The organism is Rhizobium sp. Root1334, assembly GCF_001426665.1.
Lineage (GTDB): Bacteria > Pseudomonadota > Alphaproteobacteria > Rhizobiales > Rhizobiaceae > Pararhizobium.
On the sequence record NZ_LMEY01000029.1, the window covers coordinates 115,343 to 341,402 of the forward strand.

Genomic DNA, 226,060 nt, shown 5'->3' on the forward strand with positions numbered 1-226,060 from the left:
AGGCGCAATTACTTCAGGCTGGGCGCGATGGCGACGCAGGCTTCGCAAAGACCGGCAACCGCGGCAACCGACTTGTCGAAGGCTTCCTGTTCGGCCTTGTTGAACTCGACTTCGATGATACGCTCGACACCACCGGCGCCGATGATCGTCGGGACGCCGACATACATGTCCTTGACACCGTACTGGCCGGTGAGATGGGCGGCGACGGGCAGAACGCGCTTCTTGTCCTTGAGGAAGGATTCAGCCATTTCGATCGCCGAAGCGGCCGGAGCGTAGTAGGCCGAACCGGTCTTGAGCAGACCAACGATTTCGGCGCCACCGTCACGGGTGCGCTGGATGATTTCTTCGAGGCGTTCCTTGGTGACCCAGCCCATCTTGACCAGATCGGTCAGCGGAATGCCGCCAACGGTCGAGTAACGGGCAAGCGGCACCATCGTGTCGCCATGGCCGCCGAGAACGAAGGCGGTGACGTCCTGGACGGAAACGTTGAATTCCTGGGACAGGAACAGGCGGAAGCGCGAGCTGTCGAGAACGCCGGCCATGCCGACAACCATGTTCTTCGGCAGGCCGGAGAACTTCTGCAGCGCCCAGACCATCGCGTCGAGCGGGTTGGTGATGCAGATGACGAAAGCGTTCGGGGCATACTTCTTGATGCCGGCGCCGACCTGTTCCATCACCTTGAGGTTGATGCCGAGCAGATCGTCGCGGCTCATGCCCGGCTTGCGGGCAACGCCGGCGGTGACGATGCAGACATCGGCGCCTTCGATTGCGGAATAGTCGCTGGCACCGGTCAGGTTGGCATTGAAGCCTTCGACGGGGGAGGACTGAGCGATATCGAGACCCTTGCCCTGCGGAATGCCGTCAGCGATGTCGAACAGGACGATATCGCCCAGTTCCTTCAAGCCGGCGAGATGCGCCAGCGTGCCACCAATCATTCCAGAACCAATAAGTGCGATCTTGTTGCGCGCCATGAAAGTGCTTCCTTTGCGATCCAAATCTGACAAGGCCTGACGTGGCGCTCTAAGCGCAGACTGTGGCAAACCTTCGGCGCTAGGAATTAAGCTTCAAAATCTAAAATATCAACCGATACTTTCGGACAGAACAATTTCAATCGGTTAGATCATAAAATTCTTACGTAAACGTAAGAATTTACGTCGCCGTTCTGTCATAAAACACCAGAAGCTGCATGATGGTTAGCCGCGTATTCTTTGCTCTGCAGCTCAATGAGCCGCGACACCGTGCGGTCAAACTCGAAACCCTCGGTGCCTTTTTTCGCCGTCAGCAGATTGATCGGCGCCGATGCTGCAGAAGCAAACAGCCGGGCGCCATGATCGTAGATCGTATCGACCAGCATGATGAAGCGCTTGGTCTCGTTGCGGCGTTCCGGCCCGAGATGCGGAATATGCTCGACGAAAATCGTCCGGTAATGCGAAAGGATGGCGAGATAATCGGCGGCGCCCAGCGGCTTTTCGCAGAGGTCTGCGAAGGAAAAACGAGCGCATTCGCCGGCAGCCTTGGGCACGACGATCTTGCGTCCCTTGAACGCCACCTCGGCGGAGGCAACCGTCAGCCCCGCCGTTGCCAGCCTCCAGGCATTGTCGAGTTCGGCGTCGGCTTGCGGGCCAAGCGGCGATGACCAGACTGGTAGTCCCTCGATCTTCGCCAGCCGGTAATCCGTCGTTGTATCCAGCGGCACGATAGCGGCATGCGCCTTCAACAGATCGATGAACGGCAGAAACAGGCCGCGATTGAGACCATCCCTGTAAAGATTGCCCGGCTCGACATTCGATGTCGCCACCAGCACGCAGCCTTTGGAGAAGAGTTCGCCGAACAGCCGCGACAGGATCATCGCATCGGCAATATCGGTGACGGAAAACTCGTCGAAGCACAGAAGCCGCGCTTCGGCAAAGATCTCGGCCGCCACCGGCGGCATCGGGTCCGCCTGCCGCGTCTCGCCATTTTTCAGCTTCTGCCGGTGCTTGAAGATGCGATCATGCACATCGGCCATGAATTCGTGGAAATGCGCCCGCCGCTTGCGCTTGATCGGCACCGTCTCGAAGAACAGGTCCATCAGCATGGTCTTGCCACGCCCGACGCCCCCGTAGAGATAAAGCCCCTTCAGCGGCGGATGTTCATTCTTGCGTGAAGCAAACAGCCATCCAAGCGCATTCGACTTGCGCTCGGCGCGGCCGGCGGCGAGCTCTGAGGAAAGGTGATCGAGCCGCCTGGCGATGGCAAGCTGCGCCGGATCACGCGACAGCGTTCCCGCCGCGACCATGGCTTCGAGTTTTCGTGAAATACTGTCTTCGGGATTTGGCACGCGCTGGACCGCCCTGGTGTCGGAAACGACGGCAAGAAAAAGCCCGGCTGATGCCGGGCTGGTGGTTAGCGGCTAAGACTGACCGACTGGCCGCCATTGGTCGAGCCGTCAAAGCGTGCATCGGCCGTCTTGAACAGGCGGGCGAGCGGATTGCCGTTGCGATCCTTCAAGACGACTTGCTTGCCGGCCACTTCCCAGGATCCCATCGCCGTCAGTTCGCCAGCGCAACCGCGCGTACCGCCGCGCGAACCGCTGCCGAGATTGGTCAGCGTCAGGAACATGTCGCAGGATGCGCCCGCATTCGAGACACGCCAGTTGCCTACCATCGATTCCTTGGTGACATCAAGCGCATTGGCCGCCGCAGCAGTATCGGTAGCACCCGGCGTCGTGACGCCGCCGACCGCCGCCGTGCCGCTGACCGGCGCTGCCGGAAACTGCGAGGTATCACCGGGCGCTGCAAGCTGGCCGGAAGAGACACTCGGCACAGGCTGCGCCTGCAATGGAGCCGGCGCGGGGTTTCCACCGAAATCGCTCATGGACGTCCGCTGACATCCAGCCAGCGCCAGCACCAAGGCCAGTCCCGCTACCGTATGTATTGTCCGCATGTTCAAGCTCCCGATCATCTCTGCTATCGCGTTGTCCAGGGGAATATAGGCGGAATTAGCTTAAAACTAACTTTAAATTCAAGATGCACCGGATTCTTTAAGACTGTGGCATGATTGAAACGGTTCCCATCCTGCTCTGCGAAGTTGCCGGCGCATCAGGATGCCGGGCGATATCCGCTCTACCGGCGACAACGACACTACACTGGCAGGCTTCAATCTGAACACGCTGGATCTACAGCGCAAACCGGCAATAAAATACCTGGCAGCTCCTTCGAAAGGGGAGATCCCAAGCTCGGAAAGCCTGAAGGCTCGCCTACAATCAAACAACCATCATTCAACCATAACGACAGATTCAGGCAAGCATTCCCCTCTAAAGCGAAAGCACTCAAGGAGGGACAGGCAATGAATATCAGCGGCATCAGCTATTTCAACATTCAAACCGCCGGACCGCTAGCCGCCACCAGACAGCTGGCCACCTCCGGAAATCCAGTTACGTCTGCCACCTCCTATGGCGCGCCTGAACCTGCCGGTAACGACGGCGACATCGGAACATACGATAGTTTTGGCAAATTAGCCCCGATATCCGACAGCTTCGTAACATCGCAGCCGAACGGCTTTGAAATTTACATGCCGGTCCGCCCCGGGTTTTCGTCCAACAATTTAGCCCTGGCGGTGACCGATCCGGCGGCGGAACCATTCTCGTCGGGCAAGACAAAGACGGAAGTTGCCGAAGCAGCACGCAAGGCGATCGACAGCCGATACGCCCAGATGAGCGGGAACGGACAACCGTTCGGGTACAACAGTCATGAGGGCAAGGATTGGTATTCCGCCCTCGGCGATCTGGATCGCCGGGCTTTGAATGCCATGCGCACCGACACGACCGGGCTTTTTTCCAAAGAGGAAAAGGATATGGCGGCGTCAATCATGGCAAATCAGCAGGGGCTCGCCATGGGGCTCTATGCTGGCCCCATACGGCTGGCGGAAACATTCGTATCAGACCCTTCCAATCACATGGCAGTCGGGAAAGCCGGGGCGCTCTGGCTCGACAAGGTCAGCTATGAAGAGAAAACCACATCTATCGAATGGATGGAGCAGCGGGCAGCGACACAACGCCTCTATGAGCATGGCGCGGAGCATGCCGGGGTCGAGCCAGAGGACCTGAGTTCCGGCTTCTCATTTGTCGATATGTTGTTGCAGGCCTATAAAGACCTCGAACAGCTGGGCGAAGGGTACGATTTGAAGGATGTCCCGGCCTATCAGAAGGCGTTCGAACTCTTTGCGAACTACGCGCCAGCCAAACAACAGACTGCATCAACCTTATACCTTTGATCACAGCGATCAGTTCGCCAATTTTCCCAATCGGAAAGTATGGCGTGACTTGTTTTGCTACCTCGCGAGGGGCGTGCGACCGGCGGCGGCTTTTCAGTAAAAAAGCCGGCCGCAACGTTTGCTGCGGCCGGCTTCAATACATGAAAAGTGTCGATCTGGATGAAGGCCGAGGCAAGTGGGCCTCCACGATCACCCCCACACCCAGTTATCAGACGCGGCGTTCGACCATCATCTTCTTGATCTCGCCGATCGCCTTCGCCGGATTCAAACCCTTCGGACAGGTCTGGGCGCAGTTCATGATCGTGTGGCAGCGATAGAGACGGAACGGATCCTCAAGATTGTCGAGGCGCTCGCCCTTGGCTTCGTCGCGGCTGTCGATCAGCCAGCGATAGGCCTGCAGCAGCACAGCCGGGCCGAGATAACGGTCGCCATTCCACCAGTAGCTGGGGCACGAGGCGGAACAGCAGGCGCAGAGAATGCACTCATAGAGGCCGTCGAGCTTCTGGCGATCCTCATGGCTCTGCTTCCATTCCTTGGCCGGTGTCGGCGAAACCGTCTTCAGCCAGGGCTCGATCGAGCGGTGCTGGGCGTAGAAATTGGTGAGATCCGGCACGAGGTCCTTGACAACAGGCATATGCGGCAGCGGGTAAACCTTTACCGCCCCCTTCACCTCGTCCATGCCCTTGGTGCAGGCCAGCGTATTGGTGCCGTCGATGTTCATGGCGCAGGAACCGCAGATGCCTTCGCGGCAGGAACGGCGCAGCGTCAGCGTCGGGTCGATCTTGTTCTTGATGTACAGAAGCGCATCGAGAACCATCGGGCCGCAGTCGTCGACATCGATATAGAACGTATCGATCGACGGGTTCTTGCCGTCGTCCGGGCTCCAGCGATAGATGCGGAATTCGCGGGTATTGGTGGCACCGGCCGGCTTCGGCCAGACCTTGCCTTCCGTCATCGTCGAGTTCTTGGGGAGAGCGAGTTCAACCATGGATCATTCTCCTCAATACACGCGTGCCTTGGGCTCGATCTTTTTCGGATCGATGCCTTCGGCCAGAAGTTCGGTGTGAACCGGACGATAGTCGAGACGGACTTCGCCGGCCTCGTTCACCCAGGACAGCGTATGCTTGCGCCAGTTGACGTCGTCGCGGCCGGCAAACGGGCCGTCGACAAAGTCCTCACGCGCATGGCTGCCACGGCTTTCCTTGCGGGCCTCGGCGCCGTAGACGGTGACGATGGCGTTGGCCATCAGGTTTTCCAGCTCCAGCGTTTCCACCAGGTCGGAATTCCAGATCATCGAACGGTCGGTGACCTTGACGTCGGCCAGTTCCTGCCAGATGGCGCTCATCCGCTTGCAGCCGCTCTCCAGCGATTCCTGGGTGCGGAACACGGCAGCGTCGTCCTGCATGGTCTTCTGCATCTTTTCGCGCAGAACCGCCGTCGGCGTGCCGCCATCGGCAAACCGCAGCCTGTCAAAGCGCGTCATGATCTTTTCGCAGGCTTTTTCGTTGATCGGCGGGATCGGTGCGGCGCGGTCGATGACTTCACCGGCGCGGATCGCAGCGGCGCGGCCGAAAACCACGAGGTCGATCAGCGAGTTGGAGCCGAGACGGTTTGCGCCGTGCACCGAGGCGCAACCGGCTTCACCGACAGCCATCAGGCCCGGCAGCACACGCTCGGGATTTTCACCGTCGGCATTCAGCACTTCGCCCCAGTAGTTGGTCGGAATGCCGCCCATGTTGTAGTGAACGGTCGGCAGGACCGGGATCGGCTCGCGCGTCACGTCGACACCGGCAAAGATCTTGGCGCTCTCGGAAATGCCCGGCAGGCGCTCGTGCAGAACGGCCGGATCGAGATGGTCGAGATGCAGGTAGATATGGTCCTTGTTCTTGCCGACGCCGCGGCCTTCGCGGATTTCCAGCGTCATGCAGCGGGACACCACGTCGCGCGAGGCAAGATCCTTGGCCGATGGCGCATAGCGCTCCATGAAGCGCTCGCCTTCGGAATTGACGAGATAACCGCCTTCGCCGCGCGCGCCTTCGGTGATCAGGCAGCCCGAGCCGTAGATGCCGGTCGGGTGGAACTGGACGAACTCCATGTCCTGCAAAGGCAGGCCGGCGCGTGCCACCATGCCGCCACCGTCGCCGGTGCAGGTATGGGCCGAGGTCGCCGAGAAATAGGAGCGGCCATAGCCGCCGGTCGCCAGAACGACCATCTTGGCGGAGAAGCGATGGATCGTGCCGTCGTCGAGGTTCCAGGCAACGACGCCGGTGCAGCGGCTGCCGTCATCCGACATGATCAGGTCGAGTGCGAAATACTCGATGAAGAATTCGGCGTTGTTCTTCAGAGACTGGCCATAGAGCGTGTGCAGGATAGCGTGGCCGGTGCGGTCGGCAACGGCGCAAGTGCGCTGTACCGGCGGGCCTTCGCCGTAGTTCTGCATGTGGCCGCCAAACGGCCGCTGATAGATCTTGCCTTCGGCATTGCGCGAGAACGGAACGCCATAATGTTCCAGCTCGTAAACGGCTTTCGGCGCTTCCATCGTCAGGTACTGCATGGCATCGACGTCGCCGAGCCAGTCGGAACCCTTGACCGTGTCATAGAGATGCCACTGCCAGCTGTCCGGCGTCATATTGGTCAGCGAGGCGGCAATGCCGCCCTGGGCTGCGACCGTATGCGAGCGCGTCGGAAAAACCTTGGTGATGCAGGCCGTCTTGAAACCCTGTTCGGCCATGCCAAGCGTTGCGCGCAATCCGGCGCCGCCGGCGCCGACGACGATGACGTCATAAGCATGGTCGACATAATCATAGGCGTGGCCGTTGATGAGCGGCGATGAGGTGGGTGCCATTGTGAATTACCCTGCAAACGCGATCTTCAGGATGGCGAAAAGACAGAGCCCGCCAACTGCGATCGCAAAAAACGTATTGAGCATGACGAGGACGACCTTGGCGCCTTCGTTGTGAACATAGTCCTCGATGACGACCTGCATGCCGAGCTTCATGTGGATCAGGCCGGAGATGACCACCAGCCCCATGATCACCGCCACGAAGGGGTTCGACAGGGCAACGACGACTTCAGCATAGGGCGCGCCTGCATATTTGATCAGGAACAGCACGAAGAAGATGATCAATGGCACGTTGGCGACGGCCGTCAGCCGCTGGCGCCAGAAATGATCGGTGCCTTCCTTGGCCGAACCGAGGCCGCGAACCTTGCCGAGGGGAGTACGCATATCCATGGAATTCTTGTCCTCTCAGCGAACCGCGTAGCCGACGATCCAGATCAGCGCGGTAACCGCGACCGAACCGATCAGGTTGGCAATGGCAAGCTTGGTGGCGAAATGCTTCTCGTAGCCGTAGCCCAGATCCCAGACAAAGTGCCTGAGACCGCCGAACAGATGATGCACCAGCGCCCAGGTATAGCCAAACAGAACGAGCTGGCCGATGATCGTGCCGAAGGCCCACATGGCCCAGTCGTAATGTTCCGGTCCGCTGGCTGCGGCGATCAGCCACCATGCAACAAGCACCGTGCCGAAGTACAAGGCACAGCCGGTAATGCGGTGCACAATGGACATGACCATCGTGGGGATAGGCTTATAGATTTGTAGATGCGGCGACAAAGGCCGGCTTTTGGTGACATTCGTCATCTGAACCTCACGGAAGACCCGGAAAGATGCCCAAAAACTGGACTATTTTCATCCGGTATTGCACCTGATTGTGCGCAATTCAGTCAGCCGACGTTTAATCACCATATTGATTAACGACAAGTGTGTTTGCACTGCAAAATCAATTTAATCGATTAGACGAAAATGTGGCGGCTTGACCGGCGCGATTCGCCCACCGCGTTAACGATAAGGCGTGAAAATTCAACGCAATCCGTGACTTTTGCGGGCATGTGCCCCACATTGCCCGTTAAGGATTTGTTAAGACCCATCCGGAGGGCTGCACGAAATGCGTCCATTGAGCATTCAGAATGCGACGAAAGTCTTGATCGCGGCGCTCGCTGTGATCCTCTCGTTCGCCAGTTTCGCCGAAGCACGTGATCGCAATGGCGAAAGAAATCACGTCCGCCGGCCGCATTTCGAACGGTCGCATGATCAGCGCCCCCATCGCGGACGGCAGGAAGCCATTTCCGGCGTCACGGCCGATCGCTACTATTACCGCCGCGACTGGCGAGATCGCGGATACCGCTATGATCGCCGGCATGACAGATTCCAGTTCGACAGGCGCCAGGCCAATCGCGGCCATTTCCAGCCGAGATATGGACGTGACCGCTTTGACCCCACCCTCCCGGTGCGGGAATATCGTGGCCAGCGCCCAAGCGGCTGGAGCCAGTCCTATGGCGGCGACGGTTTCCCATCCTATGCCAATGGCGGCACCTATTTCGGCGGCTTGTCGGCCTGGACCGATCCCGGCAACGGCACCTATTTCAGCTCAGAGCGGAGCGGCTACGGTTACTTTCCGGATGATACCGGCATGACCTATCCCGCGGTGCGCCCGAAAATCATCCACGTCAATCCGTCGACCAACGCGCGCGCCTGTTCCTGGGAATCCGGCGTTTGCGTGATCCGGCGGTGACAGATAGAGCCATAGCCGCATGAGTGCCGATAAAGTTGCAATCCTTCTGCAAGACGTAAAAGAGCATCGCGCGGATCTCTTTCCGATTGTCGCGCGCCTGCGCGACGTGATTCTGGCCGCCGGTCCTGCGATTACCGAGGAGGTGAAGTATGGTGGATTGCTGTTTTCATCCGGCCAGAGCTTCTGCGGCGTTTTTCCCTACAAGGACCACGTGACGCTGGAATTCAGCCAGGGTGCATCCCTCACTGACCCGCATGGCTTCCTGTCCGGCGAGGGCAAGTACCGGCGCCACATCAAACTGGAGACCATGCAGGATATCGAGACAAGCCACGTTGCCGATTATATCACGGCAGCACATGCGGCGGTGAACACCTGACCGCCTGCGCTATGGTTCGGCGCATCATCATTTGCCGCGCCGTGAAAGTCCTCAATCACAACCCGCGCTCAAAAAACGCCAGACCGTGGTCTTCTTGACCTCGCTGTCCTCCAGCGCCCGGGTCACCGGCACCTGGTAGGTCGCCAGCATCTGCATCCGGTCCCGCGGGCAATAGGCACGGCCGGGATCACCGACGAGGACATCGGCTCCCTCGGCGGCCAGCGCGCTCAGCCACCGCACGATCCGGTCGGCAAACGCCTTGTCATAAAAGACATCGCCAGCCAGATAGACATCCGCATCCCGCCCGGCGCCGATCATGTCGAGGCCCGCGGAAGCGACGTCGACACCATTCAGCGCGGCATTGAGCCGGATCGCCGTTTCGGTCCACGGATCGATATCGACGGCCAGCACCGACGATGCCCCTGCCTTCATCGCCGCGATCGCCACCAGACCCGAGCCGGAAGCGAAATCGATCACCCGCTTGCCGGCCACCAAATCCGGATGATCGAGAATATGCCGCGCCAGCCCCTGCCCACCCGCCCAGGCAAACGCCCAGAACGGCGGCGGCAAGCCTATCTCTTCCAGCTCTTCCTCCGTCTTCAGCCACAGATCATGCGCTTCGCTGGCCAGATAGAGCCGCACCTCCGGCACATGCGGCGGCGCCATGATGTCCGTGTTCTCGCGGATGAAGGTTTCGGGATTGGTTTTCATGGAGTCTGTTTGATGATTGGCCATTAGGTTGACGGCACCTCTTCTCCCCAGCGGGGAGAAGGTGGCCCATGGGGCCGGATGAGAGGGCGGTACACTCAGACTCGCTGAAACACCCCCTCATCGCCTCACTTCGTTCGGCACTTCTCCCCGCAGGGGAGAAGAGGAAGATCACCGCGGCGGATTATCCAGCCCGCCGATCCGGCAGATTTCCAGATACTCCTCCTCGGTCACCGGCTGCACCGATAGCCGCATCGAGGTAACCAGCGCCATCTTCTCGAATTTCGGATTGGCCTTGATGTCCTTCAGCGATACCGGGTTCGGCAGGTCGCAGACGGCGCGGATATCGACGCAATCCCAGCGGGCATCGCCCTCGGCGGTCGAATCCGGGTGCGACAGTGCACAGACCTCGGTGATCCCGACGATCTCCAGTCCCTCGTTCGAGTGGTAGAAGAAACCCTTGTCGCCGATCTGCATCGCCCGCATGTTGTTGCGCGCCAGATAGTTGCGCACGCCCGTCCATTCGGTCCCCTTGGCACCCGCATCCTTCTGCATCGCCCAGGACCATTTGAACGGTTCGGACTTGTAAAGCCAATACCCCACGCTCAGGCCTCCGGCTTGTTGAAGACCCAGTTCCAGGGCTTGATATCGACATTGGAAAACAAGCCGGCCTTGGCATAGGGATCGGCGCTCGCGATGGCCCGCACGTCCTCGATCGTCTCTGCCTTCAAAACCACCAGGCTGCCATTCGGCTTGCCGGCATCGTCAAGAAACGGACCGGCGAAGACCAGCGTACCCTTGGCGTTGAGATCGTTCAGAAACTCGACATGCGCGGGACGGGCGTCCATCCGCACCTGCAGGGCATTCGGCTTGTCCGTGCACAGAACCGCAAACAGCATTGTGTTCTCCTTGATTGCCTATTCTTAGGAAGTGTTTATTCCTGCGTGATCGGCCGGGACATCAGCTGTTCCAGCGCCGTCTTCACGTCCATCTTTCCATCAATGATCGCAGCCACCGCTTCGGTGACCGGCATATCGACACCCAGTTGCCGGGCCACATCGGCAGCGACGGAGGCAGCAAACGCACCTTCGACCAGCTCATTCGAATGCCCCTTGGCACTGCCGCTCTGCCCGAGCGCGATGCCATAACGCAGATTGCGCGACTGATGGCTGGTTGCTGTCAACACCAGATCGCCAAGACCGGACAGCCCGCGTACCGTATCCGCCTCGCCGCCCCGTGCCGCAACGAACCGTGACATCTCGGCCAGTCCGCGCGAAATCAGCGCCGCCCGGGCGGAATCGCCAAGACCTGCCCCTTCGACGATACCGCAGGCAATCGCCAGCACATTCTTCAACGCGCCGCCGAGCTGCACCCCAATACGGTCAGCCGACGGATAAAGACGAAAAGTCGCACCCGACAAGGCTTCGGCCAGAACCGCGGCCCGCTCGACAGAGCCCGCCGCAATCACCATCGCCGTCGGCAAGCCCTTGGCGATATCGGCGGCAAACCCCGGGCCGGAGAGCACGGCGACATTCTGCAGATGCAGCTCTTCCTCGACGACATCGGTCAGCAACCGGCCACTCGCCCGCTCCATGCCTTTGGCGCAGATCACCACATCGGCCCCCTTGCCGATGAAACCGTGCAATGACCGCCCAGCCTCGCGCTGCGCCTGCGATGGCATGGCGAAGAGCACGATGCCGGCACCCTCAAGAACGGTTGGGTCATCGGAAACAACAAGCGTTTCCGGCAGATCGATGCCCGGCAGCGCGCTGTCATTGCGGCCGGTTTGCTTGAATTCCTCGACGATACTTTCGCGGCGGGTGAGCAGCGTCACCGGCACCTTGCCAGAGGCGGCGGCAACGGCGGCCAGTGCCGTTCCGAAGGCCCCGGAGCCAACGACGACGATACGATCGGTATTCATGACGTCCGCCATCACGCCTTTGCTCCCCGCTTGCCAAAGCCGATCAGGGCTTTCGCATCCGCATCCAGCGGCCAGCGCGAACGCGGCGCCACATCGAGATCATCGGCCGGCAATCCTGCCGCCATGCGCTCGGCCCCCGCCCAAGCGATCATTGCCGCATTGTCGGTGCACAGTTGCATCGGCGGCGCGATGAAGTGAAAGCCATTCTTGTCGCACAGCTCCTGCAGCGTCGCCCGCAGCGTCTGGTTGGCCGCCACCCCGCCGGCCACCACCAGCGCCGGATGCGTCACCGTGCCGGCAAACTGCTCCTTGAAGCGGGCAAGCCCGCGGCCGATGCGATCCTTCAGCGTGCGCGAAATCGCCTTCTGGAAGGAGGCGCAGATATCGGCGATGTCCTGTTCGGTCACTGGCTCGATCGACTGCGCCGCCTGGCGCACGGCCGTCTTCAGGCCGGAAAATGAAAAATCGAGCCGCGCTTCGCCGACCAGCGGACGCGGGAAGGAAAACCGGTCCGGATTGCCACTTTTTGCCGCACGCTCCACCGCCGGACCGCCAGGATAAGGCAGCCCCAGAAGCTTCGCGGTCTTGTCGAACGCCTCGCCCAGCGCATCGTCGATTGTCGTCCCCCAGCGCTCGTAGACGCCGACGCCCTTCACCAGGATCAGCTGTGTGTGGCCACCGGAAACCAGCAGCATCAGATAGGGAAAGGCCAGCCCATCGGTCAGCCGTGCTGTCAGCGCATGACCTTCCAGATGATTGACGGCATAAAGCGGTTTTCCCGATGCCCGTGCCATCGCCTTGCCGGTCATCAGGCCCACAAGCAGGCCGCCGATCAGGCCGGGACCGCTGGTGGCGGCAATCGCATCGATATCCGCAAGGGTTACCCCGGCGCGCAAAAGCGCTTCCTCGATCAACGTATCCAGCGCCTCGACATGGGCGCGCGCCGCGATCTCCGGGACGACGCCACCATAGGCGCTGTGCTCTTCCAGCTGGCTCAACACCACGTCGCCCAGAATTTCGCCGTGGCCGTTTTCGTCGCGCAACACGACGGAAGCTGCGGTCTCATCACAGCTTGTTTCGATACCGAGGATGCGCAGGCGGGCAGACATGGGCAGAATTACTCGAACATTGCGGTCGCGGGGAAAGGCGGATACACGGAACTCCGGTAACAACGGATCGCAGTGGATGCAAACAAAACCTTTCCGGATCGGCACGCGGGGCAGCCCCCTGGCGTTGGCGCAGGCCCATGAAACGCGGGACCGGCTGGTGGCTGCGCATGGTATGCCGGCCGAAATGTTCGAAATCGTCGTACTGTCGACCATGGGCGACCGGATCACTGACCGGTCGCTGTCGGAAATCGGCGGCAAGGGCCTCTTCACTCAGGAACTGGAGGATATGCTCACCTCCGGCGGGCTGGATTTTGCCGTGCATTCCTCCAAGGACATGCCGACCAAGCTGCCAACGGGCCTCTATCTCTCCGCCTACCTGCCGCGCGAAGACGCCCGCGACGCCTTTGTCGGTCGCACCGCCAGGAAACTTCTCGATCTGCCGCAAGGAGCCACGATTGGCTCGTCGTCGCTGCGCCGTCAGGCGCTCATCAAGCGCCTGCGCCCGGATATCAACGTCATCACCTATCGCGGCCTCGTCGATACCCGGCTAAGAAAGCTGGCCGAGGGCCAGGTCGATGCGACGCTGCTTGCCTTTGCGGGCCTGAAGCGGCTGGGCAAGGACGACGTGCCAACCGAGCTTCTCGATCCCGAAACCTTCCCGCCAGCCCCGGCACAGGGCGCAATCTGTATTGAAAGCCGGATCGACGACAACCGGGTCAATAGTCTGCTCGAAGCGATCAACGATGCGCGAACCCACGAGGCCGTCACCTGTGAACGTGCATTCCTTGGGACGCTCGACGGCTCCTGCCGCACGCCGATTGCCGGTTACGCGGTCTCTGATGGCGAAAACATTCGTTTTTCCGGCATGGTCCTGACGCCTGATGGCAGCGAATATTTCCGCGTGGGCATTGAGGGCAAGGCAGCCGATGCCGAACAGCTTGGCGCCAAGGCCGGCAACGATATCCGCCTCGATGCGGGACCGGACTTCTTTTCGAGCTGGGCGTGAGCATGCCCGCCCCGTTGCGCATTCTTGTCACTAGGCCCAGGCCTTCAGCGGCGGCAACCGCAGCAAAGCTCGCAGCGATGGGGCACGAGGCCGTGCTTCTGCCGGTCATGGAAGCCATCCATCAGCCACGAGCGGCACTGGAAGCGCTGACCCATGCCCACAGCGCCATTGCCGTCACCAGCGCCGAAGTGTTTCGTGCCTTGGCACCCTATGGCGAACAGGTGACGCCGCATCTACGGACACCGGTCTATTGCGTCGGTCCCGCAACGGCGCAGGCAGCACAACGCATGGGCTTCCAATCCCTGATAACGGGCAGCGGCACCGGCGTTTCCCTGGCAAAGATTGCCGCGGCCGCATCGGTCGATCTCGCTGACGGCCTGGTCTATCTCGCCGGGTCGCCGCGCTCTCCGGCTTTCGAGGCAGGGTTACAGGCCGCAGGCATCGCCTGCCGCACCGCCGAGACCTACCGGATGTCGGCCATCGCGCACCCACCCGGGACAGTCGAGCAATGTCTGCATCCGCCGGTCCCGGACCTCGTTCTGCTCTATTCGCACGAAACCGCACGGCATTTTTTCGCGCTGCTGTCTCCACAAACGACACACAGGATGTCCGGCATGCGTATCCTGTGCCTCAGCCAACACGTCGCAAATGCCATCCCCCCTGGTTTCGGGCCGGTCGCCATTGCCGCGGAGCCTTCCGAAGAAGCCCTTCTCGCCCTCGTCTGACCCGCTGCACCACAGGCAGCGGAACACAAATCCATCCAGCGACGGTCAAGGAATTGTCGCTTGGGGGCTTTCCCTATCCCTGCCGCATGTCTAGGTTTAAGACTGTACGTCAAGTTCATGCGATAACGGAAAGAGATCATCATGGGACCGGAAAACCCTCCGCGCCGCTCGAAGTCCGATCAGGAGCCGTTGACGATCGACCTGGATGCCAATCCGGCCACTGCGGACGATGCAAAAAACGACGCAGCCGTGGAAACCGCTGAAAATGGCGACAGGGCCGACATCCGGGCTGGGGAAGCCGATGAAACCGTGCGGGCCGATATCGCCGAAGCATCCGATAACGCCAGAACAGACACCGGCTCCACAGCTCAGCCGGACGAAGAGGATACACGGGCAGAAGCCGCATCCGCAGCCTTTGCTGAGGAACCGGTATCGGCCGCGACTGCGGCAGAAGAACCGGCAAGGCCCATCTACCCTGCACAGCATCGTACCTCCAATTCCGGCGCCCTTGCCGCCGGCATTCTCGGCGGCCTGATCGCGCTTCTCGGCGCCGGCGTCCTGCAATATGCCGGTATCATGCCCTCGCTTGGCCCGGGCGGTGGCAATACCGCGATCGAGCAGAGCCTTGCCAGCGATATCGAAGCCCTGAAAGCGCAGCTCGCTGCAGCTCCGGCGCCGCAGGCGGCGGCCGATCTTGGCCCGCTCGATGCCCGCATTGCCGAACTGGAGAAGAAGACCGCCGAAGCGGGCAATGGCGCGGCCGCCGACGTCTCGGGCCTCGATGCTCAGATCACCAACCTGACCGGTGAAATCGCCACGCTGAAAGCGGCGTTGGCCGATGCACAGCAGTCAACCGAAGCCGCCAAATCCGAGCTTTCGGCCCGCCTTGACGCAGCCGAAAAGAAGATCGATGAGCCGGCAAGCGATGTGCAACTGGCCCGGGCCGTGGCGGTCACAGCTTTGAAGACGGCGATTGATCGTGGCGGACCGTTCTTGGCCGAGCTCGACGCGCTGAAAAGCGTCGCCGCCACTGATCCGGCCGTCACCGGCCTTGCGGAGGACGCCAAGACCGGTATTTCCCCGCGCGCCGACCTCGTGCGTGATTTCCCAGCCGTTGCCGATACCATGCTGGAGGCAACCCGGCACACCGATCCCAATCAGGGTGTGTTCTCCCGCCTGATGGACAGCGCATCTTCGGCCATCCGCATCCGCCCCGTCGGCAGCGTCGAGGGCGAAGGTCCGGAAGCCGTCGTTGCCCGCATCGAGGACAAGCTGGTGAATGGCGACCTGAAGGGCGCAAGCCTGGAATGGGACGCGCTGCCGGAACCGGCAAAGGCCGCAGGTGCCGCTTTCAAGACCAAGCTGGATCAACGCATCCGCGTCGAGGGGTTGATCGATGCCACCGTTGCCGGCGCCATGACGGCCAACCAAGGCTAAGGAAGAGTTCATGATCCGTATTCTGTTCTATGTTCTCGTCGTCCTCGCCCTTGGCGCAGGCTTTGCCTGGCTGGCTGATCGCCCCGGCGAACTGTCGCTGATCTGGCAAGGCCAACGCATTGAGATGAGCCTGATGGTCGCGGCAACGCTGCTTGCCTCGTTGATCGCTGCCATCCTGATCGTCGTCTGGTTCATCCGCGTCGTCTGGCTTTCGCCCCATTCGATCTCCCGCTATTTTCGCGCCCGCAAGCGTGACCGCGGTTATCAGGCTCTGTCCACCGGCCTGATCGCCGCCGGCGCCGGGGACAGTGCACTTGCCCGCAAGATGACCGCCCGCACCCACGGCCTTCTGAGCGCCGATCAGGAGCCGCTGATCCATCTGCTCGAAGCGCAGACGGCGCTGATTGAAGGCAAATACGACGACGCCCGCAAGAAGTTCGAGCTGATGGCCGACGATCCGGAAACCCGCGAACTCGGCTTGCGCGGTCTCTATCTCGAGGCCAAGCGGCTGGGCGCCAATGAAGCTGCCCGCCAATATGCCGAACGCGCTGCCGACAAGTCCCCGCACTTGCCCTGGGCAACGCTGGCCGCGCTCGACTATCGCAGCCAGACCGGCCAGTGGGACGAAGCCATCCGCCTTCTCGACCAGAGCCGCACGGCGCATGTCATCGAACGCAAGGAGGCCGACCGCAAGAAGGCCGTGCTGTTGACCGCCCGCGCTTCCGAAAAACTGGAGACCGATCCAAAGGGCGCCCGCGACGATGCGCAGGCAGCGCTCAAACTGGCCGAGGACCTGGTGCCGGCCGGCCTCATCGCCGCCAAGGCGCTGTTTCGCGAGGACAATCTGCGCAAGGGTGCCGCCATTCTGGAAAAGCTCTGGAAACAGGAGCCGCATCCGGACGTCGCCAAGCTCTATGTCCGTGCCCGCAGCGGTGATTCCGCCACCGACCGGCTGAAGCGCGCCAACAAGCTCGAAGCATTGCGGCCCAACAATCCGATCGCGCTCGCCGCCGTCGCCGAAGCAGCACTTGAAGCCCGCGAATTGCCGCTGGCTCGCGCCAAGGCGGAAGCCGCCGCCCGCATCCAGCCGAACGAAAACATCTTTCTGCTGCTCGCCGATATCGAGGAGGCAGATACCAACGATGACGGCCGCATCCGTCACTGGATGAACCAGGCACTGAAAAGTCCGCGTGATCCAGCCTGGACCGCCGATGGCGTCACATCGCCGGAATGGCTGCCGGTCTCGCCGGTCAGCGGCCGCCTGGACGCCTTCGAATGGAAGCAGCCGGTCGCCGAGATTGCCGGCGCGATTGAAGAAGGCAGGCCGGATACCGCCGACGCGGCGATCCGCAGCCTGCCGCCTGTTGCCATCGTCCACCAGCGCCCGGAACCACAGCCGGAGCGGGCCACCGTTGCGGTCAAGGCAAGCCCGGTGATCGAAGCTGCGGATAAGGCGCCGGAGACAGTCAAGACCATCGCCGTACCGGCACCGAGCGAATCGGTGATCGTGCCGCAAACGGTGAAGGCAGAGCCGAAACCGGTCCCGGCCAAGACTGTGGAAGCCAAGTCGACAGAGGCTGTCGTCGAGCCCTTCTTCGGTCGCCCACCCGATGATCCGGGCGTGCGCGACGATAACAACAAGCCATTGGAAAAGACGGCATTCCGCCTGTTTTGAGACGAAACCCCGACCTTAAACGGAAAAACATGTTTGAGCGTTTTCGAAGCTTTCTCGATAGCCTGACCGGCAGCGGAACGCCGGTCATCCAGCCCGGCGACCCCCGCATCGCCATCGCCGCACTCTGCATCCAGGTGATGGAGGCCGACGGCGAAATCCACGAGAAGGAGCGCAAGAAAGTGCGCTCGATGGTCAAGGATCATTACAAGCTCGACGATGCCTCGCTCGACGCGCTGATCGTCGCCGGGGAAACCGCCGAAAGCCAGGCCATCGATTTCTTCCGCTTCACCTCCGATATCAAGCGGCATTTCTCCGAGGAGCAGCGGATCGACCTGGTCGGCATGCTGTGGGAAATTGCCTATGCCGATGGCAAGCGCAGCGAGATGGAGGACCACGTGATCTGGCGCGTCGCCGATCTCCTGGGCGTATCCGGCAGGGACCGGATCATCAAACGGCAGGAGGTTGCTGCCAAACTGGACATCGTGGAGGAGGCCACAGCCCACCAGGAAAAGTGACATGCTTTTCGACGACCGTACCTACTATAGGCGCAACGCAGGCAAGCCGGTCCTGATCGTCCTGCACCAGGAGCGCTCCAGCCCTGGCCGTGTCGGCCATCTCCTCTTGGAAAAAGGGCTGAGCCTCGATATTCGCCGCCCGGTGTTGGGCGATCCCTTGCCCGCAACGCTGGATCAGCATGCCGGCGCCGTTGTCTTCGGCGGACCGATGAGCGCCAATGACGACGAAGACTATGTCCGCCGCGAGATCGACTGGCTCTCGGTGCCTCTCACCGAAAACAAGCCCTTCCTCGGCATCTGCCTTGGCGCCCAGATGCTGGTGCGCCATCTCGGCGGCGTGGTCGGCCCGCATCATGAAGGCCAGACGGAAATCGGCTGGTATCCGCTTGAAGCGACCGACAAGGGCCGCGCCCTGATGCAATGGCCATCGATGGTCTACCAGTTTCACCGCGAGGGCTTTGATCTTCCGGCGGGTGCCGAACTGCTTGCGTCTGGCGCCACCTACCCCAACCAGGCGTTCCGCTATGGCGAAAACGCCTGGGGCATCCAGTTTCATGGTGAGTTGACGCGGGTGATGATGCACCGCTGGGTCGTGCATGGGGCGCACCGGTTTGAACTGCCGGGCGCGCAGCTGGGGCGCCTGCATCTCGAAGGCCGGATGGACTATGATGCGCCGCTGCGCGCCTGGATGGACCAGTTTCTCACCCACATCTTCCAGCGGCACGGCGAGAAGACCGCTCTCTGATCGTCACGCCTTGCTGCGATCCGGCGCATCGAGCGAATCGATCTTGCGCAATTGCGGAAAACCGAGCGCCCAGATGACCGCGACCGCCAGCGTACCAACGCCGCCGATGACGACAGCCGGAACGGCGCCGATAAAATGCGCCATCGTTCCGGCGCGGAATTCACCGAGTTCGTTGGACGCTCCGACAAACACCATGTTGACCGCATTGACCCGGCCGCGCACGGCGTCCGGCGTCCACAGCGCAATCAGCGTTTCGCGCACATAAACCGAGATCATGTCCGCCCCGCCCATCAGCATCAAGGATGCGATCGACAGCCAGGCAATATGCGACAGCCCGAAAATGACCGTGCCGAGACCGAACAGCGCCACCCCGGCGAACATCAGCCTTCCGGCATTGTGACGGATCGGGTAGGCGGCCAAGGTCACGGCCACAAGGATGGCACCGATGCCGGGCGCCGCCCGCAGCAGCCCCAGACCGAGCGGACCGAGCACGAGGATTTCGCTGGCGAACACCGGCATCAGCGCCACGGCGCCACCGAGCAGCACCGCAAACAGGTCGAGCGAGATGGCCCCCAAAACGATCTTTTCCGTGCGGATGAACCTGAAACCGGCCAGTACCGAGGTCCAATCGCGCGGCTCGCTGAGGCTATGTTGCGCCGGCTTTGCGATCAGGAAGATGAGAATGGAGGCAAGGACGAGAAAGACCAGCGCCACGGAATAGGCAACGACGGCGCTCAGACCATAGAGCAGGCCACCGGCCACCGGCCCGAGGATCGCCGCCGTCTGCCACGAGGACGAATTCCAGGCGATAGCATTCGCCAGATCCTTGGCCGGAACCAGATTCGGCGCCAGCGACTGGACTGCGGGTGCCATGAAGGCGCGCTCGATGCCGAAGACGATCAGGATGGCAAAGACCGGCCAGGGCGAAAAGGCATGGGCAAGCGTCAGCCCCAGCAACGCCGCCGCGCAAAGGGCGCTGATGATCATGCAGATCGAGACGATCATGCGGCGCGAGTGCCGGTCGGCCACATGCCCGGTGATGAGGATAAGCAAAAGCGACGGCAGGAACTGGAAGAGGCCGATCAGACCGAGATACAGCGTGTTCTGCGTCTGCTCGTACATCTGCCATCCCACCGAGACGCTGATGATCTGGATGGCGAAGGACGCAAGGAAGCGGGCGAAGAAGAAACGGGCGTAGGAGACATGCCGGAACGCGGCGAACCGGTCAGCATCCTGATGAACGGACATACGGCAATCTTCCCGGACAATGGCAGTTATTCCGCCGTATTAAACATGTTTGGCCCATCGCGAAAGCACGGACTTGCCGGTTTAGCCGTCAATGTCTACATGTCTGTCAATAACGAATTGGAGACCGGCATGCTTGCTGTCATTGCGACCCTGAATTTCATCATCAACATAGCGTGGTTCCTGGTCATCGCCTCGGCCATTTTTTCCTGGCTCTACGCTTTCAACGTCATCAACGTGAACAACAACGCCATCAACATGATCGGCCGTTCGCTCTACCAGTTGACGGAACCACTCTACCGGCCGATCCGCAACATTCTGCCCAACATGGGCGGCGTCGACCTGTCGCCACTGGTGGTTTTGGTCATCCTCTATTTCCTCTGGTATTTCCTCAACACGACCGTTGCTGCCGCCTTGCTCAGCTAAACGCTGCCGCGCCTACGGGCTCATGGTTTGAATATTCGAAAACAAAAAACCTCCGGATCAGCCTGATCCGGAGGTTTTCTTTTGTAGAATGTCGAAACTCTGCCCTCCCTCTTCTCCCCACCGGGGAGAAGGTGGCCCAAAGGGCCGGATGAGCGGCTACAAGCCCAGAACTCGAGAAAAGTCCCTACCCCGCTGGGTAGAGAGCACGCACCGCGAACCGTTACTTCTCAGCCTTGGCGCGCTCGACTGCTTCGAGAATCAGCTTCTGCGCAACCGTGACATCCTTCCAGCCAAAGATCTTCACCCACTTGCCGGGCTCCAGATCCTTGTAATGCTCGAAGAAGTGCTCGATCTGCTGCAGGGTGATTTCCGGCAGGTCGGTATAGTCCTTCACCTTGTCGTAGCGTTTGGTCAGGTGATAGTTCGGCACGGCGACGATCTTTTCGTCCTTGCCGGAATTGTCTTCCATCATCAAGACGCCGATCGGGCGCACGTTGATGACGCAGCCTGGAACCAGCGGGCGGGTCGATGCGATCAGCACATCGATCGGGTCGCCATCTTCCGACAGCGTGTGCGGTACAAAGCCGTAATTGCCCGGATAGGTCATCGGCGTGTAGAGGAAACGGTCGACAACCAGCGTGCCGGCTTCCTTGTCCATTTCATACTTGATCGGATGGCCGCCAACCGGAACCTCGACGATCACGTTGATATCTTCCGGCGGATTCTTGCCAATCGAAATTGCATCAATACGCATGAGTTTTCCCCCAAGGGCCAGTTTTTCGGATGGCAAGTCCGATAAAGGGAAACATGACGCAGCGCAACATTACTTTCGTTTTCGTCCGAAAAATGCGACGTTTGAGCGAATATTCGCGCAGGATGGGACGTATATCTGCAAGAGGAACTCCGATGAAACAGTTCGCCTATGCAATACCGTTTCTGATGCCATTCTCGATGGCGGCCGGCCCGGCCCATGCCAATGACAGCGCGTATACGGACCTAGATACCGATCACTGCAAGGCCCTCTTGCCGGAAGATACGGAAAGCGGCAGCGTTTCGCTGCGCTGCAGGGGGTTCAAGGATTATGCGGTTTATTTCAAGGAAGGCGATCTGCGTCAGAGCATCCTCTACGGCTTCGTCAGCGACACCTATGTCAACGACGCCTTCGAAAGCTTCGAGCCGTTCAACACTGCGACGCGAAAGATCGAATGGCGGCTTGGTGTGGACGGCAAACCGGCTGCGACAATCCTGCGCTGGTTTCTGGACAATATCGATCCGGTTACCTACGAACCGTCACCGAAATTGAAAGGCCAGGTTCTCGTCGTCTCGAAAGTGGCGGATGGCTCCGGACAGGGATGTGTCGTCGGCTATGTCGATGCATTGGCCAATCCCGAGCCCAACGCACTGGCCCGGGAAATCGCCGACACCAGGACAAAAGACTTCGTCTGCGGCCGCAACATGGCAGCGTATCACGGCATTCGCGGGCCAACTGCGGCAGAGCCAACGCACGTTTTTCCCGACTGAAACGGATTGATAGGCAGACGCAGTCAGCCGGGGGTATCAGTCCCAGATATAGCCGATCTTCTTCAGGTTCCTTTCGCCGAAATCTTCCATGCCCTCGCAGAGATCGCGGCCGCCGGCCATGCGGAAGAAGCGGTCGGCATGGTGGCTGTCTTCCAGGCACCAGACAACAAGGCCCTGGCAACCCAGAGATTTCAGCAGGTTCTTCGCTTCGCCGAACAGGATGCGGCCAAGCCCGATGCCCTGATATTCCGGGCGCAGGTAAATCTCGTAGACCTCGCCTTCCTGCGGCAAAGACCGGGACCGGTTGAGGCCAAGCGTGGCGTAACCGGCGATAACGCCGGCCACTTCGACGACCAGCAGCGTCGAGGGTCCGCGCGTGGCTTTGCGCCACCATGCGTGATCGCGCCGGTGAACCATCTGGGTCAGCGGCTTGTGCGGAATGAGACCGCCATAGGCCTGCAGCCACGAGACGCGGTGAACATCCGAGATGGACATGGCGTCCCTCGGTTCGCCCGGACGCACCTCGATCGATAGTGTTTTCATAACGCGACTCTAGACCCGTGCCGGACAAACAGGAATCCCGTCCAAAGGCCTGTCTTTAACTAACTCACAGGCAACTTATGGGGACAACCATCCAAAGTTAACGCTTTTTTAACTTTTCCGGCAAGCGGCTTTCATCATGGCGCACAGGATTTGGCACCCGGCGCCCGCCTAACACTCGGATAGCCTTCTCTTTTCTGGCCAAACAGGTGATTCGGCCTGGCGAACACCAGCCTTTTGCAGGGTTGCGGACAGCAATTGGAGGTACGAACGCGATTGGAGGGTCATGACCGCAGAATATGGCGGCGCGGCATGGAACCTTTTCAAGGGTCGCGCGTTTGAGAACGTCTGGATATGCGCAGCGACGCACATCGGGACTGCCGCGGCCACGTCTTCCGGCCCCGGATCTTAACGGGAAGTAGGGCGGTTCCAATTCTGGTCAAGCTCCAGGCTGCGGAAATCCCGAAACACCCATCGACCGATCGTTCAGCGGCACCCCTCGTGCCCGTTATGGAGTAGCCGATGAAAAATCTCTCAGCAGACAGGCGGATGATCAAGATCGCCATGGCGGCACCCTATCTCGAACGGGATGAGGAACACGCGCTGGCAATGGCATGGAAAGACCATCACGATCAGGACGCCCGCAACAAGATCGCCATGGCGCATATGCGGCTGGTCATCTCCATGGCCGCCAAGTTCCGCAATTTCGGCTTGCCGATGAGCGATCTTGTCCAGGAGGGACATATCGGCCTTCTGGAAGCAGCGGCCCGCTTCGAGCCGAGTCGCGAAGTCCGTTTCTCAACCTATGCCAGCTGGTGGATTCGCGCCTCGATGCAGGATTACGTGCTGCGCAACTGGTCGATCGTGCGTGGCGGCACCTCGTCGGCGCAAAAGGCTCTGTTCTTCAACCTGCGCCGGCTGCGCGCCAAGCTCGCCCAGGGCGACCGCCAGCTGACAGCCCGCGCCGTCCATGAAGAAATCGCCGTGGCGCTCGGCGTCAGCCTTGCCGATGTGCAGACAATGGACGCCCGCCTCTCCGGCAACGACGCTTCGCTGCAGGCGCCGATCTCCACCTCAGGCGAATCCGATGGCGGCGAGCGCCTCGATCTTCTCGCCTGCGACGCACCGCTTCCCGACGAGCAGGTTTCCGAAATGATCGACAGCGAGCGCCGCCGCACCTGGCTCAGCCACGCGCTCTGCCAGCTGAATGACCGCGAAATGAAGATCATCCGTGCCCGCCGCCTTTCCGAAGACAGTGCCACCCTCGAAGAACTCGGCGCCGATCTCGGCATCTCCAAGGAGCGGGTCCGCCAGATCGAAACCCGGGCATTGGAAAAGTTAAAGATCGCGCTTGTAGCGGAAGCGCCGGTACTGGCGATGCGGCATTGATATGCCTTTGACTGAGCACGGAACCGGATGAATAGTTTCATCCGGTTTTTTTGCGTCAGGATGAACCGTGTAAGCATATCCGCTGCACGATCTTCTGCGACGGCGGTCACGGGCGGTTTACCTTTCAAAGCTAATACTTCAAACACGTGGTATTGCGCCGGCGGCGCAGATTGTTCCCAGCTCGCTTTCAGGTGGTCTAATGCACGAGACATTCGATTCCGGCGTCTTCAACCTGGCGCCGATTGCCATGTGGATCGAGGATTTCAGTGAGGTAAAAGCGCTTTTCGATGTTTGGCGCGCCCAAGGGGTTACCGACATCCGTGCGTTCCTGCGGGAGGATACATCGCGCATCGGGCAATGCTCTGCGCGAATCCGGGTTCTGGATGTCAACCGCAAAACCCTCGAGCTTTTTGAGGCCGGTGACGTCGATCATCTTCGCGCGGGCATAGCCCAGGTCTTTCGAGACGATATGCTCGAAACACACATCAATGAACTGGCCGCCCTTTTCGACGGGGAAACCACGTTTTCCAGCACCACCGTCAACTACACGCTCTCCGGCCGGCGTCTCGATATCCAGCTTCGCGGTGCCGTCATGCCGGGCCATGAAGGCTCGCTTGCAAAGGTGTTGCTGACGACGGAAGACATCACCGCGCGGGAAGATGCACGCCGGGCGGAACTTGAACAACGGCTCTATGCCGAAGGCATCTTCGAACATTCGCCGGTGTCGCTCTGGATCGAGGACTTCAGCCGCATCAAGGCTCTGATCGAGGATATCCGCAATCGCGGCATCAGCGACTTTCGAACATTCATGGACGTCCATCCGGAATTCGTCACCCAATGCATGAGCGAAATCCGTGTCATCGACGTTAATCAGGCGACACTCGATCTGTTCTGCGCTCCGGATCGCATGACGCTGCTTCAACGGTTGAGCGATATCTTCCGCGACGATATGGAAAAGCCGTTCCGCGAGCAATTGATCGAGCTTTGGAACGGCAACCTCTTCCATCACCGCGAAATCGTCAACTACGCGCTGGATGGGTCCGAGCGGCATATCCTGCTGCATTTTTCCGTCTTCCCCGGACACGAAAACGATTGGTCCCGCGTTCAGGTGGCGCTGGCCGATATCACCGCGCGCAAGAAAGCCGAAGCCTATCTCGAATATCTCGGCAAGCATGACGTCCTGACGAAACTCTACAATCGCGCCTTCTACGCTGAGGAAATCAACCGGCTGGAACGGAAATCGCTGCGGCCGGTTTCAGCGATCATTATCGATCTCAATGGCCTGAAGGAGGCCAACGACCAGCTTGGCCACGACGCTGGCGACGCATTGCTGCGGCGGTTCGGCGAAATCCTCAACGGCGCTGTCTCGCAGCCCAACCATGCCGCCCGGATCGGCGGCGACGAGTTCGCCGTGCTGATGCCAGGTGCGGACATCAAGGCGGCAGGCGCGATGATGGAGACGATCAACGAACTCTTGAAGATCAACAACCAGTTCTATTCGAGCGCTCCCCTTACCCTGTCCTTCGGCGTCGCGACCAGCGAGCAGGGCGAATCCATGGAAGCGCTCGTCCAGCGCGCCGATACCCTGATGTACGAGCAGAAGAGAGCATTCTACGAAGCCAAGGGCACGATGGGCGTGACCGGCGGCCGCATCGCCCGCCGGACATCGTAGCGGGGAATGTCGAGGGCAGGGCGCGCCACGCGGACGAAGCGCGCTGGAACGGGAGAAAAAGTTAACTAAGGCTCAAGCAAATCGTTTCAACTTTAAATGTATATTAATGCAACTTTAATGTTCCGCAGCTGCTGATCGCCTCTTTGATTGGCATGCGCCCCGGCTGCATCCATGTTCCCCCGGCGGCGGCCGAGCCGTTCAGGCTCGCTGTCACCAGCATTGCGGGGGTATTGTTCCGAATGATTGCTTTTGTCATCCGACTTCGGAGCCGCGCGCATTTCAATGTGCAGAGAAAAAACGCCCAAAGCGCCCGCGCTTTCGTCGGCTCCGCCAAGCGTAGAATGGATACCAGGTCCAGGCTCGGCATCGTCATTGCCGCTTTTGCCGTGATCTTCCTCGCGGCCCTTGCCCGTCTTGTTCAATTTGGGGTTGCGGAACCCATCGCCCTCGCATCGATCGGTGACAATGTCTCGGCAGTTGCCTCGCGGCCGGATATCGTCGATCGCAACGGGCAGCTGCTGGCAACGGATCTTCGAACCATGTCGCTCTATGCCGAGCCGCGCCGAATCGTCGATGCCGACGAAGCCGTCGAAAAACTCTCAACCGTCATTCCCAATCTCGACTGGAGCGACACCCACCGGAAACTGCGATCCGATTCAGCGTTTCAATGGCTGAGACGCCAGCTGACCCCGCGCCAGCAATCGGACATCCTCGCCTTGGGCATACCCGGCATCGGCTTTAGGCCCGAAAACCGCCGCTTCTATCCGGGCGGCCCCACCGCATCGCATATTCTCGGCCATGTGAACGTCGACAATCAGGGCCTTGCCGGCATGGAGCGCTATATCGACCAGCAGGGGCTGGCCGATCTGCGCGCCGCCGGCCTGACGGGTGATGTACCGCTGGAACCGGTCAAACTATCGATCGACCTGCGTGTTCAGCATATCGTCCGCGAGGTCGCCGCGCGGGCAATGCAAAACTATCAGGCGGAAGCCGCGGGCGCCGTGGTTCTGGACATGAAGACCGGCGAGATCCTCGCAATGGCCTCGGTGCCCGATTACGACCCCAATCAGCCATCCCGGACACTGCCGGACGGCAGCATCGACAAGGAATACGAAAAAGGCTGGTTCAACCGCATCAGCAACGCCACGTTCGAGATGGGATCGACCTTCAAGAGCTTTACGCTGGCCATGGGTTTCGACGCCGGAAAGATCGACCTCAATTCGGTTGTCGACGCCTCCCGCCCGATCCGTATGGGCGGCTTCACCATCAAGGATTTCAAGGGCAAGAACCGCCCCCTCTCGATCGTCGAGGTATTCCAGTATTCCTCGAACATCGGCACGGCCGCCGTGGCAGATATGGTCGGCATTGAAGGCCATCAGGAATTCCTGACCCGGCTGGGGCTCCTGTCGAAGATGGAAACGGAAATGCCGGGCGTGGCGACGCCGACGCAGCCCAGAGCCTGGAAGAAGATCAACTCGGTGACCATCTCGTTCGGTCACGGGGTAGCGACCACGCCGTTGCAGACCGCCGTTGCGGCAGCCTCGCTGATCAACGGCGGGACCCTGATTCCGCCGACATTTCTGCCCCGGACACTTGAAGAGGCAGGGGCGATCTCCCGCACGGTCGTGACGGAAAAGACAAGCGCCGACATGCGCTATCTCTTCAACTGGAATGGTTCAAACGGATCAGGCCGCCACGCGCAAGTCCCCGGTTTCAATGTCGGCGGCAAGACCGGAACGGCTGACAAGGTCATCAACGGCCGGTACGCGAGCAACATCAACTTCAACGCCTTCGTTGCGGGCTTCCCGATGGACAAGCCGAAATACATTGTCCTGTCGATTATCGATGCGCCGAAAACGGGCGAGAACGGCGGACGCACGGCGGCATCGACCGCCGCCCCGATGATCAAGGAAATCATCGGCCGCGCCGGCCCCCTGCTCGGCATTCAGCCGCAGTTCGGCAAGGACGGATCGATGATGCTTGCCGACTATTGAGGCAAGACTGATCAGCCTTCCAGCCGTCTGCATCTATTCCGAGATGATCTTCACCTTGTCGCCCGGCTTCACCGTCGAGGTGATCTGCATGGCGTTGATCAGCCGGAAGAGATCGAGCTTGCGGTCAGTTCCCATCATCCGGGCCGAAAGCGTGGCCAGCGTATCGTTCGCCTTGACGGTCACGACACGGATGCGCAGCGGCTTCAGGGCCGCGGCCTCCTGCGGCGTCATGCGGCGGAAGGAGGCGCGCAGCACATCGGCCGTCGGCTCCAGGCTCGGCGCGCCCTTCGGCACGGCGGTCAGGAACCGGTAGATCTGCGTGTCGATCCGGATCACGGTGACGTCGAAATCCCAGCGCTCCGCCGATGCCCGTGCCGTTGCCGCCTCAAGCCCGTTGATCGTCACGGCATGGATCGTATCCGGCTGCAGGCCGGTTACCCAGCCGCTGCCGATATAGTCGGTCAGGCTGCGCTTCTGCGCATCGGCCACGCCGTCAAAGCGGATTGCCGTCTCGTTCGGCCCGGTCGCAAGCACCGCCTCGGCCTTGTTGTCGATCTGGAAGCCGGCCGGTACATCGAAACGGATGCCGAGCGTTCCGTGCAGGAACGTCTGGCCACGGACATAACCCTCCTGCGGGCTGTCGCCATAGAGCAAGCCATCGATCCCGGCGAGATAATAGTCGCGGCCGCGATCACCGACAGCGCCTTCTGCGCCAAAGGCACGGGCATGGCGGCGGGCGAGATCGACGCGCTGCGGCGCGCTCGGATGGCTCGACAGGAAGTCCAGGCTCTGGTCGCTGTCCGGATCGACCGAGGAGAACCGGCTATAGGCTGCCATCGAATCGAGGAAGCGTGCCGCCGCATAGGGATCGTACCCGGCTTCACCGAGCATGCGCACACCGATGACGTCGGCCTGCAATTCCTGATTGCGCGAGAAGGCCGCCAGGCGCAGCTTGCCCCGCGCCAATGCCTGCTTGCCGGCCAGATCGCTCGACAGCACTTCGGACACGACGCGGCTGGCAATCACCTCTGCCTCTTCGCGCTGCTGCCGCTCGATGCCATGGTTGGCGGTCACGTGTGCCATCTCGTGGGAGAGCACAGCGGCCACTTCCGAGGCATCGTCTGCGAGCGCCAGAAGGCCGCGCGTCACATAGAGATAGCCACCCGGCAGCGCAAAGGCGTTGATCGCGGGCGAGTTGAGGATGGTGATGCGATAGGACTGGTTCGGGTTTTCCGAAACCGCCGTCAAAGCGCCGGTGATACGGGCAACCAACCGCTCGGTCTTTTGATCCTGATATTCGCCGCCGTAGCTCGCAACGATGCGCGGATGCTCGCGGGCGCCGACCTGGGCGCGCGGATCGTTCTTCTGGACTTCCTCGACGATCTGCGGATTGGAGGACGGCGAAACCTTGGGCTCATAGGTCTGCTCGATCACCGACTGGCAACCCGACAGGAGCAGGGCCCCGAACAACGCCGCGACGGCGCGATAGGACACGCCGAAGCCCGTTCCTGAATCCCGCTTTTGCGTTCCTGCCGTTCTGCTCATCGCCTCAGCTCGTTTCCAGTCTTCAGCCCAGCCGCGCAAACAGTCAGTTGATCGCGCGGATGCAAATTCAGTATTCTTTACAGCCGTATAAATAGGTCTGGCGCCAGTTACGGCAATGACCTGCTGTAACCTATTCGCGCCATGCGTGCCTAGCATACACCCATAGAAATAGTTTCCCCGTGATATCCCGGCAACGCACACCCAAACGTGAACGCGCAAGATAGCCAAAGCGCCGTCGCACAGGGTGTCGTTCAAATTGTGGCAAAAGCATCGCAGGCGATGCTCATCGCCCCAGAAACCGGGCGACCGCCGGAAGATCGGTATGCTCGAGAAACTGCGTCACCGGCTCATGCAGGAGAATGCGGCCCTTGTCGAGAAAGAGCACACTGTCTGCCAGCGTCCGGACGTCGTCAGGATGATGTGTAATGATCAGGATCGTGTGACCTTCCTGCTGGTGCAGATCAAGCAGAAGGCTGCTCATCCCGGCCCGCAGGCCCGGATCGAGCGCCGCAAACGGCTCGTCGAGCAACAGGACCGGCTTGCGGCGCACCAGCGCCCGGGCGAGCGCCACCCGCTGGCGTTCGCCGCCGGATAAGGTCGGCGGCAGGCGCTTGCCAAACCCCTCCAGTCCGACGCGCAGTAGCGCGCTTGCGATTTTCGCCTTTTCCTTGATGCCAAGCCTCAGTGCCGGATCGATGCCGAGACCGATATTGGTGGCGACGTCGAGATGCGCAAACAGGTTGTGCTCCTGAAAGATCACCGAGACCGGCCGTTCGGCAGGATCGCGCCCGGCAACATCTTTCCCGAGAATCTCAACCTGGCCGGTATCCGGTGTTTCGAACCCGGCGATCACATTGAGCAGCGTCGACTTGCCGGAACCGGATGCCCCCGTCACGGCAACGATCTGTCCCTTGCCGACGGCGCAATCGAAATGTAGTCCGGTTTCATCGAACTGGACCCGCACGTTGTCGAGACGAACAGCGATATCCGTTTCAGGCAGTGACATCTTTTCTCCTCTGATCGTCAGCCCCTGCCCGCGGCGTCCCGGCGATCGTTAGCACCAGGCAGACAAGCCCGAGAAACAAGGCCAGGCCCGCCGCATCGGTCGAGCGGTAACCTGCCATGCGGCTGTACAGCAGCCAGGGCAGCGTCACCATATCCTGCGAGCCGAACAGCGCCACGGCGCCGAGATCGCCAAGTGACAGGGCGCAGGCAAAAGACAGCGCCATCAGCAACGGCCTGCGCAAACCCGGCCAATCGATCAGCCGCAGACGATGCCAGCCGCTGAGACCAAGGCTGACCGCAAGTTTGGCCGTGCGGGCCGTATGCGTGGCCATTGCCGGTTCCAGCACGCGATAAACGAAAGGCAGCGCCATCAGCGTATTGATCAGGATGACCAGCAGCGGCGCAAATCGTGCGACATCTCCGAACGGCCGCAACAGCAAAAACCAGCCAGCCCCCAGAACCACCGGCGGCACCAGCAGCACCAGCGACGAACTGGCAAAAATCCCCACAGCCAGCCCCCGAAGAAGCACCGCTGGCCGCCTCGACGACAGGGCTGCCTGCCGCGCCCGGATCATGAGGGAGGCGGAGACAACACAAAGCAGCCCCGAGATCAGCGCAATGACGATACTGGTGATCAGCGCCCGCCGCACCATCGGATCCCCGGCAAGCTTGACGAGATCGGCACGCAGGCCGGAAGAGACGACCGAGCCGAGCGGCAGAGCCAGAAACAGAACGGCAAGCGCGATCACCAGTCCGTCGCCTGCCCGACCAAACCCACCGCGTCCATCAAAGCGGCGCACCCTGCGCCCGCCGCCATGCCCCTCGTCTGCCGCAGGTGTGAGCAGCCGGATCGCAACCAGCAGCGCGGCGGTCACGGAAATCTGCAGCAGCGACAGCGCGATAGCCCGTGGCGGATCGAAATCGAAGCGCAGCGCCTGATAGATAGCAACCTCGATCGTACTCGCCGCCGGCCCGCCGCCCAGCGTCAGCACCAGCGTAAAGCTGGTGGCGCAAAGCATGAAGATCAGCCCGGCAATGCCGGGCAAAAGCCCACGGATCACCGGCCATTCGATAAAGCGGAAAATCGACAGCGGCCGCATGCCGAGATTGGCCCCGGCCAGCCAGTATTCGCCGGGAATACGCTCCAGCCCGCCCAGCATCAGCCGGGCGGCGAGCGGCATGTTGAAAAAGACATGGGCAACGAGAATGCCCGACAGGCCGTAGATGCTGACCGGCTGGTCGAGACCGATGGCCACCAACGCGGTATTCAAAGCGCCCTGCCGTCCCCAGATGCCGATCAGTCCCAAAGCTGCCACGAGCGCCGGCAGCCCCAGCGGCAGCGCCATCAGCCGGATGATCCAGACACGGCCGGGGAACGCCGCCTGCCGCGCCAAGGCCCGCGCCACCGGAATGGCAAAGACAATCGACAGAACGGTCGAAAGCGACGCCTGCAGCAGCGTGAACCGGGCCACGCGCCAGACATAGGCATCGAACACCACGCCGTCATTGGCGGATCCCGGCTCGTCGAAAGCCAGGAGTGCCACCGCCGCCAGACAGACGAACAGCACAATGCCACCGAGGCATAGCGCCCCGGCAGTCAGTGTCAGACGTCGTTCCATGCGGTTGATCATGATGGCTTCGTATTGCTTTCGGGCGTCGCCTCGCCCTTTCTTCTCCCCAGCGGGGAGAAGGTGGCCCGCAGGGCCGGATGAGGGGGCCAAACACTCAGAATGTGCCGAACCGCCCCCTCATCGCCTCGCAGTCGCTCGGCACTTCTCCCCGCTGGGGAGAAGAAGAAATGATCGTCCCGGCACATCCAGTTCCTGTTCATCGCCGCCAGCCACTCATCAATCCAGACCTCCAGCCACCTGAGAACCTTGGCCCCTCACCCTAGCCCTCTCCCCGCACGCGGGGAGAGGGGATGACAGAGCTTGCCGCAAATCCCTTCTCCCCGTCACAACGGGGAGAAGGTGGCCGACAGGCCGGATGAGGGGCAGGCCTTGCCCAAACGAGGTGCTAATTCTTGCTCATCGCAGCCAGCCATTCGTCGATCCAGGCCTTGCGGTTAGCCGCCACTTCATCCGACGACATCAGAAACGTCTTTTCCGGCGCCACCAGCTTGCCGAATGCCTCCGGCAGCGGTTCCTTGGTGGCGGCAACCGGCATCATCCAGTTGGTCGTCGGGATGATCGACTGGAATTCAGGGCCGGTGACGAAGGTCAGAAAATCCTTGGCGAGCGCCGGGTCCTTGGCAGCCTTGGTCATGCCGGCGACTTCAATCTGGATATAGTGGCCTTCGGAAAAGGCAGCAGCCTGATAGCGGTCTGTATTTTCGGCAACCATATGGTAGGCAGGCGACGTGGTGTAGGAAAGCACCATCGGCGCTTCGCCCTTGGTGAACAGGCCGTAGGCTTCCGACCAGCCTGGCGTGACGGTCAGAACACGATCCTTGAGCTTGGCCCAGGCGGCACCGGCCTCATCGCCGTAGACCGATTTCATCCAGAGCAGCAGGCCAAGCCCCGGCGTCGAGGTGCGCGGATCCTCGATGACGATCTTCTGGTTCGGATCGCCCTCGACCAGTTCCTTCAGGCTCTTCGGCGGCTCCTTCATCGTCTCAGTGTCATAAACCACGGCAAAATGGCCGTAATCATAGGGAACGAAGGTATCGTCGGTGAAACCACCGGGAACCTTGACGGCCGAGGTGTCGATGCCATGCGGCGCAAAGAAGCCGGTTGCCTTGGCTTCGGACACAAGATTGGTATCGAGGCCCAGCACGATATCGGCCTTGGACGACGCACCCTCGAGCTTCAGCCGGGTCAGGAGTTCGACACCATCGGCGACGCTGACATAGGAAACCTTGCACCCGCAGGTCTTTTCGAAGGCTTCCGCCACCTTGGCGGCGGGCCCCCATTCGCTGGTGAAGCTTTCATAGGTATAGACCGTCAGCACCTTGTCTTCGGCCGAGGCGGAAAACGCGATGGTGAATGCAGCAGCTGCTGCGAGAAATGGAATGATTGCCTTGCGCATCCGCGCCTCCTCATAAATCCAAAATTGGGAATAGGGCGCTGGAATGTGCCGTCTAATCCCTCCGCCGGTACAAACCGGATCAGGTTCTTCGGGTTGGCTTTTGAATAGCCTCTCAGCCGAACGTTCCATAAAAGAACGGCCGGCACCCCGTTAGAGCAGGAGGAGGTTTAGACCCGGGCGAAATACTTGGCAAGTGGGGATTGTTGCCCCGCCCGATTACCGCAAAGCGGACATAATCCCATGACATGGGGCCTTATTGATTGAGAAATTTAGAGTGATACTGGAGATACGCCCGATGACCGAGACGTGCCGCATCCTTACCCCCGCCGAACAGAAAATCAGCGGCATAATGGTACGAGCCGAGCAAGCAATGATGGCGGCCATCTACAAAGCTGTCGAGGATGCCACCACGCAGACCGCCAATGAATTGCGTTCGATTGGCGCGCAGGACGAAGCGCCGGCATATGATTACTTTGCGGCCACCGCTCAACAACAGCTTTTTTTGTCGCAATGCGGCGCCGACCCCGAAACGCTTGAAGGCGGAAATCCCGAAATCGCCGCCCAGATCATCACCAATTATCAGAACATCTCCGACCACTACTGGCGCAAAAAAGGCTGAAGTACCGGCCGAAAGACGACGGCCAGCCCCTCATGCCGCCGGCTTCTGCGGCAACCTTACCGCTTTCAGGCTGATGGCCGCGATGAGCGAGATCAGCGAGATACCGCCAGCCGTCAAAAACAGCGGCAGGAAGGCGGCCGTATAGCTATCAGCCACCAGCTGGCGGGTCGCCTCCGGTAATGTCGACAGCACCAGCGGCGTCAGCTTTTCGATATCGGCAACACCCGGGATCGCCGTGGCGCCGCGGGCAAGACCTGCCGCGATGATTGCACCATAGATCGAGATGGCAATCGAGGCGCCGCCCATCCGTGACAGGGTGACCGCGCCGGTCGCCGCCCCGACATCACCACGCGAGGCGATGTTCTGCACCGCGACGATCGGCACCTGCTGGCCAAACCCGATGCCGATGCCATGCAGCGCCATGATCGCGCAAATCACATAAAGCGGCGTACCGGGCTCAATCTGGGTAAAGATGAGCAAGGCCAGAACCGTCAGGCTGGCGCTGACGATGGCAAACGGCTTGTAGCGGCCCGAGCGCGAAATCAGCCTCCCTGCCGTCAGCGAGCCGCAGACGATACCGCCGGTCAGCATGATGAACAGCAAGCCAGCCAGCGACGGCGACAGCCCCGTCGTCGTCTGCAGATACAGCGCGAAATAGTTGACCATGCCGATGCCGACGGCACCGCTCGCCAGCGAAATCACCAGCATCAGGCTGAATGTCGGGTTGCGAAACAGTGTCAGGGGAACGATCGGCTCCGGCGCCCGGCGCTCGACAACCACCCAGGCCGTCGCGCAGACCACGCCGAGCGCAACGATCGCCAGACTGCCGAATGAAAGTAGCGAGCCAAACAGTTCGGCACCGTCGCCCAGAAGCACGACGCAGGTTACCGAACCCGCCAGCAGCAGCGCACCGGCATAGTCGATGGTCGGACGGCGTGTCGGGCGGCGGTAGGGCAGGAAGACGAACAGGCCGATCAGCACCGCGATGCCGATCGGGATATTGATGAGGAAGATCGAGCGCCAGCCGAAATGGTCGCTCATCGCCCCGCCAAGTACCGGACCGACGGCCCCGGAGGCCATCAGGACGAGGCTGGAATAGCTCTGGTAGCGCGCCCGCTCGCGCGGCTCGAACAGATCGGCGTTGATGGAAAAGATCGATACCATGATGCCGCCGCCACCCAGGCCCTGCAGCACACGGGCGGCAATCAGCGTGTTCATCGACACGGCAAGACCACAGGCGATCGACCCCAGCGTGAAGATCGTCACCGCCGTGACCATCACATATTTGCGGCCGAACAGATCGCCCAGCTTGCCGTAAAGCGGCATGACGGCACAGGTGGCCAGCAGATAGGCCGAGCCGATCCAGCCGAAACGCTCCATCTGGCCAAACTCGCCAACAATGGTCGGCAGCGCGGTGGCGACAATCTGGTTGTCCAGCGTCGCCATGAACAAAGCCGTCATCAGGAAGAAGAAAAGGGTGAGCCGCAGCGCTGGGCTCGAAACGAGCGGCGCCGGCGCGATGTGCATGTCCATGGGAGCGTTCCGGTTGGTTTTGGCAATTTATGTGCTGTTAGCATATATTTGTCAACAGCACATTTATGCCGAGAGCATATTCATGCTTTATGGATCGCGCTTGTTTTGCTAGGATCAGCCATGGATCACGCACCTTTGCCCCTGGAATGCACATCTGAGACCGGAGAGCCCGAGGCCAGCCGCGCCCTGATCGGCCGCTCGATGGGCCGCTGGCGCACGATGATCGGCCGCCGCGTGCTGGCGCGCCTCGCCATCAGCAATGTCGCGCCCAGTCTCGAAATCACCCATCTCGACGTTCTCGATGCCGTCAGGCGGGCCGAACCGGAGGGCGAAGTCACGGTCGGCACCATCGCCGGGATGATGCGCATCGATCCCTCCCGCGCCAGCCGCATCGTCGGCGAAATGGTGGCGCGCGGCGCTCTGAGGCGCGAGGCCTCGCAGGCCGATGCCCGCCGCATCATCGTCGTGATGACCGAGCTCGGCCAGCAATTGATGGGCGAAATCCAGGCGGTCAAGCGTAACGTCATCGACAGCGTGCTGGCCGACTGGCCGGAAGAAGACGTCGCCAGCTTCTCCCTCCTCTTCGACCGCTTCGTCACCTCCTTCGAACAGGTCTGCACCACCCCCGGCAAGGATACGGATTAGCGGCGATCTCCCTCTTTTCCATAACGGGGCAAGGGCGAGCGGCAGACACCCTCTTCTCCCCGGCGGGGAGAAGTGCCGAACGCAGTGAGGCGATGAGGGGGCCGCTCGGCAATTTCTGAGCGTGTGGCCCCCTCATCCGGCCCTTTGGGCCACCTTCTCCCCGCCGGGGAGAAGAGAACACCAAATCCACGCCTGCCCCTTCCCCTCATCCCCCTGTTTACGCTATGGCCATGCGCCATGAGCAAACAGGCTTTTATCATCTTGATGGGCGGTCCCCTGACGCCGACGGACAGGCTTGCCACCCAGCTTGCCGGCGCCCGCGTCATCGCGGCCGATGGCGGCATGCGCCATGCCAGTGCGCTGGGGCTAAAGCCGGAGCTCTGGGTCGGCGATTTCGATTCCACGCCGGATGCCCTGATCGCCGAATGGCCGGATGTCCGCCGCGAGCCCTATCCCGCCGCCAAGAGCGAGACCGACGGCGAAATCGCCGTTGCCACCGCCCTTGAGCGCGGCGCGAAAAGGCTCATTCTCGCCGGCGCGCTCGGCGGCGAGCGCAGCGACCATGCCTTCATGCACCTACTTTATGCCGCCAAGCTTGCCGAAGACGGCATCGAGATGCTGCTCACCTCCGGCGAGGAGGAAGCCTATCCGCTGCTGCCCGGCAGCTCCGTGATCGCCCTGCCGAAGGGCAGCCTGTTTTCCATCCTCGGGCTCGATACGCTGACCGGTCTTTCCATCGAAGGCGCCCGTTATCCGCTCAGGGATTTTCATCTGCCGTTCGGCTCCTCGCGCACCGTTTCCAATGTCGCCGAAGGCACCGTCCGCTTCACCCTTTCCTCCGGCCGGGCGCTCATCCTTGCCCGCCCTCATGATTTTTCGGGAGCCTGACCATGGCGCCACCCATTCTGAAACTCGATGATATCGTGCTCTCCTTCGGCGGTACGCCGCTGTTGAACGGCGCCAATCTGCAGGTTGAGCCCGGCGACCGGATCTGCCTTGTCGGCCGCAACGGCTCGGGCAAATCGACCCTGATGAAGATCGCCGCCGGCCTTGCCGAGCCGCAGTCGGGCGAAACCTTCCGTCATCCCTCCGTCACCGTCCGCTACCTGCATCAGGCGCCGGATTTTGACGGTTTCGACAGTGTTCGCGCCTATGCGGAAGCAGGCCTCGGCCCGAGCGACGACCCCTACCGCGTCGCCTACCTGCTCGAACATCTCGGCCTGACGGGCGATGAAGACCCAACGCAGCTGTCCGGCGGCGAAGCCCGCCGCGCGGCGCTTGCCCGCGTCATGGCGCCGGAGCCGGATATCCTGCTGCTCGACGAGCCGACCAACCATCTCGACCTGCCGACCATCGAATGGCTGGAAGGCGAGCTGATCAAGAGCCGCTCGGCCCTCGTGGTCATCTCGCACGACAGGCGCTTCCTCGAAAAGGTTTCCAACGCCACCGTCTGGCTCGATCGCGGCCAGTCGCGCCGCCTCAATCAGGGTTTTGGCGCCTTCGAGGCCTGGCGCGACAAGGTGCTGGAAGAAGAAGAGCTGGAGCAACACAAGCTCGGCAAGGAAATCGAGCGCGAGGAACACTGGCTGCGCTACGGCGTGACGGCAAGGCGCAAGCGCAACATGCGCCGCCTCGGCGCGCTGCAGGACCTGCGCGCCAAGCATCGCGGCCATAATGGCCCGCAAGGCTCGGTGCAGGCGACCGTCTCCGACGCCCGCGAATCCGGCAAGCTGGTTATCGAGGCTGATCAGATCACCAAGACCTATGGCGAGCGCACCATCGTCGCCCCCTTCTCGATCCGCGTCCATCGCAGCGATTGCATCGGTCTCGTCGGCCCGAATGGCGCGGGCAAGACGACGCTTCTGAAGATGCTCACCGGCCAGATCAAGCCCGACAGCGGCTGGGTCAAGCTCGGCACCAACCTCGAGATCGCCACGCTCGACCAGCGCCGCGAGGACCTGAACCTTGAGGATACGCTGGCCCATTACCTCACCGACGGCCGCGGCGACAACCTGCTGGTCAATGGCGAGCAGCGCCATGTCACTGGCTATATGAAGGAATTCCTGTTCCAGCCCGAACAGGCGCGCACCCCGATCAAGAACCTGTCGGGCGGCGAACGCGCCCGGCTGATGCTCGCCCGCATCCTGTCGCGCCCGACCAACCTCTTGATCCTCGACGAACCGACCAACGATCTCGATATCGAAACGCTCGACCTGCTGCAGGAAATCGTCGCAGGCTTTTCCGGCACCGTCATCCTCGTCAGCCACGACCGTGACTTCCTCGACCGCACCGTCACTTCGACCATCGCGCCCGCCAATCCGGATGCGCCGGATGGACGCTGGATCGAATATGCCGGCGGCTATTCCGACATGATGGCCCAGCGCAAGGGTGCTGCCGACGAAAAGAAGCGCACGGAAAAAGCCGAAAAAGCCAAATCCGCCAGCAACGACGGCTCGTCCTCCGCCCCCAAGACCGGCAAGGGCAAACTCTCCTTCAAACAGAAATTCGCGCTGGAAAACCTGCCGAAGGAAATGGAAAAGGCCGAAGCCCAGATCGCCAAACACGAAAAGGAAATGGCCGACCCGAATTTGTTTTCCAAGAACCCCACGCGGTTTTCGGCGCTGGCTGCAGAGCTCGAAAAGCTACGAACCTCGATCACGAAGATGGAAGAGGAATGGCTGGAGCTGGAGATGTTAAGGGAGGAGATCGAGGGGTAGGGCACGCGGCACCGAGCCGCAGAATGATTGCTTTGCGTCGTTAGCGGGGAAAGACGAAAGCTGCCATATCACTGCGGTGTAACGATGTGCGCCATCGGCCCGATAGCAGCCTTCTCAAACGGCCTATGGCAAGATTCCGCTGCCATAGGCCTCATTCAACTGGGTTGATTTCAGATTTCTTTAAGTCTCGGGGTGCTGTCGAGACTGCCAATCAGAGTAGCACTTGCATCATTCACCCCCAAAACAACGGGGGTTGTGCCATGGGCTTTAAACCGCTCCACCACCTTTTCCAGTGCTGCAACTGCTGTGATATCCCAGAAATGAGCTTGCGAAACATCTATCGTCACGGCCATGCCGTGTGCTTCCTCGATGTCGAATGCCTCGATGAAAATATCGGCCGAGGCAAAGAACACTTGTCCGGACACGCGGTACATCATGTGAACTGCGGCAGCATCGATCTCCGTTTCGACCCGCAGCAGACGAGCAACCTTGAAGGTGAAGAACACGCCGCTCAGAAGAACGCCAACCGTGACGCCGAGCGCAAGGTTTGAGCTGAACACCGTAACGAGAACCGTCGCCACCATGACGGCACTGGACATCTTCGGGTGAACAACCAGCGTCTTCAACGAAGACCAATCGAACGTATCGATAGACACCATCACCATGATAGCAACCAGTGCAGCGACGGGAACTTGAGAAACCCACGGCTTCAACAGGACCATCAAAACCAGCAGGAACGCACCAGCAAAGAGCGTGGATAATCTGCCTCGTCCACCATATTTCACATTGCTGACGGTCTGGCCGATCATGCCGCAGCCGGCTATTCCGCCGAATAGGCTCGCGGCCATGTTGGCGATGCCAAGGCCGGTACACTCCCTGTTCTTCGGGCTTGGCGTACCGGTGAGATCGTCGACAACACTTGCCGTCATCATCGATTCCAGCAGGCCAACCATGGCAATGGCAAGCGCCGGTCCGGCGATGATCGTCAGGGTTTCCAATGTCATCGGAACCGCGGGCCAGCCAAAGCCCGGAAGGGAATCGGGAAGTTTGCCAAGGTCGGCAATTGTCATGACCGGCAGCTGAAAGGAGATCGATGCCGCCGTCAGGACCAGAATGCAAATCAGCGGCGATGGGATGGCATTGGTTATCCGGGGTGCAAGGTAGATGACAGCCAGTCCGGCCGCCAGCATGCCATAGGAAAGCCAGTCTCCCCCGATGATATGGGGCAGTTGGGCTGCGAAAATCAGGATTGCAAGGGCATTGACGAAACCTGTGCGTACAGATTTCGAAACGAAGCGCATTAACACTCCGAGACGCAGAAGGCCGAAAACGATTTGGAACAGTCCGGCCAGCAGCCCGGCGGCGAAGAGGTAAGCAAGCCCATGGGCATGAACCAGCGGTGCCGCGACGAGGGCGACCGAACCCGCGGCGGCGGATATCATCGCCGGACGGCCACCTGTGAAGGCAATGACGATGCCGATTATGAAGGAGGCGAACAGGCCGACCTGGGGATCGACACCCGCGACGAAGGAAAATGCGATAACCTCGGGAATCAGCGCGAATGTCGCAACTGCTCCGGCGAGCATTTCGCGCATAGGATTGGCATTCCAATCCCCACGAATCGAAGAAAATTGCATTTGATGAGTTCTCGCAAAGCATGGCGAACCGCGCTATCGGGCGGTCGGTTGAATTGGCATGCAGGTTTTGCGTGGTCTGGCGGATCGGCGGCCAGAAGAGCCACCCGGAATTACACCGGGTCCGTGGTGAGTGGATGTGTTCTACCGAAGTTTTCTCGCATTGCAATATGGAATAGCTACGACTCCAATGAGGGCATTTTCCGGACGCGGCATGCTGAAGTGGACTGGCTGCTTTCAAGAAGTCGAGAAGGTCATGGCAAGACCGGGGGTAACGGCGTTAAGTGGAAAGTATTTCCGATGGGAAGACTGCAGGAACTGTCCGTCACCCAACCCGCGCTGCGCATTCAAACAAGATATGACCGAACCAGAAAGGGTAACAGTCCATGGATAACGGGATTCGACGGGTCGTCCTGATCGTCGCGCTGGCGAACCTGGCTTACTTCGGGGTCGAGTTTGCTGTCGCGCTCCGGATCGGGTCTGCGTCGCTTCTGGCGGACAGCGCGGATTTCTTCGAGGACGCGTCCGTCAATCTCTTGATCTTCGTCGCAATTGCATGGTCAGCGAGGAACCGAGCCCGTGCCGGAATGGCGATGTCGCTCATTCTGCTTGCTCCGGCCATCGCGTTCCTCTGGACCGCCTGGCAGAAGTTCGAGGTTCCAGTTCCCCCCGAGCCGCTCGCCCTCGGCCTGACAGGGCTCGGCGCACTGGTGGTCAATCTCTCTTGTGCCTTCCTCCTTGCAGCCTATCGGAATGCGAGCGGATCGCTGACTAGAGCGGCGTTTCTCTCCGCGCGGAACGATGCCATCGCCAACGTCGCGATCATCGCTGCCGGGGCAGTGACGCTTCTGCTGTGGCGCTCGCCATGGCCGGACCTGATTGTTGGCTTCGGTATTGCCTGGATGAACCTTGATGCGGCCAAGGAAGTGTGGGAGGCAGCTCGCAAGGAGCACGAGGCGGTGGCGTAGCTGGAATTCGTCGGATGCGAAACCGGTTGTGCCGCGAACCTGTCATTATCTGTCCATGACCAAAGGTCTGCTTTCGCCCGCCTGAACTGCTCTCCAATGGCTTAAATGAAGGAGCCAACAGTCTTTTGGAAATGCATCCGTTATGGCCGCTTCGGCCCGGTCGCACTCTTCCAAGAAAAAATTCATCCCCGCAAATCCCCGCCCTTTAAACCCGTGCGATACTTCTTGCCGTCCCATCACGGATACACCGGTTTGCGTTGCCGGCGAGATGGGGCCGGTGCCCGGATGGTTTGGCGAAACGCGCGTCAAATCCCCGGGGCTGCGTGAAAGGTGGTTCTCCTCCGGTTCGCAAATGAACCGGGCGTGCCGGGTGGTCACACCGTTCGCAAAAAACATCGAACGGGGCGCTGAGAGGTGTCACCTGTTACTACTTTACGAGGCAGCTTTCAGCGCCCCGGCCGGCCTGCTCTTTGAAAACCCACGGCGAATTTTTCGCGCGTGGACGCAAACCATGGGACATTGTTTGTGCCCAACTTCCTAAGCCCTTCCGACGGGGATGCAATGCCGCAAGAAAGACGGCTGCAAGGAACAGCAGCGCGGCAAACTCTTACTCCCTCCAAAAGGGTGAGACGGTCCTCCCAGCCAAGCCCAAGGACCGTCCCACCCGCCGTCTGCGGCAATCGCCTCGCCCCGTTACAGAGTGGGAAGAAGACGCCGACTGCCGCGCGACCTCGCTCAACTCCGGCTTTGGCTCAGCGCCGCCACCCGGCCATGCCAGATGACCAGGCAGGGCACGACGACGAGCTCCATGCCAAGCCCGAGCACATGCCCCGCCGAGGGTACGCCATCGGCAATCAGCGAATACAGCCGCGCCAGCCCACCGCTGAAGGTCAGGATTGCCAGAAGCCGAATCCGCTCCGCCTTCGTCTCGATCGCCGGAATACAGCTGTACCAGGCGAGACCAAAGGCCAGGAACAATCCGGACAGGAACCGGACATGGCTGCTCAAATCCACCGGAGGTTTTGCTTCGGCAAGAAATGCCGGCCCCATCACCACGCCCGCCAGCCCGGCAAACACCGGCAGCATCGCCAGGATGGCAATGCTCGCTTGAAGCAGGCGCCGCTGGCGGAAATCGGCCGGGCTGATCTGATAGGCAAGACTGGGCATCGCACATCCTCCTGAAGTCATCAGAGGAGTACGGGCGGGGGCGCCGCGAGGTTTCAGCAGCTCGAACACATCGGCGTGATGACAACCGAACGGCGACCATCACCGCGGCGCGCCACTCATCGGCGGGGCGCCGCATATTGATTCGCACGCCAACAGGCGCTATCTAGGAATTCGTGGTGATTTGGCCGGCCGGCTTGCAGCCACGTTAAATAAGTCGCTAAAGGGCCGTGCGAGCGCAAGCAAGCGGGGCCGGGAGCGATTCCTATCGTTGCCGGTTTTTTTGTGCCGGTCTGTTCGTTGAACCGAGTGTTGCCCATGCCGATCAAGATTCCCGATACGCTGCCTGCCTATGAAACCCTCGTCAAAGAGGGCGTGCGGGTGATGACCGAAACCATGGCGGTCCGCCAGGATATCCGGCCGCTGCAGATCGGCCTGCTCAATCTGATGCCGAACAAGATCAAGACCGAAGTGCAGATGGCGCGCCTCGTCGGCGCCTCGCCGCTACAGGTCGAGTTCTCGCTGATCCGTCTCGGCGGCCACAAGGCCAAGAACACCCCGGAAGAGCATCTGCTCGCCTTCTACGAAACGTGGGACGAGGTGAAACATCGCACGTTCGATGGCCTGATCATCACCGGCGCGCCGGTCGAGACGCTCGACTACGAGGACGTCACCTACTGGAACGAGATGCAGCAGATCCTTGACTGGACCCATACCAATGTCCATTCGACGCTGAACATCTGCTGGGGGGCGATGGCGGCGATCTACCATTTCCATGGCGTGCCGAAATACGCGCTGAAGGAAAAGGCATTCGGCGTCTACCGCCATCACAATCTCAACCCGTCCTCGCCCTATCTCAGCGGCTTCTCGGATGATTTCCAGATTCCCGTGTCGCGCTGGACCGAGGTGCGCCGTGCCGATATCGAGAAAAGGCCCGAGCTGGAAATCCTGATGGAATCCGATGAAATGGGCGTCTGCTTCGTGCATGAGAAGGCGGGCAACCGGCTCTATGTCTTCAACCATGTCGAATATGATTCGACCTCGCTGTCTGACGAATATTTCCGCGATGTCGATGCCGGTGTGCCGATCAAGATGCCGCACAACCATTTCCCGCATAACGATCCGACACTGACGCCGCAAAATCGCTGGCGCAGCCACGCGCACCTGTTGTTCGGCAACTGGATCAACGATATCTATCAGACGACATCCTATGATCTCGCCGATATCGGGAAGGACAGACGCTGACCGCAACCCTCACCATCCGCCCCATCGAATCCGGCGACGAGCAGGACTGGCGCCGCCTGTGGAAGGCCTATCTGGCCTTCTACGAAACCACCCTGCCGGAAGACATCTACGCCCTCACCTTCTCGCGGCTCCTGAGTGGTGCTGCACATGAATATGCGGGTTTTCTTGCGGTTCTCGATGGCAGGCCGGTTGGCCTTGCGCATTACCTCTTTCATCGCTCCTGCTGGCAAAAGAACTCAATCTGTTACCTGCAGGACCTGTTCGCCGATCCTGAGGTTCGCGGACAGGGGATCGGCCGGGCGCTGATCGAGGCCGTCTATGCCCGGGCAAACGCGGAAAAGGCCGAAGAAGTGTACTGGATGACCCAGGACTTCAACGCCAATGCCCGCAAGCTCTATGACCGCATCGCAGACAAGACCCCCTTCATCATCTACCAGAAGACGTTCTGAAACGGATCGGCCTGTCTCTGCAGGAAGGTGATGCGAGCCTGAGGCGGCCACCGTCGTTAATTGTATGACTTTTCGGTTGCCGCGTTCAACGAAATGACGCAGTTTGCCGCCGGGAAGAGTGGAGGAAGAATACCCGTGCAGACAGAGACTGAAGTATTCGGCCATATGCCGTCCGGCGAACCCGTGCACCGCATCGTCATCAAGGGCGGCGGGCTGACCGCGCATATCCTCACCTGGGGCTCGGTCATCCAGGACCTGCGCCTCGATGGCCACGCTGCTCCTCTTGTGCTCGGCTTTGAGAATTTCGCCGATTATCTCACCCATTCCCCTTATTTCGGCGCCACGCCCGGCCGCAATGCCAACCGCATCGGCAGCGGCCGATTTGCCATCGATGGCGTCTCCTACCAGCTCGAATGCAACGAGAAGGGCGTTACCCACCTGCACGGCGGCAGCGACGGCATTGCCAAGCGCCTGTGGACCTTGATCGAGGCGGCGGAAAACCGCGCCGTGCTGCAGATCGTCGATCCGGATGGCCGCGCCGGCTATCCCGGCAATTGCACCATCACCTGCACCTACACCGTCAGCGATGGTGGCGTCCTCAACGTCCTCTATGAGAGCACCACGGACCGCGCAACGATCTGCAACGTCTGTCAGCACAGCTATTTCAACCTCGATGGCACTACCGATGCGCTCGGCCATGATGCGATGATCGCCGCCAACAGCTATCTGCCGACCGACGAGCTGCAGGTCCCGACCGGCGAGATCCGCTCCGTCGAAGGCACCGTTTTCGACCTGCGCGCCATGACGCCGCTGCGCCGCCAGCTGGAAGGCGACAAGATCGGCTACGACCACAATTTCTGCCTGGCGGACGCCCGAGGCGCCAAGCAATCCGTCGCGCTGGTGCGCAGCATCAATTCCGGCGTTTCGCTGGAAGTCCGCACCACCGAGCCCGGCGTGCAGTTCTATACCGGCTTCAAGATGGACGTTCCCGTGCCCGGCCTCGAAGGCCGTCATTACGGGCCTTTCGCAGGCTTCTGCCTGGAAACCCAGATCTGGCCGGATGCGATCAACCACGCCAATTTCCCGCAAGCCGTCCTGCGGCCCGGTGAAACGCTCAGGCAGGAAACCGATTACGTCTTCACCCGTAGCTGACCGCTCGAGAGCCGTCTGCCGCCTGCTCAGGATCAGCCTGAAGGACATGGACCGCCCCCGTTGCGGCGCGTCATCCTTTGGCACGTGTGATACTGTTTAAAGACGAAGCGCTCTAGGCTTTTGCGGTAAAACCGGATTTGATGCCCCGATCGAGGCTGCGGCAAGGGGAGGACTTGGCATGGCTGAAACGGACAGACCGAAAATCGCGTTGGTAACGGGCGGCGGCACCGGTATCGGCCGCGCCATTGCCGAAGCACTGTTGAAAAAGGGCTACACGGTCATCCTTTCCGGCCGGCGATTCGATGTTCTCCAGCATGCAGCAAAGGAAATGGCCACCTTGACCGGCGGCACGGCGCGGGCGTTCGCGGCCGATGTCGGCGACCCGCAAGCGGTCGCCAGCCTGTTTTCCGCCATCCGCCATGATTTCGGCCGCCTCGACCTGCTCGTCAACAATGCCGGCATGGGGCTGCCCGCTGTTCCGATGGAGGATATTACCTTCGAACAATGGAATGCCATCGTCGGCGCCAACCTGACCGGCGCATTCCTCTGTACCCAGCAGGCCATGAAGCTGATGAAGGCACAAACACCGCGTGGCGGCCGAATCATCAACAACGGCTCGATCTCCGCCTCGACGCCGCGGCCGATGTCAGCCCCCTACACAGCCACCAAACACGCCATCACCGGCCTGACCAAGTCGACGGCGCTCGATGGTCGCCCGTTCGACATCGCCTGCGGCCAGATCGATATCGGCAATGCCTCGACTGACATGACATCAGGGATGCGCGCTGGCATCCTGCAGGCCAATGGCGAGATCGCCTCCGAACCGACCATCCCGGCAAACCTCGTCGCCGACGCCGTCATCTACATGGCCGGCCTGCCGCTCGACGCCAACGTGCTGACGATGACCGTGATGGCGACGCAAATGCCGTATGTGGGACGGGGATAAGGAAACAGTCCACGCACCAAGGCGGCTGCTAAGATTATACCTATTTTCCTGGGAGGCTCTCCGAAGAGAAGAAAATGGAGCGGGTGAAGCGATTCGAACGCTCGACCCCAACCTTGGCAAGGTTGTGCTCTACCCCTGAGCTACACCCGCTCATCAACCTCGATCCGGGGGTAGTCGGTGGACCGTGGCGCCGCTGCGTTTGTTGTTTGCTGCGACGACGGCTATATGGCCCAGACGATTTTTAAATGCAACAGGGAAATGACGGCCAACCCAATATTTTTTTGAAGAAATGTCGCAAGCCCCTGAAAACAAGGCGTTTTGCAGCGTGCATTCTGTGGAAGATTGCGATTTTTTGCCCTTCGCCGTAAGGAAGACCACCATTTTCAAGCGAAAGAGAAGCCGCCATGAGTGAAATGCAGCCGAAGACACAGGACGAATTGTTTGCGCTTCTCGACAGCCTCGGCATCCCACACAAGACGATGCGGCACGAGCCGGTTTTCACCGTTGCCGAATCGGTGGCACTGCGGGACGCGATTGCCGGCGGACACACCAAGAATCTGTTCGTGAAGGACAAGAAGGACAATTATTTCCTGCTCACCGTCGAGGAGAACGCAACAGTCGACCTGAAGACGGTGCACACGCTCATCGGCGGTGCCAGCAAGGTGTCCTTCGGCAAGCCGGAAAAACTGATGGAATATCTCGGTGTGATTCCGGGAGCGGTCACAGCCTTCGGCGTCATCAACGACATTGGGCAGAACGTGAAGATCATCATCGACGAGGAGCTGATGAAGGATGAGATCGTCAACTGCCATCCGCTGTCGAACGATGCGACGACATCGATCGCCTCGAAAGATCTGCTGCGCTTTATCGAAGCGACGGGACACGAAGCCCTTGTCTTGAAAGTGACGTCCTGACATACGATCTTTGACGCAAAACAGTCAGGCGGACGCGGATGTCCGCGAGGAGACACGATGAGCGGCAACGACAATCCCTACGCAGCATCCTACGGCAACCAGATGACGGCAACGGCCAGCTACGGCGCCGCCCCGGCACCGGCGGCAGCGGCCGCGCCGGCGGGTGACCTGATCAAGGAAACCACCACCGCCAACTTCACCCGCGACGTGCTCGAAGCTTCCCGCCAGCAGCCGGTCCTCGTCGATTTCTGGGCGCCCTGGTGCGGCCCGTGCAAGCAGCTGACGCCGGTGATCGAAAAGGTCGTCACCGAAGCACAGGGCCGTGTCAGGCTGGTCAAGATGAACATCGACGATCACCCGTCGATTGCCGGCCAGCTCGGTATCCAGTCCATCCCCGCCGTGATCGCCTTTGTCGGCGGCCGCCCGGTCGATGGCTTCACGGGCGCCGTGCCGGAAAGCCAGATCCGCGACTTCATCGACAAGGTTGCCGGTCCGATGATCGACGACCAGCAGGCCGGGATCGATGCGGCGCTCGCAGACGCAAAAGCCCTGGTCGAGCAGGGTGATATCGAGAACGCTGCCGGTCTTTTCGGCGCCGTGCTGCAGGCGGACCCGGAAAATGCAATCGCGCTCGCAGGCCTTGCCAATTGCCTGATCACCGCCGGCGAACTGGACCAGGCACGCGAGGTTCTGGCCGATCTCTCCGAAGAGCTGGCCAAGGATGCCGGCATCGCCGCCGTTGTGAAAAAGCTCGCCCAGATCGAGGAAGCCCGCAAGCTCGGCGACCCGAATGCGCTGGAGCAGATCCTTGCTGCCGATCCTGACGATCATGGCGCCCGCATCAAGCTCGCCAAGATCCGCAATGTCGAGGGTGACCGCGAGGCGGCGGCCGATCACCTGCTGAAGGTGATGAAACGCGACCGGACGTTCGAGGATGATGGCGCCCGGCGCGAACTGCTGCAGTTCTTCGATGTCTGGGGACCGATGGACCCGGCAACGCTGTCAGCACGCCGCAAACTGTCATCGATCCTGTTTTCGTGATACCCTGACAGGGGCGCCTTTATGACAATCTCCCTTGAGATTTGACGTCGGCGCCCCATTTCTTGTCAGTAAGCGGCGCGGCGTCATTAAGGCCGCCACAAGAACGCCTGACAGCGACGGGGTAGTTGAGACATGCAAGTTGGTAACGCACGTTATCTGAGGCCTCAGGACCTGCCGGAGACCCTTCCGGTGTTCCCATTGACGGGCGTGCTGCTGCTTCCGGGTTCGCAATTGCCGCTCAACATCTTCGAGCCGCGCTATCTTTCCATGTTTGACGATGCGCTGGCCGGAAACCGCCTGATCGGCATGATCCAGCCCTTCTTCGGTGAAACGCGCGAAGAACCGGGCCAGGCGCATGTGCAGGCGCTTTGCCAGGTCGGTTGCGCGGGCCGCATCACCTCGTTCGCCGAAATGGAAGACGGCCGCTATATCGTCTCGCTGACCGGCATTTGCCGGTTCCGGCTGTTTGATGAAGTGCCGCTTGCGAAAAAAGGCTATCGCTCCTTCAAGATCGCCCCGTTTGCGACCGACCTCACCGGACCGGACGATGAGGCTCAGGTCGATCGCGAGGCTTTGCTGGCCGCTTTCAAGGCCTATCTCGATGCCAACAAGCTGGAAGCCGACTGGGAGAGCGTCGAGCGCGCCAGCAATCTGACGCTGGTCAATTCGATGGCGATGATGTCGCCCTATGGCCCGGCGGAAAAGCAGGCGCTGCTTGAGGCGCCCGACCTCAAGACCCGCGCCGAAACGCTGATCGCGATTACCGAGATCGTGCTCGCCCGAAATTTCGGCGATATCGAAACCATGCTGCAATAGGCGGATATGATGGAAGACAGGACCAGCCGGGTCGATCCCAAACTGCTTGAACTGCTGGTCTGCCCGCTGACCAAGGGCCGCCTCAGCTACCACGCGGCCGAAAATGAACTGATCTCGGAAAAGGCAAGGCTGGCCTACCCGATCCGCGACGGCATTCCAATCATGCTGATTTCCGAGGCGCGCAAAATCGAGGATTGAGGCTGCGATTGATCGTATGAAAGCCCCTCATCCGCCCTTCGGGCACCTTCTCCCCGTCACGACGGGGAGAAGGACCGACCGGCAAACTCCGCGCAGATCCCCTCTCCCCGCGTGCGGGGAGAGGGTTAGGGTGAGGGGCATTCGCCAGTCAACGAAGTCCAGCGCTTAAATCGCCTGCCCGCCCAGCATCTTCGGCTCGCTCTGGCCGCCAAGTCCGGACGCCTGACGGATGAAGAATGATTTGACCGATGGCATCCGGTCGACGATGCCCAGCCCGAAATCGCGCAGCGCCCTGACCGGCGTGACATCGTTGGAAAACAGCCGGTTCAAGACATCGGTGGTCACGCCCATGCGGAACGTGTCGAAGCGCCGCCAGCTCTGGTAGCGCTCGAGCACCGCGAGCGAGCCGATATCGAGACCGAGGCGATCAGCATCGACGATGGTTTCTGCCAGCGCTGCCACATCCTTGAAGCCAAGATTGAGGCCCTGGCCGGAAATCGGGTGAATGCCGTGAGCTGCGTCACCGGCAAGGGCGAAACGCGGCGCGATGAAATCGCGGGCCAGCGTCAGCCCCAGCGGAAAGGCGCGGCGTCCGCCGACGACCTTCAGCGTGCCGAGCTTGTGGCCGAAACGGCGCTCCAGTTCTTCCTCGAACACCAGATCGTCGCTGGCGACCAGCCGGTCGGCGTCGCGCGTCCGTTCCGTCCAGACCAGCGAGGAGCGATTGTTCTTGAGCGGCAGCGTCGCAAACGGCCCGGCCGGCAGGAAATGCTCTTCCGCCGTGCCGTCATGCGGCCGCTCATGTTCGACCGTGGTGACGATGCCCGACTGGCCATAGTCGAAATCGACGGTCTTGATGCCTGCGGCATCGCGCAGTTTCGAGCGCACGCCATCGCAGGCGACCAGGAGCCGCGCTTCCATTGTCTCGCCATTGGCCAGCTCAATGGAAACCGAGTGATCGCCGCTCTTGAAACCGGCAGCCGCCGTCGATTGACGAATCTCCACGCCGAGATTCGTGGCTGCCTTCCGCAGCGCGCCGACCAGAGCGACATTCGGCACCATATGGGCAAACGGCCGGCCCTCGATCTTTTCATCCTCGAAGGTCAGGAACACCGGGCGAACCGGATCGGCGGTCTTCGAATCGGTGATGACCATACGCTTGATCGGCTCGGCTTCCGGCTCGATCTCGCTCCAGATACCGAGCACGTCGAGCATTTGCGAGGCGGCGGCGATGATCGCCGAGGCGCGCTCGTCCTTCTTCCAGGCAGTCTCCGGAGCGCCGTCGATCAAGCTGACGGCGAGATGCGGCGCGGCCTTCTTGATGGATACGGCCAGCGACAGCCCGACATAACCGCCGCCCGCAATCAGCACATCGATCATCTCTCATTCTCCCGTCGCTCTTGAGCATTGCATGTGGCCTATATAGATCATTGATGCGCTCGTTCCTACCGTTTGAGCGCTCGAGCCCAGGAGATCGCCGAAATGTCGCGCCCCGCCGAGACCCCCGCCCCGATGGATGTCCTCTTGCAGACGCTGGATCTGGAAAAGCTGGAGGAAAACCTGTTTCGCGGCCGCTCGCCGCAGGTCGGCTGGCAGCGCGTGTTCGGCGGGCAGGTGATCGGCCAGGCGCTGGTGGCCGCTCAACGTACCGTCAGCGAGGGCCGTTACGTGCATTCGCTGCACGCCTATTTCATGCGGCCGGGCGATCCGTCCGTGCCGATCATCTACGATGTTGACCGGATCCGCGATGGCGCAAGCTTTGCCACCCGCCGCGTCGTCGCCATCCAGCATGGCAAGGCAATCTTTTCGATGTCGGCCTCCTTCCAGTTCGACGAGGAAGGGTTTGACCACCAGATCACCAGGCCGGACGTGGCGCCGCCGGAAACGCTGATGGGCGAGCAGGACATCAAGGAAAAATTCCTGGTCAATGCGCCGGAAGCGATCCGCCGCTATTGGGAGCGGCCCCGGCCGATCGAAATTCGCCCGGTTTCGCTCAAGCACTATTTCTCGCGCGACAAGCTGGAGCCATCGCAGGACGTCTGGGTCAAGGCGGTCGGCGCCGTTCCGGACGAGCGTCACATTCAGGCGGCGGTGCTCGCCTATATCTCCGATATGACCCTGCTCGACACCGCGCTCTATGCCCATGGCACCTCGGTGTTTGACCGCGACCTGCAGGTGGCGAGCCTCGACCATGCCATGTGGTTTCATCGCCCCTGCCGCATGGACGACTGGATGCTCTACACGCAGGACAGCCCCAGCGCCTTCGGTGCACGCGGCATGACGCGCGGTAGCCTTTTTGATCGCTCCGGCACCCTGATCGCTTCCGTTGCCCAGGAAGGCCTGATCCGGAAAAAGGCATCTGAATAAAAAATCGCCTCTTTTTTGATTCTGATTAATTTTTAATCGTTTATTTCGATGATTTTTTGACATTTCGCCGATGGCTTTCGGCGAAATATCGCATTTCCATGTCTTTTCATGGACTTACCCATTCAATCCCAAACTGGCACGCCCCTTGAATAGCTAGGGGCAGTCGTTGGGGATTTGTGCTCGGCGGCAAGGAGAGACGGCCCCGAGCCGAAGTTGAACAAGGATGGGAAACCAGATGAAAATTGTAATGGCCATTATCAAGCCGTTCAAGCTCGATGAGGTTCGCGAAGCCCTCACTGCCGTTGGCATCCAAGGCCTGACCGTGACCGAAGTGAAGGGTTACGGACGTCAGAAGGGACATACGGAAATCTATCGCGGCACCGAATACGCCGTGAGCTTCCTGCCGAAACTGAAGATCGAAATCGCTGTTGCCTCGGAGATTGTCGACAAGGCCGTCGAAGCGATCGCCACGTCAGCCAAGACCGGCCAGATCGGCGACGGCAAGATCTTCGTCTACTCGATTGACCATGCGGTGCGCATTCGTACCGGCGAAACCGACACAGAAGCGCTGTAAGTCACGGCCGTTCAGGGAGCTCCATATCAATGTCTTCATTTAAACTTTCTACCTCTCTTGGACGCGTGGGCGCTGCAGCCGCAGCCCTCCTCGCCCCGGCCATCGCCTATGCGCAGGAAGCCGCACCGGCGGCAGCCGAAGCGGTTGCTGCAGCCCCCGTGCCGAACAAGGGCGATACCGCCTTCATGTTCCTCTGCACCATTCTCGTCCTGTTCATGCTCATCCCCGGCCTCGGCCTGTTCTATGGCGGCCTCGTCCGCGCCAAGAACATGCTGTCGGTCCTGATGCAGTGCACCGTCGCCGGTTCGGCCGTCATGCTCATCTGGGTCATCTACGGTTATTCCTTCGCCTTCGGCGGTTCGACATCGCCCTATTGGGGCGGTACCGCCAAGATGTTCCTCGCGGGCGTCACGATGGACTCGACCGCCGCCACCTTCTCCGATGGCGTCGTCATCCCGGAAATGATCTTCATCATGTTCCAGATGACCTTCGCGGCCATCACACCGGCCCTGATCGTCGGCGCCTTTGCCGAACGCATCAAGTTCTCGGCTGCAATCCTGTTCTGCGTCCTGTGGGCAACCTTCGTCTACTTCCCGATCGCCCACATGGTCTGGGACGCAAACGGCCTGATCTTCGGCTGGGGCGCTCTCGACTTCGCTGGCGGCACGGTCGTTCACATCAACGCTGGCGTTGCCGGTCTGATCGGCGCGATCATGGTCGGCAAGCGGACCGGCTTCGGCAAGGACATGATGGCTCCCCATTCCATGACGCTGACGCTCGTCGGCGCGGCCATGCTGTGGGTCGGCTGGTTCGGCTTCAACGCTGGCTCCAACCTTGAAGCATCCGGCGGCGCGATGCTTGCCACCGTCAACACCTTCATCGCCACGGCTGCAGCCATCATTTCGTGGTCGCTGGTTGAAACCTTCACCCGTGGCAAGGCCTCTATGCTTGGCGCCGCGTCCGGCATGATCGCCGGTCTCGTCGCCATCACGCCTGCTGCCGGCATCGTCGGCCCGATGGGCGCGATCGTCATGGGCCTGATCGTGTCGCCGCTGTGCTACTTCTTCGTCTCCGTGGTGAAGAACAAGTTCGGTTATGACGACACGGCAGACGTTTTCGGCGTCCATGGCGTTGGCGGCCTGTTCGGCGCCTTGGCCACCGGTATCTTCGCCTCGTCGTCCCTCGGCGGCATCGGATATGCCGATGGCGTCACCATGGGCGGCCAGTTCATGACCCAGGTTTATGCCGTTCTCGTTACGCTCGTCTGGTGCGGCATCGGCTCGGCAATCCTCTACAAGATCGTCGATGTCATCGTTGGCCTGCGTGTTCCGGTCGAAGCCGAACGCGAAGGTCTTGACCTCTCCTCGCACGGCGAAGCCGCCTACCACTCCTGATGAACTTGCGGGCCGGGAAAACCGGCTCGCATCTCTTCCCGTCGCGGTTTCGTCTTGTGCGAAACCGCATTTGACCCGGACACCCGTCCGGGTCTTTTTTTGCCCTCACACCTGCCAATGACTGCCAAAAAACGCTTTCAATAGGGAAAACTGCGGTTGCAGAAGCGTTTCACGTAAAGGAAGCGTCAAGGTTAATAGGGCTTTAACTCTCCTCTGCTTACCTTCGAAGCATGCGCCCATGGCGTTTTTCGGGAATAACAGGCAGCAGGTCATCATGAGCAGAAGCAATCAGGCGGTATACGACAACCGTTCCAACCGGTTTGTGCTTTCCACATTCGTCTGGAAACAGGTCGCCGCCCTGGCGGGGTTTGCGGTGTTCGTCGCTCTCGGGTTCGCGATCGCGGCATTGTCGAGCTGGAACGTCGCCGATCCCAGCTTCTCCTACGCCACAGCCGATGCTCCGACCAACCTGCTCGGCTATACAGGTGCCGCCTTCGCCGACATCTTCATGCAGTTCTTCGGCATTGCCAGCGTTGTCGCACTTCTGCCCGTCGTCGCCTGGGGCCTGGTGCTGATCATCGGCAAACCCTTCGATCATATCGTCAAGCGCGCCGGCGCCTGGTTCCTCGGTTCGGTGCTGGCCTCGGCTGCACTCAGCTGCGTTCCCGCCCCCGTCACCTGGCCCTTACCCAACGGCCTTGGCGGCGTCTTTGGCGACATGATCCTGCGTTTTCCTGCTTTGTTTACCGGTACCTATCCGACCGGCACGTTCGGCACCGTGCTTGCCGTCCTGTTCACGCTTCCCGCCGCCTACTTCCTGATCTACAGCGCCGGCCTCATCGGCGTATCCGACCCTGAGGACGAGATCGACGAGCCGGCACCGGCACCCAGCAAGGCCCGCACCGTCAGCGACGAATCCGAGGACGACGAATCCGAAGGCATCATCATGGTGATGGCAGGCGCCCTCACCCATATGCGCTTTACCGCGCAAGCCCGTATCCGCCGCCTGTTTGGCTTGAGCGGCCGCCGCAAGCCGTCCGCGCGTGATTATGACGAACCCTATGATTTCAACGGCGACGAATTCGGTACGTTGAACGAACCGTCCCGCCCGAAGGCTGTTTCCCGCTCGGAGCGGGTCGAGCCGTCGCTGGACCGCAGCGAACGGCGCACGGTTGCAGCGCCGCCAATGTCTATGGACGAAGACGACGACGATTTCCCCGCGTTCGACAACCGCCGTGCCTCCGCCGACTTCATGCCTGATGGTGACGAGGACGACGACAACGATCCGGCTGCCGACTGGGCGCCGGTGCCCGCACCGCGCAAGCAGGCCATGCCGCAGACCGCCGCCCGTGTGGTCCCCGCCGCACCCCGCCCGAAGACCGGCCAGCGGGGCGATCGCGAGGCGCAGGCGTCTCTGGTGTCCGATGACGGCGATTTCACTCTGCCGCCGCTGCATTTCCTTGCCGAGCCAAAGAACGTCGCCCGCGACGCAACCCTGTCGGCCGATGCACTCGAACAGAATGCCCGCATGTTGGAAGGCGTGCTGGAGGACTTTGGCGTCAAGGGCGAGATCATCCATGTCCGTCCCGGCCCGGTCGTCACCATGTACGAACTGGAACCTGCGCCGGGCATCAAGTCCTCGCGCGTCATCGGCCTTGCCGACGATATCGCCCGCTCGATGTCGGCGATCGCCGCCCGCGTCGCCGTTGTTCCTGGCCGCAACGCCATCGGTATCGAACTGCCGAACCAGCGTCGCGAGACCGTCTATCTGCGTGAACTGATCGGCTCGAGAGATTTCGAGACCAGCAAGACCCGCCTTGCCATGGCGCTCGGCAAGACGATCGGTGGCGAACCCGTCATCGTCGATATTGCCAAGATGCCGCATCTTCTCGTTGCCGGCACCACCGGCTCGGGTAAATCTGTCGCCATCAACACCATGATCCTGTCGATCCTCTACCGGCTGAAGCCGGAGCAGTGCCGTCTGATCATGATCGACCCGAAGATGCTCGAACTCTCCGTCTATGACGGCATCCCGCATCTGCTCTCGCCTGTCGTCACCGATCCGAAAAAAGCAGTCGTCGCTTTGAAATGGACCGTGCGCGAGATGGAAGAACGCTACAAGAAGATGTCGAAGATCGGTGTGCGCAACATCGACGGCTTCAACTCACGCGTCGAGCAGGCGATGGCCAAGGGCGAGCAGATCAGCCGCACCGTCCAGACCGGCTTTGACCGCCAGACCGGCGAGGCCGTCTACGAAACGGAAGAATTCGACTTGGCACCGATGCCCTATATCGTCGTCATCATCGACGAAATGGCCGACCTGATGATGGTCGCCGGTAAGGATATCGAGGGTGCCGTCCAGCGGCTCGCCCAGATGGCCCGTGCCGCCGGTATACACGTGATCATGGCAACCCAGCGCCCGTCCGTCGACGTCATCACCGGCACGATCAAGGCCAACTTCCCAACCCGTATCTCCTTCCAGGTGACGTCGAAGATCGACAGCCGCACCATCCTTGGCGAACAGGGCGCCGAACAGCTGCTTGGCATGGGCGACATGCTCTACATGGCCGGTGGCGGCCGCATCCAGCGTGTGCACGGCCCGTTCGTCTCCGACACCGAGGTCGAGGATGTCGTCAAATACCTGAAGACCCAAGGCTCTCCGCAATATCTCGACGCCATCACCGAAGATGACGGAGAGGATGATGAAGGCGGCAGCGGCCCGGCGGGCACCTCCAACCTTGCCGATTCGGACGATCCCTATGATCAGGCCGTCGCTATCGTGCTGCGCGACGGCAAGGCATCGACATCCTATGTCCAGCGCCGCCTCGGCATCGGCTACAACCGCGCCGCCTCGCTGATCGAGCGCATGGAACAGGAAGGCATCATCGGTGCTGCCAATCACGCCGGCAAACGCGAGATCCTGGTGCCGACCGAAAGCGACATAACCGGCCGGTAACCCTCCGAGAAAGCCGTTCGCAAAAGAGCGTCGATCCCGGACAAAAATCACCGGGAAGACCCTCACGGCGAATTGAAGACGCGCGCAGGACAGGCCTTGAAGGCGCCGCACTTGCGCTCCACATGAGACTGGAAATGAAGGAGACGACGATGACAGACACGCAAACCGGCCATTTTGAACAGGATACGAAACGTCCGTCCCTGTCGCGCCGCGCCTTCGTCGGCGGCCTTGCTGTTTTCGCCGCTCTAAGCTTTATTGGCCTGCCAATCGAGCCCGCGCGAGCGCAAGCAGCTCCAGCAGCGGTCGCCCAGAAAATCGCCGACCATTTCGCCTCGGTCAAGACCATGAGCGGCGAGTTCGTGCAGTTCGGCCCGCGCGGAGAACAGACCGGCGGCAAGTTCTTCATCAGCCGTCCGGGCAAGATCCGCTTCAACTACGAAGCCCCCTCGCCGATGCGGGTGATCGCCGACGGCAAGTCCGTCGTCATCGGCAACCAGAAAATGAAGACCTGGGATATTTATCCGCTGTCGAAGACGCCGCTGAAGTTGCTGCTGTCCGACGAGATCGACCTGACCGGCAAGATGGTCCGCGACGTCAAGGAAGAGCCCGACCTGATCACCATCGTGCTGGGCGACCGCACCGTGTTTGGCGATGCGACGATTACCCTGATGTTCGACCCGAAGACCTATGACCTTCGCCAGTGGACGATCACCGATGCGCAGAAGAAGGATACGTCGGTAATGATCTTCAACGTCAAGAACGGCGTGCCGATGGACGACAAAGTTTTCCAGATTCCGTATGACGACATCAACAATCGCGGCAAGTAAGCCCGATTGAGGCTACCGATCATCCTTGATGGGCGCCGCCGTCGATGCGGCGAACCATGAGGATATCGTCGATCTCCCTGCCTTCATGAAGAATACCCGCTTCGACGCGGCCGATTTCCCTGAACCCCTCGCGCTGATAAAATCTCAGGGCCTGAGGATTTTCCGCGCTCAGCGCCAGTTCCAGCAGCCGCACACCGGTGCCGCGCGCGTAATCGGCAATCGCATCGAGAAGAGCCTTCGCATGACCGGCGCCACGCCTGTCCTTGCGCACATAGACCATGATCACCGTGGCACGATGCGCCAGCTTGCTGGCGCCTTGCCGCATCAGGCCCATGATGGCGACCGGCTCGCCTTCGTGAAAATCGACGAAAACAGCATTGACGGTCAGCCGCCTTGCCCATTCGGCATCCGGCAAGGCTTCCCAGTCCGCGGCGCTGCTGGCGAAGGCTGCGGGCTCGCGGCGCAGGGCTTCGAGCCGGATCCGGCGGAATATGTCGATGTCCTCAGGCCCGAGGTGCCGGATCATGTTGCTCTCCCATCAGCGGCAGAATCGCAAACCGCTGCCGCCCGGCACGCTACACGGCAATGGATCACGTGGCCAAGCTTAGAAAAACGGGGGCAGCATTACCCCTCACATCAGGGATGTAAGAGCCGATCCGGCAGCGATGGCGAGATAATAGGACACAATGCAGGCGGCAACGCATGCCGCCATGGCCACGATCACCATCAAACCATCCCTTTCCGCCAGCGAGATCGCGATCAGGACGATCGCCAGCGATGGAAGCGTGTTACCGAACGGGATCGGCAGAGCAATCAGGACGGCAAGCAACAAGACAGGGAGCGCCAGCACGATCCGGGCCTTGCGCCCGGTCAGCGCCCCAAGCCGCCCCGGCGTGAGCCACGCCTCGAAGCGCAGGACCCATGGCCGTGTCGTTGAAACCGTTGCCTCGACGGCTTTCAACGGCAGAACGCGGCGCCCGATGAAATCGGGCAACCATAGCCGGTCAGCTCCCGCCATCATCTGGATAGCAACAAAGGCAAGGCAGGATCCGAGGAAGAATCCGAACGGCCCGGGCAATGGAATGATCGTCGGCAGGGCGAGAATGAGAAGCGTGAAAGCGACACCAATCCGGCCTTCACGTCCCAGCATGCATTTCAACTGCAGCCCATTATCCTGTCTCGCGCGGTCGAGGAGTTCCAGCATGAACTCCGACCCCTTGATTTTTTCTTCCTCAAGCTGACCGTCCAAGTCATCAATCCGTCGAATGACTGTCGAGCAATGACTGACGGTGGAAGGATTTGAGCAGCTTGCGCATCTCTTCCTCGCTGACAGTAATACCTTTGGCTTCGAGATCGTGGATCAGTTTGGCGATGATGTCGGCATCGCCGGCAATCTCGAAATCGCTCCTGTGCACATCTTCCACATAGGCGGATAAATCATCGCCCGAAAGATTGAGTTTCTGACCCGCCCAGTAACCGGCGAGACGATTGCGTCTGGCGCGGATTTCATTGAGTGGCGAGGAATCGAATGGCTCGCTGGTTTCTGCCCCGCTCTCATTTTTCATAATTGTGCTCATCCCTACATTCGTCTTTCTATATCTACTCGCGATGGAAGGTGTCAGGTTTCGTCTTTCTGGAGTTGGGCCAAGGTAGCATCGCAGGCCGGATGGATACCCTGAAGAAAATCATCCGGCTGATACCAGCCAATGGTGACACCCATCGCAGACGTCAAGGCCCAGGCAGGCCGTTCACCCGCCTGAGTAAGGAGACGCGGTGCGCCCTCACGTAGGCAGGTCTCTGCCTGTTCGACGATGGCAGGCGCTGCCTGCGCACCGGCAAGCGCTTCGCGCAGGTCAGCTGCAGCGGGTTCGACGATCATCGAAGCGATAACTGATGACATGAATTCGAGAAGCATTTTTAAGTCCGTATTGAGTTAGGGGGAGAGTGTGTGGGCTGCCCTTAATGGGCAGCCGTCTCGCTTTTGCGGGTCTTCATCAGGCTCCAGACCACGCCGCTTGCGATGATCAGGAAAGTCATCGACAGGGACAGGGCAGCCGGGAATTTTTCCAGGCCGAGAAGATCGGCGACGAAGATCTTGGAACCGATGAACACCAGGACGATGGCAAGCGCCGGCTTCAGATATTTGAAGCGATGGATCATCGCGTCGAGAGCAAAGTAGAGAGCGCGCAGACCCAGGATAGCAAAGATGTTCGAGGTGTAGACGATGAACGGGTCGGTGGTGATCGCGAAGATCGCCGGAACCGAGTCAACGGCGAAGATCACGTCGGCAATTTCGATCAGCACCAGCGCCATGAACAAAGGCGTGATGAACAAAACCGTCTTGCCGGTCTGCGGGTGCGGCAGCTTGACGAAGAACCGTTCGCCGTGATGCGTCTCCGTGACGTTGAACTTGCGTCGCATGAACGACACCAGCGGGTTGTTGGCGATATCCGGATCGGATTCCCCGACAAACAGCATTTTCAGGCCGGTGAAGACCAGGAAGGCCGCGAAGAAATAGAGCACCCAGGAGAACTCGGTGACGAGCGTAGCGCCAAGGCCGATCATGATGGCGCGAAGGACGATGACGCCGAGAATACCCCAGAACAGCACGCGATGCTGATAGATGCGCGGAACGGCAAAGAAGGAGAAGATCAGCGCGATAACGAAGACGTTGTCCAGGGCCAGCGTCTTTTCGACGACGAAGCCGGTGACATAGTTCATCCCGGCTTCAGCGCCGAGATACCACCACACCCAGCCACCGAAGGCCAAACCGAGGGAGATGTAGAGCGCCGAAAGCTTGAGGCTTTCCTTGACGCCGATTTCCCGGTTTTCCTTGTGCAGGACACCGAGGTCAAATGTCAGAATGGTCGCGACCAGCGTGATGAACGCAGCCCACATCCAGAGTGGGGATCCCATCCAGTGGACGAGCATAAACGAAAGGTCCAAAGCCTTCTCCTTCGCCGGCATATAATGTCGAAGAAGGTCCGACATCGTAGAACGCCGGCGGCTCTACCAGAGGGGCCCGGACCACGGGTCTGGCCCCAAGTGGAGTTGCGCATCGGGCCGTTCAAGGGGCCTGGTATTTTTTATTTTCGATTTTGACGTTCCTGATGAGTGGCTCGCCGGGGATGCGCAGGACTACGCAATAACAGCGTAAATCCAATGGCCAAGCCGGTGAAAAATCCCTATGACGGAATGCGCGGGCTGCGCCCGTCTCAACCAGTCTTCATGAAAGAACCCCTCGCATGGCATTGTCGATCGCGACCTGGAACATCAACTCGGTGCGCCTGCGCATGCCGCTGGTCGAGCACCTTTTGAAGACCTGGGCGCCGGATATCCTCTGCCTGCAGGAAACCAAGGTCGCCAATGACCTCTTCCCCTTTTCACCGCTGAAGGAACTCGGCTACGAGCATATCGCCATCCATGGCCAGAAGGGTTACCACGGCGTCGCCACCATCTCCCGCCTGCCGCTGCATGAGCTGAGCGACCGGCGCGATTATTGCGGCGTCGGCGATGCCCGCCATCTCTCGGTGGTGTTTGAAAAATCCGGCAAGAAGATCCGCCTGCACAATTTCTACGTGCCCGCCGGCGGCGACGAGCCGGACCGGGCGATCAACCCGAAATTCGGCCACAAGCTCGACTTCATCGACGAGATGAAAATGCTGCACGCCGAAAGCGAGGCCGGTATTTCCTCGGTGCTGGTCGGCGATCTCAATATTGCCCCGCTGGAACACGATGTCTGGTCACACAAGCAGCTCCTGAAGATCGTCAGCCACACGCCGGTCGAGACCGAAGGCCTGACGGCGGTGCTGAACGGTGGCGCCTGGGTCGACCTGATGCGCCAGCACACGCCCTCACCCGAAAAGCTCTACACCTGGTGGAGCTACCGCGCCAAGGATTGGGAAGGTGCCAACAAGGGCCGGCGTCTCGACCATGTCTGGTCATCCGCCGACCTCTCGCCGCACCTCACCCGCGTCGATATCCTGAAAGAAGCCCGTGGCTGGGACCGTCCCTCGGACCACGTCCCCGTCATCGCCCATTTCGACCTTTAAAGCGGTTCATCGCCAGCCGAGTGCCGGCGCCACATGCTTCAGAACCGATTCGATGACATGGGCGTTGTAGTCGACGCCCAGCTGGTTCGGAACGGTCAGAAGCAGGGTATCGGCCTCGGCGATCGCCTCGTCTTCAGCCAGCTGCCGAATGAGGGCATCAGGTTCAGCCGCATAGGATCGGCCAAAGATCGCCCGCGTCTGGTCGTCGATATAGCCAATTGAATCGCTTTCCTTGCTGCCGCCACCGAAATAGGCCCGGTCGCGATCATCGACCAGCGCAAAGATGCTGCGGCTGACCGACACGCGCGGCGTGCGCGTATGGCCAGCGTCCTTCCAGGCCTCGCGGTAGAGCCGGATCTGCGCCGCCTGCTGGACATGGAAAGGCTCGCCGGTTTCGTCGTTCTTCAGCGTCGAACTCTGCAGGTTCATGCCGAGCTTGGCCGCCCAGATGGCGGTGGCGTTGGAGCTGGCGCCCCACCAGATACGCTCGCGCAAGCCCTCCGAATGCGGCTCGAGCCGCAGCAGGCCGGGCGGATTGGGAAACATCGGACGCGGGTTCGGCTGGGCGAAGCCCTGACCCTTCAGCACTTCGAGAAACACTTCCGTGTGCTTGCGGGCCATGTCCGCATCTGTTGCGCCTTCTTCCGGTTCAAGGCCGAAATAACGCCAGCCGTCGATCACCTGTTCCGGCGAGCCGCGGCTGATGCCGAGCTGCAGGCGTCCGTTCGAGATCAGGTCGGCGCTTCCGGCATCCTCGGCCATATAGAGCGGATTTTCGTAGCGCATGTCGATGACGGCAGTACCAATCTCGATCTTCTTCGTCCTTGCGCCAATAGCGGCAAGAAGCGGAAAGGGCGAGGCGAGCTGACGGGCAAAATGATGGACGCGGAAATAGGCGCCGTCGGCACCGAGTTCTTCGGCGGCAACCGCCAGGTCGATCGATTGCAAAAGCGCATCCCCAGCCGAGCGGGTTCCCGATTGCGGCGAGGGGCTCCAATGTCCGAACGAAAGAAAGCCGATTTTTTTCATTGTTTTCTATCCCGATGATGGCGATGTGTTGCAGCATAGATGGGGAAGAAGCGCATCACAGGAAAGAGCGTAGATCAACCGCAGACCTCCTGTCTTGGAAACACACTGTCTTCAAAAAGAAACGGCGATCTGGTCCTGGCACAAGCGCCGGTCTTTTTCCGGTCTTGCTATTCGATCAACGTCACCTGCCCATGCTCCAGGCAGTAAAATCCATCCTGCGGCACCGGCAGTTCCAGCATTTCACGGCGGGACAGCCCGAGGTAGACGCCCCTGATCAATCGCCCGGTGAGCCCGTGTGAAACGGCGATCACCGGCGTGGATATTCCAGAGAGCCAGCTGTCGACGCGTGCACAGGCACTGTCGAATGTCTCGCCATCCGGAGAACGGAAGTACCAGTCGAACGCATCCGCTCCCTCAAGCACGCCCGGATATTCGACGTCGATCTCGTATAGCGTCATGCCGTCCCAGCAACCGGTGGTCACCTCCATCAGGCGGGCGTCCTCCCGGGCAGGAAACGAAACCGTCAGCATGATGCGCGCGGCCGTCTCCTGCGCGCGGCCAAGCGGGCTGACGTAAAACTCAAATGTAATGCCATTCGCGCCGATTTCCTGCGCCAGCCGCGCAGCTACCCGATCCGCCTGAAGAATGCCGCGCGGCGTCAGCGGCGAATCCTTCTGCCCCTGGAAACGCCCAAGCGTATTCCAGACGGTTTCCCCATGGCGGAGAAGGTAGATCATGCGGGATATCTTTCGCGACGAGTGATCACCGCCGAGCTCTACCCGAATTTCGGCGCCAGCCTCTGCATGGCGTCGATCATCGCCTGCAGGTTAGCCTTGATCCGGCCTTCGACAACAACGGCGACTTCCGGATATTCCTCGAGCATGCGGCGGAACAGCGGCCGGTTGATGCGGATGACTTCGCTATCTTCCTCGGCGGTTGCAGTAAACTTGCGCTCGACGAACGAGATCATCGCCAGCTCGGAGAGAAGCGTGCCACGCCCGACTGTATCCACCACCTCGACGCTGCCATCGACCAGATTGCGTGTCAGCGTGACGGAACCACTGGCAATGGCAAAGGCGCAATCGGCCGGCGCGCCCTCGCGAAACAGCTGCTGGCCCCTGTTCAACCGGCGCCGCTCGGCACCGAATGCGATCAGCCGCAACTTGTCGTCATCGATATCCGCAAACAGCGGCACGAGGGACAGAAGGGTGATATCGTCGTTCAGCGACAAAGGGATACCTCTGAGCGGGCATGACACCAGATGGGACCACGCCCCATGTCGTTAGGGAACTATCTTGTAGCCGCCATTCTCTGTCACCAAAATCTCCGCATTGGAAGGGTCGCGCTCGATTTTCTGGCGCAGCCGGTAGACATGGGTCTCCAGCGTATGGGTGGTAACGCCGGAATTGTAGCCCCAGACTTCTTCCAGAAGCACGTCGCGGGTGACGACCTTCTGGTCGGCGCGATAGAGATAGCGGATGATCGCCGCTTCCTTTTCGGTGAGCCGGATCTTCTGGCCGTTCTCCAGCGTCAAAAGCTTCTGGCCCGGCTTGAACGTATAGGGACCGACGGTGAACGTCGCGTCCTCGCTCTGTTCGTGCTGGCGCAACTGTGCCCGGATGCGGGCGAGAAGCACAGCGAAGCGGAACGGCTTGGTGACATAGTCGTTGGCGCCTGCCTCAAGGCCAAGGATCGTATCGCTGTCGGTATCATGCCCCGTCAGCATGATGATAGGCGGCTTGAAGCCGCCCTTGCGCAGGAGCTTGACTGCCTCGCGGCCGTCCATGTCCGGCAAGCCGACATCCATCACCAGAAGGGCGATCTGATTGTTGCGGGCGGTGTTGATGCCCTTGGCAGCCGTCGATTCCTGCAGGATGGTGAATTCCTCATAGAGGGCAAGTTGCTCCACCAGTGTTTCACGCAGGTCGTTGTCGTCATCGACGAGAAGAATGGTGCGGGCCGACATTCGTATCCCTCCTTGCTTCCGGTTGAAACTAACCCAATCGATGCTTTTGACAAGCAGCGGGAGCTTTCACCCGTTTGTTACATATTGTGTAGTGCTATGGTTATGTTTCAGATCACGGACAACGCAAAAAACTGTGAGTAAAATGCGACGAAAACCCCGCAAGGCCGCAAATTGCGCCCGCACCATCACCGTCAGACCCAAACCCGGAAATCGCACCAGAGCCCTCGTCACTTTCGCCGGACGCACCGAGGAGGCCGCCATCGGCCGCAGTGGTATCACCGCGCGCAAGCGCGAAGGTGACGGCGCCACCCCGATCGCCGCCATGCCCCTTATCGGCGGCTATGTCCGCCACGACCGCATCACCAAACCGCCAACAGCCCTGCCACTGCGCTTCACGCCCAAAAATCTGCTGTGGTGCGACGAGCCCCGCCATGCCCTCTACAACCGGCCCGTGGACGCGCCGTTCAAGCCGAGTCATGAAAAGATGCGCCGCGATGACAACCTCTACGATGTCTGCCTGGTGATGGACTGGAACGTGATGAGCCGCAAACGCTATGGCGGCTCGGCCATCTTCTTCCACCTCGCCAAGCCGGGTTACACGCCGACAGAAGGTTGCGTCGCGGTGAGCCTGCCAGCGATGAAACGGCTGCTGCGGTTCATGCGGCGCGGGACTGTGGTGCGAGTGACGCGATAAGGGCTTGGCAGAAAACGTCACGCCGGCTGGGGCGTGACGAACCGCTCGAGGTAACCGTTTTCCGGCGTAATATCCGCCCAGCTCGCCACCGGGAAATCAATGACGGCAAGCGCTGCTGTCGGAAATTTAGCGCCGAGCCGCGCCATGGCATCTACCTCTCCATCGCCACAGAGCAGCGCCGCCGTTTCCTCGATCTCCGGATTGTGGCCGACGAGAACGATCACTTTCGCTTCGGTTCCCGCCGCGCGGAGCGCGTTCACCAGACGCTCCGGCGTGCTGTCGTAAAGGGAGGTGTCGAAGCGCTCAGGGATACCAGCAGCAAAGGCCCGCCGCGCCAAACCCCAGGTTTCACGCGTGCGCAGGGCGGGAGAAACAAGCGCGAGATCTGGAACCAGGCCTTCTCGCGCCATCAGGCCGCCCATGAACGCAGCGTCCTTGCGGCCACGCTCCGCCAGCGGCCGGTCGTAGTCGTCCACGCCTTCGGGACGGGCAGACTTCGCATGGCGGAAAAGAAGCAGGCGGCACGTCATTTGGAACTTTCCTTGTTGCGGCAACGCCTGGCACCGTTCGCGGTGTGCCGAACCGGATGGTGCCCGAAGTCCGTCAGCTGATTAAGGCATTGCCGTGACGATATGCGCGCGGATAGGGCCTTCGATAGCTCCGTCGCCAAACTGCCGCCTCAGCCCTGCGGCAACGGTTTCGGTCACATCCTGCAGCTTTCCGGGCGCACGCGCCTCGATCTCGACAGCCAGCGGGTTGCCCTGACAATAGGCCGTCGCCGCATCGAGCGCCGACCGGGCATGGCTGACACAGTCAACCGTCTCGATCTGTACCGACGAGAACCCGGCCGCCCGCACATCCGCAGTGATCGCGGGAATGTCGTGATATCCATGCGGTGTCCGCTCCATGAAACGCGGCGGATCGTCCGGAAACAGATCGCGCAGGGTTTGCGTGACATTCAGGACGAATGCATTGCTCTGGATGACATCCCAGACACTGAAGAGATAGCGCCCGGCAGGCCTCAAAACGCGCCGGGCTTCGCGGTAGCCTGCGATCCTGTCTGGAAAGAACATCACGCCGAATTGGCACACCACGGCATCAAAACCCTGATTGCCGAACGGCAACGCCAGACCATCAGCCTGCTTCCAGGTCACGCGGTCATCCGCACCCTGACCGGCGATTGCCAGATCAAGCATCGGCTGGTTGAGATCCGTGGCGACGATCAGCACGTCACGCCCGAGCCGGGCCGCCATGGCGCGTGTCAAAACACCAGTTCCAGCGGCGATTTCGAGCACGTCGCGCGGTTGAGACATGGCAACACGCCCCGCCATCTCCTGCGCATAAGGTTCGAAGATCATCGGCACAAAAAGCTTTTCGTAGATCGCCGGCATGCCCCCGGCAAAGACCTTGTCCGCGCCAGTCATGAGGAGACTCCCAAACCGTGAGGCCACTCTCCCAGCATACACCCCCAAACAAAAAGGCGGAAGCACCGCTTCCGCCTTCGTTGGTTCTGGCCCCCGGCGTAAGAACGCCGGGAGATAAACCCAAACTTACTTCCAGTCGCGAATGTCGACGAAGTGTCCGGAAACCGCGGCAGCAGCGGCCATCGCCGGCGACACCAGATGGGTGCGGCCCTTGAAGCCCTGGCGGCCTTCGAAGTTGCGGTTCGAGGTCGAGGCGCAACGTTCGCCCGGCTTCAGGCGGTCATCGTTCATCGCAAGACACATCGAGCAACCCGGTTCGCGCCAGTCGAAACCGGCTGCCTTGAAGATCTTGTCGAGGCCTTCGGCTTCCGCCTGTTCCTTGACGAGGCCGGAGCCCGGCACGATCATCGCTGAAACAGTCGAGGCCACGGTGCGGCCTTCGACAACCTTGGCGACTTCACGCAGGTCCTCGATACGGCCGTTGGTGCAGGAGCCGATGAAGACGCGGTCGATATTGATATCGGTGATCTTCGTGCCCGGCTTCAGGCCCATGTAATCAAGCGCACGCCACTTGGAGGTACGCTTGTTTTCGTCGGTGATGTCGTCCGGGTTCGGCACGATGCCCTGAACCGAGATGACGTCTTCCGGCGACGAGCCCCAGGAAACGATTGGCGGCAGGTCGGCGGCATTCAGCACGACAACGCGGTCGTAATGCGCACCTTCGTCCGTCTGCAGCGTCTTCCAGTAGGCAATCGCCTTTTCGAGGTCTTCGCCCTTTGGCGCACGCGGCTTGCCCTTGATATATTCGAAGGTCTTTTCGTCCGGCGCGATCAGGCCGGCGCGAGCGCCGCCTTCGATCGTCATGTTGCAGACGGTCATGCGGCCTTCCATCGACAGGTCGCGGATGGCTTCGCCGGCGAATTCGATGACGCTGCCGGTGCCGCCGGCGGTGCCGATTTCACCGATGATGGCGAGGATGATGTCCTTGGCGGTAACGTGTTCCGGCAGCTTGCCATCGACACGCACCAGCATGTTCTTGGCCTTCTTCTGGATCAGCGTCTGGGTGGCGAGCACATGCTCGACCTCGGACGTGCCTATGCCGTGCGCCAACGCGCCGAACGCGCCATGCGTCGAGGTGTGGCTATCGCCGCAGACGATGGTCATGCCAGGCAGGGTAAAGCCCTGTTCGGGGCCGACGATATGCACGATGCCCTGGCGGATATCACTGGCCGAATAATATTCGACGCCGAAATCGGCGGCGTTCTGAGCCAGCGCCTCGACCTGAATGCGGCTTTCCTCGTTCTTGATGCCGAGATGGCGATCCGGCGAGGTCGGCACGTTGTGGTCGACGACGGCCAAGGTCTTCTGCGGAGCCCGCACCTGACGGTTCGTCATGCGAAGGCCTTCGAACGCCTGCGGGCTCGTCACTTCGTGAACGAGATGGCGATCGATATAGAGAAGACAGGTTCCGTCATCCTGTTGATCGACCAGATGGTCGTCCCAGATCTTGTCGTAGAGGGTACGCGGTGCGCTCATGGCTGTGCATCCATTGTGAAGAAGTTCGGGCATTGTGAAGAAGGAAAGTTCCGGCAAAAGGCGCCGGCCACCCGGCCGGGGTCAAGCCCCAGCGGTCAAATAAGTCGGCTGCTAAGGGCGCCGCAAACGCACGCAAAAAACCGTGCCGGCAGACGCTTGTGGTCCTGCAGCACGACAATTTTCTGCTCGTAACATCCGAATTTGGATTCCATGGAGGCGGATATAGCAGTTTTGTGAAGGCTCGGCAATTGGCGAGATGGGTGTCGCGCTCTCCCCCTTCTCCCCTCGGGGAGAAGGGGAAACAGCGATTGCTTACCCCCTCTGCCCCTGCCGCATCTTCTGCTCCAGCCGCCGCAGCGCCAGCGATAGCCCGACCGTCAGGATCAGGTAGATATAGGCGACGATCGAATAGGTCTCGAAGAATCGGAACGAACCCGACGCATAGATCTTGCCCGCCTGGGTGATATCGGCGACGCCGAGCACCGACACGAGGGATGAGTCCTTCACCATCGCCACGAAGTCGTTGCCGAGCGGCGGCAGGATGACGCGGATTGCTTGCGGGAACACGACGAGCCGGAAGCGTTGATAGCGCGACAGGCCAAGCGCCTTGGCGGCCTCGATCTGGCCCTTGTCGACCGACAGGATACCGGCGCGAAAAACCTCGGCGATGAAGGCGGAATAGCCGATCGAGAGCGCAATGATCGCCCGCCACATCAAGGACAGGTCGCGCACCACCATCGGCTGCATAACCTCTGCCGAAATCAGCGGCGACAGGACGAAGTTGATCGCCACCACCAGCGCCGGTGCGCCGGCAAAGGCAATGTAGAAGAGAAGAACAAGGATCGGGATGCCGCGGATCACCTCGGTATAGAACCGGGCGATCTGGCGCAGCGCTGCCCGGTCTGACAGCGCCATCAGCGCGATGCCGAGCCCCAGCACCGTCGCAAAGAAGAAGCCGACCAGAGTGACGAAAATGGTGATGCCGATCCCGGCTGATACGATGGTGAAGACCTGGCGGTAAACGCCACTGGAGATGATCACCACGGCCAGCGCCACGGCGATCACGGCAAGGGCGACCAGCCACCAAGGATAGTCGCCCTTCTCTGAATTGTCGTGCGCAGGCGTCATCGGGCGGGGATCATTCGCCCATCTTGTAATCGACGAACCATTTCTGGTTCAGCTTGTCGAGCGTGCCATCCGCCTTCAGCGCTGCGATGGCGGCATTGACGGGGGCAACAAGATCCGAGCCCTTCTTGAAGATGAAGCCGAAATCCTCGGTGCCAAGCGGCCCGCCGACGACCTTCAGGCCACCCGCCGAGGAATCGACATAGCCCTGGGCCGCGACGCTATCGGTCAGCACCGTATCGACATCGCCAGCCTTCAAGGCCTGCACCGTCGCGCCAAATGTCTCGAATAGCTTTATGCGTGGGTTCTGTTCGTTGCCATCCAGTATTTCATAGACTGCCGTATAAAACGGCGATGTACCGATCTGCGCGCCAATCAGGCCGTCAGTAAAGGCGCCAAACGTCTTGGCATCGGTGAAACGAGCCTCGTCGCCACGCACCAGCATGAACTGCTGCGAGCGCATATAGGGATCGGAGAAATCCACCTTGGCCTTGCGCTCGTCCTTGATGGTGATGCCGGTCATGCCGATATCGTACTGGCCGTCGGACACCGCCTGAATCATCGCATCCCAGCTGGTGTTCTGATACTCGATCTTGAAATTCACCCGTTTGGCGATTTCTTCCATCGCGTCATATTCCCAGCCGATCGCCTTACCGCTCTTCGGATCGACGAACTGGACCGGTGGATAGGCATTCTCGGTCACCACAATAACGGTGCGCCCTGCCAGATCCGGCAGATCGGCAGCGGCAGCGGTGAAGGGCGCAAGAACAAGGGCGGTCAGGCCGGCGAGAAGGATGCGGCGGGAAAACATGGGTGGCTCCTGAATTGTGGCGACCGGAACGTGTCACAGAAGCCAGCGGGCTGGCAAGGGCCACGGCTTCGCCTCCGCCAGCAAAAATTGGAAAGGCCCGGCCTATCCGGTTGAATTTACGAAAAATCCTACCGGATACCCCGTCTACTCCATAAACTCAGCGAACTTTTGTCGCGCCGATCGAAAACGACAGCGGAATACGCGGTAGTCCCGGTACCTGCTCGAACTGGTCTTCGCCGATCTCCACCATGCCCGGATAATGCCGCCAGACGAGGATTTCGTGCTCGTTGAAGAAATCGAGCGCCAGCCCGGCCTGGAGGAGCGCATTGACTGTATCGCTGACCGGGTGCAGCCATTCATACATGCGCTGATGGGTTAGCGGCCGTTCATCACCGGTATAGGTGTGGGTTTCTTCAAACAGCAGCGGCTGTTCGGCAGGCGTGCGCCAGCTATAGGTCAGCGACAACCGGCCATCCTCCGCGCCTTCGTATTGGTACATCTGCGGATGCCCGTCGAGCAGGTAGAGACGGCCACCCGGCCGCAACAGGCTGGCGACGACTTTGGCCCATTGAAAGATATCCGGCAGCCAGTGAATGGCGCCCCAGGTGACGAAGACGATGTCGTAGGTTCGGTGTTCCAGCGCCGCCGCCGCATCATAGACCGAGGCCTCGACAAAAATCGCCTCCGTCCCGGCCCTTTTTGCAAAATCTCGCGCGGCGGCGATGGCCACCGGTGAAAAATCAAGCCCGGTAACCGAGCCCGCGCCCAGATGCTTGAGGCTCAGCGTATCCAGCCCGATATGGCATTGCAGGTGGACAATGTCCTTACCAGCGATGTCGCCGATCTCGCTTGCTTCCAGCGCATGCAAGGAAGAGCCGCCTGAAATCACCCGGTCGATCCGGTAGCGGCCTGTCGTGTCCGTCGCGTGCAGCCCCGCCCGGTCGTCCCAGTTCAGCCGGTTGGTTTCGATATAGTCGCTCATTCCATTCTCCCCCCAGAGAATTCCCCTGCTATCAAACAGAAAAAGGCGGCCCGAAGACCGCCTTTTCCAAACAATCCCGATGGATTGAAACTTATTCTGCTGCCGGCTCGGCTGCTGCTGCAGCGGCTGCTTCTTCAGCGGCCTTGGCTGCTGCGGCTTCGGCTGCTGCCTTTTCGGCGGCCAGAGCCTGTGCTGCTGCGACCTTTTCAGCTTCCAGACGTGCCTTTTCTTCGGCAACGGCTGCGCGCTCGGCGTCGTTCAGCTTGCGGGCGCGGGTGCCGGTATCTTCAACGATACGAGCCGACTTACCGCGGCGATCGCGCAGGTAGTAGAGCTTGGCGCGACGGACCTTACCGCGGCGAACGATCTCGACACCCTCGACGAGCGGCGAGTAAACCGGGAATACGCGCTCGACGCCTTCGCCGTAGGAAATCTTGCGGACCGTGAAGCTTTCGTTGATGCCACCGCCGGAACGGGCAATGCAAACGCCTTCATAGGCCTGGATACGGGTACGGGTGCCTTCTGTCACGCGAACGTTGACGCGGACGGTGTCGCCTGCCGAAAATTCCGGAAGCGTGCGCTTGGCGGCAATCTTGGCGGCCTGTTCGGCTTCCAGCTGCTGGATGATGTTCATGGGTCTAACCTTCTCAAGTTCTTCTGCAACAGCCAGAGCGCTCGATCGAACCCGTTGGACCTGACCTCGGATGAGGCGCCTCAAGGTTTTGTTTCTCGGGGAGAAACAGGAGCGAATTCACCATTCTTTGTTTTCGGCTGACGGGATTTCTCCCGAACCGGTCGGGCGAATACACCAAAGCACAGCGTTTGTCATCCCCGGGCGGCAAAAATTCTCCATGCCACAAGCTGGCGGAAGATGATTTCCGCGTCTTGCCGCCAGTGACCCTGCAGGCTATGCCGGATTCTATCGCTGGAGGAGCGTCATGTCCATATCCACTGCCATTCTGCTGTTTGTCGCAGGGTTCCTGTCGAGTGCCGTCAACGCGGTGGCTGGCGGCGGCACCTTTCTGACCTTCGGCGCCATGACGCTGGCTGGCCTGCCGCCGATCGTCGCCAATGCCACGTCCTCCATCGTCCAGTTTCCGGGCTATGTCACGTCGGCCATGGCCTATTCCAAGGAAATCTGGGCGGACCGCCGCGAGGCCGCCATTCTGGGCGTCCTGTCGCTGATCGGTGGCCTGGGTGGCGCGCTGATCCTGCTATCGCTATCCAATCCCTCGTTCCGGGCGCTGGTCCCTTGGCTGTTGATTGCAGCGACGGCGATCTTTGCCGCCGGCCCGCTGCTGCGGCCGAAGTCGGCAGTGGACGGCGCGCCGATCGGGCCGGTGGGATTGCTCAGCCAACTGGCCACCGCCATCTATGGCGGCTTCTTCGGCGCCGGCATGGGCATCATGATGCTGGCCGTGCTCGGCCTGTCGAAGGGCGGCGACTATCACCGGCTGAACGCGCTGAAGAACTTCCTGGCCATGGTCATCGCCGCCGTCGCCATCGTCGTCTTTGCCGGCGGCAACGTCGTCGGTTGGCTGCATGCCGCCGTGATGATCCCCGGCGGCGCGCTCGGTGGCTATGCCGGTGTCTGGCTCGCCCGCCGCGTGCCGCAGGCGCTGATCCGTGGCCTCGTGGTCGCCGTCGGCCTGCTGCTGGCAGTCTATTATTTCGTCACGGGTTGAGACGGCGCCGTCACGCCTGCTTCAACCGCAAGCCTTCGAGCAAGGTGCGAAATCCCTGCACCGCCCGCCTTGAGGTCTCTTGTGGATCCCCGGAATTGGCGATCCACAGGGCGGCGTTGATACTGGCGCCGTTGATCAGCCGCGCGGTCACTTCCTCGTCGACATCAATGATCTCGCCGTCCTGTTTCAGCTGACTCAGACTTTGGCTCAGGGCCGCGATGCAGCCGTTGGTCGTCGGCCATTGCGAGATGTCGCCGAGCACGGCCGGGCCGTCGCGGAACATGATGCGCTGGATTTCCGGTTCCAGCGCCATCTCGATATAGGCCGAACATTCTTCGACAAATCCCTGCCAGCGTGTCGGGGCGGCGGCTGAGACCCTGTGCAAGTGCTCCGTCATTTCCGCATCGATTTCCCGGATGACCGCCTGCAACAGGCCCTTCTTGTCACCGAAATGATGATAGAGCGCGCCGCGCGTCAGGCCCGCCGCCGCCGTGAAATCATCCATCGAGGCTTCCGCATATCCGACGGTGCCGAAGGCATGGCGGCCCGCCGCAAGCAGCTTGGCACGCGTTTCGGCAATCATTTCCGGGCGAGGCTTAATGATCCTGACCATACGGGCTCCTGCTTCACATACGCAGCGTATTTATTTTTACATACGTCCGTATTTTAATTGACATACGCCATGTATGCAACCACGTTAAGACATACGCCACGTATGTAGGTGGCCTGACCGGACAATTTTAGGAGCCTCCGATGTCCAACCCATACAAGGAAATATTCAGCGTGCCGGGGGCCAAGGGGTTTTCCGCGGCCGGCTTCCTCGCCCGCTTGCCGCTTGCCATGGCACCGATCGGCATCGTCGCCATGCTGTCGCAGACACGTGGTGACTATTGGGTCGCCGGTGCAGTTTCGGCGACCTTTGCGCTGACCAATGCACTGGCAGCCCCGCAAATCTCGCGTCTGGTCGACCGGTTCGGGCAAAGCGCCATCATCGTGCCGAGCACCATCGTCTCGGTCGTCGCCTTTGCCCTCCTCATCCTGTCGGCCAATCAGGACTGGCCGGAATGGACCCTGTTCGCCTCGGCCTTTCTCGCCGCCGCCATGCCCAGCATGCCGGCCATGCTGCGGGCACGCTGGACGGAAATCTTTCGTGGCCGCCCGGAGTTGAATACCGCGTTTGCCTTTGAATCCGCCGCAGACGAATTGGTCTATATCGCCGGCGCCTCCGTATCGGTTGGTTTGGCCGTCTCGTTGTTTCCCGAGGCCGGCATGCTGATCTCAACGTTCTTCCTTGCCTTGGGCACCACCGCCTTTGTCCTGCAGCGATCGACCGAACCGGCGGTCCGCCCGGTCGAGACAGGAGTGGCGCAGACATCGGCCATTCGCCTGCGCTCCGTGCAGATCATCACGCTGGCGCTGATCTTCGTCGGTTCGATGTTCGCAACGGCCGAGGTCACCACCGTCGCCATGACCAGGGAGCTTGGCCAGCCGGGCGCCGCCAGCTTCGTCATCGGCGTCTATGCGATCGGCTCGTTCGTGGTTGGCCTCATCCTCGGCGCCCTCAAGCTGCGCACGCCGTTGCACAGGCAGCTGCTGATCGCCGTCAGCGTCCTGGCCGTGACAGCCCTGCCGCTGCTGATCGCCGATACAATACCACTTCTAGCCCTTGCGGTCTTCGTCAGCGGCATCGCCATCTCGCCCACGTTCATCACCGCCTTTGGCCTGATCGAACGCCGGGTGCCGGAATCGATGCTGACGGAAGGCATCACCTGGGTCATGACCGGCATTGGCATCGGCATGGCGCTTGGCGCATTTCTGGCCGGCCTGGTTGTTGATATGTTCGGCGCGCAAAATGGCTTTTGGCTCTCGGTCGCGGCCGGCGTAGCGGTGGTCATCATCATCGCCCTGGGCCAGAAAATCCTTGCAGGTGGCAGGCCGCAAGCAGCCGGTGATGCGTTGGCCCAGGCCGCCGAATAATCCGGCAAAAGACCATGGCGCGCCGATTGGTGCGCCATGGTGGTCATGATGAGGACAAGAAGTGCTCGCCGGAAGGCAGGCCCGGATAAACTCTAGGTCCGCGTGAGGCGCTCCGGCCGTGCCTCGAAACCGCTGGCCTCCACCCGGTTTCGCCCCATTTTCTTGGCCTGATATAGCGCTTCATCCGCCCTTTCGACCAGGTCTTCAGCCGACGTCACAAGCGTACCGGCGTCGAAGGTCGAAACTCCGATGCTTGCGGTGACAACATTGAATTCGCTGCCGGCATGGACAAGCGCCCGCTGCTGCAAGGCAGCCCGAAATGCCTCGGCAAGATCGAGTGCTACCGCCCGGTCCGTCGCCGGAAGCACAATGGCAAACTCTTCCCCACCGTAGCGCGCGACCAGATCACCCGGGCGATTGGCAATCGCATTCAGACATGCGCTCACATGCTTCAGGCAGGCATCGCCCGCCGGATGGCCATAGGTATCATTGTAGGACTTGAAGCGATCGACATCGATCATCAGCAGGCTGAGCGGTGCTACCGTCCGCTGCGCATTGGCGCATTCCGCCGCCAGTGCTTCATCGAAAACGCGGCGGTTTGCCAGACCGGTCAGTCCATCGGTCTCGGCCAGATCCCGCATCTGCTCGGCAAGCTGCCGCAGTGACAATTCGGCATGTTTCATCGCCGTAATATCGGACACGACTACCAGGGCCGAGCCATCCTGCGTCAGGCGCGTCCGCAGGCTGAGCCAGCGATTGTCGGACAACGGGATTTCGGTGTCGCGGGTAAAATGCAGGCCCTTGGCGGTATTCTGGATCCAGACTTCACTGACATCCTTCGCTATATCCTTGCGTTCGCCATTGCGGGCGGATGCGCGCATGATGTCGGTAATATGAGCCCCGGGTTGCCGGGCATAGGCCGAGAGCGGGAATGCCGTCCGGTATCTCTCGTTGCAGAACAGCAGGTAACCATGGCGGTCAAACATCGCCAGCCCGTCCGACATTTCGGCCATTGCCTGAGACAGGAGGTTCCGGCTGTCGAGCAATTCGCGCTCAAGACGCTTGTGCTGGGTGATGTCCCGCGTCACGCCAGCCAAGCCAACCGTGTCGCCATGCCGGTTCTTCAGCACCACTTTCGTCGTTGAAAACCAGCGCGTCGCGCCCGTTTCGTCGTCGAGCGCCTCTTCATGATCAATCAGCGGCTCACCCGAACCCATGATCTGCTGTTCGGCCTCGAACAGGCGCTGGGCCCGCTCCGGCGGCGCCAGATCAAAATCCGACAAACCGACCATGTCCGACGGTTTCTGGCGGCCGTGTTGATGGGCGACATTCAGATTGGTCATGACGAATCGGCTGCGGGGATTTTTGACATAGTGAAAGTCCGGCGCCTGAGTCAGTGCCGCGCGCAGCAGATCCCGCTCGAGCGTCGACCGGTGGACATAGGTCATGACCGTGCCGGATATGGCTGCCGCCACCATGTTCAGGGAGGCCGTGATCAGGCTCATCTGGTACATGATCAACGGTGTATCAGGTTTTGAAAACACAAAGATCAGGATGCTCGACGTGACCGGCAGGATGAAAACGGTTGCCGCAACGCCTTTTGGCTTCGACGCGTGTTTTCCCAGGGCGAAATGCGCAGCGAGAAAGACTGCCGATACGATGGTAATACCGATGACGCCGTTGATTGCGCCGGCACCGCCCATGACCAGCCGAAATGCCATCGCCATTGGTGCCGTGATGGCGATCGCCAGCGGCCCACCGAACATTGCCGAAATCGCCAGCAACGAGCTTCTCAGGTCAAACCGGATGCCGCCGTCGAACTCGACCGACAAAAGCATGGTGATGACGACTCCAAGGCCCATCACCGCCCCGAAGCCAAGCTTCAGCTGAATTTTGGAGAGACCGTAGAAACGGTAATACAGGTGCATCCAGAGCGAGATCAGCAATGCTACTGAAGCCAGATTGCCGACCAATACCTGCCAGGCTGATGTCATTTCGTTCGTTGCCGTCTTAATCGAATGGACGACACATATCATCAAGACGTTACATAAAGCTTATGCCGGGCAAATACCCAAATACCGGGCAGACACCCGCCACACCTCTGAGACAATCGGACTGACGCTATTTCCGCAGCAGGTCCGGCCGCCTTTCCGCCGTTAGCCGCCTGGCTTCGGCTTCACGCCATTTGGCGATATCGCCATGATGACCGGATGTCAGAACCGCCGGGATTTCTTGGCCTTCGAACACCTGCGGCCTTGTATAGTGCGGATGCTCCAGCAGCCCACCTTCAAAACTCTCATGCACGCCGGAGAGATCATTGCCCATGACGCCGGGCAGGATACGCACGATGGCGTCGAGCAGGATCAGTGCCGCCGGCTCGCCGCCGGACAGGATATAGTCGCCGATCGAAACCTCTTCGAGCTTCCGTCCGTCGATGACGCGCTGATCGACCCCTTCGAACCGGCCGCAGACGATGATCGCGCCGGGCCCGGCTGCCAGTTCGCGTACCCGCTCCTGCGTCAAGGGCTTGCCGCGCGGGCTCATCAACAGCCGGGGGCGGTCGTCGCCGTCGGATGCGTGATCGATGGCCTTGGCCAGGATATCGGCCCGCAGCACCATGCCGGCACCGCCGCCGGCAGGGGTGTCATCGACGGTGCGGTGCTTGTCCTCGGCAAAATCGCGAATCTGCAGCGTATCGATCGCCCATTGGCCACGCTCCAGCGCCTTGCCGGACAGCGAATGGCCAAGATGCCCCGGAAACATGTCCGGGTAGAGCGTCAGGATGGTGGCGCGGAAGGGCAAGTCTTACTTCGCCTTCGGCTTGAACTGTTTGGTCGGATCCTCGTCCTTGTCGTCGGTCAGACCGGCCGCGAGCGGATCGACCAGCATCGTGCCGGCTTCCAGGTCGATTTCCAGCACCGACCATTCGGTAAAGGGGATCAGCACCGGCCGCTTGCCGGGGCCCTTCAGCTCAAGCAGATCGCCCGCGCCAAAGTCGAACACGCCGGTGACAGTGCCATAGCTTTTGCCGTCGGCATCGAGCGCTTCCAGCCCTTCCAGATCGGCGTAGAAGAATTCGTCTTCATCGAGATCGTCGTCCGGCAGGTTGTCGCGTTCGACATAGAGCTCCAGCCCGTTCAGTGCCTCGGCGGCATTGCGGTCGTTGACGCCGCGAAACCGCACGACGACGACGTTCTTCGCCTCGCGCACTTCCAATACCTCGAACGAACGGCCGTCCTCGGCGTGCAAATGGCCATAATCGCCGATGGCGGTCGGTTCCTCGGCAAAGGATTTGACGCGCACTTCACCGCGCAGGCCCTGAGCGCCGCCGATCGTTCCCATATGGACAGGGTTTTTGAGTTTGCTCATTGCCGGGTCACTCTCCAGATCAAGCCCTTCGCATAAACGAAAACGGGCGGCATGAAAACGCCGCCCGTCTTTAAAAACACGCTGACGCGTGGCTTATTCGGCAGCAGCGGCGGCTGCGTCTTCAGCCTTCTGCTTGGCTTCGGCGATACGCTCGAGAGCCTTCTTGCCTGGCAGGCCCTTGGTCGGGTTCGAGCGGGCTTCGCGGGTAGCAACGCCGGCTTCGTTGAGGAAGCGCAGAACGCGGTCGGTCGGCAGCGCGCCGTTCGACAGCCAATGCTGGATGCGCTCGATGTTCAGTTCAACGCGCTTTGCGTCGTCCTTCTTGAGCATCGGGTTCCACGAGCCGACCTTTTCCAGGAAACGGCCGTCGCGCGGCGAACGCACGTCAGCGATAACGATCTGATAGAACGGGCGCTTCTTGGAACCACCACGGGCGAGACGAATTTTCAGTGCCATGTTTTGTACTCCTTGAGATATCCAACCGCCTGGGGCGGTGTTTTTGTGTATGCGTTAAAGCTGATCAATCCTTGAGATCGGCAGCGATTGCTTCATGATGCCGGATGACTTCGTGGATGATGAAGTTCAAGAACTTCTCCGCGAAATCCGGATCCAGATTGGCATCCCGCGCCAGATGGCGCAGGCGTTCGATCTGGTATTCCTCGCGCGCCGGATCCGCCGGCGGCAAATTGTATTTGGCCTTCAGCACGCCCACTGCCTTGGTGCAGCGGAAGCGTTCGGCCAGCATGTGCACGAGCGCCGCGTCGATATTGTCGATCGACTGACGGTAGCCCGAGAGTTCCTGTTTGACGGCGGGATCAATCATACCGGTCCAGTCCTCACTTCTTCTTCGGCAGTCCGGGAAGCCCCGGGAATCCGCCACCGAGACCCGGCAACTTCATGCCGCCGCCCAGACCGGGCAAACCACCGCCACCCATGCCCTTGCCGAGGCCAGCGGCCTCCGCCTGCTTCTGCAGGGCTTCGAGCTGCTTGGGGTCCATCTTCGACAGATCGGGCATGCCGCCCATTCCGCCGCCCATGCCACCAAGGCCCATCTTGCCGGCAAGACCGCCCATCATCTGCTTCATCATGCCGCCCTTGCCCTTGCCGCCCATCATTTTCATCATGTCGGCCATCTGGCGGTGCATTTTCAGCAGCTTGTTGATTTCGGCCGCATCGGTGCCGGAACCGGCCGCGATACGCTTCTTGCGGGAATGCTTGAGAATATCCGGGTTGGCGCGCTCTGCCTTGGTCATCGAGGAGATGATGGCGAGCTGGCGGCCGAACATGCGGTCGTCGAGACCGGCAGACGCCATCTTGTCCTTCATGCCGGCCATGCCGGGCATCAGGCCCATGATGCCACCCATGCCGCCCATCTTCTGCATCTGGCCAAGCTGATCAGCGAGATCGTTCAGATCGAACTTGCCGGACTTCATCTTGGCGGCCATGGCCGCTGCCTTCTCGGCATCGATGTTTTCGGCAGCCTTCTCGACCAGCGAAACGATGTCGCCCATGCCGAGGATACGGTCGGCGACGCGTCGCGGATGGAACTCTTCCAGCTCCGACATCTTTTCGCCGACGCCGATCAGCTTGATCGGCTTGCCGGTGACGGCGCGCATCGAAAGGGCTGCACCGCCGCGGCCATCGCCGTCCATACGGGTGAGCACGAGACCGGTAATGCCGACGCGCTCATCGAAATTGCGGGCGAGATTGACGGCATCCTGACCGGTCAGCGCATCGGCGACAAGCAGGATTTCATGCGGATTGGAGCGGCGCTTGATTTCCGCCATCTCCAGCATCAGCGGCTCGTCGATATGCGTGCGGCCGGCGGTATCGAGAATGACGATGTCATGGCCGCCGAGCTTGGCAGCCTGGACGGCGCGCGCAGCAATATCGGTCGGCGACTGGCCGGCAATGATCGGCAGTGTATCGACGCCGGTCTGCACGCCGAGCTGGCGAAGCTGCTCCTGGGCTGCCGGACGGCGCGTGTCGAGCGACGCCATCAGGACTTTCTTCTTGTCACGCGACTTCAGGCGAAGGGCGATCTTGCCCGTCGTCGTCGTCTTACCCGAGCCCTGCAGACCGACCATCATGATGACGACGGGGGCCGCGGCATTCAGATCGACCGGCACGCCTTCCGATCCGAGCATGGCGACCAGCTCGTCGTGGACGATCTTGACGACCATCTGGCCCGGCTTGATCGACTTCAGGATTTCGGCGCCAACGGCCTTTTCACGGACTTTGTCGGTAAACGAACGAACAACTTCGAGTGCGACGTCGGCTTCCAGGAGCGCGCGGCGAACCTCGCGCAGGGCAGCCGAGACATCGGCTTCCGACAGCGCGCCACGGCCGGTCAATCCATTCAGAATGGATCCAAGGCGGTCCTGGAGACTTTCAAACATCGCTTCATCCTTGTCGTTTCAGGGCTTTTGCTTCGCCCGAAACGTTGTGCTTTTCCATGACGAAAACAAGACGCAAAGCCAAAAAGCACCCGAGGGCGCATCGCGCTGTCGGATGTTGACCTCCAGGATCTCCGCAAGGGGTCCGGGTCGGCGGCTACAAGTCTTGTTCTTGTCGCAGATTGCGGGCGGTAAACACGATATGGTCGGCAAAGTCAAGGCGAGACGGCAATTTCACCGCCCCAACTGCCTGCCCGCAAGCCTTTCTCAGGCATCCCGGCCGAAATAGACCTCCACCGAAGCGATACGGTCGCCATGAAACCGGATGATCTCGACATTGCGAAATGCGCCGCCGTCCCGCTTGTCAGCCCGGTAGCGCACCAGCGCCTCGTTGTCCTCAAGCGAAATGCGTTCGATGTGAATGGCGCTAAAGGCCGGCGGCTGCGGCCAGCACCGCTCGAAATACGTGGCCTTATTAATATGATCGTCGTTCGGACTGGAAAAGGTGAAATCCTCCGTGAGCATGTCGGAGACCTCGTCCTTCCGGTTGGCCAGATAGGCTGCGAAGAGCCCACGAACGGTTGCTTCCCTGTCCATCTTACCCTCCACGAACGGATTGCATTGCGGAACTGAGTTATAACCCAAACGACGGTCCGGCGCCAGAAACCGGCATGCCGCCGCCCAATTGAAGGGAGAAATGCAAGGCCCCATGTTAAGAAGCGAAACCGGTGCAACGAAAGAGCTGCAGTGAGCCAGATCCGAAATCCCTACTATACCGGCCCCATCTCCGATCATTTCGACGGCACCGTCTTCTTCAACCCCGAGGGCGAAGCACCACTCGGCTTTCGCGAGTTGATGCGCTGGCAGTTCGGAGGCGGACGTAGCATATGGCCCAAGACTGTCCGCAGTCCCTTTCCACAGGCGAAACCCGATAGTCGCGTCGGTGGTGATACCCTACGCATCACTATGATCGGCCATGCCTCACTGCTGATCCAGGTCTGCGGCCTCAATATTCTGACCGACCCGGTCTGGTCGCAGCGCACCAGTCCGTTTTCCTTCATAGGCCCCAGACGCGTCGTCGCGCCCGGCATCGCCTTTAAAGACCTGCCGCCCATCGACATCGTGATCGTTACCCATAATCACTATGATCACCTCGATCTCGCCACGCTGAAACGGCTGCATGAAGAGCACAGCCCACACATCGTCACCCCGCTCGGCAACGATACGATCATCCACCGCGCCCTTCCCGAAGCCAAAATTTCCGACATGGACTGGGGCGACCAGACTTCCTTCTGGGATGACATCACCATCGATTGCGAACCCTGCCACCACTGGTCGGCACGTACGTCCCAGGACCGCCGCATGGCGCTCTGGGCCGCCTTCGTGATCTCGACACCATCAGGCAAAATCTACCATGTCGGCGATACCGGCTTTCACGACGGCTTCAACTACCGGGCCGCTGCCGCCAAACACGGCGGCTTCCGCCTCGCCAACCTGCCGATCGGCGCCTATGAGCCACGCTGGTTCATGAGGGCGCAACACCAGAATCCGCAGGAAGCCGTCGAAGGCATGCGGCTGTGCAACGCTTCCTATGCCGCCGGTCACCATTTCGGCACCGTGCAGCTGACCAATGAGGGGATCGAGGCACCGGTTCAGGCGCTTGAGGTTGCCTTGAAGGATCAGGGCGTAACGCCGGAAAAATTCCGGCCACTCAGAGCAGGCGAAGTATTCGATGTACCGGCCGTTTAGGTTCAGCGTCCCTTTCCCCGCCGCCGGGAGAAGAAGGAGACCGGCGCCACGGCCCGTCACCCCTCGGGAAATTCCCGATACTGCGGCAGATTATCGGTAATCTCATACCATGGCGCCTTCGAGCCGACGAAAATATGCGCCGTTGGCCGGATCGTCGGCGCATCCACCAGCGTGCCCATAGGAACATGGGCATAGGCACCTTCGCGTACCACCGAATAGACCAGTGACCCGCAAGTACCGCAATGCACGTCATGGTTCTCATCGGGTTTTCCGTAGATCGACATCGCTTCCGCGCCCTTGATGAGTTGAAACCGCTCACGCCTGATCCCGGCAATCGGCTTAAAAGCCGACCCGGTCGTGCGCCGGCAGTTGGAACAGTGACAATTCATTGCATATTCGAAGGCGTCGTCGACTGCATATTCGACGGCACCGCACATGCACTTCCCGGTGAGGAGGGGCGAGGTTTCAAACATGGCATCTCTCCGTAAGCATCAGCGCCCAACAATCAGCATGACCCGCGCCCGCCGGGACCGCGACGCCTTGACCACACCAGTAAGCAGCTTCCAACATTTTTTCATCCCCGCAAATCCCCGCGATCAAAACCTGTGCCATCATCATTGCGTCCTGTCATCGGCGAGACCGCTAGGCGTAGCGGTGAGACAGGGCCGGTGCNCCCTCCCGTCTGCAAAATGGCGGGGCGTGCCTGTGAGGCACACATGAGGACCGGCGAGCGGTATTGCGACAGCAATATCTTTCCTGACGCGGCGGCAACGTCAGCGTCAGCCCGTATCAAAAGGGCGCCGCCATCCCCGCAGAGAAACCGGAGTTGCCCATCGTCGAATACTGAACGGGGCGCTGGAAGGCGTCATATACTTACTTTGTCCCGGCACTTTCCAGCGCCCCGGCCAAGTAAACAACAGAGAAAACCACGGCGGATTTTCCGGGCGTGGNACTGAACGGGGCGCTGGAAGGCGTCATATACTTACTTTGTCCCGGCACTTTCCAGCGCCCCGGCCAAGTAAACAACAGAGAAAACCACGGCGGATTTTCCGGGCGTGGCTTGAAGTGTTGCGGGTTTCACCTCCCCCTTGAGAGGGAGGTCGCCGCAGCGCAGCGGATGGGGGGCGACCTCCGCGAACACGAAAGGCAATTGTGTCTGCCGCAAATCACCCCACCCCGCCGCTTCGCTCTGCTCCCCCCTCAAGCGGCAGATTATCCCCCACTGGTAATTTCTACCCATTTCCGCCATATACAGCGCAACAAACGCAGGAAATGAACGTCATGAACACAACGGTCGAATTCGCAAGGATGAACGGGCTTGGCAACAAGATCCTGGTCGTCGACATGCGCGGCCGCAAGGACAAGGTGACGCCGCAGGCGGCGATTGCGCTCAATGCCAATCCCGACACTCAATTCGACCAGATCATGGCGATCCACGATCCGAAGGCCGAAGGCACCGACGCCTGGATCGACATCCTCAATTCCGACGGTTCGAAGGCGCAGGCCTGCGGCAACGGTACGCGCTGCGTCGTCCAGGCGCTGGCTGCGGAGACGGGCAAGAAGGCCTTCACCTTTCAGACCGTCGCCGGCATCCTGAATGCGCAGGAACATGCCGACGGAACGATCTCGGTCGATATGGGTACGCCGGTGTTCGAATGGGACAAGATTCCGTTGTCGGAAGAATTCTACGATACCAGCCGCATCGAGCTGCAGATCGGCCCGATCGATGACCCGGTCCTGCATTCGCCCTCTGTCATGTCGATGGGCAATCCGCATGCGATCTTCTGGGTCGATCGCGACGTCATGTCCTTCGACCTCGAACGTTTCGGCCCGCTGCTCGAAAACCACCCGATGTTTCCCGAGCGCGCCAATATCACGCTGGCGCAGGTCACTTCGCCCACGTCGCTGACGACCCGCACCTGGGAACGTGGCGCCGGCCTGACGCTGGCCTGCGGTTCCGCTGCCTGTTCCGCCGCCGTCTCGGCTGCCCGCACGGGTCGTACAGGCCGTAATGTCGAGATCAAGGTCGCCAGCGCCACCCCGCCTGGCATCCTCACCATCGAATGGCGCGAGCGCGACGATCACGTCGTCATGACCGGCCCCGCCGAGTGGGAATGGTCGGGCAGCGTCGACCCCACCACCGGCCTCTGGTCGCGTGAGGACGAGCCGCAGACGGGAAGCGCAGCACTTTGAGCGGCGTCGATGTCATAACCTTCGGCTGCCGTCTCAACACCTATGAATCCGAAGTGATGCGAGCAGAAGCCGAGAAGGCAGGGCTGAACAACGCCATTCTCGTCAATACCTGCGCCGTTACCGGCGAGGCCGTGCGTCAGGCCCGCCAGGCGATCCGCCGCGCCCGCCGCGAAAACCCGCATGCCCGCATCATCGTCACCGGCTGTGCGGCCCAAACGGAAAAGCAGGCCTTTGCCGAAATGCCCGAGGTCGATGCCGTGCTTGGCAACGAGGAAAAGCTGAAAAGCGCCTCCTACCGGTCACTGCCCGATTTCGGCGTCTCGGCCGAGGAAAAGCTGCGTGTCAACGACATCATGAGCGTGCGCGAGACAGCGCCGCAGATGGTCAAGCTGATCGAAGGCCATGTGCGCGCCTTCATCCAGGTGCAGAACGGCTGCGATCACCGCTGTACCTTCTGCATTATCCCCTATGGCCGCGGCAACTCCCGTTCGGTTCCGATGGGCGCCGTCGTTGACCAGGCGCGAAAGCTGGCGGACGGCGGCTACCGCGAGATCGTGCTGACCGGCGTCGACGCAACCAGCTATGGCGGCGACCTGCCGGGCGCCCCGACCCTCGGCCTGCTTGCCAAGACGCTTCTGAAGCAGGTGCCGGAGCTCCTGCGCCTGCGGCTTTCCTCGATTGACAGCATCGAGGCCGACAGCCACCTGATGGACCTGATCGCCGACGAGCCACGCTTCATGCCGCATTTGCACCTGTCGCTGCAACATGGCGACGATATGATCCTGAAGCGGATGAAGCGGCGGCATAGCCACATGGATGCGCTCCGCTTCATCGAAGACGTGCGCCGTTTGCGTCCGGAAACGAGCTTTGGCGCCGACATGATCGCCGGCTTCCCCACCGAGACCGAAGAGATGTTTGCCAATGCGATGCGGCTGGCCGAAGAGGCCAATATCGCCCATCTGCATGTGTTTCCCTATTCGCCGCGCGAAGGCACGCCTGCCGCCCGCATGCCGCAGCTCGACCGCGCCTTGGTCAAAGAACGGGCCGCCCGGCTGCGTGCCACTGGACTTCAGCTGCATCAGGCCCATCTTGACAGCATGATCGGAACGCAGCAAAGCCTGCTCGTCGAGAACAATGGCTTGGCACATACGGAAAATTTCACGCTTGCCGCCGTCCCCGGCCTGATGCCGCGCGCTATCGTGCAGGCTGTCATCACCGGCCACAACGGCAAGCATCTCGACATGCAATTGATGGCTGCCAACGCAGCCTGAGTTTACGGAATTCAAATGGCGCTCAGCTTTCTGAAAAAGGTCTTCACCTTCGGCAAGGACAAGCCGTCCGAAGACGAGCCGACTGCGGCGCCGGCAGCCGATGCCGTCATGGACCAGGCGGAATCGACGTTCAGCCCCAATGAGGCCCAGGCGGTCGAAGCCGAGCTTGAGCCCCGCACCGAAGACCTGCCACTGGCCGCCGATCCGGTGCTGCCGGAGGAGATGGATACCGCTGGCGGCCCCTCCGCCGACACCGCCGATGCGCCGGAGTTCAAGACCGCGGACGAAACCTCTGCCGCAGAGGTGGACGATACACCGGCCATTCTGCCTGCTGCCGAAGAGATCGGCGATGTCGGCCTTGTCCCGCTATCGCTCCTGGAAGCGGAAGCCGAAGCGGCTGAGACAGAGGAAACTTCGACACCCCCCTCTGTCCCTTCGGGACATCTCCCCCACAAGGGGGGAGATCAGATTGAGGCTGACGCTCTTTCCGCTCAAGATCGTCTTTCAGATGAAGCGCCGGAGCCAACCCCGGGTCCAATCTCCCCACCTGTGGGGGAGATGTCGGCGCAGCCGACAGAGGAGGGTGAACTCTCCGCGCTCTCGAACGCCGACGACCTTAGCGAAATCACACCGCTTGCAATCTCCGGCCTTGAGGCGGAGATGCGCGAAAAGGCAGAGGAAGGTGACGGCCTCTCCGCAGCATCTGAGCCAGCAGCCGAAATTGCCCTCCCCAAAGGCTTCGCCACCGGCCGCGCGGCCGAACCTGCGCCCGAGGCGCCGAAGCAGAAGCTCACCTGGTTCCAGCGCCTGCGCCAGGGCTTGGCCCGCACATCGTCGCAACTGACCGGACAGATCACCGCCCTCTTCACCAAGCGCAAACTGGATGACGAGACGCTGCAGGATCTGGAAGACCTGTTGATCCAGGCCGATCTCGGCGTCGAGACGGCGCTACGTGTCACCGATACGCTCGCCTCCGAGCGCTACGGCAAGGACGTCAGCGGCGAAGACGTTTCCCGCATCATGGCCGCCGAAATCACCAAGGTTCTGGCGCCCGTCGCCAAGCCGCTGCAGCTCGATCTCAACCATAAACCGCATGTCATTCTCGTCGTCGGCGTCAACGGCACCGGCAAGACCACCACCATCGGCAAGCTGGCGGCAAAGCTCTCCGGTGCCGGGCTGAAGGTCATGCTGGCTGCCGGCGACACTTTCCGGGCGGCCGCCATCGAACAGCTGAAAATTTGGGCCGAGCGTACCAAATCCGATATCGTCTCCTCGAAACTCGGCGCCGATGCCTCAGGGCTGGCTTACGAAGCCTTCGAACAGGCGCGTCTGAAGAAGAGCGACGTATTGATCATCGATACCGCCGGCCGCCTGCAGAACCGCACGGAGCTGATGGCCGAGCTGGAAAAGATCGTCCGCGTGCTCGGCAAGCTCGATCCCGATGCGCCGCACACGGTGTTGCAGACGCTCGATGCCACGACCGGCCAGAATGCGCTCAATCAGGTCGAAATCTTCCGCAACGTTGCCGGTGTCAACGGCCTGATCATGACCAAGCTCGATGGCACGGCGCGCGGCGGCATCCTCGTTGCCATTTCCGCCAAGCACAAGCTGCCGGTCTATTTCATCGGCGTTGGCGAAGGCGTGGACGATCTGGAACCGTTCGAGGCCAAGGATTTTGCCGAGGCCATCGCCGGAATTCCCCATTGACCCGGTTTTGCCTTTTTGCTGATGTTATTGAGATTAACCTCGGCCCGGTCATCCTCGGGCTTGACCCGAGGATCCAGGCAGAGGGCTGAGATGCCGACGAACATACGTCGCACTGCGGATGGATTCTCGGGTCAAGCCCGAGGATGACGACGAGAAAGACGGCCCTCACACCGGGCATGCACCACAATCGCTTTAAGGACGTTCCTATGTCATCGATCGAGGCGGTCAAGCCGCGCAAGGAAATCAGCCCGCTTCTGAAAATGGTGCTGGAGCTTGGGCCACTGGTGGTCTTCTTCTTCGCCAATTCACGCGGCGAATGGCTGGCACGCGAGTTTCCGGCGCTGACCGAACTGGGTGGCCCGATCTTCATCGCCACAGGCCTGTTCATGGCCGCGACCGCGATCGCGCTGACCGCCTCCTGGATCCTCACGCGCACGCTGCCGATGATGCCGCTGATTTCCGGCATTGTCGTCTTCATCATGGGCGCATTCACCCTCTGGCTACAGAACGACACGTTCATCAAGATCAAGCCGACAATCATCAATTCGCTGTTCGGCGTCATCCTGCTCGGCGGCCTGCTGTTCGGAAAATCGCTGCTTGGTTATGTCTTCCACAGTGCCTTCAAGCTTGACGAGGAAGGCTGGCGCAAGCTCACCATCCGCTGGGGCATCTTCTTCCTGGTCCTGGCCGTGCTGAATGAAGTCGTCTGGCGTAATTTCTCGACCGATTTCTGGGTCGCCTTCAAGGTCTGGGGCACGATGCCGATCACCGTGCTGTTCACCCTGTCGCAGATGCCGATCATCATGAAGCATTCGCTGGATCAGGATACGCCGAAGTGACCACCCTGGTACCGGCCGAAAACCGTTCGCCGCGTGCCGCCACCTTCTGGCTTGCCGCCTGCGCCGCTGTTCTCATCGCGCAAATCGTCATCGAATACTGGATGGGCCGCACGCCGATCTGTACCTGCGGCTACATCAAGCTGTTCGAGCCCACCGCCAATGGCCCCGGCAATTCGCAGCATCTGGCCGATTGGTACACCCCGTCGCACATCATCCACGGTTTCCTGTTCTATGGGCTGGCGCATCTGATCCTGCGCGGCAAGCCCCTCGCAGCCAAGCTGCTTCTGGCGCTGGTGATCGAATCCGGCTGGGAAATCCTTGAAAACTCCCCGATCATCATCGACCGCTACCGCACCGCCACCATCTCGCTCGATTATTACGGTGACAGCATCCTGAACTCGGCGATGGACACGGTGTTCATGGCGCTGGGCTTCTTCTTCGCCCGCCGCGCACCGGTCGCCGTCACGGTCGCCATCGCCATCGTCTTCGAGATTTTCACCGGCTGGCTGATCCGCGATAATCTGGCGCTCAACGTCCTCATGCTGGTCTATCCGCTGGACGCGGTGAAGGCGTGGCAGGGGGCGATTTGACGGGGTCGCCGGGACTGAAGGGAAATATTTCCCCGCACCCACTGCAGTTGAACCTTTGGATTGCGTGAGCGCGTCACGATCTCCCTCTTCTCCCCCGTGGGGAGAAGTGCCGAACGCAGTGAGGCGATGAGGGGGCGGGGGTTAGCTGGAGCCATACGACGAAGGTGCCTTCGGCCCCCCTCATCCGGCCCTGCGGGCCACCTTCTCCCCGCCGGGGAGAAGACAACCGAGCCGCAACCCTACTTCCCGGCCACAGCCTTTTCGATCGCGGGATAAAGACCTTCCTTCAGGCTGCGGTCGTCAAACGGCCCGACACGCTTATAGACGATCGTTCCCGAAGCATCGACGAGATAGGATTCCGGGATGCCGTAGACGCCCCAGTCGATGGCCGCCTTGCCGCGCGGATCGACACCGACCGCAGCGAAGGGATTGCCGAGTTCGCCGAGGAACCGCAGCGCATTCTCGGTCTGGTCCTTGTAGTTGATGCCGACCACCGTCAGCCGCGGATCCTTGGCAAGTTCCAGGATGATCGGATTTTCCTCTCGGCAGGGCACGCACCAGGATGCCCAAACATTGACCAGGGTCAGCTTGCCCTTGATGGCTGCATCAGTCAGCGGCGGCATCGCGGCACCCTTGAATGTCGCCCCTTCAAGCGGCGGCATATCCAGAGCCGGCGCCTTGGTGCCAATCAGCGCCGATGGAATTTCACTGATGTCGCGGCCGGACCCGAGCTGGCTCCAGAAAATCGCCGCAAGTCCGGCAAAGATCAGCAGCGGCAGCAGCGCGAGGATGGTGCGTATCTTGGCCGGCCGGTTGGCGTCGGGCGTGGTCGGGGTCTCAAGACTCATGATGCCTCTCCGGCTTGCGCCGAGCGGCGGCGGATACCGGCTGATTCCAGCGCCTGCAATTCGCGGCGTCGGGCGCGTCCGTCGGTCCAGACCCAAAGGACCAGCGCAAGCACGGTTACAGTGGCAATGCCATAACTGGCAAGAACATAGGCAGTGTGGGTCATCATCGGCTCAAGCCTCCCGGCCAGCGCTGCGAGCCGCCTGGCGGCGCATCGAGGTCACCCGGCGGCGCCAGATCTCGTTGCGCATCGCGGCGATATGCAGGGTGAAGAACAGCATGGTGAAGGCAACCGCCATCACCAGAAGCGGCCGCAGGAATTCCGGATCGATGGCAGAACCGCCGAGCCTCAGCACACTTGCAGGCTGGTGCAGCGTGTTCCACCATTCGACCGAAAACTTGATGATCGGGATATTGACGAAGCCGACGAGGATCAGCACGGCCGAGACCTTGGCCGCCTTGCCGGGTTCATCCATGGCGCGATTGAGCGCCATCAGCCCGAGATACATTAGAAACAGCACGAAGACCGACGTCAGCCGCGCATCCCAGACCCACCAGGTGCCCCACATCGGCTTGCCCCAGAGCGAGCCGGTCACCAGCGCCAGAAAGGTAAAGGACGCACCGATCGGCGCGGCGGCCCGGGCCGCAACATCGGCCAACGGATGACGCCAGACCAGCGTGCCGAGCGCCGAAAGCGCCATCACCGAGTAGCACATCATCGACAGCCAGGCAGCCGGCACATGCACATACATGATGCGCACCGTCTCGCCCTGCTGGTAGTCACCTTCGGTGGTAAAAGACAGATACAGCCCAACGGCAAACAAAAGCACCGTCAATCCGGCAAACCACGGCAGGACACGCGCCGCCAAGGCCAGAAACCGGGTGGGATTGGCAAGATCGCTGAATTTTCGAATGGCCAGACTGTTTTCGCTCATGATGGTTCTTTAACGCGCAATGCGCTTCTCTTCAATGAAGGGACAGCAATCACATTTGCGTCAGAGCGTCACGCGTTCAAAGGACGCGTGACGCTTGTCAATCCGACGCAGACCGGAGCGCCAGGGCCGCTGCCAACGGGCCGATGACCGCAAAGAACAGCGTGATGGCGATCAGGATCAAAAGCGGCGGCAGGAAGGGAGCCGGATCCTGGACGGCGGCATAGGCCGCACTGACGCCAAAGATCAACACCGGGATCGCCAGCGGCAGGACGAGGATCGAGACCAGCAGCCCGCCGCGTGGCAGGGTGACGGCAACGGCAGCGCCGGTCGCGCCGATAAAGGTGATGGCGGGCGTGCCGACCAGCAGCGTCAGCATCGTTGCGCCGATGGCAACTTCGTTCATGTTCATGAACAGCCCGAGCAATGGCGCGGCAATCACCAGCGGCAGGCCGGTCGCCGTCCAGTGCGCCAAGCATTTCACCAGCACCGTCAGCACCAACGGCGTCTCCTGCATCAGCATCAGATCCAGAGACCCGTCCTCACGCTCGGCCTGGAAGAGCCGGTCAAGACCGAGAAGAGATGCAAGCAGCGCACCGATCCACAGGATCGCCGGGCCGATGCGCGACAGAAGATTGAGATCAGGGCCGACGGCGAAGGGCACCACGGCAACAACGGTCATGAAGAACAAGACACCGATCAGCGCGCCGCCGCCGGCGCGCATGGAAAGTTTCAGGTCGCGCAGGAAGAGGGAGATCATACGGGTCCCCCCGGAATGCTTGGCCAAGCTCCCCTCATCCGGCCCTTCGGGCCCCCTTCTCCCCGTTGGGGAGAAGGGGGTGTTTGCGGCGAATGCACATGAAAAACTCTGGTATCGATAGCTGGCTGGGATGGACGCAGCCGCAGCGCGCTCCACCTTCTCCCCAGCGGGGAGAAGGTGGCCCGAAGGGCCGGATGAGGGGGAGCCTCAACGCAAAAAGTCAACAGCATCAGGACTCTGCCCCCTCACACACACCAGTAAACCCCGTCATCCGCAGTTCCCTTGCAGCCACTCCCAGCGGCTGATGCGTCGCCGCAATTACGATGCCGCCCGCACCGAGATGCCGCTCCACCAATCCGGCAAACAGCCGGTCCGCCGCCGCATCGAGTGCCGCCGTCGGCTCGTCGAGAATCCAAACGGGGCGATAGGCGACCAGCAGCTTAGCCATGGCCATGCGCCGTTGCTGCCCGGCCGAGAGATAACCGAAGGGCAGATGTGAGATTCCGCCAAGGCCGAGGGCTTCGGTCGCCTCTTCGAGGCCGATACCGGAACCGCCCACCGAATCACCCATGAAGGATTTCCAGAAAGAGAGATTTTCTTCAACGGTGAGCTCGCGTTTCATCGCATTGCGATGCCCAAGATAATGGCAGAGCTCGCGCGGATGGCTGATATCGGCAGTTGTATCGTCGAGCCGGACAACGCCGGATTCGGGCACCAGAAGACCCGCCAGGACGCGCAGCAAAGTCGACTTGCCCGATCCGTTCGGACCGGTGACAATCAAGGCTTCTCCGGCTGCAACAATGAACGAAATATCGTGGAAAATCAGATCCTCACCACGTTTCGCACTGAGGCCTTCGACACGCAGGCGGATCGGCATTCACATTCCTTTTACGACGTTCGTCGCAGCGCAAAAAAATTGTCTCAAATTGAGGACGGATGGTCTGGCACGTTCCGGAGAAATTATCTATAACCGCCCCAACACGCCAGCGGTCGGCGTGAATTTCATCCTAGCGCCGAACTTGGAATGATTTCCACGTACGGACAGCGGAAATGGCCGTACCCGCATCCCATATCGCGCTTTAAATGCGTTCGGGCGTTCGTGCGTCACGTTTTGGCGATCTAACGGAACGGGGTATTCCAGTGTCCAAATCCCTAGACAGTTTCAATTGTCGGTCGACGCTCTCGGTCAATGGCGTAGACTATGTCTATTACAGCCTGCCGAAGGCAGAGGCGAACGGCCTCGCCGGCGTTTCAAAGCTCCCCTACTCGATGAAGGTTCTGCTTGAGAACCTGCTTCGCTTCGAAGACGGCCGCTCGGTCACCAAGGAGAACATCCTGGCCGTTGCCGAATGGCTGAACAACAAGGGCCGCGAAGAAAACGAAATCGCCTACCGCCCGGCCCGGGTGCTGATGCAGGACTTCACCGGCGTTCCCGCCGTCGTTGACCTCGCCGCAATGCGCGACGCCATGGTTTCGCTCGGTGGCGACCCGGAAAAGATCAACCCGCTGGTTCCTGTCGACCTCGTCATCGACCATTCGGTCATCGTCGACGAATTCGGCACGCCGACGGCTTTTGCCCGCAACGTCGAACTCGAATACGAGCGCAACGGCGAACGCTACCGCTTCCTGAAGTGGGGCCAGCAGGCGTTCAAGAATTTCCGCGTCGTTCCTCCGGGCACCGGCATCTGTCACCAGGTAAACCTTGAATATCTCGGCCAGACGGTCTGGACCAAGGAAGAAGACGGCGAAATCACCGCCTATCCGGACACCTGCGTCGGCACCGACAGCCACACGACCATGATCAATGGTCTCGGCGTCCTCGGCTGGGGTGTTGGCGGCATCGAAGCAGAAGCTGCCATGCTCGGCCAGCCCGTCTCGATGCTCCTGCCTGAAGTCATCGGCTTCAAGCTCACCGGCAAGCTGAAGGAAGGCGTCACCGCCACCGACCTCGTGCTGATGGTCGTGCAGATGCTGCGCAAGAAGGGCGTCGTTTCGAAGTTCGTCGAATTCTTCGGTTCCGGCCTCGACAACATGACGCTGGCCGACCGTGCGACGATCGGCAACATGGGCCCGGAATACGGCGCGACCTGCGGCTTCTTCCCGGTCGATTCCGAGACCATCAACTACCTCACCATGTCCGGTCGCGAAGAACAGCGCATCGCGCTGGTCGAAGCCTATTCCAAGGCGCAGGGCATGTGGCGCGACAATGACGGTGCAGACCTCGTCTTCACCGATACGCTGGAACTCGACCTCGGCCAGGTCGTGCCTGCCATGGCAGGCCCGAAGCGTCCGGAAGGCCGCATCCCGCTCGAAAATATCGCTTCCGGTTTCGCCACATCGCTCGAAGGCGAATACAAGAAGCCGGGCCAGCTCGACATGCGCTATGCTGTCGAAGGCGCGGATTACGACATCGGTCACGGCGACGTGGCGATTGCCGCCATCACGTCCTGCACCAACACGTCCAACCCCTCGGTTCTGATCGCTGCCGGCCTTCTCGCCCGCAACGCCGTTGCCAAGGGCCTGAAGACCGCACCGTGGGTCAAGACATCGCTTGCACCTGGATCACAGGTCGTCGGCGAATATCTCGCCAAGTCCGGCCTGCAGGATTCGCTCGACGCACTCGGCTTCAACCTCGTCGGCTTCGGCTGCACGACCTGCATCGGCAATTCCGGCCCGCTGCCCGGCCCGATCTCGAAGACGATCAACGAGAAGGGCCTGATCATGTCCGGCGTTCTCTCGGGCAACCGTAACTTCGAAGGCCGTATCTCGCCGGACGTTCAGGCGAACTACCTCGCTTCGCCGCCGCTGGTCGTCGCCTACGCACTCGCCGGCACGGTCCAGAAGGACCTGACCACTGAGCCGCTCGGCATCGGCAGCGACGGACAGCCGGTCTTCCTCAAGGACGTCTGGCCGACCTCGCAGGAAATCCAGGAATTCATCCTGAAATACGTTACCCGCGCACTCTACGCATCGAAATATGCCGACGTGTTCAAGGGCGACGTCAACTGGCAGGCGGTTCAGGTACCGGCCGGCCAGACCTATGCCTGGGATGACAACTCGACCTACGTCCAGAACCCGCCTTACTTCGTCGGCATGGGCAAGACCGGTTCGGGCATCTCCGACATCAAGGGCGCCCGCGTGCTTGGCCTGTTCGGCGACAAGATCACCACCGACCACATCTCGCCGGCTGGCTCGATCAAGGCAGCCTCTCCTGCCGGTGCCTACCTCATTGGCCATGGTGTCGGCGTTGCCGATTTCAACCAGTACGGTACGCGCCGCGGCAACCATGAAGTGATGATGCGCGGCACCTTTGCCAATATCCGCATCCGCAACCACATGATGGGCCCGAACGGCAAGGAAGGCGGCTACACGATCCACTATCCTTCGAAGGAAGAGATGTCGATCTACGACGCTGCCATGCAGTACAAGGCAGAAGGCGTTCCGCTGGTCATCTTCGCCGGTGTCGAATATGGCAACGGTTCGTCGCGTGACTGGGCTGCCAAGGGCACCAACCTGCTTGGCGTCAAGGCGGTCATCGCCCAGTCGTTCGAGCGTATCCACCGCTCCAACCTCGTCGGCATGGGCATCGTGCCCTTCGTCTTCGAGGAAGGCACGACCTGGGAATCGCTCGGCCTGAAGGGTGACGAGAGCGTCACTATCGACGGCCTGGCAAACGTCCAGCCGCGTGAAAAGCGCATTGCCAAGATCACCTATGCCGACGGCTCGGTGAAGCACGTACCGCTGATCTGCCGCATCGATACGCTCGATGAGGTCACCTACATGAACAATGGCGGCATCCTGCAGACGGTTCTGCGCGATCTCGCCGCCTGATGCATCGCTGATGCTCGAATGAACGAAGCCGGGGCTTTCACGAGCCCCGGTTTTTTTGTGATCGCCGGTACCGTTCGCCTCACTCCAACGTGATTTTCCGTTGACGGAGGACCGGAGTATGAAGGGTGCCGACAGAGACTGTACGCCTGTACAACACCACTGAAATTCTGCTGCCTGAAATGCCAACATCCTTGAAATGCCCAACATCCTGAAATGGAAGTCTGAATGTCTGGATCAAGCACCGTTCGCCACATCACGCTCGCCCTTGGCCTTGGCCTAATGGCGATGCCGGCTGTGGCTGAAGATGCAGTGAAACCGGCAGGCGTGGTAGAACTGTTCACCAGCCAGGGCTGCTCCTCGTGCCCGCCAGCGGATGCAGCGTTGAAGACGCTGATCGACGACGGCAAGGTCGTTGCGCTCTCCTATCACGTCGACTACTGGAACTATCTCGGCTGGGCCGACACTTTGGCCTCGAAGGACAACACTGCCCGGCAATATGCCTATGCGAAGATGTTCGGCCGCAGCGGTGTCTACACGCCTCAAGCAGTGCTCAACGGCCGCGACCATATCAACGGCGCCGATATCGACGGGATCAACAGCCGCCTCTCCGCGATGAATTCGGCGGGACAGGGCCTCGCCGTACCGGTCGCCGCCAATGTCAGCAAGGATGAGATCGATATCAAGATCGGGGCAGGCACCGGCAAGGCCAATGTCGTCGTCGTTTATTTCAACCGGCAGCAACTTGTCGATGTGAAGAAGGGCGAAAACAGCGGCAAAAAGATTTCCTACTGGCACTCCGTCCGCGATGTCCAGACGATCGGCATGTGGGATGGCAAGCCTGCCAATTTCGTTCTGCCGGCTTCCATCCTCAACGAGGGTGAAAACGGCGGCTGTGCCGTGCTTCTGCAAAAGATGAAAGACAGTGAGACACCTGGCGCCATCGTCGGCGCTGTGACTGTCATGGCGGATAAAGCCGCCAATTGACACATAGTCTGGTTCGGCCCGGCAGCATCGAGGGGCTGGGGCTGAGGGTTCGAAGATGCCGGACCGAACCGGCCACGTTTCGCAGGTGCAAGCAGCACCCGATCGACATGGCATCAGGAGCAACCGCGCCCGATGGACGCTTTGGCTAGCCACTCCATTGCTGCACCCGTTTGCGGCAGAAAAACCACAAACAGACATGCAGGCCGGTCACTCGGAAGGACTCCCTTGTGCCAGCGAGCGCGAGTGTCCTTGCCAATTGGGGCGCCGGTTTGTTTGAAATGCGGCAGGCGAAAAAAAGTCTTGGCCGACCGCTTCCGGCTTTGCGGCTTGCATTTCAGCCCCGGTCAGGCAAACTGTTATCGTCCTGTCACAATAAAAGGCCGGAGTACCGATGACTGATCAGCCGGATTTGCCGCAAGGCGAGACCCGTTCCGAAAGGCAGAAATCGTCCGATGTGGTTGTTAATCTGCACGAATACCGCAGCAGCAATCAGGACCAGCTTCCCATCACCTTCCACCGCCGCGAGCTTGATATGATCCTCAGGGTCTATGGCCGCATGGTCGGGGACGGAGAGTGGCGCGACTATGCCATGGACCACTTGCGCGACAAGGCGGTCTTCTCGGTTTTCAAGCGGTCTGGTGAAATGCCGCTGTTCCGGATCGAAAAGAATCCGAAATTGTCATCCAAGCAAGGCGCCTTCAGCGTCGTCAATACGCATGGCATGATCCTCAAGCGCGGTCACGACCTGCAGCAGGTCCTCAAAGTCTTCGACAAGATGCTGAAGCTCATCAAGACCTGAGTTAGGCTTGGTAGAGCGTGTCGGGGTAGATGCCCGGCTCCGGATCGGTCGTCAGCCCTTCGCCGAGTGGCAATTGCATGATGATGGTATCGAGCCAGCGGCCATGCTTGAAACCCGTGCCCTTCATCAATCCGCCATGCTCGAAACCAGCGGCGCGATGGACCGCGACGGAAGCTGGATGGGCACCGCCGATGACGGCGACCATCTGGCGGAATCCGAGTTGCGTACAGCGCCGGATCAATTCAGCCAGCAGCGCCTTGCCGACACCCTGGCCGCGGGCCTCGGGCGCCAGATAGATCGAATCCTCGACCATGAACCGATAGGCGGTGCGCGTGCGGAACGCTGACGCATAAGCATAGCCGAGGAGCACGCCCTGCGCATCGACAGCGGCGATATAAGGATAGCCGTTGCCGGTAATCGCAGAAAACCGCGACGCCATTTCCGGCTCGCCCGGTGGCGTCATCTCATAAGAGGCCACGCCGTTCAGAACCGAGTCCTGATAGATCGCGGTAATCGCGGCGATGTCTGAAAGGGTGGCGTCACGAAGCGTGAAGGGCATGGGCGGACCTGACTGAGAAAGGGCATTCTCCTCTGCCATATCGTATTCGTGCGTTCAAGCGAGTGCCCGCCATCGTTTTCCGGACAACAAAAAAGGCGGCCGAAGCCGCCTTTTCAGATGTATTCCAGTTCCAAGTTATTCCTTGTTTCCGAGGAAACGCAGCATGAACAGGAACAGGTTGATGAAGTCGAGATACAGCGTCAGCGCGCCCATGATGGCCTTGCGACCGGTGGCTTCGGCACCTTCTTCTTCGAAGTACATTTCCTTGATCTTCTGGGTATCGTAAGCCGTAAGGCCTGCGAAGATCAGAACACCGATAGCCGAGATCGCAAAATCAAGCGCCGACGAGGCGAGGAAGATATTGACGATCGAAGCGATGATCAGGCCGAAAAGGCCCATCATCAGGAACGAACCCATGCCGGACAGGCTACGCTTGGTGGTGTAGCCGTAGAGCGACAGGGCACCGAACGAAGCAGCCGTGACGAAGAACGTCTGGGTGATGCTCTGGCCGGTATAGATCATGAAGATCGACGACAGCGAGAGACCCATCAGACCGGCATAGACCCAGAAGGTCGTCTGCGCAGCGGATACGCTCATCGAGTTGATGCGGAAGCTCATGTAGAACACCAGAGCCAGCGGTGCGAGCATGATGACCCACTTCAGCGGGCTCACATAGATCGCCTGACCGAAGGCCGTCAGCTGTCCGTCCGCGAAAGCGAACTGAAATGCAGCATAGGCGGCGATACCGGTGATCGCCAGACCGAGGGCCATCAGGTTGTACACCTTGAGCATATAGGTGCGCAGACCTTCGTCGATTACGGCCCCCGCCTGTGCGCCGGCAGGCGACATTCGGGTTTGGTAGTTTCTAAGATCAGCCATTGTTTCCTCTTTAAAAGCCCCGGTTAAGTTTACGGTGTCGGGCGGTAAGGGCGCATCCATGACGGTGCAAGCCACTTGACCCAGGCGCCGCTGCGGGGCTCCAGCATGCCTAGGGTGAATATGATGTCGAAATACGACTTGCACAAGACCGGCAGCCCCTGGAATCAGCCGAAAAGCGGATTCTCAGGGCTTTCAGGGGCTAACGTTAACGGTTAACTGGGCGCTTAGAGCTCGCGTAGGACGGGTGCGGCCTTCTGACCGAGCACCCGCCAGGTGCCCGCCAGACCGAAACCGACCGTGACGATCAGGGCGACAGCCATGGTGATCAGCGCCACATCCGGCAGGAAAGAGGACGGCAAACTCATGATTTTGCTCACCACGAACCATGCCGCGACGCCACCGGCGAACAGCGCGAAGATCGCCGTCGATAGACCCAGCATGGCGTATTCGTAGCAGAAGGCGCGGATCAGCGTCGAGCGCGTCGCGCCCAGCGTCTTCAGCACCACAGCATCATGGGTGCGCGCCCGGTTGCCGGCCGCAAGTGCACCGGCAAGCACCAGAATGGACGCCACGAGCGCGACCGCAGCAGCGGCGCGAATAGCGGTTGCCAACTGGCCGACCAGCACGTTGATGATGTCGAGCGCGTCCTTGACCCGCACGCTGGTGATCGTCGGATAGGCATTGGTAATGGCTTTGAGGGTGGCCGCCTCCTCCTGCGCCGTCGCACCGGGATCGATCACGGTGGCCAGCCAGGCGTGGGGCGCCCCGGCAAAGGTGTTGGGCGAAAACACCATGACGAAATTGATCGACAGGGATTCCCACTCGACCTTGCGGAAATTGGCAATCCGAGCGGTCAGGTTACGGCCGAGCACGTTGACGGTGACGGTGTCGCCGATCTTCAGGCCCAGTTCACCGGCCTCTTCGGACGAAAACGACACCAGCGGTTCGCCGGTATAATCCGGTGTCCACCAGTCCCCTTCCGTCAACGTCGAATTTTCCGGCTTGTTCTTGGCATAGGTAATGCCCCGGTCACCGCGCAGCACCCACTGGCCGGCGGGCGGTACATTCATCTTCGTCACATCTTGGCCGTTGAAAGCGAGGATGCGGCCACGCAGCATCGGCACCTCGATGACCTTGCCCTCCGGCAAGCTTGTCTGCAGCAGCGAGCGAAAACCCTCAACCTCGGCGCTCTGGATATCGACAAAGAAGAAGTTCGGTGCCCGTTCCGGCAGGTTGCCGGTCAACTCGCGGCGAAGGTTACCGTCGATCAGCGCCAGCGTCACGAGAAGTGCCAGACCAAGGCCGAGCGACAAGACGACCGAAGGCGTCAGCGCGCCGGGACGATGAATGTTGCCGATGGCCAGCCTCAGAGCCGGCGAACTGACCCGCGGCGCCCGGCGGGCAAGCATGGCGACCAAAATGGCGACGCCGCGCAGCACCACAAACGAAAAGGCGATGGCGCCGAGGAAGGTCAGCGAAATCTTCCGGTCATAGGCGGTGAAGATGGCAAGGCCTGCAAGAGCGCCAAGGCAGAGGGCGGCGGCCACCAGATAGGGCCAGGACGGCAAACGAGCGCGCTCGAAGCCTTGCTCGCGGAACAGCGCGGTTGCCGGAACTTCGCGGGCATGACCGAGCGGCAGGATGGCGAAAGCAAGCGAGGTCAAAAGGCCGAACACGGCGGCAAGACCAAGGGCACCCGGATAGATCTGGAACGCCGTCGATACCGGCAGGACACCGGCAAGGAACTGCGCCGCGACAAACGGAATGAGCGCGCCAAGGACGAGCCCGATACCGATGCCGATAAAGGCAATCAGAAGGATCTGGATGAGATAGATGGTTGTGACCATCGAGGCGGGTGCACCGACGCATTTGAACGTGGCGATGACGCCGCGTTTGGAATCGAGATATGCGCGCACCGCATTGGCGACACCGACACCACCGACGATCAGTGCTGTCAGCCCGACGAGGGTGAGGAACTGAGAGAAGCGGGTGATATTGGCCGTCAGTGCCGGGGCCGCATTCTGGCTGGTGCGAACCGACCATCCGGCCTGCGGAAACTTTTCCTCAGCCTGCCTGCGCAGGGCTGGCACGCTGGTGCTATCGGCAACCTTCACCTTGTAGGTATGCTCGACCAGACTGCCCGTCTGCACGAGACCGGAAGCATCAAGCGCCGCTTTCGAGATCAGTAGGCGCGGTGCAAAACCGAAACCGTCAGACAGGGCATCCGGTTCGCGCACGATGGTGCCAGCGACACGAATACGCGCTGTCCCAAGCAGGATTTCATCGCCCGTCTGGATGCCAAGGCGCTCCAGCAGCAATGGCGCGGCAAGCGCGTTGTAAATCCCATTGTTTTCAGAAAGCGCATCGCCAAGCGGTGCCGCCGGTTCGCTTTCCAACGTACCGTAAAGCGGATAGGCGCCATCGACGGCTTTCAGCTCGACCAAAGCCTGATTGGAGCCATCCTGCAACCGCGCCATCGAACGCAGTCCGGACGAGACGGCGACAGGGCCGAGACTATCGACAAAGGCCTTTTCTTCGTCCGTGGCGACGCGGTTATTGAGTTCGAAGCGGATATCGCCGGCGAGCAATTCGCGGCCCTGGCTGGCAATCGAGCCGGTGATCGACTGCGACAGGGAATTGACCCCGGCTATAGCCGCCGTTCCAAGTGCTACGCAGGCGAGGAAAATATAAAAGCCCTTCAATCCGCCGCGCATTTCGCGCAGCGCAAGGCGCAAGGCCAGCCCAAGACGGAAGCCGCCGAAAGTCGCGGCCCTCATGCGGACGCGACCTTGGACAGCGAAGCGGAAACGGATGGTTCGTGACCGGAGCCGGACACGATCTCGCCGGAGCGGACACGCACCTGGCGCGAGCAGCGGGCGGCCAGTGCCGTGTCATGGGTGACCAGAACCAGCGTCATGTCACGCTCGGCCTGCTTGGAGAAGATCAGGTCAGCGACCTGTTTTCCAGTTTCGCCATCGAGATTGCCGGTCGGCTCATCAGCAATCAGCAGCTTTGGCGAGGGCGCGAGCGCCCGGGCAATGGCAACGCGCTGCTGCTCGCCGCCGGACAATTGCCCGGGATAATGCGACAGCCGTTCACCGAGGCCAACCGAGATCAGTTCCCGGCGGGCGATCTCGAAAGCGTCGCGCACATTGGCAAGCTCGAGCGGCACGGCGACATTTTCCAGCGCCGTCATGTTGGGAATCAGATGGAACGACTGGAAGACGATGCCAATGTTGCGGCCACGGAACTCCGCTACCCGGTCTTCGCTCAAACCATGCAGTGGCGTGCCGTCGATAACGATCTCGCCGCTGTCGAGACGTTCGAGACCCGCCAGAACCATCAAAAGCGTGGACTTGCCGGACCCGGACGGACCGACGATCCCAACGGACTCTCCCGCCTCAATGGTCAGATCCATACCCTTGAGCACATGAACGGACGCAGCGGCCTGGCCGAGGGTCAGATCCGCATTTTTCAGTTCGATCATGGTTTTTGCCAAGGGAAACTGTCCTATATGTAAAAATATGAAGGTTGCCGGAGCGGCTGAGTTTTACCGATTTAAGGGCGCAATGATGCGAATAAAAGGTTTCTGTACATTTTTGTTGGCGATCACGGCAATTGTGATCATGCCCGCCATCAGCCGCGCCGAACCGGTAAGCCTCGTCGGGTTCGGCGATAGTCTGATGGCTGGCTATCAGTTGCCGGCGGAAGACGCCTTCCCCGCCCGGCTGGAAAAAGCTCTGCGTGCGAAAGGCCACGATGTGACGATCAGCAATGCCGGCGTCTCCGGCGACACAACGTCTGGCGGCCTGGCGCGGATCGATTGGTCGGTTCCGGATGGCACCAAGGGCGTGATTCTCGAACTCGGCGCCAACGACGCCCTGCGTGGTATTGCGCCCGAGGAAAGCCGCAAGAACCTTGTTGCGATGATCGAAAAGCTGCAGTCGCGCGGGATCAAGGTGTTGCTTGCCGGAATGATAGCGCCACCAAACATGGGAGCGGATTATGCCGCACGGTTCAATCCGATCTATTCCGAACTTGCCAAGACCTACGGCCTTGAACTCTATCCATTCTTCCTCGACGGTGTGGTCGAAGATGCCAAGCTGAAGATCGAGGATGGCATGCATCCCAATGGTGATGGCATCGGCGTCATGGTCGAGCGAATCCTGCCATCTGCCGAACGTTTCCTGCAATCACTCTCAACGGGGGGCTGACGCTAACCAAACAACAACTCTTTGCTTGTTCAGCGCCTGTTAATCCCGTTGGATAAATATTGCAGGTGCGAAATTATATTTGCTTCTAACAGGCAAGCATGATTCGCTGGGTTATCTTCAAGAGATTCGGGGAGCTCGTTATGCCGAGACTTTTCACCGCCCTCGAGATACCGCGTAATGCCGCAATGAGCCTTTCATTGTTGCGTGGTGGTCTTCCCGGTGCCCGTTGGATCGATGTGGAGAACTACCACATCACTCTTCGCTTCATCGGTGACGTCGAAAACCGCACTGCCGACGAGATCGTCGACAAGCTGGACCGGATCGAACGCCCGGAATTCCAGCTACAGCTGACCGGCACCGGCGCTTTCGGATCGAAAAAACCGCATTCTGTCTGGGCGGGCGTCAGCAACCCGCCGGAACTCTACGCACTTCAGGCCGAAATCGAGCGGATCTGCCAACGGCTTGGCCTGCCCGCCGACCCGCGAAAATTCACCCCCCATGTGACGCTCGGCCGGTTGCGGGCCTCGCGGGTTGAGGATGTGGTCAGCTATCTCTCGGGCCGCGGCGGCTTCTACACCAACCCGTTCACCGTCTCACGCTTCGTGCTTCTGTCGTCGCGCGATTCCGTCGGTGGCGGTCCTTACGTGACCGAAGAAGTCTTCCCGCTCTATGAGCGCTCTTCGAGCCTGCCGATCAGCAACATACATCCCTCGAAGAGCATGTTGTAGACAGTCTCAAAGCCTTCCGGCCCCTCATAGTAGGGGTCGGGAACATTGATGATGATGCCCTGGGTATATTCCAGAAACAGGTGCAGCTTGTGCTGCGCATCCAGCGGCGCCATCGCCCGCAGAGTGGCGAGATTGCTGGCGTCCATCGCAAAAATCAGATCAATCGCCTCGAAATCACCTGCATGAACCTTCCGGCAGCGCTGACGCGCAATGTCGATACCATGTTTCCGCGCAACCGCGATCGAGCGGCGATCCGGCGGATCACCAATATGCCAGCCGCCAGTTCCCGCTGAATCGACATCCACCAACCCATCCCCTGCGACATGCCGCAAAATACCCTCGGCCAGGGGTGAGCGGCAGATATTGCCGAGACAGACGAAAAGAATTCTGACAGGTTTCATGCTATTCAACGGCTTGAGGAAAAGGTTGAACCTATCCGCAGCTGCCGCGTTGTGGAACCGGAATATCACTTGCCGCTGCGAATAAAACTGGAGGGGATTGCGCCATGAAACAGGAAAAGCTCGGCAAGGAAGCCGTTGCCGAAAACCTTTCGAAGATGGAGGGCTGGGTTCTTGCCGAAGACGGGCTCTCGATCTGGAAAGCCTTCCGCTTCAAGAGCTTCGTCGAAGCCTTCGGCTTCATGACCGAAAGCGCGATTTCGGCCGAGAAGCTCAACCACCACCCCGAATGGTTCAATGTCTACAACAAGGTGGACGTGACGCTGACCACCCATGATTCGCAAGGACTGACCGAGCTGGACTTCAAGCTTGCCGCCAGGATGGACCGCGCGGCGGCAGGCCGGATGCCTGACCACCTTAAATAGGGCATTTGAAAGAGCGCCATTTGAAATCTTCGCCCTGCTCACCATATGATTTTCCATGACGAATGGGACACACAGGATGGATGACATCAAGATCGGCGAGATTTTGCTGCCTGGCGAGGAAAGCGAACAGGAAGCAAAGGCCCGTAAGGTTGAGCGCCGGTTCTGGCCGACCCTGAAAAGGGCGATGCGGCAGATCCCGTTCAGCCGTGACGTCGTTGCCGCCTATTACTGTGCCATGGACCCGGCGACACCCCTGCGCACACGCGGCATCCTGCTCGGAGCGCTCGCCTATTTCGTCATGCCGTTGGATTTCATTCCCGACGTCTTGGCCATGGTCGGCTTTTCCGACGACATTGCCGTGCTGACCGCCGCCTTTGCCGCGATCAGCGGCCAGATCAAGGAGAAGCACTACATCAAGGCCGACGAGGCCCTGCAGGATAAACTGCCCGACTGATCCACGTCAGTAGGCGCTATCAACGCCGCCTTCTTCAAGCAGCGCCCGTAATTTGCCGAAGGCGAGGCGGATGCGTGATTTGACGGTTCCAAGCGGCAGGCCCGTGGCTTGGGAAATCTCCGAATGGGACTGGCCGAAGAAAAATGCCATCTGAATCAGCGCAACTTGCTCTACGGGCAGCTTCGCCAGCGCAATCCGGACGATCTGCTCGCGATCTTCGCTTTCAATCAGGTCATCCGGCGCGGGCGGCGCCGCAGGCAGGAGAAGCGGCTCATGCGCGTCAAGCGTCCCATTGCGCTGCCGTCGCGCCACATCGATGCGCCGGTTGCGGGCGATCCGGAAAAGCCACGTGGAAAGCGATGACTTCTCCGGATCGTAGAGGTGCGCCTTCTGCCAGAGAATAACCATCACCTCCTGCACGACCTCCTCCGCCTCCGCGACACCGGCATTCTGCCGCATCAGGAAGGATTTCAGTCGTGGAGCAAAAAAGTCGAAGAGTTCCGAAAAGGCGGTCTGATCACGATTGCGTGCGACGGCCACGGCAAGGGCGGTGAAATGCTGTCTGACTTCAACATTCATTCCGCTTTTGATGGCCTCCCGCCCTGATTTCCGCAGTATTTAACCAGAGGTACAGCGCTTTTGCCAAAGGTCAAACTCTTGCCTGATTCTTTGTGAAATAAAACCAGCGCCGGGCACGCGTCGGCTGATCGCGCAATTGCCCGGCAAGCGAAACGTGCATGGCAGACGGAATTCGGCATTTTCCCGCCGCGGCCGCTCTCTGGGTTTTCGCACACAATGGATCGAGGCAAGCTTGGATCGTTCGGGCGCTTCAACGTTAGCCTGAAACTCGAGCCGGGTTTGCGGCGTACTCTGTTCCGTATTAAAGCGGAAAGGCAGCGAATTCGGGGAATGTTGACGGTTTGGTAACCTGAATTAAGTCAAAATCAATTAAATCATGACCATGCGTGGCCCGGCTGATGCTGATCGGGCTTTGGCAGCAAGAAACCGGCAGGACAAGATGTTTGTAAGAAAGCTTAACCTCGCAATCGCACTCGTGCTGGCAACTGCCGGCGTTGCTTCGGCTCAGTCGCCGACCCGCATTCAGCAGTTCAATGCCTGGGGCGCCTATTCCTATCAGGCCGGCGCTGGCAAGGTCTGCTATGTGCTTTCGGTCCCGAAGGAAAAGAGCCCGGCCAATGTCGATCACGGCGATGTCTTTTTCCTCGTGTCCCAGCGCCCCGGCCAGAACATCTCCTACGAACCGCAGGCGATGATGGGTTACCCGCTCCAGGACAGCTCCAAGGTCACCGTCACCATCGACAACAAGAATTTCACGATGTTCACCAAGGGGAACTCCGCTTGGGTGGAAAATGCCGCTGAAGAGCCGGCGCTCGTGGCTGCGATGAAGACCGGCAAGGCGATGTCCGTTGCCGCCAAGTCGCGCAAGGGTACGCCGACGGCCTATTCCTATTCGCTCTCGGGCATTTCGGCTGCGCTGAAGCAGATCGAAAACTGCAAGTAATCAGGCAACGTCGCCTCCGATCGTTTGAAAGGCCGGTTCATCCGGCCTTTTGGCGTTAAAGCCTTTTTGCAGATCTGCCCTGAAGCGCCGGAGGGTGACGCGGGGCGAAAACCGTGCTAAAGGCCCGGTCAACGATAGCTGCGTGGATCGTTGACGTTCCCGATGCGCGGCAAACGAACTCTGATCTCAGCATTGACGCAACCGGTTGCAGGCAAAAGCGCTTGAACGGGCCTTGCGTATCGCAAACATGGGAAATGGCGAGAATGGCCGCGACTGAAGCACTCGATCTGGACCGCCCCGTCAAGGCACCGGTCCGTCCGGCCATGGCCGCCGAAAAGCCGACGCTGATCGGCCTTTCGCGCGAAGACATGGGCAAGGCGCTGGCCGAAATCGGCGTCCCGGCAAAACAGGTGAAGATGCGGTCGAGCCAGCTCTGGAATTGGCTCTACGTGCGCGGCGTTTCCGATTTCGACCACATGACCAATGTGTCGAAGGACATGCGTGAGCTGCTGAAGAAGCATTTCACCATCGCCCGCCCGGAAATCGTCGAAGAACAGATCTCCACCGATGGTACCCGCAAATGGCTGCTGCGCTTCCCGCCGCGGGGTGCTGGTCGTCCCGTCGAAATCGAGACAGTCTATATTCCCGAAGAAGGCCGCGGCACGCTCTGCGTTTCCAGCCAGGTCGGCTGCACGCTCACCTGTTCGTTCTGTCATACCGGCACCCAGAAGCTGGTGCGCAACCTGACGGCCGAAGAAATTCTCTCGCAGCTGCTGCTTGCCCGCGACCGCCTGGGCGACTTCCCGGACCGGGACACGCCTGTGGGCACCGTCATGCCGAGCGAAGGCCGGAAGGTCTCGAACATGGTAATGATGGGCATGGGCGAGCCACTCTATAATTTCGAGAACGTCAAGACAGCGCTCTTGATCGCCACCGACGGCGACGGGCTATCGCTGTCGAAGCGCCGCGTCACGCTGTCGACTTCCGGCATCGTTCCGGAAATCTTCCGCACCGGCGAGGAAATCGGCGTCATGCTGGCGATCTCGCTGCATGCGGTGAAGGACGACTTGCGCGACATGCTGGTGCCGATCAACAAGAAGTATCCGCTGAAGGAACTGCTCGACGCCTGCCGGAAATATCCCGGCCTGTCGAATGCCCGCCGCATCACCTTCGAATATGTCATGCTCGAAGGCGTCAACGACACGCTGGAAGACGCCAAGGAACTGGTGCGCCTCCTGAAAGGCATTCCGGCCAAGATCAACCTCATCCCGTTCAACCCATGGCCGGGCACGAACTACCAGTGTTCGAAATGGGAGCAGATCGAGAAGTTTGCCGACTTCATCAATGCGGCCGGCTATGCCTCGCCGATCCGCACGCCGCGTGGCCGCGACATTCTCGCCGCTTGCGGCCAGCTGAAATCGGACTCCGAGCGTATGCGCAAGGTCGATCGCATGGCATTTGAGGCAATGATGATTGCCAACCATGGCGAGGATTGATCAGCAAATTTGATGGATGCTGGTCCGCATTTGGATTGATTTAAGTGTCCAGCCTTCCTAAGACTGCCTGAAAATCAGTCTTGGAGGACACCTATGCGCTCACTTCTCATTGCCTTGGCGGCAACTGTCGCCCTCACCCTGCCCGCCCGGGCGGAAGATGTCACGGTTGCGGTTACCGCCATCGTCGAACATCCGGCACTCGATGCCGTGCGTGATGGCGTCAAGGAAACCCTGGCTGCCGCCGGCTACAAGGAAGGCGAGAACCTCAAGTTCATTTACGAATCCGCACAGGGCAACCCGGCAACGGCAGCGCAGATCGCTCGCCAGTTCGCCGGCGAAGCGCCAAACGTCATCGTGCCGATCTCGACACCGTCGGCCCAGGCCGTCGTGTCCTCGACCCGCGACATCCCGGTTGTCTTCACCGCCGTTTCCGATCCGCTCGGCGCGCAGCTGATCAAGGACATGGACAAGCCGGGCGGCAACGTCACCGGTCTTTCCGATCTGTCGCCGGTTGCCGAACATGTGGCACTGATCAAGGAAATCCTGCCGAACGTGAAGTCCATCGGCTATCTCTACAATTCGGGTGAGGCAAACTCCGTATCGCTGCTCGCCGTCCTGAAGACGGAAGCTGAAAAGGCTGGCCTGACAGTAGTTGAATCCGCCGCCACCAAGTCCGCCGAAGTCCAGGGTGCAGCCCGCGCATTGGTCGGCCGCGCCGACGTCATCTACGTACCCACGGACAACACGATCATTTCGGCGCTCGAAGGCGCTGTTGCCGTCGCCGTCGAAGCCAAGCTGCCGCTGTTCACCGCCGATACGGATTCCGTCTCGCGTGGCGCCGTTGCCGCTCTCGGCTTCAACTACAAGGATGTCGGCAAGCAGACCGGCGACATCGTCGTTCGCATCCTGAAGGGTGAAAATCCGGGCAATATCGCCGTCAAGGTTGCTGCGGGTACCGATCTGGTCATCAACAAGGGTTCTGCCGCCAAGATGGGCGTCACCTTCCCGGAAAGCGTTCTCGCCCGCGCCACCCGCGTCATCGAATAAGGCCATACCGCCTTATATTTGCACAATCTGATTGATTTTGAGCCGCCCTCCTTCCATACGGGGGCGGTTCATTTGTAAAACAGGCTTGGTTTCGGCGGCGTTACTTTCAAAGTGCTATAGCGTCCGGACGAGTTTGAAGACGAAAAGAGAAGAGGACCGACCGCGGTGAGTCAAATTGCCTTCTGGGGAGCAGTCGAGCTTGGGCTCGTCTATGCCTTCGTCGCCATCGGCGTGTTCCTCGCCTTCCGCGTGCTCGATTTTCCGGATTTGACCGTTGACGGTTCGTTTCCGCTTGGCGCTGCCGTGACCGCCGTGCTGATCATCGCCGGGGTCAATCCATGGCTCGCCTCTGGCGTTGCCATGGTCGCAGGCGCTGCCGCGGGCATCGTCACCGCCATCCTCAACGTCCGCTTCCGTATCCTCAATCTTCTGGCCTCGATCCTGACGATGATTGCGCTGTTCTCGGTCAATCTGCGCGTCATGGGCAAGCCGAACGTCGCGCTGATCAACGCCGACACGATGCTGTCGCCCTTCTTCGGCCTTGGGCTGCGGGACTTTTACGTTCGTCCGCTGTTCATCGGGCTCCTCGTTGTCGTCGCTGTCATCGCCGTCTGGCGCTTCCTGGAAAGCGATGCTGGCCTCGCGATGCGGGCAACCGGCGCCAATGCGCGCATGGCCCGTGCACAAGGCGTCGATACCAGCCGCCAGATCTATCTCGGCATGGCGCTCTCCAATGCGCTGGTGGCGCTTGGCGGCGCGCTGTTTGCCCAGACCAACGGCTTTGCCGACGTGACCTCGGGTGTCGGCACCATCGTCGTCGGTCTCGCCGCCGTCATCATCGGTGAAACCCTGCTCGGCGCACGTGGCATCCTGATTGCGCTGATCGGCTGCGTGCTCGGCTCGATCCTCTACCGCATTGCCATTCAGCTGGCGCTCTCGACCGATATGCTCGGCCTGCAGGCCTCCGACCTCAATCTGGTCACGGCGGCCCTCGTCACCTTCGCCCTCGTTCTTCCCCGCCTGCGCCGCGGAGGTGCCGCATGATCAAGCTAAACGATATCCAGGTCATCTTCGGCAAGGGAACGCCGCTGCAGAAGCAGGCGCTGAACGGCGTCAGCCTGACGGTCGAGGAAGGCACCTTCGTCACCGTCATCGGCTCCAATGGCGCCGGTAAATCCACCGTGCTTGGCGTGCTTGCCGGCGACGTCATCCCGACCTCGGGCCAAGTCACCATCGGCAATCAGGACGTCACCCGCAAGGGCACGGCCGCCCGCGCCGGGCTTGTCGCTCGCGTCTTCCAGGATCCGTTGGCAGGCAGCTGCGGCGCCCTGTCGATCGAGGAAAACCTGGCGCTGGCCGCACGGCGCGGCGAAAGCCGCGGTCTCGCACCCGCCCTCGGACCCAAGCGCCGCGAACATTTTCGCGAGCGGATCGCCGAGCTGAACCTCGGCCTCGAGAACCGCATGCGCGACCGCATGGACCTGCTGTCGGGCGGCCAGCGCCAGGCGGTCTCGCTGGTCATGGCGACGCTCGCGGGCTCCGAAGTGCTGTTGCTCGACGAGCATACGGCTGCGCTCGATCCCGGCATGGCCGAGTTCATCATGAACCTTACTCAGAAAATCGTCTCCGAGCGCAAGCTGACAGCGTTGATGGTGACCCACTCGATGCGCCAGGCGCTTGATTTCGGTCACCGTACCATCATGCTGCATGCGGGCGAAGTGGTGCTCGACGTCTCCGGCGACAGCCGCAAAACGCTGCAGGTCGAAGACCTCATCGCCATGTTCCGCAAGATTCGCGGCCAGACGCTGGACGACGACGCGCTGCTGATCGGCTGATCAGCGCGTCTGCGTGAACAGGATCTTCACCGCAAAGATCGAGAACACGCCGGCAAAGGTGTAGTCGATGCCGCGCATGACGCCCTTGCGGCGCTGCAACCAGCTCGACAACCAGTCAGCCGTCAGAATGACCAGGACATTCACCGGCATCGCCGCAACGATGAAGAAGAAGCCGAGGAACAGGAGCTTCTGCGTCACCGCCGGGTCGTTGGCGGTGACGAACTGCGGCAGGAAGGTCATGAAGAAGATGATGACCTTCGGATTGAGCAAGTTGACCCACAGCCCCGTCGAAATATTGGCCAGAGCCGATGCACCGGTATCATCGACCTTCTTGACCGTCAGTGTCGATCCATACCGGATCGCCTGCACCGCCAGCCAGAACAGATAGGCGGCACCGCCGGTCTTCAGGATCATGAAGGCGGTCGGCGAGGCGGTGATCAGTGCCGAGATGCCGAAGGCGACCAAAAGCGTGTGCACGACACAGCCAAGGCTGGTTCCGACAACGATGAAGAAGGCCGCCGCCTTGCCTTGGCTCAGCGCCCGGCTGATCGAAAGCGTCATATCAGGACCCGGCGTCGCCGCCAGCAGCAGCGTTGCTGCGGTGAAAGCCAGAAGTGTCGGCAAGCTCGGCAGGAAATCCATGTTCAGGTCTTTCGCGGAATGGAATTGTTGTCTCGATATCACAGCCCATGTTAGATTGCAGCTACGTAATCGGCAGGAGTTTCCATGACAAAGAGCGCACAGATTGTTTTGGACGAGGAGCTCGGCGCTTTTGTCGACCGGCAGGTTCGTGAAGGAAACTATGCCTCCGCAAACGATGTCGTTAAAGCGGGCTTGCGCCTGCTGCGCGAAGACGATGCAAAGCTTGAGACACTCAAAGCCGCGTTGATCGAGGGCGAGGAATCAGGCGACCCCGTCGAGTTCGACTTTGAGGATTTCCTCAAACAGATGCATGCCAAATATGCCTCCAAGTAGAGGCTACAGACTTTTACCCGCCGCGCGACAGGACTTGGAAAATATTTGGCGCTACAGTTTTGAAACATGGTCCTTGAAGCAAGCAGACGATTATCAGCGTCAACTAGTCGATACTTTTTCTGCCCTGGCCACCGGTAGAAAAAGAGGCCGTGACTTGCGGGTAATCAGGCCCGGTTATTTCTCCGTTATCTGCAATTCTCACTGTATTTTCTATCGCCACGTCGAAACCGGCATCCTCGTAGTCCGCGTACTGCACCAGCGAATGGATCCGATGCGGCATCTCTGACGCCGCTTAACCAACATTTCCCGGCGTGACGAGGGTTGCGTGGCCCGGCAATCTCGCTAAAAGTGCCGCAGAATTTTTCTTGGGCGCGATCCCGCACTTTCCCGGACAAGCCCGCGTTTTCTCTGACAAGACGGACAGACAAACATGGCAAAGCAAGTGAAAAAGGTCGTACTCGCCTATTCCGGCGGTCTCGACACGTCGATCATCCTGAAATGGCTACAGACCGAACTCGGCGCTGAAGTCGTCACCTTCACCGCCGATCTCGGCCAGGGCGAAGAGCTCGAGCCGGCCCGCAAGAAGGCTGAGATGATGGGCATCAAGGATATCTACATCCGCGATGTGCGCGAAGAATTCGTCAAGGATTTCGTCTTCCCGATGTTCCGCGCCAATGCCGTCTATGAAGGCGTCTACCTGCTCGGCACTTCGATCGCCCGCCCGCTGATCTCCAAGCACCTGATCGAAATCGCCCGCGAAACCGGCGCGGACGCGATTGCCCATGGCGCCACCGGCAAGGGCAACGACCAGGTCCGTTTCGAGCTTTCGGCCTATGCGCTGAACCCCGACATCAAGATCATCGCGCCCTGGCGCGACTGGTCGTTCAAGAGCCGCACCGACCTGCTCGCGTTTGCCGAAGCCCACCAGATCCCGGTTGCCAAGGACAAGAAGGGCGAAGCGCCGTTCTCCGTCGACGCCAACCTGTTGCACTCCTCGTCCGAGGGCAAGGTTTTGGAAGATCCGGCTGTCGAAGCCCCGAACTACGTTTACATGCGCACCATCTCGCCGGAAGAGGCTCCGGATGTCGCAACCACCGTCAAGATCGGCTTCCGCAAGGGTGACGCCGTTTCGATCGACGGCAAGGAAATGAGCCCGGCCTCGATCCTGACCGCACTCAACGCACTCGGCCGCGACAACGGCATCGGCCGCCTCGACTTGGTCGAAAACCGCTTCGTCGGCATGAAGTCGCGTGGCGTCTATGAGACCCCCGGCGGCACAATCCTGCTTGCGGCGCACCGCGCCATTGAATCGATCACGCTCGACCGGGGTGCAGCCCACCTCAAGGACGACATCATGCCGCGCTACGCCGAGCTGATCTATTACGGCTTCTGGTTCTCGCCGGAACGCGAGATGCTGCAGGCGCTGATCGACAAGAGCCAGGAGCATGTCGAAGGCGAAGTGACGCTGAAGCTCTACAAGGGCAATGTCATGGTCACCGGCCGCGAGAGCAACAAGTCGCTCTACTCCGACAAGCTGGTCACCTTCGAGGACGATCAGGGCGCCTACGACCAGAAGGACGCCGCCGGCTTCATCAAGCTGAATGCGCTGCGCCTGCGCACGCTGGCTGCCCGCAACCGCGACAAGTAAGCATTTAAGGTTTTCGCTCAGGAGCCCGCTTCCGCAAGGAGGCGGGCTTTTTCGTTTATTCGCCCGACGTCCTGGCGCTATCCAGCACCAGACGCCGCGTCGAATATTGAAACCAGACATAGCTGACAACCGAGGTCAACAGCATCACCGGGATGATCACGCCGAAGGCGATGAACGGCGTGCCGAGAAGGGCCGCTGCAAGTCCGCCAAGAAAGCCGCCGGCCATCTGGATGAAGCCCATCATCGCCGATGCCGAACCGGCAATGTGCGGGAAGGAATGCAGGGCGGCCGTGGTCATGTGCGGGGTCAGGAAAGCGGTGCCGAAGGCGGAAAAGGCGATCGGCAGCATCACCGAAAGATAGCTCGGCGCGATGAAATGGACGGATAGCGCAATCATCAGCGCGCCGATCCCACACAGGGCAAGCCCGACACGAACCGATCCTTCTCCGCCCAGTTTTGCCGCTGTCAGCTTCAGGCAGACCGAGCCTGAAAAATAGCAACCGCTCTGCATCAGCATGCCGATTCCGAAAGCCGTCGGCGTCATGCCGACCCTGTCGATCAGAATGAAGGATAGCATGGTCGATTGCGCATAGAGAGCACCCACCGAACCGCCGAGCACGATGGCAGCGGCAACGAAACGGGGATCACGGATAAGCTCGCCATAGGCCGACACAAGCGGACCCGGCCGGGCGCGGCGGCGATCCGGCACCGTGGTTTCGCGCATGAAGACGATGACAGCGACAATGGCGATCAGCCCGAACCCGATCAACAGGAAGAAAATCGCCTGCCAGCCAAATGCAGCCAACGCCAAGCCGCCGAGGGTCGGCGCCATGGCCGGGCCGATGGCCAGCATGATGCCGATCAGGTTCATGATCCGCGATGCCTCGGCACCGGTAAACTGATCGCGGACGATGGCGCGGGCAACAGTGATGCCGACGGAAGCGCCGATACCCTGAATGAGCCGCCCGGCCAGCAGCCAATCGACCGTCGGCGCAAAGGCGCAAACGAGGCTGCCAAGCAGATTGATACCGACGAAAGCCAGCGTCGCCTTTTTGCGGCCGAACGCATCCGACATCGGACCGGCGATCAGCTGGGCCACCGAGAAGCCACCGAAATAGACCGACAGCGTCAGCTTGATCATCGATTCCGTCGTGGCGAAGGCCTGCACCAGCTCCGGCATGGCCGGGGTGTAGATCGACATGGAGATCGGCCCAAGCGTCGCCAGCAAGGCGCCGAGCATGCTGGTCCGGCGTTCGCTCATCCGCAAGTTCATTCGGAAACACTTTTCTTGTCGGAGGAAACGGAGCGGTCCAGCTGGTGCAGGTTTTCGCGCAGACCCTTCAGGCTTGCACGAAGGGCCTCTCGGCCATCCGCATCAAGCCCTGAGGTTACCTGATCCATCAGGTCGCGGACTTCCCTGCGAATATTAAGAAGCAACGGATCGGCCTTATCCGTGACAACGACATTCTTTGCCCGGCGATCGCACGGATCAGGAACCCGCTCGACAAGGTCCAGACCTTCCAAACGGTCAAGATAGGTGGAGAGCGTCATTGGCTCGATACCCATCCTGATGGCGATATCGGCCTGCTTGATCCCCTCGGTCGCCGCCACCTGGATCAGCGCCCGGGCCTCGCCCGGCGTCACGCCCAGAGCCGACGCCGTGATGCGGCGGTCGAATGCCCCGCGCAGCAGCCGCGACACGTCGGTGAGCAACATGCCGATCGTATCGGTTTCCAGTCTGACCGGCATGGGAACTCGCTTTGGGATAATCGTAAGCTTTACTTATCAAGAGCCGGACGCACCGGCAAGTTTCGCATGAAGCTGAATTCAAATATTCAAAATTGATAATAAATCGATCACGAAATCATCAATCAAAAGCACGGGTTATGACAACAGCGTGCATCGCGCATGCGTGAATTGAACGTGTCCAGCACCCGGATGCAGAGTTCGCAGTGGGGGCAATCACGCTCCCGGCCTATTGGGAGAGATGATATGTTCAAGACAATTTTCGCCACCACAATTCTCGCTGCCAGCCTTTCGGCTCCGGCCTTTGCCGCCGGCATGATGGCCTGCGATGACGCATCGATCATGAAAACGGAAGAAATGGCCAAGGGCATGACCGATCCGATGAAGAAGGATCAGATGATGATGGCCATGAAGGAAGTCGACAGCGCCAAGATGGCGATGAAGGACGGCAAGACCACAGAATGCGCTACGCATCTCGACAATGCCATGAAGGCAACAGAGACCAAATAAGCGTCACCGATTTTCGCGCGGCAGGGCCTGACTTGGCTCTGCCCGCATCTTGACGGAATCATCCGCGCAAGGTCGAATGGGCTTCACGCGCGAGGAGATTCCATGACGCAGACCCTGCTTTTCGGCGCCTTTCTGGCAGCCCTTCTTTATGTGCTCATTCCCGGCCCCGCTTTTCTTGCCCTTCTTGGTATTGGCGCAGGCCAAGGCCGCAAGGCGGGGGCGATGTTCATGGGTGGGCATCTGGCAGGCGATCTGCTCTGGTCTACGCTGGCTTTGGTCGCGATTGTCGGCGCCAAGACGATCGGCAGCACGGTCTTCGATGTTCTTGGCCTGCTCTGCGGCTTCTATCTTGCCTGGATCGGCTGGAACGCGCTGAGGGCCAAGCCCCGCGGCGAAAACCGGCCCTTGATGACCGTCGAGCGGCCGTACCGGCGTGGCCTGATCTTCGGCCTGACCAATCCGAAAGGCTATCCGGTGGCGCTGGCGACGTTTACCGCGCTGCTCGCCGGATCTTCCAACGCGCTTGATTTTCACGCGCTACCCGCGCTGCTGGCCGTTTCCTTCCTCGGCTTTCTTGTTGCCGATGTCATTCTGATCGGCATCATCGGTGCCTCCGTGGTCCGGCGCTTCTACCGCCGCCACGAACTGGCGATCGTGCGCCTCTCCGGCGTTCTGTTCATGGGCTTTGCCGTGCAGGCCGTGTGGCATGCGGCGCCCGGCCTTTTGGGATTGCGCAAGCCTTGACCGGCGATCCCAGAGCGCCCACCTGACATCTTGATATCTCCACAATCGCTGCCGACAACGGGACGCAGCACCCGCTATCGGCGGGACAGACCGGAATGCGAAAGGACTGCCCATGACATCGAGCCCCGCGCTGAACGCTGCCATCACCGACTGGAACGGCCCGAACGGGTTGCCGCGCTTCGAGGCGGTCAGCGACAGCGATTTTGCGGCATCCTTCGAGGCCGCCCTTGCCGGACACGAGGCCGAAATCAGCGAAATTGCCGGCAATCCGGCCGCGCCAACATTTGAAAACACCATTGTCGCGCTCGAGACCGCCGGCGATGCGCTGTCGCGGGTCTCGTCGCTGTTCTGGAACCGTGCCGGCGCCCACACGAATGATACCATCCAGGCGCTGGAGCGGGATATCTCGCCAAAGATGTCGCGGCATTATTCGAAAATCGGCATGAACGCCGCGCTGTTCCAGCGCATCGACCAGCTCTGGGAGAAGCGTGAAAGCCTCGGCCTCACACTGGAGCAAATCCGGGTATTGGAGCGCCACTGGAAGGGGTTCGTCAAATCCGGCGCGAAGCTGCCGAAGCCGGAGCAAGAAACCCTTGCCGGGATCAACGAAAAGCTCGCCGGTCTTAGCACCCGGTTCGGCCAGAACGTGCTGGCCGACGAAAAGGGTTGGTCGCTCATTCTGTCGGATGGGCCGGAACTCGACGGCCTTCCGGATTTTCTGAAGGACGCCATGGCATCGGCAGCGCGCGAACGCGGCGAAGACGGCAAATACGCCGTGACACTATCGCGCTCGATCATCGAGCCTTTCCTGACATTTTCGGAACGCCGGGACATGCGTGAGCAATCCTTCAAGGCATGGGTCGCCCGCGGCGAAAATCCGGGCGAGACAGACAATCGCGGCGTCATCCGCGAAACGCTGGCACTGCGCAGCGAAGTCGCCAGCTTGCTCGGCTACGGTAACTTCGCCGAAATGAAGCTCGACAACACAATGGCAAAGACGCCTGCTGCCGTAAACGAACTCCTGCGCGCCGTCTGGGCAAAGGCCGTCAAGCGCGCTCGCGAGGAAGAAGCCGACATCGCAAACATGATTGCCGAAGACGGCAAGAACCACGATGTCATGCCCTGGGACTGGCGCTTCTATTCCGAACGCATCCGTGCGCAAAAATTCAATTTTTCCGAAGCGGAACTGAAGCCTTATTTGCAGCTCGAAAAGATCATCGACGCCTGCTTCGATGTTGCTAACCGGCTGTTCGGCATTCGGGCGATCGAGAAGAAAGGCATCACCGCCTACCATCCGGATGTGCGCGTCTTCGAAATCCGCGATGCCGGTAACACGCTCATCGCACTCTTCCTCGGCGACTATTTTGCCCGCAGCTCGAAGCGGTCCGGCGCCTGGATGAGCGCGTTCCAGTCGCAGCACAAGCTGCCGCTGAAGAACGGCAAAACAGGTGAAATCCCGATCATCTACAATGTCTGCAATTTTGCAAAACCGGCGGAAGGCAAACCGGCGCTGCTGTCGCTCGATGATGCCCGCACGCTGTTCCACGAATTCGGCCACGCTCTGCACGGCATGCTGTCGGATGTGACCTATCCGTCGGTATCAGGCACATCCGTATCGCGCGACTTCGTCGAACTGCCCTCGCAGCTCTACGAACATTGGCTGACGGTGCCTGCGATCCTCAAGCAATATGCCGTGCATTTCGAAACTGGCGAGACGATGCCGCAGGCGCTGCTCGACAAGGTTCTGGCGGCGCGCACCTTCAACGCCGGGTTCAACACGGTGGAATTCACCTCGTCGGCGATCGTCGACATGGAATTCCACACACGCGGCCCGATTGATGACCCGATGGCGGTTCAGGCAGAAATCCTGGCTGAGCTTGGCATTCCAAAGTCGCTGGTCATGCGCCATGCCTCCCCGCATTTCCAGCACATCTTCGCCGGCGGCTATTCGGCCGGCTACTATTCCTACATGTGGTCGGAAGTGCTCGACGCCGACGCCTTCGCCGCCTTTGAGGAAACCGGCGATGCGTTCAATGCGGCGATGGCAGGCAAGTTGAAGGACCACATCTATTCCGTTGGCGGCTCGATCGACCCGGAAGACGCCTACAAGGCCTTCCGTGGCAAGCTGCCAAGCCCGGATGCGATGCTGGCCAAGAAGGGCTTGGCGATCACGGAAGAGCTTTCAGGTTCCGACGCCTGAGGGGCCGCAGTCACGGAACTGTCGCCAAACCGTTGGAATAGATTCATCCAACTGTAAACGAACTGACATCGCTTTCGCCAAAGGTCCGGCTCGGGTTTCAGATGATTCCCGAGACGGTACCGGAGGCCGATTTGGTCGATATTCAGGATACGCTGACCCGCCGCTCCTTCCTGCTCTCGGCAGGCGCTGCCGGGTTTGCCGCCACGTCGGTTCTTGCCACACCATTCTATTCCCGAAGCTCCGGGAGACCGTTCTTCACCCATGGCGTGCAGTCCGGCGATGTCGATACCAAATCCGGCATGATCTGGACGCGGGCGGACCGGCCGTCGCGCATCGCCGTCGAATACTCGACCACCGAAAGCTTTTCCGCATCCATCCGATTGCCGTCGATTGATGCGCTGCCCGGCAGCGATTTTGCGGTCAAATGTGCGCTCGACAACTTGCTGCCTGATCAGGACATCTTCTATCGTTTCACCGCAACCGATCTCTATGACAGCAACAGCGTGTCCGAGCCCGTCACCGGCCGGTTTCGGACCGCCCCGCTGCGCCGCCGTTCGGTGCGCTTCGTCTGGTCGGGCGACACGGCTGGTCAGGGCTGGGGCATTGATGACACCGGCATGAAGACCTACTCGACCATGCAATTGCACGAGCCGGATTTCTTCATTCATTCCGGTGACACGATCTATGCCGACAACCCGATCCCCGACGAGATAGCCTTGAGAGACGGCACGATCTGGAAAAACCGGATCGTGACGCCGGAGAAACGCGAGGTCGCCCGCACACTCGATGAATATCGCGGCCAATGGAAATACAATCTGCTCGACGAGCACGTCCGCGCCCTCAATGCTGCCTGCCCGACTTTCTATCAGTGGGACGATCATGAGGTTTTGAACAACTGGTCGCCCTCGACCGATCTGCGCGACGATAACCGCTACCCGGACAAGGACGTGTCCGTCTATGCGGCGCGTGCCATGCAGGCTTTCCAGGAAATGACGCCGATCCGCGCCATCCCCGCCCAGCCCGGCCGCATCTTCCGCAAGATCCCGTATGGCCGTCTGCTCGACGTATTCTTCGTTGATCTGCGCTCCTATCGCGAAGCCAACCAGGGTGGTGGCAACGAATTGTTCGGCTGGCGGCAGGCGGATTGGCTGAAGCGGGAACTGGCCGCCTCGAAAGCCACCTGGAAGGTGATTGCCTGCGACATGCCGATCGGTCTCGTCGTCTGGGACGACTTTGCCAACCGGCGCGGCTCCGATGCGATTGCCAATGGCGATAACGGCCAACCAGCGGGCCGCGAGAAGGAATTCGCCGATATCCTCACGTTCATCCGTGATAATGCCATCCAGAACACCATCTGGCTGACGGCCGACGTGCACTATACCGCCGCCCACCACTACGACCCTTCACGCGCCGCCTTCAAGGACTTCCTGCCGTTCTGGGAATTCGTCTCCGGTCCGCTGCATTCAGGCACCTATGGCCCGAAAGAACTGGACATGACGTTCGGTCCTGACGTGCGCTTCATCAAGGCTGCGGGTACCGGCATCGACCAGAACCTGCCGCCATCCGCCGGCCTGCAGTTCTTCGGCCTTATCGATATCAACGGCCAGACCGAGCAGATGACCGTTCGGCTGATGGACCGGGACGATCACGAGTTGTGGCAAATTACGCTCGATCCCATTGGAAATTCCGTATGAAACGGCCACCGGATTCACCACGGCGCAAGACTTTGCGCCCCGCCCCCCCTTTCGCAAATGCAAAAAAACCTGTATGAGCCGCGCAATTGAAGATGCGGCGTCCCTCACATACGCCCCGAAACCTCCGAGATTCACACATGAAAATGCGCAACATCGCGATCATCGCACACGTTGACCATGGGAAAACCACTCTAGTCGACGAACTTCTGAAGCAGTCGGGTTCTTTCCGCGACAACCAGCGCACGACCGAGCGCATGATGGATTCGAACGACCTCGAAAGAGAGCGCGGCATTACCATTCTCGCCAAGGCCACCTCGATCGAGTGGAAGGGCGTCCGTATCAACATCGTCGACACCCCCGGCCACGCCGACTTCGGCGGCGAAGTCGAGCGTATCCTGTCGATGGTGGATGGCGCGATCGTTCTGGTCGACTCGTCGGAAGGCCCGATGCCGCAGACCAAGTTCGTCGTCTCCAAGGCACTGAAGGTCGGCCTTCGCCCGATCGTCGCGATCAATAAGATCGACCGTCCGGACGGCCGCCACGAAGAAGTCATCAACGAAGTCTTCGACCTCTTCGCCAATCTCGACGCAACCGACGAGCAGCTCGACTTCCCGATCCTCTACGGTTCGGGCCGTAACGGCTGGATGAACGTCAACCCGGAAGGTCCGAAGGAAGAAGGCCTCGCGCCGCTTCTCGACCTCGTTCTCAAGCACGTTCCTGAGCCGAGCGTTGGCGACGAAGACGGCGCATTCCGCATGATCGGCACGATCCTGGAAGCCAACCCCTTCCTCGGCCGCATCATCACCGGCCGCATCCATTCCGGCTCGATCAAGCCGAACCAGGCCGTCAAGGTTCTGGGCCAGGACGGCAAGCTGATCGAACAGGGTCGTATCTCCAAGATCCTCGCCTTCCGCGGCATCGAGCGCACGCCGATCGACGAAGCACATGCGGGCGACATCGTCGCCATCGCCGGCCTGTCCAAGGGCACGGTTGCCGACACGTTCTGCGACCCGTCGGTTACCGAGGCACTGCATGCCCAGCCGATCGACCCGCCGACCGTCACCATGTCCTTCATCGTCAACGACAGCCCGCTGGCCGGCACCGAAGGCGACAAGGTTACATCGCGCGTCATTCGTGACCGCCTGTTCAAGGAAGCCGAAGGCAACGTCGCGCTGAAGATCGAAGAAGCCGAAGGCAAGGATTCGTTCTACGTTTCCGGCCGTGGCGAATTGCAGCTGGCCGTTCTCATCGAAACCATGCGCCGCGAAGGTTTTGAGCTTGCCGTATCGCGTCCGCGTGTCGTCATGCACAAGGACGAAGCCACCGGCCAGATGCTGGAGCCCGTCGAAGAAGTCGTCATCGACGTCGATGAAGAGCATTCCGGCATCGTCGTCCAGAAGATGTCCGAGCGTAAGGCTGAAATGGCCGAGCTTCGCCCGTCCGGCGGCAACCGCGTTCGCCTGAAGTTCTTCGCACCGACCCGCGGCCTGATCGGCTACCAGTCGGAACTTCTGACCGATACGCGCGGCACGGCAATCATGAACCGTCTGTTCCACGAATATCAGCCATACAAGGGCGATATCGGCGGCCGTGTTCAGGGCGTTCTGCTCTCCAACGATGCCGGCGAATCCGTCGCCTACGCCATGTTCAACCTGGAAGACCGCGGCCCGATGATCATCGACGCCGGCGAAAAGGTCTATGCCGGCATGATCATCGGCATCCACACACGTGACAACGATCTGGAAGTCAACGTGTTGAAGGGCAAGAAGCTCACCAACATGCGCGCCTCGGGCAAGGACGAAGCCGTCAAGCTGACCCCGCCGATCCGCATGACGCTCGACCGCGCGCTGTCCTGGATCCAGGACGACGAACTGGTCGAAGTGACACCGAAGAACATCCGCCTGCGCAAGATGTACCTCGACTCGAACGACCGCAAGCGGTTTGAAAAGTCGCGCGGCGCTGCATAAGCAGACAGCACCGGACAATAGAAATGGGCGCAGTGATTTCGATCGCTGCGCCCTTTTTCATTTTGGCATGACGATACGACGACCTGCCGGTCAGGACTTCAGAACGCCACTCTTCTTCGCCGTCCAGGTGGCGATGTAGTCCATCAGGGCATTGTTCAGGCAATCGGATGGCGTCAGGCCGAGTTCCGTCAGGCGGGCACGAATAGCGGGCATATCATCCGGCTTGGTGCCGGATTCGATGATCGAGGAAACAAACGCGGCAAAGCCCGGCGGCGACCAGCCATCCTTGTCGAAGCGTTCCGGGTGAATGAAATCCAGCCCCTGGAAGGGATGCTCCCGCTCGACAGGCCCGTACATGTGCACGCCGCAGCCCTTGCAGGCATGCCGCTGGATCAGCGCAGTCTTATCGACGACTTCGAGCTTGTCGCCGTTTTCAAGCACAGTGATCTTGTCGTGCGGAACCACCGCGACCACCGAAAAGGCCGCTCCGGCCGGTTTCCAGCATTTGGTGCAACCGCAGGCATGGTTATGAGCGACGTCGCCTTCGATTTTGACCCTCACGGGCCGGTCAGCACACGCGCAGACCAGGACACCGCCGGTAAAGCCGGACGCGCCCCTGGGTACGCCCTTGTCGAGCAATGGATGTAGAGAAACGGTAGCAGGCATTTTCTCCTCCGGTGCCGGTTCCCTATAGTTCCGCCTCCCGTGCCGGCAGATCGCGGCGAGGCGTCCGCAAGGAGCATACCACGCTGGCGCAAAGAGTCTCCCGGCAAGCGTCCGCTACGTAGCAATGCGTCCTGATCCTATCTCCGCCCACCGGATACAAAAAAGCCCCGTCATCGCTGACAGGGCTTTTGAGATGGAGGCATTGCTCGAAGGATGCTTACGCAGCTTCTTCCTGCGCTTCGTCTTCTTCGATGGCCTTGCCGCGCTTCGGACCCTTGTTGAGGTTCGTTTCAACAAGACGGACAGCTTCCGTTTCCGACATCTTGTTCACGGCTGCGATTTCGCGCGCCATGCGGTCAAGTGCTGCTTCGTAAAGCTGACGTTCGGAATAGGACTGCTCCGGCTGGTTTTCAGCACGATAGAGGTCACGCACAACTTCGGCGATCGAGATCAGGTCACCGGAATTGATCTTTGCATCATATTCCTGCGCACGGCGGGACCACATGGTCCGCTTGACGCGCGCCCTGCCCTGGACGACCTTCAATGCACGTTCAACGAAATCGGTCTCAGAGAGCTTGCGCATGCCAATGGAGACGGCCTTTGCTACCGGCACCTTAAGACGCATCTTGTCCTTTTCGAAGTCGATGACAAACAGTTCGAGCGTCATGCCCGCAACCACCTGGTCTTCAATTGCTACAATTTGTCCAACGCCGTGGGCTGGGTAAACGATCGATTCACCGGTCTTGAATCCATGGCGTGTCGAAGATTTTTTCTGCTGGGTCGTCATTCGTTTCAAAAACTCCCTGTTACGCTCCCGGCAACGCGCCGGGGCCGGGTCAGTCAGGCCCGGGATGGACGGGGGCACCGTCGGGTGACTCCATACTGATCCGTTCCAACGGTCATCAAATCGATCTTCTGCGAAGCGATCACACACAAGCAACTGCCGTTGCGTATTTGGGGTCAGCCGCGCAGTGGGATTCTTTTGCTTTCGTGATGGTTTTTCGGGCACACGCAAGTGCCACGATGTGGATCAGTTTTTAGACCCTATCATAAAAAACTGCGGAAATCAATAATTTGCTTTACAACGGCCATCAAGGCCAACCAGCCCGTCACGGACATGGTTAAGCCATGATTCCCCAAATTTCGCCATCTTTTGCATCCGGGAATCGACCGGCTGCAAAAGGTTGCCTGCGTCAGTCGCCCTGACCGGGCTTCGGCGAAAAGTACTTTTCGTACTTGCCTTCCACGCCGTCCATTTCCTTGGCTTCCGGCATCTCATCACGCTTGACGGTGAGATTGGGCCATTGTGTGGCGAAGTCTGCGTTAACCTTCAGCCACATGTCGAGGCCCGGTTCGGTATCCGGCTTGATGGCTCCGGCCGGACATTCCGGCTCGCAGACGCCGCAATCGATGCACTCGTCAGGATGAATGACCAGAAAATTCTCACCTTCGTAGAAGCAGTCCACCGGGCACACTTCAACGCAATCGGTATATTTGCAGCGTATGCAATTGTCGGTCACGACATACGTCATGAGGTACTCCAGCGATTTCTCACGTTTGACGGCAGACAGGAACCAGAAGAGAGGCTTGCTTGTCCGCATCCGTTCGGGGATATCAGCCCGCCAACGCCTTTCGAGACGCAACCCGGCTGCTCATTTACCCCGTGAGGTAAAGGCTTTGCGGGGGCTTTGCAAGAATAATCCATGCGCCAAATAGCCACCTGGCGGGACAGTTTTCTATTCCTGATGCCAGCCCTGCTTAAGCTTGTCGACGTCGCGGCGTTCCTTCTTCGTCGGCCGGCCGCTGCCACGCTCGCGCGTCGCCTGCTCAAAGGCATTCGGCTTTTCGCCGGGAACAACAGCAGGAGTCAGATCTTCATAGAGCAGTCGAGCTTCCTCGTAAGGTCCACGCCGGGCGCCGGCAAGCAGAACACGCACGGTGATGTCGCGCCGGTCGAGCGAGACAACAACCACATCGCCGGCTTTCAAAGCATGGGAGGGCTGGGTGATACGGGCCTCATTAACCCGGACATCGCCGGACTCGATCGCCTTCTGGGCGATCGAGCGTGACTTTTGCAGGCGCGTGAAGAACAGCCATTTGTCGAGACGCTGGCGGACAACCGGCAGGGACGGAGGCTGCTTTTCACCCATACTGTTCTCTTTGGCCTTATTTCTTCATCTGCTCCTTCAAGGCAGCGAGCTTGGCGAAAGGCGAATCCGGATCCATCGGCTTTTCCTTGCGCGGCGGACGCGCCTCGAACTTGGCGGCCTGCGGCTTTCCGCCGCGGTCGTTGCGATCCGGACGATCCTGGCGTTCGCCCTTCTCATGCCGCTGGCCGCCCTGGGGCTTGCCACCGTCACGGCCACGATTGCGGTCCGGTCTTCCGCCGCCACCGCTCTTGCGGTTATCGTCGGAACGGCCGTCACGGCGACCTTCACCATCACGGCGCGGCTCACCGCCGTCGCGGCGGGCTTCGCCCTGTGCAGCGCGGTTGTTGCCGCCACGGCGGTCACCCTGCGGGCGTCCACCCGAACGCTGGTTGTCGTTGCGGCTGCCCGGGCGCCACAGAAGAACCGGCTTGGCTTCGACAGGCTCGGCCAGTTCGCCGGCCTGCTCGGCGATAACCGGCTGCTCAGCGCCGCCTGCAACCGCAGCTGCAGCCTCGGCCGGAACAGTCTCCGTGGCCGTTTCAGCCGCAGGTTCGGAAGCCTGAGCCTCTTCGCCGGAGGCGTCCGCGTCATCGTGATCGGCAGTTTCGGCCGGCGCGTCAGAAACGACAGCATCGGTTACCGGCGTTGCAGATCCGGACTGTGCGGCGAGGAACGCAGCCGCGTCCTCGACCTTGACGGCATCGGCACGGTAGCCGAGGCCCTTGAGGATTTCTTCCATATCGTCCGGGGTTGCCCCCAGAATGGAAAGCATAGCGGTCGTCGCCGTGAAGCGGCGGCCATCATAGGCACCATCCGGACGCGCCGCCGTACCCGGCTTCCACTGAAGCAGTGGACGGATCAGATCCGCCAGACGCTCGAGGATATCGATGCGGACGGCACGCTTTCCAAGGAAACGGAAACCGGCCAGCTTGTAGAACGTGCGCTCGAAGGCCGGATCGGTGACCACCGAGGTGCGGCCGGCGGCCAGAACGGGGATCAGGTCACCGTAGCCGGGCTTGTCGAGGCCGTCGTTCTTCAACGCCCAGAGCAGCGTAATGAGTTCGGCCGGTGCAGGCTTCAACAAAGCCGGCATGAAAATGTGATAGGCGCCGAAGCGGATGCCATGGCGGCGGATCGAGGCGCGCGCCTCCTGATCCAGCGACTTGACGTCATCGGCGACATCGCGGCGGAACATCACGCCGAGATTTTCGACGAGCTGGAAAGCCAGACCCTTGGCGAGACCTTCAAGGTCTTCGGCACGAGAAAGATCGTCGAGCGGCTTCAACACCGTCGAGATATGATGATTGACGAAGCGCTCGATGCGGGCAAGCACATGCTCGCGGGCATTGCCCTGCAATTGCTCGTCGGCAAGCAGCAGCACGCGCGGGCGCATCACATGGTCGCTGGCCGTCAGCCGCGCCACGGGATCGCCGAGCCAACGCACGAGACCATCCGACGACAGAGCCAGATCGGCATTGCCGGCCGCATGCAACCGTGCTGCCCGTGCCTCGAACTCGAGAGCGAGCGCCTTTTGCGCAGCCGCTTGCGCTGCGCGCGCATCGAGACCATCGGTCACTGTCGCCAGCGTGAAACGGAACCCGGCCAATTGTCCCACATGATGACCTTCAACGAAGACATCGCCATTTACACTGATTTCAGCTTCCAACATCGCATTCTCTCTCAGGCGCTTCATGAGCACAGATGTCCTGCGATCAACAAAGCGTTTCGTCAACCTTTCATGTAACGCGTCAGACAATCGATCTTCGATTTCCCGCGTCTTTTCTTGCCAGTGTGTCGGATCGGCAAGCCATCCCGGACGGTTGGACACATAGGTCCATGTCCTGATTTGTGCAATTCTCGCGGACAATGTGTCGATTTCACCATCCGTATGGTCCGCGCGGCGAACCTGTTCGGCCATGAAATCTTCATTCACTGTGCCACGCCGGACGAGATCGGCATAGATCGTCGAAATCAGATCGGCATGCTGCGCCGGCGTTATACGCCGGTAGTCGGGAAGCGCACAGGCCTCCCAGAGCTTTTCTACACGCTCCGGTGTCGTTGCAACACTGGTAACCTCCGGATAGCGCGAAAGATAGTCCAAAGCCTGCTGATCGACCGCCGGCAGGGCCCGTGTGAGCCCGTGGACGGCGGGTGCGGCGTCCAAACTCTTCTTCAGCGCCTGAATGGACGCATAGTTGAGCGACTTCGAGCGCCACTGCAGCACACGGACCGGATCGAACTGATGCGATTCGATCCGGTGAACCAGTTCATTGTCGAACGGCTCGACCCGCGAGGTGACGCCGAAAGTACCATCGCGCAGATGACGGCCGGCGCGGCCGGCGATCTGCGCCAGCTCACCCGGGTTCAGATTGCGGAACTGGTAACCGTCATATTTGCGGTCCTGCGCGAACGCGACATGATCGACGTCCAGGTTGAGCCCCATGCCGATGGCGTCGGTCGCGACCAGATATTCGACGTCACCGGCCTGGTAGAGCGCCACCTGCGCATTGCGGGTGCGCGGCGACAAGGCGCCAAGCACAACGGCGGCGCCGCCCCGCTGGCGGCGGATCAGCTCGGCAATGGCATAGACTTCCTCGGCCGAGAACGCCACGATGGCGGTGCGTTGCGGCAGGCGGGTAATCTTCTTGGAGCCGGCATAGAGAAGCTGCGACAGACGCGGGCGCTCAACGACGGTAATGCCCGGCAGCAGATGCTCAAGGATCGGCCGCATGGTGGAGGCGCCAAGCAGCAGCGTCTCGACGCGGCCGCGCAAATGCATCAGCCGGTCGGTGAAGATATGGCCGCGCTCCAGATCGCCAGCCAGTTGCACTTCATCGATTGCGACGAAGGCCGCCTTGGTCTCGCGTGGCATGGCCTCGACGGTGCAGACCGAGAAGCGCGCCATATGCGGGGTGATCTTCTCCTCGCCGGTGATCAGCGCGACATTGTGGGCGCCGACCTTTTCGACGACGCGCGTATAGACCTCACGCGCCAAAAGGCGCAGCGGCAGGCCGATGACGCCGCTTTCGTGCGCAACCATGCGCTCGATCGCGTAATGCGTCTTGCCGGTATTGGTGGGGCCGAGCACCGCGATCACGCCGCGGCCGCTCAAGATCATCGGTTGGTCAGGCACTTTATCGATCCTGCGCACTTTCAATCTGCGAAGGCCATTCACGGCGTTTCAAAGCCGTTTCAACCGGCGCAGAACACATGCCCACGCGAAAGCACAAACGCAAGGGGCGAGCGGTCATGAAACATGCAAATGGGACATTTGGCCTATATTTCCACCCTCATTCTCCGGATTCTGGAACACTGGTGGAACGAATCAGCGACGAAACGCAGACTCGCCGAGATTCAGGGTTTGTTCACCGCTACATGTTGCATTCATGAGCCAGATTCACACCAGATGCTGAATCACGATTTTCGGAGCCGTTTTTCTTCAAAAATGAACTTTTCAAACCGCAAGCGATAGCAGGGTGATTTTGAGATTCAGAATCCAAATAGCTGAATTGAAAGGAAAGTTTAACCACAAACCGCGAGGTCAGAAATACCCCCTAAATATTAGTAGTAAATGAAATTTGATCAGGAACAAAACAAATACAAATTGCGACGCAGCCGTTTTGTACGCCACTTTATACAGCTTATGGCAGTAGAAATGCCCTTTGCGACGATAGCGGAATCACATTCTTTCGCCAGATTCCGATCCAGGCCAAAACGCGTAGTGGCCACCCTTGCGCCGCGCAAATGGAGATAATCTTCAGAAGCGGGATGTTGCCTGCAAGACGGTGTTGAGGCTCATTTCCGCTGCGGCCGTTAACACATCAACCAAAGCAAGAACGAATCGGAGACGAATCACAGACGCAACTTGTTTCCCTGTTTGTTCACCGCAATATATTGTATAAAATCAAATTGTTAACCATACGAAACCGTGGATAACCCGCAGCACGCAGCCAACCTCGAACCTGTTGCGTTAATCTTTTCCAGCAACGCAAAACGGCGCCCGTGAAGGCGCCGCCAGCAAACAGGAACCAACTTGGTCAGACGAAGAACTGCCCGCCATTGGCCGAAATCGTTGATCCGGTGATGAAACCGGCATCATCGGATGCCAGGAATACCACGATCCGGGCGATTTCATCGGGTTCGCCAAGGCGGCCGACGGGGATTTGCGGGATGATGCGCTCATTCAGCACCTTCTCCGGGATCGCCCGGACCATCTCAGTGCCAATGTAGCCGGGGCAGACGGCGTTGACGGTGATACCCTTGGCAGCGCCCTCCTGAGCCAACGCCTTGGTGAAGCCGAGGTCACCCGCCTTGGCGGCTGAATAGTTGACCTGCCCCATCTGGCCTTTCTGACCATTGATCGAGGAGATGTTGATCACGCGGCCGAAATTGCGGTCACGCATGCCGGTCCAGATGGGATGGGTCATGTTGAAAATGCCCGTGAGGTTGGTATCGATAACCGCGCTCCAGCTTTCCGGCGTCATCTTGTGGAACATGGCGTCCCGGGTGATGCCCGCATTGTTGACCAGCACTTCCACGGGGCCGAGTTCATCCACCACCCGGGCAATTCCCTTGGTGCACTCGGCGTAATCGGAAACGTCCCATTTAAAGGTCGGAATGCCGGTGACTTCGGTGAAAGCCTTGGCCTTCTCGTCATTGCCGGCGTAGTTCGCAGCGACCTTGTATCCGGCCGTCTTCAAGGCGATGGATATCGCGGCGCCAATACCGCGTGAACCACCGGTAACCAATGCTACTCTGCTCATCGTCTCTCCCCCGTTTTCGTTTTGTCTTCACGCTTACGGTTTGCACCGTAACGCAGCTTTCCGGTTCTTGCCGTGGAGTTTGTCCCGGCCCGTGAGCCGGAACGCTCGACTAGCGGGTGATGATCACAGCCGTTCGACACACATGGCGACACCCATGCCGCCACCGATGCACAGCGTTGCCAGCCCCTTGGAGACGCCACGGCGCTTCATTTCGAACAGCAGCGTATTCAACACGCGAGCGCCGGAAGCTCCGATCGGATGCCCGATGGCAATCGCGCCACCGTTGACGTTGACGATCGAGGGATCCCAGCCAAGATCCTTGTTGACGGCGCAGGCCTGGGCCGCAAACGCCTCGTTGGCCTCCACGAGTTCAAGATCGGCAACCGACCAACCAGCCTTTTCCAGCGCCTTGCGCGAAGCCGGGATCGGGCCTGTGCCCATGATCTGCGGATCGACACCGGCCGTTGCCCAGGAAACGATGCGGGCAAGCGGCTGGATGCCGCGGCGTCCGGCTTCGGCTTCGGTCATCAAAAGGGTTGCGGCCGCACCATCATTCAGGCCGGAAGCGTTGGCGGCAGTAACCGTGCCTTCCTTGTCGAAGGCGGGGCGCAATTTCGCCATCGAATCCAGCGTTGCGCCGTGGCGGATATATTCGTCCTGATCGACGGTGACGTCGCCCTTGCGGCCCTTGACGATGAAGGGAATGATCTCATCGGCAAAACGTCCGGCCTTCTGCGCCGCTTCCGCCTTGTTCTGCGATCCCAGTGCAAAAAGGTCCTGATCTTCACGCGACAGCTGCCACTTCTTGGCGACGTTCTCGGCGGTCGTGCCCATGTGGTAGCCATAGAAGGCGTCGGTCAGGCCATCCTTGATCATGGTATCGACCATCTTGAAATCGCCCATCTTCACGCCGCCGCGCAGGTGCGCGCAATGCGGCGCCATCGACATGGATTCCATGCCGCCGGCAACGATGATCTTTGCGTCTCCGGTTGCAAGCTGTTGCATGCCGAGCGCGACAGCGCGCAAACCCGAGCCGCAGAGCTGGTTCATGCCCCAGGCCGTCGCTTCCTGCGGAATACCGGCCTTCATCGCCGCCTGGCGGGCGGGGTTCTGGCCCTCTCCGGCCGACAGGACCTGGCCGAGGATGACTTCATCGACTTCGGCTGCCGCGACGCCGGCGCGCTCCAGCACCCCCTTGATGACCGCGGCACCAAGCTCATGGGCCGGAGTGTTGGCAAAGGAGCCGTTGAACGATCCAACTGCGGTTCGGCCCGCACTGGCGATGACGATGGAGGGAGTGCTCATCAGATGTTTCCTCGTTCTTTTCTCGCAATTGCTAAAGACTGGCAAAGGACGTGGCGCAAGTCAAACGCCTTGATGCAGCGCGGCGCGTTTCGTTTCCCAATCGGATCACGAGGCAAAATTTTGCACCTGCGTCCACGCAACGCACAAAGAGATTGTCAGAACCGGTTTTTTACGGGTACTCTGAAAAACATAATAAAGACGGGAGCATGGGAGGAGACCCATATGGCTAAACACGACGGTCAGATCGTAATCAAAAAATATGCCAACCGGAGGCTCTACAATACCGGAACGAGCACCTATGTGACGCTCGACGATCTCGCGGTGATGGTGAAAAAGGGAGAGGAATTCACTGTCCAGGACGCGAAGTCAGGCGATGACATCACCCATTCGGTGCTGACACAGATCATTTTCGAGCAGGAATCCAAGACGGGCAACACGCTTTTGCCGATCTCGTTCCTGCGCCAGTTGATCTCGTTTTATGGCGACCAGATGCAGATGGTGGTGCCGAGCTATCTCGAGCATTCGATGCAGGCATTTACCGACCAGCAATCGCAGATGCGCGAACAGATCAACAAGGCTTTTGGCGATACGCCGCTCGGCAAGAATCTGGCCGTGCCGATGCAATTGGTGGAAGAACAGGTCAAGCGCAATACCGACCTTTTCCATCAGGCCATGCAGATGTTTTCGCCCTTCATGGCAGCAGCGCCCGCCGCGAAGGAACCGCGCAAGGCGGAAGCCAAGGACATCGATGAGCTGAAGGAACAATTACGCGCCCTGCAGACGAAGCTGGAAAATCTCGGCTGACACCTTATGCCGCACGCCGCATCCGGCGGCTTGCGGCGCCGCCTGGAGCTTTATCAAAGGCCGATCGAAACATCCCGTCCTGCCGTGCGCATCGACACGGAGAAGCCGGCAATGACATCGATGAAGCTGATCGTCATCAGGATGAAGAAGACGTGGGTCGCGGCATTGGCGACCAGCAGGAACTCCACCAGAAAGACGATAAACAGAACCATCGAGAGCAGATGATCCATCAGCGCCTTGGAGCTGATGCGGGTTGCCTTGAGGATTTCGACGAAGAGCAGAACAAGCGCAATGACGATCATCAGATCGCCCATGCTCATCGTCCAGACGGCACCGGACAGCATCGTCATCGAGAAAACCGTGTTTTCGAAAACTGCGACACCGCCGCTTCCAAGCACGCCCATCATTCCAAGATTGTAGAGAATGAACGGCAGGATCAGTAACGGAACGGCGGCAATCATCAGCAATGGCTCCCAGTTTCTCGCGCCTGCCTCTCAAGGCGAAGCGTCGATCGATATGTGCCTTACAGCGCAGCAAGCGTCAAGAAAACGGCCACGGCTGGCGGATAGCGCAGGGATTTGGGAAAACTATGGCGGTGGAAGGGGAAAACGCCCCGCGCCACTCCCCGGCGGACAACGGAAAAAGGGCCGGCAAAAGCCAGCCCCTTCAATCACAGCCTGACGGCGCCGCTGATTAAGCGGAAGCCTTCGGGGTCAGAACCTGACGGCCGCGGTACATGCCTGTCTTCAGGTCGATGTGGTGCGGGCGGCGCAGTTCGCCGGAGTTCTTGTCTTCGACGTAGGTCGGGGTCTTCAGCGCGTCAGCGGAACGGCGCATACCGCGCTTGGACGGGCTTGTTTTTCTTTTAGGTACAGCCATTTCATACTCCACTTATCGGGCAAAACTCTGTTGATCGACCAGACCTTTGGCCGGGACAAACAGATGTCAATCTCGGAATTTGCCGGGCTTATACATGCCCAACAGGCGTTTGACCAGTCCCCACAGCTATTTTTTCGCTATGCCGGGCCTATGCCAGGATCAGGCCTCATCTTCCGATACGACCCAGGTTTCCTTCAGCGCCGCATCCTGCCACTTCTGGAAGGCCGGATGGGTCTTTACCGCATCCATATATTCGAGCGACACCGGATTGCGCGTAAGGTCGTAAACTTCGAAACGATTGACCACCGGCGCAAACATGGCGTCGGCTGCGGTAAAGCGGCCGAACAGGAAGGGGCCGCCGGAACGGGCCACCGCCTCGCGCCAGATCGTCTCGATCCGTTCGACATCCTTCAACACGCCATCCGGCAGAGCGATCGCCCGCTTTTCGCGGCGCATGTTCATCGGGCAGGCATTCCGCAAGGCCCCAAAGCCGGCGAGCATCTCCATCGAATAGCTGCGGGCAGCGGCACGTTCGGCTGGATCCACGGGCCAGAGTCCGGCATCCGGGAACAGCTCGGCTGCATACTCGATGATCGCCAGCGATTCCCAGACGCGAATATCACCATGATGCAGGACGGGGACGCGGCCTGTCGGTGAAATTTCCTTGAATTTCGGGTTTCCGGCCGGAAAGTCGAACGGAATGACGACATCCTCGAACGGCACGCCGCATGCTTCCAGCGCGAGCCACGGCCGGAGCGACCAGGAGGAATAGTTCTTGTTCCCAACATAGAGCGTGAGTTTGGTCATCGGTCTTCTCCGATCCAGGTAAACTAAGACTCGCTATAGACGACACCGTACCATCACAGCCAATGAAAAGACCTGATCTCACTCATAAAGGCATTTGATATATTCGCCGGACCGGCTGGCGCGGCGCTCGATGAGCGAGGCCAGACTGCGCAATCCACGGCCGGGTTTGCCGGCGTTCCGCTCGATCGGATTTGGCAGGGATACGGCGAGAAGTGCGGCCTGCCGCCGGGTCAGCTTGGCGGCGGGAACGCCGAAATGGTGCCTTGCCGCTGCTTCGGCGCCATAGATGCCAGGCCCCCACTCGGCGACATTGAGATAGAGTTCCATCATCCGCTCTTTGCTCCAGACGAAATCTGCCGCAAGCGCCAAAGGCAGCTCCATGCCCTTGCGGATGAACGAGCGGCCATTCCACAGGAAGAGGTTCTTGGCCGTCTGCATCGGGATCGTCGAGGCGCCACGCGTGGATTCGCCCTCCAGAGCATCCGTGACGACGCCGCGCATCTGCACCCAGTCAACGCCATCATGAATACAGAACTGGCCATCTTCCGACATCATCACCGACCGGACCAGATTGGGCGATATATCCTCGAAGGCGACCCACTGGCGGTCATAACCGCGGAGAAGCACGAGATCGCGCAACATCAGTGTTGAAATCGGATGGATGAAGCTCGGCGCGTAGAGGATGATCAGGACATAGGGCAACAGCACGAAGGCAACCGCGATCAATGCGATCTGCCGCCAGCGCCGCCGCAAGGCCTGACCCCATCCTCGCGAACGGCTGGAAGACACGTCCTCTTCCTCCCCCCGAGTTTCCGGTACGATGTCCACGCCTGAAACGCCCGCCTGATAATCCATCCAATTTTCATAGAGCAAGCACGGCTAAATTTGAATGGTTTTCTCGGCATTACACAGCAAGCCGCGCCTGCGGCTGCCGATATGGTAAAATCCCGTTGCCAGTGGGCGCACAGTCATGGCAAACAGCGCCGCATGAGCGAGACATCCTTCGAAATCCGCCTGAAGAGCAACGCCGCAGACATCGAGGCCTGCCTGACCGGCATTCTCGGCGAAAAACCGCAGGCAGACGAAATTACACGGCCGGCACCCCTCCTTGCTGCGATGCGCCACGGGGTCTTGAACGGCGGCAAGCGCCTGCGCCCATTCCTGGTCATAGAAAGCACCGCCTTTCTCGGTGGCGACCGGCAAGCGGCCCTGCGCGTCGGCGCAGCGCTTGAATGTGTCCACAGCTACTCACTTGTGCATGACGATCTCCCGGCCATGGACGACGACGACGTCCGCCGCGGCCAGCCGACCGTGCATATCGCCTATGGCGAAGCCAATGCGATCCTGGCCGGCGACAGCCTTCTGACACTCGCCTTCGACATCATCGCCGCCCCGGAGACCAACCTTCCCGATCGGCAGAAGACCGAGCTGGTGCTGGCGCTGGCGCGCGCCTCCGGCGTCGGCGGCATGGCCGGTGGACAAGTATTGGATCTGGCAGCCGAGACATCAGAACCGGACGAAGCGGCCATCGTCAGACTACAGGCGATGAAGACCGGAGCACTGATCCGCTTTGCCTGCGAAGCCGGCGCCATCATCGCCGGGGGCAGTGCCGATGAACGCTGGTTGATGCGAACTTATGGCGAAACCGTTGGTCTCGCGTTCCAGCTTGCCGACGATCTGCTGGATCTGACGGCGGATGCGGAGACCATGGGCAAGGCGACCGGCAAGGATGCGGCCCGGGGCAAGGGCACGCTGGTTTCGCTGCGCGGTCAGGCTTGGGCGGAAACCCGGTTGGCAGCGCTGGTCGCAGACGCTGCCGTCCTGCTTGAGCCATTCGGCACGCGCGCCGATATTCTCAACGAGACCGCCCGTTTCATCGCAAATCGCAACCACTGAACGGCCAAACGGTTCTGAGGGGCGGATGAGGTACAGGTGTAGCCAGACACCCCGCCCGCTCCGCCCGCCAAAATTGTCACCGCAACAAGAATGCGCATTCTCTTTCCATTCGTGACCGGCATGATGGCGGCCTGCCGCGCTTGAAAGCACCGCACCGGAGATTGCGCATGTCAAACCTTATGCCCTACCTGCCGCAACTGATGGTCGCCTGGGGCGCCTATATCATCGCCACCGCTTCGCCCGGACCTGCGATCGTGGCGATCATCTCCACCTCGATCAGCCGCGGCCGCGCCGGCGGACTGGCGCTGGCGGCGGGCGTTCTCACGGGCTCCTACACCTGGGCGATGCTGGCGGCTGCTGGGCTATCGGCCCTGATCCGCACATATGGCAACGCGCTCTTCATCCTGAAGATCGCGGGCGGGCTTTATCTGCTCTGGCTGGCGCTCAAGGCACTAAAAGCGGCGATGCGGAAAGAAACCGAAGCATCAGTACTGCTCGAAAAGCAGCCACCCTCGCTTCACCGCCTTTACCTCAAGGGCCTTGGCATCCACCTGACCAATCCAAAGGCGATCTTTTCCTGGCTGACGCTGGTTTCGCTCGGCACGCCGCAAGATGCGCCGCAGGTCATGCCGATCCTGATCGGCGGCTGCATGCTGCTCGGCGTCATCATCTTCATGGGGTTTGCATTGCTGTTTTCGATCGAGCCCGTGCACCGCGGCTACAAGAAGTCCCGCCGCTGGATAGAAGGTGCCATGGCCGGCTTTTTCGCCTTCGCCGGCCTGAAGCTGCTGACGGTAAAACTATAGCCTATTCGGCTGCAGCCTGACCCTGACCGAAACGCTTCTCGATATATTCACCGACAAGCGTCTCGAAATCACCGGCGATATTGGTGCCGCGGATCGTCAGCGCCTTCTTGCCATCGATATAGACGGGCGCGGCTGGAAGTTCGCCGGTACCGGGCAGCGAGATGCCGATATCGGCATGCTTGCTTTCACCTGGGCCATTGACGATGCAGCCCATGACCGCGACCTTCAGGCCTTCGACGCCCGGATATTTTTCACGCCAGACCGGCATGTTGCGGCGGATATCGCCCTCGATCTTCTGCGCCAGCTCCTGGAACACCGTCGAGGTGGTGCGTCCGCAGCCCGGACAGGCGGCAACGACCGGAATGAACTGGCGAAAGCCCATGACCTGCAGCAATTCCTGCGCCACCTGCACCTCACGGGTGCGGTCGCCGCCGGGCTCCGGCGTCAGAGAGATGCGGATCGTATCACCGATGCCCTGCTGCATGAGAATGCCCAGTGACGCAGCAGACGAAACGATGCCCTTCGAGCCCATTCCCGCTTCCGTCAGGCCCAAATGCAGAGCATGGTTGGAACGGGTCGACAACATCGCATAGCAGGCGATCAAATCCTGCACATTCGACACCTTGGCCGACAGGATGATGCGATTGCGCGGCAGGCCGATCTCCTCGGCAAGCTCTGCCGAAATCAGCGCCGACTGCACGATGGTCTCGCGCATCACCTGCTGGGCTGTCAGCGGAAAGCCGTTGGCCTGATTGTCGTCCATCATCTTGGTCAGGAGCTCCTGATCCAGCGATCCCCAGTTGACGCCGATACGGACCGGCTTGTCGAACTGGATGGCGCGCTCGATGATGTCGGCGAACTGTTTATCTTTCTTGGCCTTGAAGCCGACGTTGCCGGGATTGATGCGGTACTTTGCCAAGGCTTCGGCGCAGGCCGGATGGTCAGCCAGAAGCTTGTGGCCGATATAGTGGAAATCGCCAATCAGCGGCACATCGAGGCCAAGACGCTCGAGGCGCTCGCGAATCTTCGGCACGGCGGCAGCGCTTTCGTCGCGATCGACCGTGATGCGCACCAGTTCGGAACCGGCCCTGTGAAGAGCGGCGACCTGGGCAACGGTCGCATCGATATCCGCCGTATCGGTATTGGTCATCGACTGGACGACCACGGGCGCCGAGCCCCCGACGATCACCCCGCCAACATCGACGGCAACGGAGGCCCTGCGGGGTTGCGGTTCATAATCGAAGGCGGAAGACATGAAAGCCCCTTGCACGTGCTGTTGCGGCGACTTTCCCTGAGGTGGATGAGGAAAGCCGCCTTGTCAACGGCAACATCATTCATTGACGGCGATTTGATGTCTGCCATTGCCGATCGGTTCGTCCCAAGGCCCCCTCACCCTAACCCTCTCCCCGCGGGCGGGGAGAGGGGATGACGGAGTTTGCCGCAAGTCCCTTCTCCCCGTCCAGCGGGGAGAAGGTGGTCGACAGGCCGGATGAGGGGCCATTGCAAAGGCCAATCATCATTCAATCGTGCCCCTTCGGGTCGGCATGCACCGCATGATGCGAGAGCGCCAGAACGACGATGAACAGAATCGGCACGCAGGTGAAGATGATCGAGAAGCCTGTGTGCTCGGCAACAAAGCCGATCAGCGACGGGGCAAACAGCATTCCGGAATAGCCCATGAAGGTGGCGACCGACAAACCGATGCCCGGCGCCAGGCCCGGCATATTACCCGCAGCGGAAAACGCGATCGGCACCATGTTGGAAATACCGACACCGGCGAGCGCGAAGCCGAGGATGGCCAGCGGCGCATTGGGTGCCAGACCAGCAAGCATGAGCCCGACCAGCGCCGTCAGGGTGCAGACGCGCAGGGTTTTCACACCACCGAACCGGTCGCGGACATGGTCACCGGCAAAGCGCATGATCGCCATCGTCGCCGAGAAGGCCGCAAAACCAAAACCTGACATCGCAACCGATGCGCCAAGCTCATTGCGCAGATAGAGTGCGCCCCAATCGAGCACCGTGCCTTCCGGCACCATGGAAAACAGGGCCACCAGACCGATCAGCCAGGGCAGCGGGTTGGACGGCAGCCGCAGCTTCTGCTTGGCGGTATCGGGGTGTGGTTGATCAGCCAGGATCATCGGCCAGGCAACCGCCAGCACCGAAAGGCAGACCAGCGTGACGAGGATGGCATGCACATAGACGCCGAAATGCGCCATGATCAGGCCGCCACTCGCAGCGCCGATCAGGCCCCCGAGGCTCCAATAGGCATGGCAGGACGACATGATCGCCCGGCGCATCGACTTTTCCACTTCGACCGCATTGGCATTCATCGCCACGTCCATGGCGCCGACGAAACCGCCGAGCAGAAGCATGCCGAAAACAGCCGTCCAGACATTGGGAAGAAGCGTAAGGAGCAGAAGCAGCGGCGACAGAATGATCGCCGTCACCCTCACCACCTTCTGCGACCCCATCCGGGCGATGAAGCCACCGGCAATCGGCATCAATATCAACGAACCGATGCCGAAGGCGAGAATCAGCAGACCAAGCACGCTTTCGCTGATGCCGAGCTTTTCCTTGAATTCCGGGATTTTGGGCGCCCAGCTGCCGGTGACGAAACCGTTCATCAGGAAGAGCAGCGAGACGGCGAGGCGGCTCTTTGGCATGTAGCCTTGCCGGACGGCAGCCTGCGGCGATTTGGTAGTGTGTTGATCCATGGTCTCTTCCTGTAGAATTCAGTACCGGCGTCAGGCCGTGATTTCGATGGGATTGCCGTCGGGGTCGCTGAGGACGGCCTCGTAAAAGCCGTCGCCCGTCATGCGGGCCGGTGACAGAAGGATGCCGGATGCCGCCGCTTTCGTTGCCAAGGCATCGACAGCCTCGCGGCTGCCGAGAGACAGGGCCAGATGCGCGTAGCCTTGGCGCTCGCCTTGCTCCTCCTCGCCGTTGATCCAGGGCCCTTGCATCAATTCGATCGACGGCCCGTCCTTCAGATACAGAAATCGTGACGAGAAACCGGGGCGCCTTGCACTTTGATAGAGATCGCCAACTGTGGCGCCGAAGATTTCGGCCCAGAAGCGGCAGAGACGATCAAGGTCAGCGGTCCAGAGTGCGACATGGGCAATCCTCATGCTTTTGTTCCTCCTGCGTAAACGACTTTGATGCCTTGGCCCGCGTAAAGATCGGCGGCTTTTCGAACTGCATCATGCTCGACGATCAGCGTCGTGCATTCCTGCGCCGTAATGACCGCGTGTGGGGCAGAGGTGCCCAGCTTATCGTTGGTCACTGCCGCCAGAACCGCAGCACTGTTGCGGGCGACAAGTCGCTTGAATTCCGCATCCTCATACTCAATGGCCGTCAGTCCGGCATCAAGATCGACGCCGCAAACCCCGAGAATGCAGAGATCGGGCCGCAGCACGGAAACATCACGCTGTGCCTTGGCACCGATGGCAGCCCCGACCAGCCGGTCGATCTTGCCGCCGATCAAGATGATATCGATGTCCGGATTTTCCATGAGCGCAGACGCGATCAGCGGCGTATTGGTGACCGCCGTCAGTTCCAGACCAGCGGGAATCGCCTGTGCGATCGCGAGATTGGTCGAACTCGCGTCAAAGAAGACAGTCATACCGGCTTTGATAAAAGGAACGGCGGCGGCGGCAAGCGCCGCCTTGCGCTCGGGCGCTTCGCTGACACGCTGGGACAGCGTCGTGCCTCCAGGCACGAACGGCAACGCGCCGCCATAGACCCGCTCGCACAGGCCGGCAGCTGCCAGTTCGCGCAGATCCCTGCGGATCGTATCCTCGGAAACGTTGAATTCTTGCGCCAGATCAACCGCCAACACGCGGCCGGACAGCCGCAGGCGATCCTGAATCAGGCTTTGCCTCTGTCGTAAAAGAAGGTCTGTTTGCATGGCAAATTCAAATCACGCATGAATGAGTGCAAATCGGCATAAACGTGCATAATCCTCTTTTAGTGGTTTTTCAATCGATTTATGTGACGAATGTCGGAAATAGCAGCGGCGCCGCCGTAAAAAGTAGCACTCCGCCTTGATTTTAGCCGTCCGGCGCCAATTTTGGGTTGAAACGGCCTGAATTTGAGAAAAACCTTTCGCTCTTGCAGCGCACAATGAAGTTTTGTGTGCTGTCATGCGTCGGGCGGTATGCGATTGTCCCCTTCACACCGGCAGACGGGCCGGACCAAAAAGATGGAAAAACAAAATGAAATGGGTTCCCACACTTCTCGCCGCTGCTGCCTTCGCCCAGCTGGTTTCGTTCGGTACCGCTCACGCCGGTGAAAACCTCGAAGCCGTCAAGTCGGCTGGCGCGCTGAAGATCGGCACGGAAGGCACCTACGCTCCGTTCACCTATCATGACGAAAGCGGCAAGCTCGTCGGCTTCGACGTCGAAATCGGCGAAGCGGTCGCCAAGAAGCTGGGCGTCAAGGCCGAATTCCTCGAAGGCAAGTGGGACGGGCTGATCGCCGGCCTCGACGCCAACCGCTACGACGCCGTCATCAACCAGGTCGGCATCACCGAAGAGCGCAAGAAGAAGTACGACTTCTCCGAGCCCTATATCGCCTCCAAGGCCGTTTTGATCGTCAAGTCGGATAATGCCGACATCAAGGATTTCCCAGACCTGAAGGGCAAGAACGCGGCTCAGTCGCTGACCAGCAATTTCGGCAAGCTGGCAACGGCTTCCGGTGCTGAACTCGTCGGCACCGACGGTTTCGACCAGTCGATCCAGCTGGTTTTGACCGGCCGCGCCGATGCGACGATCAACGACAGCCTGTCCTTTCTCGACTTCAAGAAGAAGAAGCCCGATGCGCCGGTGAAAATCGCTGCCGAGCAGGCCAATGCCGACTATTCCGGCATCATCGTCCGCAAGGGCGAGCCTGAACTTCTCGAAGCCATCAACAAGGCGCTGGTCGACATCAAGGCCGATGGCACCTACGACGCCATCTCGCAGAAGTATTTCGGCGCAGACGTTTCGAAATAACCTTTAAAACGGCGCGGCGGGACAGGTTTCGCCGCGCCGTTCTGTGAACTATAAGACATGATCCGTTCCGGCATCCGGGGCGGATCATGTCGTTTGAAAGGCCCGCCCGTGCCCCCTTGGCTTCAACTGATGCTCGATTCACTCTGGCCGCTGCTACGCGCCGGGCTGATCTTCACCATTCCGCTGACACTGTTGTCGTTCACATTCGGACTGGCGCTGGGCCTATTAACTGCTGTCGTGCGGCTATTCGGCCCGCGGCCACTGGCCGCCGTAGCGCGGTTTTACGTCTGGGTCATTCGCGGTACGCCGCTGCTCGTCCAGCTCTTTGTGATTTTTTACGGGCTGCCCGCCGTCGGCATCCTGCTCGACGCCTTCCCGGCGGCCCTGATCGGCTTCACACTGAATATTGGCGCCTACACATCCGAAATTATCCGGGCGGTCATCTCGTCAGTGCCGCGCGGCCAGTGGGAGGCGGCCTATTCGATCGGCATGAGCTGGAGCCAAGCGATGCGGCGCACCATCCTGCCGCAGGCAGCACGTGTCGCCGTACCGCCTTTGTCGAATACCTTTATATCGCTGGTGAAAGATACGTCACTTGCGGCGGCGATCACGGTCCCCGAACTGTTCCAGACTGCGCAGCGCATTGTTGCCACCACCTATGAACCGTTGATCCTCTATATCGAGGCAGCCCTGCTCTATCTGGCCTTGAGCTCCGTTCTCTCCGCGCTGCAGGTCCGGCTGGAAAAACGCTTCGCCCGCTATGGCGGTTTCCTGGAGGCGCGCACATGATCGAGCTCACCCATATCGAAAAACGCTTCGGCGATAACGTCGTCCTGAAGGATATCAGCGTGCGGATTGCCGAAGGCACCGTGACTGCGCTGGTCGGCCCTTCCGGCGGCGGCAAGAGCACGATGCTGCGCTGCGTCAACCTTCTGGAAATCCCGACCGCCGGAACGATCCGGCTGGGCGAGGAAGAAATCACCTTCGAGCCGAACAGGAAGACAGGCTGGGACGCGATCCAGCGCCTGCGCCGCCAGACCGGCATGGTCTTCCAGAATTTCCAGCTTTTCCCGCATCAGACTGCCATTGAAAACGTCATGGAGGGCCTAGTCACGGTCTTGAAATGGCCGAAGGAGAAGGCAAGAGCCCGCGCACAGGAATTGCTCGAAAAGGTCGGCATGGCGCATAAGGCAGATGCCTGGCCCGCGACGCTCTCCGGTGGCCAGCAACAACGTGTTGCCATCGCCCGTGCGCTTGCCCCTTCGCCTCGTGTGCTGCTCTGCGACGAGCCGACCTCGGCGCTCGATCCGGAACTGGCGGAAGAAGTCGTCGAAGTGCTGAACCGGCTTGCAGCCGAAGGCACGACGATGATCATGGCGACCCACGACCTGCGCCTCGCCTCCAAGGTCGCCCACCAGGTCCTGTTCCTCGACGGAGGCCTGATCGTCGAGAGCGGCGCACCGAAAAACATCTTCCAGACGCCCGAACGGGATCGGACGAAAAAGTTCATCTCATCGCTGAGTGCGGGCAATAATTACGATATTTGACGATGAAATTGACGGTTTGTGTCTAACGCGCAACTCTAGCAATGCACCATTCGCTCAGCCGCAAGGGTTCAATACCGGGAGTTTTAGCGGCGGACGAAACTCTGACTTTGAGCCAGTGTCTTGCTCGCTTTGTGCTGCCGCTTCGATTTTTTCAAAACGTCAAAGATGACCGCCGCCATGACCAAGCTGCCTCCAACCCAGGTGGCCCAAGCGGGAAGCTCCCCGAAGGCCAGCCAGACCCAGAGCGGTGCGAGCGGGTTTTCCATGCTGCCTATGAGCGCGGAACGGGTTGCGGAAATCAGCCTCGTCCCGACCGTCATCAACAACAGTCCGAGCCCGAATTGGACAGTTCCGAACAGCACAAGATCAAACATGGCAGCCACCGTCACCTGCATGGGATCGGCGAATGGCAGGGCCACAAGTGCGCAGACAAAGGCAGATAGGCACGCAGCCGGAAGCATGGACACATGCCGGTTCTTGCGAATGACCACGATCATAGCTGCATACGATAGCGCCATCGCCGTCGCGAAGCCGTAGCCCGTCAGATAGCCAACGGAGGCTTGCGGATTGACAATAATCATGACGCCGACCAGCGCTGTGAGACTGGCAGCCCATGTCGTCCAGTCTTCCCGCTCCCCTGTAAAGATCAGGGCGAGCATGGCAGTCATGAACGGAATTGCGGCATGAATTGTCATGACGTCTGCTACTGGAGCCAGACGCAGCGCGTTGATGAAGCAAATCGTCGCGAGCGTGGACAGCATCATCACCCAAAGGCCGGGCGCCCCGATGGCGCGGATCGCTTCCCACAAGCCTTTCCGGTACCACCACGCAACATAAGCGCCGATGAAGAGCCCACCGAAGATTCCCCGCCAGAACAGAACAGTCCAGACATCGAGCGTAATCAATCGGGTGAAGTATCCAGACAAGCTGTAGGCAACCGCGGACCCTATAATCAGCAGCGTGCCGAGCCATTTGTTTTGATCGTCTTGCATTGTTGCCCCCTTGCGTCCGGGGCTTTGTACTCCGATGCTACTGACACCGTTTTGTCAGTGGTGTTTGGGAGGTTCATGCGTGCGCCGCGCCGATCGTCTTTTTGATATCATCCAGGCATTGCGCGGAAAGACGCAGCCCACAACAGCCTCTGCGCTGGCGCAAAAATTGGAAGTCACGACCCGAACCGTCTACCGCGACATTGCGACGTTGCAGGCACGCCGTATCCCAATCGAGGGAGAACCCGGGCTTGGATACTTCCTTCGCAAGGGGTTCGACCTCCCGCCGCTGATGTTTACGATGGAGGAGGTCGAGGCGATCACGGTTGGCGCCAACCTCGTGCATCGCATTCGCGATCCGAAACTGCAGGAAGCTGCGGAGAGTGTGCTGAACAAGCTTCAGCACACTGTACCGAAGGAGTTGCGCTCTTACCTGGCATCTCCGAGATTCTATGTATCGGAAGGGGATACAGTCCGCCCCGACGGGATCGAACTGCTCGCTGTGCGCAATGCCATCCGCACGTGCCGCAAGATCAATATCACCTATATTGACGAGCAGCAGCGCCGGTCGCGACGGACGATCTGGCCGATCGCCACGGTTTATTATGTCGATGTCACGCTGATTGCCGCATGGTGCGAGCTGCGCGAGGACTACCGGCATTTCCGCGCCGACCGCATAGCCATGTCTGAAGTGCTCGAAGAACGCTTTGCCACCGACAGCAGCGCGATGATGGCCGAATGGATGGCGAAGCGTTCGCTGAAACCTTAAGGTTCTGCGAGAAAATCTTTACCGCCGATCACGGCCGGGGTTTTACCCGGCCGTTTTGCATCGATAGGGAGGCATCAAGCCCCATAGACGATCAGAAGATCCTTGGTATCGATCTGGTCACCGGTCTTGACGAGAACTTCGGCGATCGTGCCGTCCTTTTCCGCATGCAGCGCCGTTTCCATCTTCATCGCTTCGATGGATAGCAGCACGTCGCCGGATTTGACCGCCTGTCCCGCGGATACCGAGACCGTCGAGATAACGCCCGGCATCGGCGCACCGAGATGGGCCGCATTGCCGAGATCGGCCTTGCGGCGGGCTGTGCTCGATGCCGCGCGGTTGCGGTCGGGAACCTTGATCAGGCGCGGCTGGCCGTTGATCTCGAAGAACACCTTGACCATTGCCTGCTCGTCCGGCTCGCTCATGGCCTGATGCTGGACGACCAGCGAGACGCCTTTTTCAAGCTCCGGCAGCAATTCTTCACCGGCGGTCAAACCGTAGAAATAGGCCGGTGTCGGAAGCACGCTAACCGGGCCATACGTGTCGGCGGCCAGCGCGTAGTCGGTGAAGACCTTCGGATACATCAGGTACGAAGCGAACTCGCAGTCGCTGACGGCGCGCTCCAGTTTGGTCTCGATCGCCTTGCGTTCGGCATCGAGGTCGGCGTCGGCAAGCAGCGAACCGGGACGTTCCGTATAGGGTTTTTCACCCTTCAGCGCCTTTTCCTGAAGCGCCTTCGGCCATCCGCCCGGAGGCTGACCGAGATCGCCCTTCAGCATCGACACGACCGAATCCGGGAAGGACACGTCCTTGGCCGGGTTCTTCACATCGGCAACCGTCAGATCCTGGGAGACCATCATCAGCGCCATATCGCCGACCACCTTGGATGACGGCGTTACCTTGACGATATCACCGAACATCTGGTTGGCATCGGCATAGGCCTGCGCCACCTGATGCCAGCGGGTTTCAAGACCGAGCGAGCGGGCCTGTTCCTTGAGATTGGTGAACTGGCCACCCGGCATTTCGTGCAGATAGACTTCCGATGCTGGCCCCTTGAGATCACTTTCGAACGCGGCGTACTGGTTGCGCACGGCCTCCCAGTAGAACGAGATGCGGCGGATCCATTCGGGATCGAGGCCCGGATCGCGTTCCGAGCCACGGAGGGCCTCGACGATTGAACCGAGGCAGGGCTGCGAAGTATTGCCGGAGAAAGCGTCCATCGCCGCATCGACGACATCGACACCGGCATCCACGGCAGCAAGGACGGTCGCGGCCGAGATGCCCGATGTATCATGCGTGTGGAAATGGATCGGCAAGTCGGTTGCTTCGCGCAACGCCTTGAACAGGACCGTGGCAGCAGCCGGCTTCAACAGGCCCGCCATGTCCTTCAGCGCGATCATGTGGGCGCCGGCCCGTTCAAGCTCTGCAGCCAGCGCGGTATAGTATTTCAGGTCGTACTTCGGGCGGGCGGAGTTGAGGATATCGCCGGTATAGCAGATCGCCGCCTCGCAGATCTTGTTCTCTTCCGCCACCGCATCCATCGAGACGCGCATGTTGTCGACCCAGTTCAGGCAATCGAACACGCGGAAAACGTCGATGCCGCCCCGAGCCGCCTGACGAACAAAATATTTGACGACATTGTCGGGATAGTTCTTGTAGCCGACGCCATTGGCACCGCGCAGCAGCATCTGCAGCAGCAGGTTCGGCGCATCCTCGCGCACCTTGGCAAGGCGCTCCCACGGATCTTCCGTCAGGAAGCGCATTGAAACGTCGAATGTCGCGCCGCCCCAGCATTCGAGCGAAAACAGCGTCGGCAGCGTGCGGGCATAGGTTCCGGCGATCCGGGCGATGTCATAGGTGCGCACGCGGGTGGCGAGCAGCGACTGATGGCCATCGCGCATCGTCGTATCGGTCAGGAGCACACGCTTTTCGGCGCGCACCCATTCGGCGAATTTCTTCGGCCCGAGCGCATCGAGCTTCTGCTTGGTGCCGTCAACGATCTCGCCCTGGCTGCGCGGGATGACCGGCTTTGCCGCATCGGCGCTGGGCTTCGGGCGGCCCTTGGCTTCCGGGTGGCCGTTGACGGTGACGTCAGCAAGATAGGTCAGCAGCTTGGTGGCACGGTCCTGGCGCTTGACCTGCTGGAACAGTTCCGGTGTCGTGTCGATGAACCGGGTCGTGTAGCTGTTATCCTTGAACTTCGGATGCGTGATGATCGCTTCAAGGAAGGTCAGGTTGGTGGCAACGCCGCGGATACGGAACTCGCGCAGGGCGCGGTCCATGCGGGCAATCGTCTCCTGCGGGCTCGGCGACCAGGCGGTAACCTTCACCAGCAGCGGATCGTAATAGCGGGTGATGACAGCGCCGGGATAGGCCGTACCGCCGTCGAGGCGGATGCCGAAGCCGGAGGCCGAACGGTAGCCGGTGATACGGCCATAGTCGGGAATGAAGTTCTGCTCGGGGTCTTCCGTGGTGATGCGGCACTGCAGGGCATGACCGTTGAGACGGATGTCTTCCTGTTTCGGAACGCCGGATTCCGGCGTGCCGATGGCAAAGCCTTCGAGAATATGGATCTGCGCCTTGACGATATCGATGCCGGTAACGACCTCGGTAACGGTGTGCTCGACCTGGATGCGCGGGTTGACTTCGATGAAGTAGAATTTGCCCGAGTCCATATCCATCAGATATTCGACGGTGCCGGCGCCGACATAGTTCGTCGCCTTGGCGATTTTTGTCGAATAGGACGCCAGCTCCTGCCGCTGGGCTTCACTCAGATACGGTGCCGGCGCGCGCTCGACGACTTTCTGGTTACGGCGCTGAACTGAACAGTCGCGCTCGAACAGATGCACGACATTGCCATGGGTATCGCCGAGAACCTGGCTTTCGACATGGCGCGCACGCTCGACCAGCTTTTCAAGATAGACCTCGTCCTTGCCGAAGGCGGCCATCGCCTCGCGTTTGGCTTCCGTCACCTCGCGGGCCAGATCCTTGGGATCGCGGATCGCCCGCATGCCGCGGCCGCCACCACCCCAGGAGGCCTTGAGCATGATTGGATAGCCGATCTCTTCAGCCATCTTGGCAACGGCTACCATGTCATCGGGAAGCGGGTCCGTGGCCGGCACGACCGGTACGCCGATCTCGATGGCGAGATTGCGCGCCGCCACCTTGTTGCCAAGCCGGCGCATCGTGTCCCCGGTCGGGCCGATGAAGATGATCCCGGCCGCCTTGCAGGCGTCGACAAATTCCGGGCTTTCGGACAGAAGGCCGTAGCCCGGATGAATGGCATCGGCACCGGACAGCTTGGCAACCCGGATGATTTCCTCGATCGACAGATAGCTTTCGATCGGGCCGAGATCACGGGCAAGATGCGGCCCACGCCCGACCTGATAGCTCTCGTCCGCCTTGAACCGGTGGAGCGCCAGCTTGTCCTCTTCCGCCCATATCGCAACCGTTTTTATTCCCAGTTCGTTTGCAGCGCGAAAGACGCGAATGGCAATTTCAGAACGGTTGGCGACAAGGATTTTGGAAATGGGCAAGTCGGACTCCTCAAGACTTGAAACACGGTAATGCTGCACCGCGAAAAGAATTATTAGCGTTTCATGACTTGAAGTTCAATTTCAGAGTGACGCCCGGGAAAGATTCATTTTCGATCAGGAAATCAGTCCCAGACGAAACGACAACGCCACGGCATGATGGCGATTTTTCGCGTTCAGCTTGTCCTGAATGCCATTCATGTACCAATCGACGGTATGAGTGGAGATATCGAGGATCTTGCTGATCTCGTTCGAAGTCATGCCGTCTGCCAGGTAGTGCAGAGCCTCCATCTCGCGGCGGGTCATCTGCACATCGACCGTGGATACCATTTCCGCAAGCACGGTCGGGTCGGAAAGCTCCAGCAGGCGCCAAAATATCTTCTTGGCAATGCCGTCAAAGATGCTCATTTCGACCGGGCTGAGATCGACGACACGACCGCCCAAAGTCATATTGCCAAGCAGACCCCGGCGTCCGTGAACAGGGAAGATATAGCCGTCATAGAGGCCATGGCCCCGCGCTTCGACCATCATGCGTTCCATACGCTTGCGATGCGGATCAGAGCGGAAGGCGACCAGCGTATCACGCCAGCGGAAACCGCGTTGCGCATGGCCGAGGTAGCGGATGGTCGGATCGATGATAACGTATTTTTTCTTGATGTAGATCTGCGGCCAGCCATCCGGCCAGCGGCCGGCAAGCAGCAGGCTCAACGGATTCTCGTCGGGCTTGGGTTGGCGGACAATTCCGTAATAATCGAAACCATAGTGGTCCATGAGACGCTCGAATTCCTGAACAATCTCATCCCTGCTTCGCATCTCGTCTATCAGTGCCAAAAATTGCACCAGCAACGTGATATTCATAAAGGCCCCTTCAAAATTTTTTAATCTCCAACCGCCCTGTGCGCCGCAACATGAATGTCCCGTTCAGCACCCATTCATGTTGCAATCGCGATAATCCGAGCATCAGTCATGCGACCACCTGGCACGGCATCGTCAACGAACTGCAAGGCGCGAAAAATAGCAAGCTATGAATGATCAACTTCAGGTGTCTGGAATTCCCAATCACCGCGCTGGTTTATCACAATCAAGTTTGCGCGCAGAAGCCAAAAAGATGACTTTCGTTGCCTGCGGGTCAAGAGAATTACAAACGGAAGGAAGAAGGCGTTCAGTTTTGGAATTTTCATTCCATCCACCAAAGATGAGAGAATGAATACCTTTTCCAAACGGGACTTTTCTTCCCTGGACCATTCCCCGCGATGCAAATGCCCTGTTGCTTTTTCATTGCACCGCAAACCAAATGCCCAAGAGGGATAAGACAGTGTCATTGTTCCAGATCTATGCAAGAGCGCTTCAGTATCTTGCCGTCCATAAGCTTCGTGTTTCAGCCATCGTTGCCGCCAACGTTGTCTTGGCTGTTATCACGATTGCCGAGCCCATTCTGTTCGGCCGCATCATCGACGCGATCACATCCAAACAAGCCGTCACCCCTATGCTGTTGATGTGGGCAGGTCTCGGCGTCTTCAACACGGTGGCCTTCGTGCTGGTCGCCCGCGAGGCTGACCGCCTGGCGCATACGCGCCGCTCGACGCTGATTACCGAAGCCTTCGGCCGGATCATCTCCATGCCGCTGTCCTGGCATACCCAGCGCGGCACGTCGAATGCCCTGCACACGCTCTTGCGCGCCTGCGAAACGCTGTTCGGCCTCTGGCTCGAATTCATGCGCCAGCATCTGGCGACTGCGGTGGCGCTCACACTTCTTGTTCCCACAGCCTTTGCCATGGACGTTCGCCTGTCGCTCGTTCTCGTCGTTCTCGGCGTGCTCTATGTGGTCGTCGGCAAGTTCGTCATGACCCGCACGAAGGAAGGTCAGGCTTCGGTCGAAGACCATTATCACACGGTCTTTTCCCACGTCTCCGACTCGATCAGCAACGTGTCCGTTGTGCATAGCTATAACCGTATCGAGGCTGAGACCCGTGAATTGAAGAACTTCACCCAGAAGCTGATCTCGGCCCAGCTGCCGGTTCTCGACTGGTGGGCATTGGCGAGTGCGCTGAACCGCATGGCTTCGACCATTTCGATGATGGCCATCCTCGTCATTGGCACGTTCCTCGTGCAAAAGGGCGAACTCGGTATCGGCGACGTCATTGCCTTCATCGGCTTTGCCGGCCTGCTGATTGGCCGCCTCGACCAGATGAAAGCCTTCGTGACGCAGATTTTCGAAGCCCGCGCCAAGCTCGAAGACTTCTTCGTGCTGGAAGATTCGGTGCGTGAACGCGAAGAGCCTGCCGATGCTGGCGAGTTGAACAATGTCCGCGGCGAAGTCGAATTCCGCGACGTTTCTTTCAACTTCGCCAACTCGACCGAAGGCATGCGCAACGTCTCGTTTACCGCCAAGGCCGGCCAGACAATCGCCATCGTCGGTCCGACCGGCGCCGGCAAGACGACGTTGGTCAACCTTCTGCAGCGCGTCCACGAGCCAGCCAGTGGCCAGATCCTTGTCGATGGCGTCGATATCTCGACCGTTACCCGCAAGTCGCTGCGCCGCTCGATCGCCACCGTGTTCCAGGATGCAGGCCTGCTCAACCGGTCGATCTGCGAGAACATCCGCCTCGGTCGTGAAGACGCATCGCTGGACGAAGTCATGGCCGCTGCCGAGGCTGCCGCCGCTGCCGACTTCATCGAAGGCCGCCAGGGCGGTTACGATACCCGCGTCGGCGAGCGTGGTAACCGGCTGTCCGGCGGCGAACGCCAGCGTATCGCCATTGCCCGGGCAATTCTGAAGAATGCGCCGATCCTGGTGCTGGATGAGGCGACGAGCGCGCTCGACGTCGAAACCGAGAACCGGGTGAAGGCTGCGATCGACAACCTGCGCAAGGACCGTACCACCTTCATCATCGCCCATCGCCTGTCGACGGTGCGCGAGGCCGATCTGGTGATCTTCATGGATCACGGCAAGATCGTCGAGATGGGCGGCTTCAACGAGCTCAGCCAGAGCAACGGCCGGTTCGCCTCCCTGCTCAGGGCAAGCGGTATCCTGACCGACGACGATGTGCGCAAGAGCCACGCCGCCGCCTGATACCAGGAGCAACCACCGAACTTGAAAAGGCCCCGCACAGGGGCCTTTTTTATGCCTTCGCCACCGAGAGCCGGGACAATCCACCGATCCAGTCGAGATACCGGGCATAGGCGAAGTGCAACCCGATGCCGGCAAGCACGAACAGCGAGCCCCAGAGCGGATCCCGGCCGGTGACGAACAGGAGCACCTGGCCGACCATCGCAAGAATAGTCCCGAAGATAAACACTGGCAGCGAATGCCGGCCGATCTGGACAAGCGGGTGGTCAATGCGCAGGCGCGTCAGGCGGCTGAACACCGGAAAGACCGCCAGCAGATAACCGAGCGCCAGAACGTGCAGCAGCCGCGTCAAGGACAGGAATGTCTTGTCAAAACCAGTCAGGACAGTTGGCAGGCCATAGGAGAAATCCAGGTTCCACCAGGACAAGAGCACCCAGAACAACGACAGCGTCACATAGCCCGCCGCTATCGCCACCAGCAGCGGATGGCGCTGTACCGGTTTGCCGGCCCGCGCCCGCATCATGCAGATCATCCCGATGACGAACAGGAACTGCCAGGACCAGGGATTGAGGAACCAGTAGCCTTCATCGAGAAAATTGATGGGCACGATGGTGAAGATACCTGCCGCAAGCCACAGGGCTGCCGATGCCATGAACAACAGGAAAGGGCTTCGCCCGTAGAGCCAGAGCATCGCGGGCAACAATAGGAAGACGACAGCGTACATCGACAGGATGTTGTTGTAGCCCAACTGGTGTCCGAGCAGCACCATGGCGACAATTCCTTGTTCGGTATGATCGACAAGCGGCTTGATGTTGATCTCGCCAATCAGGTCCTGACGGCCAAAATAGAGCGCCCCGCCGGCAAAGATCGCCAGCGTGATGATACTGGTCATGATATGTGCGATGTAGAGCGTGAACGCGCGGCGCCAGATCTTCAAACTGAGCGCAAGACGGTTGCCGATCGTGAATTTCCGCCCATAAGCCAGCCCGGCGGACAGCCCGGAGATCAGCACGAAGGCTTCAGCCGAATCCGAAAATCCGAAGTTTTTTGTGGTCAGGTATTCGAGATATTGCCCCGGCACATGATTGACGAAGATCGTCAGCAGACAAAGTGCCCGAAAGACGTCGAGACGCGTGTCGCGCTGTGAAGGAACAGTGTGGGCTTGCGCCATCTGCCTGTCATCGGCAGGCGGCTCGAATTGCAGCTTTTGAAGCATTCAGAATGGTCTCGTCCGAGTTCAGTGCCCCCTGCCCCCATTGACGCGATATTGATGCAGGCGATCAAAACGAAACCGGCCTTGCGCCTTCTGGTGCAAAGCCGGTTTCAATCCAGATCTAGCGCCGGCGGTTACAACAAAACGCCTTCATGCGCGTTTTTTGTGACAGTATTATTGACACTAACGATCGGCTCGCCGTTTTCCGTATTTTTCGTCACGGAAATAACATGCGCCTTGCCGTCGATGGTCAGCGTTGCCGAGAAGCCATTCCAGTCCTTCGGCAGAACCGGCTGGACAATCAGCTTATCTCCCTGCCGGCGGATGCCGAGAATACCTTCGACTGCGGCACGGTAGAGCCAGGCAGCAGAGCCCGTGTACCAGGTCCAGCCGCCGCGTCCCGTCAACGTACCGTCGCCATAGATGTCGGCGGCGACCACATAAGGTTCAACCCGGTAGTGATCGGCGCTTTCGCGGTCCTTGGCGTGATTGACCGGGTTCAGCATCTTGAAGGCGCGCCAGGCGTCTTCGGTGCGGTTCTGCGCCGCCAGCGCCAGAACCACCCAGGTCGCAGCATGGGTGTATTGTCCGCCGTTTTCGCGGACACCCGGCGGATAGGCTTTGATATAGCCTGGGTCCTGCGCGGTTCCGGAAAGTGGCGGGGTGAACAGCCGGATGATCTGGTGATCGCCGTCGGCCAGTTCAGCCAGTACCGCATCCATCGCCTCGGCCGAGCGGGCCGCATCGCCCTCCCCGGAGAGCACGCTCCAGGACTGGGCAATCGAATCGATCCGGCATTCGCTGCTTTCGGCAGACCCCAGCGGAGTGCCGTCGTCATAGTAGCCGCGGCGATAGTGGCTGCCATCCCAACCGGCCGTTTCCAGGGCCTTCTTGAGGCTTTCAAGATGGGCTTCCCAGGCGGAAACCCGCTTGGTATCGCCCCGCTCGCGAGCAATGACGAGGAACGACCGCAGCGTTGCCGCGAGGAACCAGCCAAGCCAGACGCTGGTGCCGCGCCCTTCGATGCCGACGCGGTTCATGCCGTCATTCCAGTCGCCGCCGAGAATCAGCGGCAGGCCGTTCTCTCCCTTGCGGGCAATGGCGAGATCAAGCGCGATGGCGCAATGCTCGTAAAGGCTGGCACGCCGCTCCGACACGGTCGGCTGATAGAAGCTGTCGTGCTGGCCCGGCTCCAGAGCAGCGCCTTCGATGAAGGCAATCTGCTCGTCGAGAATGTCCTTGGTTCCCGTGACCGAGCAATAATGCTGCACGGCGTGGCCAAGCCAGACGACATCGTCGGAGATCAGCGTGCGCACGCCAGCGCCGGTATTGGGCAACCACCAGTGTAGCACGTCGCCCTCGACAAACTGCCGTGCGGCAGCGTTGAGAATCTGCGCCCGAGCGAGCTCCGGCCGGTGCACGATGAAGGCGAGCGTATCCTGCAGCTGGTCACGGAAGCCGAAGGCGCCGCTGGCTTGATAAAAGGCCGAGCGTGCGAGAATGCGGCAACCGAGGCTCTGGTAGGGAAGCCAGGCATTGACCATGTTGTTGAACGCCTTGTCGGGCGTTTCGATCTGCAAGACGCCGGTGAAATCCTGCCAATAGCTGTTGGAGGCTTCGAGAACCGCTTCGAACGTGCTCTTGCGGGCTTCCGCCAGATGCTCGAGCGCCTGCCCTGCATTGTCGGAATCGCCGATGTAGAACGTCAGTTCGCGGCTGGCACCTGCCTCCAGCGTCACATCCAAAACGACTGCCGCGCAAGGATCGCCGTCTGCTTCGACCGCCCCCGACAGCAAGCCACCATCACGCACAGCCTTCGGGGCATAGATGCTACCCCCTTGGCCAAGGAACTCGCGGCGGCTGGAGGTGAATCCGGACGGCATGTCGCTCGCCGCCAGGAACGCCGTGCGGCCGGAATAGTCGATGCTGTAGGGATTGGTCGCCAGAACAGCGCCACTCGCCTCATCGAGATGCGACAGGATGAACGGCGCCGTCTTTGTCCGGTTGTTGCCGAGCACCCATTCGGCATAACCGTAAACCTTGAGGCTACGGGTTTCACCGGTGGTGTTGTTCAACAGCAGCCGCAGATACTTGACCGGAGCGGTGCGATGTACCGCCTGACCGACCTCAATCTTCAGTCCGTCCTGGACACTCTTGAACACGGAGTAGCCAAGCCCGTGCCGTGTCTCGAACTGGACCGACTTGCGGCGGGAAAGCGCAGCATACGGCGAAAGGACGGCACCGCTATTCATGTCGCGGATGAAGATTGCTTCGCCGGGACGGTTGATCACCGGATCATTGGTCCAGGGCGTCAGCTGATAGTCGCGGGAGTTGCGGCCCCAGGTGAAGGCAGCGCCTTCGGCAGCAACGTGGAAACCGAAAGCCTCGTTGGAAATCACGTTGATCCATGGCTGCGGCGTTGCTTCGCCACCGCGCAAGCGGGTGACGTATTCGCGGCCATCTGGGGAAAAGCCGCCATAACCATTCCAGAAGTCCAACCCGTCGCCGTTGATCTCGACGTTCTCGGCGCCGCTATCATCCGGGATGATTGCCAGCAACGGCCCCGCAGGAATGTCTTCCTTGGGCGACGGTTTTGCCAAGAGATTTTCTGCCCGCGAAATCTGGTCGGAAATCTTGCCATTGCGCGCGTGAAACACGGCACGGGACGCCGACAGAAGCGCTGTCCACGTCTCCGGTTCCATGATATCGCGGCGAACGGCGAAAATGTGCTGACGCGGTCCATCTGCCAGACCGCGCAGACGCAGGTTTTCAGCCATCGCATCCAGCGTGTGCTGCATGTCCTGCGCATAGGACGAGGCGCGCTCGTTGATGATCACCAGATCGGCGGTGACGCCGCGCGAGCGCAGATATTCCTGCGCCCTCAGGGCTTCCCGCGCGATGCCGAGATCGATGTCGTCGTTGATGCGAACGGCAAAGATCGGGAAATCGCCGGAGATGGACAATGGCCAGAGTGCAGATTGAGGCGCAAGGCCTGCCTGCACAGTGGCGGTATCGGCGCGCAGTTGCATGTCGGGATAAACAAGATAGCGGCCAAGCATCTGGAAGCTTGCGGCTTCCTGCGAGGTCACGCCGACATGGCGCATCTGCACCTGCGAACGGGTCCAGGCGTGGATAAGCTCATGATTGAAGCTGTCCGGATGACGATAGCGATCGATGGCCTTGTCGATATCCTGACGGTTTGGCGCAGCGATGGTCCAGAAGATCACACTGACCTTCTTGCCCGCCGGCACGCGCACGACGCGGCGCAGCGAGACGATCGGATCAAGCGTATAACCGTCCGAACCGGAGAGCTTGGCATCGGTATCGAAGGCCTGCGCTTCGGCAAGCGTACGGCCTGTTCCGATGAAGCGGCGGCGATCCGTCTCTGCCTCGGTATGGCGGGTGCTGGCGGCATTATCGACGATCAGGTGCGCCACCTGCATGTCCGGTTCGCCGGGACTGCGCTTGTTGCGCGTGACGCGGATGACGTCACCCTTTGGATCGACTTCCGTCTTCAGGAACATCTTGGCAAACAGCGGATGGGCGCTGTCGGTATCATCCGTGGTCAGAACCGGTTCTGCATAGGAGGTGACTTCGATGAAGCGGTCCTCGGTACCGGTGTTGAGCAGGATCACCCGGCGGCCTTCGGCATCGTGCTCGGTGGCGACGATGCACTCGACTTCGCTGGTGAGATCGCCGACCTTCTTGATGAACTCTGCCTTGTCGTCGCCGAAGCGGGTCGTCGTCGTTTCACCTTCCGCACGGCGCGGTTCGGCTGTTGCCGACCACCAGTCGCCGGTCGTCGTATCGCGCAGGAAGATGAATGTACCGGAGCGATCTTCAGTCGGATCGGCCTTCCAGCGCGCGACGGTCTGGCCGTTCCAGCGGGAATAACCCGAACCGGTCGCCGTCAGCATCACCGCATAGTGGCCGTTCGACAGGAAGACCGTCTCGCGGTCCTTGGCCAGCGGATTGGTGATGACGCGGACTTCGGGGCGCAGCAGGTCTTCCTGGCCCTTGCCGAGCGATTCCGGCTCTTTCTTGGTGTTGATGATCGGAATATCGCGCGGCGCCTTTTCCTGCAGCAGCAGTTCGGCGGCTTCGATGACCGGGTCGGCGTGGAACCACTCACGCAAGCGTCCGTTGAAGACGACGTTGGCGACGGCTGCAATCGACATGCCATGATGGTGGGCATAGTAGTTGCGCACGACGGCGCAGGTCTTGCCCTCCGGCACGCGGGTCGGCGTGAAGTCGACAGCATCGTGGAAACCATAGACGCCGAGCGCTCCGAGCGCGCGCAGGCGCTCCAGGTTGGCAATGGCCGCCTTGGGATCGTACATGCTGGCGAGGATCGAAGCGTAGGGAGCGATGACGGCGTTCTGGCCGAGACCGCGCTTCAGGCCCAGCGTCGGTACACCGAAATTGGTATACTGATAGGTCAGTTCGTGGTCGCGGGCATTGAAGGCCGCTTCCGAAATGCCCCATGGCGTGCCAAGACGGCGGCCGTGGTTCATCTGTTCCTGAACGATCAGGTTGTTGGTCTGGTTGAGAATGCCACCCTGGCGCTCCTGCATGACCAGCGGCGGCATCAGATATTCGAACATCGAGCCGGACCAGGAAATCAGCGCGCCGCGCGCGCCGATCGGCACGATCGGACGACCGAGCTTGTACCAGTGCTCCGTCGGCAAATCACCCTTGGCAATGGCAAACAGGCTGGTCAAACGCGCTTCCGACGCAAGAAGGTCGTAGCAGGCTTCGTCGAGGTCATTGGAATTAACGCGGTAGCCGATCGACAGCAGGCGCCGTTCCGGACGGAACAGGAAGCTGAAATCCATCGAGAAGGCGATATCGCGAGCCCGGTCGCGGATGACGATCAGGCGCTGGCGCAGCGCTTCGATGGCACCGAGATCAAAGACACCGTCGGCGATATGGGCTTCGCAAGTGTTGACGAGCATGGTCGCCCATTTCGTCACTTCACCGCTCTGAGCGCTCTTCACCTCGTGATCGAGATTAACCGTGAGCTTGTGAATATCACGCGCGAGGACCGCGAGGTTGATCACCCGGATGGAGGCGAATTCGTGCTCGCGCTTGACGGCGGCGAGCGCGTTCTGGAAGCCGGTGATCCGCTCTTCCATCAAGCGGCGCAGTGGCCGCACGGTCTTGCGGTCATCCGGCAGATCGGCCAGCACTTCCGACAGGATTGAGGCAACGTCGCCGATACCGTCGAGATTGCCCTGAACGTGCGCGGACGGCGCTTCCGCCCAATCACGGCACATCGAGGATACGGCGATCAGATGGCCGGCGAGATTGCCGCTATCGACGGCGGAGACATATTTCGGCTCCATCGTTTCCAGTGTGTCGGTCTTGTACCAATTGTAGAGATGACCGCGATATTTCGGCATGCGATCAAGGGTGGAAACCGTTTCTTCCAGCCGGCGGATAGTTTCCTCGAAACCGATCCAGCCGAAATCGCGGGCAGACATGACGGAGAGAAGATAGACGCCGATATTCGTCGGCGACGTGCGCTCGGCGAGGATCGGATGCGGGATTTCCTGGAAATTGTCCGGCGGCAGAAAATGCTGCTCGGCGGTGACGAACTGCTCGAAATAGAGCCAGGTGCGGCGCGCGATCTTGCGCAACTCGTCGACGACCTCGTCCGGCACAACCAACTGGTCTTCCGTTTCGGCCGATTGGCTGACAAACCAGGCAACGGCCGGGGACAGAGCCCAGAGCAGCGCAAATGGAATGCCGATGAAGGGAAGGCCGGTATCGGAAATCGCTGCCAGCAGGAGCGAAATGACCGACAGGACCGGGGCGATCCACATCGACCGGTAATAATCAAGGATGCTGCCGCCAGCCGAGCTTTGCACCTGCGCAGCCGTGCGCCATTCCAGCATCAGCTTGCCACTGACGAAGGTTCTGTAGAGCGACCGCACGATCGCATCCATCATCATCGCGGCAGAATGGGCGAGGAAGACGATGCGCAGGGCGACCTGCGCATTGGCGGCCTGTATTTCGGAGAGAACGGCATGCAGATGGGCGCGCGCGACGATATCGTTGCGGCGCGGCATGATGCCTGAGATCAGCGACAGGGTGGGCGCGACGAAGAGACTGAAGATCAGCACGAACTGCCAGACCAGCGCCTGTGTCGGCTCCATGTAGTACCAGCCCATGACCGAGGCGATCAGCCAGGCACAGGGGATCAGCGAACGGCGCAGGTTATCGTACATCTTCCAGCGGCCGAGCATGCTGACGCCGTTGGACAGGTTGAACATATACGGCAGCAGCTGCCAGTCGCCGCGTGCCCAGCGATGCTGGCGCGACATCTCGACCTCGTAGCGGATCGGGAAATCCTCGACCAGCTCGACATCGCTGACCAGCGCGCAATGGGCCAGCGAGCCTTCGAGCAAATCGTGACTGAGAACCGCGTTTTCCTCGATCTTGCCTTTCAGGGCCGCCTCGAAGGCATCGACGTGATAGAGACCCTTACCGGTAAACGTCCCTTCGCCCGCAATGTCCTGATAAACATCGGACACGGTGAAGACATAGGGGTCGATACCGCGGTTGACCGAGAAGATGCGCTGGAATGCCGACGCATCGCTGCCGGTGGTCAAGGACGGGGTAACACGCGGCTGCAGGATGCCGTAACCAGCCGTGACCTTCTGCGTGACCGGGTCGACGACCGGGCGGTTGATCGGGTGATAGAGCTTGCCGACGAGCTTGGTTACCGCATCACGCATCAGGCGCGTGTCGGAATCGAGCGTCATGACATATTGTACATTTTCCGGCACGGTGTTGGCACCGGCAAGGAAGCTGGTGTCGCTATCGCCGCGCAGGAGCAGGTTCAACTCGTGCAGCTTGCCGCGTTTGCGTTCCCAGCCCATCCAGGCGCCTTCGGCTTCGTTGTAGAGGCGGCGGCGGTGCAGCAGGTAGAAACGGGTGCGGCCATCATGCGCATAGCGGGCGCTCAGCGTTTCGATCTCGGCCTTTGCGTATTCAAGCACATCGAGATCGGCAGCCGTTTCTTCTTCAGCACTATCGACCCAATCGCTGACCAGCGCGAAATAGATTTCGCCCTTTGGATTGGCGAGATAGTGAACCTCGAGATTGCGCACCAGTTCATCGACATGATCGCGCTTGGAAATCAGACAGGGGACGACGACGAGCGTTCGCGCATCCTCCGGAATCCCGTCAAGGAATTCGTATCCGACCAGTCTTGATGGAGTAACGCACAGCGTCACCAGCGTGTTGAAGAGGCCGGCTGCACCTTCCGAAGCGGGCAGGGCAAACAGCAGCAGCATGATCAACTTGGCACCCGTCGGAATTTCCATCGGGCTGACGAAAATGTAGACGGCAATCATCGCAAGGATGGTCAGGAGAATGTTTGGACCGGCAATCGCAAACCAGTCCAGCTTCCGGCCAAGCCGGATGATGGTCTGAAGGACGGACGGACGGTAGCCGATCTTTTCTTCCAGCAGACGGCGCTGCTTGCCGACGAGAAAGCCGCCGACATTTGGCTCATGCGGCATCTCGATGGTGCTGGCGTCGGCCTTGACCATGGCAAGCGCGATCTGCGTAACTTCAAGTTCGGAACTGCCGGAGCGGCGGGCTAGCCGTTCGATGGTGTTGCGGTACTTGTTGCGCGATCCGAAATCGAGGGCGGAATAATCCGAGCCTTCACGCAATGCGTCATCGAGCTTACTGACGCTTTCGAACCAGACGGCCCAGTCGTTATCGTCGATTTCACGCAGGCTGCGGATGATGTTGCTCATCGTCGCATTGCCCGACGACAGCCGGTTTTGCTCGGCGACCAGAGCTTCCTCGACGTCACTACCGCGTTTTTCCAGCTGTCTTTCCAGCCAGGTAATAACAAATCCCGATGTCTGCGATCCGTCCCGCAGGCGGTAGAGCAGCTGCGCGACAAATGTGTTGTCGGCACAGAGCGGCTCGGCCTCGGCCAGCACGGACTCGAATTTTTCCGGCGTGCCGAGACGGACAATCTGGTCGGCAACGTCGTTTGCCTTGTTGCGCATGTTGCGCGACCGGTCGACCCGGATGGCGATACGCCGCAGATTTTCGATCAGCACGAACCGGACGATGGACGGCAGAGCCCACAATTCGCCGATCTTGAAGGTCTCGTGTTCCTGGAAGCCGGAAACCATCGCCGTCAGGCTTTCGCGCGACACCGTGCTGTGGGTATGGGCCACATAGAGCCAGGCGAGCGCCATGGTGCGCGGGATTGTTGTGCCGGCAACCGGCAAGGTCGGCAGCTGGCGATAGAACTTGCGCGGAAAATCGCGCCGCACTTCCTGGATCGATTCTTCGACGAGATAATGGTTGTCGAGCAGCCATTCGGCGGCAGGCGTGATCGAAGCACCGGCCTCGACATCGGTCGCCGTCACCTTGTAGACGCGGAAAATCTCGTTTTCGTTTTCGCGGTGGCGCGGACGGAACTCGAAGGGAAAGAACCCCGGAAGAGACGAAACACCGTCACGGGCGAGTGCTGCACCGCATTCACGAAGCTCATCGATGGTGAAATAGGTCGAGCGGATCGAATCGTTATAGTCGATCGGCTTGATCTCGGCTTCGCGTTGCGGCGTGGACGGCGTGTTATGAAGAGGCATGGGTACGGGTTCTGGATCCAGGCGGTGTTGAAGGGTCCGGTGGTCGTGCCGGATGGGCTGCTGCCCTGATTTTTGGCTCTGCGCTTCCACGATCCTAGCTGTCCGCTTGCGCTCTGCCGAAAGCCGTCAGGTCTCGCGCAAGCGGGAAACCAAAAAGTTTGGCATTGCCCGGACGGGCTTGGGAAGGTGTGAAAACGACAGTCACTTCGCTATCAAGGCTGCGTGATGCAAGAAATTGGCATTTTTTAGCCGTAGTGCCAATATGTTGCAAGAAGCGCGGCCGGCGTTCAGGGTGATTTCGCGCCTGCCACGCAAAAGAAAGCGCGGCATACACTTTTTTCGTCTCAACCAAGTCCGGGAAATCGTTTTCAACTGTATATTTGAGGCTGTTCATCCAGACCGGAACGCGCCTGGACGGGAAATGTTCCATCCATCCGGCCGCGTTACAATAGAGCGCCTTCCCCGGCGCCCGGCGGTCACCCCACCTGCTTGACGATCCAGGCGCGAAATGCCTGGCTGACCGGATTTTCCAGCTTGCCCTCCGGCACCACCAGATAATAGCTGTTTTCCGTGTGCATCGGCCGGTCGAAGACGACACGCAGCCGATCGGCCGCAAGTTCCTGCTCGATGAGGTAGCGCGGTACCAGCGCAAAGCCGAGACCGACGATTGCGGCCTCGATGACCATCGAAAACTGGTCGAAGCGGTTGCCGCGATAGGCCGACTTCATCTCGCCGCCATTGCTTTCAAACCACTGCGCCCACATCTTCGGCCGCGTGGCGAGATGCAAGAGCGGCTTGTGTTCCAGCTCGCCGGGTTCCTTCATCGGATTGAGAGCCAGAAGTGCAGGACTAGCGACTGGTACGATGATCTCGCTGCAGAGATAGCTGCAGGTGGCATGCGCCCAGACCGGTTGGCCATAGTGTATGGCGAGATCGAAATTCTGCTCTTCGAAATCGAACGGTTGCGACCGCGAGGCGATGTTGATCACCGTGCCGGGATGCTGATTGAGAAAATCCGGAAGCCGCGGCGTCAGCCAGCGGCTGCCGAAGGTCGGCAGCGATGCGACGGAGAGCGTCGATTCCGAGCGAGCCGACGCCATGGCGCGAACCATCAACTCCTCTGACTGGGTCAGCAGCCGGCGAACCTCTGGCAGGAATTTCTGACCGGCATCGGACAGAATGACCCGCTGGCGGATGCGCTCGAACAGGAGCACCCCGATCTGGCTTTCAAGATCCTTGATCTGGCGGCTGACGGCGCTCTGGGTCAGGTTCAACTCGGCGGCTGCCTGCGTGAAGCTGCCGTGACGCGCGGCACACTCGAATGCCTGCAGCGTGGTAACATCAGGGACCAGTCTTCTGCTCAACTTCATTCCAGCCTCGCATGATCATAGTCATAACCGTCGCAATCAATGCCCATTCGCCACATATATGATACGAAATGAGAATGATCACCGTTATCCCTTCCATACTGCGAGGCGCGTTGCCGTGAAAGAGAATAGTTTCGTATCCACCGACCATATCCGCTCAGCCTTTTCCGCGGCGATGTCGGCCATGTACCGCACCGAGGTGCCGGCCTATGGCACATTGATGGAATTGGTAGGCAGGGTGAATGCAGAAACGCTCGCCGCCGATCCGGATCTGCAGGCCCGCCTTGAGGATACGGACTCGCTGGAGCGCATCTCCGAGGAGCGCCACGGTGCGATCCGGCTCGGCACGCCCGCCGAACTGTCGATGATGCGCCGCGTCTTTGCCGTCATGGGCATGATGCCGGTCGGTTACTACGATTTGTCGACCGCCGGCGTTCCGGTTCATTCGACGGCTTTCCGCCCGGTCGGCGATGCGGCCCTGAAGAAAAACCCGTTCCGCGTCTTCACCTCGCTGCTCCGCCTCGACCTGATCACCGACGAAGCGCTGCGCAATGAGGCCGAACAGATCCTGTCAAAGCGTCAGATATTCACCGACGGCGCCATCGCGCTGACGGAAAAGGCGGAAAAGCAGGGTGGCCTCGACAAGACCGACGCCGAACGTTTCGTTGCCGAAGCGCTGGAAACCTTCCGCTGGCACGATAGGGCCAATGTCAGCCCGGACATGTATCATCGCCTGCACGATGCCCACCGGCTGATTGCCGACGTGGTCTCGTTCAAGGGCCCACATATCAACCATCTGACGCCGCGCACGCTGGATATCGACGCTGTTCAGGCGCGCATGCCCGACTACAAGATAGCGCCCAAAGCAACGATCGAGGGTCCGCCAACCCGCAAATGCGCCATCCTGTTGCGCCAGACGTCGTTCAAGGCGCTGGAAGAACCGGTGTCGTTCCAGGCTGCGGACGGCAGCTGGCATGAAGGTTCGCACACCGCCCGTTTCGGTGAGATCGAACAGCGCGGTATTGCGCTGACTCCTAAGGGTCGGACGCTGTATGACGACCTGCTCAATGCGTCCCGCAAGATCGTCCGCCCGGCTGCTGACGGCTCGAATGCTGCGGACTATGAAAAGGCTCTGTCAGAGGCCTTCCTTCCGTTCCCCGATACATGGGCCGGCATCCGTGCTGAAGGTCTCGGTTACTTTGCCTATTCGCTGACGGCCAAGGGCCGCAAGGCAAAGGCCGATACATCCGCAAGCCTCGACAGCCTGATCGCCGATGGCCTCGTTCAGTTCGATCCGATCGTCTACGAAGACTTCCTGCCCGTCAGCGCCGCCGGTATCTTCCAGTCCAATCTCGGCGACGAGGCTGCCCAGGAATTCGTGGCAAGCCCCAACCAGCAGCGTTTCGAACTGGATCTCGGTGCGAAAGTCCTGAACGAGTTCGATCACTATGCCGGTATCGAGCAGGCTTCGATTGTCGATGTCAGACAGATGCTTTCGTCTGCGCAGGCAGCGGAGTAAAGCTGAAGCATGATCGACCAGAACCACGTCGCAGCACTGACCGCACTCCTCGGTGACAAGGGCATTGTCACCGGAGGCAGTGATGTGGCGGCTTACCAGACCGGCGCGCGCTACGACCAGGGCCACGCCGCACTCGTGCTGCGTCCGCAAACCGCCGAAGAGGTTTCGGCGGCCGTTTCCTATTGCGTCAGGAACGGCATCGTTCTCATTCCGCAATCCGGCAATACTGGCCTTGTCTCCGGCTCGACGCCGGATGAGACAGGCACTCAGGCTGTGCTCAGCCTCGACCGGATGACCCAGCGCTTCGATCTTGATCTCGACAACCGTTCACTGCGTGCCGATGCCGGGTTCCGGCTTTCCGACGTCAACCAGAGGCTCGAAAAACACGGGCTGTTCTTCCCGATCGATCTCGGCGCCGATCCGCGGCTGGGCGGCATGCTGGCCACCAATACCGGTGGCTCGCGCTTCCTGAAATATGGCGACGTGCGCCGTAACACCTTGGGCATCAAGGTGGTCCTGGCCGACGAAGAGGGCACCGTCCTTGATCTGACGTCGGAGTTGCGCAAGAACAATACCGGCGTCGACTGGAAGCAGGTTTTCATCGGCACATCCGGCGCTTTCGGTATCATCACCGAATGCGTCGTCAATCTTGAACCGCTGCCGAAGCAAGTGGCGACAGCCTATCTGGTTCCAACCAGCGGCGCCCATGTCATGCCGCTGCTGCGCGCCATGGAAGACCGGCTCGGCTCGTATCTCTCGGCTTTCGAGGGCATTTCGAAAAACTCCGTCACGGCGGCGCTGGATCACGTGCCATCGCTGAAGAACCCCTTTCAGGGCGGCAATGTGCCTGACTATGTCATCCTCGCCGAAATTTCCCGCACCTGGGAACCACGCGAAGGCGAGCAGTCGCTTGATGCGGTGCTCGAAGCGGTGCTGGCAGAAATCTGGGAAACGGAGGAAGCGCCGCTTGCCGATGCCTTTGTTGGTCCAGCTCATGAAATGTGGTCCTTGCGCCACGCCCTGTCGGAGGGCGTCAAGCATTCCGGAAAATTGATCGCCTTCGATCTTTCCTTCCGCAGAGGTGATATCATGGCGTTCTGCGACCGCATGAAGGCCGATATGCCGCAAGCCTTTCCGGAGGTGACGATCTGCGATTTCGGCCATATCGGTGATGGCGGTGTGCATTTCAATCTCGTGGTGCCGAAGGACAGCGCCTCGGCATCGGACGCAGATTTCGAGCGGCGGCTGCGCGATTGGGTGCTTGCCATCGCCGTCACGGATTTCAACGGCAGCTTCAGTGCCGAACATGCCATCGGACGCAAAAACCAAGCCTATTACGACCTTTATACGCAACAGAAAATCAAGGACATGGCCCAGGGCCTCAAGGCCATCACCTCGCCGGGAGATCTCGGTGCGGTGTGCTTCGGATAGTCCTTCGACCAAGAAAACGGGAGTTTGCTCATGAACATTGCAACGAAATCGGTAAATGTCGTTCAGGAAACGGCCGCCCTTCTGGAGAAGCTCGGCGTCTCCAAAGAACTCTACACAGGCGGGGACATGGCCTCCTTCTCGCCGGTCACCGGCGAGAAGATCGCCAACCTGAAGACGGTTTCGGCTGCTGAAGCCGCTGCCAAGATCGAAAAGGCCGACGCGGCATTTCGCGCCTGGCGGCTGGTACCGGCGCCGAAGCGGGGTGAACTGATCCGCCTGCTCGGCGAAGAACTGCGCGCCCATAAGGCTGATCTCGGCCGTCTGGTCTCGATCGAAGCCGGCAAGATCACCTCGGAAGGCCTTGGCGAAGTCCAGGAAATGATCGACATCTGCGATTTCGCCGTCGGTCTCTCCCGCCAGCTCTACGGTCTGACCATCGCCACCGAACGTCCCGGCCACCGCATGATGGAAACCTGGCATCCGCTCGGCGTCATCGGCGTTATCTCCGCCTTCAACTTCCCGGTTGCCGTCTGGGCCTGGAACGCCGCACTTGCCATCGTCTGCGGCAATGCCGTCGTCTGGAAGCCGTCGGAAAAGACCCCGCTTACCGCACTTGCATCGCAGGCTATCCTTGATCGCGCCATTGCCCGCTTCGGCGATGCGCCGGAAGGCCTGACGCAGGTTCTGATCGGCGACCGCGCCATCGGGGAAGTGCTGGTAGATCATCCGAAGGTACCGCTGGTTTCGGCCACCGGTTCCACCCGCATGGGCCGTGATGTCGGTCCGCGTCTGGCCAAGCGCTTTGCCCGCGCCATTCTCGAACTCGGCGGCAACAATGGCGGCATCGTCTGCCCGTCGGCCGATCTCGACATGGCTCTGCGCGCCATCGCGTTTGGTGCGATGGGCACGGCCGGTCAGCGCTGCACGACGCTACGCCGCCTGTTCGTCCACGAGAGCGTCTACGACCAGCTCGTTCCGCGCCTGAAGAAGGCCTATTCGAGCGTGTCGGTCGGCAATCCGCTGGAATCCTCGGCCCTCGTCGGCCCGCTGGTCGACAAGCCGGCTTTCGACAACATGCAGAAGGCGCTGTCCGAAGCCAAGGCTCATGGCGGCTCGGTCACGGGCGGCGAACGCGTCGATCTCGGCCATGCCAACAGCTACTATGTAAAGCCGGCTCTGGTCGAAATGCCGAAACAGGACGGTCCGGTCACCGAAGAAACCTTCGCACCGATCCTCTACGTCATGAAGTATAACGACTTCGATGCCGCGGTTGCCGATCACAATGCGGTTGGCGCCGGTCTCTCCTCGTCGATCTTCACGCTCGACCTGCAGGAAGCCGAGCGCTTCCTGTCGCCTGACGGTTCCGACTGCGGCATCGCCAACGTCAACATCGGTACATCCGGTGCTGAAATCGGCGGCGCATTCGGCGGCGAAAAGGAAACCGGCGGCGGCCGCGAATCCGGCTCGGACGCATGGCGCGCCTACATGCGCCGCGCCACCAACACGATCAACTATTCGAAGGCCCTGCCGCTGGCACAGGGCGTCTCCTTTGACATCGAATAAGGATCGGTCATGACCATCAACGCCAAGGTTGAGGAGGCGGGCTTTGCGCCCGCCTCGCGGATTTCCACGATCGGTGTGTCGCAGATCCTGAAGATTGGTGCACGGGCGCAGGCCATGAAGCGCGACGGCAAGCCGGTGATCATTCTGGGCGCCGGCGAACCGGACTTCGATACGCCAGATCACGTCAAGCGGGCGGCTTGCGACGCCATCCAGGGCGGCAAGACCAAATACACCGCGCTCGACGGCACGCCTGAGCTGAAGCAGGCGATCCGTGATAAATTCTCCCGGGAGAATGGAGTCTCTTACGCACTTGATGAAATCACGGTAGCCACCGGCGCGAAGCAGATCCTCTTCAATGCCATGATGGCGACGCTGAACCCCGGCGACGAAGTGATCATCCCGACGCCCTATTGGACGTCCTATTCCGATATCGTCGAAATCGCCGAGGGCAAGCCTGTGCTGATCGCCTGCGACGCGGAAGCCGGTTTCCGGCTGAAGGCGGAACAGCTTGAAGCGGCGATCACGCCGAAGACGCGCTGGGTAATGCTGAATTCGCCATCCAACCCATCGGGCGCCGCCTATAGCGCGGAAGATTACCGCCCGCTGCTTGACGTGCTGTTGAAGCATCCGCATGTCTGGCTTCTGGTCGACGATATGTACGAGCATATCGTCTATGACGGCTTCAAGTTTGTCACCCCTGCAGCAATCGAACCGGCGCTGAAGAACCGGACGCTGACCGTCAATGGTGTCTCCAAGGCCTATGCCATGACCGGCTGGCGCATCGGTTATGCCGGTGGCCCAAGCGACCTGATCAAGGCGATGGCCGTGGTGCAGAGCCAGGCGACCTCCTGCCCGTCCTCAATCAGCCAGGCCGCTTCGGTTGCCGCGCTGAACGGACCGCAGGATTTTCTGAAAGAGCGAACCGAAAGCTTCCAGCGCCGCCGCGATCTGGTCGTTACGGCGCTCAACGCCATCGAGGGCCTTGATTGCCGCACGCCCGAGGGCGCGTTTTACACCTTCTCGGGATGCGCCGGCATGCTCGGCAAGACCACTCCCGGCGGGAAGCCTATCGAGACGGACGCAGACTTCTGCGCCTACCTGCTCGATGACGCTCATGTCGCCGTGGTGCCCGGCTCGGCCTTCGGCCTGTCGCCGTTCTTCCGTATCTCCTACGCGACTTCGGAGGCGGAACTGCGCGAAGCGCTGGAGCGGATTACCAAGGCCTGCATAGCCTTGCGTTAAAACCGTCTTGCCTGCATCTACAGTTACAAGGACGAACAACCCTGCCGTTTCCGACGGCAGGGTTTTCTCTGTCGAAAGAATTTTGCGCCGTTGGAAATTGCTGCTATCCGGTAATTGCAACCATCAAAACTCACAGTGCCGTCACCGGACACAGACAGGGGCAGCCGGAGCATGTTCTCCAGTTTACGGCAATCGACGGATATCATTGAAAACCTCCGGAAGAATTCGTTCGAACCTGCGCATGCCGACTATTACAGGGGCAAGCCTGGCCGACCGCTCAATCTCATCCTCAAGGCGCGCCATGACTTTCTCTCGGTCTGGCGCAAGGGCGATTATGCGGATTGCGTGACCGCGTCGAAAATCTTCGGACGTCAGGTCGTCGTGGTCAATTCTCCGGACGCGATCCGCTATGTCGTCGCCAAACGGCACGAGAATTTCGAGCGCAAGACGCCGCAAATGCGGCGCGCGCTGGAATTCCTTTTGGGTGATGGGCTGTTCATCTCTGATGGCGAGACCTGGAAGCAGCGGCGCCCGCTGGTCGCCGATATCGTCCACAAGAACCGCGTGCCGGCTTTCGGCAAGATCATGCAGAACACCACAAGCGAACTGGTGCACCGCTGGGAATCGCTTCCCGACGGCGCCCCGGTCAATGCGCTGTTCGAAATGGCCGGACTGACCGCGGAAATCATCTCCCGGGCCGTGTTTGGCAATGATCTCGGCGAAGATGGTGCCAAGGCCGTCAGCGAAGGTTTCGAGAGCTATCAGTCGCTGATCGATTCCGTCAATATCGGCTACTTCCTCGGCTTCGACGAAGGGCTGCCGGTACTGCGGACACCCAAACTGCGCCGGTCCGTTTCACGCATTCACGGGATCATCGACAAAGTGGTCGAGGATCATCTGGCCGGGCGCGGCGACGACAATTCGATGGTGGAGCTGCTGGTACGGCGGCAGAAACGCAATCCGGAACTGAAACTCGACGTGGTGGCATTGCGAAACGAGGCGGCCACCATCTTCATGGCGGGTCACGAGACAACAGCGGCGACGTTGACCTGGGCCTGGTACCTGCTGTCGCGGGCACAATGGGTCGAAAAATCACTGCACGAGGAAATCGCCCGCGTTTGCGGCAACCGTGTGCCGACGCTTGACGACATTCCGCAACTCGATTGGTGCCGGGCGATTATTGAGGAGACCCTGCGGCTGTACCCGCCGGTGCCGATCCTTGCGCGCCAGGCGAAAGAGGCCGACCGGATCGGCGATATCGACGTCAAGCCGGCATCACTCATTCTGATCGTTCCCTGGCTGCTACACCGGACGGAAGCCTTCTTCAAGGACGCCCATCTCTTCAAGCCCGAGCGCTTCATGAATGGCAGCAAGGCCATACCCTACAGCTACATCCCCTTCGCCAGCGGCCCGCGCGTCTGCCCCGGCCTGCAATTCGGTCTTCAGGAAGCGATCCTTTGCCTGGCTATCCTTGCGCAGCGCTTCAGGGTGCGCGTGGCCGAGAACGTGAAGGTCGAGCCCCAATGCCGCCTGACCTTGCGGCCGCGCGGCGGCCTGCCGGTGACACTGCACCGGCGCGAAAGGGTTTAGCTTCAGATGGAAAGACCAGATAACGACGCCAAAAGCGCCGCGGCGAAAAGGTCCGCCTGGATTTATCGCGCTCCTGCCGCCCCACCGCTGATGGATCTGTTCAAAGATGGCGACCGGCGCAAGGCGGCGTTTCGTTATCACGTGACCGGCAATCTCAAGAATCTTCTCGACCTGGCCGTACACTTCGGATTGAAAGCAGTTCCGGCAAGCATCTGCTCGGCGGCCGGTGCCCGGCTTGGAACTTTTGTCATCCCCCGTTGGCACCCATCATCCGTCAAGAAAGCGCAGAAGAACCTGCTGCGCCTTCTCCCGCACGCCACGGAAGAAGAGCGCGAACGGATTCTCAAGCGGAACTGGCAAAACCAGGGCCGCATCATGACGGAGTTTTCGATCATCGCGCGCCTTGCGCGCCGGACAACCTGGCACGATCTGCATCATTTTACCGACGCCTCTGCAAAGGGGCCAGTGATCTTAATCTGCATGCATCTTGGAAACTGGGAGATATTCGCACCCAAACTGGTTGAGCTCGGTTTTTCCCCCTCTGCCAACTACACACCGCCCGCCGGCAGGGCACGCGCATGGATCGCCCGGCGCGTACGGTTGAAACTCGGGTACGGATTGCTGCCGCCCGGCAAGGATGGCATACGCCCGGCGCTGAACATCTTGAAAGACGGTGGCGCGATCTCGGTCTTCTGTGACGAGGGCTTCGCGGGAAAAATCCGCGGCCCATTCTTCGGTCGCCCACCCCATCTCGAAGGCAATCTTGCTGTTGTCGCAAGGCTCGCCCGTCTGACCGGGGCGACGATCTGCCCATGTTATGCAATCCGGCGCGACGGCTCTTCGTTTGACGCTTTTGCGCTGGAATCGATCAACCTGCCGCCGGAAAACAGACCCGGCGAGCGTCTGATGGACGACGTTTTACTCATCAATTCGGTCATTGAGCCGGTCGTCCGTGCCCATCTAGACCAATGGTATTTCCTCGACAATGCCCTCTGACATCAATTGGCGGAACCATGTAACTGGGTGACAAGCATTGCAAATCGCGAACCTGCAACCTCAAGCGGGCCACTATTGTCGATCGTCGTCACATCCGGTTCGTCGAGAATATCCGGCACCTGCCGCTTCAGCCGGTTGAGAATATCCTGCTCGCTTTCGCGGCCACGTGCCACAAGCCGGCTTGCCAGCACCTGCGGCGAGGCGGTGATGTTGACAATGGCTACCCTTGGAAAGGCCTGCCGGAACTGGCCGAGCACTGCCCGGCTGCCATTGGCGATCAAGATCCTGCCTGCCCGCACCTTTTCAAGCGCGTCCTTGGGAACTCCGTATTTCAACCCATGCGCCTGCCAAGCCACCGCGAAATCACCTGCCGCAAGCCGGCTATCGAAAACATCTCCCGAAATGCTCTCGTGATCCTCGCCACCAGCGTCCGACGGCCGGGTGATCACCCGGCGGACAAAATCGATATCGTTGCGATCGGCAAAGTGCTGCGCCACGAAGCCGATGACGCTGTCCTTGCCGGCGCCGCTGGGGCCGACCACAACGACGATCGCGCCCATCTGTCCTTGCCCGTGCATCAGGCGACCCGCTTGCCTTCGCGCCAAACCGACCGAACAACCGGGATGCCGTCATGGCGCTGGACCCGCACAATATCCGCACGCAAGCCCGTGGCGATACGGCCGCGATCGTTGAGACCGACGGTGCGGGCGGGAGTCGCGGTAACCATGGCCAGAGCCTGCGGCAGGCTGACAGTTTCCAACTCATCCGCCAGAACGAACGGCGCATGGATCAGGCTGAACGGCACATAGTCTGACGACAGCACGTCGAGAACGCCGCGTGCGGCAAGATCCTTGGCGGCAATGTTGCCGGAATGTGATTTGCCGCGAACGATATTCGGAGCCCCCATCAAGACGCTGAGGCCCGCCGCATGCGAAGCTTCGGCCGCTTCGAAGCTAGTTGGGAATTCCGCAAGGCGAATGCCGAAGCCAACGGATTCCTCGACATGCGCCAAGGTGGCGTCATCATGGCTGGCAATGGTGATGCCGCGTTCGGCGCAGGCCTTGGCAATCTCGGTGCGATGCGGTCCGGCATACTTGGCCGACAAGGCCTGCTGGCGGGCGCAGAACGCCGCGAAAGCCTCGTCGGAAAGGCCCCGCTTGGTCTTATAGTAGAGCGTGTACTGCTCCATCGTCTGGAACTGGCGTTGACCCGGGGCATGATCCATCAGCGAGACGAGGCCGACCTGCGGATCGTTCTCGAATTCCACGAAGTGTGCCATCACGTTGCCTGTCGAAACTTCGCAGCGCAGATGAATGCGATGGTCGGCACGCAGGCGATTTTCCTTTGCTGCCTGCGCCAGCGCGTTTGCCATGTCGCGCATCTCGCCCTGCTCGAAGCCGCCATCCTCATCGGAGCCCATGCGCAGGCAATCGAAGACGGTAGTGATGCCGGATGTGACGACCTGCGCATCATGCGCCTGGATCGCCGCCATCTTCAGCCAGCGAACGCCGGGGCGCGGCGAATAATGGGCCTCCAGATGATCTGTATGAAGTTCGACCAGGCCGGGAATGAGATAATCGCCTTCGAAATCCTCACCGGTACGGCTGGCACCTTCCGAGATGTCGGCGATCTTGCCGTCACGGATCAGGACCGAGCCGTTGAGAATCTGGTCCTCAAGGACGATGCGGGCGTTGGAGAGAACGGTTTCAACGGTCATGTCATGCCATCTTTCGTTTGGACGTGCCGCCGAGCGGCAAAAGCGAGTGAACTGTGAAGGGCGCGCCGCGTTCGGGTTCGGTGAACAGTGCCAGCGTCGTCACCGCAAGCGGCTTGCCGATAAAGGGTGCGAAGGCTTCTTCCAGCAGCGCCCGCATCGCTCCCTGCCGTTCAACCGGCACCGCGCCCGTCAGCGTCATATGAAAACGGAAGCTCTCGAAGACGTAGGGATATCCCCATTCCAGCAGATTGCTGCGCATCACCGAGCCGAGTGTTTCGGGCTTGCGACGGGCGATATCAGCGTCAGACAACGGCGCGCGGAAAGGAGAAAAATACCGCACGGTCTCGTCGGCCAGAGCCTGCAGTTCTGGACAATCGGCCGCCGGCACAAGGGCGAAGAACGGGCCCAGCTGGCCGAGCATCATTTCCGGAATGTCGAACGGCGGGCATTTTTCAGAAAACGCCTGAAAATCCTCCAGAAGCTGCGCTTCGGTTTTGCCCGGCGCCAGCAGGAAGGGTGCCTTCAGCGTTCCGTGAAAGCCGTAGCGGCGCGGGTCGGCCGTCAGGGCGGTCAATTCCGCGGCACTGAAATCACCTGCGGGCTTGAGCTCATGAATTTCACTCGTAAACGGGTTCGCTCCCAGCCACCGTTCTGCGGCAGCCGTCAACGGGGCGTTTTCATCGGGCGAGATATAGAATGCGTAGCGCACTGGTCATTCCCTGCAGAGATGCCGCTGGAGCGTTGGAACAGCCGAATTGACGCTGTCGCTACGCGCTCTTCGTGACATTATCGTGATCGTGGCAGTGATCCGCCACCCATAGTTCAATGTGTTTTCTGGCCTATCAGACGCGAGCGCAGAAAATTGGAGGCGCTGTCGAAGATGAAGACGACGATGAGGATCAGAATAACCATATAGCAGACGTTTTCCCAATCCGAATTCGTCCGCATCGCCTCCCACAGTTTCAGGCCGATACCGCCAGCACCCACAGCGCCGATGATGGTCGCCGAGCGCGTATTGGATTCCCAGAAATACAAGGCCTGGCTGGCAAAGACCGGCAGAACCTGCGGCAAGACCCCGAACCGCTGCACGGCAAGCGGTGCAGCACCGACCGATTTCACGCCCTCGCGTTGCTTGTCGTCAATGTTTTCCAGCGCTTCGGCATAGAGCTTTCCGAGCGTACCGGTGTCGGTGAAGAAGATCGCCGACATGCCGGCGAGTGGTCCGGGGCCGAAGGCGCGGGTGAAAAATAGCGCCCAGATCAGCATGTCCACCGATCGCAGGAAGTCGAAGAACCGCTTTATAATCTGGTTGAGCAAACCATTGCGGGTGATGTTTCGCGCGGCGAGGAAGCACAACGGGAACGCGATGATCGAGGCAAACAGTGTGCCGACAAAGGCCATGACGATGGTCTGCAGCAGCTTGGTCCAGACGTCGAGATGCTGCCATTCGGAATTGTAGAGGATGTTGTTCCAGGCGAGCGAGAGGTTGGAACGGCTTGGATCCAGACGCTCGCCGCTGGTGATCAGGCTCATCACTTCGCCAAAGGACTTGTTGAAGAACGGCGAGTTGGTATCGAAAATGAAGTTTGCCCAGCCGGGAAAGCGGTTGTGGATGCTGATCTTTTCCTTGTCGACATCAGCCCAGCCGGTCATCCCGAAGGCAAGCGTGATCTTTTCACCCGGACGCTTCTGCGTCGCCCATTCCGGAAGGGCGCCTTCCGGCGTTACACCCGCGGAATGCTCAAGATCGATCAACAGGGTCTCGCCGCCATGCGTGGCCGTGACCTTGCCGTCGATTACATCGATGCTGGTGGTGCTGTTGAAATTGACAGTGGCGCGGCTGACGACTTCTTCGGTCCGGGTTTCCGCCCGGGCGCCTGCCTGGGTGCTGCCTCCGACGGCTGCATTCGGTGCCATGAAGCTGAAGCTGGAACTCTTCTTCGGAGCGGCCTGTTGTGCTGCGGCGGGGACATCGATGGTACGCTCAACCATCTTCGTCTCGATCTTCACCCATTCGGGCTTTGCGTCGGGACCGAGCGGCGAGTAACGCGGATAGACGACCTGCATCGTGCCATCGGCCGCGATCTTGATGTCAGGCCGGACCTCATAGGAAACCCAGTCGGCCAGATAAGTGCCGGCAATGCCCCAGTTGGCGTTGGCCAGAACCTGGCCGATCGAGAAAAACCACCAGCTGTAGACCATGTAGAGGCCAATACCGGCGAAAACCAGGATCGAGCGGATGCGCTTGTTGGCCGAACCTTTGACAAGATGCGGGTGACGGGCAGCAATCGCGTCCATCTGCGCGGTGTTCATCATCGTGTTTACGGTCATGGGGCCGCCTCCTATTGCGCCAACTGGAAGGCCTGATCACCAACGAGGCGGCGGCGCAGCCATGCGGAAAACTGATCGACGGCAATGATCGTCGTGAACAGAAGAATGATGATCGCCAAGGTCTTGGCTTCATGACCCTGGCTGATCGACAGCCGCAACGGCTCGCCGATACCACCGCCGCCGACAGCACCAATAATAGTGGAAGCGCGCACGTTGATTTCGAGACGCAGCAGGAAATAGCTCATGAAGTTCGGCAAAACCTGCGGCACGATGCCGAACCAGACGCGCTCGAACCAGTTGCCACCGGCAGCGCGCAGGCCTTCATCCGGCTTCATGTCGGCATTTTCGACCACTTCAAAGAACAACTTGCCGAGCGCACCGACCGTATGGATCGAAACGGCGATCATTGCCGGGATCGGCCCGAGGGACAGGATCGCGAGGAAGAAACCGGCAATCACCACTTCCGGAAAGGCGCGCAGGATTTCCATGATGCGCCGGGCCAAGCCGCGAACCCAGGGATTGGGCATCAGGTTGCGGGCGGCAAAGAAACAGAGGATGAAGCCGAAGAACATGCCGAAGATGGTCGAGAAGATCGCGATATTCAGCGTTTCCAGCATTTTGTAGAAATATTCGGGCACATAGATGCTGTCCGTCAGATACATCCGGCCTTCGGGATAATTGTATTTCAGGCTGCCATCGTCGTAAGGCGAAGGCAGATCGAACATCGCCCGGCCGATTTCGGCGCCATCGCGCGGCACGAGGTCGCCGACGAAATCGAAGAAATAGGGCAGGCGGTCGAAAAACTTGCCGGCATTGGTCGCATTGGCAAACCAGAGCGACCCGGACAGCGCCACGGCGAGCAGCGCAAGGCCAAGGAATGTGTAGGTGCGGCGGCGGAGATTGAGCTCCTGCCAGTGGCGTTCGACCACGGCGCCATTGTCGCTCAGGGTCGTGGAAAGCGCTGACGTGGCCATGAAGTCTCCGGCAAACACGAGGCCTCGAAGGACGTCATGCCCCGAGACTGCTTAAACAAGGAGCGCTGGCCGGGATAGCCGGCCAGCGCTTTTAATGCGGGCGATATCAGCCGCCGATGGTCGACTTGCGAGCGTCGATGATCGGCTTGTAGAAGTCCGAATTGACTTCGACGAAGCCCTTGAAGTCGCCGCCCATGACGCCGGCAAAGCAGGCTGCATCGGTCTTCGGCAGATCGAGCATGAACTGCTTGAACTTTGCCTTCATGTCATTGTTCATCGAAGTGCGAACGACGATCGGGCCGTTCGGGATCAGCGGCGAGCGCCACAGTTCGACTAGGTCGTTCATGTCGACAACGCCCTTTTCGACCATCTTGTGCAGGTTGCCGGAGGTGTAGCCGTCCTTGAACTCGCCAATGCCCGAACCGAAGGTCGTGCCAGCATCGAAGGTGCCCTTGAGCACTTCGAGAACGAGGTTTTCATGGCCGCCGCCGAAACCGGTCTCAGCGAAGAATTCCTTGACCGGCATGCCGATCGTTTCCGGCAGGGTCACGCTCGGGATCAGGTAGCCCGATGTGGAGTCCGGATCGGCAAAGCCGAGCTTCTTGCCCTTGAGATCGGCAACGCTGGTGTAACCCTTGTCCTTGCGGGCAACCATGATCGAGTAGTAGCCGGTCGAACCGTCGGACTGTTCGGTCGTCAGGATCGGCTCGACGGCGTCAGCCTTGGCGAGGAAGATCTTGGCATAGCCGGAAGCACCGAGTTCTGCATAATCGAGCGTGCCGCCGAGCAGGCCCTGGATAACGCCGTCATAGTCGGCAGCCGGGAAGAACGAGACCTTCTCGACATTCAGCGCCGTCTTCAGGTGATCGCCGAGGCACTGGTAATTGCGCAGGCGGTCGGCTTCGTTTTCACCGCCGATGATGCCGACGCGGAATTCCTTGAGGTCTTCGGCCTGAACGTGGCCGACGAGGGCAAAGAGCGCAACGGCGCTCAAAAGTGCTTTCTTCAACATAAGGGTCTTCTCCTGTTATCCCGGCGGCGCCGGTTCACATTCGGTTGCAAAGCTCTGCCCTTGACGCGGGCTTTCGATCCCGGCTCGCTCCTTAGAGCCCGGCCAGTGCCAGCGGTTTGACGCCGGCGGATTTCGCATTGTCCTGCGCAGCAGGAATGTTGATGCTTGTCGATGTCATCGATTCATCGAGCTCGGCGCCTGAGCCATAGATTTCAGCGACGGCTGCAGCTGTCAGTTCCTGCGGCTGACCATCGAAAACGACCTGCCCATGCGCCATTCCGATGATGCGCTCGCAGTAGTTTCGCGCCGTATCCAGCGTATGCAGGTTGGTGACGACGGTGATGCCGTCGCGCTCGTTGATATCGCGCAGCGCATCCATGACGATCTTGGCGTTCAGCGGATCGAGCGAGGCGATCGGCTCGTCGGCCAGCAGCATCTTCGGCTGCTGCATCAGGGCGCGGGCAATGGCAACACGCTGCTGCTGGCCGCCGGACAGGGTGCCTGCGGGCTGCAGCGCCGTCTGTTCGATGCCCAGACGTTCCAGCGCGCCGATTGCCATGATGCGCTCTTCACGGGTGAACATGTTGAGGACGCTGAGCACCGTCGAGCGATGATTGAGGCGGCCGAGCAAGACGTTGGTGAGCACGTCGAGACGTGGCACCAGATTGAATTGCTGGAAAATCATGGCGCAATCGCGCTGCCAGTTGCGAAGCGCTGCACCGCGCAGCGACGACACTTCCAGAGCGCCGAAATGGATGGAGCCGGACGAAACGTCATTGAGACGATTGATCATCCGGAGCAGTGTCGACTTGCCCGCACCGGACCGGCCGATGATGCCGACCATCTGGCCCTGCGGGATGTCGAAGGTAACCGAGTTGACGGCAATTTTCTTGCCGAACTGACGTGTTACATTCTTCAGCTGAAACATGAGCAGTCGTCCTTTGGCAGTGGCACAATAGGCCCTTGCCATAATGGCGGTTGATGAAGGGGGAATGTCAGTTTGATGTCGTTTTCGTTACAGTCCACAATCCCCGCACAGGCGGGGATTGGTGCTGCAAACGTCAGGCATTGTGACGGGCAAGGAATGCGTCCGCATCGAGCATTCTGAAATCGTCGAGGGCATCGCGCAGCTTGCCGTGATCCCAATCCCACCAGGCCAGTTTTTCGAAACGGCCGGCAATATCCTTGCCGAAACGCTCGCGGATCAGTTTGGCCGGAACGCCTCCGACGATGGTGTAGGGTTCGACATCCTTGGAGACGACCGCTCCCGAACCGACGACCGCGCCGTTGCCGATCGTGACCCCGGGCAGCACCGTCGCACCATGGCCGATCCAGACATCATGGCCGATGACGACGCGGTTTTCGCGCCGCCAGGCAAAGAAATCCTGCTCCATGTCCGCGTCCGGCCAGTAGTTCGAGGCGCGGTAGGTGAAATGGTGCAGCGTCGCCCGCCAGGTCGGATGGTTGGTGGCATTGATGCGAACGGATGCCGCCAGATTGGCGAATTTTCCGATCGTCGCGCACCAGATCATGCCGTCGCGCTCGATATAGGAATAATCCCCGAACTCGACCTCGTCGAGGCGGCAACGATCACCGACTTCCGTGTAACGGCCAAGCGTCGACTGGTTGACGGTGGCAGTTGCATGGATCGTCGGCTCTTCGCTCAGCTTCTGGCTCATGCGGCAGCCTTTCGCGGCGAGAAGGCAGATACATCAAGGATGCGGTCGGCGACGGCGTCACGCACTTCCTCGTCATGGAAGATACCGAGCAGGGCAACACCCTCGGCCTTCTTGGCGGCTATCATCTCGACAACGACACGGCGGTTTGTCGCGTCAAGCGATGCCGTCGGCTCGTCGAGCAGCAGAATCGCATGATCCGTAATGAAGCCACGGGCAATGTTGACACGCTGCTGCTCACCACCCGAGAAAGTGGCTGGCGGCAATTGCCAGAGTTCACGCGGCAGGTTGAGTTTCGCCAGCAGGCCGGACGCTTTTTCACGCGCTGCGGCCTGCTCGACCCCGCGCGCCAGAAGCGGTTCGGCAACGACATCGAGTGCCGACACGCGCGGAACGACGCGCAGGAACTGACTGACATAACCCAGCGTATCACGCCGGACTTCCAGCACCGCGCGGGGGGCTGCATGAGCGAGATCGACCAGGTGGCCCTGATGCTCGATCAGGATCTGGCCAGCATCAACGGCATAGTTGCCGTAGAGCATTTTCAGGATCGAACTCTTGCCGACACCGGACGGACCGCCGAGCACGACGCACTCGCCCTTCTTGACGGAGAACGACACGCCATTGACGACCGGCAGTCGGATACCGTCGCGCAGGTGCATGGTGAAGCTTTTGGCGACTTCGGAAACAACGAGGGGAGTGGCCATGACTATTTCTCCTTTTGGAGCATGGTTTGGTCCGAAAACCGGTTTCCACTTTTCGGAACCATGCTCAGACCTGCAGAATGGAGGAAACGAGGAGCTGGGTGTACGGCTCGCGCGGATCGTCAAGCACCCGGTCGGTCAGGCCCTGCTCGATCACCAAACCATCCTTCATCACCATCATCCGGTGGGACAGAAGGCGTGCGACCGCAAGGTCATGGGTAACGATGATCGCCGAAAGGCCGAGGTCGTGCACGAGGCCGCGCACCAGATCGAGCAGGCGGGCCTGAACAGAGACATCAAGACCTCCGGTCGGCTCGTCCATGAACACCAGACGCGGGGACGTGACGAGGTTGCGGGCGATCTGCAGGCGCTGGCGCATGCCGCCCGAGAACGACCGCGGCTGATCGTCGATGCGGTCTTCCTCGATCTCGACGCGGCGCAGCCAGTCGGCGGCCGTAGCGCGGATATTGCCATAGTGCCGATCACCGACCGCCATCAGCCGCTCGCCGACATTGGCACCGGCAGACACCGTCATGCGCAGGCCATCGGCCGGGTTCTGGTGCACGAAGCCCCAATCGGTGCGCATCAGGAAGCGGCGCTCCGCCTCCCCCATACGGGCAAGATCGCGGTACTGGCCGTCGCGCATATGGTATTCGACAATGCCGGAACTGGGCATCAGCCGGGTGGAGAGACAGGACAGCAACGTTGTCTTGCCTGAGCCGGATTCACCAACGATGGCAAGAACTTCACCGGGCCACAGCTCGAAGGATACATTGCGGCATCCGATGCGGCTGCCGTAGAATTTCGACACGTCGTTGACTTTGAGAAGCGGTGTCTGGGTCATGGGGCGATTTCCATGTTGAGCAAGTAAGTGCTTGAAGGAAGGCGAGCGGCGGCTTGCTTCCTCTTCTCCCCAGCGGGGAGAAGGTGGCCGGCAGGGCCGGATGAGGGGGCGGTGCGGCCATTTCGGAGTGTGCGGAAAGGTCCCCTCATCACCTCGCTTTCGCTCGGCACTTCTCCCCGCTGGGGAGAAGTGGGAGCCTGCGGCAGCTTGCAAGCCGAATACGCTACCAAACCCCTCATTCGGCCGCCTCCTGCCGCGCCAGCATCTCGCCCGCATGACCATGCTCGCGGCGATCCTCGCAATGGTCGGTGTCCGAGCAGACGAACATACGTCCGCCCTTGTCGTCGAGAACGACTTCATCGAGATAGACGTGCTCGGCGCCGCACAGCGCGCAGGGCTTGTCGAAATGCTGGATCTCGAACGGATGATCCTCGAAATCGAGGCTGACGACGTCGGTATGGGGCGGAACCGCGTAGATGCGCTTTTCACGTCCGGCACCGAACAGCTGCAGCGCTTCCGACATGTGCATTTTCGGATTGTCGAATTTTGGGGTCGGCGACGGATCCATGACGTAGCGGCCTTCGACCTTGACCGGATAGGCATAGGTCGTGGCGATGTGGCCGTTGCGGGCGATATCCTCATAAAGCTTCACATGCATGAGGCCGTATTCTTCCAGCGCATGCATCTTGCGGGTTTCGGTCTCGCGCGGCTCGAGGAAACGCAGCGGTTCGGGAATCGGAACCTGATAAACCAGCGTCTGACCGGCCGTCAGCGTCTCCTCGGGAATGCGGTGGCGCGTCTGGATGATCGTCGCTTCGCGGGTTTTGGTGGTCACTGCGACATTGGCAACCTTCTGGAAGAAGGCGCGGATAGAGACGGCATTGGTCGTGTCGTCGGCGCCCTGGTCGATGACCTTCAGCACATCCTTTGGTCCGAGGATCGCCGCCGTGACCTGCACGCCACCGGTGCCCCAGCCATAGGGCATCGGCATTTCGCGCGATGCAAACGGAACCTGATAGCCGGGTATCGAAATCGCCTTGAGGATCGCCCGGCGGATCATCCGCTTGGTCTGTTCGTCGAGGTAAGCGAAATTGTAGGTGGCAAGGTCAGTCATTCGGCTGCCTCCTTCAAACGGGAATAGGTATCCAGCCGCTCGGCGAGCGTGCCGGTGTGAAGTTCAAACAGATGATTGTCGGCATCATGGAAATAGATCGAGCGGCCCTCACCTTCGACACGCGGCCGTGGTGGCATGAGGTCAAGGCCGAGCGACTGGATGCGCTCCAGATAGATGTCGATATCCTCGTCACGGATCTTGAACGCGACGTGGTTGTAGGTGCGCTCGCTCAGGCTCTCGCCCTGCATGATGGCGATCCAGAGATCGCCGATCGTGAAGAACTTTTCCGCAGATCGCGAGAACTGCATCTCATCACTGGCATAGACCTGTTTCGCGCCGAAGACGGTCTGGAGAATGCCGGTCATCCTCTCAAGATCGCTGACGACGAAGGTGATGTGGGAGAGGTCCTCTATCATTCGGCCGCATCCCGGATGGGATCATTCTTCTCCACCCCGTTGCGTGCATCGTACTCGGCGCGCATACGGCGGACGAGATCGAGTTCGGCCTGGAAGTCCACATAGTGCGGAAGTTTCAAGTGCTCGACGAAACCGGTCGCCTGGACGTTGTCGGAATGCGAGATGACGAATTCCTCGTCCTGCGCCGGGGCGACAATATCCTCACCAAATTCCTCTGCGCGAAGCGCCCGGTCGACCAGCGACATCGCCATCGCCTTGCGTTCGCTCTGGCCAAACACCAGGCCGTAACCGCGGGTAAACTGCGGTGGGTTCTTGGCCGAGCCTTGGAACTGGTTGACCATCTGGCACTCGGTCACCTGGACCGGGCCGAGCGATACGGCAAAACCAAGTTCGGGAATATCGAGCTCGACCTCGACCTCGCCGATGCGGACCTCGCCAACGAAGGGATGAGTGCGGGCGTAACCACGCTGGGTCGAGTAGGCGAGCGCCAGCAAAAAGCCTTCGTCGCCGCGCGCCAAAGCCTGCAGGCGCAAATCGCGGTTCAGCGGAAATTCCAGCGGCTCGCGTGTCAGGTCGCCCGGCACGTGATCCTCCGGCATATGGCCGTCGCTCTCGATCAGGCCCTCGCCGGCAAGGATGTCGGACACCCGCATCATCGAGCTTTCGTCTACCGTCCGGCGCAGGGGTTCAGCAACCGGCTCATCGGTCAGCAGCGACGGGTCGAGCAGGCGGTGGGTGTAGTCGAATGTCGGGCCGAGCAGTTGGCCGCCGGGCAAGTCCTTGTAGGTCGCCGAAATGCGGCGCTCGATCTTCATTTTTGCGGTATCCACCGGCACCGACATGCCGAAACGCGGCAAGGTGGTGCGATAGGCGCGCAGAATGAAGATCGCCTCGATCATGTCTCCGCGCGCCTGACGGACGGCAAGAGCAGCGAGCTCCCGATCGTAGAGCGAGGCTTCCGCCATCACGCGGTCGACCGCAAGGCCGAGCTGCGCGACGATCTGGTCGATCGAGATGGCCGGTAGAGACCGGTCACCGCGGCGGCGGTCGGCGAGAAGCTGATGCGCATTGGCGATAGCGGCTTCGCCGCCCTTGACAGCAACATACATGGTTCAGACCTCCCGGCGGCGAAGTTTTGTGGTGCGCGGCAGGCACAGGACATCGGTGCCGGCAACGAGGATCAGATCGACGCCGCGAGGGAACAGGCCCTGGTTTTCCGCCCAGAGCGTCAGGAAGATATCCGGCAGGCCTTTAGGCGCGATGATGGTTTCATCCTTGATGCCCGGTCCCGCGGCAACAAACTCCGGTCCGCCGGTCAGCGAGGCGATCTCGATCACCAGAGTGGCCGAACGGTCAGGATATTCCTGCGTGCCGAGCGCAAACTGATCGAAGCCCGGAACAATACCGCCAGCCTCGATGAAAACGAAACGTGCCTCCGGCTTGACGTTTGTCACCGGCGCGCTAGCGTGGAAGGACAGCCAGGCGGGAACAGATGATTGAACCAGGGCATTTGTCAGCCATACGGGCGTGCCGTCATCGCAAAGCGTCAGCGCGATTGCTCCGGCACCGGCACCGAGCGGTGCGGGCGGCGTGGCAGAGGCGCCGAGCGGCGTGATCGTGCCCGGACGCGCCATGGCATCCATCAGCGCGCGGAACACCGACTGCGACTGGAAGACCGGATCGGCGAACGCGCCGGCATAGGCGCTGGCATGGATTTCGGTTTGAGCGCCCATCAGTTGTCTCCCCGGACCATGGTGAAGAAATCGACCCGTGTCGCCGCCGTTTGTTCGGCATGTTTGCGGTCTTCGGCTTGAATGCGGCTTTCCACCGCATCAATTAGCTGGTCGACAGCCGGCCGATGTTCCGGCCGCTGATGAAGCGCATCGAAGATCGCAGCGAGGCGCGCCTTTTCCCGGTCATTGCCGAGCAACTGCCCATGGCCGATTTCGCCCGAGGCGAGACGCACCGTTGCGCGGCTCACCGTCGCTTCTCCGAGATTGAAGGGATCGCCGCCACCGCCGACGCGACCACGCACCATGACGAGGCCGGTTTCAGGCCCGCGCACAGGATGCACCTCCGGCTTGGGCTCGATCGCCAGCCAGCTTGCCTGTAGTTCTTCCGTGGAAGCACGGGCGAGCAGGCCCATCGCCCGCTTTCGCTCGCTCACCGCCGTGCCGGTATTTTCTTTGATCGCGTCCATTGCTTCCGTCCGAAATGTCTATTAATATAGACAACAATACATTTGATGTTCTGCTTTTAGAATGTCCACATGACGGGCTTGTGACATGAATGCTAAAAAAGCGGTTGAGCGTCAGACCGGGGTCGCATTGTGGCGGCAGATCGCCGATCTTATCCGGTTATCGATCAGCAATGGCGACTACGACCAGACGGGCATGGTGCCACCCGAAATTGTGCTCGCCGCACAGTTCGGTGTCAACCGTCATACGGTGCGCAGCGCTCTCGCCGCGCTTGCCGATGAAGGACTGGTGCAAGCGATTCAGGGCCGGGGCACGATAATCCAGCGCAAGGAGCGGCTGAGTTTTCCGATTTCGCGGCGCACCCGGTTTTCACAAGGGCTGGGAGGTCAGGCCCGCGAGACCGAGGCAAAGCTTCTGGCCCAAGCGGTTTTGCCGGCCGCTGGCGAAGTCGCCGCCGGCCTGAAAATTCCCCCTGGCGCGTCCTGCATCCAGCTTGATCTGGTCAGCAGCGCCGATGGGCGGCCGGTTTCCTGCTCCACCAGTTTCTTCCCACAAGGCCGGTTTCCGGCCATGGCCGAAGAATTCGAACGCCTGCACTCGATTACCAAGGCCTTCATGGCGCAGGGATTGGTGGATTACGTGCGCGTCTCAACCGAACTGGTGGCGCGCCACGCCGATGCGGCGGAACTGGCGCTACTTCGCCTTTCCCCCGGCGCCATCGTCATTGAGGCAACCGCCATCAATGCCGACCCGGAGGGCGTGCCGGTGCAATTTTCCCGCACCCGCTTCGCCGCCGATCGCGTCAAGCTGAAGATCGATACGTGAGCGCATGAAAAAGGGCGCCGTGCCGAAACACCGCGCCCTTACCAAGGTTAACCGCAGCAATCAAACGTCGGCAACGAAAGTCTGCTTCTGCGTGCCGAGGCCTTCGATCCCGAGCTCGACGACATCGCCGGCCTTCAGATATTGTGGCGGCTTGAAGCCCATGCCGACGCCCGGCGGCGTGCCGGTTGAAATGATATCGCCGGGATGCAGGGTCATGAACTGGCTGAGATAGCTGACCACATGCGCAACGCCATAAACCATGGTCTTCGACGACCCGTTCTGCTTGCTGACGCCATTGACCGTCAGCCACATCTTCAGGTTCTGCGGATCGGCAATCTCGTCCCTGGTCACAAGCCACGGACCGGTCGGGCCAAACGTGTCGCAGGATTTTCCCTTGGTCCACTGGCCGGAGCGCTTGGTCTGGAAATCGCGCTCGGACACGTCGTTGATGACGCAGTAACCGGCAACATGCTCCAGTGCATCGGATTCGGACACGTATTTGGCTTTCTTGCCGATAATCACGCCGAGTTCGACCTCCCAATCCGTCGCTTCCGATCCGCGCGGAATAAGCACGTCATCGTTCGGGCCGACGATTGCCGATGTCGCTTTCATGAAGATCACCGGTTCTGGCGGCACGGTTGCCCCAGTTTCGGCGGCATGATCGGCATAGTTCAGGCCGATGCAGATGAATTTGCCGGTGCCAGCAACGCAGGCGCCCAACCGCGGGCTGCCGCCAACCACGGGCAGGCTGTCAATATCCAGCCCCTTCGCCCAGCCTATGTCGCTGATCGCCTCGCCGCCGATGTCGGCGATCACGCTGCTCAGGTCGCGAATCTGGCCGTCCTTGTCGAGAACACCCGGCTTTTCGGAGCCAAGCGGCCCATAGCGCAAAAGTTTCATCGTTCCTCTTCCCTTGAAATCCAGACAATATTGGCGTCTGACAGATCAAAGGCAGGCAGCGTTGTAAAGCGCTTTTGCCCGGAAGGGCGCCTCAGCGTGTCGACAAATCTTGCAGTCCGGCCAGCGCCTTTTCGACGATATTAGCAAGCGGCAGATCGACATCGACGGTCACGACACCCGGTTCGACAATCGGCGGCTCCAGCGCTGCGAACTGGCTGTCGAGTAGGGAAGACGGCATGAAATGACCGGCGCGAGCCTTCATGCGTTTGTCGAAAACGGCGCGCGATCCCTCCAGAAAAACGAAAGCCAGATGGCCACCAGCCGCAGCCCGCAACCGGTCGCGGTAGATTTTCTTCAGCGCCGAACAGGACACGATAACCCGCTCGCCACGCGCAACACTATCGCCGACCAAACCGCCGATGATATCGAGCCAAGGCCAGCGGTCGTCATCATCCAGCGGGATGCCAGCCGACATTTTCTCGATATTGGCAGGCGGATGCAGGCTGTCGCCCTCGATGAACCCGCAATTCAAGGCAGCGGCCAGCCGTTCACCAACCGAAGTCTTGCCGCAGCCGCTGACACCCATGACGATGACCGGCAGGCCGGAATTTTCAGAGAGATGTTGTGATACCACCATCGACATAAAGTGTGTGTCCATTCACGAAGGAAGACGCGTTACTCGCCAGGAAAACAGCCGAGCCGACCAGCTCTTCGACATTGCCCCAGCGCGCTGCGGGTGTACGCTTTTCCAGCCAATCTGAAAACTCCGGATTGTCGATCAGGGCCTGATTGAGCGGCGTCCGGAAATAACCGGGCGCGATTGCGTTGATCTGCAATCCGTGGCGCGCCCAGTCGGCGCACATTCCGCGCGTCAGGTTTTTGACGGCACCCTTGGTCGCGGTATAGGGCGCGATGCCGGGACGGGCGAGTTCGCTCTGGACCGAGGCGATATTTATAATCTTGCCACGGCCACGGCCGATCATGAACCGGGCCACCGCCTGGCTGACATAAAAGACGCTGGAAATGTTGGTTGCCAGCAGTTGCTCCCACTTGTCGGCCGGAAAATCCTCCAGCGGCGAGCGAAACTGCATGCCGGCATTGTTGATCAGGATATCGATCGCACCGATTTCGCTTTCGATGATGGCAATCGCCTCGGCGGCTGAGTCTCGGCCGGTCACATCGAAGGCCGCCGCATTGGCGACATGGCCGTTATCCCGCAAAGCAGAAACGGCTGCAGCGACCTTTTCGACATCGCGGCCATTGACGACGATCTCGGCGCCATGCGCCGCAAGACCTTCCGCCAAGGCAAAGCCGATACCCTGGCTGGAGCCGGTGATCAGCGCACGCCGGCCGGACAGGTCAAACAGCGGAAAGCTCATTCAGGTGCCTCAAAGAAAGATGTGGCGGGAAAGGTTCCCGCCACAATGCATTCTCAGCTGGCCTTTGAATAGGCCTTTGCCATATCGGGCAGACGCTTGACGCGGATTTTCGAAGCCTGGCCTGCGGCATTGAAGGCAATGAAGCGCTCCTTGCAGACTTCGACCATGCGGGCCGTCGCCGGCTTCAGGTAGTTGCGCGGATCGAAATTGTCCGGGTTCTGCAGATGATGCTTGCGGATTTCGCCGGTGAAGGCGAGGCGCAGGTCCGTATCGATATTGACCTTGCGGACGCCGAGCGGAATGGCCTTCTGGATTTCGGCGAGCGGCACGCCCCAGGTCTGCTTCATCTTGCCGCCGAATTCGTTGAACAGGTCCTGCAGGTCCTGCGGAACGGTGGACGAACCATGCATGACCATATGGGTGTTCGGCAGGCGCTTGTGGATTTTGGCGATGGTGTCGATCGACAGGATTTCGCCGTCCGGCGCGCGGGTAAACTTGTAGGCGCCGTGGCTGGTGCCGATCGCGACGGCCAGCGCATCGACGCCGGTCTTTTCGACGAAGTCGAAAGCCTGCTCCGGATCGGTCAGCAGTTCCTCGCGCGACAGCTTGCCTTCGAAGCCATGGCCGTCTTCCTTTTCGCCGGCGCCCGTTTCCAGGTTACCGAGACAGCCAAGTTCACCTTCAACCGATACGCCGGCAGCATGGGCGATCTTCACGACTTCAGCCGTGACGCCGACATTGTATTCATAGGAAGCGATCGACTTGCCGTCGGCGAGCAGCGAACCGTCCATCATCACCGACGTAAAGCCGTTGGTGATTGCCGAGATGCAGGTCGAGGGCTGGTCGCCATGGTCGAGATGCAGGCAGACCGGAATATGCGGGTATTCTTCCGTGGCCCCTAGGATCAGATGACGCAGGAAGGCGTCGCCAGCATAGGCGCGGGCGCCGCGGCTTGCCTGCAGGATGACCGGAGAATCCGTGGCATCGGCGGCGCGCATGACAGCCTGGATATATTCCAGATTGTTCACGTTGAACGCTGGCAGCGCGTAATTGTGTTCGGCGGCGTGGTCCAAAAGCTGCCGCAAGGTGATCAATGCCATAGTCAGAAGTCTCCCGTTGTCTCTGCGCCATCATTTCTGATCATGACGCGCGCACCTTATTCTCCGCTTGAGCAGAAGTATTCCCTACAAAAGCCAACTGGTATCGCGACCAGGCCTCCTGGCGAATGTTGGGAGCGGATTTGCCTGCACCATAATTGATGATCCGGGTTTGGCAACCACCGCCGCGGCGGAAATGGTGCCGCCTGGCCTACGGAAACGTTACAGGTCGAGTGCTGCACGTAGATTATCCTGAATTTTTTTGACAAACCGGCGAACACAATTATAAGTTGATCGCCCGATATATGTACCCGTTACGTTCCAGCGCGCACATTCGCGGACTTCGCGCCGCTGCGAGAAGGACGGATGCAAGTTCATTTCGACGGAACAGCAGATCGCGAATACATATTACGTAAACTGCCAAAAATAATACTCGAACTTGCGCATTGATGACCGGCAACCTCCCGGAACATCGGTTCAGATAGCGCAAACCTCCCGGAAAATGGCGCGATTGAAATGCAACCGAGGCGCTATAAATATCTGTCCGTCAGCGACATGGCGGCGTTAGGCGCGACACAAAGAGCCTTGCCTTTGGAATAGATTTGGCATTCTCTCGCCGCTTCACAACCTAAAAAGAGGGGAAGGAGAACAAAATGACTTTTGCAAAAATCAACCTCCGTACAGCGATGCTGCTTGGATCGATTCTCATTGGCGCGAGCCCCGCGCTCGCTGAAACCGTTCTGCACCGGGGCAATGCCGGCGAGCCGCAAACGCTCGACCAGGCACACACCTCGATCAACATCGAAGAGTTCATCCTGAAGGACCTTTACGAAGGCCTGACGATCTATGACGCTGCCGGCAAGATCGTTCCCGGCGCTGCCGAAACCTGGGATCTGTCGGACGATGGTCTCGTTTACACCTTCAAGCTGCGCGCCAATGCCAACTGGTCCGACGGCTCCCCGGTTACCGCTGGCGACTTCGTCTTCTCCTTGCAGCGCGTTGAAGATCCGAAGACCGCAGCCGGCTATGCCAACATCCTTTTCCCGATCAAGAATGCCCAGAAGATCAACAAGGGTGAAGTGCCCGTCGATCAGCTCGGCGTGAAGGCCATCGACGACAAGACGCTGGAAATCACCCTTGAACGTCCGACCCCCTTCTTCCTTGAGCTTCTCGCCCACCAGACCGCCCTGCCGGTCTCCAAGGCCAGCGTCGAAAAGAACGGCGCCGATTTCGTCAAGCCGGGCGTGATGGTCTCCAACGGCGCCTACAAGCTCGTCGCCCATACCCCGAACGACAGCCTGACGACTGAAAAGAACGCCTCCTACTGGGATGCGGCAAACGTCAAGATCGACAAGGTCATCTTCTACCCGATCGACGACCAGGCAGCCTCCGTACGCCGGTTTGAGGCCAAGGAAATGGATCTGGCCTACAACTTCTCGGCCGACCAGCTGGACCGCCTGCGCGCTGCTCACGGCGATCAGGTCCACGTTTCGCCGACGCTCGCCACCTACTACTACAACTTCGACACCCGCCAGGCGCCCTATGACGACGTTCGCGTCCGCCGCGCGCTGTCCATGGCCGTCGACCGTGACTTCCTGGCCAAGGAAATTTATTCGGGCTCGCAGCTGCCGTCCTACTCGATGGTGCCTCCGGGCATGGCAAGCTACGGTGATCCGTCCAAGGCCGATTTTGCAGACAAATCGCAGCTCGACCGCGAAGACGAAGCGCTCAAGCTGATGAAGGAAGCCGGCTACGGCGAAGGCGGCAAGCCGCTCGAGATCGAAATCCGCTACAACACCAACCCGAACCATGAACGCGTCGCAACCGCTGTCGCCGACATGTGGAAGAACACGTTCGGCGCCAAGGTGTCGCTGGTCAATCTCGACGTTTCCTCGCACTACGCCTATCTGCAGGAAGGCGGCAAGTTCAACGTTGCCCGCGCTGGCTGGGTTGCCGACTATGCCGACGCCGAAAACTTCCTGGCGCTCAGCGCCTCCTCAAACAAGACCTTCAACTACAGCCATTTCGAGAACCCTGAGTTCGACGCGCTGATGAAGAAGTCCTACGAGGAAACCGATCCGGCGGCCCGCTCCAAAACGCTTCATGAAGCTGAAGCCATCCTCATGAAGGAACAGCCGGTCGCGCCGTTCCTGACCCAGGCAGACCTCTGGCTGGTGTCCAGCAGGGTGAAGGGCTGGCAGGACAATGCTGCAAACCAGCATCTGAGCCGCTTCCTGAGCGTTTCCGAATAACGGATTTTGACGCGCGGCGGCTGATGCCGCCGCGCGTCATGGAGTAAGACCATGATCTCCTTTGTTCTGCGCCGCCTTGCGAGCGCCGTGCCGACGCTATTCATCGTCGTCACGATTTCCTTCTTCCTGATGCGGTTCGCGCCGGGCGGTCCTTTCAATCTCGAGCGCCCGCTGCCGCCACAGACGATGGCGAACCTGATGGCCACGTACCATCTCGATCAGCCGCTCTGGAGCCAGTATGTTTCCTACATCGGTAATGCCGTCAGAGGCGATTTCGGACCGAGCTATGTCTACAAGGACAACACGGTCGCCGAGCTGATCGGCAAGGGCTTGCCCTATTCGATGGAACTTGGCTTTTATGCACTCTTGCTCGCACTTTTTGGCGGCGTTCTGGCTGGCACGATTGCGGCTCTCCGGCAAAATAGCGCCCTCGACTTCCTGATCATGTCGGTCTCGACCGTTGGCGTGACAGTCCCGAACTTTGTCGTCGGCCCCGTTCTCACACTTGTCTTCGCCATCACGCTCTCCTGGCTCCCGGCCGGAAGCTGGGGCGATGGCTCGCTGCGCTTCCTGATCCTGCCGATGATTGCCCTTGCTTTGCCGCAGCTGGCGGTGTTTGCGCGCCTGACGCGCGGCTCGATGATCGAAGCGCTGCACACCGACCATATCCGCACCGCCCGCGCCTATGGCCTGCCCGCCCGCACCGTCGTCATCACCCATGCGATGCGCGCTGCCATGTTGCCGGTCGTTTCCTATCTGGCGCCTGCGGCTGCGGCACTCCTTACCGGCTCGGCCGTGGTCGAGACGATTTTCACCATTCCCGGTGTTGGCCGCTATTTCGTGCTGGGCGCCATCAATCGCGATTACACGCTGGTGATGGGCACCGTCGTGCTGATCGCCATCTTCGTCATCGTTTTCAATCTGCTGGTCGACATTCTCTACGGCCTTCTCGATCCGAGGGTTCGCCATGACTGATATCGTCACCACGGAACTACCGCCGGAAACAGCCAGCCGAAGCCTGTTCCAACTTGCCGCCATGCGTTTCCGCCGCAACCGCGCCGCCATGGCCGGCTGCGTCGTGCTGGCGCTGATCGCGCTCTTCTCGTTCCTCGGCCCCTATTTCATCAGCCATACCTATGATCAGGTGTTTCCGTCCTATGTCTCGGTGGCGCCAAGCTTGGAACCCCGGCCGGATGCGTCGAGCCTGCAGGATGTCATGGAAGGCGTTGCGGGCCGCGCCCGCGTCGACCTGAAGGAATTTGCCGTCGAAGGCCAGACCTTCACGGCAATCGTCACCTCCGACAAGCCGATCGATCCGCGCACAACGCGCTACTTCGACCGTGCCAACGAGTTTGAGGGCACGCAGGTCGTCGCAACGGAAGATGACGGAAAGACCCTGAAATTGACCGGTCAGGTCGCCCGCGAATACTTCTTCTTCGGCACGGATTCGAACGGCCGTGACCTGATGGCGCGCGTCATGCTCGGCGGCCAGATCTCGATCGCCGTTGGCCTGCTTGCCAGCCTCGTTTCGCTCAGCATCGGCGTGCTCTACGGCGCCACCTCCGGCTATATCGGTGGCCGCGTCGATAACGTCATGATGCGGTTCGTCGAAATCCTCTATTCGCTGCCCTTCGTCTTCCTCGTCGTCGTGCTCGTCGTGTTCTTCGGACGCTCGTTCATCCTGATCTTCCTCGTCATCGGCGCGGTGGAATGGCTGGACATGGCCCGCATCGTGCGCGGTCAGACATTGGCCCTGAAGCGGCGCGAATTCATCGGGGCGGCGCAAGCGCTCGGCTTGACGGACTGGCAGATCATCCGCCGTCACATCATCCCGAACACGATCGGTCCCGTGGTGGTTTTCGTGACTGTCGTCGTGCCGAAGGTCATCCTGCTTGAAAGCTTCCTCTCCTTCCTCGGCCTCGGCGTTCAGGCGCCGCTGACGAGCTGGGGCGCGCTGATTGCGGAAGGTGCCAACAATATCCAGTCGGCACCGTGGCTGCTGATCTTCCCGGCGATCTTCTTCGTTCTCACCCTGTTCTCGCTCAATTTCGCCGGCGACGGCCTGCGCGATGCGCTCGACCCGAAGGACCGTTGACATGAATGATTCACGGGAAACAATTCTCGCCGTCCGCGACCTCAAGGTCACCTTCACAACGCCCGACGGCGACGTGCAGGCGGTCAAGGGCATCGATCTCGACATCAAGGCCGGGGAAACGCTGGCTGTCGTCGGAGAATCCGGCTCCGGCAAAAGCCAGACGATGATGGGCATCATGGGTCTGCTGGCCGGAAACGGCCGGGTTGCCGGCTCGGCCAAGTATCGCGGCCAGGAACTGGTCGGGCTGCCGCTGAAGGCGCTGAACAAGGTGCGTGGCGCCAAGATCACCATGATCTTCCAGGAGCCGATGACCTCGCTCGATCCGCTTTACACGATCGGAAGGCAGATCGCCGAACCGATCGTCCAGCATCGCGGTGGCACATTCAGCCAAGCCCGAGCCCGCGTGCTCGAATTGCTGGAGCTGGTCGGCATTCCCGATCCAAAGCGACGCATCGACAGCTACCCGCATGAAATGTCCGGCGGCCAGCGTCAGCGCGTCATGATCGCCATGGCGCTTGCCAACGATCCCGACATCCTGATCGCCGACGAACCGACGACCGCGCTCGATGTCACCATCCAGGCGCAGATCCTCGACCTCCTCAATTCGCTGCAGGCCAAGTTCGGCATGGCCGTGGTGCTGATCACCCATGACCTCGGCATCGTCAAGCATTTCGCCAGCCGCGTCGCGGTCATGCGCCGCGGCGAAGTGGTCGAGACGGGAACGACAGCCGATATCTTCGAGCGGCCGCAGGCCGACTATACCAAGATGCTGCTCGCCGCTGAGCCGCATGGCCGCAAGGCGTCACCGGCCGAAACCGCACCGGTCATGCTCGAAGGCAGGAATGTCTCGGTCGATTATGCCACCGGTGGCGGTCTGTTCGGCAAGAAGGCAGGCGTTTTCCGCGCGGTCGATGGCGTCAATATCCGGCTGAAGGAAGGCCAGACCATCGGCATCGTCGGTGAATCCGGTTCCGGCAAATCGACGCTTGGCCGCGCACTCCTGCGGCTGATACCGAGCTCAGGCCGCTATCAGTTTGGAGCGACCAATATCTCCGATTTCGGCCGCTCGGCCATGCGGCCGCTGCGCCGGCAATTGCAATTGGTCTTTCAGGATCCGTACGGCTCCCTGTCGCCACGCCAAACGGTGGGAGAAATCATCACCGAAGGGCTCTATGTCCACGAGCCACAGCTCAGCCGTGCCGAGCGCGACAAGCGGGCCATTGAGGCGCTGAAGGAAGTTCGTCTGGATCCGGCGGCCCGCAACCGTTATCCGCATGAATTCTCCGGCGGCCAGCGGCAGCGTATCGCCATCGCCCGCGCCATTATCCTGAAGCCGAAGGTCGTCATCCTGGATGAACCGACCTCGGCGCTTGACCGCTCGGTGCAAGGCCAGGTCATCGATCTCCTGCGCGACCTGCAGAAGACGCATGGGCTCTCCTATATCTTCATCAGCCATGACCTGTCCGTGATCAAGGCGATGTCGGACTACGTGGTGGTGATGAAGAACGGCAAGGTCGTCGAGGAAGGCGATACCGACGCGATCTTCGAGGCGCCGCGTGAAAACTACACCCAGACCCTGATGAACGCAGCCTTCACGGCGTGACATCCAGCAAGGCCCGGCCCTAATCGGCCGGGCTCTTGCAGCCTTCGCCATGCGTTCTTGTGGTTTCGATCCCAACATCCTACGCTCACACCTAGGGAGCCTCCCGAAACGATCCTTATCGTTGCGGGTGGATGAGAAACGGCGCCATCAGGAACACGGGAACGGACCATGCCCAGCCCATCGCTCTACGAAATCCACGATCCTCGTTTCCGCTCGCTGATCGTTGGCAGCGCCGTGCTTGAAGAGCTGCATTCCGGCTGCCGCTGGGCCGAAGGGCCGGTCTGGTTTGACGACGCGCAGCAGCTGTTGTGGAGCGATATTCCCAACCAGCGCATGCTGCGCTGGGTGCCCGATGGCGGCGTCTCGGTCTATCGCTATCCCTCGAATTTCGCCAATGGCCATACCCGTGACCGCCAGGGACGGCTGATTTCCTGTGAACACGGCACCCGCCGCGTGACCCGCACTGAACCGGATGGCTCGATCACCGTGCTTGCCGACAGTTTCGAGGGCAAGCGGCTGAATTCGCCCAATGACGTCGTGGTGCGCTCGGACAACAGCATCTGGTTCAGCGATCCGACCTACGGCATCCTGTCTGATTATGAGGGCTACAAATCAGCGCCGGAACAGGACAAACGCGGCATCTACCGGCTTGACCCGGTGACCGGCGCGCTGACCGCCGCCGCCAGCGATTTCCTCCAGCCGAACGGCCTTGCCTTCTCGCCGGGCGAAACCAAGCTCTACGTTGCCGACAGCGGCACCAATCCGGACGATACGGCACCGGCCCATATCCGGGTCTATGATGTGGAAGGTACGCGGTTGACCAATTCCGCGGTCTTCTGCCATCTCGACGAAGGCCGCCCGGACGGCTTTCGTCTCGATACCAACGGCAATCTCTGGACCAGCGGTGGCCATGCGGTGCATTGCTTTGCTTCGGACGGCACGCTGCTCGGCAAAATCCGTATCCCCCAGGGCGTCTCGAACCTCACCTTCGGCGGCCCGCGCCGTAATCGGCTGTTCATCACCGCGACGCAATCGGTCTACGCGATCTATGTAACGGCAACCGGCGTCCAACGTCCGTAAAACGCTATTCCTTGGCCTTGCCCCGGTGTTTCAGCTGCTGTTCGCGGAAGAAGATGAACAGGCCGGATGCGACGATCAGCGCTGCGCCGAGGGCAACGGTCCAACGCGGCGTATCGCCGAAGAATAGCCAGCCGAACACCACCGCCCAGAACAGAAGCGTATATTGCAGTGGCACGACGGTCGCTGCGTCTGCGAGCTTCAACGAGCGGCTGACGAGAATATGCGCCAGCATGGCGACGATACCCAAAAGGCTGAGACAGGCCACCGCTTCCAGGTCCAGCGGCGCCCAACCGGCCGTATTGGCACCGACGCCAACCAGAGAGAAGATCAGCGCACCGCTCAACTGCCAGAAGATCAATGTCGTATCCGGCGTCGATCGCAGGGTTCGTCCGAGCAGCAGAGCGAAGGCAAACGCAGCGCTACCGACCAGCGCAATCAGCGCCGGCAGCGAGAAACTCTTGGACGACGGCTCCAGCGCAACGATCACCCCGGCAAAGCCGATCAGGATCGCCGTCCACCGCCGCCAGCCGACTTTCTCGCCCAGAAGGAACGGCGAAGCGGCCGCGACATAGATCGGTGCTGCCAGCCAATAGGTCATCGCATCAGCCAGAGGCATGTAGGCAACGGCGAAATAGAAGGCAGACGCGTCGATTGCGAACAACAGCGAGCGCAGCGCATGCAGCCATGGCCGGTCGACCTGGACCAGGCTGCGCCAACCACGCTTGATGAAAAATGGCGTCAGCACGATCAGCGCCGCTATGCTGCGGATCGTCATCAACTGGGGAACCGAATAGGTCGAAACCAGCCACTTGCCCATCACGTCGTTGAGCGAAAACATCAACATGCCAAGCAGCATGATCAACACGCCGGTGCGGGCGGCGTTTGGGGAATGGGCAAGCGGGACTGTTTGGGCTGTCATGGCATCGGTTCCGGCAAAGATGCGTGCCAGTCGCACATTCCAACCAAACGATCCAGTCGCGAAAAGGCATAGGTCCATCAACATTTGGAATGGCGAATGGACGCGACGCCTCCCAGATTTAAATCCTGGCACGCCATTGATAGAAAACTTCTATCATTACATGCGATGTGAGCCCTTGAAGAAGCAGTGAAATTCCATAAACAGCCTCCGAAAGGTGAGTTTTCACCATCGTTTCTTCTATCGGTAACGGCCAGGGATCTCCGCGTTATGGGCAAGACTGTTTTTCTCGGCAAACCTTCCAAGGCAGCAGGCGGCTGGGGAGCCTTGAAGAGCTGCGGCAAACGGCTTCTGGAAAGCGGCTCGCCGATTTCGGGTGCGAGAACCCTGCTCAAGGCAAACCAACCCGATGGCTTTGACTGCCCCGGCTGCGCCTGGGGCGATCCGGCCCATGGCTCCTCGTTTGAATTCTGCGAAAATGGCGTCAAGGCCGTGGCATGGGAAGCCACCGACAAACGGACGCCACCCGATTTCTTTGCTGCCCACACCGTGACGACCCTCCAGTCATGGAGCGACTATGAGCTGGAGCAGCAGGGCCGGCTCACCCACCCGATGCGCTACGACCGCGCGACCGACACCTATGTCCGCGTCAGCTGGGATACCGCCTTTGCCGAGATCGGTGCCATCCTCAACAGCTTCGACACCCCCGACCGCGCCGAATTCTACACATCCGGCCGCGCCTCCAACGAAGCCGCCTTCCTCTACCAGCTGTTCGTGCGGCTCTATGGCACCAACAATTTCCCGGATTGCTCCAACATGTGCCATGAGGCCAGCGGCATCGCCATGAAACAGGCGGTGGGCGTCGGCAAGGGTACGGTGCTGTTGGAGGATTTCGAAAGGGCCGACGCCATCTTCGTCATCGGCCAGAACCCCGGCACCAACCATCCGCGCATGCTGGGTGACCTGCGCCGTGCGGCCCAGCGGGGCGCAAGGATCGCGGTTTTCAATCCGGTCCGCGAGCGCGGCCTGGAGCGCTTTGCCGATCCGCAGGACAAGCTGGAAATGCTGCGCGGCGGTTCAACCGAAATTGCCAGCGACTATTTCCAGCCGCGTCTGGGCGGCGACATGGCGGCAGTGCGCGGCATGGCCAAGGCGGTTTTTGCGGCTGACGATGCAGCGCTAGCGGCCGGTGAGCCTTCGGTTCTCGACCATGCCTTTCTGGAACTGCACACTGCCGATTTCGCTGCTTACCGCTCTGCGGTCGATGCGACCGGCTGGGCTGAAATCGAGGATCAGTCCGGCCTGACCCGTCTGGAGATCGGGCGTGCGGCGGACACCTATCTTGGTGCGGAGCGGGTGATCTGCACCTGGGCGATGGGCGTGACGCAGCACCGGCATTCGGTCATCACCATCCGGGAGATCGCCAATTTCATGATGCTGCGCGGCAATATCGGCAAGCCGGGCGCCGGTCTCTGCCCGGTCCGCGGCCATTCCAACGTGCAGGGTGACCGCACCGTCGGCATCAACGAGAAGGCGACGGCCGCGTTTCTCGATACGCTGGAAAAAGAATTCGATTTCAAGGCGCCGCGCAAGGAAGGCCATAACGTGCTTGCCGCCATCGGCGCCATGCTGGACGGCTCAGCCCAGGCCTTTATCGGTCTCGGCGGCAATTTTGCCCGCGCGACGCCGGACAGCCCGATCATCGCCAAGGCGCTGGCGCGCCAGAAACTGACCGTCAACATCGCCACCAAGCTCAATCATTCGCATCTAATGCCCGGCGAGGTCAGCTTCATCCTGCCATGCCTTGGCCGCACCGAGATCGACCGGAACTCGAAGGGCGTCAGCCAGATCGTTACCGTCGAGGATTCGATGAGCATGGTGCATGGCTCCGGCGGCATCAACAAACCGGCCTCGCCTGAACTGCGCTCCGAAGTCGCCATCATTGCCGGCATTGCGGCCGCCACCGTCGGCTCGGCCAAGGTTGATTGGGCGGCTCTTGCGGATGACTACGACCTGATCCGCGATCATATCGCCAATGTGATTCCCGGCTTTGAAAATTACAATGAACGCGTCCGCAAACCGCGCGGTTTTCACCTGCGCAATGCAGCGTCAAACCGTGAATGGGAAACACCGGCAGGCCGCGCCACCTTCTGGACTGGCTCGCTTCCCAAAGCCATCGAGCATCAGATTGCCCGCGACCAAGACGGCGCCTTCGTTCTGCAGACATTCCGCTCGCATGATCAGTACAACACGACGATCTATGGCATGGATGACCGTTATCGCGGCGTCTATGGCGAACGCAGCGTCGTTTTCGTCAACCCCGCCGACCTGGCTGAACTCGGTGCCGAGGCTGGTGACCGGGTCGATGTCATCGGCCGGCATGACGACGGCGTGGTGCGCATCGCCAAGGATTTCCGGCTGGTCCCCTATGATATCCCGCGCGGTTGCGTTGCCGGTTATTATCCAGAACTCAACGTGCTCGTGCCATTGTCGAGCGCCGGAGACGAGAGCGATACACCGACGTCGAAATCGGTCCTGGTATCCTTCCGCCCCACGGCTGCGGCCAAAGACGCGGCCTGATGCAGGAAGTTGTATCCGAGGCGCAATTTCTCGCATATGCCGACGCGCTCCGGACGCAGGATCCGGCACTTTCGCCGATTATGGCAGGGATCGTCGCCGCGGTGTTCCAAGGCATTGCGGATGACAGCCGCAGCTTCTCAAAACTGTTCGGCATTGCCCATGCGCTCGTGTTGCGTGAGATCAATCAGTTGTCCGGGCTAGACGCGCCGGTCGAGATTATTGGCCGGGATGCACGCACACAGAGGACGCATATCAAACTTACGGTAAAAGGTGCGGCACTTTGCGCACGGGTCCCTTGACCTTGGCAAAAGGATCGCTATTTAACGTGCGACTCCAGCAGTGCAGGGCATTTACAACACGCCTGCTGAGCAAACCTGATACCGGGCCCCTCTGGCGAGAATTTACGGCGTTCTCGTGATGTCGGTATTACCCCGCAAATAAGCCGGCGGATTGTAAGCAAATGACACTCCATATCATGCGTTCTTCGCATGCCGTTTTGGGCATGCGGGATTTTTCCAGCTATTCAATGTCCGGCTTCTCCGGGGCGGAGGTACGGCCATGACGACCGCTTCCCAGACTTCGACGCTCGGCTATTTCAAATGGTCCTTCATCGTCACCGCCGCCGGCCTTGCGCTCGGTGCCTGGCTGGGGTGGACGACCACGGGAACGATCGGCGGCATGGCCACGGTCTTCTTCATTTGTACGGTTCTGGCCGTGCTGGAAATCTCGCTCTCCTTCGACAACGCCATCGTCAACGCCAACAAGCTCAAGGAAATGACGCCGGTCTGGCAACAGCGGTTCCTGACCTGGGGTATCCTGATCGCCGTTTTCGGTATGCGTATCGTCTTCCCGTTGCTCATCGTCGTCATCGCGGCCAAGATTGGACCGATTGATGCGCTGGTTTTGGCCGCTGCGCGTCCGGAAGAGTACGCCCGCATCATGAACGAGGCGCATCTGCCGATCGCCGCCTTCGGCGGTACCTTCCTGATGATGGTCGGTCTGAAGTTCTTCTTCGACCATGAGAAGGATGTGCACTGGATCGGCGTTCTTGAGCGCAACCTCTCCCGGTTCGCCTCGATCAAGGGCGTTGAAATCGCCTTCGTTCTGGCCGTAATCCTGATCTTCTCGTCGCTGCTTGAAGGCGAAGAGGCAACTACGTTCGTCTACTGCGCCATCTATGGCCTTCTGACCTTCCTCGCAGTCGAGGTTGTCGGCGGCCTGCTCGATGCATCGCAGCAGACCATGAACGCAGCGGCAAAGGGCGGCCTCGGCGCCTTCATCTACCTCGAAGTTCTCGATGCCAGCTTCTCCTTCGATGGTGTTATCGGCGCGTTTGCCTTGACGCAGAACCTCTTCGTCATCGCCATCGGCCTTGGCATCGGCGCCATGTATGTGCGCTCGATGACCATCATGCTGGTGGAAAAGGGAACGCTTGCCGAATACCGCTACCTGGAACACGGCGCGTTCTACGCGATCCTGATCCTGTCGGTGATCATGTATGTCCAGACGCTCTTCCATATCCCGGAAGTCATCACCGGTCTCGGCGGTGCAGCGCTGATCGGCATCTCGCTCTGGTCATCGATCTTGCACAACCGCCGCGAACAACTGAGCGGCGCGCACTGAATAACAAGAACACTCCGCATAAAAACGATTGCCGTCCGTCACAAACGGGCGGCATTTTTATGTCCAGGCGTCTCTACACTACAGAAAATGAAAATATCCAGCTCATCGTGGCGGAGTGAGCGCAGCGGATGGTGAAACCCGCCTGGATGCCTTACCAGCATTAAACTAAGGGTGGTATTCGGCCAACCCGGCGACTTTGAAGCTCGCCGGATAGATTCGGTGCCGTGAACCGATTCGTTCTCAACAAAAATGGCGGCGGCTGATGGCGCGGGGGCGCCGGACCTTTTCAGGCCCGGCCAAACTCATCATCGAGACGCACGATATCATCGTCCTTGAGGTAGGAGCCCGTCTGTACCTCGATCAATTCCAGCGGAATTTTCCCCGGATTGCTCAAACGATGCACTTCACCCTGCGGGATATAGATCGACTCGTTCTCGTGCAGCAGCCGGGTCTGGTCGCCGATTGTGATTTCCGCCGTGCCGCATACGACGATCCAGTGCTCGGACCGATGGTGATGTTTTTGCAGGGAGATTTTGCGGCCGGGCGCGACATGCAGCCGTTTGACCTCAAACCGCTCACCACTGAGCACAGAGGCAACCGCACCCCAGGGCTTGTAGGACGTCGGATGAACCTGTGTCAGGCCCCGCGTCTTCGGCGTCTTGGCGAGCAGCTTGACGATCTGGCCGACATTCTGGCTGTCCGCCAGATGCCCGACATAGACGGCGTCCTCGCTGGCAATGACGGCCATATCATCGAGACCATTGACGGCAATGTGGATATCACGCGACAGGACAAGCGAATTGCGCGTGTTGGAGACGGTGGCCTTCTGGCCGACCACGTTGCCGAATTCGTCTTTATCGCCGATCGCCCAGACAGAATCCCAGCTACCGAGGTCCGACCAGCTGAAGGCGGATGGGACGACGGCTGCATGCGCCGTCTTTTCGAACACGGCATAATCGACCGAGATATCCGGCGCCTGCGAAAAGCTCTCGGTCTCCAGGCGAACGAAATCCAGATCGCTGACGGAGTTCAACACGGCTTTCTGCGCGGCCGCATGGGCGTCCGGCGCGAAAGCAGCCATTTCCGACAGAAACAGGGCGACAGGCAGCATGAACATGCCGGAGTTCCAGAGATACCGTCCACTGGCCAGCAATTCTTCGGCGCGCGCCTGATCCGGCTTCTCGACGAACCGTGCCACTGTCCTGGCGCCGGTATCGAGGTCGGCTCCGATCTCGATATAACCGTAACCCGTCGCAGGCTCTGTCGGCTTGATACCGAACGTTACGAGCTTTCCCGATTTCGCGGTTTCGTTGGCTGAGAAAATACAGTCGAAGTAATGGGTCGATGCATCGATCTCGTGGTCGGAAGCCAAAACCTGCATCACGGCGTCGTCGCCATAGTCACGCTGGATCACGAAGGCGGCGGCGGCCAGCGCGGGCGCGGTGTTGCGCGCAACGGGCTCAAGCAGAATGCTCGAAAGCGGCACATCGACCGTCATCGCCTGTTCTGCAACGATGAAGCGGAACTCGGAGTTGGTGACGATAACCGGCTGCTCGTACCAGTCGGTATCGGCAACCCGCTTCAGGGTCTTTTGAAACAGCGAGTGATCACCGAGAAATTGCAGAAACTGTTTTGGCGCTGCAGACCGGGACAAGGGCCAAAGCCTTGTTCCTCTGCCACCGGCCATGATGACCGGTACGATTTTCGATGACATGAATGCCCCTTAACGATGCAGGATGACACGTTCAGCACATGCTGGTCTGGTCATTTGGCCTTTGTTTGAACCGGATGCGGGATCGGTCCAGCCTCAATAAAACGAAATGTCCGTTCTTGCTGGCACGCATCGCCGCGTTGGTCATGATGAATTTCCAAGCGGGCAGCATCACGTGCGTTTCGTCAGCTCCTAGAAGCTTCATATCGCATTTTCTGGAGTGACTGCAACAAGTCGGCCAAAGAACAGCATACGAGAACCCTCCTTCGACCTAGTGGGCCTTACACCACCGATGCCCATGTTGCACCGTTCGCTCAATCCTGTTCACGGACGTGAAAACTGCTCCAAAACGCAAAAAGCCCACCAGTGACTGGTGGGCTTCGCGGACTTCATATGATGACTGAATTAGCCGCGCTTGACGGAATTGAAGTTCGCCGGATTGATACCGAGCGTATAGAGGTCGCGGTCGCGTGGACGGCGGTTGCCTTCGACTGCTGCGGCAGCGGCCGTGGCCGCACCAAAGATGGCGATGGCATTACCGAAAAAGCCTCGGGCAGATTGACGGGCACTCATCTCTTTAACTCACTTTCCTAAGTTGTTGTTGTGTCTTGTTCGACGAGATGAATATGCGGTCTGCAACCTCCGTTTACAATGCACAGGAATTCATCCCAGCCATGCAAATAGCAAGGGCCCGGTTAACATCAGTCAACCGGGCCCTTGCTGTGACGATCTTGGGAGGAACCGTCAGTCTTCGTTGGCGGCAAGCTGCGAAAGCACCTGGCCACGGCCGCGCGCGCGCAGGATCAGCGGCACGATCAGCGCCGCGGCGGCAATCACCAGCAGCACAGCCGCAACCGGCGAAGTGAACAGCACCGTCACATCGCCCTGGCTGATCGCCAGCGCGCGGCGGAGTTGCTGTTCGGCCAATGGTCCGAGGATCAGGCCGACGACCACAGGCGCAATCGGGTAGCCGAAGATGCGCATGGCGTAGCCGAGAACACCGAATGCCAGGAGCATGCCGAGCTCGAAGACCGACGGATTGGCGCCGATGGTACCGAGCGTCGCAAACAACAGGATACCGGCATAGAGCCATGGCTTGGGGATCGTCAGAAGCTTCACCCAGAGGCCAACCAGCGGCAGGTTGAGCACCAAAAGCATGAAGTTGGCGATCAGGAGTGATGCGATCAGGCCCCAGACGAGCTGAGGATTGGTCGCAAACAACAGCGGGCCAGGCTGCAGGCCGTACTGCTGGAAGCCGGCCAACATGATCGCCGCGGTCGCCGTGGTCGGCAAGCCGAGTGTCAACAGAGGCACCAGCGTACCGGCAGCCGAGGCATTGTTGGCCGCTTCCGGCCCCGCAACACCTTCGATGGCACCGTGGCCGAACTCTTCGGGATGTTTGGACAACCGTTTTTCAGTCGCATACGAAAGGAATGTGCCGATTTCGGCACCACCGGCCGGCATTGCGCCGATCGGGAAACCGATCGCCGTGCCACGCAGCCAAGCCTTCCACGAACGCGCCCAGTCCTGGGCGGTCATCCAGACAGATCCTTTGACCGCCTCGACCTTGTCCGGCCCCTGCTCGCCCTGTGCGGCGATATAGAGCGATTCACCGATGGCAAACATGGCGACGGCGAGCGTCGTCACTTCGATCCCGTCCAAAAGATCGGGAACGCCGAAGCTCATGCGGGCCTGACCGGTCAGCTGATCGATGCCGATGATGGCAAGCGCAAAGCCGATAAACAGCGAAGTCAGGCCGCGCAGTGTCGAATCCCCGAACGCGGAAGACACGGTAACAAAGGCGAGAACCATCAGGGCAAAATATTCGCGCGGGCCAAAAACCAGCGCCAGCTTGACGACGAACGGCGCGATGAAGGCAAGCCCGAGCGTCGCGATCAAGCCGGCGACGAACGAGCCGATGGCGGCCGTTGCCAGCGCCGGTCCGCCGCGCCCCTTGCGGGCCATCTTGTTGCCCTCAAGCGCTGTAACGATCGAAGCGCTTTCACCGGGCGTATTGAGAAGGATGGAGGTCGTCGAGCCGCCATACATGCCGCCATAATAGATACCGGCGAACATGATCAGCGAGCCACCCGGGTCCAGACGGTAGGTGACCGGCAGAAGCAGCGCCACGGTCAGCGCCGGACCAATGCCCGGCAAGACGCCGACAGCGGTGCCAAGCGTCACGCCAATCAACGCATAGAGAAGGTTCATCGGCTGGGCGGCGACGAGCATGCCCTGCAGCAGGAAATCGAATGTGGTCATGTCAGGGCCTTACCAAAACAGGTGTTCAAGCGGACCGGCAGGCAACGAAAGCTGCAGCAACCCGGCAAAGACCAGCCAGACGCCAAGACAGAGCACGATGCCGATCGGGATCGTGAACCAGAGCTTTCGCTTTCCGAATCCAGCCGCGGTCGCAGCAAACAGAAGACCGGTGGCGATGGAAAACCCCAGCGGCTTCAACGTCAGCATCTGCGCAGCGAGACCGCCGATGATCCAGATTACCGGGCCGAATTCCTGACGCTCCCGTGCCGGAAAATCTCCGCGCAGCGCCTCGAATACGGTCCACGCGGCCAACAGCAGAAGCACGCTGGCGATCACGAATGGAATGGTTGCCGGACCGATGCCGGAATAACTGGTGATCTGCGCAAGCCGCGACGTATCCCAGAAGATCAGGCCGGCGAGAGCGGCCAGGAAGACGGCGATGACAAGCGCCGCCCTGTCAGGGCGGCGTGTCTGCGTCGAAGGGGTGTTGCCCTTGCTCATTTAACCAGACCAATGTCCTTGAGGATGGTTTCGGTTGCCGAAACGTCCTTGGCCAACTGTTCCTTGAAGGCGTCGCCAGCAAGGTAGGTATCCGTCCAGCCCTTGGTCTTCAAGGTTTCCTGCCAGCCAGCCGACTTGGCAAGCTTTTCGACATCAGCCGAAACAGCCGCCTTCTGCTCATCGGTCAGGCCAGGAGCAGCAGCAACCATGCGCCAGTTCTGAACCACGACGTCGAGGCCACCTTCCTTGATGGTCGGGGCATCGATGCCAGGGATGCGCTCGGCGCTCGACATGGCGAGCAGGCGCAGCGTGCCGGCCTTGATCTGCGATTCGAATTCGCCATAACCGGAAATGCCGGCTGTTACCTGGCTGCCGAGGATAGCTGCGAGGGCTTCGCCGCCGCCGGAAAACGCGATGTAGTTGATCTTGGTCGGGTCAACGCCAGCGGCCTTGGCGATCAGGCCAACAGCGATATGGTCCGTACCGCCGGCCGAACCGCCACCCCAGGACACAGCGCCCGGATCCTTCTTCAGCGCTTCGACGAGATCACCCATCGACTTCAACGGCGAATCGGCCGGAACGACGATGGCTTCATATTCGCCGGTCAGGCGTGCGATCGGGGTAACGTCGTTGAGCGATACCGGCGACTTGTTGGTGAGAATGGCGCCGACCATGACGTAACCGCCGACGATCAGGGCATTGGCATTGCCGGCCGACTGGCTGGCGAACTGTGCGAGGCCGATCGTGCCACCGGCGCCCGGTACGTTCTGCACCTGAACATTGCCGGAAATGCCTTCGGCCTGCATGACCGACTGGATCGAGCGGGCCGTCTGGTCCCAGCCGCCGCCCGGGTTGGCCGGAGCGATGATCGTGTAGTCAGCAGCAACAGCCGGGAGCGCGAGAGCGCCGGCAAGAATGGATGCCAGAAAAAACTGTTTCAAAGGGTAGTCCTCCGTCAGGCGCGCTCGTTCAGTATGGCGCGCATATTGTTCATCTTTGCGGACGGGGATGGCTCACGGTCGAATCAGCTGCAGCGGCCTTTTAGGCTCGCCGTTACGCCGGGTCTGGTGAAATTCCTCCCATACGCCTCGATCATCCGCCTCCACGGATAATGAAGAACTGCAAGGCACCATATGAAGCTGACATTTACCTGACATCGGGCGGAGCCTTGCCCTGTTAATGTCCCTTAATTTTTAGTTTTCGTCTACTGGAGCCGTAAAACTTCGTTCCAGCGGGCAATCAGCCGCGCCCGCTTCACCTGATCGAGATAAACCATCAGGCCGGGGCTGACCGGAACGGGCTTCAGCTGTCCACCGAGCATCTCGCGCATGGTGTTGGCGGTATTGGCGCCAGCGACGTCAGGGCTGACCGCAGGGATCTGCAATTCACGCGCCATGATCGTCTGACCTTCCTTTGACATGAAGAACTCCAGATAGCGGCGGCCGAGATCCGGCGTTGCCGCCGCCTGCGGCACCAGCCCGATGCGCGACATGACGACGGTATAATCGCGCGGCAGCACGATACCGACGTCCGGATGACGCGACGCCCAATCGGCGGCATAGGAACCGAGAATATTGTAACCGAGCACGAAGCGGCCATCGGAGACCCGCTCGAGGATGGCCGAACTGGTGGAGTAGAGCTTGACGCCGGCCGCCCCCATCGCCTGGATCACCGACCAGATATCGCCAAACTGTTCCTGATCACGCGCCATGAACAGGAATCCGACACCGGATCGCTCGATATCGTATGTACCGATCTTGCCGAACACCGCACTGCCCTGACGCTGGAGATAATCGACAAACTCCGCCCGCGTCGAAGGCGGCTTTTCCTTGGTAAAACTCGGCTTGTGATAGACGAAAACCGCCGGCTCGAAGGTCAGCGCATAGGCAGTATTGCGCCAATTGGCCCAGGCCGGCCAGCGGCCGCTCATCGGCATGTCGCTGCGCTGGGCGTAGCCGTCATTGCTGAGCTTCACCTGCAGGTCCATCGCCGAGGAAAAGGCGAAATCCGCGGTCTTTTCGCCAGCATCGGTCTCCTTGACAATCCGGTCATAGATTTCGCCGGTCAGCATGTCCTCGTAGCGCACGGCCACATCCGGATTGGCGATCTGGAAACCAATGATCATCGGCCGCGCCAGGGGCTCGTCGAGTGAGGAATAGACGATGACGGTCGGCGCTTCCGCATCGCCCGAACGCGCCGGAAACAGCGTGACCTGCGCGGCTGCCGGAGTTGAAAATGCACAGAAAAGACAGAGAAGGGGAAGGAAACGCATAAAACGATATTGCCGCAGCCTCGGCCCGTTCACAAGCGTCAGCACGCCCGATACAGTAGCTTCAAGGAGACAGCGGATTTGCGAATACTACTGGTCGAGGACAATACGGCGCTTTCGGAAGGACTTGTCGCGATTCTGCGTGGCAGCGGCTACGCGGTTGACGTCGTTCACGATGGCACCTCCGCCAATGCAGTCACCGCCACGGAAACCTTCGACCTCGTCATTCTTGATCTCAACCTGCCGGAGATGGACGGGCTCGACGTCCTGCGCTCGATGCGCGCGCGGCAGAACAAAGCTGCGGTACTGATCCTGACGGCGCGCGGGACCCAGGAAGAGAAGATCAAAGGCCTCGATCTTGGCGCCGACGACTACATGATCAAGCCCTTCGACATCAGCGAGTTCGAAGCCCGCGTCCGTGTCCTCCTGCGGCGTCAGGCCGGGCTGCGCTCCTCGCTTGTCAGCTACGGCAAGATTTCGCTCGATCTCAATTCGCGCACCTTTTCGGCCGATGGCATCACCGTCGATATCCCGGCAAGGGAACTCGGCCTTCTGGAAATCCTGTTCATGCGTGCGGGCAAAGTGGTCGCCAAGGAAGCAATCATCCAGTCGCTGACGGCTTTCGACGATGATCTGAGCGCCAATGCCATCGAGCAATATGTCAGCCGGTTGCGCAAGCGCCTGGCGCCGCATGGACTGACGGTGCGCACCGCGCGCGGCATCGGCTACTATCTCGACAAGATGGCGGACGCCTGATGGCGCGGCGCGCCTATTCGCTGCGCCGGGGGTTGCTCGCCTGGCTGTTGATCTCGACCGTCGTCATCGGAGCGCTTGCCCTGATCGACACCTATCGCGAGGCGGTGAAGACGGCGAATATCGTATCAGACCGGGTGCTGGCCGGGTCGGCGCTGGCGATTGCCGAAAGGGTCGTGGTCGCCGAAGACGGGTCGCTTGAGGTCGATATCCCCTATGTAGCGCTGGAAATGCTGACCTCGGCCGCGCAGGACCGCGTCTTCTACCGGGTCGATGGACCGCCCGGCCAGTTCATCACCGGCTACCAGAACCTGCCCTCCGTTGCCGCTCTCAATGGCCAGTCGGCCGTCTATGCCGATGCGCAGTTCCGCGGTGAGCCGATCCGGGTCGCGGCTCTTGAGCGATCGGCCTCTACAGGCATCAATTCCGTTCCCTTCGTCGTCACCGTCGCGGAAACCACCATTGCCCGGCGGCAGTTGACGCAGGCGATCCTGTTGCGGTCGGCCTTCCGGCTGTTGATGATGATCCTGGGCGCGGCCGTTATCGTCTGGATCGCGGTCACGTTCTCGCTGCGGCCGCTTTACCGGCTGGGTGACGCCATTGCCGAGCGCAGCCCCGATGATCTGCACCCGATCGACCAGTCGGTGCCGAGCGAAGTCGAGGGGCTGGTCGAAACAGTCAATTCCTTCATGGTGCGGCTGCAATCTGCACTCGATGCGCTGCGCCATTTCTCCGGCAATGCCAGCCATCAGCTGCGTACGCCACTGGCGATCATCCGCACGCAGTTGGCGCTGTCGGCCCGAGCCACGACATTGGAGGAGGCGCAGGCCGCCGCCCGCAAGGGGGATGAGGCCGTCGCCCATGCCGAGCGCATTCTGGCGCAACTGCTGTTGATGGCTAAGATCGATGCCGCCGGCTCGAAGGAGCCGCAGCCGCTTGAGATCATCGATTTGGTCGCGCTGGCGCAGGAGATCACCGGCGACCGCGTGCCTGGCGCCGGTGAGGCCGACATCGATCTCGGCTTCGAGGGCGGCGGCAAGGCATTGATCCGGGCGGAACCGCTGCTGATCGGCGAGCTGCTGCGTAATCTCATCGAAAACGCCATCGCCTATGCCGGAAAGGGAGCGGAAGTCACGGTTCGGGTCGAAATAGTGACAGACGGTGTCCGGCTCGACGTAGAAGACAACGGCCCGGGCATCCCACCGGAAAACCGGCAGGTCGTGCGTCAGCGTTTTGCCCGCGGCGGACGCGGGCAAGCACCGGGGATGGGGTTGGGACTTCCGATCGTCGAAGAAATCGCCGGATTGTTCGGCGGACATCTTGCGCTGGGAGAAGGGCCGGGGGGGAAAGGGCTGAAAGCCTCGATAACATTCCCGGCCGCAATAGCTGGCCCGGCCGCGGTCTCTGCCTAGCGGTTACGACCTGTCATAAGCGAGGTCGTTTCACGGGTCTGAACGAGAAGGATCGCGTTCCAGATCATCTGGACAAAACCGCGATCAGACGGGCTCGACAGCTTGCGCTGCGAAAACATGATAAGCTCCATAGGGTTTGTTGCGAGGGTGAGATAGCACTTCGAAATGTATTTCGCCAGAGGGCAAAAGCAAATCTGCCTTGCACGGCAAGCATGGCACATATATCCGGAATTTTTCCTTACGAAATACACAATGCCAAAAGTAAATACACCGATATCCGGCTTTGCTTTTTACTGATAATTTATCAATTAATCAATATCTTGCGTGCGACCGAAGAAACAACATCATCGATGAGTTTCTTCCTCTTTTTTGGGACCCCAAAGAACCCGCTCCGTTTGCCAGGCTGTGGATAGCATCGGTCCTTTCGCGCCTTTTGTCGAAATGGCTTTTGTTTTTTTCCCATGCCATGCTGCAGCAAAACAGGCAGGAGAAAACCATGACGGGACATTTCAGGGCACTGGTGATCGACGACCGCGACGGCAAGCCGGCGGCTGGCTTTCGGGAACTGGCGCTTGCCGATCTCCCCGATCACGACGTGCTGGTCGAAGTCCAGTTTTCGACGCTCAACTACAAGGATGGCCTCGCCGTTTCCGGCAAGGGGCGTATCGCCCGCCGACTGCCGATGGTCGCCGGGGTCGATCTCTCCGGCGTTGTCGTTCAGTCCCGCAGCCCAGACTGGAAGCCCGGTGACAAGATCGTCGTCAACGGTTGGGGCATGTCGGAAACCGAATGGGGCGGCTATACGCGCTTCCAGCGGCTGAAGCCGGAATGGCTGACGCGCCTGCCGGATGCCTTCACGCTTGAGGAAAGCATGGCGATCGGCACCGCCGGATACACGGCGGCCCTTGCGATCGACGCACTGGAATCCTGGGGCAAGATCAAGACGGATACACGCGAAGTTCTGGTCACGGGCGCTGCGGGCGGCGTCGGCTCGATGGCCATCGCCCTCTTGGGCAATCGCGGCTACAGAGTAACGGCATCGACGGGGCGGCCGGAAACGCACGAATACCTGTCCGCGCTTGGGGCGACGGGTTTTGTCGATCGTGCAGAACTAGCGGCAAAGGGAGGCGCCTTGCAAAAGGAACGCTGGGCAGGCGCCATCGATTCAGTCGGATCGACAACGCTCGCCAACGTTCTGGCGCAGACCGTCCAGAGCGGCGCGGTCGCTGCCTGTGGTCTCGCCGGCGGCGCAGACCTTCCGGCAACCGTCATGCCGCATATTCTGCGCGGTGTCGCGCTTCTCGGCATCAATTCGGTGACGGCACCGCACATCGAGCGCGACAGGGCCTGGGCCATTCTGGCGGAAAGCCTTGACCGCAAACGGCTGGCAGCCATGACAACGGTCGAACCATTGTCCAACCTGCCGCAGTTGGCAGAAGACATCGTTGCCGGAAAAATCCGCGGCCGCGTCGTCATCGACGTAACGAAATAAACCGCCACGTAAAGCGCTGGGTAACCACCAACGAGGAGCACGGAATGACAAACCTACCTGTTCCCGACGCCGTTGCCCAAGCGCTTGAACAATACCCCGATGTGGTCAGACGGCGGCTGTTACAGGTTCGTGACCTTATCTTTGCCGTAGCCGCGGAAACCGAAGGCGTCGGCCCTCTGACTGAAACCCTCAAATGGGGCGAGCCGGCCTATCTGACGGAGGCGAGCAAAAGCGGAACAACCATCCGGCTGGGCGCGTCCAGGTCGACACCCGATCAATGCGCTGTGTTCGTCAACTGCCAGACCACGTTGATTGACACCTTTCGCGCCCACTTTGCCGATGATTTTACCTTTGAAGGGCAGCGGGCACTGCTTTTCCCGGCAACTGGCGACTTCCGCCGGGAGCCGCTGGCGCTCTGCCTTCGCGCCGCACTGACCTATCATCGACAAAAAGCGGCGCAGAAAATTCAGCCGGCCTGATCAGGTCCGCTATCTGTCTGGCAGGACATGATCAGGCCTTAGGTTTCCGATCGACTGCCGGCTCTTACTTCATCGTATAGACATCGATGGAGAAATACTTGTCGTTGATCGTCTTGTAGGTGCCATCGGCGCGGATATCGGCCAGCGCCTTGTTGAGCTTTTCGCGAAGGTCGTTGTCGTCCTGGCGCAGGGCAATGCCGACACCGTCGCCAACGAATTTCCGGTCGGTGATCGGCTCACCGATCAGTTCGCAGCATTTGCCGTCATTGTTCTTGGTGACCCAATCGAGCATCGGCAGCATATCGCCGACTTCCAGATCGAGACGGCCATTCGCCATGTCGAGATTGGCTTCGTCCTGTGTCGGATAAAGCTTGATCTCGGCATCCGGATAGACTGCTGCGATATATTCAGCCTGTGTTGTACCCGATTGCGCACCGATGACCTTGCCCTTCAGCGCCTCGTTGGTGAAGGCGGTGATACCAGCCCCCTTGGCCGCCACATGGGTCATGGCCGCCAGATAGTAGGGATCGCTGAAAGCGACCTGCTTGCGGCGCTCGTCGGTGATGAACATCGAGGCGATGATCATGTCGTATTTCTTGGCAACCAGCCCCGGAATGATGCCGTCCCAATCCTGCGCGACAACCTCGCATTCCACCTGCATCTTGGCGCACAGAGCCAACCCGATATCGACGTCGAAGCCACCGAGCTTGCCGGCCGTATCGACAAAATTGAAGGGAGGATAGGCGCCTTCAGTGCCGATCCGAAGCTTTTCAGCAGCATTGACCGGCGTCATGGAAAGGGTGGCTGCACAGGCGAGAGCCAATGCGATCAGATGTTTCTTCATGCGTTCAGTTCCCCTTTTGGCGCACCGTTTGCCGGTGCTTGGTGGAAACTGTATGCCCGAAAGGGCTATAAACGAAATAGATAGAGACAATAGCCGGTATAAACGCGCTTGATTGCCAATCGCCGAATTGCGGCGGAAAATACTAGAAGGTCGGCGGCGTGTTAATCCACAGAAGCACCGTCTCTCCGTCATGGCGGTTCGACCAGGCATGGTGACGGCGGCTGTTGAAATAAAGGGAATCGCCGGGGTTCAGATCGTGAAACTGATCGGAATCCAGCACGAACTCCACCCGGCCAGACAACACATAGACGAACTCCTCGCCCTCGTGCTTGTAGGCCCCCTCACTGGAGGCGCCCGGCTCCAGCACGAAGCGGTGGCAATCCATCTGGTTGCGGCCTTCGGCCAACAACTGCACGGTCACGCCCGGCGTCGTGCGCGGCCATGTCCGCCATTCACCGGAACGCACCAGCGCCCGCACATCCGGTTCATCCTCACCGGACAGGCTCGACACCGTCGTCGCAAAATATTCGGCAAGATTATGCAGCACGGCGACGGACACACCCTGCGACGTCCGCTCCAGCGTCGAAAGGACAGAGGCCGCAATGCCGATATCGCCGGCCACCTGCTCCAAGGTTTTTCCGGCTGCGTGGCGCAGGCTCCTGAGCTTGCGGCCGACCTGCGATTGCGGCGTTGCGTCGCCATTGGCAGGCTGACCGTTATCGTCGAGTTCGCCCGCTTCCAGTTCCAGCGCCTCGCGGATTGCCGCCGGATTGAGCCCACGCTCGGCGCGAAACCACGAGATGCGCTTCAATTGCGCGACATCGCCTTCGCTATATTGCCGGTGCCCGGTGGCGGAGCGGTCCGGAACGACCAGCCCTTGCGTCTCCCATAGACGCAAGGTCGATGCGGAGACGCCGGCAAGCCGTGCGGCTTCGGCGACCTTGTAGCGTATCTTCATGGCATCACTCATAAGCCGTCCCGTGACATCTTCAAGTCATCCATACGCACTGCTGCACAGCTTGGCACAAGAGGCGGTAAAACTCCCGCGCGATACTCTCGCGGGCAAAGAAATCCATTCCCGGCGCTGCTGCTCAAATCACAAAATTTGATTTGCAAACCTACAGAAAAAATATAGGATTTCCGTAAATTCTGCAATCATAAATGTCCCACGCAACCAGGATGATACAAGTGACCAGTTTGACCGATCGCAAGAACGCAGCCATTTCCCGCGGCGTGGGCATGACCACGCAGATCTATGCGGATCGTGCCGAAAATTCCGAAATCTGGGACAAGGAAGGCAATCGCTACATCGATTTCGCCGCCGGTATCGCCGTCGTCAACACCGGCCACCGCCATCCGCGCGTCATCGAAGCCGTCAAGAAGCAGCTCGATCGCTTCACCCACACCTGCCATCAGGTCGTGCCGTACGAAAACTATGTCGAGCTTGCCGAGCGGCTGAACGCCATCCTGCCGGGTGATTTCGCCAAGAAGACGATTTTCGTCACCACAGGGGCGGAAGCCGTCGAAAATGCCGTCAAGATCGCCCGCGCCGCAACCGGCCGCCAAGCAGTCGTTGCTTTCGGCGGCGGTTTCCATGGCCGCACCTTCATGGGCATGGCGCTGACCGGCAAGGTCGTACCTTACAAGGTCGGCTTCGGCGCGATGCCGGCCGACGTCTTCCATGTCCCGTTCCCGGTGGAGCTGCAAGGCGTTTCCCCTGACCAGTCGCTGGCAGCGCTGAAGCGCCTTTTCGCCGCCGACGTCGATCCGAACCGCGTTGCTGCCATCATCATCGAGCCCGTGCAGGGCGAAGGCGGCTTTTATCCGGTGCCGACCTCCTTCATCAAGGCGATCCGCGAAATCTGCGACCAGCATGGCATCCTTCTGATCGCCGACGAAGTGCAGACCGGCTTTGCCCGTACCGGCAAGCTCTTTGCCATGGAACATCACGGCGTCGCCGCCGACCTCGTGACGATGGCCAAGGGCCTTGGCGGCGGTTTCCCGATCGCAGCCGTGACCGGCCGCGCCGAAGTCATGGATGCTCCGGGCCCCGGTGGCCTTGGCGGCACCTACGCCGGTAACCCGATGGGCGTTGCCGCGGCCCACGCTGTTCTCGACATCATTGAAGACGAAAAGCTCTGCGACCGCGCTGAACAGCTGGGTAACCGCCTCAAGCAGCGCCTCGCTGCAATCCGCGAACAGGCGCCTGAGATCGTCGATATCCGCGGCCCGGGCTTCATGAACGCCGTTGAGTTCAACGACGTGAAAACCAACCTGCCAAGCGCCGATTTTGCCAACAAGGTGCGCCTGAAAGCGCTCGAAAAGGGCCTGATCCTGCTCACCTGCGGCGTACACGGCAACGTCATCCGCTTCCTCGCCCCGATCACCATCCAGGACAATGTCTTCGCCGAAGCGATGGACATTCTGGAAGCCTCGATCCTGGAAGCCCGCGCCTGATTTCAGGCATCGGCCTCATGACATATTTCATTGGGCAGCAGCGTCATGCTGCCCAATGGACCCGGCTGCTTTTATCGGCTATCGGCATTGTCCCCGCGACAAAACATGCCGCCCCGCGCCGCCTGCGCGGATCGCCAGAAAGGATCTCCGATGATCTTTACCGAGACATTGCTCGCTCATGTCAGGGATTCGCATCTGCTCGGGCTGGTGAATGCGCCGTTGGCGCCTGCAGCAAAGACCTTTGATGTCCATAATCCCTCGACCGGCGCCCTGCTCGCCACACTGCCGGACATGGGTATCCCAGAAACGCGCGCCGCCGTCGATAATGCCTATGCGGCGCAATTTCCTTGGGCCGAGCGACCGGCGGGCGACCGCAGCACGATCCTGCGCCGCTGGTACGATCTCGTCATTGCCCATATCGATGATCTCGCCGCGATCCTGACGGCCGAAATGGGCAAGCCACTCAACGAGGCCCGTTCCGAAGTCCAGCACGCCGCCGCCTATATCGAATGGTATGCGGAAGAGGCCAAGCGCATTTACGGCGAGACCATTCCGGCGCCGTCGACGGACCGCCGCATGATGGTGATCAAGCAGCCGGTCGGCGTGGTTGGTACCATCACACCGTGGAATTTCCCGGCCTCGATGGTGGCGCGCAAAATTGCGCCGGCGCTGGCGGTTGGCTGCACAATTATCCTCAAGCCCGCCGAACAGACGCCGCTGGTAGCTCTGGCCATGCACGCGCTCGCCCTCCGGGCGGGCTTCCCTAAGGGTGTCTTCAACCTCGTGCTCGCCGCGGAAGGCGACGCGATCGGCCGCGAACTCTGCACCAATTCGAGAGTGCGCAAGATCAGCTTCACCGGTTCCACCGAAGTCGGCCGTATCCTGATGCGCCAATGTTCCGACCAGATCAAGAAAGTCAGCCTTGAGCTTGGCGGCAGCGCGCCCTTCATCGTCTTTGATGACGCCGATATCGACGCTGCCGTCGATGGCGCCATCCAGGCGAAATTCCGCAATGCCGGCCAGACCTGCACCTCGGCCAACCGCATCTATGTGCAGAGCAAAGTTCATGATGAATTCGCCCGCAAGCTGGCAGTTGAAGTGGCAAAGCTCAAGGTCGGGGACGGCTTTTCCAAGGGCGTCACCATCGGCCCGCTGATAGATAGCAGGGCAATCGAAAAGGTCGAAACGCATGTCAACGATGCGATCGGCAAGGGCGCGAAGCTCCTTTGCGGCGGCAAGCGTGTTTCCGGCTCCTTCTTTGAGCCGACGGTGCTTTCCAGTGTCGAAAAGGGCATGCTGGTCGCCTGCGACGAAACCTTCGGCCCTGTCGCCCCGATCATCCGCTTCGAGACGACGGAAGACGTCATCCTGCAGGCCAACGACACGATCTACGGGTTAGCCGCCTACTTCTATGCAACGGAACTCAAAAAGGTCTGGCGGGTGGCCGAAGCGCTGGAATACGGCATGATCGGTATCAATACCGGCCGCATGTCGTCTGAGGCTGCCCCCTTCGGCGGCCTCAAGCAATCCGGCATCGGCCGCGAAGGCTCCCGCCACGGCGCCGAGGATTATCTGGAGATGAAATATCTCTGCATGGGGAATATTTGAACTGGCCGTGTCTTCACGGCTTCATCCCGATCTCGGCCAGCACCTCATGCGTATGTTCGCCAAGTCTTGGCGCGCCACGCTCCAGGGCCAGTCCGGCACCAGAAAACTGGATGGGCGTGCGCACCCCCGGCGCCGTTCCGGACGCCGATCCCGTGTGCGGCGGATCGACCCGCATGCCACGGTGGAGAATCTGCGGGTCTGAAAACACATCCGCGACCGTATTGATCGGCCCGCCGGGAACACCGGCCGCCTCGAGCATAGTCAGCAGCGTATCGCGATTGAAGGTCACCGTTCGCGCCGCCAGTTCCGGCGTCAGCGTATCGCGATGCTTTACCCGGCTGGCGTTGGTCAGGTAGCGCGGGTCGGTCGCCAGAGTATCGAGACCGAGCAGCGTGCAGAACTTGACGAATTGCCGGTCATTGCCGACGGCAACGATCAGGTGACCATCGGAAACCGGAAACACCTGATAGGGCGCAATATTCGGATGTGCGTTGCCGAGGCGGCGCGGTGATTGGCCGGAAACCAGGAAATTCAGCGCCTGGTTGGCAAGCACCCCGGTCATGCTGTCGAACAATGCCATATCGACCTGCTGGCCAACGCCGGTCCGTTCACGCATATGCAGCGCCGCCTGGATGGCGATAACGCCGTAAAGACCGGTAAAGATATCCGCGAAGGCGACGCCGATCTTCTGTGGCTCACCCTCCGGGTCCCCCGTCAGGTCCATGATGCCGCTCATGCCTTGAATGATGTAATCATAACCGGCGCGGTGGGCATAGGGGCCGTCCTGACCGAAGCCGGTGACGGAGCAATAGATCAGCCGCGGATTGACCTTTTTCAGGCTTTCGTAATCCAGCCCGTACTTGGCCAACCCACCAACCTTGAAATTTTCTAAAAGCACATCCGACTGTGCCGCCAACCGCCGAACAGCCTCCTGCCCTTCCTTGGTGGTGAAGTCGAGGATGACCGAGCGCTTGCCCCGATTGCAGGCGTGGAAATAGGCGGCATCCAGATGGCCGCCGGTGTCGCTCTCGATGAACGGAGGACCCCAGGTGCGGGTGTCATCCCCCGCTGGGCTTTCCACCTTGATGACATCGGCACCGAGATCGGCAAGCGTCTGGCCGATCCAGGGTCCCGCCAGGATGCGGGCGAGTTCGAGAACCTTCAGGCCCTTCAGCGGCGTTTCCATGCCGGCGCTCAGAAGAAGGCCTGCAGCCCGGTCTGGGCACGGCCGAGGATCAGGGCGTGAACGTCATGGGTGCCCTCGTAGGTGTTCACCGTTTCGAGGTTCACCATATGACGCATCACCTGATAATCCTCTGAGATACCGTTGCCGCCATGCATGTCGCGGGCGGCGCGGGCGATATCCAGCGCCTTGCCGCAATTGTTGCGCTTGACGATCGAGATCATTTCCGGCGCCATCCGGCCCGCATCCATCAGCTGGCCGACGCGCAACGACGCCTGCAGGCCAAGGGTAATTTCCGTCTGCATGTCGGCAAGCTTCTTCTGGAACAACTGCGTCTGCGCCAGCGGCTTGCCGAACTGCTTGCGATCGAGACCATATTGACGGGCCGCATGCCAGCAGAATTCCGCCGAGCCCAGAACGCCCCAGGAAATGCCATAGCGGGCGCGGTTGAGGCAGCCGAACGGACCCTTCAGGCCTTCGACATTTGGCAGCAACGCGTCTTCGCCGACTTCAACATTGTCCAGCACGATTTCACCAGTGATCGATGCCCGCAGCGACAGCTTGCCACCGATCTTCGGAGCCGACAGACCCTTCATGCCCTTTTCCAGCACGAAGCCGCGAATGGCATTGCCATGCGCCTCGGACTTTGCCCAGACGACGAAGACATCGGCAATCGGTGCGTTCGAGATCCACATTTTCGAACCGCTCAGCCGGTAACCGCCATCGGTCTTTACCGCCCGGGTCTTCATGCCGCCGGGGTCGGAACCCGCATCCGGCTCAGTCAAGCCGAAGCAGCCGATGAATTCGCCGCTGATCAGCTTCGGCAGGTATTTCTGGCGTTGTTCTTCCGAGCCATAGGCATGGATCGGGTAAATGACGAGGGAGGATTGGACGCTCATCATCGAGCGGTAGCCGCTATCGACCCGCTCGACCTCGCGGGCAACCAGACCGTAAGCCACATAGGATGCGCCAACGCCACCATAAGTATCCGGCACGGTGACACCGAGTAGGCCAAGTTCACCCATTTCGCGGAAGATCGATGGATCGGTCGTCTCGTTGCGGTAGGCATCGATGACACGTGGCTGCAGCCTGTCCTGCGCGTAGGCGCGGGCCGTATCGCGGATCATCCGCTCATCTTCAGAAAGCTGATCCTCCAGCAGAAATGCGTCGTCCCACTGGAATTCCTGTCTTGCAGCCATGTCTTCCTCCCGTCACTTTCCTTCTTGTATCCGTTATGGCAAGCCGGGCAGGGCGACACAAACGAAAATGCGGCACTGCCTCATGCGCTGCGGGAATGGCGGCGTGCAGGACGTTGAAACGACAGGACAAGGAAACGGCATGGCACACCTCGACAGGACACGCGCATCGCAACTGATGGAAGCCGCCGGGCTTGACGCGCTACTGCTGCTTTCGCCGGAAAGTTTCACCTACGCCACCGGTGCACCTGCAGGCGTTGCCACCATGTGGCGGCGCGCCGGCGCCGTGGCGGCCATTGTTCCCGCCGACCCGGCGGTTCAGGAAGCCGCTGTCGTCACCGACCTGTTCGAGGCTGCGTTTCGCGCCTCCAGCGCGCTCACCGATATCCGTATCAATCCGATCTGGGTGGAGACCGGTGATATCAGAGGCATGGAAGCCCAGCCGCCAGAGGAATTGATAAAAGCGGCCTGGGCAAGACAGGGGCGTGCACCCGGCTTCGAGCGTCCGGAAACCTTCGATGCCAGCCATGGCTTCCAGCTCGCCGCGGCGCTTCTCGCAGAAAGGGGTCTGCACGAAGGCCGTATCGGCATTGAATTCGATGGCCTTTCCGTCTCCGATTTCCGGCTGCTGTCTGTCGCTTTGCCCGATGCCGAATTGCTCGATGCCTCAGACCTTGTCCGGCGATTGAAGATGATCAAATCGCCGAGCGAAATCGGCCATCTGCGTACCGCCGTCGAACTGGCCGAGGCCGGAATCGTCGCTCTGCGCGAAACCATCGACATCGGCATCAGCCGCGATGCGCTGGCCGCCGCCTGGGAGAAGGGCGCGCGGGCTGAAGCCGGACGGCGCAACGTCCAGAACCTGACGGGCCTTTGGGAATATGTCTCCGTTGGCCAGAATCCGTGGACCAAGGGCGGCGTGGTGGAGCGCGGCGATCTGATCAAGGTCGATGTCGGCTGTTTGATTGCCGGCTATACATCCGACACCGGCCGCACCGTCGTCTGCGGCACGCCATCCGCTCTGCAGTCCCGCTTGTTCGATGCCCTACAAACCGCCTATGGCGCCGGCCTGCCGTTGCTGAAACCCGGCATCGCCATGAGCGACGTGCACCGGGCAACAACCGACGCGATGGCGAAGGCTGGTTTTCCCGGCTATACGCGGGGCCATTTCGGCCATGGCCTGGGCGCCGGTCTCGGCAGCGAGGAATGGCCGTTCCTCTCGCGGCAATCGGATGTCATCCTCGAGCCGGGCATGGTGCTCGCCTTTGAAACGCCGTGGTATGTCGATGGCGTGGGCGGCATGATCATCGAAAACCAGCTGCTGATTACACCGGATGGCCACGAGATCATGAACCGGCTACCGTCCGGTCTCGTCTCCCTCTGATCGCGGGTTGCCATGCCTGACAATCGCCTCGAACGCTTCGCTCATAATCTCGACTGGAACCTTTTGCGCACCTTCGTCGTCGTGGTCGAGGAAGGCAGCATCACGGCAGCCGCCAACCGGCTGCTGTTGCAGCAACCGGCCGTCAGCATGGCTCTGAAGCGGCTGGAACAGACGGTCGGCCAAAAGCTCATCGACCGCCGCCCGGGCCGCTTCGATCTGACGGAGGCCGGCGAAAAGCTGCACCGCCAATGCCGCGATATCTTCGCAGCGGTCGTGCGCCTGCCGAACGCGCTGGAAACCGCAGGCGACGACGTGACCGGCCATGTCAGCATTCATTCGGTCAGCCATGCGCACAATCCGGCCTGGGATCGCAAGCTTGAGAGCTTCTTTCATCTCTATCCGAAGGTGACACTCAGCATCACGGTCGAAACAACCGTCAGCGTCATCAGCGCCGTCGAGCGCAACATTGCTACCATCGGCCTGTGCGATGGTAATATTCCTGAAGCGCTGGATAAGGCCTTCCATATCCGCGAACAGTACGGGCTGTATTGCGGCCGCGGCCACCGTCTGTTCGGCGCAAAGACCGCAGCCTTGAACGACTTGCGCGGCGATCCCTACATCGCGTTCATCGCCGATGTTCTCGGCGGCCAGCATATGAATGCCATTACCGCCGTGCGCGCCATGGGCTCCTTCGGCCAGCAGGTGCGAGCCGTCTCCTGCAATGTCGAGGAAGTGCTGCGCCTGATCGCGGCCAATATCGGCATCGGCATGGTGCCGGACCACCTGGCGGCGCCGGGTCTTGCCGCGGGCGAGCTCTGGCAATTGCCGCCCTACGATCTGTTGCCGACCACGGATGTCTTCCGCATTACCAATCCCAACGCGATCCTCAATCCGGCCGAAGCCGCCTTCCTGCGCCATGTTACAGACACCGAACCGCTGGACCATAGCGCAAGGCATCAATCTGCCTGATAGTGAGCTTCTTCACTATAAATTTGAACATTGAAGGGGGTGCCTCTAGGGTCCGTCTGCGCGATGGAGATCGCGAGAGAGCAGGGGACGAACTGACATGCAGACATTCGACGTGGCCATCATCGGCGGCGGCATCGCCGGGCTGTCGCTCGCCTATTTTCTCAGCCCCCATCGCTCTGTCGTCGTGCTCGAACGGGAAACGGCGCTCGGCTACCACAGCACCGGCCGCTCTGCCGCCGAATTCGTGCTGCGGTACAATGCGCCGGAGGTCTGCCAACTGGCAGCGATCGCCAAGGATTTCTTCGATAGCCCGCCGGATGGATTTTCGGACATCCCGCTGTTGAAGCAGCGTGGCGGCGTGATGATCGCCACGGCCGAAAAAGCCAAACGTCTGGGGGAGGTTTTCCGCGCAGAAATCGGCTTTACGCCCGAGCTGGAAATGCTGGACGAACAGGACCTGTTGACGCGCCTGCCGGTCCTGAAACCCGGCTATGCCGCCGCGGCATTCTACGATCCCAACTTCTGGGATATCGAGGTGGAAAGCCTACTGCAGGGCTATGTCAAAGGCGCGCGCCGCAACGGCACGGAGATCCGCGAGCGCCACGCGGTTCTGTCCGCCAGCCATGATGGCCAGGCTTGGACCATCGAAACGTCATCAGGCGCTGTCCGTGCCAAAACCGTGGTCAATGCGACCGGTGGTTGGGCTGATGCGATGGCGGAAATCTTTAGCGTCGAACCACTCGGCATCATCCCGCATCGCCGCACGGCCATCACGGTCGATCTTCCGGAGGGGATCGATATCTCCGACATGCCGGAGATCAATGAAGTCGACGAAGACTTCTACATGAAGCCCGATGCCGGCCGGCTCTTCGCCAGCCCGGCCGACGCCACCCCATGCGAACCCGGCGACGTGCAACCGGAGGAACTCGATGTCGCCTGGGCCGCCCATTATGTCGAAGAAGCGACCACAATCCCAATCCGCCGCGTCGCCAAGAGCTGGGCCGGTATGCGCAGTTTTTCGCCCGACAAGCTGCCGGTGATCGGCTTTGCGCGAGATCATCGGGATCTCTTCTGGCTCGCAGGTCAAGGCGGTTACGGTATCCTGACTTCACCGGCCCTTGGCGCTTTGGCTGCCAGTCTTTTGACAGGTCAACCTCGGCCGGAAGGCTTTAGCGTAAAGGCACTTGATCCCTCAACGTTCAACCCACTCCGATTGACGGCTTGATATCACCCGTTGCGGGTACCCTCCACTCCACCGCGGGATGAGACATCGCCTGCCTCCCGAAGGAGGCCGCACGAGCAATGTCCGAGCGAAACCGCGCCATTTCTTCCAGCCTGCGTCCCTCATCCGGGATGCGCAGGAGATAGGCCGGATGCACGGTGACAAGCAGCAACTGCCCGTGGCTAAGCTGCAGCATCTCGCCGCGCAAATCGGCCAGACGCTGCCGGCTATCGGTCAGCGCCATCAGTGCCGTTGACCCCATTGCCACCACCAGCTTCGGCTTGATCAGTGCCAGTTCCCGCGTCAGCCACCATTTGCAGTGCTGCACTTCCCCGACATTCGGCTTCTGATGGATGCGGCGCTTGCCGCGCGGCTCATATTTGAAATGCTTGACGGCATTGGTGACATAGGTCTCCTTGCGATCCAACCCTGCTTCCTGAGCAGCTGTATTGAACACCGCGCCCGCTGGGCCGACGAAGGGCCGCCCGGCCAGATCCTCCTGATCGCCCGGCTGTTCGCCAACGATCATGATCCTGGCATCCTGCGGTCCTTCGCCAAAAACCGTCTGCGTCGCACTGCAATGCAGGGGACAGCGCGTGCAATGGCGTGCCTCCTCGCGAAGCTCCTCAAGCGTCCCTGCCGACGCCTGCACGATGTCCGGCTCGGCTCGGGCGAGGGCCTGCAGCCGTTGGTGAAACAGCGGGGCTTCGCTCGCTGCCCGTTCGGCCATGGCAACGACGCTCGCCTCGGCTCCGGCAATCAAGCCCGGGATGAGTTCCGCCTCCGGCAGGTTCTTCCAGTATTTCTTCGGCATCTCCGTCATCATCATCTTCACCTTCAGACGGGCCGGGTTGAAGATGTTGGAAAAATAGGTTTGCCATAGCCTATCGGTGCTATCCACCAGCATCGGATTTGCCGCGGGTTCCGTTGAAATCGTCAAGGCGTCGCCATCCCAGGCCGCCGTCCCTTTCGGCGTGGCGATGATCCAGTCCATGTCGGTAAAACGGCGCTGGAAGAACGGCGCGGCGCGCGCAACGATATGATGATCGGGCTCGAACCAGGCCAGAAAACGCCGGCGCGCATATCCCTGCTCGGCATCGATCTCCTTGAAGCGGACGAAGGCCGTCATCTTGTGGCAATCGCGCCGCACGGATTTTTCCATCGCATGCAGCTGGGCCACGTCGGCATCGGAGAGCACCTGCAGAAGCGTGCGCTCACGCTGCAGCCGAAAAAGAATCCGGTAGAGAAGCTGGAAACGCAGGGGATCGCTGTGGCAGATCACAGCTTGTGCCAATGACAAAAACGCCTTTGGGACAGTCACGGCCGGCACGGACGCTGCAGCGGTATTAGGCGCCTGCGGTGCTTCGGCAGCAGGTCCGAACAGATCGTCCACCGCACCGTTCCTGCAACGCCAGTCAATCATTCGCGGCTCTGTGCGGGCAAGCAGCAGAGTTCGGGCAGCCTCCCGCCACTCCGTCAAATCTCCCCGGCCCTCCAACGTAACCGTTACCATCACAAAAGCGCCAGCTGTTCGGGTTTGGGCTCGAACATGGCCCGCAGATCAGAGCGATCGATCAGCCGATGCGGTGTCCAGCCCTCGGTGACGACGAAGGACTGCACTTTCTTGATCGAGACGTGCAGGCGCGCCAGATCCTCCAACCGCAAACGGCGGTGTCGCCGGGCAGACAGAATGCCGCTGACGGCCTTTGTTCCCAACCCCGGCACCCGCAGCAGCATCTCGCGTTCCGCCGTGTTGATATTCACCGGAAAACGATGGCGATTGGCCAGGGCCCAGGCGAGCTTCGGGTCCAGTTTAAGGTCCAGCATACCATCCGGCTGGTTCTCGGTAATTTCCTCGATGCCGAAACCGTAGAAGCGATAGAGCCAATCGGCTTGGTAGAGCCGGTGTTCGCGCATCAAGGGCGGTTTGATCAAAGGCAGATTTTTCGAGGCGTCGGGGATGGGGCTAAAGGCAGAATAATACACCCGGCGCAGTCCGTAGCTGCCATAGAGCCGTGCGCTGGTGCCAAGTATGCCCTTGTCATTGGTTTGATCAGCCCCGACAATCATCTGCGTGCTCTGGCCCGCCGGTACGAAACGCTTACGCCGCTTCGTCTGCAGTGTCGGCTCGCCGGCAGCCTCGATCTTCAGCCTGAGTTCACCCATCGATTTACGGATGTTGGCCGGCCGCTTTTCCGGCGCCAGCCGGGTCAGCGCAGAATCAGTCGGCAACTCGATGTTGATAGAGAGACGATCGGCATAAAGTCCGGCCTGCTCGATCAACAGTGGCGAGGCCTCCGGGATCGACTTCAGATGAATATAGCCACCGAATTTGTGGGTGACACGCAATTCCCGTGCGATGCGGACCATTTCCTCCATCGTGTAATCCGACGAGCGGATGATCCCCGACGAAAGAAAAAGGCCTTCGATATAATTGCGCCGGTAGAATTCCAGTGTCAGCCAGATGACCTCCTCGACGCTGAAGCGTGCCCGCTCGACATTGCTGGACGACCGGTTGATGCAATAGGCACAATCGTAGATGCAGAAATTCGTCATCAGGATCTTGAGCAGCGAAATGCAACGTCCATCCGGCGCATAAGCGTGGCAAATGCCTGACCCTTCGGTCGATCCCAAGCCGCCGGACTTGGACGAATCCCGCTTCACCGTCCCGCTTGAGGCGCAAGACGCATCGTATTTGGCGGCATCGGAAAGGATGGCCAAGCGTTCATTCAGCGATTTCTTCATATTGTTCATGATATGTTCTTTTCCGATCTTCGTCAACGTGAGGAACCCGAAAGATCGGAACGATTGGCGGAGGCGGCCGTTGTAGGCACGAACCCTCTCAAATCTTGAAGAAGGAGATGGCCTCATGCCGTTCATCGACAAATCCAAAATCCTCATTCTTGCCACCCATGGCTATGAACGCTCCGAACTGCGCGTGCCGCTGGACGAGCTGAAAAACCGTGGCGCGAGCGTCAAGATCGCTTCTCTCGACAACGATCCTATTAAGAGCTGGGACAAGAAAGACTGGGGCGACACGGTGAATGTCGACCTCCTTGCCAGGGATGTGAATATCGACGATTTCGATGCACTTGTTCTGCCCGGCGGCCAGATGAACCCTGACATTCTGCGTCACGATACGGATGCGATGCGCGTTGTCAGGGAATTCGTCGCGTCCGGCAAGGCTGTCGCAGCCATCTGCCATGCGCCTTGGCTGCTCATCGAGGCCGATGCGGTGCGTGGTCGCAAGATGACGTCCTATATCTCGATCAAGACCGACATGAAGAATGCCGGGGCGATCTGGTCGGATGAGGCTGTCGTGACCGATAAGGGCATCATCACTTCGCGCAATCCAGGCGATCTGCAACCATTCATCGCCAAGATCGTTGAGGAGGTCGAAGAGGGCCGCCATGAGCGCCGTGCCGCCTGATCCCGCCGCAGGAAAGGAAAAACAATGGCCGATCTTTCAAAGACCAAAAATGATCCGTTACAACAGCTGTGGGACGTGGCTGGCGATATCCATGCCGGGATGCTGGGCGTCGAGGGCTCCAAGCAGCATATGCAGCCGATGGCACCTTTCATCGAAAAGGAAACCAATTCAATCTGGTTCTATTCCAGGGCCGATAGCGATCTCGTCAAGGCAGTGCGTACCGGCGACCGGGCGCATTTCTGCATCATCAGCAAGGACCATGACTATCACGCCTGCCTCGCCGGCATGATCGACGAGGTGGAATCCCGGACGCATATCGAAAAATTCTGGTCGCCGATGGTGGGCGCCTGGTTCGAGAACGGTAAAGACGATCCATCCCTGACGATGCTTCAGTTGAAGCTCGATGACGTGGCAATCTGGGCCTCTTCGAACAGCACGCTGCGCTTCGGATGGGAAATGGCCAAGGCCAATCTGACAGGCAAGGAGCCGGATCTCGGCGTCCATACCCAGATATCACTGCCACACTGACCCCTCATCGGTGTGGATCTGGCGTCCCGTCCCCGTTCCTCGGGGGCGGGGCGTTTTCATCAGAGCGAAAAGCGGCCGTATCGGCCATTGCTATAGACCAAAGAATGTCCGTCGCCAGCAACGATGGAGACGACGCGGCCGAGAATGATCGCGTGGCTGTGGCGTTCGATCACCTCGTCCACTTCACAATCAATACCAGCCAACGCACCGCGCAGGACAGAAGCCCCGCTTGCCAGCGTAAACCACTCTGCTCCGTCATAGCGCTCGCTTCCCTTCAAACCGCCCTTGCCGGCAAACCGGTCGGCGACATCCTGCTGGTCGGCGCTGAGAATATTGACGCAGAAATGCCCGTAG

General features: G+C 60.4%; 215 protein-coding genes, 1 tRNA gene, 2 riboswitches and 1 other annotated feature (1 of these 219 only partly in view). Of the genes, 96 read left to right on the forward strand and 120 right to left on the reverse strand.

Annotation, left to right across the window (positions count from 1 at the left end; all coding sequences use genetic code 11):
* Nucleotides 1–8: 8 nt before the first annotated feature.
* The 3 genes from mdh to ASD36_RS25420 form a co-directional block, all read right to left on the reverse strand.
* Nucleotides 9–971 (reverse strand): malate dehydrogenase, encoded by a 963-nt coding sequence (mdh, locus tag ASD36_RS25410; RefSeq protein WP_060502748.1) that lies wholly within the window; start codon nucleotides 969–971, stop codon nucleotides 9–11.
* 194 nt (nucleotides 972–1,165) lie between these two features.
* A complete protein-coding gene (gene zapE, locus ASD36_RS25415; RefSeq protein ID WP_082511996.1) occupies nucleotides 1,166–2,320 on the reverse strand; it encodes a cell division protein ZapE in 1,155 nt (384 codons plus the stop codon).
* A gap of 65 nt (nucleotides 2,321–2,385) precedes the next feature.
* The gene (locus ASD36_RS25420) at nucleotides 2,386–2,925 is read right to left on the reverse strand and encodes a protease inhibitor Inh/omp19 family protein (protein ID WP_060502874.1); all 540 of its coding nucleotides are present in this window, start codon (nucleotides 2,923–2,925) and stop codon (nucleotides 2,386–2,388) included.
* A 402-nt stretch (nucleotides 2,926–3,327) separates the two neighbouring features.
* On the opposite strand from ASD36_RS25420, the gene ASD36_RS25425 reads away from it, so the two are divergent.
* A complete protein-coding gene (locus tag ASD36_RS25425; protein ID WP_060502746.1) occupies nucleotides 3,328–4,254 on the forward strand; it encodes a hypothetical protein in 927 nt (308 codons plus the stop codon).
* A 208-nt stretch (nucleotides 4,255–4,462) separates the two neighbouring features.
* Here the strand turns inward: ASD36_RS25425 and ASD36_RS25430 are convergent, their stop codons facing one another.
* Genes ASD36_RS25430 through sdhC form a run of 4 tightly spaced genes read right to left on the reverse strand, consistent with a single transcriptional unit; the run spans nucleotide 4,463 to nucleotide 7,894 of the window.
* Nucleotides 4,463–5,242 carry a succinate dehydrogenase iron-sulfur subunit gene (locus tag ASD36_RS25430; RefSeq protein ID WP_060502745.1) on the reverse strand — a complete coding sequence of 260 codons (780 nt, stop codon included), beginning with the start codon at nucleotides 5,240–5,242 and terminating at the stop codon, nucleotides 4,463–4,465.
* Nucleotides 5,243–5,254: 12 nt separating this feature from the next.
* Nucleotides 5,255–7,099 (reverse strand): succinate dehydrogenase flavoprotein subunit, encoded by a 1,845-nt coding sequence (gene sdhA, locus ASD36_RS25435; protein ID WP_060502744.1) that lies wholly within the window; start codon nucleotides 7,097–7,099, stop codon nucleotides 5,255–5,257.
* Between the two features lie 6 nt (nucleotides 7,100–7,105).
* Nucleotides 7,106–7,486, reverse strand: a complete 381-nt coding sequence (gene sdhD / locus ASD36_RS25440; RefSeq protein ID WP_060502743.1) for a succinate dehydrogenase, hydrophobic membrane anchor protein — start codon at nucleotides 7,484–7,486, stop codon at nucleotides 7,106–7,108.
* Between the two features lie 15 nt (nucleotides 7,487–7,501).
* On the reverse strand, nucleotides 7,502–7,894 hold the full coding sequence (sdhC, locus tag ASD36_RS25445) for a succinate dehydrogenase, cytochrome b556 subunit (RefSeq protein WP_060502742.1): 393 nt from the start codon (nucleotides 7,892–7,894) through the stop codon (nucleotides 7,502–7,504).
* 313 nt (nucleotides 7,895–8,207) lie between these two features.
* Between sdhC and ASD36_RS25450 the strand changes: the two genes are divergently transcribed.
* Nucleotides 8,208–8,825: a hypothetical protein gene (locus ASD36_RS25450; protein WP_156393920.1), complete on the forward strand. Its 618-nt coding sequence runs from the start codon at nucleotides 8,208–8,210 to the stop codon at nucleotides 8,823–8,825.
* Between the two features lie 19 nt (nucleotides 8,826–8,844).
* Nucleotides 8,845–9,201, forward strand: a complete 357-nt coding sequence (locus tag ASD36_RS25455; protein ID WP_060502740.1) for a DUF1801 domain-containing protein — start codon at nucleotides 8,845–8,847, stop codon at nucleotides 9,199–9,201.
* 51 nt (nucleotides 9,202–9,252) lie between these two features.
* Here the strand turns inward: ASD36_RS25455 and ASD36_RS25460 are convergent, their stop codons facing one another.
* The 5 genes from ASD36_RS25460 to tsaD form a co-directional block, all read right to left on the reverse strand.
* Nucleotides 9,253–9,912, reverse strand: coding sequence for a methyltransferase (locus ASD36_RS25460; RefSeq protein ID WP_060502873.1), 660 nt, complete (start codon nucleotides 9,910–9,912; stop codon nucleotides 9,253–9,255).
* 168 nt (nucleotides 9,913–10,080) lie between these two features.
* Nucleotides 10,081–10,512, reverse strand: a complete 432-nt coding sequence (locus tag ASD36_RS25465; protein ID WP_060502739.1) for an EVE domain-containing protein — start codon at nucleotides 10,510–10,512, stop codon at nucleotides 10,081–10,083.
* A 2-nt stretch (nucleotides 10,513–10,514) separates the two neighbouring features.
* Entirely contained in the window at nucleotides 10,515–10,808 is a 294-nt protein-coding gene (locus tag ASD36_RS25470) for a YciI-like protein (RefSeq protein ID WP_060502738.1), read from the reverse strand.
* 35 nt (nucleotides 10,809–10,843) lie between these two features.
* Nucleotides 10,844–11,842, reverse strand: coding sequence for an NAD(P)H-dependent glycerol-3-phosphate dehydrogenase (locus ASD36_RS25475; RefSeq protein WP_060502737.1), 999 nt, complete (start codon nucleotides 11,840–11,842; stop codon nucleotides 10,844–10,846).
* Nucleotides 11,842–12,939 carry a tRNA (adenosine(37)-N6)-threonylcarbamoyltransferase complex transferase subunit TsaD gene (gene tsaD / locus ASD36_RS25480; protein ID WP_060502736.1) on the reverse strand — a complete coding sequence of 366 codons (1,098 nt, stop codon included), beginning with the start codon at nucleotides 12,937–12,939 and terminating at the stop codon, nucleotides 11,842–11,844. The genes ASD36_RS25475 and tsaD overlap by 1 nt, the downstream gene beginning before the upstream one ends.
* 76 nt (nucleotides 12,940–13,015) lie before the next feature.
* On the opposite strand from tsaD, the gene hemC reads away from it, so the two are divergent.
* From hemC to ASD36_RS25510, 6 genes are all read left to right on the forward strand, one after another.
* Nucleotides 13,016–13,945: a hydroxymethylbilane synthase gene (hemC, locus tag ASD36_RS25485; protein WP_060502735.1), complete on the forward strand. Its 930-nt coding sequence runs from the start codon at nucleotides 13,016–13,018 to the stop codon at nucleotides 13,943–13,945.
* A gap of 2 nt (nucleotides 13,946–13,947) precedes the next feature.
* A complete protein-coding gene (locus ASD36_RS25490) occupies nucleotides 13,948–14,670 on the forward strand; it encodes a uroporphyrinogen-III synthase (protein WP_082511995.1) in 723 nt (240 codons plus the stop codon).
* A 141-nt stretch (nucleotides 14,671–14,811) separates the two neighbouring features.
* Entirely contained in the window at nucleotides 14,812–16,107 is a 1,296-nt protein-coding gene (locus ASD36_RS25495) for a COG4223 family protein (protein ID WP_060502733.1), read from the forward strand.
* Between the two features lie 10 nt (nucleotides 16,108–16,117).
* A complete protein-coding gene (locus tag ASD36_RS25500) occupies nucleotides 16,118–17,782 on the forward strand; it encodes a heme biosynthesis protein HemY (RefSeq protein ID WP_060512031.1) in 1,665 nt (554 codons plus the stop codon).
* A 29-nt stretch (nucleotides 17,783–17,811) separates the two neighbouring features.
* The gene (locus ASD36_RS25505) at nucleotides 17,812–18,297 is read left to right on the forward strand and encodes a TerB family tellurite resistance protein (RefSeq protein WP_060502731.1); all 486 of its coding nucleotides are present in this window, start codon (nucleotides 17,812–17,814) and stop codon (nucleotides 18,295–18,297) included.
* 1 nt (nucleotide 18,298) lies between these two features.
* Entirely contained in the window at nucleotides 18,299–19,042 is a 744-nt protein-coding gene (locus ASD36_RS25510; protein WP_060502730.1) for a glutamine amidotransferase, read from the forward strand.
* Between the two features lie 3 nt (nucleotides 19,043–19,045).
* Here ASD36_RS25510 and ASD36_RS25515 read toward each other — a convergent pair whose 3' ends face one another.
* Nucleotides 19,046–20,290 carry an MFS transporter gene (locus ASD36_RS25515; protein WP_060502729.1) on the reverse strand — a complete coding sequence of 415 codons (1,245 nt, stop codon included), beginning with the start codon at nucleotides 20,288–20,290 and terminating at the stop codon, nucleotides 19,046–19,048.
* Nucleotides 20,291–20,419: 129 nt separating this feature from the next.
* Between ASD36_RS25515 and ASD36_RS25520 the strand changes: the two genes are divergently transcribed.
* Nucleotides 20,420–20,713 carry a YggT family protein gene (locus ASD36_RS25520; RefSeq protein WP_112834609.1) on the forward strand — a complete coding sequence of 98 codons (294 nt, stop codon included), beginning with the start codon at nucleotides 20,420–20,422 and terminating at the stop codon, nucleotides 20,711–20,713.
* Nucleotides 20,714–20,933: 220 nt separating this feature from the next.
* Here the strand turns inward: ASD36_RS25520 and ppa are convergent, their stop codons facing one another.
* Nucleotides 20,934–21,467, reverse strand: a complete 534-nt coding sequence (gene ppa / locus ASD36_RS25525) for an inorganic diphosphatase (RefSeq protein WP_060502728.1) — start codon at nucleotides 21,465–21,467, stop codon at nucleotides 20,934–20,936.
* 152 nt (nucleotides 21,468–21,619) lie between these two features.
* Here ppa and ASD36_RS25530 point away from each other — a divergent pair, with 152 nt between their 5' ends.
* The gene (locus tag ASD36_RS25530) at nucleotides 21,620–22,234 is read left to right on the forward strand and encodes a hypothetical protein (protein ID WP_244481954.1); all 615 of its coding nucleotides are present in this window, start codon (nucleotides 21,620–21,622) and stop codon (nucleotides 22,232–22,234) included.
* A 36-nt stretch (nucleotides 22,235–22,270) separates the two neighbouring features.
* Here ASD36_RS25530 and ASD36_RS25535 read toward each other — a convergent pair whose 3' ends face one another.
* On the reverse strand, nucleotides 22,271–22,777 hold the full coding sequence (locus ASD36_RS25535) for a GNAT family N-acetyltransferase (RefSeq protein ID WP_060502727.1): 507 nt from the start codon (nucleotides 22,775–22,777) through the stop codon (nucleotides 22,271–22,273).
* Nucleotides 22,778–23,296: 519 nt separating this feature from the next.
* Here ASD36_RS25535 and ASD36_RS25540 point away from each other — a divergent pair.
* The 3 genes from ASD36_RS25540 (at nucleotide 23,297) to ASD36_RS25550 (ending at nucleotide 27,829) form a co-directional block, all read left to right on the forward strand.
* Nucleotides 23,297–24,163: an RNA polymerase factor sigma-32 gene (locus ASD36_RS25540; RefSeq protein ID WP_060502726.1), complete on the forward strand. Its 867-nt coding sequence runs from the start codon at nucleotides 23,297–23,299 to the stop codon at nucleotides 24,161–24,163.
* A gap of 199 nt (nucleotides 24,164–24,362) precedes the next feature.
* The gene (locus ASD36_RS25545; protein WP_060502725.1) at nucleotides 24,363–25,835 is read left to right on the forward strand and encodes a sensor domain-containing diguanylate cyclase; all 1,473 of its coding nucleotides are present in this window, start codon (nucleotides 24,363–24,365) and stop codon (nucleotides 25,833–25,835) included.
* 239 nt (nucleotides 25,836–26,074) lie between these two features.
* Nucleotides 26,075–27,829: a penicillin-binding protein 2 gene (locus tag ASD36_RS25550; protein WP_060502870.1), complete on the forward strand. Its 1,755-nt coding sequence runs from the start codon at nucleotides 26,075–26,077 to the stop codon at nucleotides 27,827–27,829.
* Nucleotides 27,830–27,862: 33 nt separating this feature from the next.
* On the opposite strand, the gene ASD36_RS25555 is transcribed toward ASD36_RS25550, so the two are convergent.
* From ASD36_RS25555 to thiB, 4 genes are all read right to left on the reverse strand, one after another.
* Nucleotides 27,863–29,374 carry a M48 family metalloprotease gene (locus tag ASD36_RS25555; RefSeq protein ID WP_060502724.1) on the reverse strand — a complete coding sequence of 504 codons (1,512 nt, stop codon included), beginning with the start codon at nucleotides 29,372–29,374 and terminating at the stop codon, nucleotides 27,863–27,865.
* A gap of 283 nt (nucleotides 29,375–29,657) precedes the next feature.
* Entirely contained in the window at nucleotides 29,658–30,374 is a 717-nt protein-coding gene (gene thiQ / locus ASD36_RS25560) for a thiamine ABC transporter ATP-binding protein (RefSeq protein ID WP_162246339.1), read from the reverse strand.
* The gene (gene thiP / locus ASD36_RS25565; RefSeq protein WP_082511994.1) at nucleotides 30,367–32,010 is read right to left on the reverse strand and encodes a thiamine/thiamine pyrophosphate ABC transporter permease ThiP; all 1,644 of its coding nucleotides are present in this window, start codon (nucleotides 32,008–32,010) and stop codon (nucleotides 30,367–30,369) included. The genes thiQ and thiP overlap by 8 nt, the downstream gene beginning before the upstream one ends.
* A gap of 385 nt (nucleotides 32,011–32,395) precedes the next feature.
* A complete protein-coding gene (gene thiB, locus ASD36_RS25570; protein ID WP_060502722.1) occupies nucleotides 32,396–33,406 on the reverse strand; it encodes a thiamine ABC transporter substrate binding subunit in 1,011 nt (336 codons plus the stop codon).
* 39 nt (nucleotides 33,407–33,445) lie between these two features.
* Nucleotides 33,446–33,566: riboswitch (TPP riboswitch) on the reverse strand.
* A gap of 135 nt (nucleotides 33,567–33,701) precedes the next feature.
* On the opposite strand from thiB, the gene ASD36_RS25575 reads away from it, so the two are divergent.
* A complete protein-coding gene (locus ASD36_RS25575; protein ID WP_060502721.1) occupies nucleotides 33,702–34,025 on the forward strand; it encodes a hypothetical protein in 324 nt (107 codons plus the stop codon).
* Between the two features lie 30 nt (nucleotides 34,026–34,055).
* Here ASD36_RS25575 and ASD36_RS25580 read toward each other — a convergent pair whose 3' ends face one another.
* Nucleotides 34,056–35,558, reverse strand: coding sequence for an MDR family MFS transporter (locus ASD36_RS25580; protein ID WP_060502720.1), 1,503 nt, complete (start codon nucleotides 35,556–35,558; stop codon nucleotides 34,056–34,058).
* Nucleotides 35,559–35,678: 120 nt separating this feature from the next.
* Here ASD36_RS25580 and ASD36_RS25585 point away from each other — a divergent pair, with 120 nt between their 5' ends.
* The 3 genes from ASD36_RS25585 (at nucleotide 35,679) to ASD36_RS25595 (ending at nucleotide 38,920) form a co-directional block, all read left to right on the forward strand.
* Nucleotides 35,679–36,203 carry a MarR family winged helix-turn-helix transcriptional regulator gene (locus ASD36_RS25585; protein WP_060502719.1) on the forward strand — a complete coding sequence of 175 codons (525 nt, stop codon included), beginning with the start codon at nucleotides 35,679–35,681 and terminating at the stop codon, nucleotides 36,201–36,203.
* A 237-nt stretch (nucleotides 36,204–36,440) separates the two neighbouring features.
* Nucleotides 36,441–37,091 (forward strand): thiamine diphosphokinase, encoded by a 651-nt coding sequence (locus ASD36_RS25590; protein WP_060502718.1) that lies wholly within the window; start codon nucleotides 36,441–36,443, stop codon nucleotides 37,089–37,091.
* A gap of 2 nt (nucleotides 37,092–37,093) precedes the next feature.
* The gene (locus tag ASD36_RS25595) at nucleotides 37,094–38,920 is read left to right on the forward strand and encodes an ABC-F family ATP-binding cassette domain-containing protein (RefSeq protein WP_060502717.1); all 1,827 of its coding nucleotides are present in this window, start codon (nucleotides 37,094–37,096) and stop codon (nucleotides 38,918–38,920) included.
* Nucleotides 38,921–39,090: 170 nt separating this feature from the next.
* On the opposite strand, the gene ASD36_RS25600 is transcribed toward ASD36_RS25595, so the two are convergent.
* Nucleotides 39,091–40,557, reverse strand: coding sequence for a SulP family inorganic anion transporter (locus ASD36_RS25600; RefSeq protein ID WP_060502716.1), 1,467 nt, complete (start codon nucleotides 40,555–40,557; stop codon nucleotides 39,091–39,093).
* Between the two features lie 70 nt (nucleotides 40,558–40,627).
* Nucleotides 40,628–40,683, reverse strand: a sequence feature (sul1 is cis-regulatory element that is thought to sense ions involved in sulfur or methionine metabolism; They are found in Alphaproteobacteria).
* Between the two features lie 257 nt (nucleotides 40,684–40,940).
* Between ASD36_RS25600 and ASD36_RS25605 the strand changes: the two genes are divergently transcribed.
* Nucleotides 40,941–41,522 carry a cation transporter gene (locus tag ASD36_RS25605; RefSeq protein ID WP_060502715.1) on the forward strand — a complete coding sequence of 194 codons (582 nt, stop codon included), beginning with the start codon at nucleotides 40,941–40,943 and terminating at the stop codon, nucleotides 41,520–41,522.
* A 735-nt stretch (nucleotides 41,523–42,257) separates the two neighbouring features.
* On the opposite strand, the gene ASD36_RS25610 is transcribed toward ASD36_RS25605, so the two are convergent.
* Entirely contained in the window at nucleotides 42,258–42,689 is a 432-nt protein-coding gene (locus tag ASD36_RS25610; protein WP_060502714.1) for a DUF4345 domain-containing protein, read from the reverse strand.
* Between the two features lie 163 nt (nucleotides 42,690–42,852).
* Nucleotides 42,853–42,930: riboswitch (SAM riboswitch) on the forward strand.
* A 74-nt stretch (nucleotides 42,931–43,004) separates the two neighbouring features.
* Here ASD36_RS25610 and metA point away from each other — a divergent pair.
* The 4 genes from metA to ASD36_RS25630 all read left to right on the forward strand — a co-directional run bounded on the left by metA (nucleotide 43,005) and on the right by ASD36_RS25630 (nucleotide 46,478).
* Nucleotides 43,005–43,931 (forward strand): homoserine O-succinyltransferase, encoded by a 927-nt coding sequence (gene metA / locus ASD36_RS25615; protein WP_037097288.1) that lies wholly within the window; start codon nucleotides 43,005–43,007, stop codon nucleotides 43,929–43,931.
* Between the two features lie 56 nt (nucleotides 43,932–43,987).
* Nucleotides 43,988–44,380 (forward strand): GNAT family N-acetyltransferase, encoded by a 393-nt coding sequence (locus tag ASD36_RS25620; protein ID WP_347360143.1) that lies wholly within the window; start codon nucleotides 43,988–43,990, stop codon nucleotides 44,378–44,380.
* Nucleotides 44,381–44,515: 135 nt separating this feature from the next.
* The gene (locus ASD36_RS25625) at nucleotides 44,516–45,532 is read left to right on the forward strand and encodes an aldose epimerase family protein (protein WP_112834764.1); all 1,017 of its coding nucleotides are present in this window, start codon (nucleotides 44,516–44,518) and stop codon (nucleotides 45,530–45,532) included.
* A gap of 178 nt (nucleotides 45,533–45,710) precedes the next feature.
* A complete protein-coding gene (locus ASD36_RS25630; protein WP_060502712.1) occupies nucleotides 45,711–46,478 on the forward strand; it encodes an SDR family oxidoreductase in 768 nt (255 codons plus the stop codon).
* A 75-nt stretch (nucleotides 46,479–46,553) separates the two neighbouring features.
* Here the strand turns inward: ASD36_RS25630 and ASD36_RS25635 are convergent.
* Nucleotides 46,554–46,628 (reverse strand) — tRNA-Gly (locus tag ASD36_RS25635).
* Between the two features lie 254 nt (nucleotides 46,629–46,882).
* Here ASD36_RS25635 and ASD36_RS25640 point away from each other — a divergent pair.
* From ASD36_RS25640 to ASD36_RS25655, 4 genes are all read left to right on the forward strand, one after another.
* Nucleotides 46,883–47,392: a prolyl-tRNA synthetase associated domain-containing protein gene (locus tag ASD36_RS25640; protein ID WP_082511993.1), complete on the forward strand. Its 510-nt coding sequence runs from the start codon at nucleotides 46,883–46,885 to the stop codon at nucleotides 47,390–47,392.
* Nucleotides 47,393–47,449: 57 nt separating this feature from the next.
* Entirely contained in the window at nucleotides 47,450–48,433 is a 984-nt protein-coding gene (gene trxA, locus ASD36_RS25645) for a thioredoxin (RefSeq protein WP_060502711.1), read from the forward strand.
* A 132-nt stretch (nucleotides 48,434–48,565) separates the two neighbouring features.
* Nucleotides 48,566–49,249 carry an LON peptidase substrate-binding domain-containing protein gene (locus tag ASD36_RS25650; RefSeq protein ID WP_060502710.1) on the forward strand — a complete coding sequence of 228 codons (684 nt, stop codon included), beginning with the start codon at nucleotides 48,566–48,568 and terminating at the stop codon, nucleotides 49,247–49,249.
* 9 nt (nucleotides 49,250–49,258) lie between these two features.
* The gene (locus tag ASD36_RS25655) at nucleotides 49,259–49,447 is read left to right on the forward strand and encodes a Trm112 family protein (RefSeq protein ID WP_037097280.1); all 189 of its coding nucleotides are present in this window, start codon (nucleotides 49,259–49,261) and stop codon (nucleotides 49,445–49,447) included.
* A gap of 165 nt (nucleotides 49,448–49,612) precedes the next feature.
* Here the strand turns inward: ASD36_RS25655 and ASD36_RS25660 are convergent, their stop codons facing one another.
* Nucleotides 49,613–50,827 carry a ubiquinone biosynthesis hydroxylase gene (locus ASD36_RS25660; RefSeq protein ID WP_060502709.1) on the reverse strand — a complete coding sequence of 405 codons (1,215 nt, stop codon included), beginning with the start codon at nucleotides 50,825–50,827 and terminating at the stop codon, nucleotides 49,613–49,615.
* Nucleotides 50,828–50,929: 102 nt separating this feature from the next.
* Here ASD36_RS25660 and tesB point away from each other — a divergent pair, with 102 nt between their 5' ends.
* The 5 genes from tesB to ASD36_RS25685 all read left to right on the forward strand — a co-directional run bounded on the left by tesB (nucleotide 50,930) and on the right by ASD36_RS25685 (nucleotide 57,565).
* Complete coding sequence (gene tesB, locus ASD36_RS25665) at nucleotides 50,930–51,814, forward strand: acyl-CoA thioesterase II (protein ID WP_060502708.1); 885 nt, start codon at nucleotides 50,930–50,932, stop codon at nucleotides 51,812–51,814.
* A 223-nt stretch (nucleotides 51,815–52,037) separates the two neighbouring features.
* Nucleotides 52,038–52,388, forward strand: coding sequence for a P-II family nitrogen regulator (locus ASD36_RS25670; protein ID WP_060502707.1), 351 nt, complete (start codon nucleotides 52,038–52,040; stop codon nucleotides 52,386–52,388).
* Nucleotides 52,389–52,417: 29 nt separating this feature from the next.
* Nucleotides 52,418–53,782: an ammonium transporter gene (locus tag ASD36_RS25675; RefSeq protein WP_060502706.1), complete on the forward strand. Its 1,365-nt coding sequence runs from the start codon at nucleotides 52,418–52,420 to the stop codon at nucleotides 53,780–53,782.
* Nucleotides 53,783–54,056: 274 nt separating this feature from the next.
* Complete coding sequence (locus ASD36_RS25680; RefSeq protein WP_060502866.1) at nucleotides 54,057–56,738, forward strand: DNA translocase FtsK; 2,682 nt, start codon at nucleotides 54,057–54,059, stop codon at nucleotides 56,736–56,738.
* 149 nt (nucleotides 56,739–56,887) lie between these two features.
* On the forward strand, nucleotides 56,888–57,565 hold the full coding sequence (locus ASD36_RS25685; protein ID WP_060502865.1) for an outer membrane lipoprotein carrier protein LolA: 678 nt from the start codon (nucleotides 56,888–56,890) through the stop codon (nucleotides 57,563–57,565).
* A 19-nt stretch (nucleotides 57,566–57,584) separates the two neighbouring features.
* Here ASD36_RS25685 and ASD36_RS25690 read toward each other — a convergent pair whose 3' ends face one another.
* The 5 genes from ASD36_RS25690 to ASD36_RS25710 form a co-directional block, all read right to left on the reverse strand.
* Nucleotides 57,585–58,091 (reverse strand): GNAT family N-acetyltransferase, encoded by a 507-nt coding sequence (locus tag ASD36_RS25690; protein ID WP_060502705.1) that lies wholly within the window; start codon nucleotides 58,089–58,091, stop codon nucleotides 57,585–57,587.
* A 105-nt stretch (nucleotides 58,092–58,196) separates the two neighbouring features.
* Nucleotides 58,197–58,814 (reverse strand): exopolysaccharide biosynthesis protein, encoded by a 618-nt coding sequence (locus tag ASD36_RS25695; RefSeq protein ID WP_060502704.1) that lies wholly within the window; start codon nucleotides 58,812–58,814, stop codon nucleotides 58,197–58,199.
* Nucleotides 58,815–58,818: 4 nt separating this feature from the next.
* Nucleotides 58,819–59,130 carry an ATPase inhibitor subunit zeta gene (locus tag ASD36_RS25700; RefSeq protein ID WP_060502703.1) on the reverse strand — a complete coding sequence of 104 codons (312 nt, stop codon included), beginning with the start codon at nucleotides 59,128–59,130 and terminating at the stop codon, nucleotides 58,819–58,821.
* 53 nt (nucleotides 59,131–59,183) lie between these two features.
* Complete coding sequence (locus ASD36_RS25705) at nucleotides 59,184–59,480, reverse strand: hypothetical protein (protein WP_060502702.1); 297 nt, start codon at nucleotides 59,478–59,480, stop codon at nucleotides 59,184–59,186.
* A gap of 44 nt (nucleotides 59,481–59,524) precedes the next feature.
* Nucleotides 59,525–60,511, reverse strand: coding sequence for a TerC family protein (locus ASD36_RS25710; protein WP_060502701.1), 987 nt, complete (start codon nucleotides 60,509–60,511; stop codon nucleotides 59,525–59,527).
* Nucleotides 60,512–60,810: 299 nt separating this feature from the next.
* Here ASD36_RS25710 and ASD36_RS25715 point away from each other — a divergent pair, with 299 nt between their 5' ends.
* Entirely contained in the window at nucleotides 60,811–61,617 is an 807-nt protein-coding gene (locus ASD36_RS25715) for an exodeoxyribonuclease III (RefSeq protein ID WP_060502700.1), read from the forward strand.
* Nucleotides 61,618–61,623: 6 nt separating this feature from the next.
* On the opposite strand, the gene ASD36_RS25720 is transcribed toward ASD36_RS25715, so the two are convergent.
* The 4 genes from ASD36_RS25720 to ASD36_RS25735 all read right to left on the reverse strand — a co-directional run bounded on the left by ASD36_RS25720 (nucleotide 61,624) and on the right by ASD36_RS25735 (nucleotide 64,612).
* Nucleotides 61,624–62,646, reverse strand: a complete 1,023-nt coding sequence (locus ASD36_RS25720; protein ID WP_060502699.1) for an LLM class flavin-dependent oxidoreductase — start codon at nucleotides 62,644–62,646, stop codon at nucleotides 61,624–61,626.
* A gap of 167 nt (nucleotides 62,647–62,813) precedes the next feature.
* Nucleotides 62,814–63,383: a histidine phosphatase family protein gene (locus ASD36_RS25725; protein WP_060502698.1), complete on the reverse strand. Its 570-nt coding sequence runs from the start codon at nucleotides 63,381–63,383 to the stop codon at nucleotides 62,814–62,816.
* 38 nt (nucleotides 63,384–63,421) lie between these two features.
* Nucleotides 63,422–63,877 (reverse strand): cyclic nucleotide-binding domain-containing protein, encoded by a 456-nt coding sequence (locus tag ASD36_RS25730; RefSeq protein WP_060502697.1) that lies wholly within the window; start codon nucleotides 63,875–63,877, stop codon nucleotides 63,422–63,424.
* 51 nt (nucleotides 63,878–63,928) lie between these two features.
* On the reverse strand, nucleotides 63,929–64,612 hold the full coding sequence (locus ASD36_RS25735; RefSeq protein WP_037097252.1) for a response regulator transcription factor: 684 nt from the start codon (nucleotides 64,610–64,612) through the stop codon (nucleotides 63,929–63,931).
* A gap of 142 nt (nucleotides 64,613–64,754) precedes the next feature.
* On the opposite strand from ASD36_RS25735, the gene ASD36_RS25740 reads away from it, so the two are divergent.
* Nucleotides 64,755–65,306, forward strand: a complete 552-nt coding sequence (locus ASD36_RS25740; RefSeq protein ID WP_060502696.1) for a L,D-transpeptidase family protein — start codon at nucleotides 64,755–64,757, stop codon at nucleotides 65,304–65,306.
* Nucleotides 65,307–65,323: 17 nt separating this feature from the next.
* Here ASD36_RS25740 and ASD36_RS25745 read toward each other — a convergent pair whose 3' ends face one another.
* The 7 genes from ASD36_RS25745 to rplS all read right to left on the reverse strand — a co-directional run bounded on the left by ASD36_RS25745 (nucleotide 65,324) and on the right by rplS (nucleotide 71,818).
* Nucleotides 65,324–65,836 (reverse strand): histidine phosphatase family protein, encoded by a 513-nt coding sequence (locus ASD36_RS25745; protein ID WP_060502695.1) that lies wholly within the window; start codon nucleotides 65,834–65,836, stop codon nucleotides 65,324–65,326.
* Nucleotides 65,837–65,917: 81 nt separating this feature from the next.
* Nucleotides 65,918–66,730, reverse strand: a complete 813-nt coding sequence (locus ASD36_RS25750) for a methyltransferase domain-containing protein (RefSeq protein WP_060502694.1) — start codon at nucleotides 66,728–66,730, stop codon at nucleotides 65,918–65,920.
* A gap of 126 nt (nucleotides 66,731–66,856) precedes the next feature.
* Nucleotides 66,857–68,266: a 3-isopropylmalate dehydratase large subunit gene (leuC, locus tag ASD36_RS25755; RefSeq protein WP_060502693.1), complete on the reverse strand. Its 1,410-nt coding sequence runs from the start codon at nucleotides 68,264–68,266 to the stop codon at nucleotides 66,857–66,859.
* Nucleotides 68,267–68,578: 312 nt separating this feature from the next.
* On the reverse strand, nucleotides 68,579–69,394 hold the full coding sequence (locus ASD36_RS25760) for an amino acid ABC transporter permease (protein WP_060502692.1): 816 nt from the start codon (nucleotides 69,392–69,394) through the stop codon (nucleotides 68,579–68,581).
* Between the two features lie 10 nt (nucleotides 69,395–69,404).
* Nucleotides 69,405–70,202: a transporter substrate-binding domain-containing protein gene (locus tag ASD36_RS25765; protein WP_060502691.1), complete on the reverse strand. Its 798-nt coding sequence runs from the start codon at nucleotides 70,200–70,202 to the stop codon at nucleotides 69,405–69,407.
* Between the two features lie 157 nt (nucleotides 70,203–70,359).
* Entirely contained in the window at nucleotides 70,360–71,184 is an 825-nt protein-coding gene (locus ASD36_RS25770) for a class I SAM-dependent methyltransferase (protein ID WP_060502690.1), read from the reverse strand.
* Nucleotides 71,185–71,275: 91 nt separating this feature from the next.
* On the reverse strand, nucleotides 71,276–71,818 hold the full coding sequence (gene rplS / locus ASD36_RS25775) for a 50S ribosomal protein L19 (protein WP_037097235.1): 543 nt from the start codon (nucleotides 71,816–71,818) through the stop codon (nucleotides 71,276–71,278).
* Nucleotides 71,819–72,122: 304 nt separating this feature from the next.
* Here rplS and ASD36_RS25780 point away from each other — a divergent pair, with 304 nt between their 5' ends.
* Nucleotides 72,123–72,869, forward strand: coding sequence for a sulfite exporter TauE/SafE family protein (locus ASD36_RS25780; RefSeq protein WP_060502689.1), 747 nt, complete (start codon nucleotides 72,123–72,125; stop codon nucleotides 72,867–72,869).
* Nucleotides 72,870–72,879: 10 nt separating this feature from the next.
* Here the strand turns inward: ASD36_RS25780 and ASD36_RS25785 are convergent, their stop codons facing one another.
* Complete coding sequence (locus tag ASD36_RS25785) at nucleotides 72,880–73,473, reverse strand: TetR/AcrR family transcriptional regulator (protein ID WP_060502864.1); 594 nt, start codon at nucleotides 73,471–73,473, stop codon at nucleotides 72,880–72,882.
* A 149-nt stretch (nucleotides 73,474–73,622) separates the two neighbouring features.
* Between ASD36_RS25785 and ASD36_RS25790 the strand changes: the two genes are divergently transcribed.
* Nucleotides 73,623–74,846: an MFS transporter gene (locus ASD36_RS25790; protein WP_060502688.1), complete on the forward strand. Its 1,224-nt coding sequence runs from the start codon at nucleotides 73,623–73,625 to the stop codon at nucleotides 74,844–74,846.
* Nucleotides 74,847–74,938: 92 nt separating this feature from the next.
* Here the strand turns inward: ASD36_RS25790 and ASD36_RS25795 are convergent, their stop codons facing one another.
* The 7 genes from ASD36_RS25795 to ASD36_RS25825 all read right to left on the reverse strand — a co-directional run bounded on the left by ASD36_RS25795 (nucleotide 74,939) and on the right by ASD36_RS25825 (nucleotide 81,208).
* Complete coding sequence (locus ASD36_RS25795; protein WP_060502687.1) at nucleotides 74,939–76,840, reverse strand: diguanylate cyclase; 1,902 nt, start codon at nucleotides 76,838–76,840, stop codon at nucleotides 74,939–74,941.
* Nucleotides 76,841–76,967: 127 nt separating this feature from the next.
* A complete protein-coding gene (gene trmD, locus ASD36_RS25800; protein WP_060502686.1) occupies nucleotides 76,968–77,648 on the reverse strand; it encodes a tRNA (guanosine(37)-N1)-methyltransferase TrmD in 681 nt (226 codons plus the stop codon).
* 3 nt (nucleotides 77,649–77,651) lie between these two features.
* Nucleotides 77,652–78,215, reverse strand: coding sequence for a ribosome maturation factor RimM (rimM, locus tag ASD36_RS25805; RefSeq protein WP_037097225.1), 564 nt, complete (start codon nucleotides 78,213–78,215; stop codon nucleotides 77,652–77,654).
* A gap of 93 nt (nucleotides 78,216–78,308) precedes the next feature.
* Complete coding sequence (gene rpsP, locus ASD36_RS25810; protein ID WP_060502685.1) at nucleotides 78,309–78,671, reverse strand: 30S ribosomal protein S16; 363 nt, start codon at nucleotides 78,669–78,671, stop codon at nucleotides 78,309–78,311.
* 64 nt (nucleotides 78,672–78,735) lie between these two features.
* Complete coding sequence (locus ASD36_RS25815) at nucleotides 78,736–79,038, reverse strand: chorismate mutase (protein WP_037097220.1); 303 nt, start codon at nucleotides 79,036–79,038, stop codon at nucleotides 78,736–78,738.
* 13 nt (nucleotides 79,039–79,051) lie between these two features.
* Nucleotides 79,052–80,614, reverse strand: coding sequence for a signal recognition particle protein (gene ffh, locus ASD36_RS25820; protein ID WP_060502684.1), 1,563 nt, complete (start codon nucleotides 80,612–80,614; stop codon nucleotides 79,052–79,054).
* A 264-nt stretch (nucleotides 80,615–80,878) separates the two neighbouring features.
* Nucleotides 80,879–81,208, reverse strand: coding sequence for a nuclear transport factor 2 family protein (locus ASD36_RS25825; RefSeq protein WP_060502683.1), 330 nt, complete (start codon nucleotides 81,206–81,208; stop codon nucleotides 80,879–80,881).
* Between the two features lie 150 nt (nucleotides 81,209–81,358).
* On the opposite strand from ASD36_RS25825, the gene ASD36_RS25830 reads away from it, so the two are divergent.
* On the forward strand, nucleotides 81,359–82,360 hold the full coding sequence (locus ASD36_RS25830) for an MBL fold metallo-hydrolase (protein WP_060502682.1): 1,002 nt from the start codon (nucleotides 81,359–81,361) through the stop codon (nucleotides 82,358–82,360).
* Between the two features lie 56 nt (nucleotides 82,361–82,416).
* Here the strand turns inward: ASD36_RS25830 and ASD36_RS25835 are convergent, their stop codons facing one another.
* Nucleotides 82,417–82,833 (reverse strand): GFA family protein, encoded by a 417-nt coding sequence (locus ASD36_RS25835; protein WP_060512033.1) that lies wholly within the window; start codon nucleotides 82,831–82,833, stop codon nucleotides 82,417–82,419.
* Nucleotides 82,834–83,641: 808 nt separating this feature from the next.
* On the opposite strand from ASD36_RS25835, the gene dapF reads away from it, so the two are divergent.
* The 5 genes from dapF to ASD36_RS25865 all read left to right on the forward strand — a co-directional run bounded on the left by dapF (nucleotide 83,642) and on the right by ASD36_RS25865 (nucleotide 88,960).
* Nucleotides 83,642–84,553 carry a diaminopimelate epimerase gene (dapF, locus tag ASD36_RS25845; RefSeq protein ID WP_060502679.1) on the forward strand — a complete coding sequence of 304 codons (912 nt, stop codon included), beginning with the start codon at nucleotides 83,642–83,644 and terminating at the stop codon, nucleotides 84,551–84,553.
* Entirely contained in the window at nucleotides 84,550–85,824 is a 1,275-nt protein-coding gene (mtaB, locus tag ASD36_RS25850; RefSeq protein WP_060502678.1) for a tRNA (N(6)-L-threonylcarbamoyladenosine(37)-C(2))-methylthiotransferase MtaB, read from the forward strand. The genes dapF and mtaB overlap by 4 nt, the downstream gene beginning before the upstream one ends.
* A gap of 15 nt (nucleotides 85,825–85,839) precedes the next feature.
* Complete coding sequence (gene ftsY / locus ASD36_RS25855) at nucleotides 85,840–87,531, forward strand: signal recognition particle-docking protein FtsY (protein ID WP_060502677.1); 1,692 nt, start codon at nucleotides 85,840–85,842, stop codon at nucleotides 87,529–87,531.
* Nucleotides 87,532–87,737: 206 nt separating this feature from the next.
* Nucleotides 87,738–88,370 carry a septation protein A gene (locus ASD36_RS25860; protein ID WP_060502862.1) on the forward strand — a complete coding sequence of 211 codons (633 nt, stop codon included), beginning with the start codon at nucleotides 87,738–87,740 and terminating at the stop codon, nucleotides 88,368–88,370.
* Nucleotides 88,371–88,375: 5 nt separating this feature from the next.
* Nucleotides 88,376–88,960, forward strand: a complete 585-nt coding sequence (locus ASD36_RS25865) for a DUF2585 domain-containing protein (RefSeq protein WP_060502863.1) — start codon at nucleotides 88,376–88,378, stop codon at nucleotides 88,958–88,960.
* Nucleotides 88,961–89,199: 239 nt separating this feature from the next.
* Here ASD36_RS25865 and ASD36_RS25870 read toward each other — a convergent pair whose 3' ends face one another.
* The 5 genes from ASD36_RS25870 to ccmA form a co-directional block, all read right to left on the reverse strand.
* Entirely contained in the window at nucleotides 89,200–89,808 is a 609-nt protein-coding gene (locus ASD36_RS25870; protein WP_060502676.1) for a DsbE family thiol:disulfide interchange protein, read from the reverse strand.
* Complete coding sequence (ccmD, locus tag ASD36_RS25875) at nucleotides 89,805–89,975, reverse strand: heme exporter protein CcmD (protein WP_200954924.1); 171 nt, start codon at nucleotides 89,973–89,975, stop codon at nucleotides 89,805–89,807. The genes ASD36_RS25870 and ccmD overlap by 4 nt, the downstream gene beginning before the upstream one ends.
* A 4-nt stretch (nucleotides 89,976–89,979) precedes the next feature.
* Nucleotides 89,980–90,741, reverse strand: coding sequence for a heme ABC transporter permease (locus ASD36_RS25880; protein ID WP_037097202.1), 762 nt, complete (start codon nucleotides 90,739–90,741; stop codon nucleotides 89,980–89,982).
* Nucleotides 90,742–90,838: 97 nt separating this feature from the next.
* Complete coding sequence (gene ccmB, locus ASD36_RS25885; protein WP_060502675.1) at nucleotides 90,839–91,498, reverse strand: heme exporter protein CcmB; 660 nt, start codon at nucleotides 91,496–91,498, stop codon at nucleotides 90,839–90,841.
* A 229-nt stretch (nucleotides 91,499–91,727) separates the two neighbouring features.
* Nucleotides 91,728–92,369 carry a heme ABC exporter ATP-binding protein CcmA gene (gene ccmA / locus ASD36_RS25890; RefSeq protein ID WP_060502860.1) on the reverse strand — a complete coding sequence of 214 codons (642 nt, stop codon included), beginning with the start codon at nucleotides 92,367–92,369 and terminating at the stop codon, nucleotides 91,728–91,730.
* Nucleotides 92,370–92,638: 269 nt separating this feature from the next.
* On the opposite strand from ccmA, the gene acnA reads away from it, so the two are divergent.
* From acnA to ASD36_RS25905, 3 genes are all read left to right on the forward strand, one after another.
* Nucleotides 92,639–95,329: an aconitate hydratase AcnA gene (gene acnA, locus ASD36_RS25895; RefSeq protein ID WP_060502859.1), complete on the forward strand. Its 2,691-nt coding sequence runs from the start codon at nucleotides 92,639–92,641 to the stop codon at nucleotides 95,327–95,329.
* Between the two features lie 225 nt (nucleotides 95,330–95,554).
* On the forward strand, nucleotides 95,555–96,313 hold the full coding sequence (locus ASD36_RS25900) for a thioredoxin family protein (protein WP_060502674.1): 759 nt from the start codon (nucleotides 95,555–95,557) through the stop codon (nucleotides 96,311–96,313).
* 391 nt (nucleotides 96,314–96,704) lie between these two features.
* Complete coding sequence (locus ASD36_RS25905) at nucleotides 96,705–97,112, forward strand: DUF2794 domain-containing protein (RefSeq protein WP_060502673.1); 408 nt, start codon at nucleotides 96,705–96,707, stop codon at nucleotides 97,110–97,112.
* A gap of 1 nt (nucleotide 97,113) precedes the next feature.
* Here ASD36_RS25905 and ASD36_RS25910 read toward each other — a convergent pair whose 3' ends face one another.
* From ASD36_RS25910 to ASD36_RS25925, 4 genes are all read right to left on the reverse strand, one after another.
* On the reverse strand, nucleotides 97,114–97,671 hold the full coding sequence (locus ASD36_RS25910; protein ID WP_060502672.1) for a GNAT family N-acetyltransferase: 558 nt from the start codon (nucleotides 97,669–97,671) through the stop codon (nucleotides 97,114–97,116).
* A 135-nt stretch (nucleotides 97,672–97,806) separates the two neighbouring features.
* The gene (locus ASD36_RS25915) at nucleotides 97,807–98,550 is read right to left on the reverse strand and encodes a Bax inhibitor-1/YccA family protein (protein ID WP_060502671.1); all 744 of its coding nucleotides are present in this window, start codon (nucleotides 98,548–98,550) and stop codon (nucleotides 97,807–97,809) included.
* 224 nt (nucleotides 98,551–98,774) lie between these two features.
* Nucleotides 98,775–101,327 (reverse strand): ABC transporter permease, encoded by a 2,553-nt coding sequence (locus ASD36_RS25920; protein WP_060502670.1) that lies wholly within the window; start codon nucleotides 101,325–101,327, stop codon nucleotides 98,775–98,777.
* Nucleotides 101,324–102,049 carry an ABC transporter ATP-binding protein gene (locus ASD36_RS25925; RefSeq protein ID WP_060502669.1) on the reverse strand — a complete coding sequence of 242 codons (726 nt, stop codon included), beginning with the start codon at nucleotides 102,047–102,049 and terminating at the stop codon, nucleotides 101,324–101,326. Before ASD36_RS25925 ends, ASD36_RS25920 begins: the two co-directional genes overlap by 4 nt.
* A 127-nt stretch (nucleotides 102,050–102,176) precedes the next feature.
* Here ASD36_RS25925 and ASD36_RS25930 point away from each other — a divergent pair, with 127 nt between their 5' ends.
* Both ASD36_RS25930 and thpR read left to right on the forward strand, forming a co-directional pair.
* Nucleotides 102,177–102,764, forward strand: coding sequence for an arylesterase (locus ASD36_RS25930; RefSeq protein WP_244481952.1), 588 nt, complete (start codon nucleotides 102,177–102,179; stop codon nucleotides 102,762–102,764).
* Between the two features lie 140 nt (nucleotides 102,765–102,904).
* A complete protein-coding gene (thpR, locus tag ASD36_RS25935; RefSeq protein ID WP_060502857.1) occupies nucleotides 102,905–103,492 on the forward strand; it encodes an RNA 2',3'-cyclic phosphodiesterase in 588 nt (195 codons plus the stop codon).
* On the opposite strand, the gene ASD36_RS25940 is transcribed toward thpR, so the two are convergent.
* Entirely contained in the window at nucleotides 103,432–103,893 is a 462-nt protein-coding gene (locus tag ASD36_RS25940) for a low molecular weight protein-tyrosine-phosphatase (RefSeq protein ID WP_060512051.1), read from the reverse strand. The genes thpR and ASD36_RS25940 overlap by 61 nt on opposite strands.
* 104 nt (nucleotides 103,894–103,997) lie before the next feature.
* Here ASD36_RS25940 and ASD36_RS25945 point away from each other — a divergent pair, with 104 nt between their 5' ends.
* Nucleotides 103,998–104,315, forward strand: coding sequence for a 4a-hydroxytetrahydrobiopterin dehydratase (locus tag ASD36_RS25945; RefSeq protein ID WP_060502668.1), 318 nt, complete (start codon nucleotides 103,998–104,000; stop codon nucleotides 104,313–104,315).
* A 76-nt stretch (nucleotides 104,316–104,391) separates the two neighbouring features.
* Nucleotides 104,392–104,769, forward strand: a complete 378-nt coding sequence (locus ASD36_RS25950) for a YkvA family protein (RefSeq protein WP_060502667.1) — start codon at nucleotides 104,392–104,394, stop codon at nucleotides 104,767–104,769.
* A gap of 6 nt (nucleotides 104,770–104,775) precedes the next feature.
* On the opposite strand, the gene ASD36_RS25955 is transcribed toward ASD36_RS25950, so the two are convergent.
* Nucleotides 104,776–105,348 (reverse strand): sigma-70 family RNA polymerase sigma factor, encoded by a 573-nt coding sequence (locus ASD36_RS25955; RefSeq protein WP_060502666.1) that lies wholly within the window; start codon nucleotides 105,346–105,348, stop codon nucleotides 104,776–104,778.
* A 439-nt stretch (nucleotides 105,349–105,787) separates the two neighbouring features.
* Here ASD36_RS25955 and ASD36_RS25960 point away from each other — a divergent pair, with 439 nt between their 5' ends.
* The 5 genes from ASD36_RS25960 (at nucleotide 105,788) to ASD36_RS25980 (ending at nucleotide 110,669) form a co-directional block, all read left to right on the forward strand.
* Nucleotides 105,788–106,291 (forward strand): invasion associated locus B family protein, encoded by a 504-nt coding sequence (locus ASD36_RS25960; RefSeq protein WP_060502856.1) that lies wholly within the window; start codon nucleotides 105,788–105,790, stop codon nucleotides 106,289–106,291.
* Between the two features lie 263 nt (nucleotides 106,292–106,554).
* Complete coding sequence (gene rlmN / locus ASD36_RS25965) at nucleotides 106,555–107,787, forward strand: 23S rRNA (adenine(2503)-C(2))-methyltransferase RlmN (RefSeq protein WP_060502665.1); 1,233 nt, start codon at nucleotides 106,555–106,557, stop codon at nucleotides 107,785–107,787.
* Between the two features lie 93 nt (nucleotides 107,788–107,880).
* Entirely contained in the window at nucleotides 107,881–108,834 is a 954-nt protein-coding gene (locus tag ASD36_RS25970; protein WP_060502664.1) for an ABC transporter substrate-binding protein, read from the forward strand.
* 165 nt (nucleotides 108,835–108,999) lie between these two features.
* Complete coding sequence (locus ASD36_RS25975; protein WP_060502663.1) at nucleotides 109,000–109,878, forward strand: ABC transporter permease; 879 nt, start codon at nucleotides 109,000–109,002, stop codon at nucleotides 109,876–109,878.
* On the forward strand, nucleotides 109,875–110,669 hold the full coding sequence (locus ASD36_RS25980) for an ABC transporter ATP-binding protein (protein WP_060502662.1): 795 nt from the start codon (nucleotides 109,875–109,877) through the stop codon (nucleotides 110,667–110,669). Before ASD36_RS25975 ends, ASD36_RS25980 begins: the two co-directional genes overlap by 4 nt.
* Here ASD36_RS25980 and ASD36_RS25985 read toward each other — a convergent pair whose 3' ends face one another.
* On the reverse strand, nucleotides 110,670–111,311 hold the full coding sequence (locus tag ASD36_RS25985; protein WP_060502661.1) for a LysE family translocator: 642 nt from the start codon (nucleotides 111,309–111,311) through the stop codon (nucleotides 110,670–110,672).
* Between the two features lie 84 nt (nucleotides 111,312–111,395).
* Between ASD36_RS25985 and ASD36_RS25990 the strand changes: the two genes are divergently transcribed.
* The 3 genes from ASD36_RS25990 to ASD36_RS25995 all read left to right on the forward strand — a co-directional run bounded on the left by ASD36_RS25990 (nucleotide 111,396) and on the right by ASD36_RS25995 (nucleotide 113,292).
* On the forward strand, nucleotides 111,396–111,644 hold the full coding sequence (locus ASD36_RS25990) for a type II toxin-antitoxin system ParD family antitoxin (protein WP_060502660.1): 249 nt from the start codon (nucleotides 111,396–111,398) through the stop codon (nucleotides 111,642–111,644).
* A complete protein-coding gene (locus tag ASD36_RS30375) occupies nucleotides 111,631–111,930 on the forward strand; it encodes a type II toxin-antitoxin system RelE/ParE family toxin (protein WP_082511990.1) in 300 nt (99 codons plus the stop codon). The genes ASD36_RS25990 and ASD36_RS30375 overlap by 14 nt, the downstream gene beginning before the upstream one ends.
* Nucleotides 111,931–112,074: 144 nt before the next feature.
* Entirely contained in the window at nucleotides 112,075–113,292 is a 1,218-nt protein-coding gene (locus ASD36_RS25995; RefSeq protein WP_060502659.1) for an argininosuccinate synthase, read from the forward strand.
* 55 nt (nucleotides 113,293–113,347) lie between these two features.
* Here ASD36_RS25995 and ASD36_RS26000 read toward each other — a convergent pair whose 3' ends face one another.
* Together ASD36_RS26000 and ASD36_RS26005 are read right to left on the reverse strand one after the other, a co-directional pair.
* On the reverse strand, nucleotides 113,348–114,553 hold the full coding sequence (locus ASD36_RS26000) for a multidrug effflux MFS transporter (RefSeq protein WP_060502855.1): 1,206 nt from the start codon (nucleotides 114,551–114,553) through the stop codon (nucleotides 113,348–113,350).
* A gap of 8 nt (nucleotides 114,554–114,561) precedes the next feature.
* The gene (locus ASD36_RS26005) at nucleotides 114,562–115,041 is read right to left on the reverse strand and encodes a MarR family transcriptional regulator (RefSeq protein ID WP_060502658.1); all 480 of its coding nucleotides are present in this window, start codon (nucleotides 115,039–115,041) and stop codon (nucleotides 114,562–114,564) included.
* 243 nt (nucleotides 115,042–115,284) lie between these two features.
* Here ASD36_RS26005 and ASD36_RS26010 point away from each other — a divergent pair, with 243 nt between their 5' ends.
* The 5 genes from ASD36_RS26010 (at nucleotide 115,285) to typA (ending at nucleotide 122,153) form a co-directional block, all read left to right on the forward strand.
* Nucleotides 115,285–115,548 carry a hypothetical protein gene (locus ASD36_RS26010; RefSeq protein WP_060502657.1) on the forward strand — a complete coding sequence of 88 codons (264 nt, stop codon included), beginning with the start codon at nucleotides 115,285–115,287 and terminating at the stop codon, nucleotides 115,546–115,548.
* A gap of 102 nt (nucleotides 115,549–115,650) precedes the next feature.
* A complete protein-coding gene (locus ASD36_RS26015) occupies nucleotides 115,651–116,292 on the forward strand; it encodes a LysE family translocator (RefSeq protein ID WP_060502656.1) in 642 nt (213 codons plus the stop codon).
* 112 nt (nucleotides 116,293–116,404) lie between these two features.
* Entirely contained in the window at nucleotides 116,405–118,492 is a 2,088-nt protein-coding gene (locus ASD36_RS26020) for a M3 family metallopeptidase (protein WP_060502655.1), read from the forward strand.
* Nucleotides 118,493–118,623: 131 nt separating this feature from the next.
* The gene (locus ASD36_RS26025; RefSeq protein ID WP_112834619.1) at nucleotides 118,624–120,186 is read left to right on the forward strand and encodes an alkaline phosphatase; all 1,563 of its coding nucleotides are present in this window, start codon (nucleotides 118,624–118,626) and stop codon (nucleotides 120,184–120,186) included.
* 137 nt (nucleotides 120,187–120,323) lie between these two features.
* Nucleotides 120,324–122,153, forward strand: coding sequence for a translational GTPase TypA (gene typA, locus ASD36_RS26030; RefSeq protein ID WP_060502653.1), 1,830 nt, complete (start codon nucleotides 120,324–120,326; stop codon nucleotides 122,151–122,153).
* 90 nt (nucleotides 122,154–122,243) lie between these two features.
* On the opposite strand, the gene gfa is transcribed toward typA, so the two are convergent.
* The 7 genes from gfa to ASD36_RS26065 all read right to left on the reverse strand — a co-directional run bounded on the left by gfa (nucleotide 122,244) and on the right by ASD36_RS26065 (nucleotide 131,037).
* Nucleotides 122,244–122,819: an S-(hydroxymethyl)glutathione synthase gene (gene gfa / locus ASD36_RS26035; protein WP_060502652.1), complete on the reverse strand. Its 576-nt coding sequence runs from the start codon at nucleotides 122,817–122,819 to the stop codon at nucleotides 122,244–122,246.
* A 217-nt stretch (nucleotides 122,820–123,036) separates the two neighbouring features.
* Complete coding sequence (locus ASD36_RS26040) at nucleotides 123,037–123,606, reverse strand: CarD family transcriptional regulator (RefSeq protein WP_060502651.1); 570 nt, start codon at nucleotides 123,604–123,606, stop codon at nucleotides 123,037–123,039.
* 406 nt (nucleotides 123,607–124,012) lie between these two features.
* On the reverse strand, nucleotides 124,013–124,351 hold the full coding sequence (gene fdxA / locus ASD36_RS26045) for a ferredoxin FdxA (RefSeq protein WP_060502854.1): 339 nt from the start codon (nucleotides 124,349–124,351) through the stop codon (nucleotides 124,013–124,015).
* A 204-nt stretch (nucleotides 124,352–124,555) separates the two neighbouring features.
* Complete coding sequence (locus tag ASD36_RS26050) at nucleotides 124,556–124,969, reverse strand: RNA-binding S4 domain-containing protein (RefSeq protein ID WP_060502650.1); 414 nt, start codon at nucleotides 124,967–124,969, stop codon at nucleotides 124,556–124,558.
* 16 nt (nucleotides 124,970–124,985) lie between these two features.
* Complete coding sequence (locus ASD36_RS26055; protein ID WP_060502649.1) at nucleotides 124,986–128,087, reverse strand: helicase-related protein; 3,102 nt, start codon at nucleotides 128,085–128,087, stop codon at nucleotides 124,986–124,988.
* A gap of 919 nt (nucleotides 128,088–129,006) precedes the next feature.
* On the reverse strand, nucleotides 129,007–129,732 hold the full coding sequence (locus ASD36_RS26060) for a beta-ketoacyl-ACP reductase (RefSeq protein ID WP_060502648.1): 726 nt from the start codon (nucleotides 129,730–129,732) through the stop codon (nucleotides 129,007–129,009).
* A gap of 123 nt (nucleotides 129,733–129,855) precedes the next feature.
* Nucleotides 129,856–131,037 carry an acetyl-CoA C-acetyltransferase gene (locus tag ASD36_RS26065; protein WP_060502647.1) on the reverse strand — a complete coding sequence of 394 codons (1,182 nt, stop codon included), beginning with the start codon at nucleotides 131,035–131,037 and terminating at the stop codon, nucleotides 129,856–129,858.
* Nucleotides 131,038–131,259: 222 nt separating this feature from the next.
* Here ASD36_RS26065 and phaR point away from each other — a divergent pair, with 222 nt between their 5' ends.
* Nucleotides 131,260–131,841, forward strand: coding sequence for a polyhydroxyalkanoate synthesis repressor PhaR (gene phaR, locus ASD36_RS26070; protein WP_037097124.1), 582 nt, complete (start codon nucleotides 131,260–131,262; stop codon nucleotides 131,839–131,841).
* A 53-nt stretch (nucleotides 131,842–131,894) separates the two neighbouring features.
* On the opposite strand, the gene ASD36_RS26075 is transcribed toward phaR, so the two are convergent.
* The 4 genes from ASD36_RS26075 to mtgA form a co-directional block, all read right to left on the reverse strand.
* Nucleotides 131,895–132,302, reverse strand: a complete 408-nt coding sequence (locus ASD36_RS26075) for a hypothetical protein (RefSeq protein WP_060502646.1) — start codon at nucleotides 132,300–132,302, stop codon at nucleotides 131,895–131,897.
* A gap of 232 nt (nucleotides 132,303–132,534) precedes the next feature.
* Nucleotides 132,535–132,720, reverse strand: a complete 186-nt coding sequence (gene rpmF, locus ASD36_RS26080) for a 50S ribosomal protein L32 (RefSeq protein ID WP_060502645.1) — start codon at nucleotides 132,718–132,720, stop codon at nucleotides 132,535–132,537.
* A 159-nt stretch (nucleotides 132,721–132,879) separates the two neighbouring features.
* A complete protein-coding gene (locus tag ASD36_RS26085; RefSeq protein WP_060502644.1) occupies nucleotides 132,880–133,527 on the reverse strand; it encodes a glutathione S-transferase family protein in 648 nt (215 codons plus the stop codon).
* Nucleotides 133,528–133,605: 78 nt separating this feature from the next.
* Entirely contained in the window at nucleotides 133,606–134,382 is a 777-nt protein-coding gene (gene mtgA / locus ASD36_RS26090) for a monofunctional biosynthetic peptidoglycan transglycosylase (RefSeq protein ID WP_060502643.1), read from the reverse strand.
* Between the two features lie 132 nt (nucleotides 134,383–134,514).
* Here mtgA and ASD36_RS26095 point away from each other — a divergent pair, with 132 nt between their 5' ends.
* Both ASD36_RS26095 and ASD36_RS26100 read left to right on the forward strand, forming a co-directional pair.
* Nucleotides 134,515–135,423 carry a polyprenyl synthetase family protein gene (locus ASD36_RS26095; protein ID WP_060502642.1) on the forward strand — a complete coding sequence of 303 codons (909 nt, stop codon included), beginning with the start codon at nucleotides 134,515–134,517 and terminating at the stop codon, nucleotides 135,421–135,423.
* A gap of 167 nt (nucleotides 135,424–135,590) precedes the next feature.
* Complete coding sequence (locus tag ASD36_RS26100; RefSeq protein WP_060502641.1) at nucleotides 135,591–136,229, forward strand: LysE family translocator; 639 nt, start codon at nucleotides 135,591–135,593, stop codon at nucleotides 136,227–136,229.
* Nucleotide 136,230: 1 nt separating this feature from the next.
* Here the strand turns inward: ASD36_RS26100 and ispG are convergent, their stop codons facing one another.
* From ispG to ASD36_RS26120, 4 genes are all read right to left on the reverse strand, one after another.
* Complete coding sequence (gene ispG, locus ASD36_RS26105) at nucleotides 136,231–137,484, reverse strand: flavodoxin-dependent (E)-4-hydroxy-3-methylbut-2-enyl-diphosphate synthase (RefSeq protein WP_037097109.1); 1,254 nt, start codon at nucleotides 137,482–137,484, stop codon at nucleotides 136,231–136,233.
* A 265-nt stretch (nucleotides 137,485–137,749) separates the two neighbouring features.
* Nucleotides 137,750–138,943 (reverse strand): MFS transporter, encoded by a 1,194-nt coding sequence (locus tag ASD36_RS26110; protein ID WP_060502640.1) that lies wholly within the window; start codon nucleotides 138,941–138,943, stop codon nucleotides 137,750–137,752.
* Between the two features lie 30 nt (nucleotides 138,944–138,973).
* A complete protein-coding gene (locus ASD36_RS26115) occupies nucleotides 138,974–139,357 on the reverse strand; it encodes a VOC family protein (protein ID WP_060512053.1) in 384 nt (127 codons plus the stop codon).
* Nucleotides 139,354–140,136, reverse strand: coding sequence for a DeoR/GlpR family DNA-binding transcription regulator (locus ASD36_RS26120; RefSeq protein ID WP_060502638.1), 783 nt, complete (start codon nucleotides 140,134–140,136; stop codon nucleotides 139,354–139,356). The genes ASD36_RS26115 and ASD36_RS26120 overlap by 4 nt, the downstream gene beginning before the upstream one ends.
* Nucleotides 140,137–140,443: 307 nt before the next feature.
* Between ASD36_RS26120 and ASD36_RS26125 the strand changes: the two genes are divergently transcribed.
* The 3 genes from ASD36_RS26125 (at nucleotide 140,444) to ASD36_RS26135 (ending at nucleotide 142,767) form a co-directional block, all read left to right on the forward strand.
* A complete protein-coding gene (locus tag ASD36_RS26125) occupies nucleotides 140,444–141,220 on the forward strand; it encodes an amino acid ABC transporter substrate-binding protein (RefSeq protein WP_060502637.1) in 777 nt (258 codons plus the stop codon).
* A gap of 108 nt (nucleotides 141,221–141,328) precedes the next feature.
* Entirely contained in the window at nucleotides 141,329–142,009 is a 681-nt protein-coding gene (locus ASD36_RS26130) for an amino acid ABC transporter permease (RefSeq protein WP_060502636.1), read from the forward strand.
* A complete protein-coding gene (locus ASD36_RS26135) occupies nucleotides 142,006–142,767 on the forward strand; it encodes an amino acid ABC transporter ATP-binding protein (RefSeq protein WP_060502635.1) in 762 nt (253 codons plus the stop codon). Before ASD36_RS26130 ends, ASD36_RS26135 begins: the two co-directional genes overlap by 4 nt.
* 83 nt (nucleotides 142,768–142,850) lie before the next feature.
* Here the strand turns inward: ASD36_RS26135 and ASD36_RS26140 are convergent, their stop codons facing one another.
* Nucleotides 142,851–143,759 carry a DMT family transporter gene (locus ASD36_RS26140; RefSeq protein ID WP_060502634.1) on the reverse strand — a complete coding sequence of 303 codons (909 nt, stop codon included), beginning with the start codon at nucleotides 143,757–143,759 and terminating at the stop codon, nucleotides 142,851–142,853.
* A gap of 79 nt (nucleotides 143,760–143,838) precedes the next feature.
* Here ASD36_RS26140 and ASD36_RS26145 point away from each other — a divergent pair, with 79 nt between their 5' ends.
* Nucleotides 143,839–144,525 carry a YafY family protein gene (locus ASD36_RS26145; protein WP_060502633.1) on the forward strand — a complete coding sequence of 229 codons (687 nt, stop codon included), beginning with the start codon at nucleotides 143,839–143,841 and terminating at the stop codon, nucleotides 144,523–144,525.
* A 74-nt stretch (nucleotides 144,526–144,599) separates the two neighbouring features.
* On the opposite strand, the gene pyc is transcribed toward ASD36_RS26145, so the two are convergent.
* The 3 genes from pyc to ASD36_RS30835 form a co-directional block, all read right to left on the reverse strand.
* Nucleotides 144,600–148,058: a pyruvate carboxylase gene (pyc, locus tag ASD36_RS26150; RefSeq protein ID WP_060502632.1), complete on the reverse strand. Its 3,459-nt coding sequence runs from the start codon at nucleotides 148,056–148,058 to the stop codon at nucleotides 144,600–144,602.
* A 114-nt stretch (nucleotides 148,059–148,172) separates the two neighbouring features.
* On the reverse strand, nucleotides 148,173–148,913 hold the full coding sequence (locus ASD36_RS26155; RefSeq protein WP_060502631.1) for a LuxR family transcriptional regulator: 741 nt from the start codon (nucleotides 148,911–148,913) through the stop codon (nucleotides 148,173–148,175).
* Nucleotides 148,914–149,077: 164 nt separating this feature from the next.
* Entirely contained in the window at nucleotides 149,078–149,377 is a 300-nt protein-coding gene (locus ASD36_RS30835) for a hypothetical protein (RefSeq protein ID WP_156393923.1), read from the reverse strand.
* Between ASD36_RS30835 and ASD36_RS26160 the strand changes: the two genes are divergently transcribed.
* Nucleotides 149,371–151,128 (forward strand): glucan ABC transporter ATP-binding protein/ permease, encoded by a 1,758-nt coding sequence (locus tag ASD36_RS26160; RefSeq protein WP_060502630.1) that lies wholly within the window; start codon nucleotides 149,371–149,373, stop codon nucleotides 151,126–151,128. The genes ASD36_RS30835 and ASD36_RS26160 overlap by 7 nt on opposite strands.
* A 49-nt stretch (nucleotides 151,129–151,177) precedes the next feature.
* Here ASD36_RS26160 and opgC read toward each other — a convergent pair whose 3' ends face one another.
* The 4 genes from opgC to ASD36_RS26180 all read right to left on the reverse strand — a co-directional run bounded on the left by opgC (nucleotide 151,178) and on the right by ASD36_RS26180 (nucleotide 162,332).
* Entirely contained in the window at nucleotides 151,178–152,341 is a 1,164-nt protein-coding gene (gene opgC / locus ASD36_RS26165) for an OpgC domain-containing protein (RefSeq protein ID WP_060502629.1), read from the reverse strand.
* A gap of 131 nt (nucleotides 152,342–152,472) precedes the next feature.
* The gene (locus ASD36_RS26170; protein WP_244489872.1) at nucleotides 152,473–160,962 is read right to left on the reverse strand and encodes a glucoamylase family protein; all 8,490 of its coding nucleotides are present in this window, start codon (nucleotides 160,960–160,962) and stop codon (nucleotides 152,473–152,475) included.
* 94 nt (nucleotides 160,963–161,056) lie between these two features.
* A complete protein-coding gene (locus ASD36_RS26175; RefSeq protein ID WP_060502627.1) occupies nucleotides 161,057–161,392 on the reverse strand; it encodes a hypothetical protein in 336 nt (111 codons plus the stop codon).
* Nucleotides 161,393–161,438: 46 nt separating this feature from the next.
* A complete protein-coding gene (locus tag ASD36_RS26180; RefSeq protein WP_060502626.1) occupies nucleotides 161,439–162,332 on the reverse strand; it encodes a LysR family transcriptional regulator in 894 nt (297 codons plus the stop codon).
* Between the two features lie 115 nt (nucleotides 162,333–162,447).
* On the opposite strand from ASD36_RS26180, the gene ASD36_RS26185 reads away from it, so the two are divergent.
* From ASD36_RS26185 to ASD36_RS26210, 6 genes are all read left to right on the forward strand, one after another.
* Nucleotides 162,448–163,848: a VOC family protein gene (locus ASD36_RS26185; protein WP_082511988.1), complete on the forward strand. Its 1,401-nt coding sequence runs from the start codon at nucleotides 162,448–162,450 to the stop codon at nucleotides 163,846–163,848.
* Between the two features lie 9 nt (nucleotides 163,849–163,857).
* Complete coding sequence (locus ASD36_RS26190) at nucleotides 163,858–165,279, forward strand: FAD-binding oxidoreductase (protein ID WP_060502625.1); 1,422 nt, start codon at nucleotides 163,858–163,860, stop codon at nucleotides 165,277–165,279.
* A gap of 30 nt (nucleotides 165,280–165,309) precedes the next feature.
* Entirely contained in the window at nucleotides 165,310–166,842 is a 1,533-nt protein-coding gene (locus ASD36_RS26195; protein WP_060502624.1) for an aldehyde dehydrogenase family protein, read from the forward strand.
* Between the two features lie 9 nt (nucleotides 166,843–166,851).
* Entirely contained in the window at nucleotides 166,852–168,084 is a 1,233-nt protein-coding gene (locus tag ASD36_RS26200; RefSeq protein WP_060502623.1) for a pyridoxal phosphate-dependent aminotransferase, read from the forward strand.
* Nucleotides 168,085–168,255: 171 nt separating this feature from the next.
* Nucleotides 168,256–169,674, forward strand: coding sequence for a cytochrome P450 (locus tag ASD36_RS26205; protein WP_060502622.1), 1,419 nt, complete (start codon nucleotides 168,256–168,258; stop codon nucleotides 169,672–169,674).
* Nucleotides 169,675–169,680: 6 nt separating this feature from the next.
* Nucleotides 169,681–170,670 (forward strand): hypothetical protein, encoded by a 990-nt coding sequence (locus tag ASD36_RS26210; RefSeq protein WP_060502621.1) that lies wholly within the window; start codon nucleotides 169,681–169,683, stop codon nucleotides 170,668–170,670.
* Between the two features lie 2 nt (nucleotides 170,671–170,672).
* On the opposite strand, the gene phnN is transcribed toward ASD36_RS26210, so the two are convergent.
* From phnN to phnG, 15 genes are all read right to left on the reverse strand, one after another.
* Nucleotides 170,673–171,230, reverse strand: a complete 558-nt coding sequence (phnN, locus tag ASD36_RS26215) for a phosphonate metabolism protein/1,5-bisphosphokinase (PRPP-forming) PhnN (protein WP_244489873.1) — start codon at nucleotides 171,228–171,230, stop codon at nucleotides 170,673–170,675.
* Nucleotides 171,231–171,247: 17 nt separating this feature from the next.
* Nucleotides 171,248–172,387 (reverse strand): alpha-D-ribose 1-methylphosphonate 5-triphosphate diphosphatase, encoded by a 1,140-nt coding sequence (locus ASD36_RS26220; protein ID WP_060512057.1) that lies wholly within the window; start codon nucleotides 172,385–172,387, stop codon nucleotides 171,248–171,250.
* Nucleotide 172,388: 1 nt separating this feature from the next.
* On the reverse strand, nucleotides 172,389–173,096 hold the full coding sequence (locus tag ASD36_RS26225; RefSeq protein WP_060502618.1) for a DUF1045 domain-containing protein: 708 nt from the start codon (nucleotides 173,094–173,096) through the stop codon (nucleotides 172,389–172,391).
* 113 nt (nucleotides 173,097–173,209) lie between these two features.
* Nucleotides 173,210–174,718, reverse strand: a complete 1,509-nt coding sequence (gene phnE, locus ASD36_RS26230; protein ID WP_060502617.1) for a phosphonate ABC transporter, permease protein PhnE — start codon at nucleotides 174,716–174,718, stop codon at nucleotides 173,210–173,212.
* 11 nt (nucleotides 174,719–174,729) lie between these two features.
* Nucleotides 174,730–175,692 (reverse strand): phosphonate ABC transporter, permease protein PhnE, encoded by a 963-nt coding sequence (phnE, locus tag ASD36_RS26235; RefSeq protein ID WP_060502616.1) that lies wholly within the window; start codon nucleotides 175,690–175,692, stop codon nucleotides 174,730–174,732.
* Nucleotides 175,693–175,798: 106 nt separating this feature from the next.
* A complete protein-coding gene (phnD, locus tag ASD36_RS26240) occupies nucleotides 175,799–176,704 on the reverse strand; it encodes a phosphonate ABC transporter substrate-binding protein (RefSeq protein ID WP_060512059.1) in 906 nt (301 codons plus the stop codon).
* A 91-nt stretch (nucleotides 176,705–176,795) separates the two neighbouring features.
* Entirely contained in the window at nucleotides 176,796–177,632 is an 837-nt protein-coding gene (gene phnC, locus ASD36_RS26245; RefSeq protein WP_060502614.1) for a phosphonate ABC transporter ATP-binding protein, read from the reverse strand.
* A 133-nt stretch (nucleotides 177,633–177,765) separates the two neighbouring features.
* A complete protein-coding gene (locus ASD36_RS26250) occupies nucleotides 177,766–178,383 on the reverse strand; it encodes a DapH/DapD/GlmU-related protein (protein ID WP_060502613.1) in 618 nt (205 codons plus the stop codon).
* A complete protein-coding gene (gene phnL, locus ASD36_RS26255; protein ID WP_060502612.1) occupies nucleotides 178,380–179,087 on the reverse strand; it encodes a phosphonate C-P lyase system protein PhnL in 708 nt (235 codons plus the stop codon). Before phnL ends, ASD36_RS26250 begins: the two co-directional genes overlap by 4 nt.
* A 64-nt stretch (nucleotides 179,088–179,151) precedes the next feature.
* The gene (phnK, locus tag ASD36_RS26260) at nucleotides 179,152–179,928 is read right to left on the reverse strand and encodes a phosphonate C-P lyase system protein PhnK (protein WP_037097042.1); all 777 of its coding nucleotides are present in this window, start codon (nucleotides 179,926–179,928) and stop codon (nucleotides 179,152–179,154) included.
* 235 nt (nucleotides 179,929–180,163) lie between these two features.
* Nucleotides 180,164–181,042 carry an alpha-D-ribose 1-methylphosphonate 5-phosphate C-P-lyase PhnJ gene (locus ASD36_RS26265; protein WP_060502611.1) on the reverse strand — a complete coding sequence of 293 codons (879 nt, stop codon included), beginning with the start codon at nucleotides 181,040–181,042 and terminating at the stop codon, nucleotides 180,164–180,166.
* The gene (fosX, locus tag ASD36_RS26270; protein WP_060502610.1) at nucleotides 181,039–181,458 is read right to left on the reverse strand and encodes a FosX/FosE/FosI family fosfomycin resistance hydrolase; all 420 of its coding nucleotides are present in this window, start codon (nucleotides 181,456–181,458) and stop codon (nucleotides 181,039–181,041) included. The genes ASD36_RS26265 and fosX overlap by 4 nt, the downstream gene beginning before the upstream one ends.
* Nucleotides 181,455–182,567 (reverse strand): carbon-phosphorus lyase complex subunit PhnI, encoded by a 1,113-nt coding sequence (locus tag ASD36_RS26275; protein ID WP_060502609.1) that lies wholly within the window; start codon nucleotides 182,565–182,567, stop codon nucleotides 181,455–181,457. The genes fosX and ASD36_RS26275 overlap by 4 nt, the downstream gene beginning before the upstream one ends.
* Before the next feature lie 3 nt (nucleotides 182,568–182,570).
* Nucleotides 182,571–183,191 (reverse strand): phosphonate C-P lyase system protein PhnH, encoded by a 621-nt coding sequence (phnH, locus tag ASD36_RS26280; RefSeq protein WP_060502608.1) that lies wholly within the window; start codon nucleotides 183,189–183,191, stop codon nucleotides 182,571–182,573.
* Nucleotides 183,191–183,658, reverse strand: a complete 468-nt coding sequence (gene phnG, locus ASD36_RS26285; RefSeq protein ID WP_060502607.1) for a phosphonate C-P lyase system protein PhnG — start codon at nucleotides 183,656–183,658, stop codon at nucleotides 183,191–183,193. The genes phnH and phnG overlap by 1 nt, the downstream gene beginning before the upstream one ends.
* An 85-nt stretch (nucleotides 183,659–183,743) precedes the next feature.
* Here phnG and phnF point away from each other — a divergent pair, with 85 nt between their 5' ends.
* Nucleotides 183,744–184,481, forward strand: coding sequence for a phosphonate metabolism transcriptional regulator PhnF (gene phnF / locus ASD36_RS26290; RefSeq protein ID WP_060502606.1), 738 nt, complete (start codon nucleotides 183,744–183,746; stop codon nucleotides 184,479–184,481).
* Between the two features lie 60 nt (nucleotides 184,482–184,541).
* Here phnF and ASD36_RS26295 read toward each other — a convergent pair whose 3' ends face one another.
* The 4 genes from ASD36_RS26295 to fba form a co-directional block, all read right to left on the reverse strand.
* Complete coding sequence (locus ASD36_RS26295) at nucleotides 184,542–185,381, reverse strand: fumarylacetoacetate hydrolase family protein (RefSeq protein WP_060502605.1); 840 nt, start codon at nucleotides 185,379–185,381, stop codon at nucleotides 184,542–184,544.
* 91 nt (nucleotides 185,382–185,472) lie between these two features.
* Complete coding sequence (locus ASD36_RS26300) at nucleotides 185,473–186,024, reverse strand: gluconokinase (protein WP_244481949.1); 552 nt, start codon at nucleotides 186,022–186,024, stop codon at nucleotides 185,473–185,475.
* A complete protein-coding gene (locus ASD36_RS26305; RefSeq protein ID WP_060502604.1) occupies nucleotides 185,993–186,760 on the reverse strand; it encodes an SDR family oxidoreductase in 768 nt (255 codons plus the stop codon). The genes ASD36_RS26300 and ASD36_RS26305 overlap by 32 nt, the downstream gene beginning before the upstream one ends.
* 53 nt (nucleotides 186,761–186,813) lie before the next feature.
* On the reverse strand, nucleotides 186,814–187,860 hold the full coding sequence (gene fba, locus ASD36_RS26310; protein WP_060502603.1) for a class II fructose-bisphosphate aldolase: 1,047 nt from the start codon (nucleotides 187,858–187,860) through the stop codon (nucleotides 186,814–186,816).
* Nucleotides 187,861–188,510: 650 nt separating this feature from the next.
* Between fba and ASD36_RS26315 the strand changes: the two genes are divergently transcribed.
* The 5 genes from ASD36_RS26315 (at nucleotide 188,511) to ASD36_RS26335 (ending at nucleotide 194,887) form a co-directional block, all read left to right on the forward strand.
* Nucleotides 188,511–190,109 carry a peptide ABC transporter substrate-binding protein gene (locus tag ASD36_RS26315; RefSeq protein WP_060502602.1) on the forward strand — a complete coding sequence of 533 codons (1,599 nt, stop codon included), beginning with the start codon at nucleotides 188,511–188,513 and terminating at the stop codon, nucleotides 190,107–190,109.
* Nucleotides 190,110–190,160: 51 nt separating this feature from the next.
* Nucleotides 190,161–191,084, forward strand: a complete 924-nt coding sequence (gene oppB / locus ASD36_RS26320) for an oligopeptide ABC transporter permease OppB (protein ID WP_060512061.1) — start codon at nucleotides 190,161–190,163, stop codon at nucleotides 191,082–191,084.
* On the forward strand, nucleotides 191,077–192,204 hold the full coding sequence (locus ASD36_RS26325) for an ABC transporter permease subunit (RefSeq protein ID WP_060502600.1): 1,128 nt from the start codon (nucleotides 191,077–191,079) through the stop codon (nucleotides 192,202–192,204). Before oppB ends, ASD36_RS26325 begins: the two co-directional genes overlap by 8 nt.
* A 1-nt stretch (nucleotide 192,205) precedes the next feature.
* A complete protein-coding gene (locus ASD36_RS26330) occupies nucleotides 192,206–193,807 on the forward strand; it encodes an ABC transporter ATP-binding protein (protein WP_060512063.1) in 1,602 nt (533 codons plus the stop codon).
* Nucleotides 193,808–193,975: 168 nt separating this feature from the next.
* Nucleotides 193,976–194,887: an SMP-30/gluconolactonase/LRE family protein gene (locus ASD36_RS26335; protein WP_060502598.1), complete on the forward strand. Its 912-nt coding sequence runs from the start codon at nucleotides 193,976–193,978 to the stop codon at nucleotides 194,885–194,887.
* Between the two features lie 4 nt (nucleotides 194,888–194,891).
* Here the strand turns inward: ASD36_RS26335 and ASD36_RS26340 are convergent, their stop codons facing one another.
* Nucleotides 194,892–195,806, reverse strand: a complete 915-nt coding sequence (locus ASD36_RS26340) for a DMT family transporter (protein WP_060502851.1) — start codon at nucleotides 195,804–195,806, stop codon at nucleotides 194,892–194,894.
* A 267-nt stretch (nucleotides 195,807–196,073) separates the two neighbouring features.
* Between ASD36_RS26340 and ASD36_RS26345 the strand changes: the two genes are divergently transcribed.
* The 3 genes from ASD36_RS26345 (at nucleotide 196,074) to ASD36_RS26355 (ending at nucleotide 200,006) form a co-directional block, all read left to right on the forward strand.
* Nucleotides 196,074–198,383, forward strand: a complete 2,310-nt coding sequence (locus ASD36_RS26345; protein WP_060512065.1) for an FdhF/YdeP family oxidoreductase — start codon at nucleotides 196,074–196,076, stop codon at nucleotides 198,381–198,383.
* Nucleotides 198,383–198,682, forward strand: coding sequence for a hypothetical protein (locus ASD36_RS26350; protein ID WP_112834616.1), 300 nt, complete (start codon nucleotides 198,383–198,385; stop codon nucleotides 198,680–198,682). The genes ASD36_RS26345 and ASD36_RS26350 overlap by 1 nt, the downstream gene beginning before the upstream one ends.
* A gap of 259 nt (nucleotides 198,683–198,941) precedes the next feature.
* Nucleotides 198,942–200,006 (forward strand): DUF475 domain-containing protein, encoded by a 1,065-nt coding sequence (locus tag ASD36_RS26355; RefSeq protein ID WP_060502596.1) that lies wholly within the window; start codon nucleotides 198,942–198,944, stop codon nucleotides 200,004–200,006.
* Between the two features lie 286 nt (nucleotides 200,007–200,292).
* Here the strand turns inward: ASD36_RS26355 and ASD36_RS26360 are convergent, their stop codons facing one another.
* The 6 genes from ASD36_RS26360 to ASD36_RS26380 form a co-directional block, all read right to left on the reverse strand.
* Complete coding sequence (locus ASD36_RS26360) at nucleotides 200,293–201,720, reverse strand: mannose-1-phosphate guanylyltransferase/mannose-6-phosphate isomerase (RefSeq protein WP_060502595.1); 1,428 nt, start codon at nucleotides 201,718–201,720, stop codon at nucleotides 200,293–200,295.
* Nucleotides 201,721–202,122: 402 nt separating this feature from the next.
* Entirely contained in the window at nucleotides 202,123–202,290 is a 168-nt protein-coding gene (locus ASD36_RS31070; RefSeq protein ID WP_164491975.1) for a hypothetical protein, read from the reverse strand.
* Nucleotides 202,291–202,461: 171 nt separating this feature from the next.
* Complete coding sequence (locus ASD36_RS26365) at nucleotides 202,462–203,979, reverse strand: tripartite tricarboxylate transporter permease (RefSeq protein ID WP_060502594.1); 1,518 nt, start codon at nucleotides 203,977–203,979, stop codon at nucleotides 202,462–202,464.
* 9 nt (nucleotides 203,980–203,988) lie between these two features.
* A complete protein-coding gene (locus ASD36_RS26370) occupies nucleotides 203,989–204,480 on the reverse strand; it encodes a tripartite tricarboxylate transporter TctB family protein (protein WP_060502593.1) in 492 nt (163 codons plus the stop codon).
* Entirely contained in the window at nucleotides 204,477–205,421 is a 945-nt protein-coding gene (locus ASD36_RS26375) for a tripartite tricarboxylate transporter substrate binding protein (protein WP_060502592.1), read from the reverse strand. Before ASD36_RS26375 ends, ASD36_RS26370 begins: the two co-directional genes overlap by 4 nt.
* A 263-nt stretch (nucleotides 205,422–205,684) precedes the next feature.
* A complete protein-coding gene (locus tag ASD36_RS26380) occupies nucleotides 205,685–206,752 on the reverse strand; it encodes an ABC transporter substrate-binding protein (protein WP_060502591.1) in 1,068 nt (355 codons plus the stop codon).
* Between the two features lie 78 nt (nucleotides 206,753–206,830).
* Between ASD36_RS26380 and ASD36_RS26385 the strand changes: the two genes are divergently transcribed.
* On the forward strand, nucleotides 206,831–207,505 hold the full coding sequence (locus ASD36_RS26385; RefSeq protein WP_060502590.1) for a response regulator transcription factor: 675 nt from the start codon (nucleotides 206,831–206,833) through the stop codon (nucleotides 207,503–207,505).
* Nucleotides 207,505–208,914 (forward strand): sensor histidine kinase, encoded by a 1,410-nt coding sequence (locus ASD36_RS26390; RefSeq protein ID WP_060502589.1) that lies wholly within the window; start codon nucleotides 207,505–207,507, stop codon nucleotides 208,912–208,914. Before ASD36_RS26385 ends, ASD36_RS26390 begins: the two co-directional genes overlap by 1 nt.
* Here ASD36_RS26390 and ASD36_RS31735 read toward each other — a convergent pair.
* Nucleotides 208,911–209,033 (reverse strand): hypothetical protein, encoded by a 123-nt coding sequence (locus ASD36_RS31735; protein ID WP_274534236.1) that lies wholly within the window; start codon nucleotides 209,031–209,033, stop codon nucleotides 208,911–208,913. The genes ASD36_RS26390 and ASD36_RS31735 overlap by 4 nt on opposite strands.
* Nucleotides 209,034–209,410: 377 nt before the next feature.
* Here ASD36_RS31735 and ASD36_RS26395 point away from each other — a divergent pair, with 377 nt between their 5' ends.
* Together ASD36_RS26395 and ASD36_RS26400 are read left to right on the forward strand one after the other, a co-directional pair.
* Nucleotides 209,411–210,406, forward strand: coding sequence for an MDR family oxidoreductase (locus ASD36_RS26395; RefSeq protein WP_060502588.1), 996 nt, complete (start codon nucleotides 209,411–209,413; stop codon nucleotides 210,404–210,406).
* Between the two features lie 44 nt (nucleotides 210,407–210,450).
* Nucleotides 210,451–210,885: a DUF1801 domain-containing protein gene (locus tag ASD36_RS26400; protein WP_060502587.1), complete on the forward strand. Its 435-nt coding sequence runs from the start codon at nucleotides 210,451–210,453 to the stop codon at nucleotides 210,883–210,885.
* Nucleotides 210,886–210,949: 64 nt separating this feature from the next.
* Here ASD36_RS26400 and ASD36_RS26405 read toward each other — a convergent pair whose 3' ends face one another.
* Nucleotides 210,950–211,729, reverse strand: a complete 780-nt coding sequence (locus ASD36_RS26405) for an ABC transporter substrate-binding protein (RefSeq protein WP_060502586.1) — start codon at nucleotides 211,727–211,729, stop codon at nucleotides 210,950–210,952.
* A gap of 142 nt (nucleotides 211,730–211,871) precedes the next feature.
* Nucleotides 211,872–212,699, reverse strand: coding sequence for a MerR family transcriptional regulator (locus ASD36_RS26410; RefSeq protein ID WP_060502585.1), 828 nt, complete (start codon nucleotides 212,697–212,699; stop codon nucleotides 211,872–211,874).
* A 218-nt stretch (nucleotides 212,700–212,917) separates the two neighbouring features.
* On the opposite strand from ASD36_RS26410, the gene ASD36_RS26415 reads away from it, so the two are divergent.
* Together ASD36_RS26415 and ASD36_RS26420 are read left to right on the forward strand one after the other, a co-directional pair.
* Nucleotides 212,918–214,186 (forward strand): 4-aminobutyrate--2-oxoglutarate transaminase, encoded by a 1,269-nt coding sequence (locus ASD36_RS26415; RefSeq protein ID WP_112834617.1) that lies wholly within the window; start codon nucleotides 212,918–212,920, stop codon nucleotides 214,184–214,186.
* 150 nt (nucleotides 214,187–214,336) lie between these two features.
* A complete protein-coding gene (locus tag ASD36_RS26420; RefSeq protein WP_060502583.1) occupies nucleotides 214,337–215,794 on the forward strand; it encodes an NAD-dependent succinate-semialdehyde dehydrogenase in 1,458 nt (485 codons plus the stop codon).
* A 13-nt stretch (nucleotides 215,795–215,807) separates the two neighbouring features.
* Here the strand turns inward: ASD36_RS26420 and ASD36_RS26425 are convergent, their stop codons facing one another.
* Together ASD36_RS26425 and ASD36_RS26430 are read right to left on the reverse strand one after the other, a co-directional pair.
* The gene (locus ASD36_RS26425) at nucleotides 215,808–216,980 is read right to left on the reverse strand and encodes a CaiB/BaiF CoA-transferase family protein (RefSeq protein ID WP_060502582.1); all 1,173 of its coding nucleotides are present in this window, start codon (nucleotides 216,978–216,980) and stop codon (nucleotides 215,808–215,810) included.
* 8 nt (nucleotides 216,981–216,988) lie between these two features.
* Nucleotides 216,989–218,176 (reverse strand): acyl-CoA dehydrogenase, encoded by a 1,188-nt coding sequence (locus ASD36_RS26430; protein WP_060502581.1) that lies wholly within the window; start codon nucleotides 218,174–218,176, stop codon nucleotides 216,989–216,991.
* 139 nt (nucleotides 218,177–218,315) lie between these two features.
* Between ASD36_RS26430 and ASD36_RS26435 the strand changes: the two genes are divergently transcribed.
* From ASD36_RS26435 to ASD36_RS26445, 3 genes are all read left to right on the forward strand, one after another.
* Entirely contained in the window at nucleotides 218,316–219,557 is a 1,242-nt protein-coding gene (locus ASD36_RS26435) for a Xaa-Pro peptidase family protein (protein ID WP_060502849.1), read from the forward strand.
* A gap of 12 nt (nucleotides 219,558–219,569) precedes the next feature.
* Nucleotides 219,570–220,526 carry a LysR family transcriptional regulator gene (locus tag ASD36_RS26440; protein ID WP_060502580.1) on the forward strand — a complete coding sequence of 319 codons (957 nt, stop codon included), beginning with the start codon at nucleotides 219,570–219,572 and terminating at the stop codon, nucleotides 220,524–220,526.
* Nucleotides 220,527–220,623: 97 nt separating this feature from the next.
* A complete protein-coding gene (locus ASD36_RS26445) occupies nucleotides 220,624–221,751 on the forward strand; it encodes an FAD-binding oxidoreductase (RefSeq protein ID WP_060502579.1) in 1,128 nt (375 codons plus the stop codon).
* Here ASD36_RS26445 and ASD36_RS26450 read toward each other — a convergent pair.
* Together ASD36_RS26450 and ASD36_RS26455 are read right to left on the reverse strand one after the other, a co-directional pair.
* A complete protein-coding gene (locus ASD36_RS26450; protein WP_082511987.1) occupies nucleotides 221,726–223,261 on the reverse strand; it encodes a UdgX family uracil-DNA binding protein in 1,536 nt (511 codons plus the stop codon). The genes ASD36_RS26445 and ASD36_RS26450 overlap by 26 nt on opposite strands.
* Nucleotides 223,261–224,493 carry a putative DNA modification/repair radical SAM protein gene (locus tag ASD36_RS26455; RefSeq protein WP_060502848.1) on the reverse strand — a complete coding sequence of 411 codons (1,233 nt, stop codon included), beginning with the start codon at nucleotides 224,491–224,493 and terminating at the stop codon, nucleotides 223,261–223,263. The genes ASD36_RS26450 and ASD36_RS26455 overlap by 1 nt, the downstream gene beginning before the upstream one ends.
* A 124-nt stretch (nucleotides 224,494–224,617) precedes the next feature.
* On the opposite strand from ASD36_RS26455, the gene ASD36_RS26460 reads away from it, so the two are divergent.
* Both ASD36_RS26460 and ASD36_RS26465 read left to right on the forward strand, forming a co-directional pair.
* Nucleotides 224,618–225,178 carry a type 1 glutamine amidotransferase domain-containing protein gene (locus ASD36_RS26460; protein WP_060502578.1) on the forward strand — a complete coding sequence of 187 codons (561 nt, stop codon included), beginning with the start codon at nucleotides 224,618–224,620 and terminating at the stop codon, nucleotides 225,176–225,178.
* A 24-nt stretch (nucleotides 225,179–225,202) separates the two neighbouring features.
* On the forward strand, nucleotides 225,203–225,706 hold the full coding sequence (locus ASD36_RS26465; protein WP_060502577.1) for a pyridoxamine 5'-phosphate oxidase family protein: 504 nt from the start codon (nucleotides 225,203–225,205) through the stop codon (nucleotides 225,704–225,706).
* Nucleotides 225,707–225,765: 59 nt separating this feature from the next.
* Here ASD36_RS26465 and ASD36_RS26470 read toward each other — a convergent pair whose 3' ends face one another.
* On the reverse strand, nucleotides 225,766–226,060 hold the 3' end of the coding sequence (locus tag ASD36_RS26470) for a flavin reductase family protein (protein ID WP_244481947.1). It continues 302 nt past the right edge of the window; the window shows 295 of its 597 coding nt (coding positions 303–597); its start codon lies off the right edge, out of view; the stop codon is at nucleotides 225,766–225,768.

What these genes read in the sequence shown, in the direction of transcription:
- mdh (WP_060502748.1), bottom strand. Translation starts at nt 971, where the DNA reads ATGGCGCGCAACAAGATCGCACTTATTGGTTCTGGAATGATTGGTGGC.
- ASD36_RS25420 (WP_060502874.1), bottom strand. Translation starts at nt 2,925, where the DNA reads ATGCGGACAATACATACGGTAGCGGGACTGGCCTTGGTGCTGGCGCTG.
- ASD36_RS25425 (WP_060502746.1), top strand. Translation starts at nt 3,328, where the DNA reads ATGAATATCAGCGGCATCAGCTATTTCAACATTCAAACCGCCGGACCG.
- ASD36_RS25430 (WP_060502745.1), bottom strand. Translation starts at nt 5,242, where the DNA reads ATGGTTGAACTCGCTCTCCCCAAGAACTCGACGATGACGGAAGGCAAG.
- sdhA (WP_060502744.1), bottom strand. Translation starts at nt 7,099, where the DNA reads ATGGCACCCACCTCATCGCCGCTCATCAACGGCCACGCCTATGATTAT.
- sdhD (WP_060502743.1), bottom strand. Translation starts at nt 7,486, where the DNA reads ATGGATATGCGTACTCCCCTCGGCAAGGTTCGCGGCCTCGGTTCGGCC.
- sdhC (WP_060502742.1), bottom strand. Translation starts at nt 7,894, where the DNA reads ATGACGAATGTCACCAAAAGCCGGCCTTTGTCGCCGCATCTACAAATC.
- ASD36_RS25455 (WP_060502740.1), top strand. Translation starts at nt 8,845, where the DNA reads ATGAGTGCCGATAAAGTTGCAATCCTTCTGCAAGACGTAAAAGAGCAT.
- ASD36_RS25460 (WP_060502873.1), bottom strand. Translation starts at nt 9,912, where the DNA reads ATGAAAACCAATCCCGAAACCTTCATCCGCGAGAACACGGACATCATG.
- ASD36_RS25470 (WP_060502738.1), bottom strand. Translation starts at nt 10,808, where the DNA reads ATGCTGTTTGCGGTTCTGTGCACGGACAAGCCGAATGCCCTGCAGGTG.
- ASD36_RS25475 (WP_060502737.1), bottom strand. Translation starts at nt 11,842, where the DNA reads ATGGCGGACGTCATGAATACCGATCGTATCGTCGTCGTTGGCTCCGGG.
- tsaD (WP_060502736.1), bottom strand. Translation starts at nt 12,939, where the DNA reads ATGTCTGCCCGCCTGCGCATCCTCGGTATCGAAACAAGCTGTGATGAG.
- hemC (WP_060502735.1), top strand. Translation starts at nt 13,016, where the DNA reads ATGCAAACAAAACCTTTCCGGATCGGCACGCGGGGCAGCCCCCTGGCG.
- ASD36_RS25490 (WP_082511995.1), top strand. Translation starts at nt 13,948, where the DNA reads ATGCCCGCCCCGTTGCGCATTCTTGTCACTAGGCCCAGGCCTTCAGCG.
- ASD36_RS25495 (WP_060502733.1), top strand. Translation starts at nt 14,812, where the DNA reads ATGGGACCGGAAAACCCTCCGCGCCGCTCGAAGTCCGATCAGGAGCCG.
- ASD36_RS25500 (WP_060512031.1), top strand. Translation starts at nt 16,118, where the DNA reads ATGATCCGTATTCTGTTCTATGTTCTCGTCGTCCTCGCCCTTGGCGCA.
- ASD36_RS25505 (WP_060502731.1), top strand. Translation starts at nt 17,812, where the DNA reads ATGTTTGAGCGTTTTCGAAGCTTTCTCGATAGCCTGACCGGCAGCGGA.
- ASD36_RS25510 (WP_060502730.1), top strand. Translation starts at nt 18,299, where the DNA reads ATGCTTTTCGACGACCGTACCTACTATAGGCGCAACGCAGGCAAGCCG.
- ASD36_RS25515 (WP_060502729.1), bottom strand. Translation starts at nt 20,290, where the DNA reads ATGTCCGTTCATCAGGATGCTGACCGGTTCGCCGCGTTCCGGCATGTC.
- ASD36_RS25520 (WP_112834609.1), top strand. Translation starts at nt 20,420, where the DNA reads ATGCTTGCTGTCATTGCGACCCTGAATTTCATCATCAACATAGCGTGG.
- ppa (WP_060502728.1), bottom strand. Translation starts at nt 21,467, where the DNA reads ATGCGTATTGATGCAATTTCGATTGGCAAGAATCCGCCGGAAGATATC.
- ASD36_RS25530 (WP_244481954.1), top strand. Translation starts at nt 21,620, where the DNA reads ATGAAACAGTTCGCCTATGCAATACCGTTTCTGATGCCATTCTCGATG.
- ASD36_RS25535 (WP_060502727.1), bottom strand. Translation starts at nt 22,777, where the DNA reads ATGAAAACACTATCGATCGAGGTGCGTCCGGGCGAACCGAGGGACGCC.
- ASD36_RS25540 (WP_060502726.1), top strand. Translation starts at nt 23,297, where the DNA reads ATGAAAAATCTCTCAGCAGACAGGCGGATGATCAAGATCGCCATGGCG.
- ASD36_RS25545 (WP_060502725.1), top strand. Translation starts at nt 24,363, where the DNA reads ATGCACGAGACATTCGATTCCGGCGTCTTCAACCTGGCGCCGATTGCC.
- ASD36_RS25550 (WP_060502870.1), top strand. Translation starts at nt 26,075, where the DNA reads ATGATTGCTTTTGTCATCCGACTTCGGAGCCGCGCGCATTTCAATGTG.
- ASD36_RS25555 (WP_060502724.1), bottom strand. Translation starts at nt 29,374, where the DNA reads ATGAGCAGAACGGCAGGAACGCAAAAGCGGGATTCAGGAACGGGCTTC.
- thiP (WP_082511994.1), bottom strand. Translation starts at nt 32,010, where the DNA reads ATGATCAACCGCATGGAACGACGTCTGACACTGACTGCCGGGGCGCTA.
- thiB (WP_060502722.1), bottom strand. Translation starts at nt 33,406, where the DNA reads ATGCGCAAGGCAATCATTCCATTTCTCGCAGCAGCTGCTGCATTCACC.
- ASD36_RS25575 (WP_060502721.1), top strand. Translation starts at nt 33,702, where the DNA reads ATGACCGAGACGTGCCGCATCCTTACCCCCGCCGAACAGAAAATCAGC.
- ASD36_RS25580 (WP_060502720.1), bottom strand. Translation starts at nt 35,558, where the DNA reads ATGGACATGCACATCGCGCCGGCGCCGCTCGTTTCGAGCCCAGCGCTG.
- ASD36_RS25585 (WP_060502719.1), top strand. Translation starts at nt 35,679, where the DNA reads ATGGATCACGCACCTTTGCCCCTGGAATGCACATCTGAGACCGGAGAG.
- ASD36_RS25590 (WP_060502718.1), top strand. Translation starts at nt 36,441, where the DNA reads ATGAGCAAACAGGCTTTTATCATCTTGATGGGCGGTCCCCTGACGCCG.
- ASD36_RS25595 (WP_060502717.1), top strand. Translation starts at nt 37,094, where the DNA reads ATGGCGCCACCCATTCTGAAACTCGATGATATCGTGCTCTCCTTCGGC.
- ASD36_RS25600 (WP_060502716.1), bottom strand. Translation starts at nt 40,557, where the DNA reads ATGCAATTTTCTTCGATTCGTGGGGATTGGAATGCCAATCCTATGCGC.
- ASD36_RS25605 (WP_060502715.1), top strand. Translation starts at nt 40,941, where the DNA reads ATGGATAACGGGATTCGACGGGTCGTCCTGATCGTCGCGCTGGCGAAC.
- ASD36_RS25610 (WP_060502714.1), bottom strand. Translation starts at nt 42,689, where the DNA reads ATGCCCAGTCTTGCCTATCAGATCAGCCCGGCCGATTTCCGCCAGCGG.
- metA (WP_037097288.1), top strand. Translation starts at nt 43,005, where the DNA reads ATGCCGATCAAGATTCCCGATACGCTGCCTGCCTATGAAACCCTCGTC.
- ASD36_RS25630 (WP_060502712.1), top strand. Translation starts at nt 45,711, where the DNA reads ATGGCTGAAACGGACAGACCGAAAATCGCGTTGGTAACGGGCGGCGGC.
- ASD36_RS25640 (WP_082511993.1), top strand. Translation starts at nt 46,883, where the DNA reads ATGAGTGAAATGCAGCCGAAGACACAGGACGAATTGTTTGCGCTTCTC.
- trxA (WP_060502711.1), top strand. Translation starts at nt 47,450, where the DNA reads ATGAGCGGCAACGACAATCCCTACGCAGCATCCTACGGCAACCAGATG.
- ASD36_RS25650 (WP_060502710.1), top strand. Translation starts at nt 48,566, where the DNA reads ATGCAAGTTGGTAACGCACGTTATCTGAGGCCTCAGGACCTGCCGGAG.
- ASD36_RS25655 (WP_037097280.1), top strand. Translation starts at nt 49,259, where the DNA reads ATGGAAGACAGGACCAGCCGGGTCGATCCCAAACTGCTTGAACTGCTG.
- ASD36_RS25660 (WP_060502709.1), bottom strand. Translation starts at nt 50,827, where the DNA reads ATGATCGATGTGCTGATTGCGGGCGGCGGTTATGTCGGGCTGTCGCTG.
- tesB (WP_060502708.1), top strand. Translation starts at nt 50,930, where the DNA reads ATGTCGCGCCCCGCCGAGACCCCCGCCCCGATGGATGTCCTCTTGCAG.
- ASD36_RS25670 (WP_060502707.1), top strand. Translation starts at nt 52,038, where the DNA reads ATGGGAAACCAGATGAAAATTGTAATGGCCATTATCAAGCCGTTCAAG.
- ASD36_RS25675 (WP_060502706.1), top strand. Translation starts at nt 52,418, where the DNA reads ATGTCTTCATTTAAACTTTCTACCTCTCTTGGACGCGTGGGCGCTGCA.
- ASD36_RS25680 (WP_060502866.1), top strand. Translation starts at nt 54,057, where the DNA reads ATGAGCAGAAGCAATCAGGCGGTATACGACAACCGTTCCAACCGGTTT.
- ASD36_RS25685 (WP_060502865.1), top strand. Translation starts at nt 56,888, where the DNA reads ATGACAGACACGCAAACCGGCCATTTTGAACAGGATACGAAACGTCCG.
- ASD36_RS25690 (WP_060502705.1), bottom strand. Translation starts at nt 58,091, where the DNA reads ATGATCCGGCACCTCGGGCCTGAGGACATCGACATATTCCGCCGGATC.
- ASD36_RS25700 (WP_060502703.1), bottom strand. Translation starts at nt 59,130, where the DNA reads ATGAAAAATGAGAGCGGGGCAGAAACCAGCGAGCCATTCGATTCCTCG.
- ASD36_RS25705 (WP_060502702.1), bottom strand. Translation starts at nt 59,480, where the DNA reads ATGCTTCTCGAATTCATGTCATCAGTTATCGCTTCGATGATCGTCGAA.
- ASD36_RS25715 (WP_060502700.1), top strand. Translation starts at nt 60,811, where the DNA reads ATGGCATTGTCGATCGCGACCTGGAACATCAACTCGGTGCGCCTGCGC.
- ASD36_RS25720 (WP_060502699.1), bottom strand. Translation starts at nt 62,646, where the DNA reads ATGAAAAAAATCGGCTTTCTTTCGTTCGGACATTGGAGCCCCTCGCCG.
- ASD36_RS25725 (WP_060502698.1), bottom strand. Translation starts at nt 63,383, where the DNA reads ATGATCTACCTTCTCCGCCATGGGGAAACCGTCTGGAATACGCTTGGG.
- ASD36_RS25735 (WP_037097252.1), bottom strand. Translation starts at nt 64,612, where the DNA reads ATGTCGGCCCGCACCATTCTTCTCGTCGATGACGACAACGACCTGCGT.
- ASD36_RS25740 (WP_060502696.1), top strand. Translation starts at nt 64,755, where the DNA reads ATGCGACGAAAACCCCGCAAGGCCGCAAATTGCGCCCGCACCATCACC.
- ASD36_RS25745 (WP_060502695.1), bottom strand. Translation starts at nt 65,836, where the DNA reads ATGACGTGCCGCCTGCTTCTTTTCCGCCATGCGAAGTCTGCCCGTCCC.
- ASD36_RS25750 (WP_060502694.1), bottom strand. Translation starts at nt 66,730, where the DNA reads ATGACTGGCGCGGACAAGGTCTTTGCCGGGGGCATGCCGGCGATCTAC.
- leuC (WP_060502693.1), bottom strand. Translation starts at nt 68,266, where the DNA reads ATGAGCGCACCGCGTACCCTCTACGACAAGATCTGGGACGACCATCTG.
- ASD36_RS25760 (WP_060502692.1), bottom strand. Translation starts at nt 69,394, where the DNA reads ATGACGCCTGCGCACGACAATTCAGAGAAGGGCGACTATCCTTGGTGG.
- ASD36_RS25765 (WP_060502691.1), bottom strand. Translation starts at nt 70,202, where the DNA reads ATGTTTTCCCGCCGCATCCTTCTCGCCGGCCTGACCGCCCTTGTTCTT.
- ASD36_RS25770 (WP_060502690.1), bottom strand. Translation starts at nt 71,184, where the DNA reads ATGAGCGACTATATCGAAACCAACCGGCTGAACTGGGACGACCGGGCG.
- rplS (WP_037097235.1), bottom strand. Translation starts at nt 71,818, where the DNA reads ATGAACATCATCCAGCAGCTGGAAGCCGAACAGGCCGCCAAGATTGCC.
- ASD36_RS25780 (WP_060502689.1), top strand. Translation starts at nt 72,123, where the DNA reads ATGTCCATATCCACTGCCATTCTGCTGTTTGTCGCAGGGTTCCTGTCG.
- ASD36_RS25790 (WP_060502688.1), top strand. Translation starts at nt 73,623, where the DNA reads ATGTCCAACCCATACAAGGAAATATTCAGCGTGCCGGGGGCCAAGGGG.
- ASD36_RS25795 (WP_060502687.1), bottom strand. Translation starts at nt 76,840, where the DNA reads ATGACATCAGCCTGGCAGGTATTGGTCGGCAATCTGGCTTCAGTAGCA.
- rimM (WP_037097225.1), bottom strand. Translation starts at nt 78,215, where the DNA reads ATGAGCAAACTCAAAAACCCTGTCCATATGGGAACGATCGGCGGCGCT.
- rpsP (WP_060502685.1), bottom strand. Translation starts at nt 78,671, where the DNA reads ATGGCACTGAAAATTCGTCTCGCCCGTGGTGGTTCCAAGAAGCGCCCG.
- ASD36_RS25815 (WP_037097220.1), bottom strand. Translation starts at nt 79,038, where the DNA reads ATGATTGATCCCGCCGTCAAACAGGAACTCTCGGGCTACCGTCAGTCG.
- ffh (WP_060502684.1), bottom strand. Translation starts at nt 80,614, where the DNA reads ATGTTTGAAAGTCTCCAGGACCGCCTTGGATCCATTCTGAATGGATTG.
- ASD36_RS25825 (WP_060502683.1), bottom strand. Translation starts at nt 81,208, where the DNA reads ATGGACAGGGAAGCAACCGTTCGTGGGCTCTTCGCAGCCTATCTGGCC.
- ASD36_RS25835 (WP_060512033.1), bottom strand. Translation starts at nt 82,833, where the DNA reads ATGTTTGAAACCTCGCCCCTCCTCACCGGGAAGTGCATGTGCGGTGCC.
- dapF (WP_060502679.1), top strand. Translation starts at nt 83,642, where the DNA reads ATGAACACAACGGTCGAATTCGCAAGGATGAACGGGCTTGGCAACAAG.
- ftsY (WP_060502677.1), top strand. Translation starts at nt 85,840, where the DNA reads ATGGCGCTCAGCTTTCTGAAAAAGGTCTTCACCTTCGGCAAGGACAAG.
- ASD36_RS25860 (WP_060502862.1), top strand. Translation starts at nt 87,738, where the DNA reads ATGTCATCGATCGAGGCGGTCAAGCCGCGCAAGGAAATCAGCCCGCTT.
- ASD36_RS25870 (WP_060502676.1), bottom strand. Translation starts at nt 89,808, where the DNA reads ATGAGTCTTGAGACCCCGACCACGCCCGACGCCAACCGGCCGGCCAAG.
- ccmD (WP_200954924.1), bottom strand. Translation starts at nt 89,975, where the DNA reads ATGATGACCCACACTGCCTATGTTCTTGCCAGTTATGGCATTGCCACT.
- ASD36_RS25880 (WP_037097202.1), bottom strand. Translation starts at nt 90,741, where the DNA reads ATGAGCGAAAACAGTCTGGCCATTCGAAAATTCAGCGATCTTGCCAAT.
- ccmB (WP_060502675.1), bottom strand. Translation starts at nt 91,498, where the DNA reads ATGATCTCCCTCTTCCTGCGCGACCTGAAACTTTCCATGCGCGCCGGC.
- ASD36_RS25900 (WP_060502674.1), top strand. Translation starts at nt 95,555, where the DNA reads ATGTCTGGATCAAGCACCGTTCGCCACATCACGCTCGCCCTTGGCCTT.
- ASD36_RS25905 (WP_060502673.1), top strand. Translation starts at nt 96,705, where the DNA reads ATGACTGATCAGCCGGATTTGCCGCAAGGCGAGACCCGTTCCGAAAGG.
- ASD36_RS25910 (WP_060502672.1), bottom strand. Translation starts at nt 97,671, where the DNA reads ATGCCCTTCACGCTTCGTGACGCCACCCTTTCAGACATCGCCGCGATT.
- ASD36_RS25915 (WP_060502671.1), bottom strand. Translation starts at nt 98,550, where the DNA reads ATGGCTGATCTTAGAAACTACCAAACCCGAATGTCGCCTGCCGGCGCA.
- ASD36_RS25920 (WP_060502670.1), bottom strand. Translation starts at nt 101,327, where the DNA reads ATGAGGGCCGCGACTTTCGGCGGCTTCCGTCTTGGGCTGGCCTTGCGC.
- ASD36_RS25930 (WP_244481952.1), top strand. Translation starts at nt 102,177, where the DNA reads ATGCCCGCCATCAGCCGCGCCGAACCGGTAAGCCTCGTCGGGTTCGGC.
- thpR (WP_060502857.1), top strand. Translation starts at nt 102,905, where the DNA reads ATGCCGAGACTTTTCACCGCCCTCGAGATACCGCGTAATGCCGCAATG.
- ASD36_RS25940 (WP_060512051.1), bottom strand. Translation starts at nt 103,893, where the DNA reads ATGAAACCTGTCAGAATTCTTTTCGTCTGTCTCGGCAATATCTGCCGC.
- ASD36_RS25945 (WP_060502668.1), top strand. Translation starts at nt 103,998, where the DNA reads ATGAAACAGGAAAAGCTCGGCAAGGAAGCCGTTGCCGAAAACCTTTCG.
- ASD36_RS25950 (WP_060502667.1), top strand. Translation starts at nt 104,392, where the DNA reads ATGGATGACATCAAGATCGGCGAGATTTTGCTGCCTGGCGAGGAAAGC.
- ASD36_RS25955 (WP_060502666.1), bottom strand. Translation starts at nt 105,348, where the DNA reads ATGAATGTTGAAGTCAGACAGCATTTCACCGCCCTTGCCGTGGCCGTC.
- ASD36_RS25960 (WP_060502856.1), top strand. Translation starts at nt 105,788, where the DNA reads ATGTTTGTAAGAAAGCTTAACCTCGCAATCGCACTCGTGCTGGCAACT.
- rlmN (WP_060502665.1), top strand. Translation starts at nt 106,555, where the DNA reads ATGGCCGCGACTGAAGCACTCGATCTGGACCGCCCCGTCAAGGCACCG.
- ASD36_RS25970 (WP_060502664.1), top strand. Translation starts at nt 107,881, where the DNA reads ATGCGCTCACTTCTCATTGCCTTGGCGGCAACTGTCGCCCTCACCCTG.
- ASD36_RS25980 (WP_060502662.1), top strand. Translation starts at nt 109,875, where the DNA reads ATGATCAAGCTAAACGATATCCAGGTCATCTTCGGCAAGGGAACGCCG.
- ASD36_RS25985 (WP_060502661.1), bottom strand. Translation starts at nt 111,311, where the DNA reads ATGGATTTCCTGCCGAGCTTGCCGACACTTCTGGCTTTCACCGCAGCA.
- ASD36_RS25990 (WP_060502660.1), top strand. Translation starts at nt 111,396, where the DNA reads ATGACAAAGAGCGCACAGATTGTTTTGGACGAGGAGCTCGGCGCTTTT.
- ASD36_RS30375 (WP_082511990.1), top strand. Translation starts at nt 111,631, where the DNA reads ATGCCTCCAAGTAGAGGCTACAGACTTTTACCCGCCGCGCGACAGGAC.
- ASD36_RS25995 (WP_060502659.1), top strand. Translation starts at nt 112,075, where the DNA reads ATGGCAAAGCAAGTGAAAAAGGTCGTACTCGCCTATTCCGGCGGTCTC.
- ASD36_RS26000 (WP_060502855.1), bottom strand. Translation starts at nt 114,553, where the DNA reads ATGAGCGAACGCCGGACCAGCATGCTCGGCGCCTTGCTGGCGACGCTT.
- ASD36_RS26005 (WP_060502658.1), bottom strand. Translation starts at nt 115,041, where the DNA reads ATGCCGGTCAGACTGGAAACCGATACGATCGGCATGTTGCTCACCGAC.
- ASD36_RS26010 (WP_060502657.1), top strand. Translation starts at nt 115,285, where the DNA reads ATGTTCAAGACAATTTTCGCCACCACAATTCTCGCTGCCAGCCTTTCG.
- ASD36_RS26015 (WP_060502656.1), top strand. Translation starts at nt 115,651, where the DNA reads ATGACGCAGACCCTGCTTTTCGGCGCCTTTCTGGCAGCCCTTCTTTAT.
- ASD36_RS26020 (WP_060502655.1), top strand. Translation starts at nt 116,405, where the DNA reads ATGACATCGAGCCCCGCGCTGAACGCTGCCATCACCGACTGGAACGGC.
- typA (WP_060502653.1), top strand. Translation starts at nt 120,324, where the DNA reads ATGAAAATGCGCAACATCGCGATCATCGCACACGTTGACCATGGGAAA.
- gfa (WP_060502652.1), bottom strand. Translation starts at nt 122,819, where the DNA reads ATGCCTGCTACCGTTTCTCTACATCCATTGCTCGACAAGGGCGTACCC.
- ASD36_RS26040 (WP_060502651.1), bottom strand. Translation starts at nt 123,606, where the DNA reads ATGACGACCCAGCAGAAAAAATCTTCGACACGCCATGGATTCAAGACC.
- fdxA (WP_060502854.1), bottom strand. Translation starts at nt 124,351, where the DNA reads ATGACGTATGTCGTGACCGACAATTGCATACGCTGCAAATATACCGAT.
- ASD36_RS26050 (WP_060502650.1), bottom strand. Translation starts at nt 124,969, where the DNA reads ATGGGTGAAAAGCAGCCTCCGTCCCTGCCGGTTGTCCGCCAGCGTCTC.
- ASD36_RS26055 (WP_060502649.1), bottom strand. Translation starts at nt 128,087, where the DNA reads ATGATCTTGAGCGGCCGCGGCGTGATCGCGGTGCTCGGCCCCACCAAT.
- ASD36_RS26060 (WP_060502648.1), bottom strand. Translation starts at nt 129,732, where the DNA reads ATGAGCAGAGTAGCATTGGTTACCGGTGGTTCACGCGGTATTGGCGCC.
- ASD36_RS26065 (WP_060502647.1), bottom strand. Translation starts at nt 131,037, where the DNA reads ATGAGCACTCCCTCCATCGTCATCGCCAGTGCGGGCCGAACCGCAGTT.
- phaR (WP_037097124.1), top strand. Translation starts at nt 131,260, where the DNA reads ATGGCTAAACACGACGGTCAGATCGTAATCAAAAAATATGCCAACCGG.
- ASD36_RS26075 (WP_060502646.1), bottom strand. Translation starts at nt 132,302, where the DNA reads ATGATTGCCGCCGTTCCGTTACTGATCCTGCCGTTCATTCTCTACAAT.
- rpmF (WP_060502645.1), bottom strand. Translation starts at nt 132,720, where the DNA reads ATGGCTGTACCTAAAAGAAAAACAAGCCCGTCCAAGCGCGGTATGCGC.
- ASD36_RS26085 (WP_060502644.1), bottom strand. Translation starts at nt 133,527, where the DNA reads ATGACCAAACTCACGCTCTATGTTGGGAACAAGAACTATTCCTCCTGG.
- mtgA (WP_060502643.1), bottom strand. Translation starts at nt 134,382, where the DNA reads ATGGATTATCAGGCGGGCGTTTCAGGCGTGGACATCGTACCGGAAACT.
- ASD36_RS26095 (WP_060502642.1), top strand. Translation starts at nt 134,515, where the DNA reads ATGAGCGAGACATCCTTCGAAATCCGCCTGAAGAGCAACGCCGCAGAC.
- ASD36_RS26100 (WP_060502641.1), top strand. Translation starts at nt 135,591, where the DNA reads ATGTCAAACCTTATGCCCTACCTGCCGCAACTGATGGTCGCCTGGGGC.
- ispG (WP_037097109.1), bottom strand. Translation starts at nt 137,484, where the DNA reads ATGTCTTCCGCCTTCGATTATGAACCGCAACCCCGCAGGGCCTCCGTT.
- ASD36_RS26110 (WP_060502640.1), bottom strand. Translation starts at nt 138,943, where the DNA reads ATGGATCAACACACTACCAAATCGCCGCAGGCTGCCGTCCGGCAAGGC.
- ASD36_RS26115 (WP_060512053.1), bottom strand. Translation starts at nt 139,357, where the DNA reads ATGAGGATTGCCCATGTCGCACTCTGGACCGCTGACCTTGATCGTCTC.
- ASD36_RS26120 (WP_060502638.1), bottom strand. Translation starts at nt 140,136, where the DNA reads ATGCAAACAGACCTTCTTTTACGACAGAGGCAAAGCCTGATTCAGGAT.
- ASD36_RS26125 (WP_060502637.1), top strand. Translation starts at nt 140,444, where the DNA reads ATGAAATGGGTTCCCACACTTCTCGCCGCTGCTGCCTTCGCCCAGCTG.
- ASD36_RS26135 (WP_060502635.1), top strand. Translation starts at nt 142,006, where the DNA reads ATGATCGAGCTCACCCATATCGAAAAACGCTTCGGCGATAACGTCGTC.
- ASD36_RS26140 (WP_060502634.1), bottom strand. Translation starts at nt 143,759, where the DNA reads ATGCAAGACGATCAAAACAAATGGCTCGGCACGCTGCTGATTATAGGG.
- ASD36_RS26155 (WP_060502631.1), bottom strand. Translation starts at nt 148,913, where the DNA reads ATGAATATCACGTTGCTGGTGCAATTTTTGGCACTGATAGACGAGATG.
- ASD36_RS30835 (WP_156393923.1), bottom strand. Translation starts at nt 149,377, where the DNA reads ATGACACTGTCTTATCCCTCTTGGGCATTTGGTTTGCGGTGCAATGAA.
- opgC (WP_060502629.1), bottom strand. Translation starts at nt 152,341, where the DNA reads ATGCTTCAAAAGCTGCAATTCGAGCCGCCTGCCGATGACAGGCAGATG.
- ASD36_RS26170 (WP_244489872.1), bottom strand. Translation starts at nt 160,962, where the DNA reads ATGCCTCTTCATAACACGCCGTCCACGCCGCAACGCGAAGCCGAGATC.
- ASD36_RS26175 (WP_060502627.1), bottom strand. Translation starts at nt 161,392, where the DNA reads ATGGAACATTTCCCGTCCAGGCGCGTTCCGGTCTGGATGAACAGCCTC.
- ASD36_RS26180 (WP_060502626.1), bottom strand. Translation starts at nt 162,332, where the DNA reads ATGAAGTTGAGCAGAAGACTGGTCCCTGATGTTACCACGCTGCAGGCA.
- ASD36_RS26190 (WP_060502625.1), top strand. Translation starts at nt 163,858, where the DNA reads ATGATCGACCAGAACCACGTCGCAGCACTGACCGCACTCCTCGGTGAC.
- ASD36_RS26195 (WP_060502624.1), top strand. Translation starts at nt 165,310, where the DNA reads ATGAACATTGCAACGAAATCGGTAAATGTCGTTCAGGAAACGGCCGCC.
- ASD36_RS26200 (WP_060502623.1), top strand. Translation starts at nt 166,852, where the DNA reads ATGACCATCAACGCCAAGGTTGAGGAGGCGGGCTTTGCGCCCGCCTCG.
- ASD36_RS26205 (WP_060502622.1), top strand. Translation starts at nt 168,256, where the DNA reads ATGTTCTCCAGTTTACGGCAATCGACGGATATCATTGAAAACCTCCGG.
- ASD36_RS26210 (WP_060502621.1), top strand. Translation starts at nt 169,681, where the DNA reads ATGGAAAGACCAGATAACGACGCCAAAAGCGCCGCGGCGAAAAGGTCC.
- phnN (WP_244489873.1), bottom strand. Translation starts at nt 171,230, where the DNA reads ATGGGCGCGATCGTCGTTGTGGTCGGCCCCAGCGGCGCCGGCAAGGAC.
- ASD36_RS26220 (WP_060512057.1), bottom strand. Translation starts at nt 172,387, where the DNA reads ATGACCGTTGAAACCGTTCTCTCCAACGCCCGCATCGTCCTTGAGGAC.
- phnE (WP_060502617.1), bottom strand. Translation starts at nt 174,718, where the DNA reads ATGACCGTAAACACGATGATGAACACCGCGCAGATGGACGCGATTGCT.
- phnE (WP_060502616.1), bottom strand. Translation starts at nt 175,692, where the DNA reads ATGGCCACGTCAGCGCTTTCCACGACCCTGAGCGACAATGGCGCCGTG.
- phnD (WP_060512059.1), bottom strand. Translation starts at nt 176,704, where the DNA reads ATGTTGAAGAAAGCACTTTTGAGCGCCGTTGCGCTCTTTGCCCTCGTC.
- phnC (WP_060502614.1), bottom strand. Translation starts at nt 177,632, where the DNA reads ATGTTTCAGCTGAAGAATGTAACACGTCAGTTCGGCAAGAAAATTGCC.
- ASD36_RS26250 (WP_060502613.1), bottom strand. Translation starts at nt 178,383, where the DNA reads ATGAGCCAGAAGCTGAGCGAAGAGCCGACGATCCATGCAACTGCCACC.
- phnL (WP_060502612.1), bottom strand. Translation starts at nt 179,087, where the DNA reads ATGGCCACTCCCCTCGTTGTTTCCGAAGTCGCCAAAAGCTTCACCATG.
- phnK (WP_037097042.1), bottom strand. Translation starts at nt 179,928, where the DNA reads ATGACCCAGACACCGCTTCTCAAAGTCAACGACGTGTCGAAATTCTAC.
- ASD36_RS26265 (WP_060502611.1), bottom strand. Translation starts at nt 181,042, where the DNA reads ATGACTGACCTTGCCACCTACAATTTCGCTTACCTCGACGAACAGACC.
- fosX (WP_060502610.1), bottom strand. Translation starts at nt 181,458, where the DNA reads ATGATAGAGGACCTCTCCCACATCACCTTCGTCGTCAGCGATCTTGAG.
- ASD36_RS26275 (WP_060502609.1), bottom strand. Translation starts at nt 182,567, where the DNA reads ATGTATGTTGCTGTCAAGGGCGGCGAAGCCGCTATCGCCAATGCGCAT.
- phnH (WP_060502608.1), bottom strand. Translation starts at nt 183,191, where the DNA reads ATGGGCGCTCAAACCGAAATCCATGCCAGCGCCTATGCCGGCGCGTTC.
- phnG (WP_060502607.1), bottom strand. Translation starts at nt 183,658, where the DNA reads ATGGACGCGATCAAAGAAAATACCGGCACGGCGGTGAGCGAGCGAAAG.
- phnF (WP_060502606.1), top strand. Translation starts at nt 183,744, where the DNA reads ATGAATGCTAAAAAAGCGGTTGAGCGTCAGACCGGGGTCGCATTGTGG.
- ASD36_RS26295 (WP_060502605.1), bottom strand. Translation starts at nt 185,381, where the DNA reads ATGAAACTTTTGCGCTATGGGCCGCTTGGCTCCGAAAAGCCGGGTGTT.
- ASD36_RS26300 (WP_244481949.1), bottom strand. Translation starts at nt 186,024, where the DNA reads ATGTCGATGGTGGTATCACAACATCTCTCTGAAAATTCCGGCCTGCCG.
- ASD36_RS26305 (WP_060502604.1), bottom strand. Translation starts at nt 186,760, where the DNA reads ATGAGCTTTCCGCTGTTTGACCTGTCCGGCCGGCGTGCGCTGATCACC.
- fba (WP_060502603.1), bottom strand. Translation starts at nt 187,860, where the DNA reads ATGGCATTGATCACCTTGCGGCAGCTTTTGGACCACGCCGCCGAACAC.
- ASD36_RS26315 (WP_060502602.1), top strand. Translation starts at nt 188,511, where the DNA reads ATGACTTTTGCAAAAATCAACCTCCGTACAGCGATGCTGCTTGGATCG.
- oppB (WP_060512061.1), top strand. Translation starts at nt 190,161, where the DNA reads ATGATCTCCTTTGTTCTGCGCCGCCTTGCGAGCGCCGTGCCGACGCTA.
- ASD36_RS26325 (WP_060502600.1), top strand. Translation starts at nt 191,077, where the DNA reads ATGACTGATATCGTCACCACGGAACTACCGCCGGAAACAGCCAGCCGA.
- ASD36_RS26330 (WP_060512063.1), top strand. Translation starts at nt 192,206, where the DNA reads ATGAATGATTCACGGGAAACAATTCTCGCCGTCCGCGACCTCAAGGTC.
- ASD36_RS26335 (WP_060502598.1), top strand. Translation starts at nt 193,976, where the DNA reads ATGCCCAGCCCATCGCTCTACGAAATCCACGATCCTCGTTTCCGCTCG.
- ASD36_RS26340 (WP_060502851.1), bottom strand. Translation starts at nt 195,806, where the DNA reads ATGACAGCCCAAACAGTCCCGCTTGCCCATTCCCCAAACGCCGCCCGC.
- ASD36_RS26345 (WP_060512065.1), top strand. Translation starts at nt 196,074, where the DNA reads ATGGGCAAGACTGTTTTTCTCGGCAAACCTTCCAAGGCAGCAGGCGGC.
- ASD36_RS26350 (WP_112834616.1), top strand. Translation starts at nt 198,383, where the DNA reads ATGCAGGAAGTTGTATCCGAGGCGCAATTTCTCGCATATGCCGACGCG.
- ASD36_RS26355 (WP_060502596.1), top strand. Translation starts at nt 198,942, where the DNA reads ATGACGACCGCTTCCCAGACTTCGACGCTCGGCTATTTCAAATGGTCC.
- ASD36_RS26360 (WP_060502595.1), bottom strand. Translation starts at nt 201,720, where the DNA reads ATGTCATCGAAAATCGTACCGGTCATCATGGCCGGTGGCAGAGGAACA.
- ASD36_RS31070 (WP_164491975.1), bottom strand. Translation starts at nt 202,290, where the DNA reads ATGAGTGCCCGTCAATCTGCCCGAGGCTTTTTCGGTAATGCCATCGCC.
- ASD36_RS26365 (WP_060502594.1), bottom strand. Translation starts at nt 203,979, where the DNA reads ATGACCACATTCGATTTCCTGCTGCAGGGCATGCTCGTCGCCGCCCAG.
- ASD36_RS26370 (WP_060502593.1), bottom strand. Translation starts at nt 204,480, where the DNA reads ATGAGCAAGGGCAACACCCCTTCGACGCAGACACGCCGCCCTGACAGG.
- ASD36_RS26380 (WP_060502591.1), bottom strand. Translation starts at nt 206,752, where the DNA reads ATGCGTTTCCTTCCCCTTCTCTGTCTTTTCTGTGCATTTTCAACTCCG.
- ASD36_RS26390 (WP_060502589.1), top strand. Translation starts at nt 207,505, where the DNA reads ATGGCGCGGCGCGCCTATTCGCTGCGCCGGGGGTTGCTCGCCTGGCTG.
- ASD36_RS31735 (WP_274534236.1), bottom strand. Translation starts at nt 209,033, where the DNA reads ATGTTTTCGCAGCGCAAGCTGTCGAGCCCGTCTGATCGCGGTTTTGTC.
- ASD36_RS26395 (WP_060502588.1), top strand. Translation starts at nt 209,411, where the DNA reads ATGACGGGACATTTCAGGGCACTGGTGATCGACGACCGCGACGGCAAG.
- ASD36_RS26400 (WP_060502587.1), top strand. Translation starts at nt 210,451, where the DNA reads ATGACAAACCTACCTGTTCCCGACGCCGTTGCCCAAGCGCTTGAACAA.
- ASD36_RS26405 (WP_060502586.1), bottom strand. Translation starts at nt 211,729, where the DNA reads ATGAAGAAACATCTGATCGCATTGGCTCTCGCCTGTGCAGCCACCCTT.
- ASD36_RS26410 (WP_060502585.1), bottom strand. Translation starts at nt 212,699, where the DNA reads ATGAGTGATGCCATGAAGATACGCTACAAGGTCGCCGAAGCCGCACGG.
- ASD36_RS26420 (WP_060502583.1), top strand. Translation starts at nt 214,337, where the DNA reads ATGATCTTTACCGAGACATTGCTCGCTCATGTCAGGGATTCGCATCTG.
- ASD36_RS26425 (WP_060502582.1), bottom strand. Translation starts at nt 216,980, where the DNA reads ATGGAAACGCCGCTGAAGGGCCTGAAGGTTCTCGAACTCGCCCGCATC.
- ASD36_RS26430 (WP_060502581.1), bottom strand. Translation starts at nt 218,176, where the DNA reads ATGGCTGCAAGACAGGAATTCCAGTGGGACGACGCATTTCTGCTGGAG.
- ASD36_RS26435 (WP_060502849.1), top strand. Translation starts at nt 218,316, where the DNA reads ATGGCACACCTCGACAGGACACGCGCATCGCAACTGATGGAAGCCGCC.
- ASD36_RS26440 (WP_060502580.1), top strand. Translation starts at nt 219,570, where the DNA reads ATGCCTGACAATCGCCTCGAACGCTTCGCTCATAATCTCGACTGGAAC.
- ASD36_RS26445 (WP_060502579.1), top strand. Translation starts at nt 220,624, where the DNA reads ATGCAGACATTCGACGTGGCCATCATCGGCGGCGGCATCGCCGGGCTG.
- ASD36_RS26450 (WP_082511987.1), bottom strand. Translation starts at nt 223,261, where the DNA reads ATGGTAACGGTTACGTTGGAGGGCCGGGGAGATTTGACGGAGTGGCGG.
- ASD36_RS26455 (WP_060502848.1), bottom strand. Translation starts at nt 224,493, where the DNA reads ATGAAGAAATCGCTGAATGAACGCTTGGCCATCCTTTCCGATGCCGCC.
- ASD36_RS26460 (WP_060502578.1), top strand. Translation starts at nt 224,618, where the DNA reads ATGCCGTTCATCGACAAATCCAAAATCCTCATTCTTGCCACCCATGGC.
- ASD36_RS26465 (WP_060502577.1), top strand. Translation starts at nt 225,203, where the DNA reads ATGGCCGATCTTTCAAAGACCAAAAATGATCCGTTACAACAGCTGTGG.